General features: G+C 61.8%; 176 protein-coding genes, 3 tRNA genes, 53 pseudogenes and 2 riboswitches (2 of these 234 only partly in view). Of the genes and pseudogenes, 109 read left to right on the plus strand and 123 right to left on the minus strand.

Annotation, left to right across the window (positions count from 1 at the left end; genetic code table 11):
• From purL to H9K75_RS00275, 3 genes and pseudogenes are all read left to right on the plus strand, one after another.
• Positions 1-2198, plus strand: a pseudogene (gene purL / locus H9K75_RS00265) (phosphoribosylformylglycinamidine synthase) (it extends 1797 nt beyond the left edge of the window).
• 140 nt (positions 2199-2338) lie between these two features.
• Positions 2339-3352 carry a DUF808 domain-containing protein gene (locus H9K75_RS00270; protein WP_187724332.1) on the plus strand — a complete coding sequence of 338 codons (1014 nt, stop codon included), beginning with the start codon at positions 2339-2341 and terminating at the stop codon, positions 3350-3352.
• A 146-nt stretch (positions 3353-3498) separates the two neighbouring features.
• On the plus strand, positions 3499-4116 hold the full coding sequence (locus tag H9K75_RS00275) for an OmpW/AlkL family protein (RefSeq protein WP_187724333.1): 618 nt from the start codon (positions 3499-3501) through the stop codon (positions 4114-4116).
• Positions 4117-4259: 143 nt separating this feature from the next.
• Here H9K75_RS00275 and H9K75_RS00280 read toward each other — a convergent pair whose 3' ends face one another.
• The 8 genes and pseudogenes from H9K75_RS00280 to H9K75_RS00315 all read right to left on the minus strand — a co-directional run bounded on the left by H9K75_RS00280 (position 4260) and on the right by H9K75_RS00315 (position 11107).
• A complete protein-coding gene (locus H9K75_RS00280) occupies positions 4260-5288 on the minus strand; it encodes an amidohydrolase family protein (RefSeq protein ID WP_187724334.1) in 1029 nt (342 codons plus the stop codon).
• A gap of 22 nt (positions 5289-5310) precedes the next feature.
• Positions 5311-6024 (minus strand): ABC transporter ATP-binding protein, encoded by a 714-nt coding sequence (locus tag H9K75_RS00285; RefSeq protein WP_187724335.1) that lies wholly within the window; start codon positions 6022-6024, stop codon positions 5311-5313.
• The gene (locus H9K75_RS00290; protein ID WP_187724336.1) at positions 6011-6790 is read right to left on the minus strand and encodes an ABC transporter ATP-binding protein; all 780 of its coding nucleotides are present in this window, start codon (positions 6788-6790) and stop codon (positions 6011-6013) included. Before H9K75_RS00290 ends, H9K75_RS00285 begins: the two co-directional genes overlap by 14 nt.
• Positions 6787-7737 (minus strand): branched-chain amino acid ABC transporter permease, encoded by a 951-nt coding sequence (locus H9K75_RS00295; protein WP_187724337.1) that lies wholly within the window; start codon positions 7735-7737, stop codon positions 6787-6789. The genes H9K75_RS00290 and H9K75_RS00295 overlap by 4 nt, the downstream gene beginning before the upstream one ends.
• Positions 7738-7740: 3 nt before the next feature.
• Complete coding sequence (locus tag H9K75_RS00300) at positions 7741-8610, minus strand: branched-chain amino acid ABC transporter permease (RefSeq protein WP_187724338.1); 870 nt, start codon at positions 8608-8610, stop codon at positions 7741-7743.
• Positions 8611-8655: 45 nt separating this feature from the next.
• A pseudogene (locus H9K75_RS00305) lies at positions 8656-9809 on the minus strand (ABC transporter substrate-binding protein).
• Between the two features lie 36 nt (positions 9810-9845).
• Entirely contained in the window at positions 9846-10694 is an 849-nt protein-coding gene (locus H9K75_RS00310; protein ID WP_187724339.1) for an alpha/beta fold hydrolase, read from the minus strand.
• 23 nt (positions 10695-10717) lie between these two features.
• Positions 10718-11107, minus strand: a complete 390-nt coding sequence (locus H9K75_RS00315; protein WP_187724340.1) for a hypothetical protein — start codon at positions 11105-11107, stop codon at positions 10718-10720.
• 244 nt (positions 11108-11351) lie between these two features.
• Here H9K75_RS00315 and egtD point away from each other — a divergent pair, with 244 nt between their 5' ends.
• Both egtD and egtB read left to right on the plus strand, forming a co-directional pair.
• Positions 11352-12428: an L-histidine N(alpha)-methyltransferase gene (egtD, locus tag H9K75_RS00320; protein WP_226858434.1), complete on the plus strand. Its 1077-nt coding sequence runs from the start codon at positions 11352-11354 to the stop codon at positions 12426-12428.
• Positions 12428-13714 (plus strand): ergothioneine biosynthesis protein EgtB, encoded by a 1287-nt coding sequence (gene egtB, locus H9K75_RS00325; RefSeq protein WP_187724341.1) that lies wholly within the window; start codon positions 12428-12430, stop codon positions 13712-13714. Before egtD ends, egtB begins: the two co-directional genes overlap by 1 nt.
• Before the next feature lie 67 nt (positions 13715-13781).
• Here egtB and H9K75_RS00330 read toward each other — a convergent pair.
• The 4 genes and pseudogenes from H9K75_RS00330 to H9K75_RS00345 form a co-directional block, all read right to left on the minus strand.
• Positions 13782-15063: pseudogene (locus H9K75_RS00330) on the minus strand (O-acetylhomoserine aminocarboxypropyltransferase/cysteine synthase family protein).
• Positions 15064-15274: 211 nt separating this feature from the next.
• Entirely contained in the window at positions 15275-15958 is a 684-nt protein-coding gene (locus H9K75_RS00335; protein WP_187724342.1) for a 3'-5' exonuclease, read from the minus strand.
• 14 nt (positions 15959-15972) lie between these two features.
• Positions 15973-17981: pseudogene (locus H9K75_RS00340) on the minus strand (peptidase U32 family protein).
• Positions 17982-18049: 68 nt separating this feature from the next.
• A pseudogene (locus H9K75_RS00345) lies at positions 18050-18778 on the minus strand (NUDIX hydrolase); the annotation flags it as partial.
• Positions 18779-18907: 129 nt separating this feature from the next.
• Here H9K75_RS00345 and H9K75_RS00350 point away from each other — a divergent pair.
• From H9K75_RS00350 to H9K75_RS00365, 4 genes and pseudogenes are all read left to right on the plus strand, one after another.
• A pseudogene (locus H9K75_RS00350) lies at positions 18908-19845 on the plus strand (ADP-ribosylglycohydrolase family protein).
• 69 nt (positions 19846-19914) lie between these two features.
• A complete protein-coding gene (locus H9K75_RS00355) occupies positions 19915-20157 on the plus strand; it encodes a hypothetical protein (RefSeq protein ID WP_187724343.1) in 243 nt (80 codons plus the stop codon).
• Positions 20158-20183: 26 nt separating this feature from the next.
• Positions 20184-21560, plus strand: a pseudogene (gene tadA, locus H9K75_RS25315) (tRNA adenosine(34) deaminase TadA).
• Between the two features lie 54 nt (positions 21561-21614).
• Positions 21615-22631: pseudogene (locus tag H9K75_RS00365) on the plus strand (LD-carboxypeptidase); the annotation flags it as partial.
• Positions 22632-22694: 63 nt separating this feature from the next.
• Here the strand turns inward: H9K75_RS00365 and H9K75_RS00370 are convergent.
• Positions 22695-24108: pseudogene (locus tag H9K75_RS00370) on the minus strand (MFS transporter).
• Between the two features lie 113 nt (positions 24109-24221).
• On the opposite strand from H9K75_RS00370, the gene H9K75_RS00375 reads away from it, so the two are divergent.
• The gene (locus H9K75_RS00375; RefSeq protein WP_187724344.1) at positions 24222-24944 is read left to right on the plus strand and encodes a helix-turn-helix transcriptional regulator; all 723 of its coding nucleotides are present in this window, start codon (positions 24222-24224) and stop codon (positions 24942-24944) included.
• On the opposite strand, the pseudogene H9K75_RS00380 reads toward H9K75_RS00375, so the two are convergent.
• A pseudogene (locus H9K75_RS00380) lies at positions 24927-25819 on the minus strand (LysR family transcriptional regulator). The gene H9K75_RS00375 and the pseudogene H9K75_RS00380 overlap by 18 nt on opposite strands.
• Before the next feature lie 100 nt (positions 25820-25919).
• Here H9K75_RS00380 and H9K75_RS00385 point away from each other — a divergent pair.
• The 8 genes and pseudogenes from H9K75_RS00385 to H9K75_RS00420 all read left to right on the plus strand — a co-directional run bounded on the left by H9K75_RS00385 (position 25920) and on the right by H9K75_RS00420 (position 33280).
• The gene (locus H9K75_RS00385; protein ID WP_187724345.1) at positions 25920-26792 is read left to right on the plus strand and encodes an HpcH/HpaI aldolase/citrate lyase family protein; all 873 of its coding nucleotides are present in this window, start codon (positions 25920-25922) and stop codon (positions 26790-26792) included.
• Between the two features lie 62 nt (positions 26793-26854).
• A pseudogene (locus H9K75_RS00390) lies at positions 26855-27861 on the plus strand (tripartite tricarboxylate transporter substrate binding protein).
• A gap of 114 nt (positions 27862-27975) precedes the next feature.
• Positions 27976-29147 (plus strand): annotated as a pseudogene (locus tag H9K75_RS00395) (CoA transferase).
• Between the two features lie 95 nt (positions 29148-29242).
• Entirely contained in the window at positions 29243-29947 is a 705-nt protein-coding gene (locus H9K75_RS00400) for a YebC/PmpR family DNA-binding transcriptional regulator (RefSeq protein ID WP_187724346.1), read from the plus strand.
• Positions 29948-29973: 26 nt separating this feature from the next.
• The gene (locus H9K75_RS00405) at positions 29974-30420 is read left to right on the plus strand and encodes a hypothetical protein (protein WP_187724347.1); all 447 of its coding nucleotides are present in this window, start codon (positions 29974-29976) and stop codon (positions 30418-30420) included.
• Between the two features lie 359 nt (positions 30421-30779).
• The gene (locus H9K75_RS00410; protein ID WP_187724348.1) at positions 30780-31718 is read left to right on the plus strand and encodes an adenylate/guanylate cyclase domain-containing protein; all 939 of its coding nucleotides are present in this window, start codon (positions 30780-30782) and stop codon (positions 31716-31718) included.
• Between the two features lie 108 nt (positions 31719-31826).
• Positions 31827-32261, plus strand: a complete 435-nt coding sequence (locus H9K75_RS00415; RefSeq protein ID WP_187724349.1) for a DoxX family protein — start codon at positions 31827-31829, stop codon at positions 32259-32261.
• 113 nt (positions 32262-32374) lie between these two features.
• Entirely contained in the window at positions 32375-33280 is a 906-nt protein-coding gene (locus H9K75_RS00420) for a pirin family protein (RefSeq protein ID WP_187724350.1), read from the plus strand.
• Positions 33281-33284: 4 nt separating this feature from the next.
• On the opposite strand, the gene H9K75_RS00425 is transcribed toward H9K75_RS00420, so the two are convergent.
• The 3 genes and pseudogenes from H9K75_RS00425 to H9K75_RS00430 all read right to left on the minus strand — a co-directional run.
• The gene (locus H9K75_RS00425) at positions 33285-34082 is read right to left on the minus strand and encodes a sulfurtransferase (RefSeq protein ID WP_187724351.1); all 798 of its coding nucleotides are present in this window, start codon (positions 34080-34082) and stop codon (positions 33285-33287) included.
• A 104-nt stretch (positions 34083-34186) separates the two neighbouring features.
• Entirely contained in the window at positions 34187-34612 is a 426-nt protein-coding gene (locus tag H9K75_RS25320) for an STAS domain-containing protein (protein ID WP_404826452.1), read from the minus strand.
• Between the two features lie 159 nt (positions 34613-34771).
• Positions 34772-35859: pseudogene (locus H9K75_RS00430) on the minus strand (SulP family inorganic anion transporter); the annotation flags it as partial.
• Between the two features lie 171 nt (positions 35860-36030).
• On the opposite strand from H9K75_RS00430, the gene H9K75_RS00435 reads away from it, so the two are divergent.
• The gene (locus H9K75_RS00435; protein ID WP_226858435.1) at positions 36031-36495 is read left to right on the plus strand and encodes a BON domain-containing protein; all 465 of its coding nucleotides are present in this window, start codon (positions 36031-36033) and stop codon (positions 36493-36495) included.
• 17 nt (positions 36496-36512) lie between these two features.
• A complete protein-coding gene (locus H9K75_RS00440) occupies positions 36513-37748 on the plus strand; it encodes a PLP-dependent transferase (RefSeq protein ID WP_187724352.1) in 1236 nt (411 codons plus the stop codon).
• A gap of 7 nt (positions 37749-37755) precedes the next feature.
• On the opposite strand, the gene H9K75_RS00445 is transcribed toward H9K75_RS00440, so the two are convergent.
• Positions 37756-38394, minus strand: coding sequence for an arylesterase (locus H9K75_RS00445; RefSeq protein WP_187724353.1), 639 nt, complete (start codon positions 38392-38394; stop codon positions 37756-37758).
• A 57-nt stretch (positions 38395-38451) separates the two neighbouring features.
• On the opposite strand from H9K75_RS00445, the gene H9K75_RS00450 reads away from it, so the two are divergent.
• On the plus strand, positions 38452-39165 hold the full coding sequence (locus H9K75_RS00450) for an ABC transporter ATP-binding protein (protein WP_187724354.1): 714 nt from the start codon (positions 38452-38454) through the stop codon (positions 39163-39165).
• A gap of 179 nt (positions 39166-39344) precedes the next feature.
• On the opposite strand, the gene sstT is transcribed toward H9K75_RS00450, so the two are convergent.
• Positions 39345-40556 carry a serine/threonine transporter SstT gene (gene sstT / locus H9K75_RS00455; protein ID WP_187725850.1) on the minus strand — a complete coding sequence of 404 codons (1212 nt, stop codon included), beginning with the start codon at positions 40554-40556 and terminating at the stop codon, positions 39345-39347.
• Between the two features lie 651 nt (positions 40557-41207).
• A pseudogene (locus H9K75_RS24970) lies at positions 41208-41390 on the minus strand (TetR/AcrR family transcriptional regulator); the annotation flags it as partial.
• An 84-nt stretch (positions 41391-41474) separates the two neighbouring features.
• On the opposite strand from H9K75_RS24970, the pseudogene H9K75_RS00465 reads away from it, so the two are divergent.
• From H9K75_RS00465 to H9K75_RS00475, 3 genes and pseudogenes are all read left to right on the plus strand, one after another.
• A pseudogene (locus H9K75_RS00465) lies at positions 41475-43083 on the plus strand (4-hydroxyphenylacetate 3-hydroxylase family protein).
• A 48-nt stretch (positions 43084-43131) separates the two neighbouring features.
• Positions 43132-43884 carry a 23S rRNA (guanosine(2251)-2'-O)-methyltransferase RlmB gene (rlmB, locus tag H9K75_RS00470; protein ID WP_187724355.1) on the plus strand — a complete coding sequence of 251 codons (753 nt, stop codon included), beginning with the start codon at positions 43132-43134 and terminating at the stop codon, positions 43882-43884.
• A gap of 110 nt (positions 43885-43994) precedes the next feature.
• Positions 43995-44723 carry an SIR2 family NAD-dependent protein deacylase gene (locus tag H9K75_RS00475; protein WP_187724356.1) on the plus strand — a complete coding sequence of 243 codons (729 nt, stop codon included), beginning with the start codon at positions 43995-43997 and terminating at the stop codon, positions 44721-44723.
• A gap of 8 nt (positions 44724-44731) precedes the next feature.
• Here the strand turns inward: H9K75_RS00475 and H9K75_RS00480 are convergent, their stop codons facing one another.
• Complete coding sequence (locus H9K75_RS00480; RefSeq protein WP_187724357.1) at positions 44732-45328, minus strand: chromate transporter; 597 nt, start codon at positions 45326-45328, stop codon at positions 44732-44734.
• 12 nt (positions 45329-45340) lie between these two features.
• Positions 45341-45958: a chromate transporter gene (locus H9K75_RS00485; RefSeq protein ID WP_187724358.1), complete on the minus strand. Its 618-nt coding sequence runs from the start codon at positions 45956-45958 to the stop codon at positions 45341-45343.
• A gap of 177 nt (positions 45959-46135) precedes the next feature.
• Here H9K75_RS00485 and H9K75_RS00490 point away from each other — a divergent pair.
• From H9K75_RS00490 to H9K75_RS00500, 3 genes and pseudogenes are all read left to right on the plus strand, one after another.
• Positions 46136-46980 (plus strand): annotated as a pseudogene (locus tag H9K75_RS00490) (fumarylacetoacetate hydrolase family protein).
• A 39-nt stretch (positions 46981-47019) separates the two neighbouring features.
• Positions 47020-47351: pseudogene (locus H9K75_RS00495) on the plus strand (SMR family transporter).
• Between the two features lie 49 nt (positions 47352-47400).
• A complete protein-coding gene (locus H9K75_RS00500) occupies positions 47401-48060 on the plus strand; it encodes a dihydrofolate reductase family protein (RefSeq protein ID WP_187724359.1) in 660 nt (219 codons plus the stop codon).
• Positions 48061-48107: 47 nt separating this feature from the next.
• On the opposite strand, the gene H9K75_RS00505 is transcribed toward H9K75_RS00500, so the two are convergent.
• The 4 genes from H9K75_RS00505 to H9K75_RS00520 all read right to left on the minus strand — a co-directional run bounded on the left by H9K75_RS00505 (position 48108) and on the right by H9K75_RS00520 (position 51920).
• Positions 48108-49418 carry a type II toxin-antitoxin system HipA family toxin gene (locus tag H9K75_RS00505; protein ID WP_187724360.1) on the minus strand — a complete coding sequence of 437 codons (1311 nt, stop codon included), beginning with the start codon at positions 49416-49418 and terminating at the stop codon, positions 48108-48110.
• Between the two features lie 5 nt (positions 49419-49423).
• Positions 49424-49756 carry a helix-turn-helix domain-containing protein gene (locus H9K75_RS00510; RefSeq protein ID WP_187724361.1) on the minus strand — a complete coding sequence of 111 codons (333 nt, stop codon included), beginning with the start codon at positions 49754-49756 and terminating at the stop codon, positions 49424-49426.
• A 58-nt stretch (positions 49757-49814) separates the two neighbouring features.
• Entirely contained in the window at positions 49815-51227 is a 1413-nt protein-coding gene (locus H9K75_RS00515) for a dihydrolipoyl dehydrogenase (RefSeq protein WP_187724362.1), read from the minus strand.
• An 87-nt stretch (positions 51228-51314) separates the two neighbouring features.
• A complete protein-coding gene (locus H9K75_RS00520) occupies positions 51315-51920 on the minus strand; it encodes an IMPACT family protein (RefSeq protein ID WP_187724363.1) in 606 nt (201 codons plus the stop codon).
• A 136-nt stretch (positions 51921-52056) separates the two neighbouring features.
• Here H9K75_RS00520 and azu point away from each other — a divergent pair, with 136 nt between their 5' ends.
• The 9 genes and pseudogenes from azu to H9K75_RS00565 all read left to right on the plus strand — a co-directional run bounded on the left by azu (position 52057) and on the right by H9K75_RS00565 (position 62272).
• Complete coding sequence (gene azu / locus H9K75_RS00525) at positions 52057-52515, plus strand: azurin (RefSeq protein ID WP_187724364.1); 459 nt, start codon at positions 52057-52059, stop codon at positions 52513-52515.
• Between the two features lie 657 nt (positions 52516-53172).
• Positions 53173-55610, plus strand: a pseudogene (locus tag H9K75_RS00530) (YgiQ family radical SAM protein).
• Positions 55611-56297: 687 nt separating this feature from the next.
• Positions 56298-56624 (plus strand): hypothetical protein, encoded by a 327-nt coding sequence (locus H9K75_RS00535; RefSeq protein ID WP_187724365.1) that lies wholly within the window; start codon positions 56298-56300, stop codon positions 56622-56624.
• A 67-nt stretch (positions 56625-56691) separates the two neighbouring features.
• On the plus strand, positions 56692-57330 hold the full coding sequence (locus H9K75_RS00540) for a hypothetical protein (RefSeq protein WP_187724366.1): 639 nt from the start codon (positions 56692-56694) through the stop codon (positions 57328-57330).
• Positions 57331-57563: 233 nt separating this feature from the next.
• Positions 57564-57854 (plus strand): hypothetical protein, encoded by a 291-nt coding sequence (locus H9K75_RS00545; protein ID WP_187724367.1) that lies wholly within the window; start codon positions 57564-57566, stop codon positions 57852-57854.
• A gap of 510 nt (positions 57855-58364) precedes the next feature.
• On the plus strand, positions 58365-59003 hold the full coding sequence (locus H9K75_RS00550; RefSeq protein ID WP_187724368.1) for a hypothetical protein: 639 nt from the start codon (positions 58365-58367) through the stop codon (positions 59001-59003).
• A 115-nt stretch (positions 59004-59118) separates the two neighbouring features.
• Positions 59119-59748, plus strand: a complete 630-nt coding sequence (locus H9K75_RS00555) for a hypothetical protein (protein ID WP_187724369.1) — start codon at positions 59119-59121, stop codon at positions 59746-59748.
• Positions 59749-60316: 568 nt separating this feature from the next.
• Positions 60317-60991 (plus strand): hypothetical protein, encoded by a 675-nt coding sequence (locus tag H9K75_RS00560; RefSeq protein ID WP_187724370.1) that lies wholly within the window; start codon positions 60317-60319, stop codon positions 60989-60991.
• A 642-nt stretch (positions 60992-61633) separates the two neighbouring features.
• The gene (locus H9K75_RS00565; protein ID WP_187724371.1) at positions 61634-62272 is read left to right on the plus strand and encodes a hypothetical protein; all 639 of its coding nucleotides are present in this window, start codon (positions 61634-61636) and stop codon (positions 62270-62272) included.
• Between the two features lie 362 nt (positions 62273-62634).
• On the opposite strand, the gene H9K75_RS00570 is transcribed toward H9K75_RS00565, so the two are convergent.
• Together H9K75_RS00570 and H9K75_RS00575 are read right to left on the minus strand one after the other, a co-directional pair.
• The gene (locus tag H9K75_RS00570; protein WP_226858436.1) at positions 62635-62967 is read right to left on the minus strand and encodes a DUF1294 domain-containing protein; all 333 of its coding nucleotides are present in this window, start codon (positions 62965-62967) and stop codon (positions 62635-62637) included.
• Between the two features lie 241 nt (positions 62968-63208).
• Positions 63209-64405 carry an amino acid aminotransferase gene (locus H9K75_RS00575; RefSeq protein ID WP_187724373.1) on the minus strand — a complete coding sequence of 399 codons (1197 nt, stop codon included), beginning with the start codon at positions 64403-64405 and terminating at the stop codon, positions 63209-63211.
• Positions 64406-64667: 262 nt separating this feature from the next.
• Here H9K75_RS00575 and uvrB point away from each other — a divergent pair, with 262 nt between their 5' ends.
• The 10 genes and pseudogenes from uvrB to H9K75_RS00625 all read left to right on the plus strand — a co-directional run bounded on the left by uvrB (position 64668) and on the right by H9K75_RS00625 (position 73524).
• On the plus strand, positions 64668-66749 hold the full coding sequence (gene uvrB, locus H9K75_RS00580) for an excinuclease ABC subunit UvrB (RefSeq protein WP_187724374.1): 2082 nt from the start codon (positions 64668-64670) through the stop codon (positions 66747-66749).
• Between the two features lie 272 nt (positions 66750-67021).
• Positions 67022-67558 (plus strand): Fe-S cluster assembly transcriptional regulator IscR, encoded by a 537-nt coding sequence (iscR, locus tag H9K75_RS00585; RefSeq protein WP_187600367.1) that lies wholly within the window; start codon positions 67022-67024, stop codon positions 67556-67558.
• 121 nt (positions 67559-67679) lie between these two features.
• Positions 67680-68900, plus strand: coding sequence for an IscS subfamily cysteine desulfurase (locus tag H9K75_RS00590; protein WP_187724375.1), 1221 nt, complete (start codon positions 67680-67682; stop codon positions 68898-68900).
• Positions 68901-68968: 68 nt separating this feature from the next.
• Positions 68969-69382, plus strand: coding sequence for a Fe-S cluster assembly scaffold IscU (gene iscU, locus H9K75_RS00595; RefSeq protein WP_187724376.1), 414 nt, complete (start codon positions 68969-68971; stop codon positions 69380-69382).
• Positions 69383-69387: 5 nt separating this feature from the next.
• Positions 69388-69711: an iron-sulfur cluster assembly protein IscA gene (iscA, locus tag H9K75_RS00600; protein ID WP_166070138.1), complete on the plus strand. Its 324-nt coding sequence runs from the start codon at positions 69388-69390 to the stop codon at positions 69709-69711.
• A gap of 61 nt (positions 69712-69772) precedes the next feature.
• Complete coding sequence (gene hscB / locus H9K75_RS00605; RefSeq protein WP_187724377.1) at positions 69773-70291, plus strand: Fe-S protein assembly co-chaperone HscB; 519 nt, start codon at positions 69773-69775, stop codon at positions 70289-70291.
• 126 nt (positions 70292-70417) lie between these two features.
• Positions 70418-72300: pseudogene (gene hscA / locus H9K75_RS00610) on the plus strand (Fe-S protein assembly chaperone HscA).
• A 51-nt stretch (positions 72301-72351) separates the two neighbouring features.
• Positions 72352-72690: an ISC system 2Fe-2S type ferredoxin gene (fdx, locus tag H9K75_RS00615; protein WP_187724378.1), complete on the plus strand. Its 339-nt coding sequence runs from the start codon at positions 72352-72354 to the stop codon at positions 72688-72690.
• Positions 72690-73427, plus strand: coding sequence for a DNA polymerase III subunit epsilon (gene dnaQ, locus H9K75_RS00620; protein WP_187724379.1), 738 nt, complete (start codon positions 72690-72692; stop codon positions 73425-73427). Before fdx ends, dnaQ begins: the two co-directional genes overlap by 1 nt.
• 22 nt (positions 73428-73449) lie before the next feature.
• A tRNA-Val gene (locus H9K75_RS00625) sits at positions 73450-73524 on the plus strand.
• 88 nt (positions 73525-73612) lie between these two features.
• Here the strand turns inward: H9K75_RS00625 and H9K75_RS25700 are convergent.
• From H9K75_RS25700 to H9K75_RS00695, 15 genes and pseudogenes are all read right to left on the minus strand, one after another.
• Positions 73613-73840: a c-type cytochrome biogenesis protein CcmI/CycH gene (locus tag H9K75_RS25700; protein WP_449757726.1), complete on the minus strand. Its 228-nt coding sequence runs from the start codon at positions 73838-73840 to the stop codon at positions 73613-73615.
• Between the two features lie 290 nt (positions 73841-74130).
• Positions 74131-74910 (minus strand): annotated as a pseudogene (ccmI, locus tag H9K75_RS25705) (c-type cytochrome biogenesis protein CcmI); the annotation flags it as partial.
• Complete coding sequence (locus H9K75_RS00635; protein WP_187724380.1) at positions 74907-75380, minus strand: cytochrome c-type biogenesis protein; 474 nt, start codon at positions 75378-75380, stop codon at positions 74907-74909. The pseudogene ccmI and the gene H9K75_RS00635, both read right to left, overlap by 4 nt.
• Positions 75377-75894: pseudogene (locus H9K75_RS00640) on the minus strand (DsbE family thiol:disulfide interchange protein). The gene H9K75_RS00635 and the pseudogene H9K75_RS00640 overlap by 4 nt, the downstream one beginning before the upstream one ends.
• Positions 75894-77903, minus strand: coding sequence for a heme lyase CcmF/NrfE family subunit (locus H9K75_RS00645; protein ID WP_187724381.1), 2010 nt, complete (start codon positions 77901-77903; stop codon positions 75894-75896). The pseudogene H9K75_RS00640 and the gene H9K75_RS00645 overlap by 1 nt, the downstream one beginning before the upstream one ends.
• Before the next feature lie 79 nt (positions 77904-77982).
• Positions 77983-78342, minus strand: a pseudogene (locus H9K75_RS00650) (cytochrome c maturation protein CcmE); the annotation flags it as partial.
• Positions 78339-78470, minus strand: coding sequence for a heme exporter protein CcmD (ccmD, locus tag H9K75_RS00655; protein ID WP_187724382.1), 132 nt, complete (start codon positions 78468-78470; stop codon positions 78339-78341). The gene ccmD and the pseudogene H9K75_RS00650, both read right to left, overlap by 4 nt.
• Positions 78470-79206 (minus strand): annotated as a pseudogene (gene ccmC / locus H9K75_RS00660) (heme ABC transporter permease CcmC). Before ccmC ends, ccmD begins: the two are co-directional and overlap by 1 nt.
• A gap of 26 nt (positions 79207-79232) precedes the next feature.
• Positions 79233-79886 (minus strand): annotated as a pseudogene (gene ccmB / locus H9K75_RS00665) (heme exporter protein CcmB).
• Positions 79880-80524 carry a heme ABC exporter ATP-binding protein CcmA gene (gene ccmA, locus H9K75_RS00670; RefSeq protein ID WP_187724383.1) on the minus strand — a complete coding sequence of 215 codons (645 nt, stop codon included), beginning with the start codon at positions 80522-80524 and terminating at the stop codon, positions 79880-79882. Before ccmA ends, ccmB begins: the two are co-directional and overlap by 7 nt.
• A gap of 51 nt (positions 80525-80575) precedes the next feature.
• Positions 80576-81206: pseudogene (locus H9K75_RS00675) on the minus strand (cytochrome c3 family protein).
• Positions 81207-81228: 22 nt separating this feature from the next.
• Positions 81229-81720, minus strand: a complete 492-nt coding sequence (locus H9K75_RS00680; RefSeq protein WP_187724384.1) for a nitrate reductase cytochrome c-type subunit — start codon at positions 81718-81720, stop codon at positions 81229-81231.
• Positions 81721-81736: 16 nt separating this feature from the next.
• Positions 81737-84229, minus strand: coding sequence for a periplasmic nitrate reductase subunit alpha (gene napA / locus H9K75_RS00685; RefSeq protein WP_187724385.1), 2493 nt, complete (start codon positions 84227-84229; stop codon positions 81737-81739).
• Positions 84222-84524, minus strand: a complete 303-nt coding sequence (locus tag H9K75_RS00690; RefSeq protein WP_226858438.1) for a chaperone NapD — start codon at positions 84522-84524, stop codon at positions 84222-84224. The genes napA and H9K75_RS00690 overlap by 8 nt, the downstream gene beginning before the upstream one ends.
• A complete protein-coding gene (locus H9K75_RS00695) occupies positions 84517-84687 on the minus strand; it encodes a periplasmic nitrate reductase, NapE protein (RefSeq protein WP_187724386.1) in 171 nt (56 codons plus the stop codon). The genes H9K75_RS00690 and H9K75_RS00695 overlap by 8 nt, the downstream gene beginning before the upstream one ends.
• Before the next feature lie 404 nt (positions 84688-85091).
• Between H9K75_RS00695 and H9K75_RS00700 the strand changes: the two genes are divergently transcribed.
• From H9K75_RS00700 to H9K75_RS00730, 7 genes and pseudogenes are all read left to right on the plus strand, one after another.
• Positions 85092-85277, plus strand: a complete 186-nt coding sequence (locus H9K75_RS00700) for a hypothetical protein (RefSeq protein WP_187726186.1) — start codon at positions 85092-85094, stop codon at positions 85275-85277.
• Between the two features lie 19 nt (positions 85278-85296).
• Positions 85297-85925, plus strand: a pseudogene (gene mobA / locus H9K75_RS00705) (molybdenum cofactor guanylyltransferase MobA).
• Between the two features lie 369 nt (positions 85926-86294).
• Positions 86295-87728 carry a S8 family peptidase gene (locus tag H9K75_RS00710; RefSeq protein ID WP_187724387.1) on the plus strand — a complete coding sequence of 478 codons (1434 nt, stop codon included), beginning with the start codon at positions 86295-86297 and terminating at the stop codon, positions 87726-87728.
• Between the two features lie 5 nt (positions 87729-87733).
• Positions 87734-88750 carry an autotransporter-associated beta strand repeat-containing protein gene (locus H9K75_RS00715; protein ID WP_187724388.1) on the plus strand — a complete coding sequence of 339 codons (1017 nt, stop codon included), beginning with the start codon at positions 87734-87736 and terminating at the stop codon, positions 88748-88750.
• A gap of 81 nt (positions 88751-88831) precedes the next feature.
• Positions 88832-89170 (plus strand): hypothetical protein, encoded by a 339-nt coding sequence (locus H9K75_RS00720; protein ID WP_187724389.1) that lies wholly within the window; start codon positions 88832-88834, stop codon positions 89168-89170.
• A 193-nt stretch (positions 89171-89363) separates the two neighbouring features.
• Positions 89364-89828: a (2Fe-2S)-binding protein gene (locus H9K75_RS00725; RefSeq protein WP_187724390.1), complete on the plus strand. Its 465-nt coding sequence runs from the start codon at positions 89364-89366 to the stop codon at positions 89826-89828.
• Between the two features lie 36 nt (positions 89829-89864).
• The gene (locus H9K75_RS00730) at positions 89865-92135 is read left to right on the plus strand and encodes a xanthine dehydrogenase family protein molybdopterin-binding subunit (RefSeq protein WP_187724391.1); all 2271 of its coding nucleotides are present in this window, start codon (positions 89865-89867) and stop codon (positions 92133-92135) included.
• 95 nt (positions 92136-92230) lie between these two features.
• On the opposite strand, the gene H9K75_RS00735 is transcribed toward H9K75_RS00730, so the two are convergent.
• The 4 genes from H9K75_RS00735 to H9K75_RS00750 form a co-directional block, all read right to left on the minus strand.
• Positions 92231-92305 (minus strand) — tRNA-Val (locus H9K75_RS00735).
• Between the two features lie 52 nt (positions 92306-92357).
• A tRNA-Val gene (locus H9K75_RS00740) sits at positions 92358-92432 on the minus strand.
• A gap of 128 nt (positions 92433-92560) precedes the next feature.
• The gene (locus H9K75_RS00745; RefSeq protein ID WP_187724392.1) at positions 92561-93073 is read right to left on the minus strand and encodes a hypothetical protein; all 513 of its coding nucleotides are present in this window, start codon (positions 93071-93073) and stop codon (positions 92561-92563) included.
• 99 nt (positions 93074-93172) lie between these two features.
• Positions 93173-93460, minus strand: coding sequence for a GNAT family N-acetyltransferase (locus H9K75_RS00750; RefSeq protein ID WP_187724393.1), 288 nt, complete (start codon positions 93458-93460; stop codon positions 93173-93175).
• A 278-nt stretch (positions 93461-93738) separates the two neighbouring features.
• On the opposite strand from H9K75_RS00750, the gene H9K75_RS00755 reads away from it, so the two are divergent.
• The 5 genes from H9K75_RS00755 (at position 93739) to H9K75_RS24495 (ending at position 99709) form a co-directional block, all read left to right on the plus strand.
• Positions 93739-94602, plus strand: coding sequence for a transglutaminase-like domain-containing protein (locus H9K75_RS00755; protein WP_187724394.1), 864 nt, complete (start codon positions 93739-93741; stop codon positions 94600-94602).
• Positions 94603-94760: 158 nt separating this feature from the next.
• The gene (sbcB, locus tag H9K75_RS00760; RefSeq protein ID WP_187724395.1) at positions 94761-96209 is read left to right on the plus strand and encodes an exodeoxyribonuclease I; all 1449 of its coding nucleotides are present in this window, start codon (positions 94761-94763) and stop codon (positions 96207-96209) included.
• 30 nt (positions 96210-96239) lie between these two features.
• The gene (locus tag H9K75_RS00765) at positions 96240-97100 is read left to right on the plus strand and encodes an NAD-dependent protein deacetylase (RefSeq protein WP_187724396.1); all 861 of its coding nucleotides are present in this window, start codon (positions 96240-96242) and stop codon (positions 97098-97100) included.
• A gap of 135 nt (positions 97101-97235) precedes the next feature.
• Positions 97236-97994 carry an AI-2E family transporter gene (locus H9K75_RS24490; RefSeq protein WP_264293935.1) on the plus strand — a complete coding sequence of 253 codons (759 nt, stop codon included), beginning with the start codon at positions 97236-97238 and terminating at the stop codon, positions 97992-97994.
• Positions 97925-99709, plus strand: coding sequence for an AI-2E family transporter (locus tag H9K75_RS24495; protein WP_264293936.1), 1785 nt, complete (start codon positions 97925-97927; stop codon positions 99707-99709). The genes H9K75_RS24490 and H9K75_RS24495 overlap by 70 nt, the downstream gene beginning before the upstream one ends.
• A 70-nt stretch (positions 99710-99779) precedes the next feature.
• On the opposite strand, the gene H9K75_RS00775 is transcribed toward H9K75_RS24495, so the two are convergent.
• The 5 genes and pseudogenes from H9K75_RS00775 to H9K75_RS00795 form a co-directional block, all read right to left on the minus strand.
• Positions 99780-100424, minus strand: coding sequence for a GNAT family N-acetyltransferase (locus H9K75_RS00775; RefSeq protein ID WP_226858439.1), 645 nt, complete (start codon positions 100422-100424; stop codon positions 99780-99782).
• A 29-nt stretch (positions 100425-100453) separates the two neighbouring features.
• Positions 100454-101098: a uracil phosphoribosyltransferase gene (upp, locus tag H9K75_RS00780; protein ID WP_187724397.1), complete on the minus strand. Its 645-nt coding sequence runs from the start codon at positions 101096-101098 to the stop codon at positions 100454-100456.
• Positions 101099-101247: 149 nt separating this feature from the next.
• Positions 101248-102251, minus strand: a pseudogene (locus tag H9K75_RS00785) (threo-3-hydroxy-L-aspartate ammonia-lyase).
• Between the two features lie 15 nt (positions 102252-102266).
• Positions 102267-102971 carry a glutathione binding-like protein gene (locus tag H9K75_RS00790; protein WP_187724398.1) on the minus strand — a complete coding sequence of 235 codons (705 nt, stop codon included), beginning with the start codon at positions 102969-102971 and terminating at the stop codon, positions 102267-102269.
• A gap of 333 nt (positions 102972-103304) precedes the next feature.
• A complete protein-coding gene (locus H9K75_RS00795) occupies positions 103305-104816 on the minus strand; it encodes a helicase HerA-like C-terminal domain-containing protein (RefSeq protein WP_187724399.1) in 1512 nt (503 codons plus the stop codon).
• Positions 104817-104895: 79 nt separating this feature from the next.
• Between H9K75_RS00795 and H9K75_RS00800 the strand changes: the two are divergent.
• The 6 genes and pseudogenes from H9K75_RS00800 (at position 104896) to H9K75_RS00825 (ending at position 110029) form a co-directional block, all read left to right on the plus strand.
• Positions 104896-105613, plus strand: a pseudogene (locus tag H9K75_RS00800) (YebC/PmpR family DNA-binding transcriptional regulator).
• An 18-nt stretch (positions 105614-105631) separates the two neighbouring features.
• A pseudogene (purD, locus tag H9K75_RS00805) lies at positions 105632-106915 on the plus strand (phosphoribosylamine--glycine ligase).
• Positions 106915-107874, plus strand: a complete 960-nt coding sequence (gene hemF / locus H9K75_RS00810; RefSeq protein ID WP_187724400.1) for an oxygen-dependent coproporphyrinogen oxidase — start codon at positions 106915-106917, stop codon at positions 107872-107874. The pseudogene purD and the gene hemF overlap by 1 nt, the downstream one beginning before the upstream one ends.
• Positions 107875-108056: 182 nt before the next feature.
• Positions 108057-108800 (plus strand): ribosome silencing factor, encoded by a 744-nt coding sequence (gene rsfS, locus H9K75_RS00815; RefSeq protein ID WP_187724401.1) that lies wholly within the window; start codon positions 108057-108059, stop codon positions 108798-108800.
• An 89-nt stretch (positions 108801-108889) separates the two neighbouring features.
• Positions 108890-109357 (plus strand): 23S rRNA (pseudouridine(1915)-N(3))-methyltransferase RlmH, encoded by a 468-nt coding sequence (rlmH, locus tag H9K75_RS00820; RefSeq protein WP_187724402.1) that lies wholly within the window; start codon positions 108890-108892, stop codon positions 109355-109357.
• 55 nt (positions 109358-109412) lie between these two features.
• Positions 109413-110029 (plus strand): annotated as a pseudogene (locus tag H9K75_RS00825) (Maf family protein).
• 14 nt (positions 110030-110043) lie between these two features.
• Here the strand turns inward: H9K75_RS00825 and H9K75_RS00830 are convergent.
• The 18 genes and pseudogenes from H9K75_RS00830 to H9K75_RS00900 form a co-directional block, all read right to left on the minus strand.
• Positions 110044-110795, minus strand: a pseudogene (locus H9K75_RS00830) (Crp/Fnr family transcriptional regulator).
• Between the two features lie 93 nt (positions 110796-110888).
• A complete protein-coding gene (locus tag H9K75_RS23275; protein ID WP_226858440.1) occupies positions 110889-111455 on the minus strand; it encodes a nitric oxide reductase activation protein NorD in 567 nt (188 codons plus the stop codon).
• Positions 111398-112537 carry a hypothetical protein gene (locus H9K75_RS23280; RefSeq protein WP_226858441.1) on the minus strand — a complete coding sequence of 380 codons (1140 nt, stop codon included), beginning with the start codon at positions 112535-112537 and terminating at the stop codon, positions 111398-111400. Before H9K75_RS23280 ends, H9K75_RS23275 begins: the two co-directional genes overlap by 58 nt.
• A gap of 228 nt (positions 112538-112765) precedes the next feature.
• On the minus strand, positions 112766-113608 hold the full coding sequence (locus H9K75_RS00840) for a CbbQ/NirQ/NorQ/GpvN family protein (protein ID WP_187724403.1): 843 nt from the start codon (positions 113606-113608) through the stop codon (positions 112766-112768).
• Between the two features lie 54 nt (positions 113609-113662).
• Complete coding sequence (locus H9K75_RS24975) at positions 113663-114223, minus strand: cbb3-type cytochrome c oxidase subunit I (RefSeq protein WP_319016861.1); 561 nt, start codon at positions 114221-114223, stop codon at positions 113663-113665.
• Complete coding sequence (locus H9K75_RS24980) at positions 114220-114471, minus strand: hypothetical protein (protein ID WP_319016862.1); 252 nt, start codon at positions 114469-114471, stop codon at positions 114220-114222. Before H9K75_RS24980 ends, H9K75_RS24975 begins: the two co-directional genes overlap by 4 nt.
• 234 nt (positions 114472-114705) lie before the next feature.
• A complete protein-coding gene (locus H9K75_RS24985) occupies positions 114706-115068 on the minus strand; it encodes a cbb3-type cytochrome c oxidase subunit I (protein ID WP_319016863.1) in 363 nt (120 codons plus the stop codon).
• A 15-nt stretch (positions 115069-115083) separates the two neighbouring features.
• Entirely contained in the window at positions 115084-115518 is a 435-nt protein-coding gene (locus tag H9K75_RS00850) for a c-type cytochrome (RefSeq protein WP_187724404.1), read from the minus strand.
• A gap of 68 nt (positions 115519-115586) precedes the next feature.
• Entirely contained in the window at positions 115587-115874 is a 288-nt protein-coding gene (locus H9K75_RS00855) for a cytochrome C oxidase subunit IV family protein (protein ID WP_187724405.1), read from the minus strand.
• Between the two features lie 6 nt (positions 115875-115880).
• Positions 115881-116426, minus strand: coding sequence for a cytochrome c oxidase subunit 3 (locus H9K75_RS00860; protein ID WP_226858442.1), 546 nt, complete (start codon positions 116424-116426; stop codon positions 115881-115883).
• A 55-nt stretch (positions 116427-116481) separates the two neighbouring features.
• Positions 116482-118029 carry a nitrite reductase gene (locus tag H9K75_RS00865; protein ID WP_187725854.1) on the minus strand — a complete coding sequence of 516 codons (1548 nt, stop codon included), beginning with the start codon at positions 118027-118029 and terminating at the stop codon, positions 116482-116484.
• 87 nt (positions 118030-118116) lie between these two features.
• Positions 118117-119336: pseudogene (gene nirJ / locus H9K75_RS00870) on the minus strand (heme d1 biosynthesis radical SAM protein NirJ).
• Positions 119337-119338: 2 nt separating this feature from the next.
• Entirely contained in the window at positions 119339-119821 is a 483-nt protein-coding gene (gene ahbB, locus H9K75_RS00875; protein WP_187724406.1) for a siroheme decarboxylase subunit beta, read from the minus strand.
• Entirely contained in the window at positions 119811-120284 is a 474-nt protein-coding gene (locus H9K75_RS00880) for an Lrp/AsnC family transcriptional regulator (protein WP_187724407.1), read from the minus strand. The genes ahbB (H9K75_RS00875) and H9K75_RS00880 overlap by 11 nt, the downstream gene beginning before the upstream one ends.
• Positions 120257-121321 carry a siroheme decarboxylase subunit beta gene (gene ahbB, locus H9K75_RS00885; RefSeq protein ID WP_187724408.1) on the minus strand — a complete coding sequence of 355 codons (1065 nt, stop codon included), beginning with the start codon at positions 121319-121321 and terminating at the stop codon, positions 120257-120259. Before ahbB (H9K75_RS00885) ends, H9K75_RS00880 begins: the two co-directional genes overlap by 28 nt.
• 2 nt (positions 121322-121323) lie before the next feature.
• A pseudogene (locus H9K75_RS00890) lies at positions 121324-122543 on the minus strand (cytochrome D1 domain-containing protein).
• Positions 122544-122549: 6 nt separating this feature from the next.
• Complete coding sequence (locus tag H9K75_RS00895; protein ID WP_226858443.1) at positions 122550-122951, minus strand: c-type cytochrome; 402 nt, start codon at positions 122949-122951, stop codon at positions 122550-122552.
• A gap of 13 nt (positions 122952-122964) precedes the next feature.
• A pseudogene (locus H9K75_RS00900) lies at positions 122965-124684 on the minus strand (cytochrome D1 domain-containing protein).
• Between the two features lie 220 nt (positions 124685-124904).
• Here H9K75_RS00900 and cobA point away from each other — a divergent pair.
• The 4 genes and pseudogenes from cobA to H9K75_RS25325 all read left to right on the plus strand — a co-directional run bounded on the left by cobA (position 124905) and on the right by H9K75_RS25325 (position 128572).
• A pseudogene (gene cobA / locus H9K75_RS00910) lies at positions 124905-125724 on the plus strand (uroporphyrinogen-III C-methyltransferase).
• Positions 125725-125830: 106 nt separating this feature from the next.
• On the plus strand, positions 125831-127321 hold the full coding sequence (rng, locus tag H9K75_RS00915; protein WP_187724410.1) for a ribonuclease G: 1491 nt from the start codon (positions 125831-125833) through the stop codon (positions 127319-127321).
• A gap of 616 nt (positions 127322-127937) precedes the next feature.
• Positions 127938-128483 (plus strand): response regulator, encoded by a 546-nt coding sequence (locus H9K75_RS00920; RefSeq protein ID WP_187724411.1) that lies wholly within the window; start codon positions 127938-127940, stop codon positions 128481-128483.
• On the plus strand, positions 128408-128572 hold the full coding sequence (locus H9K75_RS25325) for a LuxR C-terminal-related transcriptional regulator (protein WP_187724412.1): 165 nt from the start codon (positions 128408-128410) through the stop codon (positions 128570-128572). The genes H9K75_RS00920 and H9K75_RS25325 overlap by 76 nt, the downstream gene beginning before the upstream one ends.
• Positions 128573-128593: 21 nt before the next feature.
• Here H9K75_RS25325 and H9K75_RS00930 read toward each other — a convergent pair whose 3' ends face one another.
• Together H9K75_RS00930 and H9K75_RS00935 are read right to left on the minus strand one after the other, a co-directional pair.
• Positions 128594-129766, minus strand: coding sequence for a pyridoxal phosphate-dependent aminotransferase (locus H9K75_RS00930; RefSeq protein ID WP_187724413.1), 1173 nt, complete (start codon positions 129764-129766; stop codon positions 128594-128596).
• A 72-nt stretch (positions 129767-129838) separates the two neighbouring features.
• Positions 129839-130780, minus strand: coding sequence for a CysB family HTH-type transcriptional regulator (locus H9K75_RS00935; protein WP_187724414.1), 942 nt, complete (start codon positions 130778-130780; stop codon positions 129839-129841).
• Positions 130781-131022: 242 nt separating this feature from the next.
• Here H9K75_RS00935 and H9K75_RS00940 point away from each other — a divergent pair, with 242 nt between their 5' ends.
• The 5 genes and pseudogenes from H9K75_RS00940 (at position 131023) to H9K75_RS00960 (ending at position 135605) form a co-directional block, all read left to right on the plus strand.
• Positions 131023-131676, plus strand: a complete 654-nt coding sequence (locus H9K75_RS00940; RefSeq protein WP_187724415.1) for a PepSY-associated TM helix domain-containing protein — start codon at positions 131023-131025, stop codon at positions 131674-131676.
• A 54-nt stretch (positions 131677-131730) separates the two neighbouring features.
• Positions 131731-132251 (plus strand): annotated as a pseudogene (locus H9K75_RS00945) (DUF2271 domain-containing protein).
• 44 nt (positions 132252-132295) lie between these two features.
• Positions 132296-133096 carry a DUF4198 domain-containing protein gene (locus H9K75_RS00950; RefSeq protein WP_187724416.1) on the plus strand — a complete coding sequence of 267 codons (801 nt, stop codon included), beginning with the start codon at positions 132296-132298 and terminating at the stop codon, positions 133094-133096.
• Between the two features lie 183 nt (positions 133097-133279).
• Positions 133280-134196 (plus strand): annotated as a pseudogene (locus H9K75_RS00955) (FAD:protein FMN transferase).
• Positions 134172-135605 carry a sulfite reductase subunit alpha gene (locus tag H9K75_RS00960; RefSeq protein WP_226858444.1) on the plus strand — a complete coding sequence of 478 codons (1434 nt, stop codon included), beginning with the start codon at positions 134172-134174 and terminating at the stop codon, positions 135603-135605. Before H9K75_RS00955 ends, H9K75_RS00960 begins: the two are co-directional and overlap by 25 nt.
• Positions 135606-135623: 18 nt before the next feature.
• Here the strand turns inward: H9K75_RS00960 and H9K75_RS00965 are convergent, their stop codons facing one another.
• Genes H9K75_RS00965 through lptF form a run of 3 tightly spaced genes read right to left on the minus strand, consistent with a single transcriptional unit; the run spans position 135624 to position 138225 of the window.
• The gene (locus H9K75_RS00965; RefSeq protein ID WP_187724417.1) at positions 135624-135998 is read right to left on the minus strand and encodes a sirohydrochlorin chelatase; all 375 of its coding nucleotides are present in this window, start codon (positions 135996-135998) and stop codon (positions 135624-135626) included.
• Between the two features lie 23 nt (positions 135999-136021).
• Positions 136022-137119 (minus strand): LPS export ABC transporter permease LptG, encoded by a 1098-nt coding sequence (lptG, locus tag H9K75_RS00970; protein WP_187724418.1) that lies wholly within the window; start codon positions 137117-137119, stop codon positions 136022-136024.
• Positions 137116-138225: an LPS export ABC transporter permease LptF gene (lptF, locus tag H9K75_RS00975; protein WP_187724419.1), complete on the minus strand. Its 1110-nt coding sequence runs from the start codon at positions 138223-138225 to the stop codon at positions 137116-137118. Before lptF ends, lptG begins: the two co-directional genes overlap by 4 nt.
• Before the next feature lie 23 nt (positions 138226-138248).
• Here lptF and H9K75_RS00980 point away from each other — a divergent pair.
• From H9K75_RS00980 to H9K75_RS00995, 4 genes and pseudogenes are all read left to right on the plus strand, one after another.
• Positions 138249-139747, plus strand: a pseudogene (locus H9K75_RS00980) (leucyl aminopeptidase).
• Between the two features lie 26 nt (positions 139748-139773).
• Entirely contained in the window at positions 139774-140211 is a 438-nt protein-coding gene (locus tag H9K75_RS00985) for a DNA polymerase III subunit chi (RefSeq protein ID WP_187724420.1), read from the plus strand.
• 1 nt (position 140212) lies between these two features.
• Positions 140213-140767 carry a hypothetical protein gene (locus tag H9K75_RS00990; RefSeq protein WP_187724421.1) on the plus strand — a complete coding sequence of 185 codons (555 nt, stop codon included), beginning with the start codon at positions 140213-140215 and terminating at the stop codon, positions 140765-140767.
• A 355-nt stretch (positions 140768-141122) separates the two neighbouring features.
• Positions 141123-142250, plus strand: coding sequence for a branched-chain amino acid ABC transporter substrate-binding protein (locus H9K75_RS00995; RefSeq protein WP_187724422.1), 1128 nt, complete (start codon positions 141123-141125; stop codon positions 142248-142250).
• Between the two features lie 90 nt (positions 142251-142340).
• Here the strand turns inward: H9K75_RS00995 and H9K75_RS01000 are convergent, their stop codons facing one another.
• Positions 142341-143348 carry a D-2-hydroxyacid dehydrogenase family protein gene (locus H9K75_RS01000; protein WP_187724423.1) on the minus strand — a complete coding sequence of 336 codons (1008 nt, stop codon included), beginning with the start codon at positions 143346-143348 and terminating at the stop codon, positions 142341-142343.
• A gap of 329 nt (positions 143349-143677) precedes the next feature.
• Here H9K75_RS01000 and H9K75_RS01005 point away from each other — a divergent pair, with 329 nt between their 5' ends.
• From H9K75_RS01005 to H9K75_RS01015, 3 genes and pseudogenes are all read left to right on the plus strand, one after another.
• On the plus strand, positions 143678-144232 hold the full coding sequence (locus tag H9K75_RS01005; protein WP_187724424.1) for a hypothetical protein: 555 nt from the start codon (positions 143678-143680) through the stop codon (positions 144230-144232).
• A gap of 95 nt (positions 144233-144327) precedes the next feature.
• Positions 144328-145094: pseudogene (locus tag H9K75_RS01010) on the plus strand (2OG-Fe dioxygenase family protein).
• 96 nt (positions 145095-145190) lie between these two features.
• Entirely contained in the window at positions 145191-145631 is a 441-nt protein-coding gene (locus H9K75_RS01015) for a universal stress protein (RefSeq protein WP_187724425.1), read from the plus strand.
• Between the two features lie 86 nt (positions 145632-145717).
• On the opposite strand, the gene H9K75_RS01020 is transcribed toward H9K75_RS01015, so the two are convergent.
• The 13 genes and pseudogenes from H9K75_RS01020 to gcvT form a co-directional block, all read right to left on the minus strand.
• Entirely contained in the window at positions 145718-146230 is a 513-nt protein-coding gene (locus H9K75_RS01020) for a bacteriohemerythrin (RefSeq protein ID WP_187724426.1), read from the minus strand.
• 186 nt (positions 146231-146416) lie between these two features.
• The gene (locus H9K75_RS01025) at positions 146417-147415 is read right to left on the minus strand and encodes a Bug family tripartite tricarboxylate transporter substrate binding protein (protein ID WP_404826393.1); all 999 of its coding nucleotides are present in this window, start codon (positions 147413-147415) and stop codon (positions 146417-146419) included.
• A gap of 135 nt (positions 147416-147550) precedes the next feature.
• Positions 147551-148734 (minus strand): annotated as a pseudogene (gene bktB / locus H9K75_RS01030) (beta-ketothiolase BktB).
• Positions 148735-148825: 91 nt separating this feature from the next.
• Entirely contained in the window at positions 148826-149623 is a 798-nt protein-coding gene (locus tag H9K75_RS01035; protein WP_187724427.1) for an SDR family NAD(P)-dependent oxidoreductase, read from the minus strand.
• A 38-nt stretch (positions 149624-149661) separates the two neighbouring features.
• Entirely contained in the window at positions 149662-150363 is a 702-nt protein-coding gene (locus H9K75_RS01040; protein WP_187725858.1) for an ABC transporter ATP-binding protein, read from the minus strand.
• A 16-nt stretch (positions 150364-150379) separates the two neighbouring features.
• Complete coding sequence (gene livG, locus H9K75_RS01045; protein WP_187724428.1) at positions 150380-151144, minus strand: high-affinity branched-chain amino acid ABC transporter ATP-binding protein LivG; 765 nt, start codon at positions 151142-151144, stop codon at positions 150380-150382.
• Positions 151141-152409, minus strand: a complete 1269-nt coding sequence (locus tag H9K75_RS01050; RefSeq protein ID WP_187724429.1) for a high-affinity branched-chain amino acid ABC transporter permease LivM — start codon at positions 152407-152409, stop codon at positions 151141-151143. The genes livG and H9K75_RS01050 overlap by 4 nt, the downstream gene beginning before the upstream one ends.
• Positions 152409-153332, minus strand: coding sequence for a high-affinity branched-chain amino acid ABC transporter permease LivH (gene livH / locus H9K75_RS01055; RefSeq protein ID WP_187724430.1), 924 nt, complete (start codon positions 153330-153332; stop codon positions 152409-152411). Before livH ends, H9K75_RS01050 begins: the two co-directional genes overlap by 1 nt.
• 180 nt (positions 153333-153512) lie before the next feature.
• Positions 153513-154637 carry a branched-chain amino acid ABC transporter substrate-binding protein gene (locus H9K75_RS01060; protein ID WP_187724431.1) on the minus strand — a complete coding sequence of 375 codons (1125 nt, stop codon included), beginning with the start codon at positions 154635-154637 and terminating at the stop codon, positions 153513-153515.
• Positions 154638-154831: 194 nt separating this feature from the next.
• A complete protein-coding gene (locus H9K75_RS01065; RefSeq protein WP_187725859.1) occupies positions 154832-155542 on the minus strand; it encodes an RluA family pseudouridine synthase in 711 nt (236 codons plus the stop codon).
• 85 nt (positions 155543-155627) lie between these two features.
• A complete protein-coding gene (gcvP, locus tag H9K75_RS01070; protein WP_187724432.1) occupies positions 155628-158522 on the minus strand; it encodes an aminomethyl-transferring glycine dehydrogenase in 2895 nt (964 codons plus the stop codon).
• A 73-nt stretch (positions 158523-158595) separates the two neighbouring features.
• Positions 158596-158970 (minus strand): glycine cleavage system protein GcvH, encoded by a 375-nt coding sequence (gcvH, locus tag H9K75_RS01075; RefSeq protein WP_187724433.1) that lies wholly within the window; start codon positions 158968-158970, stop codon positions 158596-158598.
• A gap of 122 nt (positions 158971-159092) precedes the next feature.
• The gene (gene gcvT, locus H9K75_RS01080; protein WP_226858445.1) at positions 159093-160232 is read right to left on the minus strand and encodes a glycine cleavage system aminomethyltransferase GcvT; all 1140 of its coding nucleotides are present in this window, start codon (positions 160230-160232) and stop codon (positions 159093-159095) included.
• Between the two features lie 57 nt (positions 160233-160289).
• Positions 160290-160401, minus strand: a riboswitch (glycine riboswitch).
• A 15-nt stretch (positions 160402-160416) separates the two neighbouring features.
• Positions 160417-160517, minus strand: a riboswitch (glycine riboswitch).
• A 168-nt stretch (positions 160518-160685) separates the two neighbouring features.
• Here gcvT and H9K75_RS01085 point away from each other — a divergent pair.
• The gene (locus H9K75_RS01085) at positions 160686-161690 is read left to right on the plus strand and encodes a type IV toxin-antitoxin system AbiEi family antitoxin (RefSeq protein ID WP_187724435.1); all 1005 of its coding nucleotides are present in this window, start codon (positions 160686-160688) and stop codon (positions 161688-161690) included.
• Between the two features lie 138 nt (positions 161691-161828).
• Here H9K75_RS01085 and H9K75_RS01090 read toward each other — a convergent pair whose 3' ends face one another.
• The 3 genes and pseudogenes from H9K75_RS01090 to H9K75_RS01100 all read right to left on the minus strand — a co-directional run bounded on the left by H9K75_RS01090 (position 161829) and on the right by H9K75_RS01100 (position 164703).
• The gene (locus H9K75_RS01090; RefSeq protein WP_187724436.1) at positions 161829-163106 is read right to left on the minus strand and encodes a TRAP transporter large permease; all 1278 of its coding nucleotides are present in this window, start codon (positions 163104-163106) and stop codon (positions 161829-161831) included.
• On the minus strand, positions 163103-163597 hold the full coding sequence (locus H9K75_RS01095) for a TRAP transporter small permease (protein WP_187724437.1): 495 nt from the start codon (positions 163595-163597) through the stop codon (positions 163103-163105). Before H9K75_RS01095 ends, H9K75_RS01090 begins: the two co-directional genes overlap by 4 nt.
• A 126-nt stretch (positions 163598-163723) precedes the next feature.
• Positions 163724-164703, minus strand: a pseudogene (locus H9K75_RS01100) (TRAP transporter substrate-binding protein).
• Positions 164704-165085: 382 nt separating this feature from the next.
• Between H9K75_RS01100 and H9K75_RS01105 the strand changes: the two are divergent.
• A pseudogene (locus tag H9K75_RS01105) lies at positions 165086-165540 on the plus strand (Lrp/AsnC family transcriptional regulator).
• Between the two features lie 19 nt (positions 165541-165559).
• On the opposite strand, the gene H9K75_RS01110 reads toward H9K75_RS01105, so the two are convergent.
• From H9K75_RS01110 to H9K75_RS01140, 7 genes and pseudogenes are all read right to left on the minus strand, one after another.
• Positions 165560-167167, minus strand: coding sequence for a methyl-accepting chemotaxis protein (locus H9K75_RS01110; protein WP_187724438.1), 1608 nt, complete (start codon positions 167165-167167; stop codon positions 165560-165562).
• Between the two features lie 221 nt (positions 167168-167388).
• Entirely contained in the window at positions 167389-168183 is a 795-nt protein-coding gene (locus tag H9K75_RS01115; protein WP_187724439.1) for an ABC transporter ATP-binding protein, read from the minus strand.
• Between the two features lie 37 nt (positions 168184-168220).
• On the minus strand, positions 168221-169108 hold the full coding sequence (locus tag H9K75_RS01120; RefSeq protein WP_187724440.1) for an ABC transporter permease: 888 nt from the start codon (positions 169106-169108) through the stop codon (positions 168221-168223).
• A 108-nt stretch (positions 169109-169216) separates the two neighbouring features.
• Positions 169217-170188: an ABC transporter substrate-binding protein gene (locus tag H9K75_RS01125; protein WP_187724441.1), complete on the minus strand. Its 972-nt coding sequence runs from the start codon at positions 170186-170188 to the stop codon at positions 169217-169219.
• A 278-nt stretch (positions 170189-170466) separates the two neighbouring features.
• Positions 170467-172172 (minus strand): annotated as a pseudogene (locus H9K75_RS01130) (4Fe-4S dicluster domain-containing protein).
• A 160-nt stretch (positions 172173-172332) separates the two neighbouring features.
• A complete protein-coding gene (locus H9K75_RS01135; RefSeq protein ID WP_187724442.1) occupies positions 172333-173691 on the minus strand; it encodes an ATP-binding protein in 1359 nt (452 codons plus the stop codon).
• Positions 173688-174365 carry a response regulator gene (locus H9K75_RS01140; RefSeq protein WP_187724443.1) on the minus strand — a complete coding sequence of 226 codons (678 nt, stop codon included), beginning with the start codon at positions 174363-174365 and terminating at the stop codon, positions 173688-173690. Before H9K75_RS01140 ends, H9K75_RS01135 begins: the two co-directional genes overlap by 4 nt.
• A gap of 142 nt (positions 174366-174507) precedes the next feature.
• Between H9K75_RS01140 and H9K75_RS01145 the strand changes: the two genes are divergently transcribed.
• The 4 genes from H9K75_RS01145 to H9K75_RS01160 all read left to right on the plus strand — a co-directional run bounded on the left by H9K75_RS01145 (position 174508) and on the right by H9K75_RS01160 (position 179161).
• Positions 174508-175221: a phosphatase PAP2 family protein gene (locus H9K75_RS01145; protein ID WP_187724444.1), complete on the plus strand. Its 714-nt coding sequence runs from the start codon at positions 174508-174510 to the stop codon at positions 175219-175221.
• Positions 175218-176945, plus strand: a complete 1728-nt coding sequence (locus H9K75_RS01150) for a phosphoethanolamine transferase (protein WP_187724445.1) — start codon at positions 175218-175220, stop codon at positions 176943-176945. Before H9K75_RS01145 ends, H9K75_RS01150 begins: the two co-directional genes overlap by 4 nt.
• Positions 176946-177158: 213 nt before the next feature.
• Positions 177159-178208 carry a D-cysteine desulfhydrase family protein gene (locus tag H9K75_RS01155; protein ID WP_187724446.1) on the plus strand — a complete coding sequence of 350 codons (1050 nt, stop codon included), beginning with the start codon at positions 177159-177161 and terminating at the stop codon, positions 178206-178208.
• A 59-nt stretch (positions 178209-178267) separates the two neighbouring features.
• Positions 178268-179161, plus strand: a complete 894-nt coding sequence (locus tag H9K75_RS01160; protein WP_187724447.1) for a transporter substrate-binding domain-containing protein — start codon at positions 178268-178270, stop codon at positions 179159-179161.
• A gap of 63 nt (positions 179162-179224) precedes the next feature.
• On the opposite strand, the gene H9K75_RS01165 is transcribed toward H9K75_RS01160, so the two are convergent.
• Both H9K75_RS01165 and H9K75_RS01170 read right to left on the minus strand, forming a co-directional pair.
• Complete coding sequence (locus H9K75_RS01165; RefSeq protein WP_187724448.1) at positions 179225-179818, minus strand: peroxidase-related enzyme; 594 nt, start codon at positions 179816-179818, stop codon at positions 179225-179227.
• Positions 179819-179906: 88 nt separating this feature from the next.
• On the minus strand, positions 179907-180446 hold the full coding sequence (locus H9K75_RS01170) for a tRNA-uridine aminocarboxypropyltransferase (RefSeq protein WP_264293938.1): 540 nt from the start codon (positions 180444-180446) through the stop codon (positions 179907-179909).
• A gap of 267 nt (positions 180447-180713) precedes the next feature.
• On the opposite strand from H9K75_RS01170, the pseudogene H9K75_RS01175 reads away from it, so the two are divergent.
• A pseudogene (locus tag H9K75_RS01175) lies at positions 180714-181993 on the plus strand (NAD(P)/FAD-dependent oxidoreductase).
• Between the two features lie 21 nt (positions 181994-182014).
• On the opposite strand, the gene H9K75_RS01180 reads toward H9K75_RS01175, so the two are convergent.
• Positions 182015-182560, minus strand: a complete 546-nt coding sequence (locus H9K75_RS01180; RefSeq protein WP_187724449.1) for a PAS and helix-turn-helix domain-containing protein — start codon at positions 182558-182560, stop codon at positions 182015-182017.
• Positions 182561-182664: 104 nt separating this feature from the next.
• On the opposite strand from H9K75_RS01180, the gene H9K75_RS01185 reads away from it, so the two are divergent.
• Both H9K75_RS01185 and H9K75_RS01190 read left to right on the plus strand, forming a co-directional pair.
• A complete protein-coding gene (locus H9K75_RS01185; protein WP_187724450.1) occupies positions 182665-183372 on the plus strand; it encodes a CoA transferase subunit A in 708 nt (235 codons plus the stop codon).
• Positions 183373-183374: 2 nt separating this feature from the next.
• Positions 183375-184013: a 3-oxoacid CoA-transferase subunit B gene (locus tag H9K75_RS01190; RefSeq protein WP_187724451.1), complete on the plus strand. Its 639-nt coding sequence runs from the start codon at positions 183375-183377 to the stop codon at positions 184011-184013.
• 98 nt (positions 184014-184111) lie between these two features.
• Here H9K75_RS01190 and H9K75_RS01195 read toward each other — a convergent pair whose 3' ends face one another.
• From H9K75_RS01195 to H9K75_RS01220, 6 genes and pseudogenes are all read right to left on the minus strand, one after another.
• On the minus strand, positions 184112-184429 hold the full coding sequence (locus tag H9K75_RS01195; protein WP_187724452.1) for a DUF2322 family protein: 318 nt from the start codon (positions 184427-184429) through the stop codon (positions 184112-184114).
• Positions 184430-184554: 125 nt separating this feature from the next.
• Positions 184555-184830: an IPTL-CTERM sorting domain-containing protein gene (locus H9K75_RS01200; protein ID WP_187724453.1), complete on the minus strand. Its 276-nt coding sequence runs from the start codon at positions 184828-184830 to the stop codon at positions 184555-184557.
• Entirely contained in the window at positions 184782-185813 is a 1032-nt protein-coding gene (locus tag H9K75_RS01205; RefSeq protein WP_187724454.1) for a DUF7933 domain-containing protein, read from the minus strand. The genes H9K75_RS01200 and H9K75_RS01205 overlap by 49 nt, the downstream gene beginning before the upstream one ends.
• Complete coding sequence (locus tag H9K75_RS01210) at positions 185810-186343, minus strand: hypothetical protein (protein WP_187724455.1); 534 nt, start codon at positions 186341-186343, stop codon at positions 185810-185812. The genes H9K75_RS01205 and H9K75_RS01210 overlap by 4 nt, the downstream gene beginning before the upstream one ends.
• Before the next feature lie 191 nt (positions 186344-186534).
• The gene (locus tag H9K75_RS01215; RefSeq protein WP_187724456.1) at positions 186535-187317 is read right to left on the minus strand and encodes a hypothetical protein; all 783 of its coding nucleotides are present in this window, start codon (positions 187315-187317) and stop codon (positions 186535-186537) included.
• Positions 187318-187583: 266 nt separating this feature from the next.
• A pseudogene (locus H9K75_RS01220) lies at positions 187584-188859 on the minus strand (CaiB/BaiF CoA transferase family protein).
• Between the two features lie 134 nt (positions 188860-188993).
• On the opposite strand from H9K75_RS01220, the gene H9K75_RS01225 reads away from it, so the two are divergent.
• Entirely contained in the window at positions 188994-189908 is a 915-nt protein-coding gene (locus H9K75_RS01225; protein ID WP_187724457.1) for a LysR substrate-binding domain-containing protein, read from the plus strand.
• Between the two features lie 27 nt (positions 189909-189935).
• Here H9K75_RS01225 and H9K75_RS01230 read toward each other — a convergent pair.
• From H9K75_RS01230 to H9K75_RS01240, 3 genes and pseudogenes are all read right to left on the minus strand, one after another.
• Positions 189936-191089 (minus strand): annotated as a pseudogene (locus H9K75_RS01230) (acyl-CoA dehydrogenase family protein).
• 17 nt (positions 191090-191106) lie between these two features.
• On the minus strand, positions 191107-192333 hold the full coding sequence (locus H9K75_RS01235) for a thiolase (RefSeq protein ID WP_187724458.1): 1227 nt from the start codon (positions 192331-192333) through the stop codon (positions 191107-191109).
• Entirely contained in the window at positions 192330-192716 is a 387-nt protein-coding gene (locus H9K75_RS01240; RefSeq protein WP_187724459.1) for a Zn-ribbon domain-containing OB-fold protein, read from the minus strand. Before H9K75_RS01240 ends, H9K75_RS01235 begins: the two co-directional genes overlap by 4 nt.
• Before the next feature lie 340 nt (positions 192717-193056).
• Between H9K75_RS01240 and H9K75_RS01245 the strand changes: the two genes are divergently transcribed.
• Positions 193057-194280 (plus strand): ABC transporter substrate-binding protein, encoded by a 1224-nt coding sequence (locus H9K75_RS01245; protein WP_187724460.1) that lies wholly within the window; start codon positions 193057-193059, stop codon positions 194278-194280.
• Positions 194281-194371: 91 nt separating this feature from the next.
• Here the strand turns inward: H9K75_RS01245 and H9K75_RS01250 are convergent, their stop codons facing one another.
• The 5 genes from H9K75_RS01250 to H9K75_RS01270 form a co-directional block, all read right to left on the minus strand.
• Positions 194372-195373: a tripartite tricarboxylate transporter substrate binding protein gene (locus tag H9K75_RS01250; protein WP_187724461.1), complete on the minus strand. Its 1002-nt coding sequence runs from the start codon at positions 195371-195373 to the stop codon at positions 194372-194374.
• Between the two features lie 28 nt (positions 195374-195401).
• On the minus strand, positions 195402-196337 hold the full coding sequence (locus H9K75_RS01255) for a Bug family tripartite tricarboxylate transporter substrate binding protein (protein WP_187725861.1): 936 nt from the start codon (positions 196335-196337) through the stop codon (positions 195402-195404).
• A 245-nt stretch (positions 196338-196582) separates the two neighbouring features.
• Positions 196583-197380, minus strand: coding sequence for an enoyl-CoA hydratase/isomerase family protein (locus tag H9K75_RS01260; protein ID WP_187724462.1), 798 nt, complete (start codon positions 197378-197380; stop codon positions 196583-196585).
• Between the two features lie 71 nt (positions 197381-197451).
• Positions 197452-198351 (minus strand): MaoC/PaaZ C-terminal domain-containing protein, encoded by a 900-nt coding sequence (locus H9K75_RS01265; protein WP_187724463.1) that lies wholly within the window; start codon positions 198349-198351, stop codon positions 197452-197454.
• 15 nt (positions 198352-198366) lie between these two features.
• The gene (locus H9K75_RS01270; protein WP_187724464.1) at positions 198367-199284 is read right to left on the minus strand and encodes an SDR family NAD(P)-dependent oxidoreductase; all 918 of its coding nucleotides are present in this window, start codon (positions 199282-199284) and stop codon (positions 198367-198369) included.
• Between the two features lie 169 nt (positions 199285-199453).
• Here H9K75_RS01270 and H9K75_RS01275 point away from each other — a divergent pair, with 169 nt between their 5' ends.
• The 4 genes from H9K75_RS01275 (at position 199454) to H9K75_RS01290 (ending at position 201862) form a co-directional block, all read left to right on the plus strand.
• Positions 199454-200557, plus strand: a complete 1104-nt coding sequence (locus H9K75_RS01275) for an NAD(P)/FAD-dependent oxidoreductase (protein ID WP_187724465.1) — start codon at positions 199454-199456, stop codon at positions 200555-200557.
• A 143-nt stretch (positions 200558-200700) separates the two neighbouring features.
• Positions 200701-201009, plus strand: coding sequence for a DUF883 family protein (locus H9K75_RS01280; RefSeq protein WP_187724466.1), 309 nt, complete (start codon positions 200701-200703; stop codon positions 201007-201009).
• A gap of 89 nt (positions 201010-201098) precedes the next feature.
• Positions 201099-201494: a phage holin family protein gene (locus tag H9K75_RS01285; RefSeq protein ID WP_187724467.1), complete on the plus strand. Its 396-nt coding sequence runs from the start codon at positions 201099-201101 to the stop codon at positions 201492-201494.
• Positions 201491-201862: a hypothetical protein gene (locus tag H9K75_RS01290; RefSeq protein WP_226858446.1), complete on the plus strand. Its 372-nt coding sequence runs from the start codon at positions 201491-201493 to the stop codon at positions 201860-201862. Before H9K75_RS01285 ends, H9K75_RS01290 begins: the two co-directional genes overlap by 4 nt.
• A gap of 83 nt (positions 201863-201945) precedes the next feature.
• On the opposite strand, the gene H9K75_RS01295 is transcribed toward H9K75_RS01290, so the two are convergent.
• Positions 201946-202995 carry a quinone-dependent dihydroorotate dehydrogenase gene (locus H9K75_RS01295; protein WP_187724468.1) on the minus strand — a complete coding sequence of 350 codons (1050 nt, stop codon included), beginning with the start codon at positions 202993-202995 and terminating at the stop codon, positions 201946-201948.
• Between the two features lie 35 nt (positions 202996-203030).
• Here H9K75_RS01295 and rpiA point away from each other — a divergent pair, with 35 nt between their 5' ends.
• Positions 203031-203729: a ribose-5-phosphate isomerase RpiA gene (gene rpiA, locus H9K75_RS01300; RefSeq protein ID WP_187724469.1), complete on the plus strand. Its 699-nt coding sequence runs from the start codon at positions 203031-203033 to the stop codon at positions 203727-203729.
• 82 nt (positions 203730-203811) lie between these two features.
• Here the strand turns inward: rpiA and H9K75_RS01305 are convergent, their stop codons facing one another.
• From H9K75_RS01305 to H9K75_RS01325, 5 genes and pseudogenes are all read right to left on the minus strand, one after another.
• Positions 203812-204525, minus strand: coding sequence for a glutaredoxin family protein (locus H9K75_RS01305; RefSeq protein ID WP_187724470.1), 714 nt, complete (start codon positions 204523-204525; stop codon positions 203812-203814).
• 83 nt (positions 204526-204608) lie between these two features.
• Entirely contained in the window at positions 204609-206657 is a 2049-nt protein-coding gene (locus H9K75_RS01310) for a M3 family metallopeptidase (protein ID WP_187724471.1), read from the minus strand.
• 76 nt (positions 206658-206733) lie between these two features.
• Positions 206734-207590: pseudogene (folD, locus tag H9K75_RS01315) on the minus strand (bifunctional methylenetetrahydrofolate dehydrogenase/methenyltetrahydrofolate cyclohydrolase FolD).
• Positions 207591-207678: 88 nt separating this feature from the next.
• Positions 207679-208302 (minus strand): response regulator transcription factor, encoded by a 624-nt coding sequence (locus tag H9K75_RS01320; protein ID WP_166304411.1) that lies wholly within the window; start codon positions 208300-208302, stop codon positions 207679-207681.
• The gene (locus tag H9K75_RS01325; protein WP_187724472.1) at positions 208299-210845 is read right to left on the minus strand and encodes a PAS domain-containing sensor histidine kinase; all 2547 of its coding nucleotides are present in this window, start codon (positions 210843-210845) and stop codon (positions 208299-208301) included. Before H9K75_RS01325 ends, H9K75_RS01320 begins: the two co-directional genes overlap by 4 nt.
• Before the next feature lie 194 nt (positions 210846-211039).
• On the opposite strand from H9K75_RS01325, the pseudogene aceE reads away from it, so the two are divergent.
• The 10 genes and pseudogenes from aceE (at position 211040) to H9K75_RS01370 (ending at position 225180) form a co-directional block, all read left to right on the plus strand.
• Positions 211040-213726, plus strand: a pseudogene (gene aceE / locus H9K75_RS01330) (pyruvate dehydrogenase (acetyl-transferring), homodimeric type).
• 21 nt (positions 213727-213747) lie between these two features.
• A pseudogene (gene aceF, locus H9K75_RS01335) lies at positions 213748-215453 on the plus strand (dihydrolipoyllysine-residue acetyltransferase).
• A 12-nt stretch (positions 215454-215465) separates the two neighbouring features.
• Positions 215466-217333 (plus strand): annotated as a pseudogene (gene lpdA / locus H9K75_RS01340) (dihydrolipoyl dehydrogenase).
• Between the two features lie 200 nt (positions 217334-217533).
• The gene (locus tag H9K75_RS01345) at positions 217534-218595 is read left to right on the plus strand and encodes a tripartite tricarboxylate transporter substrate binding protein (RefSeq protein ID WP_187724473.1); all 1062 of its coding nucleotides are present in this window, start codon (positions 217534-217536) and stop codon (positions 218593-218595) included.
• 174 nt (positions 218596-218769) lie between these two features.
• Positions 218770-219021: a helix-turn-helix domain-containing protein gene (locus H9K75_RS01350; RefSeq protein ID WP_226858447.1), complete on the plus strand. Its 252-nt coding sequence runs from the start codon at positions 218770-218772 to the stop codon at positions 219019-219021.
• A complete protein-coding gene (locus H9K75_RS01355; RefSeq protein WP_187724474.1) occupies positions 219018-219470 on the plus strand; it encodes a HipA N-terminal domain-containing protein in 453 nt (150 codons plus the stop codon). The genes H9K75_RS01350 and H9K75_RS01355 overlap by 4 nt, the downstream gene beginning before the upstream one ends.
• Entirely contained in the window at positions 219445-219579 is a 135-nt protein-coding gene (locus tag H9K75_RS24500; protein WP_264293941.1) for a hypothetical protein, read from the plus strand. Before H9K75_RS01355 ends, H9K75_RS24500 begins: the two co-directional genes overlap by 26 nt.
• A gap of 244 nt (positions 219580-219823) precedes the next feature.
• On the plus strand, positions 219824-220567 hold the full coding sequence (imuA, locus tag H9K75_RS01360; protein ID WP_187724475.1) for a translesion DNA synthesis-associated protein ImuA: 744 nt from the start codon (positions 219824-219826) through the stop codon (positions 220565-220567).
• Positions 220530-221915 (plus strand): DNA polymerase Y subunit UmuC family protein, encoded by a 1386-nt coding sequence (locus tag H9K75_RS01365; protein ID WP_187724476.1) that lies wholly within the window; start codon positions 220530-220532, stop codon positions 221913-221915. Before imuA ends, H9K75_RS01365 begins: the two co-directional genes overlap by 38 nt.
• Positions 221912-225180: pseudogene (locus H9K75_RS01370) on the plus strand (error-prone DNA polymerase). Before H9K75_RS01365 ends, H9K75_RS01370 begins: the two are co-directional and overlap by 4 nt.
• A gap of 15 nt (positions 225181-225195) precedes the next feature.
• Here the strand turns inward: H9K75_RS01370 and H9K75_RS01375 are convergent.
• Positions 225196-226530: an MmgE/PrpD family protein gene (locus tag H9K75_RS01375; RefSeq protein WP_187724477.1), complete on the minus strand. Its 1335-nt coding sequence runs from the start codon at positions 226528-226530 to the stop codon at positions 225196-225198.
• 213 nt (positions 226531-226743) lie between these two features.
• On the opposite strand from H9K75_RS01375, the pseudogene H9K75_RS01380 reads away from it, so the two are divergent.
• The 3 genes and pseudogenes from H9K75_RS01380 to H9K75_RS01390 all read left to right on the plus strand — a co-directional run.
• Positions 226744-227899, plus strand: a pseudogene (locus H9K75_RS01380) (acyl-CoA dehydrogenase family protein).
• 51 nt (positions 227900-227950) lie between these two features.
• Positions 227951-228925, plus strand: coding sequence for a Bug family tripartite tricarboxylate transporter substrate binding protein (locus tag H9K75_RS01385; RefSeq protein WP_187724478.1), 975 nt, complete (start codon positions 227951-227953; stop codon positions 228923-228925).
• Positions 228926-228929: 4 nt separating this feature from the next.
• Positions 228930-230686: pseudogene (locus H9K75_RS01390) on the plus strand (acetate--CoA ligase family protein); it runs 318 nt beyond the window's last position.

The following is a 230686-nucleotide window of genomic DNA, read 5'->3' on the forward strand; positions in this document are numbered from 1 at the left end:
TCCCCGTGGACATGCCGATGGACGTGCTGCTCGGCAAGCCGCCCAAGATGCACCGCGACGTGAAGACCGTCGAGAGAGCGCTCGCGCCCATCGATCTCACCGGTGTGCCGCTCGAGAAGGCCGTGATCGAGGTGCTCGCGCATCCGACCGTGGCGTCCAAGCGCTTTCTGATCACCATTGGCGACCGCACCGTCGGCGGCCTCACGCATCGCGACCAGATGGTCGGCCCGTGGCAGGTTCCCGTGGCCGATGTGGCCGTGACGCTCGCCGATTTCAAGGGCTTCAAGGGCGAGGCGATGGCCATGGGCGAGCGCACACCGCTTGCCGCGATCAACGCGCCCGCGTCGGGCCGCATGGCGGTCGCCGAGGCCATCACCAACATGCTGGCCGCGCCCATCGAACTCCCGCGCGTGAAACTGTCCGCCAACTGGATGGCCGCTTGCGGCGAGGCCGGTGAAGATGCGGCGCTCTACGCAACCGTCAAGGCGGTGGGCATGGAGCTGTGTCCCGAACTCAACGTGTCGATTCCGGTCGGCAAGGATTCGCTGTCGATGCGCACGCAGTGGAGCGACGCGGGTCAGGTCAAAAAGGTTACCTCGCCCGTGAGCCTGATCGTGACCGGCTTCGCGTCGATTGACGACGTGCGCGGCACGCTCACACCGCAGCTCGATGCCACGGTGGACGACTCCACGCTGGTGCTGATCGACCTCGGTCGCGGCAGGATGCGTATGGGTGGCTCGATCCTCGGCCAGGTGCTCGACCAGTCGGGCAACGAAACTCCGGACCTGGACGACGCCAAGGACCTCATCGCCATGGTGAATGCGGTGAATGCGCTGCGCGCCAAGGGGTTGATCCTCGCCTACCACGACCGGGGCGACGGCGGCCTGCTGGCGACTGCGGCCGAAATGGCCTTTGCGGGCCATGTGGGTGTGGCGCTGAACGTGGACATGCTGATCACCGAAGGCGACGGCATTTCCGACAGCCGCATGGACTCGGGTGAAGGCAAAAACTGGGGCGCGCAGATCAGCGGTCGCCGCGAGGACATGACGCTGCGTGCGCTGTTCAATGAGGAACTCGGCGCGCTGATCCAGATCCACACGAGCGATCGCACCGAGGTGCTGCAGATTCTGCGCGAGCATGGGCTTTCGCTGTGCTCCAACGTGGTCGGCAAGACGCGTCCGGCCTCGTCCACGCTTGACGACGGCAAGGGCGAGCTGCAAGTGTGGCGCGACGCGAAAAAGGTGTTTGGCGCGACGCTGTCCGATCTGCATCAGGTCTGGGACGCGGTGAGCTGGAAGATTGCCCAGCAGCGCGACAACCCCGTCTGCGCCGACAGTGAGCATGCGGCCGCTGGTGTGCCCGCCGATCCGGGCATGCATGTGCATCTCACGTTCGATCCGCAAGACAACGTGGCCGCGCCTTGGCTGCATCTGACCAAGCCGCGTGTGGCGGTGTTGCGCGAGCAGGGCGTGAACTCGCATGTCGAGATGGCCTATGCGTTCACCGAGGCGGGCTTTGACGCGGTGGACGTTCACATGAGCGATCTGCAGACGGGCCGTGCGCAGCTCAAGGACTTCGCGGGCGTGGTTGCCTGCGGCGGCTTCAGCTACGGCGACACGCTGGGCGCCGGCATTGGCTGGGCGCGCTCGATCACCTTCAACGAACGCCTGTCGGCAGAGTTCACCCAGTTCTTCGCTCGCGCCGATACCTTTGGCCTGGGCGTGTGCAATGGCTGCCAGATGTTTGCCGAACTGGCCGACATCATCCCCGGCGCGCAGGATTGGCCGCGCTTCACGCAGAACCTGAGCAACCGTTTCGAGGCCCGCCTGTCGATGGTGGAAGTGCTCGAATCGCCAAGCCTGTTCCTTGAGGGCATGGCGGGCAGCCGTCTGCCGATTGCCGTGGCGCACGGTGAAGGCTTTGCGAACTTCAGGTACCGTGGCAATCAGGCCAAGGCGATCACGGCCATGCGTTACGTGGACAACCATGGTCAGGCGACCGAGCAGTACCCGTTCAACCCGAACGGCAGTCCCGGAGGCTTGGCGGCGGTGACAACGGCCGATGGGCGCTTCACGGCGATGATGCCGCATCCCGAACGCGTGTTCCGCAACATCCAGATGAGCTGGACGAGCGGCGACGCAAGCCAGTCCAGCCCGTGGATGCGCGTGTGGCGCAATGCCCGAAAGTGGCTGGGGTGATTCTTCGACTCCGTTAAATTCCGCCGCAGTGAAGCCGGGTCTCGTCCCGGCTTTTTTTTGCACGCGGGAATCCTTCCTACCCGGTTGTGAGGATTCGCGCGGCACCATTCGCGATTGATGGAAACTTGGGAGTATTGAATATGGCAGGTGGCGGACTATTGATGCTGCTGGATGACATCACGGCGCTGCTCGACGATATCGCGGTGATGTCCAAGGTGGCGGCGGGCAAGAGCACGGCGGCGATTGACGATGTGGCAACCATGACCAAGGTCGCCATGCAGAAGACGGCGGGCGTGCTCGGCGACGATCTCGCGCTCAACGCCGAGAAGGTCACGGGGGTGAAGGCCAACCGCGAATTGCCGGTGGTCTGGGCCGTGGCCAAGGGCTCGCTGTGGAACAAGTTCATTCTGGTGCCTGCGGCGTTGATCATCAGTGCGTTCGCTCCCTGGCTGATCACGCCGCTGCTCATGGTGGGCGGGGCGTTTCTGTGTTTCGAGGGCGTTGAGAAGGTACTGAGCGTCTTTCACAAACACGAAAAGCAGGACGCCGGACGGATCGTCGCCGAAATGCAGGAGGCCGAGCAAGTCGGCGTCGCTCCGTCGTCGGTACGCCAGGCCAAGGCCAGCGCAAAGGCTCCTGCGGATTACGAAAAGGAAAAGATCAAGGGCGCTATCCGCACCGACTTCATTCTCTCGGCCGAAATCATGGCCATCGCGCTGGGCACTGTCTCCACCAAGCCGATCTGGGAGCAGGCGCTGGTGCTCGTCGCCGTGGCGCTTGCGATCACCGTCTTCGTCTATGGCCTGGTGGCGGCCATCGTGCGCATGGACGACGTGGGCGAGTGGCTCAAGGGCAAGAGCAGCAGTGCGGCGCGCGCCCTGGGCCGTGGCCTGATTGCGAGCACGCCGTGGCTGATGCGCGGGCTCTCCATCGTCGGCACGGCTGCGATGTTTCTGGTCGGCGGCAGCCTGCTGGTGCACGGCATGCCGTTCATCGAGCACTGGCTGCACGATGTCGTGGCGTCGAGCGGTGCCGTCGTTGCAACCGTGCTGCCGCTCCTGGTGCACGTGGTGGTGGGTGCGATTGTCGGAGCGCTGGTTCTCGCGGTGGTGCACGCCTGGGGAGCGTTTCGCAACAAACAAGCGCACGCCTGACGGCGCTTGTCACATTTGGACAACATTCGGGTTCTCGTCAATGGAAGGCGTCTCGAGCTTGATTTGAAGCAACTCATGTCTATGTCGAAATTGATTCAATGACCGGCATACACAAATTGTTTCCATCACAACCCGAGGTAACTCTAATGAAGAAAACCCTGTTGGCCATCGCCGCAGTCAGCGCATTCACTTCCGGCGCAGCATTCGCACAGACCGCAGACGCGGTCGGCCCGTTCATGGTTCGTGTTCGCACCGTTCATCTGGACAGCCGCAACCACGACACCACGGGCCTTGATCTGTCGATCAACAACAAGTGGATTCCTGAAGTCGACGTTTCGTACTTCTTCACCCCCAACTTCGCGGCTGAGCTGATCCTGACCTACCCGCAAAAGCACGACCTGCGTGCGGGCGGCAACAAGATCGGCACGCTCAAGCATTTGCCGCCCACGCTGCTGGGCCAGTACCACTTCGCCGGCATGGGCGCATTCAAGCCCTACGTTGGCGCAGGTATCAACTACACGCGTTTTTCGGGCGTGAAGTTCGACCCGGCAGTGGACGCAGCGCTTTCGCCCTCGATCAAGAAGAACAGCTGGGGCGGCGCGCTGCAGGTCGGTTTCGACTACACACTCACGAAGAACTGGTCGCTCAACGTTGACGTGAAGAAGGTCTATATCGGCACCGATGTCTATTCGGCTGGCAACAAGGCCGGCTCGTTCAAGGTCGATCCGGTCCTCGTGGGCGTGGGTGTCGGCTACCGCTTCTGATAGCTGGCTGAGCAAATCCTGGTCCGGTCGAGCCGATCGGACACATCAAGAAATCATGGTGGGGAAGTTGGCCGACTCTCTTTGCGAGAGTCGGCATTTTTATTTCCGCTGTTATTTCTGCTATTTCTGCTGCACGCGCAAAATCAGATCCGATAAAAGCGTTTCGCGGTGCCGCGGTAGAGCTGGGCCTTTTCGTCGGCGCTCATGTTGCTCGTGATGTGCTTGAACGCATTCCAGAGCACGGCATAGCTGCAGGTTCCCTTGTCCACGGGAAAGTTGCTCTCGAACATGGCCCGCTCGGGGCCGAAGAGATCGATGCAGGTCAGTATGTAGGGGCGCCACGCATCGGCCAATTCCAGCGAGGTCGGCGGCTTCGACTGCTGGTGAAACGGAAACCCGAAGACGCTCATGCCCAGCCCACCGAGCTTGACGCTCACGTTGGGGAACTGGGCAGTGCGCTGCAACTGCTTTTTCCATTCGGCAAAAACGGCGCCGCGCTGTCCCGCGTACGGCCCGACGCCAAGCGGCGCTCCAACGTGATCGATGACGATGGCCGTGTCGGGAAACGCCTTTGCCAGATCGGTGAGTTCGGGCAATTGTGTGTGATAGGCCCACGAATCAAAGCTCAGCCCGAACTGCGCGAGCCTTGCGAAGCCTTCGCGGAATGTGGGGTCGAGGTAGACGTGCAGCGGCGGCGCATGCATCACGCCGTACTGGAACCGGTCATGTGCGGCCGCGTGGCAACGAATGCCGCGAAATCGGCCTTTGCCCGCCTCGATCTGCGCCGCCAGCACCTCTTCGACCGCCGCGCCCATCGACAGATCGGCGAAGCCGACAATCCCGGCACAGATTTGCGTGTCTTGTTGCGATGCGTTGGCCGCGTTGGCGATCTGCACGACGCGCTCGGTCTCGCCCACGGGCCGGAGCGACTCCGGGCCGCTCGTGCGGTAGGCGAATCCGACCTGGATGAATACCGTTGACTCGATGCGATGGCCCGAACCCAGATCGGCCAGCAGGTCATCCTCGAGATAGCCACCCCAGTTGATGTCGGCGAGATGATGATGCGGATCGATGATCGGCAGATCGGGCTCCAGCGCGGCCTCGGTGTGCTGCGCAAGCCAGTCGGGCCGGACTTCTGCCCGCGCGATGATGGGTAGGGAGGTGGTGCTCATGGATGAATGTGCTTGCCGTGGTTCAGATGCCGAGGAACGCCTTCTGCACGAAGCTGTCGTTGAGCAGTTCCTGGCCAGAGCCCGAACGGATCACCAGACCCTGCTCGAACACATAGGCGTGGTCCGACATCTTGAGCGCCAGACGCGCGTTCTGCTCGACGAGAATCACCGACGTGCCGGTCTCGCGGTTGAGCCGTTGGATGGCCTGCGCGATCTCCGAGACGATCTTCGGTGCAATGCCGAGCGAGGGTTCGTCCAGCATGAGTATTTGGGGGCTGGACATCATCGCGCGGCCAATGGCCACCATCTGCTGCTCGCCGCCGGACAGCGATCCTGCCATCTGCTGGCGGCGTTCCTGCACGCGTGGAAACAGTTCGTAGACGCGCTCCAGCGATTTCTTCTTCTGTTCCGACGAACGGACGGTGTGCGCGCCGACCATCAGGTTTTCCCAGACCGACATGCGCGGGAACAGTCGGCGGCCCTCCGGCGAGAGGGCAATGCCCATGGACACGCGCTGCGCTGCGTTGCTGGTGTCCATGCGTTCGCCATCGAGTACCAGCGACCCCGATGTGAGCTTCTTCAGGCCCATCAAGGCCTTGAGCGTGGTGCTTTTCCCTGCGCCGTTCGATCCGATGAGGGCGACGATCCTGCCCGCATCGACCTTGAAACTCACACCGTGCAGCGCCTCGACCAGCCCGTAGTGAACGACGATGTCATTGACCTCAAGCGTGCGCATCTTCGTCCACTCCCAGATAGGCTTCGATCACGGCCGGGTGATTGCGAATTTCGTCGGCCGTACCCTGCGCGATCCTTTGACCCTGCACCAGCACGATGATCTTGTCGCAGGTGCCCATCACCAGGGCCATGTGATGTTCGACGAACAGCAGGGAAATGCGGTGCTCGTCGCGCAGCGACTTGAGCAGGCGGCCAAACTCCGCGCATTCTTCGGGGTTCAGGCCCGCTGCGGGCTCGTCGAGCAGCAGCAGGCAAGGGCTCGATGCCAGGCCAATGGCCACGCCAATGCGCTTTTGATGACCGTAGGCGAGTTCACCCGCAATCTCATCGCGATAGGGACTCAGGCCGGTAATTTCGAGTACCTTGCTCACCTGTTCATGGGTGCGCTTGAGTGCCTGCCTATAGGTACCGGTCTGCGTGATCTGCGCCCAAACCGGCACGCCGAAGTGGCACAGTGCGCCACGGTAGACGTTCTCGTACACGGTCGATTTCGGGTAGACGGTGGCGGACTGGAAGGTACGCGCAAGGCCCTGCCTGACCACGCGGCTGGGCTTGCGTCCGGTGATGTCTTCTCCGGCGAATGCGATCTTGCCGGAGGTCGGTGCCATCGCGCCGCTGATCATGTTGAACGCCGTGCTCTTGCCCGCGCCATTGGGGCCGATCAGTCCGACGATCTCACCTTCCTGAAGCTCGAAACTCAGGTCGCGCACGGCAGCGAGTCCGCCGAACGACTTGGAAAGGCCTTCGACCTTGAGCAGTGGGGTCATCGCCGGCCTCCCTTGCCAAAGAGTTGGCTCCCGATGCCGACGAGGCCCGTGGGTAGAAACTTCAGCACCAGAATCAGCGTGATTCCGTACATGATGTTCTGGGTCTCGATGGCGCTGCGAAACAGCTCGGGCAGCGGCGTCATGATGAGTGCCCCGAGAATCGGTCCGAGCACCGAGCCGCGCCCACCGATGACCAGCATGATGATCGCCGCCACCGAGACGTGCTGGTTGAACGACTCGGGCGAGACAAAGCCCAGATAGTGGGCGAGCAGGGCACCTGCAAATCCGGCCAGCGCGCTTCCCAGCACGAAGGCGAACATCTGCGAGCCCTGGATGCTGATGCCGCTCGCTTCGGCGAGATCCGGGTTGTCGCCGACCGCATTGAGCGCATCGCCCTTGGGTGTCTTGAACAGAGCGATCAACAGCACGATCGAGGCAAACGCGCACGTCGCGGCGAGAAAATAGAACGACAGCTTGGTATCGAATGTGAAGCCCAGCAGGCTCACCGGCGGAATGTTGGCGATGCCGTTGGCGCCGCCCGTGATGCCGCCACCCTCCAGCAACACGAGGCGAAACAGCTCGCCGAAGCAGAACGTCACGAGCACGAAGTACACGCCCTGCAGGCGCAGGATCACCGCGCCGAGCAGAAACGCAATCAGCATCGACGCCGCCACACCGGCGATGGCCGAGATGAAGAACGGCGTGTGAAATCGCGTGGTGCAGATCACCGCGACGAACGCGCCCATGCCCATGAACGCCGCGTGACAGAACGAGAGCTGTCCCGTGCGATTGATCAGCGCGAGGCCGTTCACGAAAATGATGTTCAGGCAGATCAGCACCGCCAGATGGATGTAGAACGCGTTGCCTGCAAACAGCAGCGGCGCGGCGAACAGCGCGAGCAGCGAAGGTATCCAGACCTTCCATGCACCACTTTTTGTGGAATTCATGATTCAGCGCCCCGCCTTTCCAAGCAATCCGGCAGGGCGGAAGATCAGCATCAGGATCACGAAGCCGAAAAGCAGCATGTCCGAGAAGCTGCTGGACATGAAGGTGTTGGCGACGCTCTCGAACACCCCGAGCAGCAAAGCCGCAAGCGCAGCGCCCGGAATGCTGCCGAGTCCGCCGAGAATCACCACGATGAACGCCTTGAGCAGTGGCGTGGAGCCGATGCTTGGCGACACCGAAAACACCGGGGCCATCAACGCTCCTGCCACGGCGGCCAGTGCCACGCCGATGCCGAAGCCGAGTGGATACATGAATTGCGAACGGATGCCTTGCGCATTGGCGATCTCGATGTCCTGCACCACCGCGCGCAGCGCGCGACCGCCCTTGCTGTGCATGAGAAACACATAGAGCACGGCCAGCACGACCACCGAAAACACCACGACGTACAGGCGCGACATCGGCACCATCACCGGGCCAAGCGCGATCACACCTTCGGCCACGGCGGGCATGGACTGCGGATCGGGACCGAAGACCATCAATGCGCCGTTCTGCAGAATCATCGCGAGGCCGATCGTGGCGATCATGCCGTTGAGCTCGTCGCCGCGAAAACCCTTCATCACGACGACCTCGATAATCCAGCCCGCGACCAGCGTGACCACGAACGTGGCCAGCACCGCAGCGAGAAACGGCAACTGGAGCTTGGTGACGCATACATAGGCCACGAACGCCCCAAGCATGTAGAACTCGCCGTGCGCGAAATTCACGACGCGCATCACACCGAAAACCAGTGTGAAACCAATGGCCATCAGCAGGTACAGCAAGCCGATGATGAGGCCATTGGTCAGCGCCTGACCTATCAAAAAGCTAAAGTCCACGGCGGTATCCCCGAACGCTTGATCAGCGCATCAATCCACGAACGGTCACTTGCACTCGGTGAGCGAGCACGTTGCCTCGATCACTTCCTGACCGTCCTGCACGCGCGCAATGTAGAACGGAGCGCTGACCTGATGCGCAGTACCGTAGACATCCTTGCCGGTCCAGTTCAGCGTGCCGAGAATGCCCTTGAAATCCTTGACGTTTTCAAGCGCCACGCGCACCTTGTCGGTGTCCGTCACGGTGCCCGCCGCCTGCATGGCCTTGAAGAGCATGTGCGTGCCATCGTAGAAGGCCGGGCTGAAGCCGTTCATGCGCTTCTTGTACTTGGCGAAATAGCGGTCGGAATATGCCTTCACTTCGGCGTTGGCCGGATTGATCGGCGTGTTCACGAGCATGCCATTGGTCGAGCCCGTACCGGCCACGTTCACGATCTCGGGCGTGGCAGGGCCGCCGCTGCGAATGATGAAGCCCTTGAAACCCAGCTCGCGCGCCTGCTTCACGATCAGGCCCGCCGTGCCCGGCGCGTTGCCGTCAAGCTCGATGGCGTCCACGCCCTTGGCCATCAGGCGCGTGAGCAGCGGCATCATGTCCACGCGCTCGCGCTCGAAGAACTCCTTGGCGTTGAGCTGCGATCCGGCCTTGCTGTAGGCCTTCTCCAGATCCTGCGCAATCTGCTGGCCGGTCTCGTCATTGGGGAACAGTCCGCCGACTTTCTTGATGCCCTTGGCCTTGACGATCCAGTTGATCTGCGGCTGAGAGGTCTCCATGGTCGTGAGGTTGGGGCGGAAGTTGAACGGCTTGTCCACGCCCAGCGCCTTGTCGGTGAAGCCCAGCGTGAGCATTACGACCTTGTTCTTGTCCACGATTGGCGTGACCGCGAGCGCGGGGCCGAACCCACCGGGCCGATGACGTACTTGACCTTGTCCTCGAATACCAGACGGTTCGCGGCGGTCACGGCTTCACCGGCCTGGTATTTGTCGTCGTACGGAACGACCTTCACCTTGTACTTCTTGCCACCCACGTCGAGTCCGCCCTTGGCGTTGACGTCGTCGGCTGCGAGTTCCGTGGCGTAGAGCATGGCCTGCCCCCAGGCCGCACCCGCGCCCGACAGGGTTACGATGGCACCGATCTTCAGTTCTTCCTGAGCGAACGCGCTTCCTGCCAGGCACATCAGCGAGACGGTGAGAATTTTCTTCATTGTGATTTCTCCTTTGGAATTTGAACGTGGCTGAATTCAGTGGCCGGCTATTTCCTGCAGAACCGGCAGGATGTATGTTCGGAACTGCTCAGGGTTCTCGCTCATCGGGAAATGACCCACTTCCTGCATGACGGTGACCTTCGCTCCGGGAATGCTGCTCGCCGTTCGCACGGTGTCTTCCGGACTGCAGGAAAAGTCATATTCGCCGGTGAGCAGATACAGCGGCGTCTTTTGGGTATTTATTCCCGACAGTTTCCCGCGCAGGTCGGAATCGACGCGGTAAAAATACAGATCGCCCTTGAATATCCCGGGGCCGCCTTGCTTGTATTGCCAGAGCGTTTCGTGGCGATATTCATCGGGGCTTTGCGGCGCGACCAGACCGGATACCAGTGCCGCGCAGACTTCACCGCCATGCACGTCGGGACGGTTGAGCCAACTCGTGTCGTACCACGGGCTTTGGTGGTCGGCACCTTCGAGGCCTATCAAGGCCTTGAATTCGCCGCCGTGAGCGTGCGCGAGTTGCAGGACGATGCGCCCGCCAATGGAGCAGCCCATCACCACCGGCTGCTCGAGCCGCAGCGCCGAGCAGAAGGCGCGGATCGTCGCCACGTAGCGCTCGGTGGTGAGTTCGTAGTCCTTGTTCTGAAACCCTTTGGGCGGGTACGACTTGCCGTGCCATGGCATGTCGAACGCGATCACCCGATATTGCCGGGTGATTTGCTCATCGCACAGAAGATGGCGGAACTGGCGGTTGTCCGCACCGGCGGTGTGCAGACAGACCAGTGGAATGCCTTGGCCGTTTTCCTCGAAGTACACGCGGCAAGGCTCGCCCAGGATGTCCACGTGCAGATATTTGCCGGTGATCGGTTCAATGGTTCCGTGCATTTTGGATGTGGCCTCCCGCATATTCAGGCGCCATGCCTCAGGCGCGGAGTATTCAAGACGTCCTTGAGATACTGGAGATTCGAAAACAGAACCTGCGATTCGCCTTCGATTTGCATTGCGCCGCGCTTGTGCAAGGCGAATATGTCGTGCCAGCCAGCCTTGGGAAATTTCTCCCATAGCGCCGCCCATGCGTCACTCCCCGCGGAAATCACCAGATCGGTGGTCTGGAACAGCGGAAATGTTCGCGTGAGTTGCGCGATCTTTCCGTCCCGGATTTCCATCAGATAGGGAACGTCGGCGAGGGAAATCTTGAGCCGCGCATTCATGTACCGCCCGCGATGAACCAGATGCGCGTTGCGGTTCACATGTTCCGGAATCGACTCAAAGATGCGCAGCAGGGAATCTTGCTCCATGGCGGCGGGGCTCCTGTAGGGCGAAAAAGCACTCACATTCAATGAAGTTCTGTTCTGTAGAACTTTGGTTCTGAACAAATGATAATGTGAGTCGGAGCGCCATGAATCGGGGTTTTCACTAGCGGGAGATGGGGCCAGCCGAGTGGAGATGAATCGGGCAGGGCAAACGCTGAAAGCCGTTTCCTACGGGGGGTGGGCGTGCTTGCCGTCGCCTGGTCGGGAGGGCCGCCCGTAAGCTCATGTCATGTCGCTGAACCTTCACCCCTCGCACGCATCGTCGGTCCCATCGTCGGCACATTTCGCGCCTGGCGCGATGATGTCCATGACACCCCGGTCCAAGCCTGTGGTTTCGCTGGCGTCGCCTCAGGCTCAGGCAGCGACCGTCTGGCCTTCGGGTGACGTGACCGAGCGCCAGGCCATCATTCATGGCCTGAGCCAGGTGAAGCCCACGATTTCGCCTAAATATTTCTATGACGAACGCGGGTCTGCGCTGTTCGAGACCATTACCCGTCTGCCCGAGTACTACGTGACGCGCGTGGAGCAGTCGATCTTCGAGCGCCATGGCAACAGCATCGCGGCGTCGGTGGGGGCGGACAGCGTGGTGATCGAGCCGGGGGCTGGCAATTGCGAGAAGGCGCGCGCGTTATGTGATCGCCTTCACTCCACCGAATTCGTCGGCATCGATATTTCCACGGAGCATTTGCAGGAGGCTGCCAAGCGGCTCTCCGACGTTTTGCCGTGGCTGCGCGTGCGCGCGATCGCGGGCGACATCACCGAGCCGATCCGGTTGCCCGAAGACCTGCCCAGGCGCAACCGCCTCGTGTTCTATCCCGGCTCGTCGATTGGCAATTTCGAGCCCGCACAGGCGGTGCATCTGCTGTCGCAAATGCGCGCGATGCTCGGTGAGGCGAGTGATGGCGGCAGTCTGTTGATCGGCATCGATCTGCCCAAGCCGGTGCACATCCTGCAAGCGGCCTATGACGACGCGTCGGGCGTGACTGCTGCGTTCAATCGCAATGCACTTGACCATGTGAACCGGCTCATCGGAAGTGACTTCGATTCGCAGCACTGGAAGCACCGGGCGTTCTTCAACGCGGAATGCTCGCGCGTGGAAATGCATCTGGTGGCCCTGCATGACATGCGGGTGAGCTGGCCCGGTGGCGGTCGCGAATTCTCCATGGGTGAACGCATTCATACCGAGAACAGCTACAAGTATTCCCTCGATGTGTTTGCGGCCCTGCTGCGCGAAGCGGGCTTTGGTCAGTATCAAAGCTGGACGGACGATCAGGACTGGTTCGCCGTCATTCACGCGCGGCCCTGATGCTCAGGCAGACGAGCGCGCCGGACATCCGGCCCGATATCCGCTTTGCGTCCGTGCGCGAGGCCAGCGTCAAGCTCGCACAACCGCTGTCCGCCGAAGATTGCTGTGCGCAGTCCATGCCCGACGCGAGCCCGGTGAAGTGGCATCTGGCGCACACCACGTGGTTCTTCGAAACCTTTGTGCTCGAACCATTCGAGTCGCGCTTCGCGCCATTCGATCCGGCATTCCGCGTGCTGTTCAACTCCTACTACAACGGTGTCGGTGCGCGGCATCCGAGGCCCGAGCGCGGGCTGCTCACGCGTCCCGACTTGCAGACGGTGCTGAACTACCGCGAGCACGTCGACGAGCGCATGAATCGGCTGTTCGCGCAGGGCGTCGGTGAAGAATTGCTCGCCATCGTCGAGCTGGGTTTGCAGCACGAGCAGCAGCATCAGGAATTGCTGCTTACCGACGTCAAGCACCTGCTGTCCCGCAATCCCCTTTGGCCTGCATATCGCGAGTCCACGGAGCGTCGCGCCAACGAGGGCAATCACGCTCCAGCCCATGCCCGGTGGCATGCGCATGCCGGGGGCCTGCTGCAGATCGGGCATGAGGGCCATGGGTTTGCATTCGACAACGAGCGTCCGCGACACAGCGTTTTTCTTCAACCGTTCGAGATCGCCGAGCAGTTGGTGACCAATGCGCAATACCTCGAATTCATCGAGGACGGTGGCTACCGCGATCCCGCGCTGTGGCTGGCCGAAGGCTGGGATTGGCGAGCCGCGCAGGCGCTCGAAGCGCCGCTCTACTGGCGACGCAGCGATGCCGACGCGTCGCAATCGTCGCAGTGGCAGGAGTTCAGCCTCGAAGGGCCGCAGGCACTTGCGCCGCGGCAGCCCGTGGTGCATCTCTCGTATTTTGAAGCCGACGCTTTTGCGCGCTGGGCTGGTGCGCGTCTGCCGACTGAGGCCGAGTGGGAGGCCGTCGCGCAAGCCACTGCTTCACGGACTGCGGGTGCCCATTTCGCCGAAAGCGGAGCGCTGCATCCCGTGCCCGAGGAGGGCGGCAAGTTGCAGATGTTCGGCAACGTCTGGCAATGGACGCGTTCGAGCTACGAGGCCTATCCGGGATTCCAGCCCGCCGAGGGCGCGGTGGGCGAGTACAACGGCAAGTTCATGGTGAACCAGTACGTGCTGCGCGGCGGCTCGTGCGCCACGCCCCAGTCGCACATCCGCGCAAGCTACCGCAATTTCTTTCCGGCCACCGCGCGCTGGCAGTTCGCGGGACTGCGACTGGCGCGCGGTTAGGACCTGTTCACACAACGCACGGGGATCGCGTTGTGCAGTCTTGTTGTGTGAGCCGGCCCCAATCACATCAGACGGCGGCGAGTGCCTGGTCGAGATCTTCGAGAAGATCGTCGATGTGTTCGATGCCCACCGACAGGCGCACCATGCCTTCGGTCACCCCGGCCTTTGCGAGTTCGGCGGCGTCGAGTTGCCGGTGCGTGGTCGAGGCGGGATGTGTGGCAAGAGACTTTGCATCGCCGATGTTCACGAGGCGCGTGAACAGCTTGAGCGCATCGAGAAAGCGCGCACCGGCGGCACGTGCATCCTCGCCCGACGACTTGAGGCTGAACGACAGAATGCCCGAAGCGCGGCCACCCGATTGCTTTTGCACGATGGCGTGATCGGGGTGATCCTTGAGGCCCGCGTAGCGCACCCATTCGATCTTGGGATGCTTTTGCAGCGTCTCGGCGATCTTCTGCGTGTTCTCGCAGATGCGGTCCATGCGCAGCGCGAGCGTTTCAATGCCTTGAAGAATCTGAAAGGCGTTCTGCGGCGAAAGGGCCGCACCCATGTTGCGCAGTGGCACCACGCGTGCACGGCCAATGTAGGCGGCCGGGCCGAGGGCTTCGGTGTAGACCACGCCGTGGTAGCTCACATCGGGCTCGTTCAGGCGTTTGAAACGCGCCTTGTGCTCGGCCCAGGGGAATTTGCCGCTGTCCACGATGGCCCCACCCACGCTCGTGCCGTGGCCGCCGAGATACTTGGTGAGCGAATGCACGACGATGTCCGCACCATGCTCGATCGGTCGCAGCAGATAGGGGCTGGGCACCGTGTTGTCGACGATCAGCGGCACGCCGTGCTGGTGTGCAACGTCGGCAAGCGCGCGGATGTCGGTCACGTTGCCGAGCGGGTTGCCGATGGACTCGATGAAGACCGCCTTGGTCCTCGCGTCGATCAGCTTGCCGAAGCTCGCCGGATCGCGCGCATCGGCAAAGCGCACCTCGATGCCTTGCTGCGGAAAGGTGTGCGCAAACAGGTTGTAGGTGCCGCCATAGAGCGTGCTCGCCGAGACGATGTTGTCGCCAGCCTCGGCAATCGTCTGGATCGCATAGCTGATCGCGGCCATCCCCGATGCCACGGCCAATGCCGCAATGCCGCCTTCGAGCGCTGCCACGCGCTTTTCCAGCACGTCGGTGGTCGGGTTCATGATGCGCGTGTAGATATTGCCCGGCACCTTCAGATCGAACAGATCTGCTCCATGTTGCGCGCTGTCGAACGCGTAGGCGACCGTTTGATAGATCGGCACGGCCACCGACTTGGTGGTGGATCGGGGAATAACCGGCGTGAACGGCAAGGGTTTCGATGCGCATGGTGCAGGGTCTCCGCAAAGATGAACGAACGATGGAGCAATGAAGCAAGCAAGGGAAAGGGGCGATCAGTATCCACTACGCGCGTCGGCGCATGGCGCGCACTCCCTCCAAGTGAATGCAGTGCGCAGATTCTGACCGCTGCGCGCGATGCGGCTAACGACGTATTCGCTATGAGTTTATTTGCCGCGCCGATGTCGCGGCTCATACGCGTTCAGGAGCCGTCGGTAGGCGTCGTCCATGGCGTCGCTGCGTCAGGCCGTGGAGCGCTCTGTGGCTGTGGCGGCGGCGGCGGTTGTTTTGCCTCCCACGCCGCGAGTGCCGCGTAGACCATCGCCGGAGCATGCGCATCATTGGCCGCATAGCGGCGCTGGCTGTCGCTCAGTTGCTCGTTCGACCAGTTGGAGGTAGTCACGCGTTTGGACTTGCGCAGGCTTTGCCCGAGCACCAGCGCAATCGCGGCGCGTACCCCGGTCGACGATCCGAAACCATGGCGTTTGAACACGCGGTCGAGATCCAGCACGTTCTGCATTTCCACTTGCAGTCGGCCCTGCAACTGGTGACGGTCGTTGTCGAGACCAAAGCCCACCTTGGTGATCTGCGCGTTGCCCAGCACCTCGCGGGTCAGCGCAAATGTCTGTGGATACTGCATTTGCAGAAGCCAGGCGTCGGTGCACGTGGCGAACTGCACGAGATGCGGCCCGGTGTCCTTGGCGCCCGCCTGGAACAGCGGCTTGCTTTCGGTATCAAAGCCCAGCACCCTGGCCTGGAGCAGGGCGGTGCGCGCATGCTCGAAATCGTCGCCCGAGACTGGCACGTGAATCGCGGAATCGGGCAGCGCCGCAAACGGCGGCAGCAGCGCGGATTCGTCCTTGGTCGGAGCTTTGCGGCGCGACATGCAGGATCGATCGGTCAGTGGCCGGTGCTGCTACGCGCGGGGCGCGTGCGGTAGAACTGCATCGGATGCTCCTGCATTTCGCGGGCATGCTGGTTCATCACCGAGCGCTTGATCTTGCCCACGACGTGCATCTCGCAGGGCTTGCAATCAAAGCGCAACGTGAGCTTTTCCTTGCCGTTGATGAGTTGCAGCGGCTCGGCCTTGATCGTGCCCTTCACGCCGATCACGCCCTTGGCCTGCTTGGGGCACAGGCTCATCGAGAAGCGCACGCAGTGCTTGGTGATCATCAGGCTGACTTCGCCTTCTTCTTCCTTGCTCTCGTACGCGGCATCGATCACCTTGACGCCGTGCTTCACGTAGAAGTCGTGCGCCTTCTGGTTGAACACGTTGGCGAGATAGCTGAGCGTGTCTTCCGGGAACGGAACCGGTGGCTCGACCGGCGTGGCGCGCGGCAGTCGCACAAAGCCCGTCTCGCGCGCCGATTCGAGCGAGGCGAGCGCGTCGCGGCGCAACTGGTTGAGCACGGATGCCGGTACAAACCAGGGCTGCGACAGATTCAGTGCAATGTCGTGCGCGGCGAAATGCGTCGCGCCAAAGCGGCCCAGTTGCTCGCGCAGTGTGGCCTCGGCCCTGGCAGCGTCGGTCGCTGGCTGATGTTCATGGTCGATTTCCGCGTTGCCGACAAAGCCATCCTCATCGGTCAGCAACAGCGCGAAGCCGCTCGCTGTCTGCTTGAACTCGGCCCACAGACCGATGCGCCGGTCGCTCGATTTTTTCTCCAGTGTGCGCACCCAGTCCATGTCGCGATTGCGGTTGATTTCGAGGCCCTTGCGCAGGTCCTTGAATTCCGAAATCTCGTTCTTCGGGAACACGCGCCACACGCCTTTCCTGGCGTGCACGCATTCGGCGCGATTGATGTGCACGCCCACGAGTTCCTTTTGCAGGTCGTAGTAGCACAGGCCGTCGCCGTTGTGCAGCTCGGTGGCCTTGTCCGAGGTCTCGAGTTCAAACCACTTGTCGCCCACTTGCGTGACCCAGCCGATGGCGCGGCCCGGTGTCTTCGGAGTATCGAAGGCGCCGATGTCGTCCTGACGGCCATTCACGAAGTAGTCGGTGAACTCGCGATTGAAGTTCTGGTCGGGGTCGGGCTCGAAGGTGAAAGTCGTGCGACCAGACGAAGAGCGTGCCAGCGGGCATCGGAAAATTCCCGCTCTTCGATGATGCCGTCGAGCAGCTTGCGGTAGTGGGCCGTGATGTTCTTCACGTAACCCATGTCCTTGTAGCGGCCCTCGATTTTGAAGCTGCGCACGCCGGCGTCGATCAGCGCACGCAGGTTGTCGCTCTGGTTGTTGTCCTTCATCGACAGCACATGCTTTTCGTGCGCGATGATGCGCCCGCTCTGATCGGTCACCTCATAGGGCAGTCGGCAGGCCTGGTTGCAATCACCCCGATTGGCGCTGCAGCCCGTGTGCGCATGGCTGATGAAGCACTGGCCGGAATACGCGACGCAGAGCGCGCCGTGCACGAAGAATTCGATGGTGGTGCGATTCGGGTCGGTCGCCTCGCGCACGGCCCGGATCTGTTCGAGATCGAGTTCGCGCGCAATCACGATCTGCGACAGGCCCGCGTCCTGTAGAAAACGCGCCTTCTCGGGTGTGCGGATGTCGGTCTGCGTGGAGGCATGCAACTGAATGGGCGGCAGATCGAGTTCGAGCAGGCCCATGTCCTGGATGATCAGCGCGTCCGCACCGGCTTCATGGATCTGCCACGCCATCTGGCGCGCGCCCTCGAGTTCGTCGTCGCGCAGGATCGTGTTCAGCGTGATGAAGATGCGGCTGCCAAAACGGTGCGCATGCCGGATCAACCGCTCCAGATCGCGAATGTCGTTGCCCGCCGTCGCGCGCGCGCCAAAGGCCGGCCCGCCGATGTAGACGGCATCCGCGCCATGGTTGATGGCTTCGATTCCGATATCGGCATCACGCGCCGGGGAGAGCAGTTCGAGCTGGTGGGGCAGGAGAGACATAAGTGCGCGATTATCTCAGGATGGTGCCGTGTCTGCCCGTAATCGGTGATTGGCGTGTGTTCAGGCTCTGGACTGAAGGTGCGCGGAAACACCACGGGCTCGCCGCGATCGGCGAGCCGGTACCCCATCGCCGGGCGGTTCGACGTGCCCTCGACATGACCTGCCTCGACGAGAAATTGCGCCGACATCATGCGCGTGCGAAAGCCGCTTTTGTCCACGGGCCGCCCGAGCACGACTTCGTAGACCTGCTGCAACTGGGGCAGCGTGAATGGCTCGGGGAGCAAAAAAGCCGGCAACGAGGTGTATTCGACCTTGGCACGCAGCCGTTCGACAGCCGTCTGCAAAATCTCACCGTGATCAAATGCCAGCGCGGGCTGCGCAAGCAGGCCATCGACCGCAAACCAGGCCACGTCCGCCGCATTCGCACCCTTGGCGAGCTCGATATCAGCGCTTGGAATCAGCGCAAAGTAGACATGCGTGGCCGACCAGCCGCGCGGATCCCGCGATTGGCCGCCCCAGCTCCCGAGCTGCTCCAGATACGGGCTGGCGACTCCGGTTTTTTCCTTGAGCTTGCGGCGCGCGCAGGCCTCCAGATCCACGTCCACGGCCACATCGACAAACCCGCCCGGCAGCGCCCACAGCCCGGGAAACGGCTCATTGCCGTTCCTTGGGCGCTGCACCAGCAACACCTGCAACAGCCCATCCACAACCGAGAAGATCACCAGATCCACGGTCGTGAACGGGCGAGGAAAGTCGGGCACGGCGACGGTTTTGGCGTGATCGGCGGTGACGGGCATGCAGCAGGTGTTGACTGGAATTTGAAGCGGTTGTATTGTACAACTTGATTGAAGTTGTCTTGGGCAACTTTTGCTTGAAATGCAATTGAACGCATTGAAAATAAAACGAAATCGCATAGGACCGACAGGATGACCATGAGCCAGAACGAAGAAAGATGGGATCGCTTTCAAGGTGCATTGCTCGGCCTGGCCTGCGGCGATGCGGTTGGCACCACGCTGGAGTTTCAGCCGCGTGGCAGCTTCACGCCCTTGGTCGACATGGTCGGCGGAGGGCCGTTTTCGCTCAAGCCGGGGCAATGGACTGACGACACTTCCATGGCGCTCTGCCTGGCCGAAAGTCTGATCAGACGCGGCGCATGCGATCCGCAGGATCAGATGACACGCTACGCGAACTGGTACCTGCATGGGTATTGGAGCTCCACGGGTGAGTGCTTCGACATTGGTATCGCCACGCGGACTTCGGTGGAGCAATTTCTGCGGACCGGCGACCCGCTCGCCGGAAGTTCCGACCCGCGCAGTGCAGGAAACGGTTCGCTGATGCGACTTGCGCCTGTGGCCATGCGCTATTGCGGAAACGAGGCGTTGTTGCAGGAAATGGCGGCACTCAGTTCGCGCACCACGCACGGCGCGGCTGAATGCCTGGACGCGTGCCGATTGTTCTCCGTCGCGCTGGACCGCGCGCTGCGTGGGGGCGACAAGCAACAAGTGCTTGGTTTGGCGGATTTGCAGTTCTCAAGCCCGAAGATTCAGCAGATTGCGCAAGGCGCCTATCTCGCGAAAGACCGTGATCAGATTCGCGGATCGGGCTATGTGGCTGAGAGTCTGGAAGCGGCGCTTTGGTGTTTTGCGCGCAGCAACAGTTGCTGGGAGGCGGTTCTCGAGGCAGCAAACCTGGGAGACGACGCGGACACCACGGCTGCCATCACCGGTCAGCTTGCGGGAGCCTTTTGGGAGCATCCGGGTTGCCTTCGACATGGGTGGCGCGCTTGCACATGTCCGACGACATTCGTGATCTGGCGTCGCAGTTGTTCAATGCGAATCTGGCCGACGCTGCCATCACTCGCTGACATACACCTTCCATCCCGATCCGCTTGCGCTACAGTGAGCAACCTTGTGTGAAGAGTGGAACTGCGAACATGCGTTTTGGAATCGGTTTGATCGGGCTTCTCGTTGCGCTTGCCATCGTTGCCGTGCTCGCAAAGAAGCAGGTCGCCGCGACCAGGGTATCCGTGCCGGTGCAACAGTCGGCGCCCGTCGATGGTGCAAGCGCGCCGAAGAACGCGCGTGAGCAGAGCCAGCAGATTCAGGAGCAATTCAAGCAGCAGCTTGATTCCGCCATGCAGCAGCAACAGGAGCGCATCGACAAGGAAGCGCCGTAGGCATGACCATGCGCGAGTCGGTGCCGATGGGAACACCCTGCCTTGGTGACGAAGATGGCATGCGTCTCGCACTAACGCTCGCACGCGAGGCTGCGGCCGACGGGAGGTGCCGGTGGGGCGGTGCTGGTGCGCGATGGCCGGGTGATTGCCACGGGCCGAAACGCCCCGGTTGCGCGATGCGACCCGACGGCGCATGCGGAAATTGCCGCGCTGCGTTCGGCCGCCCAGCGCCTTGGCAACTACCGGCTCGACGATTGCACGCTGTATGTGACGCTGGAACCCTGTCCGATGTGCGCGGGCGCGATGCTGCATGCGAGGCTGCCGCGCGTGGTGTTCGGTGCGGCCGATGAAAAGACCGGTGCGGCAGGGTCGGTGGTCGATCTGTTTGCCGAACCCCTGCTCAATCACCAGACCGAAATCCGGGCGGAGTGCTGGCCGAGGAATGCGGCGCAGAACTGAGCGCGTTTTTTCGCGAGCGACGCAGAGCGCAGCGCGAGTTGAGTGTTGCGGCGCACCCGCTGCGCGATGACGCACTGCGTACGCCTGACCAAGCATTTGCAAAACTCACGGACTACCCGTGGAGCCCGCACTATGTGAGCGATCTTCCAGCGCTCGATGGGCTGCGTCTGCATTATCTCGACGAGGGTCCGCGAGACGCGCGGCGCACCTGGCTGCTGATCCACGGCCATCCCACCTGGAGCTATGTTTTTCGCGATCTGATTCCCGTGTTTCTGGCGGCGGGTGATCGGGTGATTGCGCCGGATCTGATTGGTTTCGGCAAGAGCGACAAACCGAAGAAGGAAGCTGCACACCGCCTGGCCTGGCACGCGCAGGTGCTGCAGCAACTCGTCGAGCGGCTGGATGCGCGCAACGTCGTGCTGGTCAATCACGGCCTCACGGGGTTGCTTGGGCTCGCGGTGCCCACTGTCTCTGCCAATCGTTACGCGGGCATGCTCGCATTGAACACCTGGCTTACCGCGCCTGCTGCACCCCTACCGATGAATTTGCAGAAATGGCATGAGCAGTTTGCACGCAAGCCCAAACTATCCATTGCCGGACAGGTCTCACCAGCGCAGACGCAAGAAACGCCCGCGTGGGATGCGCCATTCCCCGATGCGGGCTATCGCGCTGCCGTGCGCGCGTTTGCGGGTTTCATTGCCGATGCGGGCGAGCCGGATTTCGCGAAAGCCGTTCTCGCATTCTGGCGCGATGCATGGCGGCACAAGTCTCTGCTGATCGCGGGCGGTGCCGACGTGTTGGTTAATCAGGCCGCGATGCAGCGGCTTGGCCAGCGGATCGCCAACGCGCCGGAGCCAAGGGTCATTGACGCGATGGATCACTTCATTTCCAGTCACGGAGACGATGTGGCCCATCGAGCTGTGGAATACTTCCGCCCATCCTGATCGCGGCACGGGCCGCGGTCTTCACATTTTCGGAGCAGGTGCCGCGCGCGCCTGATGACTGCCTTGGCGACACGCAAAAAATCCCACAACGATCACGAACCTGCCCATGACGCGCATGACCAGCATGCGGCCTGCGGACATAACCACGGTTCGCAACATATCTATATTTATTCGCCGTCGAGCGCCGTGCTGGACAAGGCGGCGTTTCGCCGTGGTGTCGCGCGCCTGAAGGCCATGGGTCATGAAGTCGAGATCGACCAGGATGCGCTGGCACGCAGCACGCGCTTCGCGGGCGATGACGAAACCCGGCTTGCCGCCATTCATCGCGCGGCGGCCAGTGGTGCCGACGTGGCGCTGATCTCGCGCGGCGGCTACGGCCTGTCGCGCATTCTCCCCGGGATCAAATACAAGGCCGTTGCCAAGGCGGTTGAAAAGGGCACGCGCTTCATCGGCCAAAGCGATTTCACCGCATTGCAAAACGCGCTTCTGGCGCAGACCGGCGCGACGAGCTGGTCCGGCCCCTCACTGGTGGCCGACATTGGCGTCGACGGCGAGCCCGACGACATCATGCTCGCCTGTCTCGATGATCTGTTCACCGGCCACGGCGAAGGCAGTGGCTGGCGCATGCACCACGAAAAGCCGCTCGAGAACGGCAAGGCGGCCGTGCCCGACGTCTACTTCCAGAACGCAACGCTCTGGGGCGGCAACATGGCGATGCTGTGTTCGCTGCTCGGCACGCCATATTTCCCGCAGATCAAGGGCGGCATCCTGTTTCTGGAGGATGTGGCGGAGCATCCCTACCGCGTCGAACGCATGTTCGCGCAACTGTTGCAAGCGGGCGTGCTCAAGCACCAGAAGGCCATCGTCATGGGCCAGTTCACCAGCTACCGCCTGGCACCGCACGACAAGGGCTACAAGATGCAGGTGGCCATCGACTGGGTGCGCTCGCAGATCAAGGCCCCGGTGCTGACCAATCTGCCGTTCGGCCATGTGGCGACCAAGGTGCTGCTGCCGGTCGGCGCAAACGTGTCACTGTCGGTGGAAGGGCGGGATGCGCTGATTTACTGGGGCATGTGCACTGACAGCCAGTGCTCCGTCAGGCGTGCACGCGCCCCCGCTGTGGGGAGAAGCGCATCACTGTGCGGACTGCATACGCTTCCAGGTCAAGGCCGCGACGATCAATTGAATGATGCCAGCGGTCAGCATTGCCGCGCGCAGCCCCTGCATGTTGCCGCCGCAGAGTTCCGAGACGGTACCAAGGACGGCGATGCTTAGCGTCGCACCGATCATTCGCGCAACGTTGATGAGTGATGCGGCGGTGCCTGACCGAGCGGCGCTCACGGCGGCAACGGCTGCGCCGGTGAGGGGCCCGGTTGCAATGCCCATGCCAATGCCGGTGAGTGCCAGGCCTATCTCGGTTGCGAGGCTGCCATGAAGATGCATTGCGCTCACACCGATCGTCAACAGACCTGTTGCAATCAACGCGAGGCCTGCGGTGCAGACAATGCGCTGACCCCATTTCGACTGGAGATGCCCGGAGAGCGGTGAAATGAGAAAAAACAGCAACGCGGAAGGCATGAGCGCGATTCCTGATTGCGTTGCGGAGTAGATGCCGCCACTCTGCCATGCAAGCGGCAGCAGAAAGAGCACGCCATACATCCCGAACGTCATCGCAGCGGTGGCCATCATCGCGGCACTGAAGACGCCGTTTCGGAACAGATCGAGCGGGACGAGCGCGCGGTCGCCTTGTCGATTCTCGGTGCGCACGAACGCCGCCAACGCAAGGACGCAGACCGCGAACGACACGAGCGCAACTCGGGCGAGTCGCGAGCCTCGATGGCTGCAAGTGCAAGGCCTCCCAGCGCCAAAGCGCTCAGCACCTGCGCCGCAGTGTCGAAGTAGCGGTCGTGGGGATCAGCGGATTCCGCAATCACCGTGACCGCAAGCACCAGTGCCAGGATGCTCAACGGAATCACCACATAGAAAATGCTGCGCCAGCCAAGCAGGTGAATGAGCACGCCGCCGAGGGTGGGCCAATGGCCATTGCAAGACCGTTGCAGGCCGCCCAGATTCCAAGCACGCGCCCGCGTTGCGCCGGGTCTGGCCAGCTCACGCGAATAATGGCAAGCGATGCAGGAATCATCAATGCCGCGCCGATGCCTGCTATTGCGCGACCAAGGATCAGGATGTTGACGCTCGGCGCCATCGCGCAGACCAGCGAGCCGATGGTGAAGAGCCCGGCCCCTGACATGAAAATGCGCCGCCTGCCTCGGATATCGGCGAGCAATCCGCCGGTGAGCAGCAGCACGGCATAGATGAGGTTGTAGCTGTCTGCTACCCATTGCATGGCGCTCAGGCTGGCATGAAAGTAGGCGCGTATCGGCTGGATGGCGAGATTCACGATTGCCGTGTCGACTTGCGCGACCAGCACAGCAAGGCACAGAGTGAAGAGTACGAGCGGATTGCCAGCAGAGGTTTCAGAGTCCGAAGTGAGAGGTTTTGATGCCACTGTGTCTAGTAATTGCCCTGCGTTGAAACATGGGTGCATTACGATTGCTTTGAGGTTCGTCCATGCTATGCAACCGGTACTGACAACGGTGTGTCAGTACTCATCACTGGGCCGGTCGATGCCTGCGTTCAATCTGAAAGACGGAGTAGGGCATGCGTAAGGCGGAACGATTGTTCGAGATCATCCAGCTGCTGCGCGGGGCTGTCCAGCCAATGACGGCTGCGCAGATCGCCGAGCGGCTGGAGGTCAACGTGCGCACGCTGTATCGCGACATTGCCGCGCTTCAGGCCCAGCGTGTACCCATTGAGGGCGCACCGGGCCTCGGTTATGTACTGCGGCGTGGCTACGATTTGCCTCCGCTGATGTTCACCCAGGAAGAAGTGGATGCGATTGCCATTGGCGCGTATCTGGTGCGACGCACCGGCGACGAAAGCCTGCGTATCGCCGCGCAGGGCGTGCTCTCCAAACTGGCGAGCATCGTCTCTGATGACCAGCAAAGGCGTCTTGCCACGCCTCAGTTTTACGTCTCCGACGCAGGCGCGCGCTCCTCACCCGCCGTGGACTTGTCGCAGGTGCGCGAGGCGATACGCGCGCACGCCAAGTTGGCAATCGAATACGAGGATGAGTCCGGAAGCAAGACGCAGCGCACGATCTGGCCGATAGCGGTGGTGTACTACGTTGAGGCAACTCTCATCGCGGCGTGGTGCGAGCTGCGGGAGGACTTTCGCCACTTTCGCACCGATCGCGTCGCTTCGCTCGTCGTGACCAAGGATTCGTTTCCCGATGAGCGCGACGCGCTGCTGCACGCGTGGCTTGAGCGCTCCTCGTTCAATCGCGGATCGCGGACGCAATCACCGCTACACCGTATCGGCTGAGTTGCGAGTTCTGAGTACCTGCCTCGCGCTCGCGACCACCTTATGAATCAGTGGCAGCTTCACAGATGAGCGCAGCCACATCACGCCAAACCTGCGCGACTGCGTTGCATCGGGCAGGGCAACCGGACCACGCTTTGCCCGTCGGGCAGATTGAGCGCGGTATCCGGCACCAGCGCCACGCCGAGACCTCGATCGACCATCATTGCAATCGCGACAAGCGAGCTCAGTTCGAAGCGTTCTTGCGGCACGATGTGTGCGGCGCGCAGGTATTTGTCGACCATCTGACCACCGCCCAGGTTGCGGTCGTAGCGGATCAGCGGCTGGTTGCGCAGCAGCTCATGCGCATCGAGATGCGCGAGTCTTTTGGGCGCGAGCAGAATCAGCGGCTCTTCACGCAGCAGCGTCCAGTCAAACGTCTTGGCGAGTGGGAAGGCGGGATACAAACACACGGCGGCGTCGATGTCCCCGTGTTGCACGGCCTCGTAGAGCTGGTCGGTGGTGGCCGATTGCAGAAACACCTTTACGTGCGGACACTGCTTGACGAAGTCCGCAAGAATGTCGGGTAGCAGGCTGTGTAGCGCCGTGTTGATGGTGCCAATCACAAGCTCGCCGCTGGTGCCATCGTTGCTGACCAGCGTGCGCGCGTGAGTCAGTTCGCGCAGCAAGGCCGGGGCGCTCTGCGTGAGGCGATGCCCCGCCGGTGTGGGCACGACGGTGCGGCCGGCGCGCGTGAGCAGCGGCGTCTTGAATTCCTTTTCCAGGATGCGCATTTGCTGCGCGACCGCGGCTGCGGTGATGTGCAGGCGGCGCGCAGCCTCGGCCATGGAGCCGGTCTCCACGACCAACATGAAGCTTTGAAGGTAGCCGGTTTCCATTCAAGACCCTCAGGGTTTACGCGCAGAAGATATTTTCTCTTGTGTCTGAACGAATGATAGCTATGCCATTCAATGCCCGCGCTGAACCCACAATGCAGGCATGAGAAGCAAATTGTTTGTTCCGGCGTCGCGTCCCGAGTTGTTTGCCAAGGCGCTTGCCGGTGCGGCAGACAGTCTTTCCTTCGATCTGGAAGACGCCGTTGCCGAGCCGCGCAAGGACGAGGCGCGTGCGTTGCTGCGCGAATTTTTGCGGAGCGATGCCTCGCGCAGTCATGCCAAGACGATCATCGTGCGTGTGAACGCCATGGACACCCCGCATTTCGCGCAGGATGTGGCCGAGGCGGTGCAGGAGGGCGTGCACCTCATCAACCTGCCCAAGCCCGAGAGCGCGGCGCATGTGGTCGCCGCCGCCAACGCCGTCGCCGAAGCGGCGCGCGCCAACGGCGTGCACCACGTGCCGGGCCTGCTGCTCAACATGGAAACGCCTCGGTCGCTACGCATAGGCGCAGAACTGGCGCAGGCGCACCCGCACGTGAAGGGACTGCAGCTCGGGCTCGGCGATCTGTTCGAGCCCTACGGCATCCATCGCCGTGAAGCCTTTGCCATCACGCAGGCCATGTTCGCGGTGCGCATGGCGGCGGCGGAGGCGGGCGTGTTTGCGTATGACGGAGCATTTGCCAACATCAGGGACATGGAGGGATTTCGCGCCGAGTGCGAACTCTCGCGTCGCATGGGCTTTCTCGGAAAGACCTGTATTCACCCGAGCCAGATTGCGATTGCCAACGAAGTGTTCCAGCCCACGCAGATGGAAATCGACGACGCGCTGACGGTAGTGCAGGCCGCGCGCAATGCGGATCAGAACGCCGTGGGGGCCTATGTGGTCGACGGAAAGATGATCGACAGGCCGTTTGTCTTGCGCGCCGAAGCGATTGTCGAGCGTGCGCTGGCGTTGGGTTTGATTGCCGATTCATGAGCGTCCGACATTTGAATCTCAGTTTGAAGAGTTGCCCATTTCCAAAATAAAAGGAGACATTGATGACCAAAATTTCCAAAGCATCCATCACGCGCCGCAGCACTGTGTTGGCAGCGTGTGCGGTAGCCGCCGCAACGGCCATCGGCGCGACGTCCGCCATCGCCGCAGACGCTGAATTTCCGACCCGGCCGATCACGATGGTCGTGCCTTATCCACCCGGTGGCTCCAACGACGTGTTCGCACGCCAGATCGCCAAGGAGATTGGCGACATTCTTAAACAGCCGATCATCGTGGACAACCGCCCCGGCGCGAGCGGCAATACCGGAACGGCGTTTGTTGCCAAGGCAGCGCCCGATGGCTACACCCTGGTGGCGGTGTCTTCGAGCATGACGACGAATGCCGGCGTGCAGCCCAAGATGCCGTTCGATCCGGTGAAGAACCTCGCACCGATTGCGATGTTCGCCAAGGGCCGATGGTGGTCGCGGTCAACAACGAGTTTCCGGCAAGCACTCCGGCTGAACTGATCAAGACGATCAAGGCGAACCCCGGCAAATTCAACTATGCGACCTCGGGCACCGGCAGTGTCAACCACATGGCGACCGAATATCTGCGCTCGATGATTCCGGGCTTCGACATCGCTCACGTGCCCTACAAGGGCCAGGGGCCGGCCGTGACCGACGTGATCGGCAATCAGGTGCAGATGCTGGTGTCGAGCGGTCCGTCGATCCTGCCGATGATCCGCAGCGGCAAGCTCAAGGCCGTGGGCATCACCAGCCTCAAGCCCAGCCCGATTGCACCGGAACTCACGCCCATGGCAACCGCGGTGCCGGGCTATGAGTTCGATCTGTGGTGGGGCATGCTGGCACCCGCTGGCACGCCCGCCAGCGTGGTCAATACGCTGAACAAGGCGGTGAATCAGGCGCTTGCCAAACCTGAGTTGAAGGAGCAGTTTTTGAAGGAAGGCGCAATCGTCACGCCGATCACACCGACGCAGTTTGGCGACGTCATCAAGTCGGACGTTGATCGCTGGAAAAAGCTCGCCAAGGATCGCAACATTGTGGCGGACTAGGGCTTCTGCCTGAGGCGCTGCGGGGAGGCCCTTGCGCGGCGGTAGCTGGCAGGAGCCGTTGGGGCGTCAATGCATGTCATCTTTTCGAATTTGAAAGATCGTTGGAGTTTTGGAATGAGCTTTGCTTCCACTGAGCGCAAGGGGCCCAAGGGGCCGCTGAGCGGAGTGCGCGTGCTGGATCTGAGCGCCTACATTGCGGGGCCATACGGGTGTTCATTGCTGGCCGATCAGGGTGCGGAAGTCATCAAGATCGAGCCGCCCGTGGGCGACAACCTGCGCAAATATCCGTCCACGCTGGACGCGGAGAGCCGCGCGTTTGTGGGCGTGAATCGCAGCAAATGGGGCATGGTGCTCGATCTCAAGCAGGAATCCGATCATGCCGTGCTGATGCGGCTGGTGCGGGATGCCGATGTGCTGGTGCACAACTTTCGGCCCGGCGTTCCCGAGCGCCTCGGGATTGGCTTTGCACAGCTTGCCGTGATCAATCCGCGCCTGGTCTATTGCAGCGTCACGGGCTACGGCAGCAAGGGACCGCTCAAGGCCAAGGCGGGCTATGACCAGGTACTGCAGACGATGACGGGCATGTGCACGATGCAGGGCAAGGCGGGCGGGCCGCCGGAGATTCTCTATGGTTCGGTGGTCGACTACTACGCGTCGGCACTGGTGGCGGGTGGCGTTTCTTCGGCACTTTATGAGCGCGAGAAGAGCGGTTTCGGCCAGCATGTCGGCGTATCGCTGCTGCGCGCCGCGCTGACCATGCAGTCCGCGCGCCTGATCTGGGCCGAGGGCGAACCGCGCGAGGTGGGTCGCGACATGCGCTCGGGCGGCATCACCGGCATTCACCCGACGAAGGAGGGGCACCTCTATCTTTCGGCCAACACCCAGCATTTCTGGGCGGCGCTGTGCGAGAAGACCGGCCTTTCCGAGATCGCCGCGAATGAGCGCTACGACAGCGTGCGCAAGCGCGCGCAGCACAAGAGCGAACTGGTTCCGAGGCTTCGCGAGGCGCTGGCGGCGCACACCGCGCTCGAATGGGAGACGATCTTTGGCGAGCAGGTACCCTGCGCCGCCGCACGCGCGGTGGAGGACATGTTCGATCATCCGCAGGTGCAGGCCGAAGACATGATCACGACGTTCGAGCATCCCACGCTCGGCAGTTATCGCGGCTTCACGCGCGCGGTGGAATTTGATCGCACGCCTGGCCCGAACCCTTCGCCGCGCCGGTGCTCGGCCAGCACACCGATGCGTTGAAACGCGAAATCGCCGACCGGGAGAGCGCCGGATAGCGGCATCGGAAAAAACCGGATCGCGAGGCCATGCCCGTCCCCGAATTGAAATTGGGCGAAAATCGACGGTTTATTTCTAACCAAGGATCGCAGCCATGGGCGCGCAATGGAAAGCAAAGGGCAAGGCGCTGGTCGCCGACGCCAAGGGAAAGCTGTTCGGCAAACTCGTCAAGGAAATCACCATCGCCGCACGCGCCGGTGGCGATCCCAACAGCAATGCTGCCCTGCGCATGGCCGTGGAAGCGGCGCGCAAGGCTTCCATGCCCAAGGATACTCTCGAGCGCGCGATCAAGAAGGGCTCGGGCGTGGGCGCGGACGCCGTCAATTACGAACGTGTGGTGTTCGAGGGCTATGCGCCGCACCGCGTGCCGGTGATGGTGGAATGTCTTACCGACAATCCCAACCGCACGGCGCCGAACATGCGCGTGCTGTTCCGCAAGGGGCAGATGAGCGCGGTGGCCTGGGATTTCGACCACGTCGGCATGATCGGGGGCGAGCCCGCGAGTGCCAATGCCGACATGGAAGTGGCCGCCATCGAAGCCGGTGCCCAGGACTTCGAGCCGGGCGATGAGGAAGGCACGACGCTGTTCATCACCGACCCCGCCGATCTGGACGTGGTCAGCAAGGCGCTTCCCGACCAGGGCGTGAAGGTGCTGTCGGCCAAGCTCGGCTACAAGGCCAAGAACCCGATCAGCGCGGCCTCGTTGAGCGCCGAGGCCATGGAGGAAGTACAGGCCTTTCTCGCCGGTCTCGAAAACGACGACGACACCCAGCACGTCTACGCCGGTCTCGTCGATTGATTGATTCTGATTGAGTTGCCAAGCCCATGGGTCGCCCCGGCATTGAATGGACCGAAGCCATGCTGGCGCTGCTCGGCACGGACAAGGACGCAGTGCTGGCGGCGCGTTGGGGCACGACACCCAAGACCGTGAACCTCAAGCGCAACGCATTGGGCATTCCGGCATACGGTCACGTGCTCTGGACTGACGGGATGCTGGCGCGGCTTGGCACGCAGGTCGATGCCGAACTCGCGCAGGCGTGGGGCATCAGCAAGGCAAGCGTGATCGCCAAGCGGCAGGCGCTGTCGATTCCTGCAACGGCGGCTGGTAGGTCGGCGACGGCCCAGCGGTTCGGGTGGACGCCCGAGGCCGTGGCGTTGCTCGGAACCGAATCGGACGCCAAGATCGCCGAACGTCTGGGACTGTCGCGACTGACGGTCTACAACGCGCGTGTGGCGCGAGGCATAGCTGCGGCGGGGCGTGGCAGGCCATAGGATTCTCAATTCGCAGGGCGTTGCGCAATCCCGACGCTGAATGATTCCTGCCGTGAATCCGGATTCTCAATCGACGCGGATCACCTGATTGCAACCAAAGTAAGCTATCTTGCCTCTTCACGGTCTCTTTCCGGTCCTCTCAAGACATCAATTGGTTGACAATTGATGTCACTGTGACGATTGTCAGAAGTATCATTTGCTGTGATATGTGTTGATAATCAGTTTGCAATTTTGATTTGGTAAACCGTGAATATCATCCCGATGCGCGCCGCGCATCCGGGTGATGCAAAACACAAGGCAGGGGATTTTCAAAAAATGCGAGCCATGGCCCGCGAGAGGTTCATTGCGTGACCCATGCAATGACGACCGTCGTTTTCGCCGATATCGTCGGCAGCACGTCGCTGTACGAGACACTTGGCAATGAGCACGCTGCGCTCATGGTCACCGAGGTCGTGCAGTGGATGGCAGGCCGTATCCAGGCCGAAGGCGGGCGCGTCATCAAGACGCTGGGTGACGGAATCATGGCGCTGTTCGATGAGCCGTCCGTGGCCGTTGAGGGCATGCTCAACGTGATGCGCGCGCATCGTGAGCGGATTTCGCGTCCCATCCACAAGATCAACCCCGACGTGCGCGTCGGGCTCGATTGCGGCGAGGTGGTCGATGTCGGTGGCGATTGTTATGGCGACGCGGTCAACACAGCGGCGCGTTTGTGTGATCGCGCGGCGGCAGGCGAAATCTGGGCCACGGAAGCAGTGGTGCGCGCCACCGCCGAAATGCCGACGGCACGCTTTGTGCGCCTGGGCCATCTGAAGGTGCGTGGCAAGTCCGAACCGCTGCTCATGTACCAGATCGAATGGCGTACGGAAGAGGGCGTCGAGCAACTCACCCAGCATGCGGGCCTGACCGAGTTTGGCGGCGTTGCGGGTTCCGCGCCGCTGCAGATCCAGTTTTCGTGGGGACGCGCGCACATGCAGTTCCGTTCGTCCGAAGTGCCCGTGCATCTCGGGCGCTCAAGCGACGCGCATCTGTACATCGACGATCCGCGCGTCTCGCGCCTGCACGCGAGAATCGACTGGCACGACGGCACGTTCAAGCTGACCGATCTGAGCACCTTCGGCACCTGGGTTCGCTTCGACGGCAGCGACACGCCCATCCAGCTGCGGCGTGACAGTTGCGTGCTGCATGGCAATGGGGAGATGGCGTTGAGCGTGCCGTTCACCGCCGACGATGCACCGCGCATCGCGTTCCAGGTCACCGGTCCGCATCTGCGTTTTGGCGAGGGCCAGACGCCGCGCTGACAGGTGCTGACACGGTGAAGCAAACCGTTTCGTGATGCGCCTTCATCCTACAAGCCACGCATTGCATGCCCGGTTAGGGTACTGCGTTATTCCTTTCTGGAGACGCACATGGTCACGGCAACACACTCTTCCCGTTCAGGTCTGGATTCCGCGCTGTTGTTGGTGAGCCGATTGTTGCTCGCCTACTTTTTTCTGCCGGCGGGCATCGGCAAGATCACGGGTTTTGAAGGCACGGTGGGCTACATCGCCTCCCAAGGTCTTCCAGTGCCGCAGTTGCTCGCGGCGGCGGCGATCATCGCCGAAGTGGGCGGCGGGCTGGCGTTGATCGTCGGGTTTCAGACACGTCTTGTCGCATGGGGACTCGCGTTTTTCACATTGGTGGCGGGATGTCTGTTTCACAATTACTGGACGCTCTCCGGTGCGCAGGCGGCAACCCAGCAGCTCATGTTCAACAAGAACCTCGCCATCGTGGGCGGCCTGCTGGCGCTGTCGGTTGCGGGAGCCGGGGCTTGGAGCATGGACTCGAGGCGGACCGGTTATTGAATGAAGCAGGTCGGGAGTGCCATCGCTGTCGTTGAACGAGAGGAATTCATGGTCGTTGAACTGTCATGCATCCAGGGCGTGGTGTCGTTTGGCGTGCGCGTGAAACACGCGCCATGACGATCAACAGACCCCGACCGCTGCGCTTGTCTGGCCACGTCAAGGACCTCGGCGGCGGATTCGTCGTGCGCCGCATGCTCCCGTCGCTGCAATGTCGCGCCATCGGCCCGTTCATGTTTTTTGATCATTTCGGGCCGGTCAAGGTGGTGCCCCAATCGCAGATCGACGTGCGGCCACATCCGCACATCGGCCTGTCCACGGTGACCTATCTGTTCGAGGGTGCGATGATGCACCGCGACAATCTGGGCTCGGAACAACTCATCGAGCCCGGAGCGATCAACTGGATGACGGCAGGCCGCGGCGTCGTGCATTCCGAACGCAGACCGCAGCATCTGGCGCGCAGCAGCTACGTCAATCACGGTATTCAACTCTGGGCCGCGCTGCCGCTGGCCCACGAGCAGACCGAGCCATCGTTCACGCATACGCCCGAATCGCAGATTCCGCAACTGAGGGTGGACGACGCCGAGGTGCGCGTGCTCATCGGTTCTGCATACGGGCATCGCTCGCCAGTGAAAACGTTCACCGAGACGCTGTATCTGGACATACAGCTCGGTCCCGGTGGCGGTCTCGAGCTGCCTGCGTGGGAGCACGAGACCGCCGTCTATACCGTGGACGGCGACGTGATGCTCGCGCAGGAGTTCATCCCTTGCCATACGCTGGCGATGCTGGAGCCACGCCACACCACGCAGGTCAACAATGCGTCGAAGAACGACCCGCTGCGCCTGATCGTGATGGGTGGCATGCCACTCGATGCGCCGCGTCACCTGTGGTGGAACTTTGTTGCGAGCGATACGGCCCTGATCGAGCGCGCGGCGCAGCGCTGGGAAGACCGCACCATGGGCAGCGTTCCGGGCGACGATGAATTCATACCTCTGCCCGAGCGTTATGTGAGGCGGCGTTAGGCCTTCAACGCAGGTCGTCGTTGCCATCCTCTGCGATGGACGACAACGCGGGCGGAGCGCCGTGCACCAGCGGCACGGCATCGAGGTTCGCGCCCAGCACCTCGCGCTGGTCGAAGACGAAGCAGCCGCCGTCATAGTGAGCGCCGTCGGTCATCTCGAAATATTTGAGGATGCCGCCTTCGAGTTGGTACACGTTCTCGATGCCCTCGTTTCGCATCAGGATCGCGGCCTTTTCGCAGCGAATGCCGCCGGTGCAGAAGCTCACGACGGTCTTGCCCGCAAGCTCGGCCTTGTGCTGGCGAAGCGCGTCGGGAAACTCGGTGAACTTGCTGATGCGCCAGTCGATGGCGTCTCTGAACGTTCCTTGATCGACCTCGAAATCATTGCGTGTGTCGAGCGTGACGACGGGGCGGCCCGTGTCGTCCTTGCCATCCGCGAGCCAGCGGCGCAGGGTCTCGGGCGCGACGGCAGGCGCGCGGCCCGACGCCGGGCGGATTGCCGGCATGTTCATGCGGATGATCTCGTTCTTCACTTTCACGAGCATCTTGCGAAACGGCTGATGGTCCGACCAGCTTTCCTTGGGATCGAGCGGCGCGAAACGCTCATCCCGTTTGAGTTCCGCGATGAACTCGCGCACCACGTCGGCATCGCCCGCGAGGAACATGTTGATGCCTTCCTCGGCGATCAGGATCGTGCCCTTGAGCCCGGCGCTCACCGCGCGCTCGTGCAGCGTGTCGCGCAGCGCGGCCGCGTCAGGCAGGGGAACGAACAGATAGGAGGAAATATTCAGTACCGGGTTCACGGCGGGCCATCCAGAAAGAGGTTTTGCGGCGACGCCGAATCGGGCGCCAGCGCAGCACGGGGTGCGGGGATTTCAGCGTTGGCCTGCATAGGGCGGGGCCGCAATTATCCCTCAGCGGGTTTTCTCAATATGGCCAGCGTCTCGGTATCCGTACGGTAGAGCTTGAGATGACCGTCCATTGCGAGCGCCCCAGCACGGCCCAGGCGCTGCTCCACGGGCAGCTTCAGGCCGCTCACGATCAAGGTGCCGCCCTGTTTTCGGATCTGCGAGTGCAGCCGCTGGAAGGTCTCGACGCCCGTGATGTCGATGCGGTTGATGGGCGAGGCGAATACGCAAACATCACGCAGATCGGGACGCTTTTGCAGCTCGGAGGTGATTCGGCGTTCGAGTGACGCGGCGCTTGCGAAATCCAGCTCCGCATCCATGCGCAGGGCCAGCAGGTGCGGGGCAAGCACGGGAAGTTGCCATAGATGGCGGTCGCGCAGGCTGCCATCCGCATGCTCGCCGACCTCGATGATGCGTGGGTGCATCCGCTGGTAGAGAAAAAAGCAGAGGTTCGCAACCACACCCGCGAGCACGCCCCAGTAGATGCGGGGCGCGGTGGCAATGGTGATCACCGCCGTGCCGATGCCGATCGCGGCTTCCACGCGTGAAACCTTCCACAGGCGCAGCAACTCGCGCGGTTTGAATAGCCCGGTCACTGCGGTGACGACGACGGCGGCGAGCACGGCGTCGGGCACGTGATACAGCTCGGGCATCAGCCACAGCAAGGCGACGAGAACCAGACCGGTGGCAAACAGATTGGCCCAGCCGGTCTCTGCGCCCGCGTACAGGTTGAGGGCCGAGCGCGAAAAGGATGCGCTCGTGGCAAAGCCCCCGAGAAGCCCGAGCTGATCTTGGCAAGACCCTGCGCGATCAGATCCTGGTTTTCGTTCCACAGCGTGCCGTCGCGCTGATGCTCGATCTTGGCGCTCGACGCGGTCTCGAGAAAACTCACGAGTGCCACCATCATCACCGGCATGATCAGCGCGCCAAACTCGTCCCAGCTCAGCCACTCGGGCAGATAGAAGCTCGGAAATCCTGCGGGCAGGTGACCGATCACGTCACCGCCGTGATCGGCAAAGCCGATCAGCCAACTGATGAGGCCCGCGCCCGTGATCACCACAATCGCGCCCGGAAACGTCGGGCGGATCTTCTTGGCGAGCGCGAGCGCGACCACGCTGCCGATGCCAAACGCCAGCGCCGTGAAATCGAAATGGTGCACCGAGGGATTGCTGAACAACGCATGCCAACCGGTGCGCAGCCCGAGCAATGCGGGCAACTGCGACAGCAGGATCAGCAGTGCCGCTGCCTGGGTGAAGCCCGTGAGAACCGGCGAGGTGACGAGGCTGACCAGCCAGCCAAACCGCGCGAGACCGAGCGCCGCCTGAAGCAGCCCGGAGAGAATCGCGAGCCACACCGCAAGCGAAACCCAGTGCGCACTGCCGGGCTCGGCCATGCCGATGAGCGATGCGCCGATCAGCAGGCTTGTGAGGGCGGTGGGACCGACGCCGAGTCGCGTCGATGAGCCCAGCAGCACGGCGACGACGGCAGGAATCAGCGATGCGTAAATGCCCGTCACCAGCGGCATTCCGGCGAGCGCGGCGTAGGCCACGCCCTGGGGCACCAGCATCAGGCCGACGGTCATGCCGGCCACGAATTCGCGCTTGAGCAGGGTTGGGGCGGGGCGCGGCCAATTCAGGAACGGCAGCCATTGGCGCAGGGTGTGCAGATTCATCTACGGCGATTGTCTCTTGTGTCTTGTCGAGGGTGTCCGTGCCCCGGTGCGATGCGCTGAACATCCGTAAGGGAATTGTCCTACAAAGATAGTTGTAACGCGCGAACCCACGGCGCAGCGCTCGCTGAATACAGTAAAGGCTCTAGCATTTTGAATGAGGAGTGAGTCTCCATGAATATCGACTATATGGAAAAGCAGGCAATGTGGAAACGTGGTGGCGCCGTGGCGCTGGCCGTAGTGCTGGCCGCTGGCCTGGCGGCATGCGACAAGAAGCCGGGCGAGCCGACAGCCGGCCAGAAGCTGGATACCGCGGTCGCCAAGACCGAGGTTGCAGCCGACGAAGCCAAGCAGAAGATGGAAGCGGCCGCCAAGGACGCGGGTCAGGCAGCACAATCCGCCGCCAGCAATGCTGCGGTGGCGCTCGACGATACCGCCATCACTACCAAGGTGAAGGCCGCGTTCGCAGCCGACCCGAATCTGAGCGCAGTGCTGATTTCGGTGGACACCAAGGACGGTGTCGTGACCCTGTCCGGCCCCGTGAAGACGGCGGACGATTCCGCTCATGCTGCGCGACTGACTCAGGCGGTCGAAGGCGTGAAGAGCGTTGTCAACAGCCTGAAGCCAAGCAACGGCTAAGACGCTACCATCGGGGGATGACTCAAGCGCCATCCTCCAAAGACATCGTTACTGAACTGATCCACCACGGGTACCAGGCCCCTGGTGGCTTCAGTGCCCCCCAGCCACCGGTCTGCAAGGCATCGACCGTGTTTTTCCCGAATGTCGCCGCAATGCGCGACTTCGACTGGAAGGACAAGTCCGCCTACACCTACGGCCTGCACGGCACGCCCACGAGTTATGTGCTCGAGGAGCGGATTGCGTCGCTGGAAGGCGCGCAGCAGTGCCTGCTCGTGCCGAGCGGTCTCGCGGCAATCGCCACGGTGTCGCTCTCGCTGCTCAAGACCGGCGATGAGATGCTCCTGCCCGACAACGCCTATGGTCCGAACAAGGCGCTGGCCGAGGCCGAACTCCAACAGTTCGGCATCACGCACCGGTATTTCGATCCGCTGGATCCCGCCGATCTCGCCGCAAAGATCACGCCAAAGACAAAGCTGGTGTGGCTTGAAGCGCCTGGCTCGGTCACGCTCGAATTTCCCGATCTGATCGCGCAGGTGCGCATCTGCCGCGAGCGCAAGCTGCTTTGTGCGCTCGACAACACCTGGGGTGCCGGTCTCGCGTTTCCTCCGTTCGATCTGCTGCGCGACGGCGGCAGTCTCGGTGTGGATGTCTGTGTACATGCTCTCACCAAATACCCGAGCGGTGGCGGTGATGTGCTGATGGGCAGCATCACCACGCGCGATCAGGCGCTGCACATGAGGCTCAAGCTCACGCACATGCGCATTGGCTTCGGCGTGGGCATGAACGATGTCGAGGCCGTGCTGCGCGCGCTGCCCAGCATGGCGCTGCGCTACCACGCGCACGACCGGGTGACGCGCGAATTGGCCGCATGGTCGGCCACGCAGCCGGGCGTGGTGCAGGTGCTGCACCCAGCGCTTGCGGACTCGCCCGGACATGCGATGTGGAAGGCGCTGTGCTGCACCGAGGAAAACCCGAGCGGTGCGGCCGCCGGGTTGTTCAGTGTGCTCATCGACCCTCGCCACACGCAGGCGCAGGTCGACCAGTTCTGCGACAGCCTCGCGCTGTTCAAGATCGGCTACAGCTGGGGCGGCCCGATCAGCCTCGTGGTTCCCTATGAACTGCCCAGCATGCGCAGCCTGCCATCGTCGAGCGTGAAACCGGGCACCCTGGTGCGGTTTTCCATCGGACTGGAATCGGCGCGCGATCTGCGGGCCGATCTGGCGCAGGCGTTCAAGGCCGCGTTCGGCGCTTGAAGAGAGCTTACTGAAGCATGGGCTTGAGCACCGGCCACACGTTGGCAAGCAGCAAGGGCTGGGCGGTTGCATTGGGGTGAATCCGGTCCGTCTGGAATAGACGCGTCGGGTCGGCATCGTCGGCCACGCCCTTGAGCAAAAACGGCACCAGCGCGGTCTGGTACTTCCTGGCGACGGCGGGGAACACCTCGCCGAACTGCTGGGTGTACTTGCCGCCATAGTTCGGCGGGACCTGCATACCCACGAGCAGGACCTTGGCGCCAGCCTTCTGCGACTGCTCGATCATCCACGAGAGGTTGTCGTCGGTGTTCTTGAGCGGCAGGCCACGCAGCGCATCGTTCGCACCCAGCTCCAGAATCACCAGCGTGGGCTGATGGGTCTTGAGCAGCGCGGGCAGGCGCGAGCGGCCACCGGACGTGGTGTCGCCGCTCACGCTCGCGTTGACCACCCTGGCGTCCAGCCTGTCTGCGGCAATCTGCTTTTCCAGCAAAGCCACCCAACCCGTGCCACGCGCCAGACCGTATTCGGCGCTGATCGAGTCACCGAGCACCAGAATCCTTGCCGTCTTGCCCGGCGCAGCCTGCGCGCCGCAAGCCCACGCGGCACATGTGAGCACCATGCTCGCGATACAGTCACGTCGATTCATCGCTTGATCTATCCTTGTGTCCTTGCTGTTGTCCAGCCATCCCGAGTGAGAGTGCCCATGACCGTTTCCAGTTCCGTCCCTGCCGCTGTCGCCACTGCCGAACCCATCATTGCCGTCGAGCATGTCTACAAGTCAGTGGAGGACTCCACCGGGTCGCTGGACATTCTGCGCGATATCGATTTCCGTCTCGCCCGCAAGGAAACGGTGGCCATCGTCGGGGCGTCGGGCTCGGGCAAGAGCACGCTGCTGTCGATCATCGCCGGGCTGGACACTCCGAGCAAGGGCACGGTGCGAATGGCAGGGCAGGACATGTTCGCGCTCGACGAGGATGCGCGGGCCGCGTTGCGCGGGCAGAAAATGGGCTTTGTATTCCAGAGCTTCCAGCTCATGGGCAATCTCACGGCACTTGAAAACGTGATGCTGCCGCTCGAATTGGTCGCCGACCGGCAGGCGCGCGCAAGGGCGCAGGAGATGCTGGAGCGCGTGGGGCTGGGCCAGCGATTGAATCACTACCCCAAGGTGCTCTCGGGCGGCGAGCAGCAACGTGTGGCGCTGGCCCGGGCCTTCGTCGTGCAACCGGCAGTGCTGCTGGCCGACGAGCCTACGGGCAGCCTCGATTTTGCGACCGGCGAAACCATCATGCAGCTCATGTTCGACCTGAACCGCGAGCAGGGTACGACGCTGGTGATGGTCACGCACGACCGCGCAATCGCCGCGCGCTGCGACCGGCGCATCGTGATCGAGGCCGGTCGCGTGTCGAATATCGACTAGGGCCTGTTCACACAACCCACGGGGTCGCGCAAGCCCGAAGGGTTGCGCAGTCTTGGGCGTCTGCGGCGTTGCAGGCTCTCGCAAGGTACCTACCTTGCTTCGAGCCCGCGCCTTGCATCCCATCCCAAGACTGCACAACGCGATCCCCGTGCGCTGGGTGAACAGGCCCTAAGGTTCCGCTACGTCCGGTTTTTTGCCATGTCGGCGGCAGCGGTGAACAGCACGTCGGTCGATGAATTCAATGCGGTTTCTGCCGAGTCCTGCAGGATGCCGATGATGAAACCGATGCCGACCACCTGCATCGCCACGTCGTTGGAAATGCCGAACAGGCTGCAGGCAAGCGGAATCAGCAGTAGCGAGCCACCGGCCACGCCCGATGCGCCGCACGCGCAGACCGAGGCCACGACGCACAGCAGCAGCGCGGTGGGAATGTCGACCACGATGCCGAGCGTGTGCGCAGCGGCCAGCGACAGCACGCTGATGGTGATGGCCGCTCCCGCCATGTTGATGGTCGCGCCCAGCGGAATCGCCACGCTGTAGGTGTCTTCGTGCAGGCCCAGGCGCTTGGCGAGCGCCAGATTGATCGGGATATTGGCCGCCGAGCTGCGCGTGAAGAACGCGGTCACGCCGCTCTCGCGCAGGCAGGTGAGCACGAGCGGGTAGGGGTTTCGGCGGATCATGAACCAGACGATGAGGGGGTTCACCACCAAGGCCACGAAGAGCATGCAGCCGACCAGCACCGCGAGCAGTTGCGCATAGCCCCTGAGAGCGGCCAGACCGGAATCGGCAAACGTGGTGGCCACCAGACCCAGAATACCGAGCGGCGCAAAACGGATCACCACCTGGATGATCCTGGTGACCGCCTCCGACAGGTCCTGCAGCGAGTTCCGCGTGCCTTCGCTCGCATGGCGCAGCGCCATGCCAAGACCCACGGCCCAGGCCAGAATCCCGATGTAGTTGGCGTCGGCAATCGCCTTCACGGGGTTGCTGGTCACATTCATCAGCAACGACAGCAGGACTTCGGAGATCGAGCCCGGCGCATTCATGCCCTCGGCGGGCGCATTCAGAACCAGGCTGCTCGGAAACATGAAACTGGCCGCCACGGCCACGCATGCGGCAGCCAGCGTGCCGACCACGTACAACGCGAGGATCGCCCTGATCCGCGTGGCCTCGCCGACCTTGTGATTGCTGATCGCCGCAATCACGAGCACGAACACCAGAACCGGTGCCACCGCCTTGAGCGCCGCGATGAACAGCGTCCCCAGCAGCGAGAGTTGCGCGGCAACACCGGGAGACACAAGCGCGATGACGATGCCAAGCACCAGCGCCAAGGCGATCTGCGCAACCAGGCTGGTGCGGCGGTACAGGTTCAGGATGGGAGAAGGAATCATGTGCTGTGGACCCATGCCGACGACGCTCATCGGGTGGTTGAGCGCGTGGACACCGGGTGCGTCCGATAAAGAGAATCGCCACGATGCGATGCGGATCATCGGCGGCGTGGTGCGGGCGTTTGCGGGAGTGGCCGATATTCTACGATCGGGCGAATACCGCTCAGGTGGTGCAGGATTGCGCGCGCTCGCCAAGCTGCAGCAGGTAGGCGGCAAACAGTTCGCTCGACCTTTGGCGGAACATGCGGATGCGGCCCGTGTGGCTGAGCACGAGCAGGCCACCGCGTGGGCGAAAAGGGCGGTCACCTCGGCCAGCGCTGCCGCTTCGCTCATGCCGAGTGCCAGCAACGCCGCCTGAACCGGGGAGAGCGCATCGCGCAGGCGCTGGTTGAGCCGCTCGTCGAGTTCGCTGGTCAGGCCGCGCGGCTGCATGCCCTGAAACAGGTAGAAGCCCAGATCGAGATCGCGCGGATTGTCGGCATAGAACTTGAAGAACGCGGTCGCGGCCAGTTGCAGGCGCTTTTGAGGCGGCTTGGCCGTCTTGTCGACGGCCTTTTGCACGGCGGCGTTCAGGCGTTCCAGCGATTCGCCAAGGAGCGCCGCGTAGACCTCTTCCTTGCTCGCGAAATAACTGTAGATCGCGCCGGGCGTGTAGCCGGCGCGCTGGGCGATTTCGCGAATGCTGGTGCCCTCGAGCCCGGATTCGAAAAACACCGCACGCGCGGCATCGAGCACATGCTGGCGACGTGCATCGGACATGATCTTCTGGCGCGCGAGACGCGCATGGGTGGGCGGAGTCTTCGGGAGGGCTGCATTTCCGGGCATGTCCCGGATCATAGCGATTGATTAAATTATTGAACAGTGTTCAAATATTGAACGGTGTTCAATAAATTGAAATCCACCCCGATGAAGGAGTAAACCATGGATGTCCAGACTGCCGCGCCGACCCGAGTCGCGCTCATGAGTGGCGACGAATATCGCGAATCGCTGCGCCGCTTGAAACCGGTCGTCTACGTGGACGGTCAGTTGATCGAAAGCGTCGCGGATGCGACCTCGCTGCGCCCTGGCGTGAATGCGCTGGCGTTCACCTACGACTTCGCGCTGCGCCCGAAATGCAGCGTCTGGCGCTGGCCACGCAGTCGAGCCGCAATCGCGTGGTCAACCGCATGCTGCAGGTGAATGAATCGTCGGGCGATCTGCTCAACAAGCTTGAAGTGGTGCGCGTGCTGTGTCAGGAAACCGGCTGCGCGCAGCGCTATCTGGGCCACGACGCGCTCAACGGCATCGCACAGGCCGTCGCGCGGATCGATGACGAGCGCGGCAGTACCGAGCATCGCGCCCGCTTTGCCGCCTATCTTGCCGACGTGCAGGATCGCGACATCGCGCTCGGCGTTGCCATGACGGACGCCAAGGGCGACCGCAGCAAGAAGCCGCACCAGCAGGCCAATCCCGACACCTATGTGCATGTGGTGAGCCGTGATGCCAAGGGCATCGTGATCAGCGGCACCAAGGCCATCGTCACCGGCGCGCCATACATGCACGAGCTGCTGGTCATGCCGAGTCGCAACATGGGCCGGGAAGATGCGGATTTCGCCGTGTGTTGCGCCGTGCCGGTCGACGCTACAGGCGTGACGATGGTGTCGCGACCGGCAGGGCGGCCCGGTGAGAAGAACGAACACGGCGATGCGCTGTTTTCGCGCCAGTACGGCCAATCGACGGCCGTGGTCATCTTCGACAAGGTATTCGTGCCTTGGGATCGCGTGTTCTTTGAAGGCGAGTGGGAACTCAGCCACACGCTGACCTACAGCTACGCCACGCACCATCGCCACAGTTGCATCGCGGCGCGCGCGGGGTTTGGCGACCTGCTGATCGGCGCGGGCGCGTTGATGTGCGAGGCCAATGGGCTGTTGCCCGACGAAAAGAGCAATCTGCGCGAACCGATGGTCGAACTCATCAAGATCGTCGAGGGCTTCTATGCCTGCGGCGTCGCCGCGAGCGTCTACGCCACCCAGGACCGCCATAGCGGTAGCTTCATGCCCGATGCGGTGTTCAGCAACATCGGCAAGCTGCTGCTCGCGACGCAGATCTACGACATGCATCGCCTCGCGCACGAAGTGTCGGGCGGCCTGATCGTCGCGCTTCCCGGCCCGATGAGGATCACAACCCGGCCACGGCGGCCTCGCTCGCCGAAGTGCTGCGCGCCAACCCCGACGTGCCGGCGGACAAGCGGCTCGAGGTGGCGCGCTTCATGGAAGACCTCACCGCCTCCTACCAGGCGGGCTGGTATTCGCTGATCAGCCTGCACGGAGGCGGCTCGCCCGCCGCGCTCAAGCAGGAAATCTGGCGCAACTATCCGCTGGGCAACAAGGTGGACCTCGTGGAGCGCCTGCTCGACCGTGGCGTGCTTGCCGACGATGCAAACCGCTCCATCATGCGCAATCGCCAGCCGGGCCGTTGCTGCGACACGGGTTGCACCACGCCCGGACAAGCCGTGATGGTGCCGATTCCCACCTTGCCCTCCGAGGCCTGATCAACCCCCGGGTCGGCGCGCACGAGCAGGGCGCGGGATAATGGCAGGATGTCATCTACTCCCAAAGTCCTGTTCGGCTTTCATGCCGTCGGCGTGCGCATGAAGACCGCGCCGCAATCGATCATCGAGGTCTACTACGAAGCCACGCGCCGCGACGCGCGCATGCGCCAGTTCGTCGAGCGCGCCAAAGAGGCGGGCGTGCGGCTGATCGAGGCCGATTCGCTGCGCATTGCCAAGCTGGCCGGCAGCCACGGCCACCAGGGCGTGGCCGCGCGCGTGCAGGACATCGCGCAGGTGAAGTCGCTCGATGACCTGCTCGATCAGCTCGAAGCGGATGGCGTGAGAAATCCGCTCTTGCTGGTGCTCGACGGCGTGACCGATCCGCACAACCTCGGTGCCTGTCTGCGTGTGGCCGATGGCGCGGGCGTGCATGCGGTGATCGCGCCCAAGGACAACGCGGCAGGCATCAACGCCACGGTGGCCAAGGTGGCGAGCGGCGCGGCGGAGACGGTGCCGTACTTCATGGTGACCAATCTCGCCCGCACCCTGAACGAACTCAAGGAGCGCAACATCTGGTGCATAGGCACGAGCGGGGATTCCGACCGCACGATCTATCAGGTCGATCTCAAGGGCCCGGTCGCGCTGGTGCTGGGCGCGGAAGGGGATGGCATGCGGCAGCTCACGCGCAAGACCTGCGACGAACTGGTGAAAATTCCGATGCGGGGCGCGGTGGAAAGCCTGAACGTGTCGGTGGCCAGCGGCGTGTGTCTCTACGAAGCCGTGCGCCAGCGCGGGCTCTGATCGTCCGTCGGATCGGGGCCGTCCATTGAACGAGCGGGAATCGGCATCATGAGCAACGAAAACCGGACAGGGCAGAGCGAACACGAAGAGTCCATGGCCGTTGCCGCCGGATGGTGGCAGCGGCCAAAAACATCGTGGTGCTCACCGGCGCGGGCATCAGCGCCGAATCCGGCGTGCCGACCTTTCGGGACGCACAGACCGGTTTCTGGGCCAGGTACCGGCCCGAAGACATGGCCTCGCAGGCGGGTTATCGCGCCAATCCGGCGATGGTCTGGCGCTGGTACGAGCACCGCCGCGAGATGGTGGCCAGGGTGAAGCCCAACGCGGGCCATGTGGCACTGGCGGTGTTTGAAAAGCGGCATGCGGCAGGGCAGTTCACGCTCGTGACGCAGAACGTCGATGGCCTGCACCAGCGTGCCGGCAGCACCGACGTGCTGTGCCTGCACGGTGATCTGAATACCCAGCGCTGGCTGGATGCGCCCAAGGATTGCTGTCGTCTGGACGAGGCCGTGGCGGGCGATCCGCCGCGCTGTGGTCGCTGCGGCAATTTGCTGCGTCCGGCGGTCGTGTGGTTTGGTGAGGCGCTTGCGTCTCGCGTTCTCGACCGTGCGCAGCAGGCTGCCGAAGGCTGTGACCTGATGCTGGTCGTGGGTACGGCCGGAGCGGTCTATCCCGCTGCGGGGCTCGCGCGCCTCGCATCCCGCGCGCGTGCCAGCGTGCTGATCGTGAATCCCGCGCAGAGCGAACTCGATGACGCGGCCGATCTGATCGTGCGCAGCCCGGCGTCCGTGGCGCTGCCCCGGATACTGGGAACCGGCGAGACGCGAATCGCAGCCTGATCGCTTGTTCAGATCACGCCGAGCGCGCCCAGTGCCGCGCCCACGGCCAGCAACCACAGCAGGTGGATGCGCGTGCGCCAGACGAGCAGGGCCGTCACCGCCGTCACGCACCACAGCGGCCATGCGGCGAGTGGCCCGCCATGGGCGCTTGCAAGCACCCAGCCGGTCGCGCACAGCAGCCCGACGACCACCGGCGCCATGCCTTGCTTGAATGCGCGAACGGCACGTTTTTCGCGATGTCGTTGCGCCCAGCGCGTGGCCACGAAGGTGAGCGTGCTGCTTGGCAACAGAATGCCGACCATGCACACCAGCACGCCCAGACAGCCCAGCAACCATCCCAGGTGACTGCCTGCGGGCGCCGCGTTCATGCCGATGTTCCAGCCAAAGAGTGCCACGAACAGCACATTCGGGCCGGGCGCCGACTGCGCGATGGCGATGGAGTTGGTGAATTGCACATCGGTCAGCAGGCCGTGCTCGTCGACCAGATAACGGTGCATGTCGGGCGCGGCGGCAATCGCGCCGCCGACGGAGAGCAGGGACAGCACCAGGTAGTAGACGAAGAGGTTCAGCCAGTCGAGGAATTGCAGAGCGCCGTGAGTGTCCATGCTGCGCCTCGCTCAGGGTTTGGCTGCGGTCTGCGCTGGTCGACCAAGCCGGTACCAGGTGAACACACAGGCCGCGCCGCCCACCACGAGCAGCACAAAGCCGAGCGGAAAGCGCCACAAAGCCATGGCGGCAAAGGTGAGCGCCGCAAATACCCAGCACACGAGCTTCCCGAGCGGATGCCTGCGAAACGCCACGGCCAGCCGGAAGCCTGCGCCGATCACCAGGCCCGCCGCCACCGCACCCATGCCGCGCAGCGCTCCCGCCACTTGCGGCACGGCCGAGAAATGCTGGTACAGCACTGCGAGCACGATCACCAGCAGCATCGGAATGCACAGCATGCCGAGCACGGCGGTGATCGCGCCGCGCAGGCCGAAATAACGGTCGCCGATCATCATCGACAAATTGACCACGTTCGGGCCTGGAAGAATCTGAGCCACCGCCCAGTCCTCGATGAATTCTTCGTTGGTGAGCCACTGGCGGCGATCCACCAGCTCGCGCTGCACCACGGCGAGCACGCCGCCAAAACCCTGCAGGGCCAAAATGGTGAAGGCCCAGAACAATTCCCGCAAATTCGCGGGTCGTTGCAGCGCCGGAACTGGCGGATCGATGGGCGGAGCGGAAGCGGTCATTCGTTGTTGTCTTGTTGTCTCGGTCTTGTGCTCCGATGTTAAGCCCGGCGGCTCGGTCGGCGTGCGCGCCAAGGCATCGCCGAACGAGAAGCGGTCATCGGCTCCCGAGATGGATGCCGCTGCATCTGAACAGGCCTAACATCATGCCGATTTGCTGAAACCAACCAGGGGATCGCCATGAAGCTTGTCAGATACGGTACGCGCGGTCAGGAGCGGGCCGGTGTGGTCGATGATGCGGGTCGCGTGCGCGATCTCTCGATGCTGCTGCCCGATATCGGCCCGCGCAGCTTTCGCCGCGCACGCTGGCGGCGCTGGCCGCCATCGACGTGAGCCGGCTGCCGCAGGTGGAAGACGGTGTCCGGCTCGGCTGCCCGATTGCCGACGTTGGCAAGATCGTCTGCGTGGGCCTCAACTACCGGGATCACGCGCTCGAAGCAGGCATGGCCATTCCGGGCGAACCGGTGCTGTTCATGAAGGCCATTACCGCCTTGAGCGGGCCGAACGACGACGTACAGATTCCGCCGGGAGCCAGCAAGACCGATTGGGAAGTGGAGCTTGGCATCGTGATCGGCACTCGCGCCAGGCATGTCGGCAAGGACGATGCGCTGGGGCATGTCGCGGGCTTCGTGCTGGCCAACGATGTCTCGGAACGCACCTACCAGACCGAGCGCGGCGGCCAGTGGGACAAGGGCAAGAGCTACGACACCTTTGCGCCCATCGGGCCGTGGCTGGTCACGCCGGATGAACTCGGCGATCCGCACGCGCTCGGCCTGTGGCTGGATGTGAACGGTGAGCGCATGCAGGATGGGAACACGAAGAACTTCATCTTCGACGTGCCGACCATGCTGTCCTACATCAGCGATTTCATGACGCTCGAACCCGGCGACCTGGTGTTGACCGGCACACCCGCGGGAGTCGGACTCGGCCAGAAACCGCAGCCGCGATTCTTGCGCGCAGGCGATGAAATCCGGCTGGGGATTGAGGGCTTGGGTGAGCAGCGACTGAAGTGTGTGCAGAATTGACTTCGGTCACCCTTTTTTCAGACGCAGCTTTTTCTATCCATGAACGCTTTTTTGATGCTGGGCGGAGCGATCCTTGCCGAGGTGTTTGCCACGACCGCGCTCAAGTCTTCCAATGGCTTTGAACGTCTTGTTCCCAGCGTGCTCGCCGTGTTGGGATACTGCATATCGTTCTATCTGCTCTCGCAGGTGATGAAGACCATCCCCACGGGGTGGTCTACGCGATCTGGTCGGGCGTGGGAATCGTGCTGATCTCGCTCGTGGCGTGGTTGGTGCAGGGGCAAAAGCTCGATCTACCGGCAATGGCGGGCATGGCAATGATCGTCGCGGGCGTGATCGTGATTCAGCTCTTTTCCAAGACTTCCGGGCATTGACTGAGGTGGGTCGCGCGCAACGGAATCGATATTTTCACGGAGACAAACCATGGCACGCGTTCGCGTTGACGCTTTCAGCATTTCCCTTGATGGCTACGGCGCAGGCCCGCATCAGGATCTCGAACATCCGCTCGGCCTGGGCGGAACGGATCTGCACCAGTGGCTTCTTCCCACGCGCACGCTTCAGCGGGCCTTGTTCGGCAGGGAAGGGGGCACGCAAGGAGTCGACGACGAGTTCGCCGCACGCGGATTTCACAACGTCGGTGCGTGGATTCTTGGCCGCAACATGTTCGGCCCGATCCGGGGAAACTGGCCGGACTCGGAATGGAAGGGCTGGTGGGGCGACAGCCCTCCGTATCACGTGGCGGTGTTCGTGCTGACCCACTACCCGCGAGACTCCATCGTGATGGAGGGCGGCACGACTTTTCACTTCGTCACGGGCGGCATCCACGAGGCGCTGGATCGCGCGCGTGAAGCCGCAGGAGCAAGGGACGTGCGGATCGGCGGCGGCCCCAACACCATTCGCCAGTTTCTGCGCGCTGGACTCATCGATGAGCTGCACGTGGCGATCTCGCCAGTCTTGCTCGGCCAGGGCGAACCCCTGTTTGAAGGCATCGATCTGCGGACGCTGGGCTACGAATGCGTTGAATCCGTCGCGTCGGAGAAGGCCACGCACGTGGTGCTGCGGCGCCAGCCTAGCGCGGGCTAACGCCTTTCGCACGATGCACGGGGATCGTGGTGCGTGAGCAGGAGGCCCTACGCGGCCAGCGCCACTTCACCGCGCAACCGGCTCTGCACCGTCGTTCGCATGTTTCCGGGAGCCGACTGGAGCAGCGCGGGCCATTCGGCCTTGGCGCGCGCCACCAGTTCACGCAGCAATGCGATATGCCGTGATGCGCGCAGCAGCCCGGCGGATTTGATCAGCGCTTCAAGATCATCCCATCCCAGTCTGCGCATGGTGACGTCGATGGCCTTGTTGACGGCATATTGCTGAGGCAGCGTGCCTTCAAAGAACGAGGCCACGCACACGCAGTCGTACACCGGTGCGAGGCGAGGGTGTCGGCCATCCGGGTAGATCAACGCCCAGTTCTTGAGATGCGCATCGGTGTTGCCCATGAGGATCGCGGCGACGGTACGCGCGAGGAATTCGCGCGTGTCCTGCACCGGTTCGAGGCTCAGGCGATCAAGCACGCGCAGCATGGTCGGCCAGTCCTGCTGCAGGCCCTTGCCGTATTTGTGGCGCGGCGCATACCCGAGCGCCTGATTGAACTCTTCCATGTGAATCCGCGAGCCGTCCGGCAGGTGGTCAAAGCGCTGCACCGCAAGAATCTCGTCGAACGGCACGTGTTCGGGCAGATCGGCCTGCTCGCGCGTGATGATGCGGGCATCGGCGGTTTGTAGCCCCAGCGCCTGGCAGAGCTGGTAGCACGCGTATTCGTTGGCGACGAGATCCGGGTGATGGGTGGTCGGCAGCTTGAGAATCACGCTTCCCGCCGCGCCGCGCCGATGTACCGTGTAGCGGCGGCCGTCCTGCACGGCGCTGAATTTGGTGACGATGCCGGGCAGCGAGGTCGCGTCCTCGACCGGATATTCGACAAAGCCGGGCTCCAGCACGTCGAGCCCCTGCGTGGTATGCCAGTAGCGCACCACGTCAGGAATGTCCTCGTGTGGAGATATCGGCTCGACCTCGAGCGCGCCCATCAGGTCGTGACCGGCGGCGGCGAGCAACTCGAACTCGTCGTCGGGCGAGCAGCCGCGCTCCTGTGCGAGGCGCTCGCGGTTGTGGCCTTCGGGCAGCAGATTCTGGAAGTAGACCGGCCAGCGCCCATCGGTGCGCACCAGCCGCGCATCGCGCGCCGACGTCAGAATGCGCTGCGTATCCTGCTCGTTCGCGCCCAGATAGCTCAGCGACAGCGTGGGCCGGTTGGCGTCGGCGATGTAGTCGTTCTCGAACGAGACGCGCAGGATGTCGCCATACTGCGAGAGATAGCCAACCGCGCGCCGTCCGCCGCCCAGCGCAGCGGGCTGGTACGTGAACAGGCGCAGGTAGCGGATGGAGGTGGACATGATGTTCAGCGCGGCTTGCTTCTTCTGCCCTCGGGCTCGGCGGCGAACTGCTCCACCACCGATGGCGGTGCATCGGCTCCAGAGGGCTGACCCAGAAACTTGCCGCCCGACTGGACGAACGCCTGCAACGCGGGCACCAGATTGGCCGGGACAGCCATCAGTTCCATGCCCAGCACGCGGGACATTTCCGCGAGCGTGGAGTAACGCGGATCCACGTCCCCGGTTTCCGTGCGCTGCACGGCCATGCGCGAGAGGCCCGCGCGCTCGGCAAGCTGGGCTTGGGTGATCTGTTGCGCCTTGCGGGCGGCCACCAAAGAATCGATCAGTGCATCATTCATGATGATGCTTATCATACGCTTTTTAATGAAAAAGCATATTGAAAGTTTCTTTTGAATTTCAGTCCATCACGCTGCGTGTGCGCAGGTCGCACTTGTCGAGATCTGAAATCGCCTTGGCCTCGAGTTGAGCAGCGGCGCGGCGCAGGGCGGTGCGCAGGCCTTCTTCCAGAACCGGGTGATAGATCGGCATGTTGAGCATCTTCTGCACCGTCAGCCCGTTGTTGATGGCCAGCGCGAGCAGATGCGCGAGATGTTCACCGGCGGGGGCGCACATCTCGGCGCCGAGCAGCTTGCCGCTTGAGCGCTCGGCATAGAGGCGCAGCAGGCCCGCATTCTGCTGAGCAACGCGGGCGCGGCCCTGTTTGCTGAAATCGATGTGACCGATCACGATGTCCTGATCCACCAGCGCCTTGAACGATTTGCCGACGATGGCCGCATTCGGCTGGCAGAAACCGATGGCAAGCAGCGTGCGGCGGCGGAAGTCCTGCGGCGTATCGGCCATGGCGTTCATGCCGGCGATGTGGCCTTCGTCCACGGCCTCGTGCAGCAGCGCGCGCGACGGATCGAGGTCGCCCGCGATGAAGACTGGCAGCGCGCCGACCTGCCGGGTGTTCGGATCCATCTTGGGAAGACCGCGATCATCGAGCGGCACACCCAGCGTGGCTAGGCCCAGACCTTCGACATTGGGCACGCGGCCCGTGGCTACCAGTACCTGATCGACCACGATGCGCTTGTCACCGCTGACCACTTCAACCCCGTCGCCGTGGGCGTTCAGCGTTGCGCTGTCACCCACATGGATCGCGAATTCCTGCTCCAGCAGCGACCACAGCGTGTTCAGCACGTCCGGATCGCTCAAACCCGCAGCGGACTTCTTCGTGGCGAAGGCCGTGACCTCGATGCCCAGCCGCGCCAGCGCTTGGGCCATCTCAAGCCCGATCGGACCCAGTCCCAGCACGGCGATGCGCCGTCCGAGCGTGGTCTGTTCAAACAGCGTGTCGGTGGTCAGCACGCGGTTGCCGAGCGACCTCCAGGCGTCGTCAAACCGTGGGCGCGTGCCGGTGGCGACGATGATGGAGCGGGCGTTCCACTCCTTGCCGTTTACGCGCACCCTGGTTGGGCCCAGCAGCTCGGCCCTGCCGTTGATCTGGTGATCGCCTGCGTCGGAATCCTTGATGGTGCCTGAGACGAACACGTCCCGCAGCTCGCGCACGCGTTCGAGAACGGCAGGCAGGTCCACGCTCAACTGCGCGGCGCCGCGAATGCCGAAGGTATCGAAGCTCGTGCGTTCATGGAATGCATTGGCCGCTTCGATCAACAGCTTGGAGGGCATGCAGCCCACGCGGGCACAGGTCGTACCCCAGGGGCCGTCGTTAACGATGCGGTAGTTGTCGGTGTGCTTGCGCACCTCGCGCAGTGCGGCAAGTCCGGCAGAACCTGCGCCGATGATGATGGTGTCGAGGGTCTCGCTCATGGTGTTCGTGGTTCAGGAAGCTTCGGGGTTGTTTTGTAGTGTCGGCGAGTCATCGTGCGGAACTTGTAGGCGAATGGCCCACGGCGCTCAGCGTCGGGCTTGCCCGCCATCGTCGAGCCAGCCGACGCGGCCCTGCGTCAGGTCGTTGAGCCGCTGCACGAAACCCGCCGCCGCGCCTTGCACCAGCTTGAATCGTGCCACGACCTGGGCTTGGTGGGACACCTCGAGCAATTGCGCGCCTGCGGCATCGACCTCGCGTCGCAACAACCCTTCATGCGAGTAGGGCAGCGTACATTCAAGCTCGACCCATACCTGACGCTCGATCTTCTCGGCATGAAGCAATGCCTGAGCAACGCTGTCGGTGTAGGCGCGCACCAGCCCGCCCGCGCCGAGCTTCACGCCGCCGAAGTAGCGCACGACCGTGGCAAGCACGCCTTCCAGATCCTGGTGCCGAAGCACGTCCAGCATCGGGCGCCCGGCCGTGCCGCCCGGCTCGCCATCGTCCACCGCTGCGGATTGGCCGCCCGCCAGCAGCGCCCAGCACACGTGCGCCGCGCCCGGGTGTTGCACGCGCAGGCTGTCCACGACGGCTTGCGCACTGGCTCGATCCGTCATCGGCTGAACGCAGCCGATGAAGCGGCTCTTCTTGATGATGAGTTCGCTGTGAACACTGGACTTGAGGCTGTAGGGCATTTCGCTTGCGAGCTTACCCGAGCATTTGCGGCGAACTGTCTTGGAGTCGGGACTGGTTGAAACTTGAGTCAAGTCAAGGCGCCAGCCCAATGCCCGACCTAGCATCGACGCTTTATTGACAACCAAGAGTGCAAACATGAAGAAATACTGGAAATGGATCGCCGTAGCCTGTGTCTCTGCCGCCGCAGTGCCTGCGTTCGCCGCCGACAACTGCAGCGTTGAAATCGAAAGCAACGACGCCATGCAGTTCAACCAGAAGGCCATGACCGTGCCCGCAAGCTGCAAGCAGTTCACCGTCAAGCTCAAGCACGTGGGCAAGATGCCCAAGACGGCCATGGGCCATAACTGGGTGCTCGCCAAGACCGCCGACATGCAGGGCGTTTCCACCGACGGCATCGCCGCTGGTGCCGACAAGGACTACCTGAAGCCCTCGGACGCCCGCGTGATTGCGCACACCCGGCTGATCGGCGGCGGTGAATCCGATTCGGTCACGTTCGCAGTGAACAAGCTCAAGGCCGGTGACGACTACAGCTTTTTCTGCTCATTCCCAGGCCACTCGGGCCTCATGAAGGGTGCCCTTACGCTGGCCAAATAATCCGGCCCAACTTGATCGTGCATTGCGGTGGCCGGTGGCCAGCCGCGATGCCGCCCACAGACGGCGTGGCCTGACGGTTACGCCGTCTTACTTTTTTGGCTGGCATTTCAGTGGTTTTGCTGTCAACGGGTTGGCGCGACGGGGCATTGTCTATTCAGGGAGCCTGCTGGCAAATGTTTGAAACTGACATCGTCAGGCCAAAGATTTGCGATGCGGTTTCGCCATTCCAAGGAGTTTCCCCCTATCCGCTCATCTACACCCTGAGAGTACACCCTGAGAGAAGTTGCCATGTCGCCAAGCTATATCACTGTTCCCACCGACTATGTCGTGCCCAAGGGTGCCTCCGGCTTGTGGCTGGCCAGCGATTTCCAGCCGGTGGCAATGCCTCAGCCCATCAGGCACCGGTGCAGTTGCGCAATGGGCAGTTGCTGCGCTCCGCCTACATCGAGCCGCCAGCCGATCTGGATCAGATCGTGCGTTCGCTTGGCGAGTGGTGATCGGCGGCGGAGTTTCAAGAACGTCAAAACGGGGCCGTCAACACTCGGCCCGAATCGGATCGACGCTCATTTGAGCCCACTTTGGATGAGGGCTCCATCGGCCACACAAGCGTAACAGGCAGCCAAAGCCTACAATGCTCGGCCCCCACGGACCCTGCAAATGAACGCTCCCATCGATGTTTCCTTCTTTCACCGAGCAGCCAAACCGCTGACCAGCTACCGACCGTACTGGGCCAAGCGTTTCGGTCCTGCTCCGTTTCTGCCGATGTCTCGCGCGGAAATGGATCAGCTCGGCTGGGATTCGTGTGACGTCATTCTGGTGACTGGCGACGCCTACGTGGATCACCCGAGCTTCGGCATGGCGGTGATCGGGCGCGTGCTGGAGGCGCAGGGCTTTCGCGTGGGCATCATCGCTCAGCCCGACTGGCAAAGTGCCGAGGCGTTCAAGAAGCTCGGCAAACCGAATCTGTTCTGGGGCGTGACGGCGGGCAACATGGATTCGATGATCAACCGCTACACGGCTGATCGCAAGATTCGCAGCGACGACGCCTATACGCCCGGCGACGTGGGCGGCAAACGCCCGGACCGCGCCGCCATCGTCTACAGCCAGCGCTGCCGGGAGGCATACAAGGACGTGCCGATCGTGCTGGGCGGCATCGAGGGCAGCCTGCGCCGCATTGCCCACTACGATTATTGGAGCGACAAGGTACGCCGCTCCATCGTCGTGGACAGCAAGTGCGACATCCTTCTCTACGGAAATGCCGAGCGCGCGCTGGTCGAGGTCGCCCACCGCATTGCCGCGCGTGAGCCGGTCGAGCAGATCACCGACGTGCGCGGCACCGCGTTCTTTCGCCGTGAGTCGGAAGAGGGCTGGTTCGAGCTTGATTCCACCGAGGTCGATGAGCCCGGTGCCGTCGAAGCGCACATCAACCCCTATCTCACCACCAGCGAACAGGCCGAGGCACAAGGCCAGGTCTGCACGAAGGAAGATGGCGCAGAGTCTGCGGCACCGCGATCCACCGAGCAGACGATCCAGTTCATGCCCAACCCGGCTCTGCGCGCGCGGGGCAAAAAAAGCCAGTTGCCCCCGCGTGATCGCACCGTGCTGCGGCTGCCCAGTTATGAGCAGGTCAAGGCCGACCCGATCCTGTACGCCCATGCGAACCGCGTGCTGCATCTGGAAACCAATCCCGGCAACGCGCGGGCGCTGGTTCAGGCGCACGGCGAGGGCGCGACCGCGCGCGACGTCTGGCTCACACCGCCGCCGATTCCGCTGACCACCGCCGAAATGGACTGGGTCTTTGGCCTGCCCTATGCGCGCGGCCCGCATCCCGCCTATGCCGACGAAACCGGCGGCCACGATGGCGCGACCAAAATTCCGGCCTGGGAGATGATTCGCACCTCGGTCAACATCATGCGCGGCTGCTTCGGCGGCTGTACCTTCTGCTCGATCACCGAGCACGAAGGCCGCATCATTCAGAGCCGTTCCGAAGACTCGATCATTCAGGAAATCGAGGAAATCCGCGACAAGGTCAAGGGCTTCACCGGCACGATCTCCGATCTGGGCGGCCCCACGGCCAACATGTACCGTCTTGGCTGCAAAAGCCCCGAGATCGAAGCCGCCTGCCGCAAGCCAAGCTGCGTATTCCCCGGCATCTGCCAGAACCTGCACACCAATCACGATCCACTCATCAAGATCTATCGCCGCGCCCGCAAGCTGCATGGCATCAAGAAGATCCTGATCGGCTCGGGCCTGCGCTACGACCTTGCGGTGAAGTCACCCGAATACGTGAAGGAGCTGGTGCAGCACCACGTTGGCGGCTATCTCAAGATCGCGCCCGAGCACACCGAGGCCGGGCCGCTCAACAAGATGATGAAGCCGGGCATCGGTAGCTATGACCGCTTCAAGCAGTTGTTCGAGAAGTTCAGCGAAGAGGCGGGCAAAAAACAGTACCTGATTCCGTACTTCATCGCCGCACACCCGGCACGAGCGACGAGGACATGATGAACCTCGCCATCTGGCTCAAGAAGAATGGCTTTCGCGCCGATCAGGTGCAGACCTTTTATCCGAGCCCAATGGCCTCTGCGACCGCGATGTACCACACGGGCCGCAACACGCTCACCAAGGTGCGCCGCGAAATGCGCGATGTGAACGAGGAATCGGTCGACATCGTGCGCGGCGAAAAACGCCGCCGTCTGCACAAGGCGTTTCTGCGCTACCACGACCCCAACAACTGGCCAATGCTGCGCGAGGCCCTGAAAGCCATGGGCCGCGCCGACCTGATTGGCAACGGCAAGCAGCATCTGATCCCCACCTTCCAGCCGCTGGTCGATGGTGGTTACCAAAGCGCGCGCAAAAAGAATTCAACCCAAGGTACCGGCGTGGCTTCGCGTTCCCTTGTGTCCCAACAGGCAAAAGCCCACGCCATGGACAAGGCCGGCAAGCCCGTGAAGGCGCGCAAGGAAAAGGAAGTGGACGTGCGCTTTGCCAAACCCGGCCAGCCCGCACCGGGCCGCTTGCTGACCCAACACACAGGCCTGCCACCGCGCGCCGGTGTAGGTGGCAAGAAGCCGAGCGGACCGCGCAAGCCGCGCTGACGGGGCGCTTTGACCGTGTGCCAGTCTTGGCTGGTTTTTACCCGTTTCTAGAATACCGGCGAACGCTGTAGAGGTGGTGCAGTGGGGCGGCGGCGATGTGCTCAAGAGACTCGGTATTGCTGGCCTGCAAAACCCGCACAGCACCGAGACGGGCCCCACTTGGCGGTTGAGGCCGGTACAGGCGTACTTCAGCTTTCTGTCTTGGCGAGCGATGCCGTCGCCTTTCCAAAGGTGTCGCTCCCACAACGCGCGCCAGATATCCGCCCGCAGTCGGCAGTTCTGCATCTGTTCGGTGCTCACGACATTGCCGCTGACACCTATCAGCTCCCGCTGGCCCGGATGCAATGAAGTTTGTTGGGTGTGAATAAGTTTCCTTCGCCGTACCCAATCTTCCTGCACTGATAAATAGAAAATCCGCTGATCGCCCAGCAAAGCAATAGCGACAAGTAGAAAAAATAGCTTCGGAATTTCGTTGCTACCAATTGTTGTATATCAATGTGCAAGGGAGGTGCGCGTCAAACAATCGATGAGATGTGTAGCAGAGAAACGATATTATTTTCTGCCAGTAAATGCTATTTCATCGAAGTATCGTAAAAATAAAAAAACCAAAAAATTTTATTGGAAAGTTGCAGTCTTTTTATCTGCCATTTTCTCTGCTAACTCGATTTGAAGTCAAGGTATATCCCCTTGTTGACGGAACAGCATCAATTGAAGCGCCAACAAGAAAGAGAAAGAGCGCTTCGTCAATCGATAGAAAAGTTCCCAGATGTACTTGATCCCAGCGAGACCACATTGACTATAGACGTGCCAGAAAATGAAATTCCTTGCTTCAACATTCACCGTCTGGATTTAAAAGGCGAAAATCTGCAGTTGGTGAGCAGGCTTGCATCTGCGGGTCTCCAAGATTTTATTAGTTGTCGACTCTGGTATGGAGGGAATTGCAATATTCGTCCTAAAATACTTTCGTTAAAACAGAATTTTTGGGGAAATATGAATTACTTGAATATCCCATAGATACTGATTTTGCGTCTGTTGGTGTTTTGCCCAAAGATCTTCGAAATATATTTTTGAGACTGGTAAAATGAAAATACTCAGAAATCGTCTTTTTTTAATCTGTAATACGTTTCTTGTCTTATCGCTTACGGGGTGTTTGACGATATGGGAAGGTGATCCGCGCTGGGAAATACCGATAACATCCAAGGAATGCGATTCTTTCACGGGTAAGTATTACGCTTATGACGACGGAAATGACGCTATTCTTACCGGTAAAATTATTGACAGGCCCAATATCCAAGCCGACAATAAATACTCACAATTGATTAAATTTCGTCAAGAATCTCGCGCATGGTATAGCGATGAAAATGAACCGCAACGGATCAAGGCTTACAAAAAATATATCGTATATCTTGAAAAAAAAGGTTCGATTTTAAGTGTGCTTCTGCTCAATCATGATGCGCAGCCAGATATTCTCGTACGTATTCAATTAGATCATCCAAATGTGGGATGTGATCGTAATGGAAACTTAATTATGCGTTCCATACTTTTATTTAATAGCGGAGATTTTCGTCCGGGAAGCGCATTCGCAACAGAATTATCCTTGGGTCGATTACCCAATGGTCAATTGCAATTAATCGAACTTGAGCGCATGTGGCACAGAACGATGAACAAGACACCTGATGAAGTCAGGAAGAAAATATATTTATTTAATCCTACGTTGTAGCTTCGAAGATCGCTTTTCACACCCTGTATTTGATAAATACTTGTTAGGGTCTTGATAGGGTCATATGGTAGAGTGATTATATGAACTCATGGTATTGGTACAAAAAATAAAAATATCAAACCCGTACAGAGTGGTAAATTGAAAAACAGCATCAATGTCCCACTGGCAGCGCCTTTTGCTCTTTTCAATATGTTACCTCCTGACTTGAGAAATACTCTCCTGAGAGTGATCATATGAAAAATATTCGAATTTTGCGTAGTGCAGTAATAATTCCTAGCGCTGCAATGCTAGCAGCGTGCGGAAGTATAGTCGCGGGAGACCCCAAGTGGGAGGTGCCAATAATTTCGCAAAACTGCAAACCAATAGACGGTGTGTATTTCACATTTGAAAAGGAGCAACGTGCTTTTTTAAATGTCCTTATTACTGACAAGAGCACAAAAAAAGATAATAGATTTACAAGTGAAATATATGATAAAAGCAATCTTGTAAATCCCTTGAATATCCATTTTATAAATCCACAATAATAAAAAAAGGTGAATTTTTAGAAGTGCGGCAGTTAGATTCTCATGGAAGATTTCATTCAACTATCACTATACAGCTTCATCACCCAAATGTTGGGTGTAACGTAAATGGTGAATTGACAATGCGTTCACTCTCCTTGCATTACGGAGCGGAATTTACGGCTGGGACTGCGATTGCTAATGAAACTATATTGCGAAAATTGGATGATGGTCGCCTTCAAATAACAAGCTTACGCAAAGGGTGGGTAAGTGATATGAACGGATTGCCAGTCTGGCGTGCGAAAAGGGAATATTTTTTCGACGCGGTTAAAAATTAAATAATTAATGAACTCTCACGACTTTTATGTACGTCGAAATGACGCAGGTCATATGGTCATATATGTTCTGAAATACCCTCAATAGAAAAGAATGTTTGAAAATCTCTGAACTATTCGAATGTTCTCATACTCGTTATATTTGCAATTGCTGGTTCTTGTATGCAGATCTTCTGAATATCTTACTAAGAAAAGGAAAATGAAGATATACAGCTATGGCTTCATCTTAATCTTTAACCTGCTTATTATCTTGTCGATTAGTGGATGTTCTGCGATTTGGGAGGGCGATCCGCGTTGGGAAAATATAATAATTTCCAAAGAATGTAATTCTTTCAACGGAAAGTATTATGCGTACGATGAATCAAAGCACGCGATTCTCACTGGCCAAATCATTGATCGGCCTAATACTCAAGCCGATGGTAAATATTCGGAACTAATTAAGTTTCGCGAAGATTCTCGCGCATGGTATAGCGACGAAAATGAGCAACGGCGGATCGAAGCGTACAAAAAATATATCGTATATCTTGAGAAGAAGGGTTCGATTTTAAATGCATATCTATTTAATCACGATGAACAGCCTGACCTCCTCCTGCGTATTAAATTAGATCATACCAATGTGGGGTGTGATCGCCATGGCAATCTGATAATGAGATCAGTCCGCCTTCGTCAAGGAGGAGAGTTTACAATAGGAAGTGCATACGCAACTGAAACATCGTTGAGCATACGACCGGATGAATCGTTGCAGGTTATAAAGCTTGAACGTATATGGTTTGGTACAATGGAAAAAGTGCCCGACAAATCTAAGAAAGATATATATTTATTCAATCCTGTAAAATAATAACGGACGAGAACCTTTTAGTGCTGTGCGGGCGGCACTTCTATTCATCATATTTGTTTTTCTTACAATTGTGAGGGAAAGATTGCCAGCCTATAAGCGTTGCGGTAGTTTGAGCTTGGATGAACTGACTTTGCAAGTGACGCAGCCTTCAAAATATATTACTGGGAGTAGTGAAATTAAAATCCTCAGACCTCATCTATTTTTAATCTGTAATGCGCTTCTTGTCTTACCGCTTACGGGATGTTTGACGATAGTTGAAGGTGATCCGCGCTGGGAAATACCGATAATATCCAAGGAGTGCGATTCCTTCACGGGTAAGTATTACGCTTATGACGAAGCACATGACGCTATTCTTACAGGTGAAATTATTGACAGGCCCAATATTCAAGCTGACAATAAATACTCGCAATTGATTAAGTTTCGTGAGGAAACCCGCGCATGGTATAGCGATGAAAATGAGCCGCAACGGACCAGGGCTTACAGAAAATATATCGTATATCTTGAAAAAAATGGTTCAATTTTAAATGCGCGTTTGTTTAATCATGACACGCAGCCAAACATTCTTGTGCGTATTCAATTGGACCATCCCAATGTGGGATGTGATCGCAACGGAAATTTGGTTATGCGTTCCATCCATTTGTTTAATAGTGGAGACTTTCGCACAGGAAGTGCATTCGCAAAGGAGATATCCTTGAGGCGAATGCCCAATGGTCAATTGCAATTGATGGAGCTTAAGCGCATGTAGGATGGAACGATGAACAAAGCACCTGACGAAGTTGAGAAGAAGATGTATTTTTTCAATCCGGCATTATAGTATTCAAGAGCGCTCCCCTGGTTATATTGATTATCTTAGCAATTGCGATTTGGTATTTTGGCAATTGACATAGGAATATTCACTATCGCCTGAGATGCGTCAGTCCCCACACTTCTTTTGAACGTTGCGTTCACAAGCGTTTCGCTCACGGCATTTTCCGGTCCGGCGCAAGTTCGACCCAGCCGGTCACGTACAGGTAGGCAGAAACGTAAATATGATCGGCCACCACATGGACTGTTAACGCAATGTGTGATCATCCAAATCATTCGGCATATGTGATTCGTGTGGGCGATGTATCGATACATCTCTTGGGAAAGCATGGATACAGGTGATTATCGGGATCTCACGATTATCTTAGTGCTTCCCACCTGGTATGGAGAGGGTGGAAATATTCATCCTAAAGTGCCTCCGATAATACAGGAATTCGGGGTTTATAAATTATTGAAATATTCCTCATGACACCTTCATTTGCGGTGGTCAGTGCTTTGCCCTCGGACCTTTGAAATATCTTGCTGAGATTGGTGGAATGAAAATACTAAATATTACTTTGCTTTTAATTTGTGAAGTACTTCTTATCCTATCGCTTACGGGATGTTTGACGATATGGGAAGGTGATCCGCGTTGGGAAATTCCAATAATTTCTAAGGAATGTGATTCTTTCAGTGGAAAGTATTATGCTTATGACGAAGAAAATCACGCCATTCTGACGGGTAAAATTGGTGACAGGCCCAACATTAAAGTCGATGATAAATATTCGCAATTAATTGAGTATCACGAGTATTCTCGAGAGTACTCTCTCAAATGGTATAGCGAAGCGAACAAGCCACAACGGATCAAGGTGTATAGGCAATATATCGTGAGTGTTGAAAAAAATGGTTCGATTATAAATGTAAGTCTATTTAACGAAAGCTCACAGCCAGACATTCTGGTACGTATTAAATTGGATCATCCAAATGTGGGATGTGATCGTAACGGAAATTTGGTTATGCGTTCCATCCTCTTATTTAATAGTGGAGATTTTCGTCCAGGAAGCGCGTTCGCAAAAGAATTATCCTTGAGCCGATTGCCTAATGGCCAATTGCAATTAATGGAGCTTGAGCGCATATGGTATGGAACAATGAACAAAGCACCTGACGAAGTCAGGAAGAAAATATATTTATTCAATCCTGCGTAGCTTCGAACAGCGATTTTCACACCCTGTATTTGATAACTACTTGTTAGGGTCTTGATAGGGTCATATGGTAGTGTGATTATATGAACTTATGGTATTGGTACCAAAAGATGGAAATATCAAACCAGTGCCCAACATATTACCTCCTGACTCGAGAAATACTCTCCTGAGAGTGATCAAATGAAGAATATTCGAATTTTTCGTAATGCAGTAATACAATAATAAAGAAGGGTGAGTTTTTGGAAGTGCGGCAGCTAGATTCTCATTGAAGATATCATTCAACTATCACTATACATATTCATCACCCAAATGTTGGGTGTAACGTAAATGGTGAATTGACAATGCGTTCACCTTCCTTGCATAACGGAGCGGATTTTACGGCTGGGACTGCGATTACCAATGAAATTATATTGCGAAAATTAGATGATGGTCGCCTTCAAATAACAAGTTTACTCGAAGGGTGGGTAAGTCATATGAATGGATTGCCATTCTGGCGTATGAGAAGGAAATATTTTTTGACGCGGTTAAATTCATGGACTCTCGCGACTTTTAGGTAGCGAAGAATCTCGTGCATGCCATAGCGAAAAACACAGTGAAAACGGATCAAAAATTACAGGCTTGAAATGTATTGTTGAGGTTCATAAAATGAAAATACTCAGCCCTCGTTTGTTTTTCATCTGTAACATGCTTTTTGTCTTGTCCGTCCCCGGATGTTTGACGATTTGGGAGGGCGACCCACGCTGGGAAATCCCAATAGTATCCAAAGACTGCGATTTTTTCTATGGAAATTACTACGCTTACGATGAATTGCACGGCGTCTTATTTACTGGTCAAATTAATGATAGACCTAGTATTGAAGTGGATGATAAATATTCGCATCTAATAATACTTCGTGAAGACTATCTCACGTGGTTTCGCGAAGCGAACAAGCTGCAAAGGATTGCGGCATACAAGCAATATGTCGTTCATCTTGAGAAAAATGATTCGATTTTAAATGTGCTTTTGTATGATCATGCCGCGAGACCGATAATCAATGTGCTTATTAAACTTGACCATCCAAATGTAGGATGTGATCGTAACGGAAACTTGGTTATGCGTTCCATCCTCTTATTTAATAGTGGAGATTTTCGTCCAGGAAGCGCGTTCGCAACGGAAATATCCTTGGGTCGACTGTCAAATGGTCAATTGCAATTAATGGAGCTTGAGCGTATATGGTATAGAACGATGAACAAAGCACCTGACGAAGTCAGGAGAAAAATATATTTATTCAATCCTGCGTCATAGCTTTGAAGAGCTGTTTTTACACCCTGTATTTGACTACTACTTGTCAGGATCCTGATAGGGTCCTATGGTGGCGTGATTATCTGGATATCAAAATTACTCTTCATGCAATTATCCATCTTTTGACATTACCCATGCATGCTTAGACTGCGAAAGCGATGGAAATTTAACACTGCACTTATTTTTGGGTTTACGGGGTGTAAATTTATGGAAGCCTGAATAAATCTCCGGGGAAATTGTCTTGTAATATTTATACCCCCGCAATATCAACCGCCGATATTCGTTGCAGACTTCGCGTAGCGCAAACCGTCCGAAAACCTGATCGTAGTTTTCGCGTGCTAACGGCCATTCACAATAAATTAATGCTACCTCATACCCCATTCCGGCATCCAGACATATACGGCCAGCAGCGCCGTATTGGCGATGACCGTTGCCCAGTACGTCACGCGAAACTCGTGCTTGGATGATTTGTGCCGCAGCGTCTGCTGCGCAAACCATGCCGCGGGCCAGCCGCAGGCGAGCGACAACAGATGCAGGGCGCGTTCGCTTACGCGCCAGGTTCCCTTTTCGGCTGCGCGCTTGTCGGATGCGTAGACAAAATAGGTAGCCAGGTTGATTGCAACGGCGGCAGCCAGCAATCCGGGTGGCAGGCGTTCAAGCCATATGCCTACGATCCACGTGGCAATCCAGGCCAGCATGAGCAGGGTGATCAGTGAGCGGCCCGTTGCGGTGGTTGTGTTTCTGGCTCTGCGCGATGATGAGGATGGGGAGGATGTGCCAGGGCGTTTTTTCTGGTCACGCGTTCGCACGGGTTCTGGTTTACGCATGGGGATTCACAGACCTTATAAAACAAAACCTATCTTTGAGATCGATGGCGATGCCCGCAAAAAAGCCGCCTCGGGTGAGGCGGCCTTCTTCGCGTTGGCGGTCAGGAGCGGGTCAGACGACCGCAGCAATCGCCTTGCAAACGTATTCGATGTTCTTGCTGTTCAGCGCGGCTACGCACATGCGGCCGGTATCGGTGCCGTAGACGCCGAATTCGGAGCGCAGGCGCATCATTTGGTCCTTGGACAGGCCCGAATACGAGAACATGCCGATCTGGGTGGTGATGAAGCTCATGTCTTCCTTTACACCAGCGGCCTTGAGGCCATCCACCAGTTTCTGGCGCATGGCCTTGATGCGCACGCGCATTTCGCCGAGTTCTTCTTCCCATTGCGCGCGCAACGCCGCGTCGTTCAGCACGGCGGACACCACGGCACCGCCGTGGGTGGGTGGGTTGGAGTAGTTGGTGCGGATCACGATCTTCAGTTGCGACAGCACGCGTGCGGCTTCGTCCTTGTCGGAGGCGACCACCGACAGCGCGCCCACGCGCTCGCCGTACAGGCTGAAGCTCTTGGAGAACGAAGTCGAGACGAAAATGTTCAGACCGGCAGCGACGAACTTGCCAATCACCGCGCCGTCTTCCTTCAGGCCCTGGCCAAAACCCTGATAGGCCATGTCGAGGAACGCCACCAGATCCCTGGACTTGACGGCCTCAATGACCTTGGCCCACTGCTCGGCGGTGATGTCGTAGCCCGTGGGGTTGTGACAGCAGGCGTGCAACACGACGATGGTGCCCGGCGCTGCGGCGTTCAGGTCGGCGAGCATGCCGTCGAAGTTGACCTTGCGGTTGGCGGCGTCGTAGTACTTGTAGGTGCCGACTTCAAAACCCGCATTCGTGAAGATGGCCTTGTGGTTTTCCCAGCTCGGATCGGAGATCAGGACCTTGGCGTCCGGGTTGAGCTTCTTGAGGAAGTCGGCGCCGATCTTCAGGCCGCCGGTGCCGCCGACGGCCTGCACGGTGGCGACGCGGCCCGAGGTGACGACTTCGGAGTCCGCGCCGAACACCAGCGTCTTGACGGCGCTGTCGTAGCTGGCGATGCCGTCGATGGGCAGGTAGCCACGCGCGGTGGGCTTGTCCATCATGGCTTTTTCAGCCGCCTGCACACACTTGAGCAGTGGGAGCTTGCCGTTATCGTCGAAGTACACGCCCACGCCGAGATTCACCTTGTTGGGGTTGGTGTCGGCGTTGAATTGATCGTTCAGACCCAGGATCGGATCGCGCGGGGCCATCTCGACGGCGGTGAAGAGAGACATGAAAAGTCCTTGAAGGGTGGAAATCTGGCGAGCTGCCCCCAACTACGAAGCCTCTGAATGAATCGGATCGACGCTTCACTGGCGCGGAGTCGCGCTGGCGGCCTGTCGATCCATTCTTGCAGAGGATCCCCAATAAACTAGGCGGTCGTGCCCAGAAAGGATTGAGGGTGACAAACACCTCACAATCAACCTTCCGAACCAATTGCCTTGAGGGACAACCCTCGATTTTAACGGCGCAAGTCATCGTTGCGTTTACAAAAACATGCATGAAGTCACCACCGAAGTAACCGAAGGCGAGTTCGTCTCGTTTCCGGGATCGCCTTTTCAGCTCTTCCAGCCGTACCCGCCGGCTGGCGATCAGCCCGGGGCGATTGCCAAGCTGGTCGAGGGCGTGAACGATGGCGAATCGTTCCAGACCTTGCTGGGCGTGACCGGTTCCGGCAAGACCTTCACCATGGCCAACGTGATTGCGCGCCTTGGGCGTCCCGCTATCGTGTTCGCGCCCAACAAGACGCTGGCGGCGCAGCTCTACAGTGAATTCCGCGAGTTCTTTCCCAAGAATGCGGTTGAGTATTTCGTGAGCTATTACGACTATTACCAGCCCGAAGCCTATGTGCCGCAGCGCGACCTGTTCATCGAGAAGGACAGCGCGATCAACGAGCATATCGAGCAGATGCGCCTGTCGTGCACCAAGAGCCTGCTGGAGCGCCGCGATGTGGTGATCGTGGCGACGGTATCGGCCATCTACGGTATCGGCGAGCCGTCGAGCTACCACCGCATGGTGATGACGCTGCGCGCGGGCGACAAGCTGAGCCAGCGCGACGCGATTGCCCAGTTGATCCGCATGCAGTACCAGCGCAACGAGCAGGACTTCAGCCGCGGCAAGTTCCGCGTGCGCGGCGACACGATCGACGTGTTTCCGGCGGAACACTCGGAGCTTGCGATCCGCATCGAACTGTTTGACGACGAGGTCGACAGCCTGCAACTCTTTGATCCGCTCACCGGACGTGTGATGCAGAAGATTCCGCGCTTCACGGTCTACCCGAGCAGCCATTACGTAACGCCGCGCGACAAGGTGCTGGCCGCCGTCGAAACGATCAAGGAAGAATTGGACGAGCGACTCAAATTCTTCGTCAAGGAAGGCAAGCTGGTTGAAGCTCAGCGCCTCGAGCAGCGCACGCGCTTTGATCTGGAGATGTTGAGCGAAATAGGGCACTGCAAGGGCATCGAGAACTACACGCGCCACCTGTCGGGCTCCATGCCTGGCGATCCGCCGAGCACGCTCACCGACTATCTGTCCAAGGACGCGCTGATGTTTCTCGACGAGAGCCATCAGATGATCGGCCAGCTCAACGCCATGTACAACGGCGACCGCGCGCGCAAGACGACCCTCGTGGAATACGGCTTTCGCCTGCCTTCGGCGCTCGACAACCGGCCACTCAAGTTCGAGGAGTTCGAGCAGCGCATGCGCCAGGCCGTATTCGTCTCGGCCACGCCAGCCGACTATGAAAAGCAGCATGCGGGCCAGGTGGTCGAGCAGCTTGTGCGCCCGACCGGCCTGGTCGATCCGCTCGTCGAAGTGCGTCCCGCCACGCACCAGGTCGACGATGTGCTGCAGGAAATACGCATTCGGGTTGAAAAGCATCAACGCGTACTCATTACCACGCTGACCAAGCGCATGGCCGAGCAGCTCACCGAATATCTTTCCGACAATGGCGTGAAGGTGCGCTACCTGCACTCGGATGTTGACACCGTCGAGCGCGTGGAAATCATCCGTGACCTGCGGCTTGGCGCGTTCGACGTGCTGGTGGGCATCAATCTGCTGCGCGAGGGGCTGGACATTCCCGAGGTCTCTCTGGTCGCGATCCTCGATGCGGACAAGGAAGGCTTTCTGCGCGCCGAACGCAGTTTGATCCAGACCATTGGCCGCGCGGCGCGAAATGCCGAGGGCAAAGCCATCCTGTACGGGGACCGGATCACCGAATCGATGAAAAAAGCCATCGGGGAGACGGAACGTCGGCGCGCAAAACAGATCGCATACAACGAGTCTCACGGAATCACGCCGCGAAGCATTGTCAAGCAGGTGAAAGACCTGATTGATGGTGTCTACAGTGAAAAGGCGGGCCAGGACAAGGAACGCATGCAGCAACAGGCGGCACGCGAGCTGGAACTGGAGGAAATGTCGGAAAAGGACATTGCGCGCGAGATCAAGCGTCTGGAGAAGGCCATGATGGATCACGCGCGCAATCTGGAATTCGAACAAGCCGCGAGGGTGCGCGACCAACTTTCACGACTCAAGGATCGTGTGTTCGGCGCCCATGGCGGCTCGGAGCGTCAGGCCTGACGCGGTGATCGGCGAGATGGTGCCGGGCAGGCAACGATTGAACGGCACTGTTTCGGCGATAGATTTTGTTACCCGACAAAAATAATAGGGATTTGTGATATACTTGGGCTAATTACTCAAGAAAACAACCCCACAAAATTTAGGGCTCTGACGGGCGAACCATAGCGTTTCGCGGCGTCGGAGAGCGGGTGGAGACGGTAGTGCCCGGAGCGCCGACGAGGCCCCGAGGTGTTTCTCAAACGATTCAAGCCTGAACCTACAAGGAGCTTGCGATGCGTCTCACAACCAAAGGCCGTTTTGCGGTCACAGCCATGATTGATCTGGCCCTGCGTCAGAACAATGGCCCCGTCACCCTGGCGGCGATCAGCCAGCGTCAGCAGATTTCCCTGTCGTATCTGGAACAACTCTTCGGCAAGCTGCGTCGTCACGAGCTGGTCGAATCCACGCGCGGCCCGGGCGGCGGTTACACGCTGGCCCGCAAGGCTGGTGACATCACTGTTGCCGACATCATCGTGTCCGTTGATGAACCCATCGATGCCACGCAATGCGGCGGCAAGGAAAACTGCCTCGGCGAAGCCGGTCGCTGCATGACGCACGAACTGTGGGCCTCGCTGAATCAGCGCATGGTGGAGTTCCTCGACTCGGTCACGCTGCAAAAGCTCGTGGACGATCAACTCGCCAAGGGCGTGCAAATCGAAGACAAGCCGGTGGCTCGCCGCGCGATTTCGACGACTCCGGTGGTCAAGCCCATCCGCGTGAATGCACCGAACTCGGTGTTCGCGCTGGGCAACGTTTTCGCCAAGTCCTGATCGGCGCGTGGCTGCGCTTGCCTGCCCACCGGGCGGCAGCGCCGCCGCCTGCATCGGTCATTTATTGAACCCTTTTCTGTCAACTGACATTCGCCAGCCAGATCGCTAAAGCGAGATAGCCATGGACATGACTCCCCATTTCCCCATTTATCTGGATTACGGTGCGACCACCCCTGTGGATCCCCGTGTTGTTGACGCGATGATTCCGTGGTTGCGCGAACACTTCGGCAACGCGGCCTCGCGCAGTCACGCGTGGGGCTGGGAGGCCGAAGAAATCATCGAGAAGTCGCGTGGCTACGTGGCCGACCTCATCGGTGCCGACCCGCGCGAAATCGTCTGGACCAGCGGCGCGACCGAGGCCATCAACCTCGCGCTGAAGGGCGCGGCGCAGTTCTACAAGGGCAAGGGCAAACACCTCATCACGCTGAAGACCGAGCACAAGGCCGTGCTGGACACGATGCGTGAACTCGAGCGCCAGGGCTTTGAGGTCACCTACCTCGACGTGAAGGAAGACGGTCTGCTCGACCTTGAAGCCTTCAAGGCCGCGATCCGTCCCGACACCATCCTCACGAGCGTGCTGTTCGTGAACAACGAGATCGGCGTGATTCAGGACATCCCTGCGATCGGCGCGATCTGCCGTGAGAAGGGCATCATTTTCCACGTCGATGCAGCGCAGGCCACGGGCCGTGTGGACATCGACATGACCAAGCTGCCGGTCGACCTGATGAGCATGACCGCGCACAAGACCTATGGTCCCAAGGGCGTGGGCGCGTTGTATGTGCGTCGCAAGCCGCGCATTCGCCTCGAAGCGCAGATCCATGGCGGTGGCCACGAACGCGGCATGCGTTCGGGAACGCTGCCCACGCACCAGATCGTCGGCATGGGCGAGGCGTTTCGCATCATCAAGCTCGAGATGGATGAATTGAATGCCAAGGCCAAGGTCTTGCAGCAACGTCTGCTCGATGGTCTCAAGGACATCGAACAGGTGTTCATCAACGGCAGCATGGAGCACCGCGTGCCGCAGAATCTGAACATCAGCTTCAACTTCGTCGAAGGCGAATCGCTGATCATGGGCATCAAGGGGCTGGCGGTATCGTCCGGTTCTGCCTGCACTTCGGCAAGCCTTGAGCCCAGCTATGTATTGCGCGCACTGGGTCGCAGCGACGAACTGGCGCACTCCAGCCTGCGCATGACGATCGGTCGCTTCACGACCGAGGAAGAGATCGACTACGCGATCTCCACGATCCGCCACAACGTGGCCAAGCTGCGCGAACTGAGCCCGCTGTGGGAAATGTACAAGGACGGTGTGGACCTGAGCACCATCCAATGGGCGGCGCACTGATTTCAAATTGACCGCTGCACCCGCCAGAGCCGAACGCCTGGCGGCCCACGCAGCCAAAGGAGTACATCATGGCTTATTCAGACAAAGTGATCGATCATTACGAAAACCCGCGCAACGTGGGCTCGTTTGACAAAGGTGACGACACCGTCGGCACCGGTATGGTCGGCGCACCGGCTTGCGGCGACGTGATGAAGCTGCAGATCAAGGTGAATCCCGAAACCGGGGTCATCGAAGACGCGCGTTTCAAGACCTACGGCTGCGGCTCGGCGATTGCGTCGTCTTCGCTCGTGACCGAGTGGGTCAAGGGCAAGACCATCGACGAAGCGGCCGCGCTCAAGAACAGCGTGATCGCCGAAGAACTGGCACTGCCTCCCGTGAAGATTCACTGCTCCATCCTGGCAGAAGACGCCATCAAGGCAGCCGTGAACGACTACAAGGCCAAGCACGGCGAAACCGTTGCCGCCGATTCGACGGCGGCATAAGCAACATGGCAGTGACTTTGACCGAAGCTGCCGCAAGGCACGTCAGCCGTTACCTGTCCCGACGGGGCAAGGGGCTCGGCGTGCGTCTGGGCGTGAAGACCACCGGCTGCTCGGGTCTGGCGTACAAGCTGGAATACGTGGACGATCAGGCTCCCGAGGACATCATCTTCGAGAACCACGGCGTGAAGCTGCTGATCGATCCCAAGAGCCTTGCATACATCGACGGCACCGAGCTTGACTTTGTGCGCGAAGGCCTCAACGAAGGCTTCAAGTTCAACAATCCTAACGAGCGAGACCGTTGCGGCTGCGGCGAAAGCTTCAGAGTCTGAACGGTATGACTCGTCAGCAAAACCGCCAATGCGCTCAGGTGCTGGCGGTTTTTTTCTTCCCATGAATCTGCAATCAGACGATTTTGAATTGTTCGCCGTGCCGCGGCAATTCGCACAGGACCGCGCGCAACTCGACGCGCGCTGGAAAGACCTGCAACGCGAGGCGCATCCCGACCGATTTTCGGCGCAGGGTGCGGCGGCGCAGCGCGTGGCCATGCAATGGTCGGTGCGCATCAACGAGGCTTACCAGCGCCTGAAGGACCCGCTCAAGCGCGCGAGCTATCTGTGCGAGCTGAACGGCGCGGCAATCGCTGCGGAAGACAACACGGCCATGCCACCCGCATTTCTGATGCAGCAGATGGAATGGCGCGAAGCGCTCGACGACGCGCGCGGCGAAACGGCGCTCGACGAACTTGACGACATGGTACAGGCCGCAAGCAGGCAGTCGCTTGCGCGGCTCGCCGCATTGATTGATGAGCAAAAGGACTTTGCCGCTGCCGCGCAGGAAGTCAGAGCCCTCATGTTCATTGCGCGATTTGCGCACGATGTCGATGCCAAACACGAGCAGCTAGCACAATAGGGTTTGTGCCTGGCGCGTGCCCCGCAGATGCGCGGGCCACCAGTGATGCTGCTGCATAGGCGAATACGGGGTTGTTCAACGCCTGCGGCATTCGCTTTCAACCTATTCAGAACAAAGACAGATTTCATGGCGCTCCTGCAGATTTCCGAACCCGGCCAGTCTCCCGACCCGCATCAGCGAAGAATCGCGGTGGGCATCGATCTAGGCACCACGCATTCGCTGGTGGCCGCCGTGCGCCATGGAGTTGCCGAGTGCCTGCCCGACGAACAGGGCAGGGTGCTGCTGCCGTCCGTGGTGCGCTACATGCAGGGCGGTGGCCGTCAGATCGGCCACGAGGCAGTCGCCTCGCGTTTGCAGGATCCCGTCAACACCATTGCATCGGTGAAGCGCTTCATGGGTCGTGGCCTGAATGACATCGCCGACCGCGCCGCGCTGCCCTACGACCTGCTTGCTGCCGATGGCAGCGATCAGGAGCAGCGGCAGGGCATGGTCGCGATTCAAACGGCGGGTGGCGTGAAGTCGCCCGTCGAAGTGAGCGCGGAAATTCTCGCGACGCTGCGGTTTCGCGCCGAAGACAGCTTCAACGACGATATCTACGGCGCGGTCATCACCGTGCCGGCGTACTTCGACGATGCACAGCGCCAGGCCACGAAGGACGCGGCGAGGCTTGCGGGCTGAATCTGCTGCGCCTGATCAACGAGCCCACGGCCGCCGCGATTGCCTACGGTCTCGACAATTCGTCCGAAGGACTGTACGCGGTCTATGACCTGGGCGGCGGTACCTTCGACATCTCGGTTTTGCGACTCACGCAGGGCGTGTTCGAAGTCATCGCCACGGGCGGCGACTCCGCGCTCGGCGGCGATGACTACGACGCCGCGCTGGCCGACTGGCTGCTTGCGCGCGAGGGTTTGCAGGCACAGACGCCCGCGGAAAAAACTGCGGTGCGCATGGCCGCGCGCACTGCCAAGGAGGCGCTGACCGATGCGCCCACCGCACAGTTCGCGGCCATGTTGGCCGGCACGGCGCTCGAAGTGACCGTGACGCGCGCAGACTTCGATGCGGCGACCGCGGAACTCACCAGGCGCACGCTGACGGCGGTGCGCCGCACCCTGCGCGATGCACAGCTCTCGCGCGATGACGTGCAGGGCGTCGTCATGGTCGGCGGCTCCACGCGCATGCCGCAGGTGCGCGCGGCGGTAGCCGATTTTTTCGGCAGCGAACCGCTGATCAATCTGAATCCCGATGAGGTCGTGGCGCTTGGCGCATCGATTCAGGCCAATCAGCTTGCAGGCAACAACTCGGCCGGCGATCTGCTGCTGCTCGATGTGATCCCGCTGTCGCTCGGCGTCGAGACCATGGGTGGTCTGGTCGAGCGCATCGTTGGTCGCAACGAAACCATTCCGACCGCCAAGGCGCAGGACTTCACCACCTACAAGGATGGGCAGACCGCGATGGCCATCCATGTGGTGCAGGGCGAGCGCGATCTGGTGGCCGACTGCCGCAGCCTTGCGCGGTTTGAACTGCGCGGCATTCCCGCCATGGCCGCAGGTGCCGCGCGCATCCGCGTGACGTTCACCGTCGATGCCGATGGCCTGCTCAGCGTGAGCGCCAGAGAGCAGGGCAGCGGCGTCGAGGCGCACGTCGATGTGAAGCCCTCGTATGGCCTCTCCGATGATCAGATTGCCCGCATGCTCGAAGACGGATTTGCCACCGCGCAGGCCGACATGAAGGCCCGCGCCGTGGTCGAGGCTCGGGTCGATGCCGACCGCTTGCTGCTCGCGACCCAGAGCGCCCTCGATATCGACGGTGACGTGCTGCAGGCCGATGAGCGCGCCCACATCGACGCGCTCATGGAGTCGCTTCGCGAGCTGCTCACCAGGAGCGAAGACGCGGGCGAAATCGAAGCCGCGTCGGAGGCCCTTGCCAAGGGCACGGAAAATTTTGCGGCCCAGCGCATGAACCGCGGCATTCGCCAGGCGCTGGCCGGAAAAAACATCCAGTCGATCTGAGGCAGTCAGCGTCAAGCATCACCACGAACACATCCCACGCGAACTCACCACATGCCCGTCATCAAGATACTTCCGCATCCAGAGTATTGCCCGCAAGGCGCCGAAATCACCGCACCCTCCGGTACCTCCATCTGTGAAGCGCTGCTGGACAACAAGATCAACATCGAGCACGCCTGCGACATGAGCTGCGCGTGCACGACCTGCCATGTCATCGTGCGCAAGGGCCTCGATTCGCTCAACGAAGCCGAAGAGGAAGAGGAAGACCTGCTCGATCGCGCCTGGGGACTTGAGCCACAATCACGCCTGTCCTGCCAGGCGATCCTCGCCAAGGACGACGTCACGGTGGAGATTCCCAAATACTCCATCAATCACGCCAAGGAGAACCACTGATGTCGCGCCAGATCGTGCTGGATACGGAAACCACGGGCCTGTCCGCTGAAACGGGCGACCGCATCATCGAGCTGGGCTGCGTGGAACTGCTGAACCGCAAGCTCACGGGCCGCAACCTGCACATCTACTTCAACCCCGAGCGCGACAGCCACGAAGACGCGCTGCGGGTGCACGGCATCAGCAACGACTTTCTCAAGGACAAGCCCAAGTTTGCCGAGCAGGCCGACGAGATCGTCGAATACCTGCAAGGCGCCGAACTCATCATTCACAACGCCGCGTTCGACATCGGCTTCCTGAACAAGGAGTTCCAGCTCTGTGGCCGCATGCCCGTCAAGAGCTATGTTGAAGGTGTGATCGACACCCTGGCCATGGCCAAGGAAATGTTCCCGGGCAAACGCAACTCGCTCGATGCACTGTGCGACCGCCTCGAAGTCGACAACTCGGGCCGCACCCTGCACGGCGCCTTGCTCGACGCGGAACTGCTGGCCGACGTCTTCATCAACATGACCCGCGGGCAGGAAGCCCTGCTGATCGCCGATGAAGAATCCCGGGACAAGAGCAACGCCAACGGCGTTCGCGTCGCCGCTGTGGATTTCAGCACGCTGAAACTTCAGGTCATCAAAGCCAGCGAAACCGAGCTTGCGGCGCACCTCGATGTTCTCAAGCAGATCGACAAGTCGAGCGGCGGAAAAACCATCTGGCAACACGCGACGGAAGCCCAAGGTTCCATGTCATAATTGCGGTCTTGTCGCAAGACATGGGTGATTAGCTCAGCGGTAGAGCACTGCCTTCACACGGCAGGGGTCACATGTTCGATCCATGTATCACCCACCAGATTTGAAACCCTCTTGAATCACTGATTCAAGAGGGTTTTTTGTTTTGGGCTACATCCACACCGAAGCCCATCCCGAGTCCAACCGGCTCACTGAGAACCCAATTGCAGCGCAAGCCCGGATTCGCGCGGGCTCACCGTGACGGCCTGGCTGTAGACGTCGCCGGGCTGAGGCATGGCCTCGCCGTTGCGCGAGAGGCGTGCCTGTAGTTGCAGGCGCAGGTCGGGCGTGAGCGCGAACGCAGGGTCCAGAAGCTGATTCGGACCGAGGTGAAAGCTGGTGGGCAGTCTGGATGCAGGCAGGCGCAGCACGGCCACCGGAGCGGGCGATTGGCTGCGCGCACGACCACGTAGATTCTGGCCGTGGAGGGCAGGGCCGGGATGTCTGCGGCCCCTTGTTGCAGCGTCAGTTGGCCGGACAGGGCCAGGCGCGCGGGCGGCGCGGCAGGTTCAGGACGTGACGGCGGCTTGGCGTTTGGTGCCGACACGGGTGCGGGCGAATCCAAGTTTTCGAGTTGCAGCAGATCATCCTGCACGCGAAGTGCGATTTCGCTGCCTGGCTCGAGCTGGGCCAGCAGCGTCTGCCAATGCCGCTGCGCGGTGGCGTATTCGCCACGCCGTGCGGCGGCGGCTCCGGCGAGCGCGAGGGCCTTGGGTTGTGCTGCATCGAGCTGCAATGCCTGCGCGATGCTGGCACCGGCAGCGCCTTCCAGATCACCATCCTGCAGCGATGCCTGCGCATCGGCCTGATCGGCAAGCAATTGGGCTTGCGCGCTGGCAGGTGCATTGCTTCGTTGTGCTTCCTTGAATGCCTGTTGATACGCGTTGGCGGCGTCGCCAAAGCGCTCGAGCGTTTCATACGAGCGAGCCAGCATGACCCAGCCGCCAAGATTCTGCGGGTCGGCTTTCAGGCGCTCGGCGAGACCGTCCACCATGGCTTGAATCTGCCCCTGGCCGATGCCGTCGCCATGGGCATCGTCGCCGCTCGAACTCTGCGCGAGCAACTGCGCCGCTGCACGTGGGTCGCCCACCTTTTGATAGAGCGCGAGCGACACCGTGGGCAGCAGCACCGCGAGCGCCAGAGCACTGCCGCGCAGCAGCCAGGGACTGCGCTGCCATGTGCTCGCGAGAGGGCGGCGATCAAGTTCGAGCAGCAAACGCCGATGCAGTTCATCGACCGCCTGCGCGTATTCGCCGTCACCGAGATTGCCGCGCGCGCGTTCCTGTTCAAGCTCTGCGCGTTGCCCCTGATAGAGCGCGCGCAAGGTCTGCTCATCCCGCAGCGGGGGCTGCGTGGCGGCTTCCCTGAGCAGCGGCGGCAGCAACACCGCCAGGCACAGCAGCAGCAGGACGATGGCGCCAAGCCAGAGCCAATGCATCATGGTCATGATCGTGGTTCCTGTTTGCCGGATTCGAGCCAGCGCTCGGCACGCTCGCGTTCCTGTGGGCTGAGTGTCGTTTGCTTGCGCGCTTTGGGCAGGTTCCTGCGCAACAGCCAGAGACCACCGAGCGCGATAAAAAACGGCGACAACCACAGCAGCCACGTGGAGGCTTTCCACGGCGGGTTGTAGCGCACGAACGTGCCGTAGCGCTGCTCGAAGAACGCGACGATCTGTTCATCGGTGTGGCCCTGCTCCAATTGCACTCGGATCTGCTGGCGCATGTCCTGCGCAATCGGCGCGCGGGATTCAGCGACGGTCTGGTTCTGGCAGACCACGCAGCGCAACTGACTTGCCAGCGCGGCCTCGCGTTCTTCGAGCGACTGCGCGCGCGCCGAGTTGGCTGTGAACAGGGTTGCGATGCTGATGGTCAACAGCAGCCCTGCAAGGTGGGTGACGAAGGGAATTCGGGTGTTCATCGCAATGCCTTGATTGCTGGCAGCAGCTTGTCCTGCCAGACTTCCGCAGTCACCGGGCCCAGGTGGCGCAAGCGCACGATGCCCCTGCCATCGATGACGAAGGTTTCGGGGACAGCCTGGATGCCGAAGTCCATGCCGACGCGGCCATCGGCGTCCACGGCGGAGGCGACGTAAGGGTTGCCTGCGACGCGCAGCAGTGCCTTGGCCTTTTCGGGCTTGTCCTTGTAGTTGAGTCCGTAGACCGGTACCTTGTCGCGCTGCGACATGGTTTGCAGAATGGGCAGCTCCTGTCGGCAAGGCGCGCACCATGACGCCCAGACGTTGAGCAGCCAGACCTGACCCTGCAGGTCCTTGAGCATCAACCGCTGCTCGGGTTGTCGAGCAGTGGCCGATCGATTTCCGGCGCGCTCTGCTCGATCAGCGCCGAAGGCAGGTTGCGCGGATCGCGTTGCAGGCCGAGACCGAGCATGACGGCAAGGCCCAGGAAAATGGCGAGTGGAATGGCGAACCGCATCAGGCCATTCCTTGCCGGGCGTGCGCTGTGGGATTTCCGGATGTCCGGGCGGCGGGCAGTCGGAAGCGGCGATCCAGCAGGCTCAAGCCTGCGCCAAGCGCCATCATCAAGGTGCCGATCCAGATCCAGTCCATGAACGGCTTGATTTGCAGGCGCACGGTCCATTGCTGCCCTTGTTCGTCGAGCGGTTCGCCGAGCGCGATGAACACGTCGCGCGTCCAACTGCTGTCGATGGCCGCCTGGCTCAGAGGCATTTGCTGGGCGCGGAAGATGCGCTTTTCCGGGAACATCTTCCAGTCCTGCCGACCTTTGCGGCTGACGGTGAATTCGGCGCGCTGCGCGTCGTAGTTCGGGCCGCTGGCGGGAGCGAGGCTGTCAAACCGGAAGTCATAGCCACCGAGCGAGACCGTCTGTCCTTGCGTGATCGAGGTCTCGAGTTTGTGCTCCAGTCCGTCGGCAAGGCACACCGCCAGAACGAAGATGCCCATGCCGGCGTGGGCCGACAACATGCCCCACCAGCCCATGGGCTGACGCGCCAGTCGCTGCCAGCCCTGGCCCTGGCGGAATGCGGGAATCACGCGCTCCGCGAGATGCCCCAACGTGCTGATCAGGCACCACAGGCCGAGCGTAAGCCCGAGCCAGGTGGCCGGTGAAATGCGCGGGCCGATGAAGCGGCCGCTCGCGAGCAGCAACAGCAGGGCGCAAACACCCGTCCAGACCGCCGCCATGCGCAGTTGCCGCCACAGATCGCCTGCCGCATTCTTCTTCCAGCGTGCCACGGTGCCTACGCTCATCAGCGCGAGGGCAGGGATCATCAGCGGCAGGAACACCGCCTTGAAATAGGGCGGCCCCACCGAAATCTTTTCGTTGCGCAGCACATCGAGCGCGAGCGGGTACAAGGTGCCAATCAGCACGGCCATTGCGGCGGCGCTGAACATCACGTTGTTGAAGAGCAGAAATGCCTCGCGCGAGAGCGGCGAGAACTGGCCGCTGCCCTGGCCCAGCTGTGGTGCGCGCCAGGCAAACAGCCACAGCGAGCTGCCGACCACGGCCACGATGAAACACAGGATGTACAAACCACGCCCCGGATCGACCGCAAACGCGTGCACCGACGTGAGCACCCCGGAGCGAACCAGAAACGTGCCCATGAGGCTGAGCGAAAACGCGCCAATGGCCAGCAGCGCGGACCAACTGCGGAAAGCGCCCCGGTGATCCGTCACGATCAGCGAATGCAGCAGCGCGGTGCCGAGGAGCCAGGGCATGAACGAAGCGTTTTCCACCGGGTCCCAGAACCACCAGCCGCCCCAGCCAAGCACGTAGTAGGCCCACGCGCTGCCCAGCAGAATGCCGAGCGTGAGAAAGCCCCAGGCCGCCAGCGTCCAGGAACGCGACCAGCGCGCCCAGGCTGCACCAATGTCGCCGGAAATCAACGCGGCCAGCGCAAATGCAAACGGCACGGAAAAGCCCACGTACCCCATGTAGAGCAGCGGCGGGTGCAGCACCATGCCGGGGTCTTGCAGCAAGGGATTCAGATCCTTGCCTTCTGCCGCAGCAGGAACCAGGCGCAGAAACGGGTTCGACAGGAACAGCAGAAACAGCAGCAAGCCGACGCTGATCCAGCCGAGGATGGCAAGCACGCGCGCACGGTATTCGGGCGTGAGTGCGCGGCTGCGCCACGCGACGGCGGCAGTCCAGCCGGACAGCATCAACTGCCACAGCAGCATCGAGCCTTCATGGCTGCCCCAGACCGCCGTGAGCTTGTAGATGGCGGGTAGCTCGCGATGCGAATTGCCTGCGACGTACAGCACCGAGAAATCATCGCGCCAGAAGCTCCATGCAAGAATGCCGGTCGCGATTGCGCACAGCAGGCACAGCAACATCGCCGCTGGTTGGGCAAGCCGTACCCAGGGCGCGATCTTCCAGTGCGCGCCCGCGAGCGGCAATGTCGCCAGCACCACTGCGACCCACAAGGCCAGCACCAGTGCGAATGCTCCAAGTTCCGCCATCATGGCTGCGCTCCCGCCGGTTTTGCGGCCTGCTCAAGCGCGTGGGCGGCTTCCGGGGCATGTAGTTTTCGTCATGCTTGGCGAGAACCTCGGTGGCCCGGAATTGCCCCGGCCCGTGCAGCTTTCCGGATACGACCACGCCCTTTCCCTCCTTGAACAGATCGGGCAGCAGGCCCTTGTAAGCCACGGGCACACGCTTCACCTCATCGGTCACGACGAAGCTCACCTGCAGGCCATCGGGACTGCGCTGCAGCGACCCCTGCTCGACCAGACCGCCGAGGCGAAAGGCGGCATCGCGCGGCGCTTCGCCGGATTGCACCTGGCTCGGGCTGTAGAAGAACATGACGTTGGAATTGAGCGCGCGCAGCACGAGAATGACGGCGGTGCTCACCAGCACGAGTCCAAGGAGCACCCAGACGAGACGACGTTGGCGCGGCTTCATGCGTGCTCCGCGAGGCTTGCGGCACGGCGGCGGCGGCGTGCGGCCAGGTACAGGCTGAGCACTTCGGCGATCAGCACCACGGCGCTCACGCCGTAGCCGAGTGCGATGTAGAAGGCATGGTTGTGCATTACAGAATCTCCTCGTTGGCGCGCTGCTCGATCAAAATGCGCGAGCGCACCAGAACGACGGCCAGCGTGTAGGCCCAGCATGCGAGCGCCATGATCAGCATGCCGGCGAGCATGGTGTGCGTCATGCTGGGGCAGAGTCCATGCGGATCGTCGCACCCTGATGCAGCGTGCTCCACCATTGCACGGAAAAATAGATGATTGGAATGTTGACGACACCCGCAAGCAGCAGGATGGCGCCAGCGGTATCGGCACGCTCGGTGTCCTCGATGGCCGAGACCAGGCCGAGGTAGCCAAGGTAGAGGAACAGCAGGATCAGTTCCGACGTGAGCCGCGCATCCCACACCCACCAGGCGCCCCAGGTCGGCTTGCCCCAAACCGCGCCGGTCCACAAGGCCAGCACGGTGAACATCGCGCCCGTGGGAGCCAGCGCGCGAGAAAGAATCGGCGAGAGCCGCGTGCGATAGATCAGGCCGAGCGCCGCGTGGACCGCCGCCATCAGGTAGATGAACATCGACATCCATGCAGCAGGCACGTGCAGAAAAATCAGGCGGTAGACCTCACCTTGCTGATGATCGGTGGGCGCGACGAAGAAGCCTATCCACAGGCCGATTGCCGCGAGCACGCAGGCGCTGGCGGCAAACCATGGCCACGCTGCTGCGGCCCAGTCGCGAAAGATCGGTGGCGAGATCAACCGACGCCAGCGTCTCGTCGACGGGCGCGCACGCGGGCAGGTGATGTGGAAGGGAAAGCGAAGACTTCATATCACTCCACGGCCAGTCTGATTGCGGCGGCGATGGCGAAGGGCAGGCGACGATGGCAATGCATACGATCGCGCCGAGCAGGCTCAGCGCGGGCGTGGCACTCAGGCCCTGTGCGGCTCGCGCGACGGCATCGCTGCCGAAAATGAGAACGGGAATGCACAGCGGCATGACCACCAGAATCAACAGTAGCGGCCCCTGAGGCCCAGGGTCAACGCCGCACCCAGGGCGGCCAACAGGCTCAGGCTCGGTGTTCCCAGCAACAGCGAAACCAGGAGCACGCCGATCACCTCGTTGGAGAGCCCGTATTGCCAGCCGAGCAGCGGCGTCGCGAGCAACAGCGGCAGCGTGGCCAACAGCCAGTGGCTAGCGATCTTCAGGCCCGCGAGCAGGGCAGCGGCGCGGGCGCCAGCAGCCACTGGTCGAGCGTGCCGTCCACCAGATCCTGCTCGAAAAGCCGGTGCTGCCCGAGCAAAATCGCAAGCAGCGCAGCGACCCAGATGACACCGGGCGCAATCAGGCGCAGCAGGCTGGCGTCCGGCCCCACGGCGAGTGGAAACAGGCTGCCCACGAGTACAAAGAAGAACAGGCCGCTGAGCGCATCGCCCGGCTTGCGCCATGCGAGCCGCAGCTCGCGCATGCAGACGGCGGCTAGCATAGGGCGACGTCCTTGCCGGCACGCACCTGAGCGAAGGACGACAGATCGAGCGCCGGGCTGAATGGCAATTGCAGCCCGCGATGAGTGGCCACCACGGCCATTCCGCCAGCCGCTGCATGATTGCCCAAGGTCTGCGCAAGCCAGTGCAGGCCCTGTTCGTCGAGCGCATTGTCGGGTTCGTCCAGCAGCCACAGCGGCTTTCCCGACAGCAGCACGCGCGCCAGACCGAACCTGCGGCGCTGGCCTTGCGATAGCCGACCAAAGGCCAGTCCAGCGGCGCGTGAGAGGTCCAGTTGGCGCAGGACCTCTCGCATACGATCTTCTGCCTGCGCCGAGATGGCGGTCGGATGCGAATGGGTCAGTGTCAGTGCGAAACGCAGATTTTCAAGTCCCGTCAACGCGTCGTTCATGCCCGGCTGATGGCCCAGATAGGCTAGTTGCCGCTGGTAGTCGGCCGACGCAGGCGACATGCTCTGCCCGCACCAACGCAACTCACCGGCGCGCAGCGGCAGCAGTCCGGCGAGCGTGCGCAGCAGCGTGCTCTTGCCCGAGCCATTGCTGCCGCGCAGCGTGAGAACAGAGCCGCTGGGCAGATCGAAATGGAGCCCGCGAAAAAGGACTCTGCCCCCCGCATGCAACCCAGATCGCTGACTTGCAGATGGGTGGCCGGGGATTGCGCACCGACACCGTCACCGACTCGCCGTGGCCTCGGGTACCTGTTGACCGGGAGTGTCGCTGGGCCTTGGCCGGGTGGAATATGGGGCAGGTGGTGGGCGATACCCTTGTGGCAGTCGATGCAGGTCTTTTCCTTGTTGGCAAGGTAGGTGGAGTGCATGTTCTGCGCGCGCTGGCTCTGGCGGGTGAAGTCCATCGAATCGTAGTTGTGGCAGTTGCGACACTCCAGCGAATCGTTGGCCTTCAGCCGCTCCCACTCGTGCTGCGCGAGTTCCAGGCGCTTGTCCTGGAACTTTTCGGGCGTGCTGATGGTGCCGAATATCTTGCCCCAGACTTCCTTGGAGGCCTGCATCTTGCGGCCATCTTGTCGGTCCAGTTGTGCGGCACGTGACAGTCCGAACACACGGCGCGCACCCCTGAGCGGTTGGTGTAATGGATGGTGCTCTTGAGTTCGGCAAAGACGTTGTCACGCATCTCGTGGCAGCCGGTGCAGAACTTTTCGGTGTTGGTCAATTCCATGGCGGTATTGAAGGCACCCCAGAACAGGACGCCGCCAATGAAGCCGCCGATGGTCAGAAACCCCAGACTGAAGTGCACACTGGGCCTGCGGATCACCGCCCAGTAGCGCTTGAGAAGATTCAACATGGTGGGTATCTTTCGTGATGCGTCAGCGCTTCGCGGCGTTGCCGGTAGACGCGCGCTTGAGGATCAGCGAGTCCACGTCCATGAATTTGTTCTCCACGATCGGACGTGCGTTTTCCTGGCTCACGTGGCACTGCATGCAGAAGTAGCGGCGCGTGGAGACCTGTCCGAGCGTCTGGCCTTCGCGTGTCATGTAGTGCGTGATGGACACCGGCACGGCCTGCGAGACTTCCGCCTTGGCGCGCGAGTGGCAATCCATGCACTTGTTGAAGTTCTTGTCCACCTGGTAGCCATCCACGCGATGCGGAATGGTGGGCGGCTGCCAGGTGTAGTTGCGTGTGCGGCGCACATCGTCGTTGATGGCGTTGCCCAGCACCGGCGGCTTGGTCATTTCCATGATGCCCGCAGGACCGCGTGCGTTGTCGTGAAAGCTATGCCCCGTCGGGACGGAGTCGGCTGCCCATGCGGCACCGATCATCAGCGCCCATACCACGCTCAAAAGTCGAATGAATTTCATGATCTTTTCTCCTGCACTAGACCTTGGTGAGCTTCACCGCGCATTTCTTGAAATCCGTCTGCAACGAGATCGGATCGGTCGCATCCAGCGTGACCTTGTTGATCAGCTGGCTGGCATCGAACCACGGCACGTAGACCAGACCACGCGGCGGCTTGTTGCGTCCGCGTGTTTCGACGCGTGTGCGGATCGCGCCACGGCGTGAGGCCACTTCCACTTCGCTGCCGCGACGCAGGCCCAGCGCCTTCGCGTCTTCGGGATGCATGTAGCACAGCGCATTGGGAACCGCCTTGTGCAGCTCAGGCACGCGCCGTGTCATCGAGCCCGAGTGCCAGTGTTCAAGCACGCGACCGGTGGAAAGCCAGAACGGGAACTCCTTGTCGGGCGACTCCGCTGCGGGCTCGTAGGGCAGGGCGAAGATGATCGCCTTGTTGTCCGGATGACCATAGAACTGATAGCCCGCGCCGGCCTTCACATACGGGTCGGTGCCTTCGCGATAACGCCAGCGCGTTTCCTTGCCATCGACCACGGGCCAGCGCAGACCGCGCACCCTGTGGTACTCGTCGAACGGAGCCAGATCGTGGCCGTGGCCGCGACCGAAGGCCGCGTACTCCTCGAACAGACCCTTTTGCGCATAGAAACCGAACGCTTCGGATTCATGGTTGTTGTAGGCCTTGTCGATGTCGGAGAGCGGGTACTTGTCGACCTGTCCGTTGCGGAACAGCACGTCGTACATGGTCTTGCCGCGATACTCGGGTGCCTTGGCGAGCAGTTCCTCGGGCCAGACTTCCTCCATCTTGAAGCGCTTGGAAAATTCCATGAGCTGCCACAGATCGGAGCGCGCTTCGCCCGGCGCCTTCACCAGTTCATGCCAGAAGTGCGTGCGACGCTCGGCATTGCCGTACGCGCCTTCCTTCTCCACCCACATGGCCGTGGGCAGGATCAGGTCGGCCGCCACGGCGGTGACCGTGGGGTAGGCGTCCGACACAACGATGAAGTTGGCCGGATTGCGGTAGCCCGGATAGCCCTCCTCGACGAGATTGGGGCCGGCCTGCATGTTGTTGTTGACCATGACCCAATAGGCATTGAGCTGGCCGTCCTTGAGCATGCGGTTCTGCAGCACGGCATGGTAGCCGGGCTTGGCCGGAATCGTGCCATCGGGCAGCTTCCAGATCTTCTCGGTGGACTTGCGGTGCTCCGGGTTGGTGACCACCATGTCGGCCGGCAGGCGGTGCGAGAACGTGCCCACCTCGCGCGCCGTGCCGCATGCCGATGGCTGGCCGGTCAGCGAGAACGGGCTGTTGCCCGGCGTGGAGATCTTGCCGGTCAGCAGGTGAATGTTGTAGACCATGTTGTTGGCCCACACACCGCGTGTGTGCTGGTTGAAGCCCATGGTCCAGAACGACATCACCTTGCGCTTGGGATCGGCATACATTTCGGCCAGCGCCTTGAGGCGACTGGCCGGAACGCCCGACAGTCCGGCGGTGTATTCCAGCGTATAGGTCGAGACGAACTTGGCGAACTCGTCGAACGTCATCGGCTTGGCGCCGTTCGCGTCGCCCGCGTTCTTGGCAGCCTTCTGCAACGGATGTTCCGGGCGCAGGCCGTAGCCGATGTCCGGGTTGCCGAGCTTGAAGTTCACGTGCTTGCCGATGAAGTCCTTGTTCACCTTGCCGTTCGTGATGATGTAGTTGGCGATGTAGTTGAGGATCGCCAGATCGGTCTGGGGTTTAAAGGTCAGTTCGATGTCGGCGAGTTCATATGAACGGTGCTCGAACGTGGACAGCACGGCCACCTTGACGCCGGGTGTGCTCAGGCGGCGATCGGTCACGCGGGTCCAAAGCACGGGGTGCATCTCGGCCATGTTCGAGCCCCACAGCACGAAGGTGTCGGTGGCTTCGATGTCGTCGTAGCAGCCCATCGGCTCGTCCATGCCGAAGGTGCGCATGAAACCGGCCACCGCCGATGCCATGCAGTGGCGCGCGTTCGGGTCGATGTTGTTGGAGCGGAAACCGGCCTTGAACAGCTTGGCGGCCGCATAGCCTTCCCACACCGTCCACTGGCCCGAGCCGAACATGCCGACGCCCGACGGCCCCTTGTCCTTGAGCGCCTGCTTGAACTTTTCGGCCATCACGTCGAACGCCTTGTCCCACGAGACGCGCTGGAACTCGCCGTCCTTGGCGTACTGGCCGTTCTTCATGCGCAGCAGCGGCTCGGTGAGACGGTCCGCGCCGTACATGATCTTGGAGAGAAAGTAGCCCTTGACGCAATTGAGGCCACGATTCACTTCGGCCTCGGGGTCGCCCTGCGTGGCAACCACGCGGTTGTCCTTGACAGCCACCATCACGCCGCAGCCCGTCCCGCAGAAGCGGCAGGGGGCCTTGGACCATTTGAGCGAAGCGTCGGGTGTGGGGCTTGCGTCCTGCGCAAGCACCTGGATGGGAATACCGGCAACGGCACCGGCGGCTGCCGCTGCGGATTGACGTACGAAATCACGTCTGTTGCTAGTCATGACTTGCTCCAATATCGAAAGATTGCCGTGAATCGGCATGTTGATAAACGAGAGAGGCGTTGATGACGCCTGGAATTTGCTGGATCTGGGCAACCCGATCCAGAATCACGCCGGCTCGTGGCGCTTCGAGCGTGACCACCAGTTTTCCGCTGGGATGGGTGCCATGCACCTGCAGATCGCCCACTTCGGAGAGCCGGTTCACCACGGCAGAAAGCTGGTCTGGCACGACATGCACCACCAGGCTGGTGATGTGCAGTTCCTCACTGAGCCTGCCTTCGTTTTCGGACTCACGCATGGGGCGGGCCGGAAAACAGCATTTGATAAAACCAGACCAGAAAACCGTAGGCCGCTATCAGCAATCCTGATAGCACTGGGGCCATTACGATAGTCAGAAATGCAAAACTGCGACGTTCTTCCGATTTTGTGGAGGGGGCCGTGGAGCTTTTGTGCGTGGACATGACAAATCCATTTCCTGGACACTTTTGTGAATAAACCTACTAATGCAATTCAACATTAGGGAATGTCTAAGTCGTAACTTACCACGCGTCGCTTTGCAGGCTAAGTGCCGGATATCGTTATATTGCCTGGAAGGTTGATATGGATCAAAGTGTCATTTGTTTGTTAATTCAATTTCAATCAAGAGCTATCAAGCATAATCATTGGCACATTTATTTTTTGAAACAACAGCAGAAATTTTTGAGTGAATCACCAAAAAGAAGGTCCCGGATACGCTACTTGCAGCGCAATGCGTGCTCTCGTTCCGTATTGAAAGGGAATATTTTTCTTCAGCGTTGAAATTAATGTCGCGCTTATCCGGTGATATCACACTGCGTCAAAATAAATTTGAAGCCTTTTTGTTTTTGTGATTTACGCATCCATTTTCAATATTCGGAAAATCGCCAGTGAAATGCCACGGGTTCAGAATTCCGAGTCCGATTACCACGCCTTGTTCAAGCCCATCAGCGGCGCAGGCAAAATGGCGGCGCAGATACCCGATGTCGGCGCGCGGCCTTCAATCTTCTGCAAGCATGAGCGCATCTTTTTTTGACAGGGAGACAGACACGGCAATGAGTTACATCGCACGTGAAGAGATCACCGGCCTGGTGCTTGCAGGTGGGCGCGGCAGCCGGATGGGGGCGTGGACAAGGGCTTGCAAAATCTCGGCGGCACGCCGCTTGCGCTCCATGCGCTGCGCCGCCTGCAACCCCAGGTAGGGTTCACGATGATCAGCGCCAACCGCAACCGCGCCGACTACGAAGCCATGGGCGTGCCCGTGTGGCCGGATTCATTCGACGGCTACGCAGGGCCGCTTGCCGGACTGTTGACGGGAATGGAACGCGCCAAAACCCGCTGGCTCGTCACCGTGCCATGCGACACACCAAACTTTCCGGGGGACGTAGTGGAGCGCCTGGCCCGGGCGGCAATGGCCGAGGAAGCGGACATCGCGATGGTTGCAACTCTTGAAGGCGGCGAACTGCGCCCGCAACCCGTGTTCTGTCTGCTGCGTACCGATCTGATCGACAGTCTCGTCAGGTTTCTGCATGCCGGCGAACGCAAATTCGGCCAATGGACCGCACAACATCGCACTGTGAAAGTGCCATTCGATGATGGCAAGGCGTTCTTCAATGCGAACACGCTGGATGAGTTGCGGCAACTGCAATTCCAGGAACCCGGCCCGCCTTTCATTGACGCTTGAGTGCGCGGACGGTTGATTCGGCCTTTTCACAATCGCTTGCAAATTCGATTCGGCGGGGGAACGGACGAGCTTTCGGCGACCCTGTTCTGCGTGCTCATAGTGAAAGCTCGCCAAAATTTATTGATCTACACCAACTTTGGCTCAATTGGATAGCTGGTATCCATTCATGGACGGTCATTTTTGTAGCGTTGATACTTTTTGACAGTTCAGTTCTCGTTGCAAGTCCCAGCTTCGCGGGAACGATCCTGACAAATACCGCGCGGGCGGTTGCTCAGGATTCGCATTGTCGTTTCTGCACTCACACTCCTTGGAGGTCCGTTCATGCCGGGTATTCCACTTGCTTGCGCGAATCAAACGCGTTCAGCGTCAATGTTTCGCAGCAGCGTGATTCATGGTGCAGTCGTCATCGCCTTGACGCCGTTGGCCCTGACGGCGGTGCACGCCCAGGGTTTTGTCAATGCGGACGGCAGCGCAGCGACCGATTTGGCAGCGGCTGCGGCGACCTGGGCGGGTGACGCCGAATTCAAGGGCAACTACGGCCAGGCCGCCATGAATACGCAGTTTGCCTATGCCCGGGGTTTCACCGGAAAGGGAATCAAGCTGGGCTCGGTCGATTCGGGCCTCAAGACCGCGCATCCTGAATTTGCGACCCGGCAGGTCGATGGCATTCAACTGGGCCTGGTGCCTAATCAGGGCGTATACCTGAATGACGGCGCCAACATTCCCAATCCGCCGCCCCAGACCCCGTGGGTTGCGGGCGGCAGCTTCAACGTCACCGGCGAGTACACACCTCCGATCAACGACAACCATGGAAGCCACGTGTCCGGCACGATTGCCGCGGCGAGAAATGGAACCACCACCGACGCTCAGGGCCGCGCGGTCGGAATGATGGGCATCGCTTTCAAGAGCGACTACTACATCAGCAACACGAACGGCAACGATTCGGCCATTTACGGCCCGAACGTGGACTACAACTTCTTCCACGCGGCCTACAGCAAGCTCGTCGATGAAAAGGTTCGCGTCATCAACAGCAGCTGGGGTTCTCCCGGGCTCACGTCCACGACCAATACGGTCCAGTTGACCACCACGGTATACAGCCGCTACTTCCTGCTCGCGGGCAAGAAAACCTGGCTGCAGGCAGCGGGCGAAATCACGCGTGCGCGTCCCGTCGTGCAGGTGTTCGCGGCCGGAAACACCGGTTTCGCGAATGTCAACATTCGTTCGGCGCTACCGTTCTTCGAGCCCGATCTGGAAAACCGCTGGATTGCGGTGCCGGCGCTGACCGCGACCAACACGCTTGCATCCTTCTCGAATCAATGCGGCATGGCGAAGTACTGGTGCATTTCTGCGCCAGGAAGCACCATCAACAGTCTTTCCGTGAGCAGTGCAACGGGCTACCAGGCCTCGTCCGGAACGTCGATGGCTGCGCCGCATGTGACGGGAGCGATGGGTCTGTTGATGGAGCGCTATCCCACGTTGTCCAATGAGGCGGTGCGCACCATTTTGCTGACCACCGCCAAGCATCTGGGGGATGGTGACGCCGCGGTCCCCAATGTCAGGTTCGGCTGGGGCGTCCCTGATCTCGACAAGGCAATGTCGGGTCCTGGGCAGTTGCTGGGCAGCTTCCAGGCGGAACTGCCCCAAGGCCAAAACGACGTTTGGACCAACCCCATCACGCAGACGGCGATGCAGCAGCGCCAACTCGATGAGGCCGCCGAGATTGCCGAATGGCCGGCCAACAAGGCCAAATTGCTGGCGGACAAGAAACAGGAGACCAGTGCTCCGCCCCTGCGGATTGGGTGACCGAAATGCCTGTTCTGCTGGATTTGATGACCAAGATGGTGACGGCGGCTGAGAACAGGCGCCCCACGGCTGAAATCAGTTCCTTCCGTACTCCGTTGCGCGCCTCGGTCTATGGTGAGCGCATGTACCAGCAGCTCATCGCGGATTACACCGCCACGACGACGAACTGGACGTTGGCGCGGCTGAACACGCTGACCGCCGGGCTCACCGGCGCGGAGCTGGCCGCTCGTTTCATCAAGATGGAAAACGACGTGATCGATACCGCAGTCACGGCCTGGGAAAAGCGGATCAACGTACTCAGCGCCAAGACCAGTGCCGACTATGCCGCCCATCTGATCAAGACCGGTGGAGGCACCTTGACCCTTTCCGGCGCCAACACGTACACCGGCAATACCGAGATTCGCGGCGGGGTGCTCAGGACCGGCGTGGCCGCAGCGCTTGCCAACAGTCCGGTCAGCGTGGCCGTCAGTGCGGTCTTCGATGTGACGCCGAGCGGAGACGCAAGCGTCGCAGGACTTGCGAATGCGGGCACGACCACGCTTGCGGACGGAATCGCCGGACAGGTTCTGACAGTCAACGGGCCCTGGGATGGTCAACGAGGCGAGGTACGACTGGATGTTGCGCCGGCCCCGGCGAAGGCTCAATCCAAAGACGGTGCGGTGGCTCCCAAGGCGGCCGCCGTCATTGCAGACCAGATCGTCATCACCGGGTCCATCAGCGGCACGACGCTCTTGTCGCTGGCCGGTGAAGTCGATCCCGCGTTGCTGGTTGGCGTGCCTCTGATAACGAGCACGCAACCGATCCCAGTGGGAAGCTTTGCACTGAGCGCGCCGATCAGCTATCTTGGTACGAGCTATAGCCTCGCGATAGACGGAGGTACGGTGACTCTCGCGGCCGTTCCTGCGCCGGTTGCTCCGCAGGCTGTGCCGGTCATGGGCGTCTGGGGTCTTGGCGCGTTGTCGGGCTTGCTCGCAGCATTCGCGGCGTTCTTCTCGCGTCGCAAGAGATTCCTGAATGCCTGAGTGCCTGAGTGCCTGAGAAGATGAACAATTTCCTGACGCGAGACGATCTTGAAATCTCGCATCAGGGATAAGGAGTACCCAATGAAAAATCGCTCTATCGTCGCAATGGCTGCGCTGTTTGCATGTTCCTTTGCCAATGCGGAAGGCTTCACGGCCTACTTTGTCCAGCGCATCAACAACAACACGCAGTTGTCGAACCAGGTCACCTGCGAAGTCCTGAACAGTCCGGGCGGGCAGTTGGAGGCCATGCAGGTGGTGAATGCCAAGGACAAGGTGACCGACTGGGATGGCAAGTCCGTCACGTCCGCCGTGATTCTGGCGCCCGGTTTCTCCGTGTCTGCGGCATGGGACCCTGCGAAGGGTTGCAAGAACGAAGACATCAAATCATCCGTGCCCGTGGCGCTCACGAAGATGCCTTGACTTGGCGCTGCTCGGCCACCGGCTCAAAGGCCGCAAGCGAGGCGAGGATTTTGGGTTTCATGTCTACTATTGCTAAGCAAATAATAATAGCTTATATAGATAAGACGACTTTTCTTTGGCATCGCCTGCCGCACACTGCGCGGGCAGGGCGCCAAACGAAAGACTGCAATCCCACCACGAGAGAGCCCGCTCCATGACTGTCCAGTTCACCCTCAACGGCAAGCCGACCTCGGTCGATGTCGATCCCTCCACCCCCATTCTCTGGACCCTGCGCGATTCTCTCGGCATGACCGGAACCAAGTTCGGCTGCGGCATGGCGCTGTGTGGCGCCTGCACGGTGCACCTCAATGGTCAGGCGATCCGTTCGTGCGTCACGCCGGTGTCGGCCGCGGCGGGTCAACAGATTACGACCATCGAGGCGCAGGCCACTGACAAGATCGGCAAGGCGGTCGAGGACGCCTGGGTGCGCAACGACGTGGCGCAGTGCGGCTACTGCCAAAGCGGCCAGATCATGAGCGCGACCGCGCTGCTCAAGGGCAATGCGAAGCCCAGCGATGCCGACATCGATGCGGCAATGGCGGGCAATATCTGCCGCTGCGGCACCTACGTGCGCATTCGCGCCGCGATCCACGATGCTGCCAAGACGCTTTCCGTCTGACGCCAGAAATAACGAAGCAAAAGACGGAGCCGTTTCATGCATATTCCCCACCATCTTCTCGCCGATCTGCCGCAGGGCCTGCGTGCGCTGGCTGTCGAGCCCACACATGCGAAGGCCGAGGGCGCGCAGCTTGAACGTCGCGGTTTTCTCAAGATCGCCACGGCGTCCGGGTTTGCGCTTGGCGCGTTCCCGCTGGCCGCGCTGGCGCAGGCCGGTGGCGATGCAGCCATTGCCACCAACGGACTCAAGCCGACGCAGCAGCCTGCCGCGTTCGTGAAGATCGATCGCGACGGCATCGTCACGGTCACGATCAACCGTCTGGACTTTGGCCAGGGCGTGCAGACCGGCCTGCCGATGGTGCTGGCCGAGGAGCTTGACGCGGACTGGTCCAAGGTGCGCAGCGTGCATGGAAACGCCGATCCCGCCTATGCCGATCCCGTCATGGGCTTTCATCTGACGGGCGGTTCGGGCTCGATCAAGAACTCCTACACGCAATATCGCGAACTGGGTGCGCGTACGCGCGCGATGCTGGTGGCGGCGGCTGCCAGGCGCTGGGGCGTGGACGCGCAGTCGCTGCGCACGCAGTCCGGTCAGGTGATCGGTCCGCGCGGCCAGAAGCTCGGCTATGGAGAACTGGCCGATGCGGCGATGATGCTGCCCGTGCCGCAACAGGTTAGCTTGAAGAATCCCAAGGACTTTCGCATCATCGGCCATGCGACGGGACGCATCGATGCACGCGCCAAGTCGAGCGGCACGCAGCCCTACGGCATCGACATGCATCTGCCGGGGATGCTCACCGCCGTGGTGGCGCATCCGCCGGTCTTTGGCAGCAAGATCCAGTCGGTGGACGATGCGGCCGCCAAGGCGGTCAAGGGTGTGCGCGCGGTGCTGCGTGTGCCGAGCGTGCTCGGTGGTGAGGTCGTCGCCGTGGTGGCCGAAGGCTACTGGGCGGCGAAGCAGGGACGTGACGCATTGAAGGTTCAATGGGACGACGCGGGCGTTGGCAAGGTGGATTCCGCCAGGCAGCTCGTGCAGTACCGCGAACTGGCGCAGAAGACCGGAGCGATCAGGTTCGATGCCGATGTCACCGGGCTCGGCAGTGCGGCGCGCAGGATCAGCGCGAAATATGTATTCCCGTATCTCGCGCACACGCCCATGGAGCCTTTGAACTGCACGGTGCGCATCACCGGCTCGGGCCAGGACGCCAAGGCCGAATTGTGGCTCGGCACGCAGGCTCCGGGCTGGGAGGTCGCCACGGCGTCACGCGTGCTGGGCGTGCCGCCGCAGAACGTGCGCGTGAATGTTCAGATGGCCGGCGGGGGCTTCGGGCGGCGTGCCACGCCGTCCAGCGACTATGTGGCCGAGGCCTGCCAGATCGCCGAGGCGACACGCGCTGCGGGCATCGATGCGCCGGTGCGAATGATCTGGAGCCGCGAGGACGACGTGAAGGGCGGCTACTACCGTCCGATGCATGTGCACCGCGCAGAGATCGGTCTGGATGAGCAGGGCAAGGTCGTGGCGTGGGATCACGTGATCGTCGGGCAGTCGCTTGCCAAGGGCACTGCGTTCGAGGGTTTCATGATCAAGAACGGCGTGGACAACACGGCGGTCGAGGGCATGAAGGAGCCCTACGATCTGCCGATGCGGCTGTCGGCCCACCATCCCGATCTGAATGCGCCCGTGCTCTGGTGGCGCAGTGTGGGCTCCACGCATACGGCCTATGTGATGGAAACCCTGATCGACGAAATCGCGCGCGCCGCGAAGCAGGATCCGGTCGAATATCGTCTGGCGCAGTTCGGCAGCAAGCACCCGCGCCACAAGGCCGCGTTGCAACTGGCGGTGGAGAAATCCGGCTACGGCAAACGCGCACTCGCCGAGGGTCGCGGCTGGGGCGTTGCGGTGCATGAGTCGTTCGATTCCGTCGTTGCCTACGTCGTCGAGGCATCGGTGAAGGACGGCACGCCAAAGCTGCACCGGGTGACCGCCGGCGTGCACTGCAATCTCGCGGTGAACCCTCGCGGGGTCGAGGCGCAGGTGCAGGGCGGTGCGCTGATGGGTCTTGGCATGTGCCTGCCCGGCGCGGCCATCACCTTCAAGGACGGACAGGTCGAGCAGAGCAATTTTGGCGACTACGTCGTGGCCCGCCTGACCGACATGCCCGAGATCGCGGTCCACATCGTTCCGAGCGCCGACGCGCCCACCGGCATGGGTGAGCCAGGCGTGCCGCCGCTGGCACCCGCGTTCGCCAATGCCATCGCGGCGCTGACGGGCAAGGTGCCGCGCGAGTTGCCATTCAAGCTGGCTTGATGAAAACGTCCGGCGATACCGTCGCCGGTCGCGATCATTGAAGCGCCCAACAAAAATGCCTCTTGAATCCGGAATTCAAGAGGCATTTTTGCGATTGGTGGGTGATACATGGATCGAACATGTGACCCCTGCCGTGTGAAGGCAGTGCTCTACCGCTGAGCTAATCACCCATTTGCCCCGATACGCCGCCATGCGGCAACGATATGGAGCAAATGAAAAAACTGGTGGGTGATACATGGATCGAACATGTGACCCCTGCCGTGTGAAGGCAGTGCTCTACCGCTGAGCTAATCACCCGTTTGACGCCGAGTTGTTTGCGCCAAGCCATCGATTATAGCGCATGAAATTTGCACGTATTCCCGGAAGCCGGGAATTATTCGCCAGGCAGACGTCTCAGAATGGCTGGGGCAGGGTGCCTGAGTCACTCAAACCTGCGCGGCTGGGAGCACCTTGGTCGGCTCGATGGCACCGGCAGCAATCAGTGCGCGCTCCACGTGGCGGGAGATCAATCGCGCCGATTTTTCGAGAATCGAAAATTCCTCTGCGGAGAGATCGAGTGCTTTCCTGTCGATGTGGCACAGCGTGCCGAACAGATCACCGAATCTGTCGAGCAGCGGCACGCCCACGTAGGCTTCAAACGCGTCGGCGGCCTTGACATCGTCCACGCGCTCATCGTGGCTTGAACTGAACGTAGCGAAGATGCCGTCGCGTAGCATGAATTGGCAAAAGCTGTCCTCAAGCGGTACGGATTGGAGTGACTCGGGCGTCAATTCGCCGAGCTTGTCGCACAGGTAGAGGCTTTTGAGGACGTTGCCCTTGAGTTGGTATACGCAGGTATAGCGGTGCGCGACGCGGGCGTTGAGGAGCGTGATGCCTGCCTGAATGCCGGATTGTTCGAGCACCTGCTCGAGGTTTTGGAGGGCTTCTGCGGAAGACACGATTCGCTGGTGGAGTGGTATTTGCTGGTTATACAGCAAACGGCTTGCATGCGCTTACGCCCACCAACGCGCCGCGTTGGTGACGAGCCCTCTGCCGATTCAGGCGAGCAAGTCGCGAATCGAGGGATCCTTGTCGAACTGCGCCTTCGCATAGGCGCACAGCGGCAGCACCTTGGTATGCGTGCCGCGCGCCCAGGCGACGAGCGCGTCGAGCAACTGGCGGGCCACGCCCTGTCCACGCAGAGAATCATCGACGTTGGTGTGATCGATGATGATCATGTGTTCGTTCGTGCGGCTATAGCTCATCTCGGCGACGCGTTCGCCGTCACGGTCGATGTAGAACGCGCCCTTGGTTGGGCTTTCTTCGTGTTGAACCGGATTTTGCATAGGAAAATGAGTGTGTTTGTGTGCGGATGAGGATACATGACGACCAATGTCCCTGCGCAAACGACTGACGATACCCGCGAATGGTGGGCGCTCGCGCGCCGGATTTCCTGCATGTGACTGCACAGGCTGATGATTTTTGCCTACAGCGAATCGGCGTCCAGAAGCGAATACTCACGTACACGCATGATTCCTTTGGCAAACCAGCATGCGTGACACGGACGCAGTTGTTTTGCGAGTGGGAGGAATATTCCCCGAAGTTCTGGTGGCCCGAGATAGACATGGTAAGACTGCAATATCAACTGGAACTGAGCTACACGGTGGCCGATCCCGGCGCGGATTTCTTCTTCTACATTCACCCGGCCGAAACCGCGCAGCAGCATGTCGCATCGGAGAATCTGACCGTGAGCCAGCCCGATGCCAACTGGGAAATCCAGTTGACAGACGGAATGGTTCAGCGCTGCCTGCGCCTCGCCGCAAGGCCCGGCCCGCTGACATTGCGCTACGAGAGCACGATTGACATCGCCCATCACCTGGTGGATCCGGCGCAGATTCCGGAAGTGCCGGTTGCGCGGCTGCCGCTTGATGTGCTGCAGTACATCTATCCCAGCCGCTACTGCCAATCCGACAGATTGTCGAAATTCGCGATGGATCAGTTCGGTTATCTACCCCAGGGCTACACACGCGCGAAGGCCATCTGTGAATGGGTACAGCAGAACGTGACGTTCCGCTCGAACACCTCTTCGGGCACGACCGCCGCCGTGGACACGCTTCTGGAGCGCGTGGGCGTCTGCCGTGATTTTGCCCATCTGATGATTGCGCTGTGTCGCGCGATCAACCTGCCTGCGCGTTTCGTGAGCGGTACCGATTACGGTGCCGACCCCTCGCTCGGACCTCCGGACTTTCATGCCTATGTCGAGGTCTATATGGGCGACCGCTGGTATCTGTTCGATCCTTCGAATACGGCGATCCCCATGGGCATGATGCGCTTGGCCACCGGACGCGACGCGGCCGACGTAGCGTTCGCGACCATCTTCGGCCCCGTGATGAGCGCGCCGCCGCGCATTCACGTCGAAGCCATCGAAGATCCCGAGCGCGGCTGGAGTCTGCCGGTGCATACGCCGTTTGCGCTGTCGACCGGCTAAGCGCATTGCAGCCGGCCATGGTTTTGCCCGGTGATTCGTCCTCGACGATCACGAGGCGCAGGCACTGGTTACGCACGCGCATTCCGGATTGCTAAACTCGGCGTGCAGCCTGCGCCGTATGGCGAGCAGGAGTGCGTTCATTTTCTCTGCCGCCCGACATGCAATCCCATACTTTCCTCTGGCACGACTACGAAACCTTCGGTGCCGACACGCGGCGTGATCGTCCTGCGCAGTTTGCGGCGATCCGTACCGATGCCGAACTCAATGAAATCGGCGAGCCGCTGATGTTCTATTGCAAGCCGACGCCGGACTATCTGCCCGATCCGGTGTCGTGCCTGATCACCGGCATCACGCCGCAGCTATGCCTGCAAAAGGGTCTGTCCGAGACCGAGTTCGCCGCGCGCATCGAAGCGGAGCTGGCGTTTCCGGGCACCATTGGCGTGGGCTACAACACCATCCGTTTTGACGACGAGATCACGCGCTTCATGTTCTGGCGCAATCTCATCGACCCCTATGCGCGCGAATGGCAGAACCAGTGTGGGCGCTGGGATCTGCTCGACGTCGTGCGCATGACGCGCGCGCTTCGGCCCGATGGAATCCAATGGCCGACCAACGACGAAGGGCAGGTGAGCTTCAAGCTCGAACTGCTCACCAAGGCCAATGGTCTGGCGCACGAGGCCGCGCACGATGCGCTGTCGGACGTGCGCGCAACCATTGCGCTGGCGCGGCTGATCCGCCAGCACCAGCCCAAGCTGTTCGATTACGCGCTCAGTCTTCACAAGAAAGACCGGGTGGTTGCGGAATTGCGGCTTCCCGCCTCGATCGATCAGGCGCGCGCGTTCCTGCATGTATCGGGCATGGTTCCGACGGAGCGCGGATGTCTCGCGGTGATGCTGCCGATTGCCAGTCACCCGACGAACAAGAACGAGGTTCTGGCCTGGGATCTGTCGCACGACCCGCGCGAACTCGCCGATCTGGATGTGGAGACGATCCGCCTTCGCATGTTCACGCGCGCGGCAGACCTGCCCGAAGGAATGGCGAGATTGCCGATCAAGACCATCCATCTGAACAAGTCGCCAATGGTGGTTGGCAACGTGAACACGCTCAGCGATGCGATGGCGGAGCGCTGGGGACTCGACATGCAGGCCGCCGCGCACAACGCCCAGCTTGCGCGCGAGTTGCCGGACATGAGCGCGATCTGGAAAGAGGTCTTCACTCGCCCGCAGCAGGAAGCGCTCGACGTGGATCAGGACCTCTACGGCGGCTTTGTCGGCAACGAGGATCGCCGCCGCCTGAATCATCTTCGCAGCCTGTCGCCTGAAGAGTTGAAGACGGCACGCACCGGCTTCGACGACCCGCGTCTTGCCGAACTGTTCTGGCGCTATCGCGCGCGCAACTTTCCGGACACTCTGTCGCCCGAGGACCTGCAGCGCTGGGAAGGCCTGCGCCGCGACCTGCTGGTGGACGGCATGGGTGGTGCGCGCACCTTCGATATGCTGTTCGCACAGCTCGACGAGCTGGGGGAGAGCGCCGAAAGCGAGCGCGACGCCGGATTGCTCGAAGCCGTCTACGACTATGCCGAGTCGATTTCGCCGGACCTCTCGTGAGAACCACGCAAGTGAATGACGCCGCCCACCATGCAAGCGCCTGATACGCCGCCGCTCGATCCGGCGCGTGCGGGCGCGTTGCTGGCCGCATTCATCGAGCGTCATGCGGGTCTCGTGGTACTCACTGGAGCGGGCGTGAGCACGGCCAGCGGTATCCCGGACTATCGCGATCTGAACGGCCAGTGGAAGCGCCCGCAACCGGTGACCTACCAGGCCTTCATGGGCAGCGAGCACACGCGCCAGCGTTACTGGGCCCGCAGTCTCGTCGGCTGGCGAACCTTTGGTCAGGCGCGGGCGGGCGCCGCGCATCGCGTCCTCGCCGAGCTGGAGCAACAGGGCTGGGTCGATCTGCTGATCACCCAGAATGTCGATGGCCTGCATGAGGCCGCTGGAAGCACCGCGCTGGTCGATCTTCACGGGCGGCTTGATACCGTGCGCTGCATGAGCTGCGAATGGCGCTTTTCTCGCGCGCAGTGGCAGGAGGCGCTCGTCGCGGGCAATCCCGGCTGGGCACAGCGGACGGCCCTGTCGGCACCCGATGGCGATGCGGACCTGGAAGCGGTCGACTTCTCGGACTTCGTGATTCCGCCATGCCCGCATTGCGGCGGACGTTTGCTCAAGCCCGACGTGGTGTTCTATGGCGAGTCGGTGCCGCGCGAGCGCGTGCAGCGCAGCCTTGAGGCCGTGCGCAACGCGCGTGGCGTACTCGTGCTCGGGTCGTCGCTGATGGTCTATTCGGGTTACCGGTTCGTGCTCGCCGCGCAGGATGCGGGTGTTCCGGTCGTCGCCGTGAATCGCGGCGCAACGCGTGGCGACGCCGCCTTTTTGTTCAAGCTGGAGGCCGATGTGGGGCCGACCCTGCAAGCTGCCGCTTCCATCCTACAAGGCTGAGTCGAAATACTTGGTAGCGTTCGATACCCGCGCGCCGGCTGACACAAAGCTGTCATCTACCAAGCGGCCCCGCAATTGACTACAACATGAACAAGCGACCCGATCATGCGTGATGAGCAGAAACTTTCGGCGCATATGCAAAAACATGCGCGCGCTCGTCGCGACGGTGAGCCTCCGCGCACCGACGGCGAGCGGCTGTCGAGTCTGCGTTCGACCCTGCGCGCGTCGTCTGGTGAATGGCCGGTCAACGGCATTCGCGTATTTCTGAGTCTTGGCATCGCCGCCATGGTGATTGCCGCGCTTTACTTCGGGCGGTCGGTGCTGGTGCCGCTCGCGCTGGCGGTGCTGCTGAGTTTTGTGCTGCATCCGCTCGTCATGATGCTCAAGCGCTGGGGTGTGCCGAAGATCGTGGCGGTTGTCACCGTGGTGTCTGCGGCCCTCGTGGTGCTCGGCGTGGCAGGCGTTTTCGTCGGCAACGAGGTGCGCGGGCTCAGTGCGCAACTGCCTTCCTACCAGTCCAATATCCGCGCCAAGTTGCGTGACCTGCGTGCAGAGATACGCGCGCCGGGTATGTTCGACGGAGCCAGAAAAACCCTCGATGTGGTGCAGCGCGAGGTCGAGGCAGCCAGCGCCGAATCGGGCGCCAAACGCGGGCCAGCGGTTCAGAAGGTGCAGGTGCTTCCGACCGAGAAATCCCCGGTCGATCAAGCCCAACTGGCGCTTGAAAAGGCAATGGGGCCGCTGTCCGATGCGGCGTTGGTGCTGGTGTTCGTCATCTTCATCCTGCTGGATCGCGAGGATCTGCGCGACCGCCTGTTGCGGCTGTGGGGCAGAACCTGCACCGCGCGACCGATGCGCTCGACGAGGCGGGCGAACGCATCTCCCGTTACCTGAGCATGCAGTTGCTGGTGAACGTGAGCTACGGCATTCCGATGGCGGCGGGTCTGTGGCTGATCGGCGTGCCGGGCGCGATGCTCTGGGGAGCGCTTGCTGCCGTCATGCGCTTCGTGCCCTATGTCGGGCCAATGATCTCTGCGGTGTTCCCCCTGGCGCTGGCGTTTGCCGTCGATCCCGGATGGCAACTCGTGCTGTGGACGGTGGCGCTGATCGTGCTGCTCGAGGTCATCAGCAACAACGTCATCGAGCCGTGGCTCTACGGTTCGAGCACCGGCCTGTCGGCCATGTCGCTGATCGTCGCCGCAACGTTCTGGACGGCGATGTGGGGACCCATCGGGCTGATCATGTCCACGCCACTCACCGTGTGCCTGCTGGTGATCGGCAAGTACCTGCCGCAGCTCGCATTTCTCGACATTCTGCTGGGCAGCCAGCCGGTACTTGACGAACCCACACGCATCTATCAGCGCCTGCTGGCCGACGATGCGGCCGAGGCCAGCGAGCTGAGTCTGCAAATCGTGCAGGACAAGGACGAATCCGTGGCCGCGTTTTATGGCGATGCGGGCGTTGCGGTGCTGCGCATGGCCGTCGGGGATCACAAGCATGCGGCCACGGCCGAGCATCGTCTGCGTGTGGTCGATGGCATGGACGAGGTGCTCGACGAACTGGAAGAACAGTACCCTTCAACCCGGCAACCGGGCAGGACGCGCGTGATCAGCATGGGCGGCAAATGGGAGGTCGATCAACTGGCCGCGCGCATGGTGGCGCACTGCCTCGAAATCGACGGCCACGGCGTGCAGAACGTCAACAGCGACGTGCTTTCGAGCCACTCGGCGGTGGAGCCTCCCGAGGTGCAGCGCGGCGACGTCGTCTGCGTGAGCTGGATGTCCACCGAGCCCTATGCTGCCGCGCGCAACCTGTGCCGCCGCATTCGCCGCGCCTGGCCGCAGTCGCGCATCGTTCTGCTGCTGTGGAATCTGCCGCAGGAAATATCGCGCGAGCAGATGCGCGACCAGGGCGCCAAGCTGGGCGCCGACGAAATCACGGCCTCGCTCGACGGCGCGGTTTCGGCCGTGCGGACCTTTCTGGGAGACGCAGCGGAAGACGTGTTCGAGCCCGCACCGCTGCCCAAGAATGAGGAAAAGCGCCTCAAGGCCCTGCATGCGAGTGGCATGCTGCAAAGCGAAGCCTTCAGAAAGCTCAGCCAGCAGATGGCCAAGCGCGCTGCGGACATCTTCGACATTCCGCTGGTAGCCATCGGCGTGATCGACGACACGCATGAGCATGTGATCGCCATCCACGGTGGGCTGACGCCGGGGCAGGAAGATGAAATGCCCGCCGACAGCAACACTCCGCGCCGCTTTCAGCATTCGTTGAGCCGCGATGAGGCGCTGGGCTCGTTCGTCGTGGCCAGCGGCGACATTCTGCAGGTCGAAGACCTCAAGCACGATCGGCGCTATGCCGGAAACATGGCGTTCCGCGAAGCCGGCGTGCGCTTCTACGCCGCAGCGCCGATTCGCGACAAGGCGGGGCTGGTTCTCGGCGTGCTCGGTCTGGCCGACACCGCTCCGCGTGAATTGAACGAGCGCGAATTGCGACTGCTTCAGGCAATGGCGAACGACATCATGGAAGAGTGGAAGGGCATCGATCTGCCCGATCTGGAGATCGAGTCGCAATCGAGCTCGGCCACCCTGGGGCAGGCCGTACCGGACTGATTGCGGTAGGGCCTGTTCACACAACCCACGGGTTCGCGCGAGCCCGAGGCGTTGTGTGAACAGGCCTTGGTCAGCGTGCGCCGACCTCAGGACGCTGACGCGGCGGCAAGTCCCGCCATGTTTCGCGGTCGATGCGATACAGGCAGTGCGCGCGCAGCGCATGGCCTTCGGGCACGGCGGGGTGGTCAAAGTTGTCTTCGGCCGCGCAGCGCATGCCGAGCCGCATCATCACGGCGCGTGAGCGAAGATTGTCTCGCGCGGTGAACGCGACGATCTGCGGCAGTTGCAGGATTTCGAAGCCGACGTTCATTGCCAGCCGCGCGGCCTCGCTCGCAAAACCCTTGCCCCAGAACGGACGCGCCAGCCGCCAGCCGATTTCCACGCACGGCGAAAACGGCAGATCGGCGATGGGCACGTGCAGGCCCACAAAGCCGACGAACTGCGGCTTGGCACCCGGCTGCTGCAACCAATCCACGGCCCAGAAGCCCCAGCCGCGCTCGGCGATCAAGGCCCGGATGCGCGACGCGTGCGCATCGCTTTGCTCGCGCGCCAGCAGGGCGGGGAAATAGCGCATGACCTGCGGATCGCAGTTCATCGCAGCGAATGGTTCGAAATCGGCCTTGGTCCATTGCCGCAGCCGCACGCGATCACTGCGCAAGCTGTCCTCGGGAATCTGGGTATGCGCTGGCAGATCGAATGGAAGTGCGGTTTCCACGGGGACATGTCTCGTGAAGCAGCGAACTATTATTTGGTGCCGAAGATGCGATCGCCCGCGTCACCCAGCCCCGGCATGATGTAGCCGTGATCGTTGAGCTCGCGGTCGATGGCGGCGGTGAAAATCGGCACGTCGGGGTGCATCTTCTGCATGGTCGCCACACCCTCGGGCGCAGCCAGCAGGCAGACGAACTTGATCGAGCGCGGCTGTAGTTGCTTGAGGCGCTCCACGGCAGCGACCGCGGAGTTGCCGGTGGCGAGCATCGGATCGACCACGATGATGTCGCGCTCCTGCATCTCGGAAGGCATCTTGAAGTAGTACTCGACCGGTTGCAGCGTCTCGGGGTCACGGTACAGCCCGATGTGGCCGATGCGCGCGCCGGGAATCACGTTGAGCATGCCGTCGAGAAAGCCATTGCCGGCACGCAGGATCGAGACCAGAACCTGCTTCTTGCCGTCGATGACCTTGCCGGTCATTTTTTCCATCGGCGTTTCGATTTCCAGATCCTGCAACGGCATGTCACGCGTGATCTCGTAGGCCATCAAGGTGCTCAGTTCGCCCAGCAGACGGCGAAAGCTGTTGGTGCTCGACTCCTTCTTGCGCATCAGCGTGAGCTTGTGCTGCACGAGAGGGTGCGTGATGACGGTGACTTTGGCGGGGGTGGTGGTGCTCATGGCTGCTTTTTTTGTCCGTGCGAACTGAAATCCGGAACAGAAGTCTGCCAGAAAGCGGAGCCTGCGAGGATTTCAAGGCGGAAATTTTCGAGCGTCCTTGAGCATGATTGCATGGTCAATGATCGCCGTGCCTCCTGGCTGCGCCCCGTTCACGCGCCAGCGGTATGGGCCGTCCCCAGCAGTTGCCCGTAGCTCGCCAGGTCCACGTTTCCGCCACTGATGATCAAGCCCACACGCTTGCCCTTGAGGTCAACCCCGCCATGCCTGGCACCGGCAAACGACAGCGCACCAGTGGGCTCGACCACGATCTTCATGCGTTCGGCGTAAAAGCGCATGGCCTCGACCAGTTGCGCGTCGTTCGCGGTGAGGATGTCGCAGACGTCGCGGCGGATGATCGCGAACGTGAGGTCGCCAAGCGCCTGCGTCTGCGCGCCGTCAGCGAGCGTCTTGGGCGTGTCGATCCTCACGATCTCGCCCCTGCGCAGCGATTGCTGTGCATCGTTGCCCGCTTCGGGCTCGACGCCGAAGACCTTGCAGTGCGGCGCAAGCCCTTGGCCGCGAGCAACGTTCCCGACAGCAATCCGCCTCCGCCGAGCGGTGCGAAGAGGTAGTCGAGATCGGGCACCTCCTGCAGCAATTCGAGCGCCGCCGTAGCCTGTCCGGCGATCACGTGCGGGTGATTGAACGGTGGCACCAGGGTCATGCCGCGCTCGCCAGCAATACGCTCGCTGATGGCCTCGCGGTCTTCGGTGAAACGGTTGTAGGTGATGACCTCCGCGCCATAACCGCGCGTGGCGGCGAGCTTGGCTGCGGGAGCGTCTTCGGGCATGACGATGGCAGCCGGCATGCCCAGAAGACGGGCCGACAGCGCAATCGCCTGCGCATGATTGCCCGACGAGAACGCGAGCACGCCGCGCTTTTTTTGCTCGGGCGTGAACTGCGCAAGCGTGTTGTAGCCACCGCGAAACTTGAAAGCGCCCATGCGCTGCAGGTTCTCGCATTTGAAGAACAACTCGGCGCCGAGCAATGCGTTGGCGGTGTGTGACTGCATTACCGGCGTGCGATGCGCTACGCCATGCAGGCGTTCGGCCGCCGCGATCACATCGCCGAAGTTGGGGAGCGTGGCGCTCATGGGTGGGTCCGTTTCTTTCATCTGGATTTTCGTCTGTCAGCGCTGGATGGTGGACGCGTCCTGACCAAACAGCACCTTGCTCGATGCCGCGTCCACGGTCGGCGCAACGTTGATCGAGCTGGCCAGATCGTAGGCTCGCTGCGTCGCAGGTCGCGCCGCAATGCGCTCGAACCAGGACTTGAGATGCGGAAATTTCGCGAGATCCTGCCGCTGGCGCTCGTGCGGCACGATCCATGGATAGCTCGCCATGTCGGCAATCGAGTATTCACGACCCGCAATGAAATCGCGCCCGTCGCTCAGATGCTTGTCGAGCACACCATAGAGACGGCTTGTTTCGTTCACATAGCGCTCCGTCGCATAGGCAATCCGCTCCGGCGCGTACTGCACGAAGTGATGGTTCTGCCCCGCCATCGGACCGAGTCCGCCCATCTGCCAGAAAAGCCACTGGATGGTTTCATTGCGTCCCCGCAAGTCCTGCGCAATGAACCGGCGCGTCTTGTCGGCCAGATAGAGCAGGATGGCCCCCGATTCAAACAAGGAAATCGGCGCGCCGCCATCGGCAGGCGCCTGATCGACAATCGCGGGAATTCGGTTGTTCGGCGCGATCCTGAGAAACTCCGGCGCGAACTGCTCGCCCTTGCCGATATTGACGGGATGAATCTTGTAGGGCAGGCCGGCCTCTTCAAGAAACAGCGTGATCTTGTGTCCGTTGGGGGTGGTCCAGTAGTACAGATCGATCATGTTCGGTGTCCGCAGAAACGATGAAGAAGACTTTGTCGCACAGGCGCAAAGACATGTCATGAGAGCGGGTTTGCGGGTGCCCGATGGCAGCGGCCCGGACCGGAAGAGCCAGCCACTCGTTCCGCTGCTCCTCAGGCGGCAACAGGAATGAGCCCTGCGTCCTCCATCACCTTGCGTTCGTCCTCATGCGAAATCCAGAATGCGGCTTTCCGGGTCAAACGAGTTGGCGCCTTCCTCGTAGCGAGTGAAAAATTCCCCAATCTTTGTCATCTCACGCTCCTTGTGCTGCGCTCTCTGGCGAGCCCGCTCGCCAGAGAGCGGGCTTCTATCCTTCTACTTGCGCCCACCCATCAGACTCCCCAGTACCCCGCGCAGCAATTGCTTGCCCAGACTCGTGCCCACGGTGCGGGCCGTTGACTTGGCCATGGTCTGCACGATGCCGTCCTTTTTGCCGCCGCGCGGGCCGGTGCTGCCGAACAGGATGGTGTTGATCTCGCCCATGATGCCGCCGTCCCCAGTCGTTCCCTGTGCCGCTTTGTCTTTGAGCACCGCGGCGTTGCCCGCTTGCTCGCCTGCACGTGCGCGCAGGACCTCGTAGGCGGATTCGCGGTCCACGGCGGTGTCGTAGACGCCGGAGACGAGTGAGCTGGCCATCAGGGCCTTGCGTTGCTCGGGCGTGACCGGGCCGATCTGGCTTCCGGGCGGAATCACGTAGACGCGCTCGGTCGGGGTGGGGCGGCCCTTGGCGTCGAGAAAGCTGATCAGCGCCTCGCCCACGGCGACCTCGGTGATCGCGGCTTCGATGTCGAGTTCCGGATTGGGGCGCATGGTCGTCGCGGTGGCCTTCACGGCCTTCTGGTCACGGGGTGTGAACGCGCGCAGCGCGTGCTGCACGCGGTTGCCGAGCTGGGCGAGCACGCTGTCGGGGATGTCAAGCGGATTCTGCGTGGCGAAATACACGCCCACGCCCTTGGAGCGCACGAGGCGCACGACGAGTTCGATGCGTTCGAGCAGCGCCTTCGGTGCCTCATTGAACAGCAGATGCGCTTCGTCGAAGAAGAACACCAGCTTGGGCTTCTCGGGATCGCCGATTTCGGGTAGTTGCTCGAACAGCTCGGAGAGCATCCACAGGAGGAAGGTCGCATACAGGCGCGGCGCGTTCATGAGCTTGTCCGCCGCGAGAATGTTGACCACGCCCTTGCCCGCGACGGTCTGCATGAAGTCCTGGATGTTGAGCATCGGCTCGCCGAAGAACTGGTCGCCGCCTTGTTGCTCGATCTGCAGCAGCCCGCGCTGGATCGCGCCCACGCTGGCCGAACTGACGTTGCCGTATTCGGTGGTGAACTGCTTGGCGTTGTCGCCCACGTAGGTGAGCATTGCGCGCAGGTCCTTGAGGTCCAGCAGCAGCATGCCGTTGTCGTCGGCGATCTTGAAGACCAGATTGAGCACGCCCATCTGGGTGTCGTTCAGATCGAGCATGCGGCCCAGCAGCAGCGGCCCCATGTCGGAGATCGTGGCGCGCACCGGGTGCCCCTGGGTGCCGAACACGTCCCAGAGCGTGGTCGGGCAGGCGAGCGGTTCGGGCGTGGGCAGGCCGCGTTCCTTGAGCGTGGCGGCCATTTTCTCGCCGATGCTGCCGCTCTGGCTGATGCCCGTGAGGTCGCCCTTGACGTCGGCGAGAAACACCGGCACACCGATTTTCGAGAATTCCTCGGCGAGTTTTTGCAGCGTGACGGACTTTCCGGTGCCGGTGGCTCCGGTGATCAGGCCGTGGCGATTGGCCAGGCCGGGCAGCAGTTGGCATTGGACGGCGTCGTGCTGGGCGATGAGAAGTGGTTCAGCCATGGCGATAGATGAGAAAGTAGGGGTACGAAGTCAAAAGTAAAATCACGGGCAGTAGATTATTAAAGCAGAAGGACTCCCTGTGGCAGGACACAGCAAATGGGCAAACATTCAGCACCGCAAAGGTCGCCAGGATGAGAAGCGCGGCAAGATCTGGACCCGCATCATCCGTGAAATCATGGTGGCGGCCAGGCAGGGCGGCGGAGATGCCGATGCCAATCCGCGCCTGCGCCTTGCCATCGACAAGGCCAAGGCCGCGAATATGCCCGCTGACAACATCAAGCGCAATATCGACAAGGCGACCGGCAACCTCGAGGGCGTGACCTACGAGGAAATTCGTTATGAAGGCTACGGCATCGCGGGCGCGGCGATCATTGTTGACACAATGACCGATAATCACGTGCGCACCGTCGCTGAAGTGCGTCATGCCTTCAGCAAGTACGGTGGCAACATGGGCACCAATGGTTCGGTGTCGTTTCAGTTCAAGCATGTGGGCCAACTGGTCTTCGCGCCGGGAACGGACGAGGACAAGGTCATGGAAGTGGCGCTCGAAGCCGGGCCGAAGACGTGATCACCGATGAGGAGGGCGCCATCGAGGTGCTCACCGCGCCGGGGATTTCGAAGCCGTGAAGAACGCGCTGCAGGCCGCAGGCCTCGTGGCCGAGCTTGCCGACGTGACCCTGCGCCCCGACGTGTCGATTGCCATGGACGGCGACGATGCGGCCCGCATGCAGAAATTGCTGGATGTTCTAGAAGATTTGGACGACGTACAAGAGGTCTATCACAACGCAGAGTTGTGAAGAGGCCAAGACAAGACAATGAAAGTCCTCGTGATTGGTGGCGGCGGCCGAGAACACGCAATGGCCTGGAAGCTCGACGGCTCGCCCAAGGTCTCCAAGGTTTTCGTGGCGCCGGGCAACGGTGGTACGGCGCTGAATTCCGATTTCGTGAACGTGCCGATCAGCGATCCGGCCGAGTTGCGTGCGTGGGCGCAGAACGAGAAGATCCAGTTGACGGTCGTTGGTCCGGAGGGCCTCTGGCCGCTGGCGTGGTCGATGAGTTCCGTGCGCACGGCATGCGCATCTTCGGCCCCACCAAAGCGGCCGCGCAGCTCGAAAGCTCCAAGGCGTTCTGCAAGGACTTCATGAAGCGCCACAACATTCCCACCGCAGCCTATGAAACCTTCACCGACCCGGTGGCGGCCCATGCGTTCATCGACAAGCATGGCGCGCCCATCGTGGTCAAGGCCGATGGCCTCGCCGCAGGCAAGGGCGTGGTGGTGGCGACGACCGCGCAGGAGGCCCACGACGCAATCGATTTCATGCTCGTGGACAACAAATACGGCGTCGCTCACAACGACGGCGGCGCGCGCGTGGTGATCGAGGAATTCCTCGACGGCGAAGAAGCCTCGTTCATTGTGCTGTGCGATGGCAAGAATGTGGCGGCGCTGGCTACCAGCCAGGATCACAAGCGCCTGAAGGATGGCGATCAGGGCCGAACACGGGGGGATGGGCGCATATTCTCCGGCTCCGGTGGTGACGGCCGACGTGCATGCACGCGTGATGCGCGAAATCATTCTGCCCACCGTGCGTGGCATGGAAAAGGACGGCATTCCGTACACCGGTTTCCTCTACGCCGGTCTGATGATCGACGCCAAGGGACATCCCAAGACGCTTGAATTCAATTGCCGCATGGGCGATCCGGAAACGCAGCCGATCATGATGCGCCTGAAGAGCGATCTGGTCGACGTGCTCGCCGCCGCCGTGGAAGGCCGGCTCGATCAGGTCGAACTGCAATGGGATCGCCGCACCGCGCTGGGTGTGGTGATGGCCGCGCATGGCTATCCGGAAGCGCCGCGCAAGGGCGACGCCATCACCGGCCTGCCCGAGGAGGCTGACGACGCCATGGTGTTCCACGCCGGAACCGAACTCAGCGACGGCGTGCTGCGCACCAGCGGTGGCCGCGTGCTGTGCGTGACGGCGCTGGCCGACAACGTCAAGCAGGCGCAGCAGCGTGCCTACGACGTGGCGCGCGGCATCTATTTCGATGGGGCGCAATACCGCCGCGACATTGGCTACCGCGCCGTCAAGCAACATTCCTGATGCAGGCGTCGACACTCGCCCTGAATCCGGTCGACCGCGTGAGCAAGGTGCGCGACTACCTCGTCGATCTGCAGGCGCGGATCACGGGCGCGCTCGAAGCCATCGAGGGGCCGGTCGAGGCTGGCGGTGGACGCTTTTTGACCGACGCCTGGAACAAGGGCGCCGAGGAGCGGCTGCAAGGCAGCGGTATCACCCGGATCATGGAAGGTGGCCGCGTGTTCGAGCGTGCGGGCTGCGGCTTCTCGCACGTGCGTGGACCGCAGTTGCCGCCATCGGCCACGCAGCACCGGCCTGAACTGGCCGGAGCGCCGTTCGAGGCGATGGGCGTGTCGCTGGTATTCCATCCTCGCAATCCCTATGTGCCGACGGTGCACATGAACGTGCGCATGATCGCCGCAGGCAGGCCCGATGCCGAGCCCGTGTGCTGGTTCGGCGGCGGCATGGATCTCACGCCGTACTACGGGTTTGACGAAGATGCCGTGCACTTTCACAGGGTTTGCCGCGATTCGCTCACGCCATACGGTGACGGGCTTTATCCGCGCTTCAAGCAATGGTGCGACGAGTACTTCTGCAACAGGCACCGCAATGAGCAGCGCGGCGTGGGCGGCATCTTCTTTGATGACTTCTCTGAACCGGGATTCGATCAAAGCCTTGCCATGATGCAAAGCGTGGGCGATGCGTTTCTCGGCGCGTATGAGCCCATCGTCGCACGTCGCGTGAACACACCTTACGGTGAGCGCGAGCGTGAATTCCAGCTTTACCGCCGAGGTCGCTATGTCGAGTTCAACCTGGTCTGGGATCGCGGCACGCACTTCGGGTTGCAGTCGGGCGGGCGCAGCGAATCAATTCTGCTGTCGATGCCGCCGCTCGTGAGCTGGTCGTATCAGCGCGAGGACGGCCCCGACTCCGCCGAGGCTCAATTGACAGCGCATTTTTTGCAGCCGCGTGACTGGGTCTGAGAGCCGGTTGGCGCGATTGCCTATAATTTTTCAGCGGATGGCGACTGCAAGGCAGCGCTCATCCATCCCTTTTGTTTTGAGAGTTTCCACCGCTTGCGGGAGCAGCAGTCCTACTGCCCGAAACCGCGCGAGCGCGTTATATTGAAAACTTCATCTTCCTTTCATTGATTGAAGACCGACTGATGACTACTTCCCCCAAATCGGAATCCGCCGCCAAAAAAGACGTTACCAAGCTCCAGCGCGCCATCGTGGATGGACTGGAGGACGTCAAGGCGGTTGACATCCAGGTCTTCAACACCGAAGCGCTTTCGCCGCTTTTCGAACGTGTGATCGTCGCGACCGGCAACTCGAATCGCCAGACCAAGGCGCTGGCCGCCAGCGTGCGCGACGCTGTCAAGGAAGCGGGCTTCAGCAAGCCGCGCATCGAAGGCGAAGACAACGGCGAATGGATCATCGTGGATTGCGGTCAGGCCGTGGCGCACATCATGCAGCCCGCCATTCGCCAGTACTACCGCCTTGAGGAAATCTGGGGCGACACGCCCGTGCGCCTGAAGCTCGGCGCTGCCAAGCCGCGCCGCGTGACGGCATCGGAAGATGCGAGTGCCGAGGGCGGCAAGAAGAAGCCTGCTGCGAAAAAGACTGCGGCTCGCAAGCCGTCAGCCGCAGCCAAGCCCGCTGCCGCCGCTGCAAAGAAGCCAGCCGCCAAGTCTGCGGCCAAGCCCGTGGCGGCCAAAAAAGCCGCGCCGCCCGCCAAGTCGACAGTCGGCCGCAAGAGCGCAACAAGCGCAAAGCCAGCCGCCAAGAAGGCTGTGGTGAAGACCGTGGTGGTGAACAAGCCCACGAACACCAAGAAGGCTTCGCCTGCGGCCAAGAAGCCTGCCGCCAAGAAGGCTCCGGCCCGCAAGGCACCTGCGCGCAAGGCTTGATGAGCGCGTTTTGGATGCGTTGAACAAAAAAGAGGTTCTGCTGCTGTGAACGCGGCAGGCCTCTTTCGCTTTTCGAAGGCAGGGCAGGAATGAAGATTTTGATCGTCGCCGTGGGACAGCGTGTACCCGATTGGGCACAGACGGCCTACGACGACTACGCCAAACGCTTTCCGCACGAAATCAAGGTGGAGCTCAAGGCGGTGAAGACCGAGCCACGCGGCTCGAAATCACTGGAGACGCTGTACGCCGCCGAGCGCGATCGCATCGAGGCGGCCATTGGGCGCGGAATGCGCATCGTGGTGCTCGACGAGCGCGGTGCCAACCTCACGACGAAGGCTTTGGCCCAACGCCTGAAGGACTGGCAATTGGGTGGTGACGACGTGGCGCTGGTGATTGGCGGCCCGGATGGGCTCGATCCCGCATTCAAACAGGCAGCGCATGAAAAGATTCGCCTGTCCGATCTGACCTTGCCGCACGCGATGGTGCGCGTGTTGCTCATCGAGCAGTTGTACCGTGCCTGGTCGGTCAACGCCGGTCATCCCTATCATCGCGAGTAAGAGTCGTCGCTCCGAATACCCCTCACGTTTTTCACTCGCGTTTTTCTTTTTTGCCATGCCCGCCTTCATTTATCTCGCGTCCCAGAGTCCTCGTCGCCGTCAGTTGCTCGAGCAGCTTGGTGTCCGCCATTCATTGCTGTTGCCCAACGAAGGCGATGATCAACAGGAAGACGCCGAGGCCATCGAAGCAGTTCTGCCCGGAGAATTGCCTCTTGACTATGTGGAGCGCGTGACCGGTCTGAAGCTCGACGCGGCCGTGGCGCGCTTGGAGCGCCGCGGGCTTGCGCAGGCGCCGATTCTTTGTTCCGACACGACCGTGGCTCTGGGCCGCAGGATCTACGGCAAACCGGACGACGCCGCCGACGCCAGGCGCATGCTCGGCGAGCTGTCCGGCAATGAACACCGCGTGCTGACCGCCGTGGCGCTGCAGGTGGGCAACAAGCGGCTGACAGCGTTGTCGGAATCTCGCGTGCGATTCGCCGTGATGACGCAGGCGCAGATCGATGCCTACGTGGCGAGCGGCGAGCCCATGGGCAAGGCCGGCGCCTACGGCATTCAGGGCCTGTGGCGCAGTACGTGTCCCATTTGAATGGCAGCTACACCGGGATCATGGGACTGCCGCTCCATGAAACCGCGCAGTTGCTGCGCGCTGCGGGTGTGCTGGCGATCTGATATTTGGGAATTGCTTACTGCAACGTGTGATTCGCGAGCCGCGTGGCGTCGGGAATATGGATGTCGCGCTTGTCCATGCGAATCAGGCCCTCGGCTTCGAGTTCATGCAGCACGCGTGAAAAGTATTCGGGCGTGATCGACAGCCGCGAGGCAATCGTGGCCTTGCTCACCGGCAGCGAGATGTTCAACGTGCGCGTTGCGTTGGCACCTGGCTGGGTGCCGCAGCCGTTGCTTGACAGTGCCATGGCGGCGGCGTCTTCTGCATCTTCTGGCAGGGAATTGAGCAGGTAGCCAATCACGCGCTGCATGCCGCTGTGCAGTGAGTAGGCCTGCACGTCGTGCACCAGCCCATGCAAACGGCGCGAAATTCCGGCGAGCATGCGCATGGCAAAACGCGGATCGCTTTCAATTTCGCGCACCACGGCGGCTTTGCCAACGCTCAGCATCAGCGAATCTGCCAATGCCTGTGCGTTCACGATGTAGGGCTTGTCGGTGAACATCAAGGCCTCGGCGAAGGTGATGCCCGGACCGGCGAGTTCGATGATCTTTTCCTGACCTGCGGGCGAGAGCGCGAACAGTTTGATCTGACCGCTCACCGTGACGTGAAACTCCTCGCAAGGCGTGCCGACGCGAAAAACAGTATCGCCCGGGAAAATCGGCGCAGGCGGCAGCCCGTGGCAAGGCGCTGCAATTCCGCGCTGGTCATTTCCTGAAACAGGGGAAGCGCTGCCAGATATCGCGGGATATCGAAGTTCTTGGTATCCATGTCGGCATTTCTTGAGTTTGGCACCGGATTAGAGTTTCTTGCGCTCGCGCCTGACGTGACTTGAAGCAAGGGTTCCCATTCGCGGGGCAAAGTTTATGGGCGGGTCAATTCCGCATACAGGCGTGCAAGTCGGTGATTGAGCTCCTGTGGTCGATGGATCAATGTGTAGCTGTGCGAGCCAAAGAGATAGGGCAGGTAGTCATGTGCCGTCGCATCGATGGTCACGCAGAATGGCGTCAATCCGGTGCTTCGGGCCTCGTGGATCGCGTGGCGCGTGTCCTCCAAGCCATAGCGGCCTTCGTAGATGTCGAGATCATTGGGCTTGCCGTCGGTGAGGATCAACAGCAGCCGCTGCCGCTCCGGCCGCCCGGCAAGGCGTTGCGTGGCATGGCGGATTGCCGCGCCCATGCGCGTGTAGAAGCCGGGCTTGATGGCCTGCACGCGCGCCTGGCTCAGCGGGCCCCAGCGCTCCTCAAAGCCCTTGAGAAACTGGATGCGCACATGGTGGCGGCGCACCGACGAAAAGCCGAGCATCTCGAACGCATCACCGCTGGCGCTCAGGGCCTCGCCAAACACCTGCAGCGAATCGCGGATCAGATCGATCACGCGCGCGTCGGGCGTTGCGTAAGCGTCGGTCGATTGTGAGAGATCCGCCAGCACCAGACTGGCGAGGCTGTGGTGGCTGCGGCGGCGTTGAATGTAGATCGGCGGTGTCGCGCTTGGAGGCGCCTTGAGGGCGCCGCAACGCGTCTCGACCTCGTGGCGAACCCAGCCGTCGAGGTCAATTTCATCGCCGTCGGTGCAGCCGCGAAGGCGCTGGGTGCCTGGCGAGCCAGATCCAGATGCCTGCGCATGCGCCGCGAAATCGCGCGCAGGCGTGCGTCAGGCGGGTATGGCCGCGCTTCTTTGCTCACCACCAGCTGCACGGCGCAGTGATCTGCCAGCAACCTGCCTTGCCGCCAATCCCATTCGGGAAACTTCATGCCATTGCCGAGTGGCTGGTCGTCGTGGGCGGCGCTGGGCAGATCAAGATCGAACTTCACGCGCGAGGCGATGGAACTGCCGTCATTCGCGATGGCGATTTCGTCCATGTCGTTGGCCGCTTCAAGCTGCTTGCCATCGTCTTCATCATCGTCCGCCCGGTTGACCTTGGTGAATTCTGCCCACGAAAGAATCGATTCGGCGCGAAAGAACATGACCAGCGGCGCGCCATTGCGTTCGTCTTCAACGCGTTTTGCGGCACGCCGACAGGCATCGTGCATTGCCTGTCGGGAAGAAGGACTTTCGGGTTGAGTCTGTGACTGGCGGGTGGCTGGCGAGTCGGTGCCTTCGCCGCGTTCGGGCAATACCAACCACATCCACACCGGGGCGACATCCTGTGGTGTCAGGGCCCGGCCCGTGGTCGAGACGAGCTGATCGCGCAAGGCAAGCTGTAGCGCAAGCTCGGCCCTGGCCTGGTTACCACGCAGGGTAGAGAGTTTGGGGCGCTCGGCCAATTGCGCATCCAGCAGTCGTCCATGGGCCGTGCGAAGACCGGGAAAGCGGCGTAGCGCGCGGGCGCTCGCGAGCATGTTGCAGTTCAGCCAGTCGGTCCCGGGCCGAAAGCACGCAGCCAGCGCGGCCAGCCACAGATAGAGCGCGCGGTTGAGTTCCGATTCTTCGAACAGGCTGATCTGCGCGGGCAGGGCAAGCGTGTCCTGTTGCCAGATGCCCAACTGCGCGCTGCTGGCGCTGCCCGCCACGAACTGCAGCAGTGTGCGCGGCCCCCCGTGCGTGTGCGCCCGGCCTGCGCGATGCGTGTTCCCGAGTCGCCGCCACCGGCACGAAACAGCAAGCCGATGGTGCGCTGCATGTCGCTGAGACGCACGGCGGCGTGCGGTGCGCGCGGCTCGGCCACGCTGGTGATAAAGCGGTGCCATTGGCGTCCAACCCATTCTTCCATCGTGCGGCTTTGCTCCGTCGTCCGCCGTTCAATCCGCCATCACCGCGGTCACCAGCGTTGACAGGGCTTGGACGGTTTCGGCGTCGTCGGTGAGCGCATCGACGATGGCCGCGTGGCAGGCCTTGGCAAGCGGCACGCCGCTCGCAGCAAGGCGCGCGGACATCACCAGCAGACGCGTGCTGACGGTTTCCTCGAGATCCTGTTCCGTCAGGCGACGCAGGGCCTGCGCGAGCGCGATGAGCTGGTCGGCGCTGCGCGCGTCCACGCCCGATTCGCGCAGCAGGATTTCTCGCTCCACATGAGCCTGCGGGTAGTCGAATTGCAGCGCCACGAAGCGCTGGCGCGTGCTGGGCTTGAGGCCTTTGAGCACGTTCTGGTAGCCGGGGTTGTAGCTGACCACCAACATGAAGCCGTCGGCCGCGTGCAGCTCTTCGCCGGTGCGTTCGATGGGCAGCACGCGCCGGTCGTCGGCCAGCGGGTGCAGCACGACGGTGGTGTCCTTGCGGGCCTCGACAACTTCGTCGAGATAGCAGATCGCGCCGCGCCGCACGGCGCGCGTCAATGGTCCGTCGGACCAACGCGTGCCACCGTCGCTGATCAGATGTCGGCCCACAAGGTCGGCCGCGCTGAGGTCGTCGTGGCAGCTCACCGTGACGAGTTCGCGTCCGAGGCGAGCGGCCATGTGTTCGACGAAGCGGGTCTTGCCGCAACCCGTCGGCCCTTTGATGAGTACCGGCAGCCGTTGCCGGAACGCGTGCTCGAACAATAGGCATTCGTCGCCCGATTCCGCGTAGTACGGCGGAGCAGGTGCGCACAGAGGTTGAGCCACGCCGTGAAGTGGCGGCAGGTGCATTGTTTCGCTGTGGTCCATGATCGTGGCTCCTCTGGCGTCAGGCTGCCTGCACCTGCGGCGTGGGCGTGGGTTTCACCACCGCGCTTCTGTCATCGGGCAGCACGGGGAGCCCTTGACGAAGAAGCTCGCGAAGTAGGTGAGCTGGCCCACGAGGAAAATCACGCCGCCGCCGACACGCGTCCAGTAGTAGCCGCGCAGCAGATCCTGTGTGGCCATGAAGCCCATGGCGTTTTCGGTCGGCAGGCGCTGCACCCAGACCTGATGCGCTCCGGCTGCCGTGAGCGCCAGCACCATGATCGACATGCCGGTGGTCATGATCCAGAAGCTGCGGATTTCCAGACGCTGGGCTTCAGGGCTGTTGGCGAGGCGACCGCGCAATTGCGGCATGGCGTAGCTGATCAGCGTGATCACGACGAGCACGTAGGCTCCGTAGAACGCAAGATGGCCGTGTGCCGCCGTGATTTGCGAACCGTGGGTGTAGTAGTTCACCACGCTCAGCGTGTGAATGAAGCCCCAGACGCCCGCGCCAAGGAAGCCCACGACGGCCGTGCCGAGTGCCCAGACGATGGCCGCCTGATTCGGATGCTCGCGGCGGCGCTGCTTGACCATGTTGAACGCAAACAGCGTCATCATGAAGAACGGCAGGGGTTCGAGTGCCGAGAAGATGCTGCCGACCCATTTCCAGTAGCCGGCATGCCGATGAAGTAGTAGTGGTGGCCGGTGCCGAGCAGGCCGGTCATCAGCGCGAAAGCGATGATCACATAGAGCCACTTGTCGATCACCTCGCGATCCACGCCGGTGACCTTGATGAGCACGAAGGCCAGCAGCGCGCCGAGAATCAGCTCCCATACCCCTCGACCCAGAGGTGCACCACGAACCACCAGTACATCTTGTCGCGCACCAGATTGTGTGGATTGACGAAGCTGAACAGGAACATGAGCGCCAGACCCACAGGCCCAGCATCAGCACTACCGACACGCTGGTCTTGCGGCCTTTCAGAATGGTCATGCTGAGGTTGTAGAGAAAGCCGAGAGCGACGACGACGATACCGACCTTGGTGGGCAGCGGCTGTTCGAGGAACTCCCGGCCCATGGTCTGCAGTAGATCGTTGCCGGTCAGCTCGGCCAGCCGCGCATAGGGCAGGGCCAGATAGCCGACGATGGTGAGTGCGCCCGCTGCAAGAAAGATCCAGAACAGCGCAATTGCCAGCATCGGGCTGTGCAATTCGGTCTCGGCCTCTTCGGGACGATGTAGTAGCCCGCTCCCATGAAGCCGAACAGCAGCCACACGATCAGCAGATTGGTGTGCACCATGCGCGCAATGTTGAACGGGATGTAGGGAAAGAACAGATCGCCGATCAGGTATTGCAGGCCAAGCGCAACGCCGAACAGGATCTGGCCCGCGAACAGCAGCATGGCTGCGATGAAGTACAGCTTGGCAACGGATTGACTCTGGTATTTGAGAACTGGATTTTTCATGGCTGTGGTCCTTCTTCAACCTTCGATGTTGGGCGGCCAGTTTTCGGTGTTGATCTCGCCGGTCCATTTGAGGAATTCGACGAGATCACTGGTCTGTTGCTCGGTCAGGTTGAATTGCGGCATCTGTCTGCGGCCCGGTGAATGCGAAGGCATGGCGCTCATCCACGCCTTGATGAAGTCGGGCCCGCGGCGCTTGTAGACGTTGCCGAGTTCGGGGGCGAAATACGCACCTTCTCCGAGCAGCGTGTGGCAGCCGATGCAGTTGCGGGTCTCCCAGATCTTCTTGCCGGCCACGACGGCTGGCGTGATCTCGTGCGCATGGGAGCGCTCGGGGATGCGGCGTTCGCTGTCGAAAATCATCGCTGCGAAGAGCAGCGCGAAAAATGCGGTTCCGCCGTAGAACATGTTGCGGGCCATCTGTTTGGTGAACCCGCTGGTTTTCTGGCTCATAGGTAGCCCTCCATCGATCCTGAGGGCTTGATGGTCGTTTTCCTGCCTGGCTTTGTAATTGAACCCGTTCAAGAAATGAAGCGGGTCAAAAAAATGATAAGCAAAACCGTGGCGAGCCAGCCCAGCACGGCGCGCCGCCACAACCTGGGTGCCTGGAGCAACTCCATGAAGTCGAGCGCGATCACGACGCCCTTGAGCGCCGAGAGCGCGAGCACGATACCGGTAGACACAAGACCCAAACGCAACGCGGCGGGGTCTTCTGCGAGCCACCATGAACTCAACGTGGTGATGATCAAAATCGCCCATGCCAGATGGATGCGGCGGGTTGCATTGGCGTGTTCGTTACGGAGTGGCATGCGGATTCAGACCAGGAGGTAGACGAGCGGAAACAGCACGATCCACAGCAGATCGACCATGTGCCAGAACACGCAGCCGGATTCGAGCGCATTGCAATCCTGGGCGTTGTAGCGGCCCCGGGATACCGGGTGCAGCAACAATGCGAAGATCACACAGCCCGCGACGACGTGCATGAAGTGAAACCCGGTGAGAATCGTCCAGAGCATGTAGAAATCGTTGCTCGCAAAATCGACGCCCGCTTGCCATTTGTCCATGTATTCGCGGGACTTGAAAAACAGGAATCCCAGGCCCAGCAATAACGCCGCGCCAAGCCAATGCGTGGCCGCGCGGTGTCGACCCGCGCGCACATTGGCAAGCGTGTGGGCGGCGCAGGCGCTTGCGCTGATCAGCAGCAGGGTATTGATCGCTCCCACCGTCTGGTCGAGGCTTGCCTGACCAACGGCGAATACCACGGGCTGCATCAGCTTGGTGAACGCGAAGGCCAGAAACAACAAACCAAAAGTAGCTAGCTCCAGTCCCACGAAGAACCACACCACGAGATCGCCCGGCAAGCGGCTGGGCGGTTCCTCGGGATTGCGGACGCGCGTTTTTTCAGGGGCGCACGACTCAATGCGAGGTTCCTTCGCTGCGCATGATCTTGTTCCACACGTTGTATTTGCCGACCGGTTTGCTCATGGGCAGGCGCTTGATTTCCTTGAAATTGCTCGCGTCATAGACGATCACCGCTCCGTCCATTTCCCAGAGACTCGCGAGCGCGTATTTGCCATCGCGCGTGAACTCGACGTGGGCGAGCGTCTTGCCGGGCTCCTTCACCTGTGCGACCACCTCGAGCGAGCGCTTGTCGATGATGGTGAGCGTGTCCTTGGCGCTCTTGCTCATCATCGAATCGGTCCATGCGTAGGGCGTGTTTTCATGGCTTCGCATGAAGAAGCCTGGCCCCGGCATGTGCAGCGTGCGCACGGGTTTCCAGTTCTTCATGTCGATCACGTCGACGTCGCCCGTGCCGAGATTGGGGCTCGCCAGAACGGTGGTGCCGTTCCAAGCGAACGTGATGCCCGAGCCCAGATGCGGCATGCCAGCCAATGGCAGATCGGCGATCTTGCGACGTACATCCAGATTGACGACCTGGGCCGTGGCCTGGTTGTTCCTGCTACCGTCGGCCTCGTCCCGTTTGGCGCGTGTGGCACCGAGCACGTGGCGATAACCCTGGTCGAAGAAGAAATCGTCAAGTGGCTCGTCAACCAGCGCGCGGCGCACGCCCAGATAACCGGGGCGCGCGATGGCCTCGCTCATCTTGTAGTCGTGCACCAGGCCGTCGTGGATGGGTTCGGCCTTGAGGTCGTAGGAGATTTCCCAGATTTCCGGGATGTCCTTGAATGCCACCACGAAGCTGTTGCGCGGCGCCGCGTCATACACGGCAGACACGCGCGAGCTGGCCTTGCCATCGCGCGTGCGGGCTTCGTAGGTGCGAACCAGGTTCAGGTCGCCGTCGAACAGGGCCAGCGTGTGCGGCAGGTAGTTTGCTGCCATCACAAAGCGGCCATCGCTGCTCACCGCCACGTTGCGCATGTTGAGGCCCGCCCGCACCTCAGCGACCACGCGCAGTCGCCACAGATCGTATTTGGTGATCCAGCCATCGCGCGAGCCAAAAAAAACGTAGCGACCATCGGGTGTGAATTTGGGGCCGCCGTGCAGCGCGTAGCGCAAGGCAAAGCGCGTGATGGCCTCGAAGCGATCGCCGTCGAGCAGCGAGACATGGTGGTCACCGCCTTCGACCACGACGAACAGGTTCATCGGATCGGCATTCCAGGCCGGTGTGGCGGGCTCATCTCTGGGCGCTGGATGAAAGATGCGCGATGCGGTGATGTCGGCATCGTTCCAGCGCGGCGGTGTCGCTGAAGGCGTGCGTATCCACGCAGCCAGGGCCTTTATCTCCTGCGGCGAGAGTTGTGCGGAAAAACCGGGCATCTGTGTGGCGGTGCGCCCGCCTGTGATCACACGCAACACCTCGTTGGGTCGGCTGCGCTCAAGGCTTTCGGGCAGCAGCGCCGGACCCATGCCGCCGGTGCGGTCAACACCATGACAGACGGCGCAATGCTGCTGGTAGAGACCGGCTGCATGCGGTTGAAGAGTCCCGTCGTTTGTATCGATCATCTGCGCCTGGACCGGCAGGCTGAGCCATGCCACGGCCAGCAGGGAAGCGGCCAATGCGAGCGTCAGCAGCAGGGAGGGCTTGTCGGGTCACGCATGGTGGATCGCAATCGTGCGGTTTCGGGTTGCCGGAGAAACGGGCGCGGTGATGCGAGGCGACACGCCGATTTCGTCGTCGCTCAGATAGCAGCCGGGATCGTCGGACCATGGATTGCCCGTGATCTGCTGGGCGCGTACCCGGGTGTTGCCGTTGCAGATGTCCAGATAGCCGCATTCGGCGCAGCGTCCCTGCACCGGGCGCGGGCGCTGGTTCAGGCCGGCCATCAAAGGATCACCCATGTCCTTCCAGATGTGCGAGAAGGGCCGCACACGCACGTTGCCGAGATCGTGGTGCCACCACATGGTGTCCGGATGCACATTGCCGAGGTTGTCGATGTTGGCCACCATCTGGCCGCTGGCGTTGCCGCCCCATGAAACCAGACGCTTGTGCAGTTCGCCGGCCCACTGTGGCATGTGGCGCTGCACCCAGAGCAGCAGATAGACGCCGTCGGCATCGTTGTTGCCGCTCACGAATTCCTCGGCACGTCCGTCGCGGGCCGATTGCCACGCGTGGTCGAACAGCAGATCGAGCGCCTGGCGGGTGGCAAGGTGATTGGCGTCCTTGGCGCGATGCACATTGCCGCGACCGGCGTAATTCAGGTGCGAGAAGTAGAACTTCTGCGCCCCTTCGTGACGCATGAGCTGCAGCAGCGCGGGAAAATCTTCGGCGTTCAGCGACGTCATGGTGTAGCGCAGTCCCACCTTGACGTTCAACCGGACGAGATGACGGATTGCTGCAAGGCTTTTGTCGAACGCGCCGTTCATGCGCCGAAACTTGTCGTGAATGATGCTCAGACCGTCGAGGCTGATGCCGACGTAGTCGAATTTCGATTCGGCAACCCGTTGTGCGGTTGCCTCGTCGATCAGCGTGCCGTTGGTGGACAGACCGGTGTAGAAGCCGAGCTTTCGCGCATAGTCATGTATCTTGAACAAGTCGGGGCGCAGCAGCGGCTCGCCACCCGAGAGAATCAGCGCGGGCACACCAAAGCCACGCAGATCGTCCATGACCGCGCGGACTTCGTCGGTCGAGAGACCGCCCGTGTATTCATGGTCAGCGGAGAAGGAGTAGCAGTGCTTGCACGTGAGGTTGCAGCGGCGGATCAGATTCCAGATCACTACCGGGCCGTTCGCCCTGCGATCCTCCGCGTGGGGTACCGGCCGGTGTCTTCGGCGGCCTTGAGTTCTCGCATGTATTGGCTGATACGGAACATGGCTAGATCTCCTTCAGACGTAGTCCGGTTTTCTTGAGAATGGCGGTGGAATACAGGATGTCGCGTGACCGGCAGGCATCGCCCAGCAGAGAGGCGATGTGGTCGGCCTGGGCCTGCACGTGCTCGCGGCTTTGGCCGTGCAGCATCGCGAACAGGTTGTAGGGCCACGTGGGCAGATGGCGCGGTCGTCGGTAGCAGTGGCTTACCTCGGGCAGAGCGGCGACGATTCTTCCGAATTCGGAGACGCGCGCGTCATCAATGTCCCACACGCTCATGCCGTTGGCCAAGTAGCCGAGCCGGTAGTGGTTGGGCACTGCGCCGATGCGGCGAATCAGGCCCTGCACGAGCATCTGTGCGAGGCGCTCCTGAACGCGCTCGCCCGACACGCCGAGCATTGCGCCCACCGCGTCATATGGGCGCGTCAGCAGCGGCAGTCCCGATTGCGTGGCGGCGATCAATGCGCGGTCGAATTCATCAAGCGCCACGGCGATCCTCCCCGGTCAGCGGTTGCAGTCGCAGTTCCACGCAGAACTCTTCCTCCTTCGGGAAAAGTGCCACCTCGAAACCGGTTTGTGCTTCGATGCGATCAGCCACGTCTTTGGCCAGTTCAGGCGATTCGGCGGCGATCACGAACCACATGTTGAGCGAATGGTCGCGCCGGTAGTTGTGGGCGATCTCGGGGAACGAATTCACCGTCGTGGTGACTTCGTCAAAGCGATCATCTGGCACGGCCATGGCGGCGAGCAGGAACTGACCGCCCGCGCGCTCGATCTGGAACAGCGGACCAAAGCGGGTGAGCACGCCTTGTGTGAGCAACAGACCGAGGCGTTTGATCACCTGCTCCTCGCTCCAGCCGAGTTCGGTGGCGACGACGTCAAAGGGTCGTTCCACGAGCGGGAAATTGCCATGCAGATGCTCGATCAGCAAGGCGTCTTCAGCGGTGAGCATGTTGGTTCTCCATGGGTAGTCTCCGTTGGCATATTGGTGCTGGAATGAGGAACCTGCATAGGGGTGGCAAAACGCCGCGCACCGGTCTGCTTGAAGCGCGTGCGTGAAAACAGGATGCGACTCGCATGGCTGTCAAGGCGTGCATGGCGCGCAGCAGACGACAGCGTCTCAAGCACATTGAAACGGTCGCGGCCATGCACCATGCAATAGAGGTTGAACGGCCAGCGCTCGGCGGTTGCGCGTTGATAGACCAGCGTGACGCCCGGAAAATGTGCCAGCGCGTCGCCGCAGGCGTCGAGCATGCCTTGCGGAACGCAGAAAACCGCCATGGCATTGGCGCAAAAGCCAACCTCGTGGTGCCGCACGACAACACCGAAGCGACTGAGCGAGCCCTGATCCAGCCAGCGAGCGAGTCGCGCATGCAGTTCCGATGCCGTGCAGCCAAGCTGCCTTGCCCAGAGGTCGTAGGGGCGCTCGTGCAGATCAATTCCGTGCTCGACCAGCGCAGCGAGCGGCTGGTCATCTGGAGTGACGGGGGTTGCGACGACGTGCGTTCTGCCGGCGCGTTGCTGGCTGTGCGTGTCTCCACGGAGATCAAAGGCCGTGTCGATGCGAAACGCGCGCACCATCGGCAGGCGCAGAACCTCGATTCCGCTCGCGGCTTCGATGCGGCGCAACTGGCGCTCCACGTCTGCCATGTCCGGGCCGGTCACCACAAACCAGAGGTTGATTTCATGTTCGCGTTCGTAGTTGTGATTGACGCCCGGTTGCGCGGAAACCATGGCGGCCACCTGTTCAAGACGATGCATGGGAACCGCCATCGCAGCCAGCGTCGATGCGCCGCCGGCACCGGGCGCGAATACCCCGCCGATGCGGCTGAGTGCGCCGGATTTCTTCAGCGCGCAATAGTGGTCGAGCACCTGTTCCGTCTTCATCCCGAGTGCGCGGCCAATCATCGAGAACGGCTCATCGACCAGTGGAAAGCCGCGCTGCCATTGGTTCAGCAGGGCGATGGCGGTGCTGTCGACAAGGGTCATCGTCAGAGTCCCATGCGGTGGGCGCGGGCGGTGAAGAAGATGCCGCTGGGCGCGTTCACCGACAGCGTTGCCTGAAGCTGCTGCGTGTGCGTGTCGAACACCTGCACCTGATGGCTGTCGCGGCAACTGATCCACACCGATTGACCACGCGGCGCGAATTCCATGTGCATGACCGCCTTGCCCGGAGCAAGGGTGCTCACCACGCGCTGGCTCGGCGTGTCGATGACCTGCACCCTGTCATAGTCAGGCACCGCGAAGTTCACCCAGACCTGGCGGCCATCCGGGCGCGCCATCACGAACACCGGCTGCCCGGCCACGGGAATGCGGGTGACTTCGTTCCAGGTGGTCGTGTCTACCACCAGCACCTCGTGGCGACCAATGGCGGGCAGATATGCGTACTGGCCTGCAATCGCCCAGCCGCGCAGATGCGGCATCTTGTAGACGGGCGGGGCGTCTCGCCGCGCCCGTAGCCCGAGAGAATGCGACGGGCACGGGGTTCTTCGTCCCATAGGTCAACGAGTGCGAGACCGTCTTCGCCAAACAGTCCGGCGATGTAGTGCCGACCGTTGGGCGTGAGCAGCGCATCGTAGGGCTGACGACCAATGTCCGGCAGCGTGGTCACGCTTGGGTTCGCGGGATCGGTGCAGTCTGCGACGCAGATCGCGTTGGCATCGAAGAGGCTGTAGATGAAGCGCTGCTGCGGCAGATCGGCGAGGCCCACGACCCGCGACGGCTTGCCGTCGGCGGTGGTGGCGGGGAGGTCGGCGAGCAGCTTGAGCCTGGGGCAGAACAGTTTGACGCCGCCGGGCGTGTAGTTCTGCGCGGCGATCACATTGCCCTTGGCCGTGATCGCGCCACCGATGGAGTTGCCGGCCTGCAATACGCGCTTGGCGATGGCCTGGGTCAGCAGGTCGACCTTGGTGAGTCCACCGTCACGACCAAAGACGTATGCATAGCGCTCATCGCGCGAGAACACCACCGAGGCGTGCGAGAGATCGCCCAGACCCTGAACCCAGCCCAGCGTTTCAAAGGTCGTGGTGTTGACGATGGTGAGAGCGCCGCTCGCGCGCTCGATCACCACACCGAGATCGCCGGTGCCCCGGAGTGCGGAGGCAGCGCGAGCTGCGGGGTTCGGGGCGGTATTGCCGCCCGCTGCCGTCGAGGCAAGACCGGCAACGGGGGCGAAGCTGGCGGCCGCAGAAATCAGGGTGCGTCGTTTCATGGAGTCCTACTTCTTGGGGTTCTGCGTGGGAAAGCCGAGCGCCAGTTGTTCCGCAATCCAGTACGCATCGCGTTCGTCGAGGAGCGCCTTCCAGGGCGGCATGGGCGTGCCCTGCAGGCCGTGGGTGATGACGGCTGCGAGGTAGGGAACCGGCTTGTTCGCAAGGGCCTCTCTTGTGAGCGCCGGCCCGAGCCCTCCCGTGAGTTGCATGCCGTGGCATGAGCCACAGTCCTGCCGCACCATGTGCACGAGTTGCTGCGTGCGCTCGGGCGAGATGCCGCGGGACGCCTGCCCGAAGGCAAGCGGCGTTGCCAGGGCCGCGGCGACGAGCGAGCACGCCACGCGAACGCGAAGCACGGGTCGCTCCATGGACGCGGGACGCGCAATGGTGCAGGCAGGATGGGTCATGTCACGTGCTGCTTCAATACACGTCGTGCTGCGTGTTGTGGACGTTGAAGTGGCCGGTCGGCGTGATCAGGCGCGGATCCTTGATCACGGCCTTGAGCTTGAGCGTCTTGTCGTCCACGACGACGATGGCGCTTTGCTTGTCCTTGGCGGACCAGACCGAGAACCAGACTTCATCGCCTGCCTTGTTGAACTCGGGCTGAACGACGCGCTTGGCGCCGTCATCCTTGAGCCCGGCCCATTCGGCGATTGGCAGCACGGTGAAGCCCTTGCCCAGGTTCTTGATGTCGTATACCGCCACCGATTGCGAGAACTTGGCGTCGGGGTTCAATGGAGTGTCCGAGTACAAGTGAGTGGACTTGGGATGGCTCTTGATGAACAACGCACCGCCGCCTTGGCCCTTGAGCTTGGCGACTTCCTTGAACGCGTACTTCTTGAACTTCACCGGATCGGTGCCGATCAGCGAAATGCTGTCGTCGCCCAGATGGCCCGTGGCCCAGACCGGCCCATAGGTCGGGTGCACGAAGTTCGCGCCGCGGCCCGGGTGGGGATCTTGCCCACGTCGATGATGCCGCTCAGCTTGCCTTCCTTGGCATCGATGGCCACGACCTTGTTGCTGTTGTTGGCCGCCACGAAGAAGTAGCGCTTGGATGCGTCCCAGCCGCCGTCATGCAGAAAGCGCGCCGATCCGATTTCGGTGGTCTTGAGCGCGTCGACGTTGCTGTAGTCCACCAGCAGCGTCTTGCCGGTTTCCTTCACGTTGACCAGAAATTCCGGCTTGTAGTGCGAGGCCACGATGGCGGCTACACGCGGCTCGGGGTGATACTCCTGGGTATCGACCGTCATGCCGCGTGTGCCGACCACCTTGAGTGGCTCCAGCGTGTCGCCATCCATGATCACATACTGCGGAGGCCAGTAGCTGCCGGCGATGGCGTACTTGTCTTCGTATCCCTTGTACTTGGAGGTATCGACCGAGCGGGCCTCCAGGCCGACACGGATTTCGGCGACGTTATCGGGCTTTGCCATCCAGAGATCGATCATGTTGACTTTGGCGTCACGGCCGATCACGAACAGATAGCGTCCCGACGCCGACATGCGCGAGATGTGCACCGCATAGCCGGTCTTGACGATGTTGATGATCTTCTTGGTGTCGCCATCGATCAGCGCCACCTCGCCTGAGTCACGCAGCGTGGTCGAGAAGATGTTGGAGATGTTGTAGTTGTTCTCTTTCTTCGTCGGGCGATCCTTTGGCGCGACGAGGATCTTCCAGGTGTTCTTCATGTCCGCCATGCTGAATTCGGGCGGCGTCGGAGGATCCTGCTGGATGTAGCGGGCCATCAGGTCCACTTCCTTCTCGCTCATCTCCCCCGAGGTCAGCCAGTTGGGCATGCCGGCCGCAGAGCCGTAGGCGATGAACACCTTCAGGTAGTCCGTGCCTTTGCCGACCGTGATGTCAGGCGTGAGCGCCTTGCCTGTGGCTCCCTTGCGCAACACGCCGTGGCACCCCGCACAACGCTCGAAATAAATCTTGCGACCCAGATCGAATTCGGCCTGCGTCATCGGCGGGCCTTGGGGTTGGTGCTCTGGTACATGGCCTCGCCCGCGAGCGGCGAACCGCCCGCCTGATAGTTGACCTCGGCCTGCTGCGCATGTTTCGCGTTTTGCGCCATCGTGCTGACTGACACCGTCGCTGCTGCCGCGAGCGCGATCAGTCTGGCGATCCTCTTTGCTGTCATTGTGCGTTCCCTTGTGTCGTGGATCAGCGCATGTGTGAAGTCCTCGCCGTTGGAGGATTCATCTCGCGAGGTCGCTGTCCATTCCCTCTTTTTCTGCGAGTGGATTCATCGTCGCGCCCCGATGCATGGATGTCCTTGAACTGGTTTAAGGAGCCAATCCGGTGCGGGATCGAACATGCAGATCAAACAGAGAACGCACGAAAAAGGGACTGCGATGAACATGGTCGACGATGCAATCAGGAAGGCCCGCTCGCTGGAAGCGGCAGGCAGCACAAGCCCCGGCAGGGTGACACTGGTGGGGTCGGGCCGGGGACCCCGAACTGCTGACGCTGCGCGCCGTGAAGGCGCTGCGTGGGGCGCGGCTGGTGCTCTACGACCACCTCGTGAGCAAGGAAGTGCTGCGCTACGCGGGCGATGAAGCCGATCTGATCTACGTGGGCAAGCAGGCCGGTCACCACACCATGCCGCAGGAGGACATCATCGATCTGATGGTGCGGCTTGCACTGAGCGGGAAAAATCTGGTGCGATTGAAGGGCGGCGATGGCTACATCTTTGGCCGTGGCGGCGAGGAGGCCGAGGCACTGGCGCTTGCGGGCATTCCGTTTGAAGTGGTGCCAGGCATATCGGCGGCCCAGGGCGCGGGAGCCTATGCGGGCATTCCGCTCACGCACCGTGATCACGCGGCTACGCTGGTCTATGCAACGGGTCATCTTCGCGGCGAACACGATGCCGGGCTTGATTGGGAAGCGCTCGCAAGGCCGCGGCAGACGGTGGTGTTCTACATGGGAATCGCCAATTTGCCGGTGATCTGCAGCGAGCTGCAAAGGCACGGACTTCCGGCCTCCATGCCCGCTGCGCTGGTGGAGCAGGCGACGCTGCATGAGCAGCGCTGCATCTGCGGCACGTTGGAGACGCTGCCGATGCTCGCCATCGAAAACCATGTGCAGCCGCCCGCGCTGATCATCGTCGGCGAGGTCGTCAGCCTGCAACCCGTGCTCGCACGCGGCATGCAGACGCCGATTTCGCTGACCGAGGGCTGAAAAAAACGGGTAATGGCGAGCGTCCCGAATCCGGCGTGGGCGATCCGCTTGAAGTCACAAGGGCAGACGGTTTGAGGCATCATGGAGCCAATTTCCGAAAAGCCCAATGCAACAAGACATACTCATCAACTGGTCGCCACAAGAAACGCGCGTCGCGGTGGTGGAGCACGGAGCAGTTCAGGAACTGCACGTCGAGCGCACGCTGGAGCGTGGCCTGGTCGGCAACATCTATCTGGGCAAGGTCTCGCGCGTGCTGCCCGGCATGCAGTCGGCATTCATCGACATCGGCCTGGAGCGTGCGGCGTTCCTGCATGTGGCCGATGTCTGGCAACGCAATGAGGGCGGCGAGCCGCCGATGGCGCTGCGCAGCAAGGCCGAGCCGCTCGTGCCAATCGAAAAGCAGGTGTTCGAAGGCCAGGCGCTGATGGTGCAGGTCATCAAGGACCCGATCGGTACCAAGGGCGCGCGGCTTTCCACCCAGATCAGCATTGCCGGTCGGCTGCTGGTCTTTTTGCCGCAGGACGATCATGTCGGCGTGTCGCAGAAGATTCCGCTCAACGAGCGTGAAGCCTTGCGCAGCCGCCTTCAGGCGCTGGTCGGCGACAAGTCCACGGGCGGTGGCGGCGGCTTCATCCTGCGCACCAATGGCGAAGATGCCACCGACGAAGAACTGGCCGAGGACATCGCCTATCTGCGCAAGACCTGGGCCGGCATCCGGGAGGCCGCGCTGCGCCACGCGCCGAAGTCGCTGCTTTATCAGGACCTGAATCTGCTGCAGCGCGTGCTGCGCGATCTGGTGAGCGAACATACGCAGTCCATCCGCATCGATTCGCGCGAGCAGTTCGCCACGATGCAGGCCTTTGGCAAGGAATTCATGCCAGCGGCGGCGACCAAGCTTCAGCTCTACAAGATGGAGCGTCCGATTTTCGATCTGTATTCGATCGATGAAGACGTGGCCAAGGCACTTGGCAAGCGCGTCGATCTGAAATCGGGCGGCTATCTCATCGTCGATCAGACCGAGGCGCTCACCACCATTGACGTGAACACGGGTGGCTACGTCGGGGCGCGCAATTTTGACGACACGATCTTCAAGACCAATCTCGAGGCCGCAGGAGCCATTGCACGTCAGTTGCGCCTGCGCAATCTTGGCGGCATCGTGATCGTCGACTTCATCGACATGGCGCGCGAGGATCATCAGAACCAGGTGCTCAGCGAGTTCAAGAAGCAGCTCTCACGTGACCGCGTCAAGACCATGGTGGGCGGCTTCTCGCAGCTTGGCCTGGTCGAGATGACCCGCAAACGCACCCGTGAATCGCTTGCGCACATGCTGTGCGAACCCTGCCCGACTTGCCAGGGCGTAGGCCAGATCAAAACCTCGCGCACGATCTGTTATGAGATCCTGCGCGAATTGCTGCGCGAGGCCCGCCAATTCAACCCTAAGGAATTTCGTGTCCTCGCGGCCCCTAAAGTCGTCGAGCTGTTTCTCGACGAGGAAAGCCAGCATCTTGCAGGACTCTCCGATTTCATTGGCAAGCCGATTTCGCTGCATGCGGAAACCGATGTGGGGCAGGCGCAATACGACATCGTGTTGATGTGATGATTTATTGAATACGCAGCCGGGCTGCGATTAATCGTTTCATATGGACCTTGCAGGTCCATTTTTTGTTTTCGCCATTATTTTCGGGCTTGCGGAAAGACTACCCACGAGTCATTCATTATTCACGGCGAAATAATAAATGAGCGAAATTGATCCTGCTTGATTGCAGGTGTGAGTTTACTTTTGAATTGCTTGAAATTCACAGGTTTGCCGAGTATTTGTCTATATTCGAGAAAAATGACCAGCATATATTTTGTGAATTAACGTTCACATTCCCGAATTTTGACGCTGTCTTGGTTGAACAGGCTTTCGGGTTTTGTACTATTTGAAACACAATGAATTGCAGCCGTAGAGCCTACGCCAACAATCACGCCCGCGTTGCTCCTCAAGGTGGCCAGTCGAACGCTGAAGCCCGGTGCCTAATTGAGCAATTGTTTCTAATAAATTTATATCAATGGCGTAGTTGGATGTATGTCAATCATTTTTGGCTTTGCAGTGTTGCGGTGCATGCATTTCTGGCCTGCAAATGTATTCTGCGTAGTTGCTGGTTGAGAGGGGAGTCAAGGCATCCGAGAACATCGATGCTTGATTGTTGGTATATTAAATGAATGACAATATGGATAAAAAGCGCGTAGTTATTGCTGATGACCATCCTGCGGTTTTGTATGCACTGAATAATCTGATTGCACTGGATTCGCGGTTTGACGTGATTTCATGTACAAAAAGCGCCGCCGAGTTGATACGGTTTCTGCGAAATGAAAATCACGTTGACATCGTGGTCACCGACTTCAGCATGCCGAACGATTCCATGTATGGCGACGGCGTACGTTATGTGAAATATCTGGTGCGCAATTTTCCGGGCCGTCGTGTCGTCGTGTTTTCCGACTACATCACGCCGTCGCTGGTGTTCTCGCTGTACGACTACGGCGTCTCTGCCGTGGTGCTCAAGAATCACGAGCCGGCCGAGATGCTGCAGGCGCTGAACTGCATCGTCAGCAACCGCGTGTATTACCCGCCCGGAGTCAACCGGAGGATCTGCGCATGTTCCAGAAAAATCTGCATGCGATTTCACCGCGCGAACTTGAGGTGCTGCGCCAGTTCTCGCGCGGCTTGCCGCTCAAGACCATCGCGGCCGACCTCAATCGCAGCATCAAGACGGTGAGCACACAAAAGCGCTCGGTGATGCGCAAGCTGGACATCGCCACCGATCAGTTGCTCATGGAGTTCTGCCTGAACACCAATCTGTACTGAACGCGAGTTCAGAGAGCATGGCTACAGCCTGCGCAGACGCTCGATCGCGTCGCGCAGCGTCTCGTCCTTTTTGGCAAAGCAGAAACGCACCACGCGCTGGTCGAACTTCTCGACATAGAACGCCGACAGCGGTATGGCCGCCACACCGATTTCCCGGGTGAGCCATTGGCAGAAGTCCGCTTCGCTCAGATCACTGATACCCGAGATGTCCACGCACTGGAAGTAGCTGCCCTGGCTTGGCAATAGCTTGAAGCGGGAGTCTTTCAACCCGGCGCGGAACAGGTCGCGCTTGGTCTGGTAGAACGCCGGGAGTTGCAGGTACGGCGCGGGATCCTGCATGTAGTCGGCGATGCCGTATTGCATCGGCGTGTTGACCGTGAAGACGTTGAACTGGTGCACCTTGCGAAATTCAGCAGTCAGCGCCGCAGGTGCTGCCACGGTGCCGATCTTCCAGCCGGTGACATGGTAGGTCTTGCCGAAGCTCGACACGATGAAGGCGCGCGCCGCCAATCCAGGAAAACGGGCCGCGCTCTGATGCGCAGCGCCGTCGAACACCATGTGTTCGTAGACCTCGTCGCTGATCAGGATGATGTCCGTGGGCGCGAGCAATTCTTCGAGCTTGCGCATCTCGGCGTCCGTCCAGATGGTGGCGCTCGGGTTGTGCGGCGAGTTGATGATCAGGAGCCGCGTGCGCGGTGTGATGGCGGCAGCGATCTTGTCGAAGTCCGGACGGAAGGTGCCCGGCGTGAGTGGCACGCGCACGACCTTGCCGCCCGCGGTTTCGATGTTGGGCACGTAGCTGTCGTAGCACGGCTCGAGCACGATGGCCTCGTCGCCGGGCTGCACGCAGGCAAGCACGGCGGTAAGGATCGCCTGCGTCGCCCCGGCGGTCACCGTGATCTCGGTGTTCGCATCGTACTTGCGGCCATACAGCGTCTGGTACTTCTCTGACATCGCGTCGCGCAGCACCTGCACTCCGGCCATGGGCGGGTACTGGTTGTGGCCCGCGCGCATGGCATTGTTGACGGCATCGAGCAGTTGGGGATCGCACGCAAAATCGGGAAAGCCCTGACCGAGGTTGACGGCCTTGTGCTGCGCGGCGAGCGCCGACATGACCGTGAAGATGGTCGTGCCGACGTTGGGCAGGCGGCTGGGAAAGGTGGGGGTGCGCGGCGCGCTGTGGTGGCTTGTCATGGCACGCAAATTCTTTTTTTTGACCTGCAGATGGCGAAATGCCGGACTACGAATCCGGCGCAAGAATGGAAATCACAGCTCGTAGTCGTTGACGTGGCCAATCATCGCGCGCATCACCAGATCGCGGTTCAGGCGGTCACTGAGCAGTTCGGCAAATTTGTAGATGAAGTTGCGCAGATACGCGCCGCGCTTGAAAGCGACGCGCGCCACGTTCTGGCCGAACAGATGGCCCATGGGCCGCACGACGAGATCGCCGACGGGGTCATCGCGCATGGCCATTTCGGCGACGATGCCGACGCCCATGCCAAGGCGCACATAGGTCTTGATCACGTCCGAGTCGATGGCTTCGAGCACGATGCGCGGCTGCAGTTTGCGCGTGGCAAACGCCGCGTCGATCTTGCCGCGTCCGGTGAACGACGGGTGGTAGGTGACCAGCGGCTCGTGCGCGATGTCTTCGAGTCCGATGCGTTCGCGTTGGGCGAGCGGATGGCTGGTCGGCATGACGAGCACATGCTGCCATTCGTAGCAGGGCAGCGTGACAAGATCAGGATAGTCCGCAAGCGACTCCGTGGCCATGCCGATCTCGGCCACTTCGTCGATCACCATGCGCGCCACTTCGTGCGGCGTGGCCTGATGCAGGCTGATGTTGACCTTGGGGTAGGACTCGCGCAGCTTGGCCACCGGCAGCGGCAGCACGTAGCGCGCCTGCGTGTGGGTGGTTGCAATCGAGAGCGTGCCGCTGTCCTGCGCGCTGTATTGCTCGCCGATGCGCTTGAGGTTGGTGACCTCGCGCATGATCAACTCGATGCTTTTGAGCACGTGCTGGCCGGGTTCGGTCACGCGCTTGAGGCGCTTGCCATGGCGCGCGAAGATGTCCACGCCCAGCTCGTCCTCGAGTTCGATGATGGCCTTGGAGACGCCGGGCTGAGAGGTGTGTAGAGCCTTCGCGGCCTCGGTCAGATTGAGGTTGCGGCGCGAGGCTTCCTGCACGAAGCGGAATTGGTGAAGGTTCATAACTGAATACAGCTAAAGATTCCCTTCATTATGCTTCATTCTTTTTATTTGCATATGGATTTTGCTTCTTATACCCAAAAGTAGCCGTCCGTTGGGTGCGGGCAAATGCCGATTCCGTGCTTGATTTTGGTAAAGTAAATGAAAGTGAGTCGCATTTGCAAAAACTCGGTTTCACACAAGAATGTCTCAAGTCCAGCGTGAACGCCTGATCTTTGGCGGCCAGCGTTTTCCCAAGGTTATCCATGAAGTCGGCAGTTTCCGGTGGCTCGCAACGAGCGTACTGGCTGAAAAAATTACACGAGTGGCACTGGATCAGTTCCGCCATCTGCCTGATCGGCATGCTGCTCTTTGCCATCACCGGCATCACGTTGAATCACGCAGGGCAGATCGAATCCAGACCGCGTGTCGAATCCCGCAGCGCACAGACGCCTCCCGAATTGCTTCGGCAGCTACAGAACCTGCAGGCTGGCCTCAAGAATCAGGCGAAGTCTGCGGCGAGCCCCGAGCTTCCGGCTGCGGCGGTCGCCTTCGTCGGCAAGGAGTTCAAGGCCGACGTGTCGGGGCGAGCGGTGGAATGGAGCGACGAGGAAGCCTATGTGCCTTTGCCGCGGCCGGGCGGGGATGCCTGGTTGAGGGTGGGCCTGAAGGATGGCGCGATGGAGTACGAATCCACGGATCGCGGCTGGATTTCCTACATCAATGATCTGCACAAGGGCCGCCATACCGGCGGTGCGTGGAGTCTGTTTCTCGATGTCTTCGCGGTGGGCTGTCTGGTGTTCTGCGTCACGGGGCTCTTGATCCTGAAGATGCATTCTGAGCGGCGCCCGCTCACCTGGCCGATGGTGGGCCTCGGGCTCGTGATCCCCGCGTTGCTGGCGCTGTTGCTGACTCATTGAGTGCGTCGGCCCGCTGCCGACCAGATCCCGAATTTTGTTGAAGGAAAACCAAAGATGACGAGAAGGATTTTCAAGTGTTCCGTCGCCCTGAGCGCGGTCGTTGGCCTGCCTGCGGTCGCCGCCGGTCTGGACCTGACGGTGGGCATTCCGCAATTGCAGGTGGCCGAATACCACAAGCCCTACGTGGCCGTGTGGCTTGAGAAGGCCGAAGGGGTGTCGCCGCCAATCTCTCGGTCTGGTACGACGCGAAGATGCGCGACGCCGAGGGCACGAAGTGGCTCAAGGACATGCGCCAGTGGTGGCGTCGCACAGGCCGGGAGCTGAGCTTTCCGATTGATGGCGTGACCCAGCCCACCAAGCCCGCTGGAGTCCATGCGCTGTCGTTCGCAGAAGGCAGGAACGCGCTGCCCAGGCTCGCGCCGGGTCAGTACAGGCTGATGGTGGAGGCTGCGCGCGAGGTCGGTGGTCGCGAGCTGGTCTCGATTCCATTTGACTGGCCCGCAAAACAGCCCATCAGTCTGTCCGCCAAGGGCAGCAGCGAGCTTGGCCAGATCAAGCTCGACATCAAGCCGTGATTCACGCCCACCAAAGATTCCAACCGTCTGAAAGGACCAAGACAATGACGCTCAAAACGCGCGCGATTCTCGCGGCAACCCTGGCGCTCGCCGCCGTTTCGGCCCAGGCCCACGACATGTGGTTCAAGCCATCGAGCACCGTGCTCTCCAAGTCCGACTGGGTGACCGTGGATGCGGCCGTGTCCAACGATGTGTTCTTCTTCAATCATCGCCCGCTGGGTCTGGAGAACGTGAAGGTCACCGCGCCCGATGGCATGGACGTCGAGCTGAAGAACGCGCACAAGGGCGAACTGCGCAGCGTGTTCGATTTCAAGCCCGAGAAGCCCGGCACCTACCGCGTCAGCATGCTGACGAACGGTGTGCTTGGCAGCTACAAGGACGCGAGCGGCCAGCCCCGACGTGTGCGCGGACCAGTGGATGAAGTCCTCAGGAAGATTCCTGCCGATGCCACGAACGTGAACATCATCGAGAACGTGCGCCGCATGGAAACCTTCGTTTCCGTGGGCAAGCCCTCGGCCTTGGGCGTGACGGGCAAGGGACTTGAACTCAAGGCCGTGACCCATCCCAATGATCTGGTGAGCAGCGAAGAGGCCCGGTTTGAATTTTTCCTCGACGGCAAGCCCGCAGGGAATCTGGAGGTGGAACTCGTGGCCGATGGCATTCGTTATCGCGATGGCGTGGAGCCGCTCAAGCTCAGGACCGACGCGAACGGTCTGCTCAAGGTGAAGTTCCCGCGTCCCGGCCTGTTCTGGCTTAGCACCGACGCCAAGGATCACCAGACCAGCGTGGCCAACGCCACCGAACGCCGGCTTGGCTACGTCGCAACGCTGGAAGTGCTCCCATGATCATTTCGGCATGAGCGGCACGACCATGCGGGTGCGCTACGGCTCGGGTGTCTGGAGCCTTGCGAGCGGCAGCGCAGAACGGGGGCAGTGGCGCACAGCGCGGATTTTTCCGGGCGGCGCTGGCGTGTGCCAGCGGTCCAGCGTCAGCAGGATTCGCGCATTCATCGGCTCAAGGGCCAGACCATGGGTACGTCGTGGACGCTGAGTCTGCCGAACCCGGAATTTCTGGCGCTCGAGCCCGTTCAAGCCCTGATTCAGGATGTTCTGGATGACGTGATCGCGCAGATGAGCAACTGGGAGCCGACCTCCGTGATCTCGCGCTTCAACGACGCTCCCGAGGGTAGTTGGCACGCGTTGCCGCCCGCGTTCGTTCAGGTCCTTGGCGCGGCGCTGCATTGGGCCGAGCGCTCGGCGGAGCGCTCGATCCGACGATGGGCGCACTGGTGTCCCTTTGGGGTTTCGGCCCGCGCGCGGCGCCGCTCGCGCCGCATTCCGGCGTGCGGCCCGACGCGCGGCGCATAGAGGAGTGGCTGGCGGCTACGGGTCATGAACGGTTGAACTGGAAGGCGGGAATGCAGCGAATCCGGCAACCCGGTGGTCTGCGGCTCGATCTTTGCGGCATCGCGAAAGGCTTTGCGGTCGATGCGGTGGTGCGCGCGCTGCAACTGTCTGGCTGGCCCGGTGGGCTGTTCGACATTGGCGGCGAGCTGCGTAGCTGGGGTGAAAAACCGCAGGGCGGCGCATGGCAGGTGCGGCTCGGCGGTCACGACGAAGCAATGCAGGCGCCCTTGGTGGTGGCGGTCAGGAACGCGGCCTTCGCAACCTCAGGCGACCGGTGGCACCACTTTTTCGCGGATGGCCAGCGCTATTCGCACACGCTCGATCCGCGCACGGGTTGGCCGATCACGCACTCCCTCGCAAGCGTGACCGTGCGCCACGACGAGTGCATGCATGCCGACGCGCTGGCGACGGTGCTCACGGTGCTGGGTGCCGTGCAGGGGATGGCGTTTGCCCGGGCTCACGACGTTGCCGCCGTGTTCTGCGACCGTGAGTCGCCACCGCGCATGACACCGGCATGGAAGGCGCACCTCGAATCATGATGCCGGACTGGATCTTGTCTCCCGCGCGATTGGCGGGGGTCGGTGGTTTGCTTGTCGCCTACGCGGCTTTGTGCGCGCGGGTCGCCTGGACCGTCAGGCGACAACGCCTCGATGTCCTGCGGGACAACGATGCTCCCGCAGCGGCTGGCGACAGTCCTGCAGTGCTGGTGGCGTATGCCAGTCAGACCGGTCAGGCCGAGAGCCTGGCACACGAGGCGACGCGGATGCTGCGTGAAAGCGATCTGCGTGTGACGCTTCTGCCCGTCGATGCGGTGACCGCGAATACCTTGGGTGCGCACCCACGCAGCCTGTGGCTTGTCTCGACCACGGGCGAGGGTGACGCGCCCGATCACGCGCTGGGTTTCGTGCAGAACGTGCTCACGGAGCGCGTGGATTTGACCGGGCACGAGGCACTGGTGTTGGCGCTTGGGGATCGCGAATATCGGCACTACTGTGCATTTGGCGAGCGCTTGCAGCAGTGGCTGACGGCGCAGGGCGCCAAAAGCGAATGGATCTGTGTGGACAACATGAGTTGCTCGGCGCTGCGCCTCTGGCAGTCCGGCGTGTCCGCACTGCGGCAGGAGCTGCTTTGCGACGCGCAGGAATCCAGGCCTGGGCCACCGGTGGAGGAAGAATGGTTGTTGCCGCCCGAAGCGACGATTTTCCGGCTCGCGCGGCGCACGCTGCTCAATGCCGGGAGTCAGGGTGGCGCGTTGTACCAGCTCGATTTTGTCGTAAACGACAGCGATCTGCCGCACTGGCAGTCCGGCGATCTCGCGTCGCTTTGCCTGCCTGCCGATCCTGAACATGCGCGTGACTATTCGATTGCGTCCATTCCGGCGGATGGCGAGTTGCAGTTGCTCGTGCGGCAGAGCACGCGCGCCGATGGCTCGCCGGGCGTGGCCTCCAACTGGCTTTGCACGGGCATGAATGTCGGAGATTCAGTTGCGCTCACGATTCGGCAGCACAGCAGTTTCCGGCTTGGTGACAACGCGAATCGGCCGCTGATATTGATCGGCAATGGTTCGGGCCTCGCGGGCCTGCTGAGCCACATGCGAGCGCGCATTGCCGGCGGGCAGGGCGAGCAATGGCTGCTGTTTGGCGAACGCTATCCGGCGCATGATGCGATTCTCGGCGAGCAGCTTCGGCAGTGGATGCAGCGTGGACGCCTGGCGCGGCTCGATCTCGCATGGTCGCGCGGCAGTGGCGAAAGAACCTACGTGCAGGATGTGCTTCTTCAGCAGGCAGACGTGTTGAAGACCTGGGTGGAACGCGGCGCCGCGATCTATGTCTGCGGCAGTCGGCAAGGCATGGGGCAGGGCGTGCACCACGTGCTCACGCAGATTCTGGGCGACGAGGGATTGCGGGTGCTGAGTCAGTCAGGCCGCTATCGTCGGGACGTTTATTGACGCGGCATGAGCGGACTCTCAGCCGATGGCCGAGTCCGCTGCAATCAGAGCCATGAGCGCCGTGACGCGCGCGTCTTCACCGATAGGAGTCTGGAGCCGCAGTTCAAGCACCGGGTAGCGCAGTTGCAGGTCGTGAACCATGCGCGGCAGGTCCTCGCGCGCGTGGCGACCCGCGCCGAGAAACATCGGCATGACGCTGATTTTGTGAATGCCTCGTGCAGCCCAATCCTGCACGACGGTGGATAGATCGGGTTCGTTCAGTTCCAGGTACGCGCATGCGACGGCGACGTCGCCCCGCTGCGTTTCGATCAACCGCGCGACGGCCTCGATGGGCAGCCGCCACTGTGGATCGCGCGAGCCGTGTGCAAACAGGATGACGCCGGAATCTGGCATGAGCGTTCTCGTCGGCCGCTGCGCTAACGTCTGAGCACCAACCAGCCAAAGGCGGCGAGTGACAACAGCGAGTAGATCAGCCCCGGCGCGGCAGCGGTGAGCATCGGCGACCAGTTCTGCAGATTGCCCGCAAAGCCGAACACGTTGTTGAGCAGGAAGAAGCTGATCCCCGCCATTACGCCGCCGAAAACGTAACCCGCAATGCCGCCGGAACGGAAATGCAGATAGGCAAACGGCAGCGACAGCACCACCATCACGAGACAGCTCAGCGGGTAGAACACCTTACGCCAGAATTCGATGTCATAGCGCTGCGTGCTCTGGCCGTTGGCTTCGAGGTGGCGCGTGTACTGGAACAGCTCCAGCGTGGACATCTTGTCGGGCTTGAGCACGGCGGCGGACACCATGCTGGAAGTAATGCGGGTCTTCCACTGGAATTCGGGCAGTTGGGTGCGCTCGACCTTCATGTCCCCGGTATTGCTGCGCTGGAATTCGCTGCGGCGCACGTTCTCGAGCACCCAGCCGTCGCCTGCGGATGTGAAATGCCCACGCTCGGCCTGCGTGGTCGAGGCGGTGTAACCATCCGCATCGAACTCGAAAATACGCACGTTGCGCATCTCGCCCGCCGTGTCGATGGCGCGCACGTTGACGGCAAAACTGTGGTCGCCTTGCCGTTCCTTGAGCCAGGCTCCGGTCACGCCGGTGGTGATCTGCCCCGCGCGGCGCGCCTTGACGAGTTCGGCAGCCTTTTCGCTGACCGGTGCGACATAGTCGCCCATCACAAAGGTGAACGCGACGAAGGCGCCACCGAGCAGCAGCAGCGTGCTGAGCGCGCGCCACGGACCGAGTCCGCTGGTGCGCATGATGGTGAATTCCGACGTTTGCGCAAGACGCGCCATCACGAAGATCGTGCCGATCAGCACGCTGATCGGAAGCAGCTCATAGATATGCTGCGGCACGCGCAGCGTCACGTAGAGCAGTGCGTGCATCAACTGGTAGGTCTTGCCGATCCAGCGCAGTTCGTCGACCAGATCGAAGAAAAAAAACAGCGCGAGAAACGCCAGCGTGACAAAGCCCACACCGACGATGACCTCGCGATAGATGAAACGGCGAATGGTCTTCATGCCGCGCTCCTTCTCGTCGCCTTGTCGCCCGACAGCAGCTTGCGGATCGACCATTGGTTGTGGCGCGCGGCCAGCAACAACAGGGCCAGCAGAAAGGTGCCGCCGTGCAGCAGGAACATGAAGGACACCATGCCCACGCGTTGTGCGGTGATCCAGCTCTGGCCCACCGTCATCAGGTTGTAGTAGACGACGAACGCAAACAGCGCAAATGCCAGGCTGCTGCTGCGTCCCGCGCGCGGATTGACCACGGCGACCGCGAGGCCCAGCAACACGAAGTTCAGCGCGGCGAACGCAAGGCCGATGCGCCAGCCGAGTTCGCCTCGGAACGCGGGGATGGCGGAGCCCACCAGTTCGAGCGTGTCGCGCGTCTTGAGCGCGACGTCGTCGATGCCTCCGGCCTGCGCTTCACCGACGCGTGTCCCGTACTCGGCGAATTCGCTCACGCGCAGGCCCGGTTTGCCCAGCGGCATTTCAAGCCGCTGGCCGTTGAACAGCAGCGCCATGCGGTTGCCGCTCTGGGTTTCCAGGCGCGCGCTTTCCGCCGAGGTCACGGTTTCCTTGGTCGGCTCGTTGGTGGCGATGAAGACGTTGCTGGCCGTCGTGGCATCGGGCGAGTCGCGGTCGATGAAGAACACGCGCGAGCCGTTGGACGATTCCTGGAACTGGCCCGGCGCGATGCGATCCACGTCGCTGCGCTGCTCGTACTGCGACTTGAGTTCCTGAATCTGCTGATTGGCCCAGGGCCAGACGATGAGCGAGAGCGCGGCAATCGCGAGCATCACCGGCCACGCGAAGCGCAGCAGCGGCGGCAGCAAACTCATGAGGCCCCGGCCGCTCGCAAACCAGATCACCATCTCGCTGTCGCGGTACATGCGCGAGAGAACGCCCACGATGGCGACAAACAGGCAAAGGCTCAGAATGGTGGGCAATTGGCCAAGGACGGTGTAGCCCATGACCAGCATGACGTCCTGCGGATTGACGCTGCCGCGCGAGGCTTGACCGAGGGTGCGGATCAGCATCATCGTCATGACGATGGTCACCAGCACCACGAGAGTCGCGCCAAAACTGCGTGCCAGCTCCTTGCGGATGGATGAATCGAATAACATTGTGTCGAAGGAAAACACCGATTATGAACTTCGAACTGACCACTCTCTCGTTATCTGCCGCTTCCAGCCAGAAATGCGATGCCCTCATCGTGTTGGTCCCAGAAGGCGTGAAGCCGGGTAAGGATGCGGTTTCCGCGATCCTGGCACAGGCGCTCAAGTCCGGTGATCTGGAGCTCAAGGCCGGGAAAAACCTGCAGATGTATGCATCGCCACTGATCGCGGCGCGGCGAGTGATTCTGGCCGGAACCGGTGATGGTAGCGCGCGCGGCGTGCGTCAGGCGCTGGCAGGGGTCGCGAATGTCCTGAAATCCCCCAAGGTGAAAAAGGCCGTTGTGGTTTTTGCGGGCAAGTCCTCGGCCGATGCGGTGGCGGTGGCGGTGCAGTGCTGCGCCGACCTTGGTTATGTCTACACCACGACCAAGACCAAGGCGGAACCGGTTGCGCTCGCCCGCCTGGTCGTGGGTGTGGAAGACGCGGGCAAGGTCAAGGCTTCGTTCGACATGGCCTGTGCCATCGCCAAGGGTGTGGAATTTGCCCGCGAATGGGCGAATCGCCCGGCCAACCACGCCACGCCCACGCTGCTGGCCAATGCGGCCAAGGGCCTGGTGACCACGGGCATCACCTGCAAGGTGCACGGTCCTGCCGAGGTCGCCCGGCTCGGAATGGGCGCGTTCATGGCGGTGTCGCAGGGCTCGGCCGAGCAACTGCGCTTCATCGAACTGCGCTATAACGGCGCGGCCAAGTCGGAAGCACCGGTGGTACTGGTCGGCAAGGGCATCACGTTCGACACCGGTGGCATTTCGCTCAAGCCGGCGGCCGAGATGGACGAAATGAAGTTCGACATGGGCGGCGCGGCCAGCGTGCTCGGGTGTTCACGGCGCTTGCCGAGCTGCGTCCCGCGGTCAACGTGGTCGGGCTGATTCCTGCGTGCGAGAACATGCCCGATGGCAATGCGCTCAAGCCCGGTGACGTGGTGACCAGCATGAACGGCCAGACCATCGAAGTGCTGAACACCGACGCCGAGGGCCGTCTCGTGCTGTGTGACGCGATTACCTACGCCGCACGTTTCAAGCCACGCGCGCTGGTCGATATTGCCACCCTGACCGGAGCCTGCGTGATCGCCCTGGGCAGCCAGCGCAGCGGCCTGTTCGCGTCCGATGATGCGCTCGCCGCCCAGTTGGAGGCCGCTGGCGATGCGGCCCACGATCTGTGCTGGCGCATGCCGCTGGACGATGAATACGCCGAGGGCCTGCGCAGCAACTTTGCCGATGTGGCCAACGTGGCGGGTCGCGCGGGTGGCGCGATCACGGCCGCCAAATTCCTGCAACGCTTCACCGGCAGTACGCCCTGGGCGCATCTGGACATCGCAGGTTCGGCGTGGAAGAGCGGGCCGTCCAAGGGCGCGACCGGCCGTCCCGTGGGACTTTTGATGCACTATCTGGCGGGCGACGCCGGAACTGCCAGGCCCGCGAGCAAGACCAAGGCCGTGCGCAAGTCGGCTGCGGTTCGCAAGACGGTCTGAGCTCCGCAGTATTCGTTCGAGACGCCATGACCGAAGTCGCATTTCATTTCAACGCGCCAGACAAGCTGGCCTACGCCTGCCGCTTTGCCCGCAAGGCGCTCAAACACGGCGCGCGCGTGGTGGTGACGGGTGGCGCGGCTGAACTCCAGGCGCTCGACCGCATGATGTGGGCGCTGGGTCCAACGGATTTCGTGGCTCACGCGCTGGCCGATGCAGACCCCGACGTGGTGGCAGCCTCGCCGGTACTCCTGGCCGTGCAGCCGCTTTCGGTGGCCATGCGTGACGTGCTGCTCAACCTGGGCTCGCAGCTTCCTTCCGGCTTTGAACAGTTCGAGAAGGTGATCGAGGTGGTCAGCGCGAGCGATGAGCAGGATCGTCAATCGGCCCGCACGCGCTGGCGTCAGTACGCTGCACAAGGTTACGAGATCGTTCGCCACGATCTTGTTTTGAAAGAAAATGCCTGACATGGCATCTGCTTCTTCCACCACTCCACCCAAATTCGTTCCGACCCTGACCGAGGAGGTCGATTTGCCCGCAGACGCGCAGATGGCGGAGGCCCTGTTGGCCCCGGCGGAAGTGCCCGGCGGGTATGAACTGCCCGCCGGAGTTGACGATGACGACGAGCTGCCGCCGCCGTCCCCGGAGTCTGGCGAGACCCCGGAATCCGCGACGGTCCTGGAATCGGATGATGCCGAAGTTCTCTCGCCAACGACGCAGATGACGCAGGAGCCCGGCGACGCGCGTGCTCCCTCCGTGCAGGCACCGTCATTGCCGCAAACCGTGATCACCGCGCAACCCGTTCCGTTGCCCGATGGTTACGAAGAGTATGTGGTGCATCGCGTCATGCAGCGCGTGGACGTGATGCTTGAACAGCGTTTGCGAGATGCCATCGCTCAGGTGATCCAGGAGCAGACGCGCTCCATCGTTCCTCGTTTGCGTGAAGAAGTGGAGTCGGTCGTGCGCCAGTCGGTGTATGAGGCGGTGGCTGACGAGCTGGCCTCGACTCAGGGGTCGAGGTAACGCGCAAGGTCCGGCGTTTGGCCTGAAATGAGGCGCCTTGCACCAGAAGGGATTTCCCGAATGTGGTGCGCCGCGCACGGTTGGCGCGTAAAGAATCTGTGAATGGCAAACTATGTTCTCATTGCATAGGCGTTCGGTGCTGCGCCTGTCCCCGCACTTTATTGCCGCGCAACCGCGCCAGCTAACGCTCCCGCTCGAACGAGGCCATATATGGCCTGCAAATTGCATCAATCGATTGTCCCGACATGTTCGGTCATGCAGAGATTCCCTAGTGTTTCAGAGTATGAATTGCGCTATGTTTCACCGCGTTGGGACAAAACCATATATCTCAGCGTTTTCTAATTTGGAGATTCGTATGCAATTGAAGTTGAAGTTGACTATCGCTGCTGCAATTGCGGCAGTGGCCGGCATGGCATCCGCTCAAGAGGTGGTGAAGATCGGTCACGTGGGCCCCGTATCCGGGCCTCAGGGTCACTACGGCAAGGACAATGAAAATGGCGCGCGCATGGCCGTTGACGATCTGAACGCCAAGGGCGTGACCATCGGTGGCAAGAAGGTGAAGTTCGAGCTGATGGCCGAAGACGATGCTGCCGATCCGAAGCAGGGCACCGCCGCTGCGCAGAAGCTGTGCGACGCCAAGGTCGCCGGCGTGGTGGGCCACTTGAATTCGGGCGTCACGATTCCAGCCTCGAAGATCTACAACGACTGCGGCGTGCCAATGGTGACCGGCGCCGCGACCAACCCGAACCTGACCAAGCCGGGTTACGACACGACCTACCGCATCATCGCCAACGACAACGCGCTCGGTGCCGCACTCGCAGCCTACGCTGCGGACACGCTCAAGCTCAAGACCGTCGCCGTGATTGATGACCGTACGGCCTACGGCCAGGGTCTCGCCAGCGTGTTCAAGAAAGTGGCTGCCGAAAAGGGCATCAAGGTTGTTGAAGAACAGTTCACGACCGACAAGTCCACCGACTTCATGGCGATTCTGACTGCCATCAAGGCAAAGAATCCTGATGCCGTGTTCTACGGCGGCATGGACGCTCAGGCCGGCCCGATGCTGCGCCAGATGGCCCAGCTCGGTCTGACCAAGCAGAAGTACTTCGGCGGCGACGGTTTCTGCACCACCGAACTCGCCAAGCTGTCTGCCGGTGCGCCGACGCTTGCCAATGTCATCTGCGCCGTGGGCGGTGCTTCGCTCGAGAAGATGCCCGGCGGCAAGGACTGGAAGACTCGTTACGACGCCAAGTTCCCTGGCCAGTTCCAGGTCTACAGCCCGTACAAGTACGACGCCACGATGCTGCTCGCCGACGCCATGGTGCGCGCCGGTTCTTCGGATCCGAAGAAGTACATTCCCGAGCTCAAGAAGTCCAACTACCAGGGCGTGACCGCGAAGATCTCGTTCGAGCCCAATGGTGAGATGAAGAACCCGGCCGTGACGCTGTTCGCATACAAGAACGGCGACAAGGTGCCGCTGAACTGAGTTGCGTTCGGCAAGTGAAGCAGGGGCTCCTCGGAGCCCCTTTTTTCTGCGTGTCTTGCGCGGCGGCATTCGCGCCGCTTAGACCAACCGTCAGCGCCGGACCTGCAGCGCGCCGGGATTCACGATGTTGGTGGGCGTGCCCTTGACGAAGTTGACCACGTTGTCAAACGCCGCGCCGAAATACAGCTCGTAGCTATCCTGCTCCACATAGCCTATGTGCGGCGTGCATACGCAGTTTTCGAGTCGGAGCAGCGCGTGTCCCTGCAGAATCGGCTCGCTCTCGAAAACGTCCACGGCGGCCATGCCGGGGCGGCCGCGGTTGAGCGCGGCGATCAACGCATCGGGCTCTATCAGTTCCGCACGCGAGGTGTTGACGATCAGCGCCGTGGGTTTCATCTGGCTCAGGTCTTCGAGCTTCACAATGCCGCGAGTCTCTTCGTTGAGCCGCAGATGCAGGGAAATCACATCGCATTGCGAGAAGAATTCCGCGCGCGTGGAGGCAACCTGGAAGCCGTCGCTCAAGGCCTGCGCACGCGAGGCCTCGCGACCCCAGACTCGCACATTCATGCCGAATGCCTTGGCGTAGCCTGCGACGATGCGGCCGATCTTGCCGTAGCCCCAGATGCCCAGCGTCTTGCCTCGCAGAACCATGCCGAGTCCGAAATTCGGCGGCATCGATGCCGAGCGCATGCCCGATTGTTGCCAAGCACCATGCTTGAGGTTGGCGATGTATTGCGGCAGACGGCGCGTCGCGGCCATGATCAGCGCCCAAGTCAGTTCCGCCGGTGCCACCGGCGAGCCAACACCTTCGGCAATCGCGATGCCTTTTTCGGTGCACGCGGCAACGTCGATGTGCGAGCCGACCTTGCCGGTTTGAGCAATGAGCTTGAGGCGCGGTAGCTTTTCCACCAGTTGCTTGGAGATCTGGGTGCGCTCGCGGATCAGCACGATGATGTCGGCGTCCTTCAGGCGCACCGACAATTGGCCGAGACCTTTGACCGTATTGGTGTAAACCTTGGCGGAATATCGTTCGAGCCGCTCGGCGCAATGGAGTTTGCGTACGGCGTCTTGATAGTCGTCCAGAATGACAATGTTCATGTTGTTTACTGCAACTGCGTGGTCGGCGGGGCTGACCTGAAAAATCAAACAATGCTGGGCAGCATGATAGGAGCGATGCGCGTGGCTGTCATTGTCGTTGATGACACTGCGCACGCGCCAGATGCTGCCAATCCCGATACAAGCATACACGCCGAAGCGCGCGCCTGTTGTTTGCCCGGTCAACGGTAGGCACTGGGTAGACGTTGAGCCAAGATGAATCGCTGCGCTCCGGTCAATACTGGTGCTTACAGCTTTTATTGAGTGATTCAGATCCAGCTTCCTAGCGGTGCTTACCATGGCGGCGCATTCAACAACACAAGGAATTGCCCATGACGGAACCCACAGACACTTCACGCATATGCTCCGAGAACACGCGCCGCGCCGTGCGTCAACGCGTGCGCGCGGGCGTCGCTGGCGTGTTGCTGGCAACGCTGGGCGTTGCTGCCAGCGCGCAGGTTTACCTCGGCGGCTCGGTCGGTGGGCAGATTGCTCCGGGTGTCTATGGACGCGTGGACCTCGGCGGCGCTCCGCCGCCGCCCGTCATTTATCAGCAGCCCGTGATCATCGCTCCGCCACGTGTCGTGGTGCCTGCCGAACCCGTCTATATGTATGTGCCGCCTGGCCATGCGAAACACTGGGGCAAGCATTGCGCCCGGTATGGCGCATGCGGTCAGAACGTCTACTTTCTGAGAAACCCGCCACCGCAGTTTCACCGTGGCCCGCCGCCGCGCCATGCGCGTGATCGCGACGACCGTTGGGATCGCCGTGATCGGGACGACCGATACGACAGGCACGATCACCGTGACTATCGCCGGGATCGCGACGACCGCGACGATTACCGCGGCAACGGCCATGGGCACGGCCGAGGTCACGGTCGTGACTGATTGAGCGTTGCCCGGCACGGCGGTCTGCAGATTTTCACGATCCTGGCTGCCCGATTCGCCCTTGCGCCTTGCACAAGGGTTTAAGCTCCGGGCCTATGGCCCACGTCACGTTTTCCCCTCCTTACTCTCCCGCGGATCAGGTAGCGACCCAGTTGCGTGACCGCGGGTTTGCCGTCTTGCAGCCCAGCGACGTTGCCGACTGGATCGGTTGCGACATCAAGGAACTGCAAGCCCTGTCGGCCCGTTGGGCCGATCTGCCGCCGACGAGTTTCTGAAGGACGGTGGACGCTACCGCAGGCGGCGTCACTCGTGCTTTGTGGTGCAGGGCGAGCGCTATGAACAAGTGCCGCATCGCGCGCATTGGCAGCCCGTGGAATACAACGCATTGCATGGCGGCATGCAGCGCTGGTTTGCTCCCATGCAGGAAGCCACGGTGGCGCACGCGGTGTGGCCGCAGATGATGCGCGCGCTCGCACAACTCGCACAGGATGCGATTGCGCGCGATGGCACGCTCAAACCCTGGTTCATCGAGGCGCACCAGTTCAGGATCGACACCTCGGACGGTATCGGACGCCCGACGCCCGAGGGCGCGCACCGTGATGGCGTGGATCTCGTGGCGGTGTTCCTGGTGGATCGTCAGGGTGTGAAGGGCGGCGAGACCCGCATCTTCGAGGCGACAGGTCCGAACGGGCAACGCTTCACATTGGCCGAGCCATGGTCGGTGATGCTGCTCGACGATGCCCGCATGATCCATGAGACTACGCCGATACAGCCATCGGGAGCGGTGGGCTGGCGTGATACGCTGGTCGTCACCTGTCGCGCAGGTGAATTTCAGAATGCAGGGGGAACCGGGGCGGGTTGATTTGAGTCAACAGCCTGGAGGGCGCAGAGTCCGAAACTCATCAACCGCTTCGTTCTTTGGTTGGACGGTTCAGTTTTTTAGTGCAGGAGAGAATTCATGTTTTCCAATATTCTGATCCCGGTCGATGGTTCCACAACGGCTTTGAGCGCGGTTTCCAAAGCCGCTGGCCTGGCAAAGACCTACGGCAGCACGGTGACGGTGCTCTATGTCATCGATCCCTATCCCTTTACCGGCGTGGGCGCTGATTTTGCCTATGGCCAGTCGCAGTATTTGACGGCAGCGAGCGCCGAAGCCAATTCCGCGCTGGATGCCGCGAGCAAGGCGTTGGTGGAAGCGGGCGTTGAAAAAGTGGTCACCAAGATGGGCGAGGGCCACGCCATTCACGAGGGCATTCATCGCGCAGCCAAGGAGGTTGGCGCCGATCTGATCGTCATGGGCTCGCATGGCCGCAAGGGTCTGGAAAAGCTGGTGCTGGGTAGCGTCACTCAGCGTGTGCTCGGTATCTCCGAGATTCCGGTGCTCGTGGTGCGCGACTGATAGGGCCGCAGGGTGGCTCGCTTGCCACATGAAAACTGCAACGGCCCTTTCACGGGCCGTTTTTCTTTGATCGAGTGCGCGCCTTCCTATCCACCGAACAGGCGCGAGATCCAGCCCTTTTTCTTGTGGCGCTGCTCCAGTTCCCGTAGCACCTCGGCCTTGATGCGGGTTACTTCGGCCGACGGTCCGCTTGCCTGGGCCATGCGCAGATAGGTCTTTGCCGCATCCACGTAGCCATGGTCCTCGTTGCGGATGTGGTTGAACAGCCAGCGGGAGAGCATCGAGTGAAGTTCTGCCGTGACGTCCTCACCCGAATCGAATCGCGACTGCATCTCGGCTACGCGCCGGGTGAACAGCTCGTGCACCTTCTTGTGCGGACCTGCGAACATGTAGCCCGCATTTTCGATCAGCGCTTCTTCAAACACGAAGTGGGAGAGGGTGTAGTCCACCATTTCGCTGATCACGTTGCCGAGTTCCTCGCGGTCGTGTGTCGCTCTCACTTCATGCAGTTTGTTGATGTATTCGACGATACGACGATGCTGCCTGTCGATTTCGTCAATGCCAGTATCCAGTTCTGGCAACCAAACCAGCAAGGCCATGTACTTCTCCAATGTCAATGTGTGAAGAAGTATCTTTTGTCATGATGCTGTACATCCTGATGTAAGTCATGACTGCCGGGAAGACGAGAGGGTTCGCTGAGTGAAATTTCCTACGTCACTCTTTGGTTCGATAGCAATAAAAAACAACCGCGCGAGGAGCTGCGCGCGGTTGTGGATGTGTGAGGCTTATTCGATCTTCACGCCCGATGCCTCGACGATGCCCTTCCATTGCGTATATTCGGAATTCAACTGCTTGCCGAAATCCGCAGGCGACATGGCGAGAGGCTCCGCGCCCTGTGCGTGGATGGCCGCCTTCAATTCAGGAGTGGCGAGGAGCTTGTTGATTTCGGTGTTGAGCGTGGTCACCACATTGGCGGGCGTGCCGGCCGGTGCCATCACGCCATACCAGGTGCTCACATCGAAGCCCTTGTAGCCGGATTCCGCAACCGTTGGCACGTCGGGCAGCGAGGAACTGCGCTTGGCCGAGGTGACCGCGAGTGGGCGCAGCTTGCCTGACTGGATCTGTCCCATGGCCGACGGAACCGACGAAACCAGCAGATCGACGTTGCCCGCGAGTGCGTCCATCATCGCGGGATTGGAGCCCTTGTACGGCACGTGGCTCAGCTTGATGCCTGCCGCCTTTTCAAAGAGGTCGCCGGCCAGATGGATCGAGGTGCCGTTGCCGGGCGAACCATAGGTCACCGCGCCCGGATTGGCCTTGGCGGCGGCGACCACGTCGGCAAGCGTCTTGTATTTGGAGTTTGCCGACGTCGCGATGATCACCGGCGTATAGGCCACGTGCGCGACGGCGGTCAGGTCTTTCGTGGGATTCCAGGGCAGGTTCTTGTACAGCCATGGACCGATGACCAGATTGTCCTTCTGGCCCATCACGATGTCGTAGCCTGTGGGTTGGGCCTTGGCGACTTCGCCGATGCCGATGGTGCCGCCAGCGCCGGGCTTGTTGTCGGCCACCACCGTCCACTTGTTGGTCTTGCTGAGTTCGTTGGCGATCAGGCGCGCCAGAATGTCCGTGCCGCCGCCCGGAGGAAAGGGAATCACGAGACGCACGGGCTTGGTGGGATAGCTGGCCGCCGGGGCGTTCTGGGCGTGGGCCATGCCGCCAACGGCGAGTGCGAGATAGGCGGCAACGGCCGTGGTTGTTGTGAATGTGCGGCGCATCATCATGATGTGAAAGTCTCTCCTGCGAATGGAAAAAGGCCCCGTCTGGAAAACCAGTGGGGCCTTGTTTGGGGACACCAGCGTCGATATTACCGTGTGTCCGGTGGCTGGCGTACTCGTGCTATCCAGAGGTTGGCCAAATCACATGCGCTCGAAAATCGCCGCGATGCCTTGTCCGCCGCCAATGCACATGGTCACGAGCGCGTACTTGCCCTTGATGCGTTCGAGTTCGTGCAGCGCCTTCACGGTGATCACGGCACCGGTTGCGCCAATCGGGTGTCCGAGCGAGATGCCGGAGCCGTTCGGGTTCACCTTGGCCGGGTCCAGGCCCAGATCGCGCGTCACGGCGCAGGCCTGTGCGGCGAAGGCTTCATTGGCTTCCACCACATCCAGATCGTTGATCGTGAGACCCGCCTTTTCCAGTGCCAGCTTGGTCGCTGGTACCGGGCCGATGCCCATGAACTTGGGATCCACGCCGGCATGCGCATAGGCCACGAGGCGCGCCATCGGCTTGAGGCCGCGCGCCTGCGCGGTTTTGGAATCCATCAGTACCACGGCGGCGGCTGCGTCGTTGATGCCCGAGGCATTGCCCGCGGTGACCGTGCCATTTTCCTTCTGGAACACCGCCTTGAGCTTGGCGAAGTCGGCGGCGGTCGCGCCCGCGCGGAAGTGTTCGTCGGTCACGTAGTCGACGTCACCCTTCTTGGACTTGAGCGTGACGGGCACGATCTGGTCCTTGAAGTAACCGGCCGCGGTCGCGCGCTCGGCGCGGTTGTGGCTTTCGACGGCCAGCGCGTCCTGCTCTTCGCGCGTGATGCCCCACTTGGCGGCGATGTTCTCCGCGGTCACGCCCATGTGGATGTTGTGGAACGGATCGTGCAGCGCGCCGATCATCATGTCGATCATCTTGAAGTCGCCCATGCGAGCGCCCCAGCGGCTGGTGAGCGAGGCATAGGGCGCGCGGCTCATGTTCTCGGCACCGGCTCCGATGGCGATGTCGGCATCGCCAAGCAGGATCGACTGGCTCGCGTTCACGATGGCCTGCAGGCCCGAGCCGCAGAGGCGGTTCACGTTGTATGCGGGGTGCCTTCGCCGCAGCCGCCGTTGATGGCCGCCACGCGCGAGAGGTACATGTCCTTGGGTTCGGTGTTCACCACATGGCCGAACACCACGTGGCCCACGTCCTTGCCATCCACCTTCGCGCGCGCCAGCGACTCACGAACCACCGTGGCGCCCAACTCCGTCGGCGGAACATCCTTGAGGCTGCCGCCGAAGGTACCAATGGCGGTGCGTACGGCGCTGACTACAACTACTTCACGGGACATGCGGATCTCCTGTCTGATTGGATGAGTAAGGTTTCGACTTTCAACTCAGCCAGCGCACCCCGATGCGTGTGCATATTGCGGAAATGCGCGGCTACGTATTCGAATACGTATTGTGCATCGCAGCAATTGGGTTGTCGCGCACATCCGCGACAGGGTTTTCCCCATAATCGGCGCGACGCAGATAGGCGAGAACGCGCGCCGCGGCTTCGGCCGGGGAAGAGAGTCGCTCGTCTTGCTTGAGGGCCTTGAAACTGCCGATGTCGGGAAAATCCCCCGGGTTGGCACCGCGCAACTGACCCTGCATGTCCGTATCAATCACGCCTGGGGCAAGCGAGCACAGGCTGGCTCCGTCAGGTTTGAGGGCTTCTTCGAGTGCCACGCAGGACGTGAACAGGTCCAGACCGGCCTTGGCCGCGCAATAGGCCGCCTGCGACCCCATGGGTCGGCGACCGAGGCCCGAAGAGATGTTCAGCACCTTGCGTTCGCCGGGCCAGCCATCGGTGGCGGCGAGAAAGGCCCCGGTCAGTGCCATCGGTGCCTCGAGACCCACACGCATCGCGTTCTGCAGATCGTCGGCACTGATCTGGCCAATCGGGGCGATGCGCGGAATCACGCCCGCGTTGTTGATCAGCGTGACACTCGCCCAGTCACCGGCCGTCAGCGAGTTCAGCAGCGTAGTCAGCCGTGCGGCGGCTTCCGCGCTGTTCGACAGGTCTTGCTCCCATTGCTGAAGCTGGTCTTCGCTGGCCGCCGCAGCGGCGAGTGCTTCGCTGGTCTTGCGTGCAATGCTGATCAGCACATGGCCTTCGCCCAGCAACTGCTGGCCCATGGCGAGCCCCATGCCGCGCGATCCGCCCGTAAGAATGGTGAGATGTTGGTTCTTGCTCATGCGCCCATCTTACGGGGAAAGATTCGCGCGGAGGATCCCTACGCGCCCAGATATGCCTTTCGCACGTCGGCATTGGTCAGCAGCGCCTGCCCGGAATCCTCGAGCACCACCTTGCCTGTTTCCAGCACATAGCCGCGATCCGCGATCTGCAACGCGCGATTGGCATTCTGCTCGACCAGAAACACCGTCACGCCGTTCGCACGGATGGTCTGGATGATCTCGAAGATCTGGGCAATGATCAGCGGAGCGAGGCCGAGCGTGGGTTCATCGAGCAGCAGCAGGCGCGGCTTGCTCATGAGCGCGCGCCCGATGGCCAGCATCTGCTGTTCGCCGCCGGACATCGTGCCCGAGCGCTGACCCGAGCGCTCACGCAGTCGCGGAAACAGTTTGAAGACGTGCTCGATGCCGTCGGCGATTTCCGGCTTGCTCAGGAAGAAGCCGCCCATCTTGAGGTTTTCCTCGACCGTCAGGTCCTTGAAGACACGGCGGCCTTCCGGCGAGATGGCAATGCCGCGGCGCATGATGTGGTGAGTGGACATCTGCGTGATGTCCTCGCCCTCGAACAAGATCTTGCCGCTGCTTGCGCGCGGGTTGCCGCAGACGGTCATGAGCAGCGAGGTCTTGCCCGCGCCGTTGCTGCCGATCAACGTGACGATTTCGCCTTGATTGACGTGCAGGCTGACATGGTTGACCGCGCAGATCGCGCCGTAGTGGGTGGAAACCTGTTCCAGTTGCAACATGTGTTTGGCGCTCATCTCAGGCCTCTCCCAGATAGGCCTTGATGACCCGCTCGTTGCTTCGCACCTCTTCGGGCGTTCCCATGGCGATAGGGCGGCCGTATTCCATGCACAGAATGCGCTCGGACACGCCCATCACCAGACCCATGTCGTGTTCGATCAGCAGCACGGTCACGCCGAATTCGGTGCGCAGGCGCTCGATCAACTGCTGCAGCTCGACCTTTTCCTGCGGATTGAGACCGGCCGCGGGCTCGTCGAGCATCAACAGCTTGGGCTGGGTGATCATGCAGCGCGCGATTTCAAGCCGGCGCTGGTGACCGTATGCGAGATTGCCCGCTTCGCGATTGGCAAAGGCCTCGATGCCCATGAAGCGCAGCCATTTCATTGCGTTCTCGATGGCGGCTGCTTCGCTGGCCCGGTAGTTCCTGGTGTTGAACAGACCGCCGAGTACCGACTTGCTGGTGCGGCTGTGTTGCGCCACCAGCAGGTTCTCCAGTGCGGTCATGCTCTTGAAGAGCCGCACGTTCTGGAAGGTGCGCACGACGCCGCGCTGCGCGACGCTGTGGCTGCCGAGTCCGGCAATCGACTGGCCCTCCAGCGTGATCACGCCGGTCGTGGGTTTGTAGAAACCGCTGATGCAGTTGAACACCGTGGTCTTGCCAGCGCCGTTCGGGCCGATGATGGCGAAGATTTCCCCGGGCTTGATCGACATTTCCACGCCATCGACGGCCAGAAGGCCGCCGAAGCGCATGCTCAGGTCCCTGACTTCGAGTAGATGGCTCATGCGTGCGCTCCATCCTTGTGGTTGCCGGTGGACGAGGGAACCTCCACATGGTGGCGCTTCATCGGCAGCAGGCCCTGAGGGCGCCAGATCATCATCAGAATCATCACCAGACCAAAAATCAGCATGCGGTATTCGGAAAATTCACGTGCCAGTTCGGGCAGCACGGTGATCAGAATCGCCGCAATGATCACGCCCAGTTGCGAACCCATGCCGCCCAGCACCACGATGGCGAGAATCAGCGCCGATTCGATGAAGGTGAAGGATTCGGGATTCACGATGCCCTGGCGCGCCGCGAAGAATGCACCGCCAAAGCCCGCAAACATGGCGCCGAGCGTGAAAGCCGAGAGCTTGATCTTCGTGGGGCTCAGGCCGAGCGAACGGCAGGCGATCTCGTCTTCTCGCAGCGCCTCCCACGCCCGGCCAATCGGCATGCGGATCAGCCGGTTGCTGACGCACAGCGTGACGACGGCAAGCAGCAGCGCCATCAGATACAGGAAGATCACCATGTGCATGGTGCTGAACTCGATGTTGAAGAACTGCGCGAACGTCGTGCCGCCTTCGGTGGTTGGCGAACGCGTGAGCGGCAGGCCGAAGAAGGTCGGCTTGGGAATGCTCGAGATGCCATCCGGGCCGCCGGTCCATTGGTTCAGGTTCACCAGCAGCAGGCGTGTGATCTCGCCGAAGCCCAGCGTCACGATGGCCAGATAGTCGCCGCGCAGTCGCAGCACCGGAAAGCCCAGCAAGAACCCGAACAGCGCCGAGACGCAACCGGCCAGCGGCAGAGCCTCCCAGAAGCTCCAGCCTGCCCAGTGATAGAGCAGGGCGTAGGTATAGGCACCCACGGCATAGAAACCCACAAAACCCAGATCGAGCAGGCCGGCAAAGCCCACGACGATATTCAGACCCAGGCCGAGCATCACGTAGATCATGGCCAGCGTGGCGATGTCCACGGCGTTGCGTCCTGCGAAGAACGGCCACGAAATGGCGATCAGCGCGACCACCAGGATCACCGCCGGGCGGCTCCTGGCAGACAGGCTGGGCAGCGCGGGCATCGAAAAGCCCTTGACCGCGGTCTTGATGGCGGGGCGCAGCAACTGCCACACGAAGACGATCACGCAGCCCCAGATCACGTAGTTCCATTGCGGCACGAGATAGGTGCGAATGCCGGCGCGCTCCAGGTGCAGCCCGAAGATCGGGATGATCAGCAGCGCGGCAATGACGGTGGCAAACAGGGCCGGGCCGAGTTGAGAGCGGATCTTGTTCATCACACCTTCTCCACTTCAGGTTTGCCAAGCAGGCCGGTCGGGCGGAACAGCAGGATCAGCACCAGCAGGCCAAAGGCCACGATGTCCTTGTATTCTGAGGAAATGTAGGCAGCGGCGAAGGTCTCCGCGACGCCGAGCACCACGCCGCCGAGCATGGCACCCGGAATGCTGCCGATGCCGCCGAGCACCGCTGCTGTGAACGCCTTGATGCCTGCAATGAAACCGATGAACGGGTTCAGCTTGCCGACGGCCAGCGCGATCAGCACGCCGCCGACGGCGGCCAGCACGGCTCCAAGAATGAAGGTGAACGAGACGACACGGTTGGTGTCGATTCCAAGCAGGTTGGCCATGTGCATGTCCTGCGCGCAGGCACGCGAGGCGCGACCCATGCGGGAGTGCTTGATGTAGAGCGTGAGCGCAATCATCAGCGCCACGGCCACCACGATGATCAGGATACGGGCGTAGGGAATGAACACCTCGAAGTTGCCGAGGTGAAACGTGAACGCTCCGGGCAGTAGCGCTGGCACGGCCATGTCGCGCGCACCCTGGCCGAGGGCAACCCAGTTCTGGAGAAAGATCGACATACCGATCGCGGAGATCAGCGCCACGAGACGCGGACTGCTGCGCAGCGGCTTGTAGGCGACCTGCTCGACGGCGAAGCCGTAAACCCCGGTGATCACCACGGCCACCACGAGCATGAGGGCGATGATGAACCAGATCGGCAGACCACTGGTGGTACCAACGGCGGACAGCGTGACCAAGCCCACATAGGCGCCGATCATGTAGATGTCGCCGTGGGCGAAATTAATCATCCCGATGATGCCGTAGACCATGGTGTAGCCGATGGCGATCAGGGCGTAGATGGCTCCGAGGGAGAGCCCGTTGAATAGCTGTTGTATCAGCTGCGGCAATAAGTCAGACATTGCTTGGTCGTCCACTTTGGAGGCTGGTGCGGTTGATCTTGCACGGCCCCTGTGCGCTTGTCATCGGGAAAGCACCCGTTGGCAGGGCGTCCGATTCGCTGGCACTAGTTAAACGAACGGGGCAGGTACGTCGCAAATCCGGTCTGCGAACGTCCTGCCCCGAAGGGAGAGCATCAGGGGTTACTTGACTGCGGGAGTCTTGGAGCCGTCCTTGTGCCACTGGAACACCTGGAAGTCGAAGGACTTCAGGTCGCCTTGCTTGTTCCAGGAGATCGGGCCGATCACGGTATCCACCGAGTTGGCGTGCAGCCAGTCGGCGACCTTGGCCGGGTTGTCACCAGCGGCCTTGATCGCCGCGATCAGCGATTGTGCAGCAGCGAACGATGTCAGCTGGAACGCGCCCGAAGGATTGCGCTTGGCGTCCTTGAACGCCTTCACAACGGCAGCGTTCTTGGGGTTGGCGGAGAAGTCGGCCGGCAGCGTCACCAGCATGCCTTCCACGGCGGCACCGGCAATGGCGTTCACTTCAGGATTGCCAACACCCTCGGGGCCCATCATCTTGACCTTCAGGCCCTGCTCGGCGGCCTGGCGCAGCAGCAGGCCCATTTCGGGGTGGTAGCCGCCGAAGTACACGAAGTCCACACCGGCGCTCTTGAGCTTGGTGATGACGGCCGAGTAGTCGGAATCGCCCGCGTTGATGCCTTCAAACAATGCAACTTCGATCTTGGCCTTCTTCAGGTCGTCCCGCACGGCGGTGGCGATGCCCTGACCATAGGACTGCTTGTCGTGCAGCACGGCAACCTTCTTGGGCTTGGCCTGCTCGATGATGAACTTGGCTGCCGAAGGGCCTTGCTGGTCGTCGCGGCCAATGGTGCGGAACACGAAGTGATAGTTCTTGCCGTCGGTCAGCGCGGGAGACGTTGCGGAGGGAGTCGCCACAACCACGCCTTCGTTGTTGTAGATGGGAGCGGCGGCGATGGAGGCGCCGGAGCAGACCGGGCCGATCACGTAGCCGATCTTGCTGTTGACCACGCGGTTGGCGGCGACCGGGCCTTGCTTGGGTTCGCAGGCGTCGTCCACGGCCACGAGTTCGATCTTCTTGCCATTGATGCCACCGGCCGCATTGGTCATCTCGACCGCCGTCGTAGCACCTTCCTTGACCATGTCACCGTATTGGGTCAGCGCACCAGTCGTTGGGATCACCAGTGCGATCTTGATCTGCGCTTGAGCTGCGGTACCGATGAATGCTGCACCAGCCACTCCCAGGGCTGCGATCAACGTACGCACACGGAAGGTCGTTTGCATAGCTATTCCTATCACTATTAGTTACGAGTAAGTAAATTTGTATGCAGTCGTGCGCTCCCTTTTGGGGAGTGCAATCCGGCAAGTCGCCCAGCTTATCGAGGGGAGTTGGCCTCACAACGGGGAATACCCTAGGGAGGTGTGCATCAGCAAATGGTGATTATCTACCGTACAGAGTCGGGTTGATTTGACGCAATCTAAAACGGGACTTGGCTTTCGATAAATATTTCTCGCGCGCTCACGGGGTGCGTGAACTGCAAAACGCGTGCATGAAGCATGAGTCTTTCAGAGGAAAAGCGCACGAATTGTGGTGCGTAGAGCGCGTCTCCCAGAATCGGAAATCCGAGGTGTAGCAGATGTACTCTCAATTGATGGGTACGTCCGGTGATCGGCTGCAATTCGAGTCGCGTCGCTTCCAATTCATCGCTCGGTGTGTTTCCGTCTTGTTTTGTAAGTGATTGAATATCCGGCGATGCGATTGCACGCCATCGCGTGAGGCTCGGCTTGCCAGCCGGATCGATGATCTGCTTCGGCCGGTTCGGCCAGTCCGCAAGAATCGGTGCGTCGATCACATTCCATTCTCCGGGTTCGCCGATGAGTCGTCCCGCAACGACGGCCTCATAGGTCTTGTTCACCCGGCGTTCGGCAAAGCTCGCGCTCATGGCCCGCTGCATCGCCATGCCCCTGGCCAGGAGCACGATCCCGGAGGTCGCCATGTCGAGCCGATGCACGATCAGCGCATCGGGCCACTGCGCGCTCGCCCGGCTGCTCAGGCAATCCTGCTTCTCAGCGCCGCGCCCGGGCACGCAGAGCAGCCCCGACGGCTTGTCGAAGGCGAGCAGGTACTCGTCTTCGTAGAGCGGGATCAGAGGCTCATGCGCGATGGTCGGGAGCGGGGGAAGTTGCATCGCTGTCTGCGGCGGCGGGCCGAACAAAAAGGAGCGAACGCTCACCAGATCGTTCGCTCCTTCGCGTTGGCGTCAATGGTGGTGCTTATTTGTCGTAGGCATCCATGGGCACGCAGCTGCAAAACAGGTTGCGATCACCGTAGACGTTGTCCACGCGGCCTACGGGCGACCAGTACTTGGACTTGCGCAGCGCGGCGACCGGATAGGCGGCCAGTTCACGCGCGTAGGCATGCTTCCATTCGTCGGCCGTGACCTGCTCGGCCGTGTGTGGCGCGTTCTTGAGCGGGTTGTCCTCGCGCGGCAGCTTGCCCGATTCGATCTCGCGGATTTCCTCGCGGATGGCGATCATCGCGTCGATGAAGCGGTCGAGCTCGTACAGGTTCTCGCTCTCGGTGGGCTCCACCATCAGCGTGTTGGGCACGGGGAAGGACAGCGTCGGCGCGTGAAACCCGTAGTCGATCAACCGCTTGGCGACGTCTTCGGCCATCACGCCCGAGGTGTCCTTGAGGTTGCGCAGGTCAAGAATGCACTCGTGCGCCACATGGCCGTTGGCGCTGGCATAGAGCGTCGGGTAGTGGTCCTTGAGGCGCACGCTGATGTAGTTGGCGCTCAGAATCGCCGCTTCCGTGGCGTGCTTCAAACCGTCGGGACCCATCATGCGGATGTACATCCAGCTGATCGGCAGCACGGCCGCGTTGCCGAGCGGTGCGGCGCTGACCGCGCCAATGCGGCTTTCGAACCCGGCGGTCTTGTGACCGGGCAGGAAGGGAACCAGATCTTCGACCACGCAGACCGGACCCACGCCCGGACCGCCGCCGCCGTGCGGAATGCAGAAGGTCTTGTGCAGGTTCAGATGACTGACGTCGCCGCCGAATTCACCGGGCGCGGCCACGCCGACCAGTGCGTTCATGTTGGCGCCGTCCACGTAGACGCGACCACCATGGCGGTGCACCAGCTCGCACAGTTCCTTCACCTGCGTCTCGAACACGCCGTGCGTGGACGGGTAGGTGATCATGATGCAGGCGAGGTTGTCGCTGTGCTGCTCGCACTTGGCCTTGAGATCGTTCATGTCGACGTTGCCATTGGCATCGCACGCGGTGACGACGACCTGCATGCCGACCATCTGCGCCGATGCCGGATTGGTGCCGTGCGCGCTGCTCGGGATCAGGCAGACGTTGCGATGCGTTTCGCCGCGTGACTCATGCCAGCCCTTGATGGCCAGCAGACCCGCGTATTCGCCCTGGCTGCCCGCATTGGGTTGCAGGCTCACGCCCGCGTAGCCGGTGGCCTCGCACAGCCAATCGCGCAGTTGTTGATCAAGCTCGAGGTAGCCGGCGAGCTGGTCCTTTGGCGCGAACGGGTGCATGTTCGCAAATTCGGGCCAGGTGATCGGAATCATCTCGCTCGTGGCGTTGAGCTTCATGGTGCACGAGCCCAGCGGAATCATCGAGCGGTCGAGCGCCAGGTCCTTGTCGGACAGTCCGCGCAGATAGCGCAGCATCGCCGTTTCGGAATGGTGGGTGTTGAACACCGGATGCGTGAGGAAACCGCTCTTGCGCACCGCGAACTCGGGAATCAGCGACGGCGCGCCGTCGTCCATTGCCTCGATGGTGGGCACCGCCTTGCCTTCGCCCGCAAAGATCGACCAGACCAGTTCCACGTCGGCGCGCGTCGTGGTCTCGTCGAGCGAGATGCAGATGTATTCGTCCCATGCCTTGCGCAGATTCGCGCCCTTGGCCACGGCGCGCGCCATGATGGCGTCGGTCTCGCCCCTGGTGTGCAGGCTGAGGGTGTCGAACGCGGTGTCGTGATGGCGGCTGGTGTAGCCCAGCGTGGCCAACCCACGGCTCAGAATGGCCGCAAAGCGCGCCACGCGGCGGGCAATGCGCGTGAGACCTTCGGGGCCGTGGTAGACCGCGTACATGCTGGCGATCACGGCGGGAAGCACCTGCGCGGTGCAGATGTTCGAGGTCGCCTTTTCGCGGCGAATGTGCTGCTCGCGGGTTTGCAGCGCAAGGCGATATGCGGGTTTGCCGTGCACATCGACGCTCACACCCACCAGGCGGCCCGGCAGCGAACGCTTGTATTCGTCGCGGCAGGCCATGAAACCGGCGTGTGGGCCACCGGCGCCCATCGGCATGCCAAAACGCTGCGTGGAGCCGACGACGATGTCGGCATCCCATTCACCCGGAGGCGCAAGCAGCGTGAGCGCCAGCAGATCGGTGGCGACGATGGCCGAGGCCTGCTTGGCGTGGATGGCCTGCACATCGGCCTTCCAGTCGGCGATCCAGCCGCTGCTGGCAGGGTACTGGATCAGCACGCCAAAGAAGTCGGCCGCGAGCAGCGCTTCCCATTCTTCCTTGGAGTTCGCGACCTTCACCTCGATGCCGAGCGGCGCGGCGCGGGTTTGCACGACCTCGATGGTCTGCGGATGGGCGTCGCCCGCAACCACGAAGACGTTGCTTTTGGATTTGACCGAGCGCTTGGCCAGCGTCATCGCCTCGGCGGCGGCGGTGGCCTCGTCGAGCATCGAGGCATTGGCGATCGACATCCCGGTCAGGTCGCAGACCATGGTCTGGAAATTGACCAGCGCCTCCATGCGTCCCTGCGAAATCTCTGCCTGGTAGGGCGTGTAGGCCGTGTACCAGGCGGGGTTCTCGAGCACGTTGCGCAGGATGACGCCCGGCGTGAACGTGCCGTAGTAGCCCTGGCCGATGAAGCTCTTGAGGACCTGATTCTTCGACGCAATGGCCTTGAGTTCGGCGAGCGCGCCTGCCTCGGTGATCGCTGCGGGAATGTTCATCGCGCCGGCGCGGGCGATGGAACGCGGAACGATGGAATCAATCAGCGCCGAGCGCGATGCCTCTCCGATCACGGAGAGCATGTGCGCTTCGTCTGCGGGGCTGATGCCGATATGGCGCGGCTGGAATTCGGTGGCGTTTTCCAGCGCGAAAAGGGGGAGTGCGGCGGGCATTTGCATGGAGGGACCAGTCTCAAAAGCAAAAATTGCCGCGCCTTCGACGATGCAAGGGCGCGGCAGGGGATTTGTCGTATCAGGCGTTGGCGGCAAACGAGTTGTAGCTCGTTTCGTCCATCAGCGCGTCCAGTTGAGCGGGCTCGCTCAGCTTGACCTTGAAGAACCAGCCAGCGTTCAGCGGATCGCTGTTGGCGAGCGAAGGATCGTCGCGCAGAGCCTCGTTGACTTCGACGATCTCGCCGGACACCGGCATGTATACGTCGGCTGCGGCCTTGACCGACTCGACCACGCCCGCCACTTCGCCCTGTGCGAAGGTCTTGCCCACTTCAGGCAGATCGACGAACACCACGTCGCCCAGCGCGTCCTGCGCGTGCACGGTGATGCCAACCACGGCCGCATTGGCGTCGGCGGCGTTGATCCATTCATGGTCTTTGGAGTAGTGGATGCTCATGGGTGCTCCGGAAAAAATGAGAGATTGAAAAGAGGGTGAGATTGGTCAGGAAGCAATGTAGCGTGAAATGGCTGCGCCGTAGTTGCTTTCCCGAGCGTCGTCGAACGCGGATTCTTTCCCGTTCAGCCGCGAAAGTAATTGGTTGGCACGAACGGCGTTGCGCTCACCACCATCGGCACGGATTTGCCGCGCACGATGGCGAAGATTTCGGTTCCGGGCTGGGCATGGTCGGCCTGCACGTAGGCCAGCGCAATCGGCTGGTTCAGTGTGGGGCTCAACAGGCCGCTCGTGATATGCCCGACGTGCTGGCCGTCGAGGTTTTCGAGCACGGCGGGCTCGCGCACCGGAATGCGTTCCCGGGCGATCAGGCCGACGCGTTTGCGCGTGAGCGTTTCGGGCTGGTCGATCTGGGAAAGAATTTTCCCGGCACCGGGAAAGCCGCCAGCGCGCTCGCCAGCGCTGCGGCGCACCTTCTGGATCGCCCAGTTGAGCGCGGCTTCGGGTGGCGTGGTGCTGTGGTCGATGTCATTGCCATAGAGACACAGCCCGGCTTCGAGCCGCAGCGAGTTGCGTGCGCCAAGGCCGATGGGCTTGACTTCACTCTCGGCCAGCAGCGCGCGAGCGAATTCCTCGGCACGGCTTTCGTGGACCGAGATCTCGAAACCATCTTCGCCGGTATACCCGCTGCGGGTGATGAACAGATCGGCGTTGTTCCACTGGAAGTCGCCACCCGTCATGAACACCAGTTTTTCCACGCCGGGAATCAGCCGCGAGAGCACGGCGGCGGCCTGCGGACCTTGCAGCGCGAGCAATCCGCGCTCGGGCATGGGAATGACCTGGCAGCGATGGCCGATGCGCTCGATGATGTGAGCGATGTCGCCCACCTTGCATGCGCCGTTGACGATCACGAAGATGTCCTTGCTGCGATTGAAGAACATCAGGTCGTCGATGATGCCGCCCTCGTCGTTGAGCAGCAGTCCGTAGCGCTGCTTGCCCACGCCGAGGCCGACCACATCAACGGGCATCAGCGTTTCGAACGCGGCGGCAGCATCGGCACCCACGAGGCGCAATTGGCCCATGTGCGAGACATCGAACAGTCCTGCGGCAGTGCGTGTGTGATGGTGCTCGGCCATCAGGCCGGCGGGATACTGCACGGGCATCGAATAGCCGGCGAACGGCACCATCCTGGCGCCCAGTTCGATGTGCAGCGCATTGAGCGGGGTGTTGAGCAGCGGCGTGGCAGGCGAGGGCGCGGACGACATGGTTTTCAAGCTCCAAGGCAAATGATCCGGACGACCAACGCCGTGCGCTGATCGCGGTATTGCCCTGCTGTCCGCTTTACCTGAGAGATTCATCGCAAGGTGTGCCGCGACTTGCTCCTTCGGTGGACCGCCTTCGTTGCAAAGACGGCCTCTCTCCAGCTAGGGAAACGCCCGCATCACTGCGGGCGGTTTGCCAGTCCTTTTGCCTGAGCGTTCGGTATCTGCCTGCGCCTTCGGCGGCCCGCATCATTTTTCGAGCTGCGGGCTCTCTCCTGACAAGCCTGCAAGTATAACGTCGCGGCCTCCCAAAAGGCTGTTTTTCTCTATTCGATCTGAGTGCGGTTCGCCAGGCTTTTCCTTGCCGTCCATGGACAGAAGGCGCGCTGGAGGCTTGTACAGCAGTATTATGTTCATATATTATGAATGTTCACGTAACATGAACTATCGTGGTGTATGAACGAACAGGATATCCTTCAGAAGGCTCTCGATGCAACGCATTCGGTTGCGGGGCTGGAGTTCGTCAACGCGGGGCAGGAGCGCGAACCAGGTCGCGATGGCATTGTCAGATTTTCTCCGGCAAGCGGTGATGAGCGCGTTTTCTACACCGAAGTGAGGCGCGTGGTAGATCGATTGCACACGCTGCATCTTCTGCACGCGCAGATGAGAAATCGTCCGGAACGCACACTATTGGCTGCGACCTATATCTCGCAAAGCCTGGCGCAAGAGTGCCAGCGACTGGGCTTGAATTTCATCGACATGGCTGGCAACGCATTTATCGACGTTCCCGGTCGCTTCGTTTTTGTATCGGGCAGGCCGCGAATTGAAATACGTTCGCCCACCCCGGACTACGGTGCCCTGCGAACATCCAACGGATTGCGCCTCGTGTTTGCGCTGCTGACTCAGGACGGACTCGTTCATCAGTCGCAGCGCGAGATGGCTGCCGCCGCTGGCGTGGCGCTGGGTTCGGTAGGCAAGGTCCTAGAGGGTTTGACGCGCCTTGGACATCTGAGTGCGGGAAAAGGCAAGAGCCGTCGTTTGCTGGCAGGGGATGAATTGTCGCGCGCGTGGGTCCAGCACTTTCCGGTCTCTTTGCGGCACAAACTCAATCCGCGCAGATACTCCCTGCCAGCCAGTAGACGCTGGCAAGACATTCGATGGGCACCGGGCCAGGCTGTGTGGGCGGGCGAGGCCGCTGCGAATCGAATGGACGGTTTCCTCCAACCCGTAGCGGGGACGATTTACACGTGGCTGGCGCGCGAAGTCTTTGTGGTTGAGCATCGCCTGCGGCCTGATCCGCAAGGTGACATTGAAATTCTGGACGCATTCTGGAATGCACGGAATCAGGCGGATTCTGTGCTTGCGCCTGCCTTGCTTGTGTATGCAGACATGATGGCAAGTCAGGATGGGCGAAGCAGAGAAGCGGCAACCCGCGTCTGGGAGCGGATCCTTCGTGCTTGAGATATTGCCAGGCCAGCGCAGCGAGGCCGCGCTCACGCAGATGGTCCGCGCGCAATCCGCTGTCATGCAGCACGCCGGTGCAGCGCGAATTCAAAGAACCATTGACGCCTTCGTTCGCGGATTTGGCTCCTGAGCCACCTATCGCGCATACACCAGATCGCGCAGCCCCAGCGAGATGCCCGGCACGTAGGTGATCACCAACAGGCATAGCAGAATCACCAGCACGAACGGCAGCAGTTGCGTGACGATCCGGTCGAGCGAGATTTTCGCTACCGTGCAGGCTGCGAACAGGTTCACGCCGAATGGCGGGGTGATCATGCCGAGCGCCAGATTCACCACCATGATGAGTCCGAAATGCACCGGGTCGATGCCGAAGTGCTGTGCCACCGGCGCGAGGATGGGCGCGAGCACGATGATGGCGGCGCTGGTCTCGATGAACATGCCGATGACGAACAGCGCCGCATTCACACCCAGCAGGAACATCGCGGGCGACTTGAGCACTTGTTCGAGCCAGTGGCCGATGGCGTCAGGCACTCCGGCGCGCGTGATCAGAAACGCGAACAGCCCGGCGTTGGCGATGATGAACATGATCACCGCCGACGAGAGCGCCGACTTGCGCAAGACGGAGTAGAGATCCTTGATCTTGATTTCGCGGTACACCACCATGCCGACCACGAGCGCATAGAACACCGCGACGGCGGAGGCTTCGGTGGGCGTGAAAATGCCGCCGTAGATGCCGCCCAGAATGATCACCGGCATGGCCAGTGCCCATCCAGCCTGGAGCAGGGCGCGGCCGAAGGACATGCGGCCTTCGCCGTCGTTCTTGCCCCAGCCTTTCCATTTGCAGTAGGCCCAGACGAACAGCATCAGCGACAGGCTGATCAGGATGCCGGGGCCGAAACCCGCGATGAACAGTTCGCCGATCGACACTTCGGCGCTCACGCCGTAGAGAATCATCGGGATCGACGGCGGGATGATCACGCCCAGTTCGGCGCTGGTTGCCTGAAGTGAAGCGGCAAAACTCGTGGGGTAGCCGTGCTTGATGAGCGCGGGAATCAGGATTGCGCCAATCGCAAACGTGGTGGCGACCGAGGAGCCGGACACCGCCGCGAAGATCATGCAGGTGAGCACGCAGGTCATCGGCAGACCGCCCTGCACGCCACCGACGATGCTCTTGGCGAACTCCACGAGGCGGCGCGAGATGCCGCCGGTTTCCATCAGGTTGCCCGCCAGAATGAAGAACGGAATCGCGGCGAGTGGAAACTTGTTGATCGCGCCGAACATCTCCTTGACCGAGATGAGCATGTTGGCGTTGGACATCTGAATGCCGGCAATCGACGCAAGGCCGATCGACACGGCCACCGAGACGCTGAGCGCAAAGCACAGCACCATCGTGGCAATCATCACTGGAGTCATTGCGCGGTCTCCAGTTCGAGGCGTTTGGGATCGAGCAGGTTGCCGATGATCCCGGGAATGCAGAACAGCGCGCCCACCGGCACGGCAAGATAGGCCCAGAACATGGAGACCGATTCCAGCCCCGCCATCGATTGCACGCCGCCGCGTTTGGCGTAGTCAAAGCCCCACCAGATCAATACGCCGATGAGCGCCAGCGCCGCGATGCTCACCACCCAATCGAGCGCGCGGCGCATGCCGGGGGGACTCCAGCGGTAGAGCACGTCCACGCTCACCATCGCGCCCTGTCGAAAGGCCATCGGGATGGCGAGAAAGACCATCCAGATGAGGCTGAAGCGGATCAGCACCTCGGTCCACTCGGCCGGTTGCTCCAGCACGAAACGCGTGACGATCTGGAAGATGCCGAGCGCAGAGGACACCGCGAGCATCGCGCACGCGCCCGCCATGGCGATGGCCGTGGTCCATCGCTCGAAAGAAAGAAACAGGTTTTTCATGCGCGTGCGTTCAATGCTTGTCCGCCGGAAAAATGCCCGCATTCAATCGCTGAACTGCGGGCGTTGTTGCCGCAAGGCCGGCGCTGCACGAATCACGCATGCAGCACTCGTTCCTCGCGCAGCCGATCACTTGTAGTTGCGGATGCGGTCGAGGTTGGCCTTGCCGAAATCCTTTTCGAACTGCGCGTTCACCGACGTCAGTGCGGCCGCAAACTTGGCCTTGTCGACGTTGTCGATCACCGTCATGCCCTTGGCGCGCAGATCGGCCACGCCCTTTGCGTCATCCTCGTCGACTCGGGCGCGGTTGGCCTTGGTGCCCTCCTTGGCGGCATCGATGAATGCCTGCCTGTCGGCCGCAGAGAGCTTGTCGAACGCTGCCTTGTTCATCACGAAGATGCAGGGTGAGTACACGTGGCCGGTCAGCGACAGATGCTTTTGCACCTGATCGAATTTGGCGGAAATGATCACCGGCAGCGGGTTTTCCTGACCATCCACGGTGCCCTGCTGTAGCGCCGTGAACACTTCGGGGAAGGCCATCGGCGTGGTGATGATGCCGAACGCCTTGTACGCTGCGATGTGCACCGGATTTTCCATGGTGCGCATCTTGAGGCCCTTGAGGTCTTCGGGCGCCTTCACGTCGCGCTTGCTGTTGGTCATGTGGCGAAAGCCGTTTTCCGCCCAGGCCAGCGCCTTGAAGCCCTTGGCGTCGAATTTGCCGAGCAGCTCCTGGCCAATCGGACCGTCGAGCACCGCGCGCGCATGCGCCTTGTCGCGAAACAGGAAGGGCACATCGAGAATCTTGGTCTCCGGCACGAAGTTGGGCACGGGCCGGTCGAGCTGAAGGCCAGTTCCTGCGTGCCAAGCTGCACGGCCTCGATCGATTCGCGTTCGCCGCCGAGTGCGCCGTTGTAGAAGGTCTGGACCTTGTAGCGCCCACCGGTGCGCTTTTCAACTTCCTTGGCAAAGGTGTCGATGGCCACGCCCTGATGCGAATTCTGTGCCGTCGAAATGCTGATGCGCATCGTCGTCTGCGCGCTGGCATACCCTGCCAGGTTCAATGCGCCAATGGCCAATCCGAGTCCCAGGGCAATCTTTCTACGCTGCATATCGTTCCTCATCGGCTTCGCCGAAGTTATCTCCACACCGGTTGAAAAGTAAATCGTGCGCGGCTATCCCGCTACCGGCGTCCATTGTGAGCAAAGCGCGCCTCGGAGGCATTGGGGTTTTTATGATGTTGTGGCGATCATGCGAAGACCGCATTGATAGCAGATGCGCCAAAGCTCCCAGGGCGGCGGTAGTCGCCCGGGAGCTGAGGAGGAGAGGGGATGTCGGTAAACAGTCTCTGCAGGAAAGGAGCTTTTGTAAAAGTGTTTCGATGGATGAAGTATGCAACGCCGTTGCCAGAAGATGCTTCTGAATTTTCCAAATACTCGCAGCGATATGGAATAATTTTCTGAAATCACTCTGAATTCGTTGAATTCCACATACATGGATCGAACAGACAAGAAAATTCTTTCGGTGCTTCAGGCCAATTCGCGCGCCAGCCTTCAGGAGATTGGCGCTGCTGTCGGGCTCAGCGCCTCGCCCTGCTGGGACGCATCAGGAAGATGGAGGAATCCGGCGTGATCGAGGGCTATACGGTGCGCCTCAATCCGCAGGCGCTCGGACTGTCGGACACCGTGCTGGTGCAGGTCACGCTCGACAGCCACTCCGATAACACACTGGAGAAATTCGGCGAGGTGCTGGCCAGCATTCCCGAGGTGGTGGAGGCGCATCTCGTGTCGGGAGACTACGACTACCTCCTGAGAGTGGTGGTGCGCGACACGCGTGACTACGAGCGGCTTCTGCGCGAGAAGCTCTACAAGATCAAGGGCATTCGGCACAGCCGCTCGAGCTTCGTGCTCAGGACCCTGAAAAAGTCGGACCTGCCGCTCGAGACCTGAGAGCGCCGCCGCCTTCGCGTCAACGCTCGAGTCTGCGATTTCCCCGAGCCGACGCGATTGGAATCCGTCTGAGGGCGGCATCGTCGTCTTCTGCATCGAGCTTGAACGTCGCGACCAGTTGCGTCAGCGCGTTGGCCTGTTGGCTCAGGCCGGATGCGGCGGCTGCGCTTTCCTCGACCAGGGCGGCATTTTGCTGGGTCACCTGGTCCAACTGCATCACGGCACTGCTGATCTGCGCGATTCCGTCGCTTTGCTCGACCGTGGCGGTGCTGATCTGATCCACCAGCACGGCCACGTCGCGAACCTGCAGGGAAAGAGCCTCGATGGTCCGCGTGGCCTCGTTCACCAGTTTCGCGCCATTGCTCACCTCGGTGGCGCTCTGGCTGATCAGCGCATTGATTTCCTTGGCCGCTTCCGCGCTGCGCCCCGCAAGTGAACGCACTTCGCTGGCCACGACCGCGAAGCTGCGTCCGTGCTCGCCAGCGCGCGCGGCTTCCACGGCGGCGTTCAACGCGAGGATGTTGGTTTGAAACGCAATCGAGTCGATGACGTCGATGATGGCCGCCATGCGCGTGGAGCTGTCGGAAATATGGGCCATGGTCTTGTTCACGCGCTGCATGGCTTCTCCGCCATGGGCGGCCGTGGTGGATGCATTGGAGGACAGCAGCGTGGCCTGCCTCGCGTTGTAGGAGTTCTGATGCACGGTGGCGGCCAGTTGCTCCATCGACGCCGCCGTCTGCTCCAGATTCGTGGCCTGTTCTTCCGTGCGTTGCGAGAGATCGTTGTTGCCGGCAGCGATCTGCTGCACGCCCTCCATCACCGACTCACTGCCTTCGCGGATGCGGCTCACGATCTGCATCAGGTTGCCGTTCATCGTGGCAAGCGCGCGCAGCAGGCGCGCGATCTCGTCACCGCCACTGGTGTCGATCTGCGCCGACAGATCGCCCCGGGCGACACGTTCGGCAACGCAAACCGCGTGGTTCAGGCTCGCGGTGATCTTGCGGATGAGCAGCAGAGCCGCCGCGATGCACGCCACCAGCGAGAGCGTGAGGGTGGTCGCGATCACGCGCATGGTGGTGCGCATCGCGGTGGCGGACTCTTGCGTGGTCTCGCGGCTGTTGATCAACTGCATGTCGGAAATGCTCTCGATGCCTTCGAGGACCGTTCCCATCAGCGGATCGAGTTCCGCCGTCCTGAGCGCGCTCGCCTGCTCCGGCGCACCTTCACGCAGTTGGTCGATGATGCGCGAGATCACGAGGTCGGCCTGATTCTTCAGCGGCTGAATCCGGTCCACCACCACCTGCTCGTTGGCGAAGAGTCTGGTCTGCAAAAAAGCGTTCCAGCTCTTGTCGGCCTGATCACGTCCCGCGCTGATCAGTCGCGCCGCCTCGGTCGGGCTGATGCCGTGGGCAGACACCCGATCAAGAGGGATCAACACGCCATTGGTGTACCCGGATGCCGTCTCGCTCATCTGTTTGAGCGGCATGACCTGATTTTCATGAACGCTGCCGAGACCCGCGTTGGCCACGTAGAGCTGCCGGAACATCACGCCCGATACGGCGGTCAGCACGCAAAGCAAGGTGATGACGAGCAGCCACAGCTTGGCTTTGATGGACAGTTGGGTCATACGGGTGAGGGTGTGCAGGCGTCCGGAAGTTCAGGGCGGTGATTGAATAACATATTGCAACCATTACGGTATATCAGTTGCAATTGCGCGACTACGGAAAAATCCCTAGGCAGGGCAATGATATGAATGCCCGGTGGGTGGAGGGGTTTCAGGCGGCCACGAAAAAGCCCTCGTCGACAGCATGCCGAGGAGGGCTTTGACGGAAGTGGTGGCGCGTCGTTTCAGCCGAGCAGCAGGGCGTCGTCGGAGAGCTTCTCGCCGCGCACTTTCTCGAACATCTGGAGCAGATCGGGCACGTCCATGTTCGCGCGCTCCTGGCCGCTGACGTCGAGCACCACCTGACCCTGATGCAGCATGACCGTGCGTTCGCCCACGTCGAGGGCCTGACGCATGCTGTGCGTGACCATCATGGTGGTGAGCTGGTTCTCGGCGACGATGCGCGCGGTGAGTTGCAGCACGAAATCGGCGGTGCGCGGATCGAGCGCGGCAGTGTGCTCGTCGAGCAGCAGGATGCGTGATGGCTGCAGCGACGCCATCAGCAGGCTCACGGCCTGGCGCTGGCCGCCCGAGAGCAGTCCGATGCGGTCGGTGAGGCGGTTTTCGAGCCCGAGGCCGAGCGTGGCCAGCTTGTCGCGGTACAGCGCGCGGTTGCTCTTTTTCACCGCGCCGCCAAGGCCCCGGCCCGTGCCGCGCTGGTGGGCGAGGGCCATGTTTTCCTCGATGGTCAGGTCTTCGCAGGTGCCGGCCATCGGATCCTGGAACACGCGGGCAACGCGCGTGGCGCGTGACCACACGGGCTGACGCGTGACGTCTTCACTGTCGATGCGGATGGTGCCGGTGTCCACGCTCAGGTCGCCGGAAATGGCATTCAGAAACGTCGATTTCCCGGCGCCGTTGGAGCCGATCACGGCCACGAACTGGCCCGCCGGGATCTCCAGCGACATGCCGCGCAAGGCGCGGGTTTCGATGGGCGTGCCGGGGTTGAAGGTGATGAACAGGTCTTTTGCGCTCAACATTTTTCGCGAATCCTATTTTTTCTTGTCGTCGAACGCGTCAGGCGCTGCGCCGGGCCAGCTTGCGCTTGAGTTGCGGGATCACGAGAGCGATGGTCACGAGCACGGCGGTCACGAGATTCAGATCCTGCGCCTTGAGGCCGATGAAGTCGCTGTTCAGAGCCAGGGCGATGAAGAAACGGTAGACGATGGCGCCGATGATGACTGCCAGCGTCGCGTAGATCAGCTTGCGCGAGGGCAGAATGGATTCGCCCACGATCACCGCCGCAAGGCCGATCACGATGGTGCCGATGCCCATCGAGATGTCCGAGCCGCCCTGGGTCTGCGCGAACAGCGCACCCGCCACGGCCACGAGAGCGTTGGAGATCGCCATGCCCAGCAGCACCATGCCGCCGGTGTTGATGCCCTGGGCGCGCGCCATGCGGGCGTTGGAGCCGGTCGCGCGGATCGCGAGGCCGCGCTCGGTCGAGAAGAACCAGTCCATGACGATTTTGGCGATCACGACGATCACGATGAGGATCATCGGACGTGCCCAGTAGTCGGGCATGTTCGCAGGCTGCAGGATGGTGAAGATGGTGGCGTCGTTGATCAGCGGAATATTGGGGCCACCCATGATGCGCAGATTGATCGAGTAGAGCGCGATCATCATGAGAATCGAGGCCAGCAGATCCATGATCTTGAGCCTGACGTTGAGCAAGCCGGTGATCGTGCCCGCAATCGCACCGGCGGCGGCCGCCGCAATGGTCGAGAGGAACGGGTTGTAGCCGGAGGCGATCATCACGGCGCAGACGGCTCCGCCAAGGGGAAAGCTGCCGTCCACCGTCAGATCGGGGAAGCGGAGCAGGCGAAAGGAGATGAAGACACCCAACGCGACCAGACTGAAGATCAGTCCAATCTCAAGAGCGCCCAGCAGGGAAAAAAGTGACATGGGCCGTCGCTACTGGAAAAAACAAAGCAGGAGCCATGGGGTGCACGGCTCCTGCGTGGGGTGGCCGCAATCATGACGGGGTGGTGTCATGATTGCTTCAGGCAGTGCTTACTGCACCACTTGCGCGGCGGACTTGATCAGGTCTTCGGTCAGCTTGACGCCTTGCTTCTCGGCGGCACCGGGGTTCACGTACAGCTCGGTCTTGTTGCTGACTTCGGGCTTGATGGCGCCGGGCTTCTCGCCCTTGAGCAGGCGAACCACGATGGCGCCGGTCTGCATGCCCAGGTCCTTGTAGTTCACGCCCAGAGCCGCAATCGCGCCGCGCTTGACGGAGTCGGTGTCGGAGGCAATCAACGGCAGTTTGGCGTCCTGGCCGACCTTCACGAGCGACTCGTAGGCAGACACGACGTTGTTGTCGGTGTTCGTATAGATCACGTCAACCTTGCCGACCAGGCTGCGCGCGGCGGTGCCGACGTCCACCGAGCGGGGTGCCGAGGCCTCGACCAGCGTCATGCCGTTCTTGGTCAGCAGTTCCTTGAGCTGCTTGACGACCACGACGGAGTTGGCTTCGCCGGGGTTGTAGACCATGCCGACCTTCTTGGCGTTCGGCACGACCTTCTTGATCAGCTCGATCTGCGGTTCGAGCTTGAGCAGATCGGACACGCCGGTCACGTTGGTCTTGGAAGGCTCCCAGTTCTTGACGAGCTTGGCGGCGACCGGATCGGTCACGGCGGAGAACACCACCGGCACGTCCTTGGTGGCTGAGACCACGGCTTGGGCGGAAGGGGTGGCGATGGCGACGATGGCGTCAGGCTTGTCGCCCACGAACTTGCGGGCAATCTGCGCGGCCGTGCCAGTGTTGCCCTGGGCGCTCTGATACTGCCATTTGAGGTTCTTGCCTTCTTCGTAACCGGCAGCCTTCAGGCTTTCCTTCACACCGTCGCGAATGGCGTCGAGCGCGGGATGCTCCACGATGGCGGTCACGGCGACCGACTTGGTCGTCTGTGCAGCGGCAGCGGTGGACAGGGAGGCCATGGCCAGAGCCAATGCGCCGAGAGGTGCCCAGGACAAGTTTTTCATTCTTAACGATCTCCAGTCGGAAGGTTTGGTAATTCCTGAATGTGTTCAAGCAGTGAACGGTCGGGGTCTCCGCCCGAGGGCAGGAGTCTACAACCTGTCACGCAGGCCGCTAGTATGCGCCGAGCATGCCGGGCATGAAACTGTGGATTAACCCTGTATTTGCGCTTGCAAGGCAGTATGAATGCGTGATTTGCAGTCTCGGCGCGTGCAAACGGAAAAAAAGCACATGGCCGCAAGGGCCCATGTGCGTTGGCATGTGCCTCCGGAATCCGCGCGGCTTACATGCCCGAATAATTCGGCCCGCCGCCGCCTTCGGGCGTGACCCAGACGATGTTCTGCGTCGGGTCCTTGATGTCGCAGGTCTTGCAGTGCACGCAGTTCTGCGCGTTGATCTGCAGGCGCTCGGCATTGCCGCCCTTGGTTTCGTCGGGCACGAACTCGTAGACACCGGCCGGGCAGTAGCGCTGCTCGGGGCCCGCGAACTTGGCCAGATTGATGTTGACAGGGACGCTCGGGTCCTTGAGCGTCAGGTGCGATGGCTGGTCTTCCGAATGATTGGTGTTGCTGATGAACACGCTGGAGAGCCGGTCAAAGGTCAGCTTGCCATCCGGCTTGGGGTAGACGATGGGCTTGCAATCCGCGGCGGGCTTGAGGTAGGCATGGTCGGGCTTGTCACGGTGCAGCGTCCATGGAATGTGCCCGCGCAGCACGAACTGTTCGATGCCGTTCATGACGGTGGCCGCGACCAGTCCCTTCTTGAACCAGGCCTTGAAATTGCGCGCCTTGTTCAGCTCTTCGTAGAGCCAGCTGTTCTCGAACGCAGCCGGGTAGGCCGAGAGTTCATCGCCCTGACGACCCGCGCCAATGGCCTCGAACGCCGCGTCCGCAGCCAGCATGCCGGTCTTGATCGCAGCGTGGCTGCCCTTGATGCGGCTGACGTTCAGGAAACCGGCATCGCAACCGACGAGCGCGCCGCCCGGGAACACGAACTTGGGCAGGCTCATCAGGCCACCTGCCGTGATGGCGCGCGCGCCGTAGCCCAGGCGCTTGGCGGGCTTGATGCCCTTGGACTCGTCGCCTTCGAGGTAGTAGCGGATATTGGGATGCGTCTTCCAGCGCTGCATTTCCTCGAAAGGCGAGAGATAGGGATTCGCATAGTCGAGACCGGTGATGAAGCCGAGCGTGACCTTGTTGTCCTCAAGGTGATAGAGGAACGCGCCGCCGTAGGTGTTGTTGTCCATCGGCCAGCCGGCGGTGTGCAGCACGAAGCCGGGCTGGTGGCGCTTGGGTCGATTTCCCAGAGTTCCTTGACGCCGATGCCGTAGGCCTGAGGATCGCGGTCCGCGTCGAGCTTGTACCTGGCGATCAATTGCTTGCCCAGATTGCCGCGCGCGCCCTCGGCAAAGATCGTGTACTTGCCGTGCAGTTCCATGCCCAGCTGGAATTCACTGGTGGGCTCGCCGTCCTTGCCGACTCCCATGTTGCCGGTGGCCACGCCCTTGACCGAGCCGTCTTCGTTGTAGACGATTTCGGCGGCCGGAAAGCCCGGGAAGATTTCCACGCCCAGAGCCTCGGCCTGTTCGGCCATCCAGCGCACGACGTTGCCGAGGCTGACGATGTAGTTGCCGTGATTCTGAAAGCATGCCGGCAGCACCATGTTCGGCGTGCGAAACGAACCTGTCTCGGACAGGAACACCATGGCGTCGTCGGTGACGGGCTGGTTGAGCGGCGCGCCCTTGTCCTTCCAGTCGGGAATCAGCTCGGTCAGCGCGCGCGGATCCATGATCGCGCCCGACAGAATATGCGCGCCGGGCTCGGAGCCTTTCTCCAGCACGACGACCGAAATCTCCTGGTTGTTCACGGCTGCGAGCTGCTTGAGCCGGATCGCCGTGGCAAGCCCGCCGGGGCCGGCACCGACGATCACTACGTCATATTCCATGGCTTCTCGTGGGCCATATTGCGCGAGGATTTCGTCTTTCGTCATGGGTGTCTCGTAAACGTCGTTGAATTGGAAATCTGGGGCAGGCGTGGGGCTGCTGCGATCCCGGCTATTCGATGATTGTATTCAGGCATGGCCTGCAAACACGCACGCACGTGCAGTTTCTCGTCACAAAGATGACTCGGTGTGGGTCCGCAGCGCGCTTTCAATCGGCCGGTTGCAGAATCAGGCGCGCCTCGAACCCATGCGGCTGGCCGGGTGGCGGCGAGCTGAGCACAAACTGCGCATCGTGCTTTTGCGCGATGCTGGAGACGATGGACAAGCCAAGCCCGTACCCCGCGCGCTGCGAGCTTTGACGCACGTGGCGGCGCTGGAGTTTTTCGAGTTGCTCCGCGGGCACGCCCGGCCCGTCGTCCCGCACGGCGATCTCCGCGCCGGGGCCGACGATGATTTCCACGTTCGCGGTGCCTGAGTAGTGCAGCGCGTTTTCGATCAGGTTGCGCAGCGCAATCGCGAGTGCGTCGAAATCACCCTTGGCGGTCAGTGGTTTGCCATCCAGTTCCGATGCGGGTGGAGTGATCAACTCCAGTCGGGCCGAAGCCTCTTCGTCGAGCCAGAATTCGCGCGAGACGGTGCTGGCAAGCTGCGTGAGATCGATGCTGTCGCGTGTGAACGGCGCGCTCGATTCGGCACGCGAGAGCTGCAACAGCTTCTCGGTGCGATGGCTCAGCGTTTGCAGCGAGGCAATGGCGGCCTCGACGTCGGTTCGCGCAAGCCCGTGTTCCAGCGCGGTCTGCAGGCGCAGCCGTGCGGTGGTGAGCGGCGTGCGCAGCTCGTGCGCCGCGTTGGCCGCGAGCGCGCGCTCCACGTCGAGCGCCTGCGAGAGCCGCTCGAGCAGACGGTTCACGTGCTCCTGCACGGTCGCCAGCTCCTGCGGCGGCGCGCTCAGGTGAATCGCGTCGAGCTGCCTGCCGTTGCGCTTGGCGATCTCGTCGGAGAGATCATCGAGCACCCGCAATTCCTTGCGCGCAATATGTCGCAGTAGCAGGGCGAGCAGCGGCATGAGCAGGGCAAACGGCACGATGAGCCCGAACAATGTGCGGTTCACGGTCTCGCTGCGCTCTTCCAGAGGATCGGCCACCTGAAGATAGATGCCGCGCGTGGGATGCAGCAGCGTGTACACGCGCCACTTGCCGTGGTTGGCAAAGCCGTTGGAGAGGGCAACGTCGAACATGTCATCGCGTGATTCGGCAGATCGCGCGAGCACGCGAGTGTCGGGCATCACGAGGCGGTAGTAGATCTCGGCATCCGCAAACGAGCCGGGGCCGGGAATGATGAGCGGCGTCTGCTTTCCCGGCGCCTGTGGCGGAGCCTGATCCAGATGATCGAGGGCGATGTCGAACATGCGGTGCGAGACCTCGACCAGTTCGCTGTCGAAGTTGTAGTTGATCTCCATGTCCGTGTACCAGACCACGGCCAGCAGGCACAGCAGCCAGACACTGCCGACCCAGAGGGTCAGTGTTTTGGTGAGCCGTCCCGCAAGAGTCTCGCGGCGCCGGCTCATGGCGTGCCGTCGGCCGGATGGTGGCCGAGCCGGTAGCCCATGCCGCGCACGGTTTCGATGTGATCGCGACCGAGCTTGCGGCGAAGGCGGCTGATGAAGACTTCGAGCGTGTTGCTGTCGGTCGAATTGTCGAAACTGTAGAGGGCATCCTGCAGATGCTCGCGCGAGTGGTTGCGTTCGGGGCGCGTGGCCATCACGCGCAGCAGCGCCCATTCCTTGGGTGTGAGCGGAATCGGCACGCCCGCGCGCAAGACCTGCTCGCGGCCAAGATCGATCTGCAGATCACCGAGTTGCAGCACCGGCTGGTTGGCCGCACTGCGCCTGCGCTCGACGGCGCGCAGGCGCGCCAGAAGCTCCGCCGGGTCGTAGGGCTTGACGAGGTAGTCGTCCGTTCCCGCATCCAGTCCGCGAATGCGGTCGCTGACCTGATCGCGGGCGGTCAACGCGATGACGATCGGTCGATCCGCCAGCGCGCGAATCTGCGGCAGCAGGCTCAGTCCGTCGCCATCGGGCAAGTGCAGATCGAGCAACACGGCCGCGTATTGCGTGGTGGCGAGCGCCGTTCGTGCCAGCGAAAGTTGCGGTACCGCATCCACGACAAAGGCCTTGGCGTGCAGGTATCCGCAGACCGCTTCGGAGAGCGCTGGATCGTCTTCGACAAGCAGGACACGCATGGGTTTTCGCAGGGCTGAGAAAGGGTTGAAAGGGCGGGAAACGACACAAGTGTATGGCAGTGATGAATTTGGTTACGTTCAGCAATTGTTCAGGTCACCGCACTAGCCTGACGGTCTTGTTCAAACGTCTTTGCTTCACTCGATGCCTGCCTGGAATCCTCGTCGCCTTCTCGGGTTGACTGTCTTTTTGTTTTTGTTGATTGCGCTTTGGGATTTCTCAGGTCTGGATTTGCCAGCGGCGCGCCTGTCGGGCTCGCTCACGGGGTTCGCGTTTCGCAGCAATCACGCCTTCGTGCTCGCGTTTCATGAAATTCCGCGCACGCTGAGCAGCCTGCTGGTCGCGGCCTTGCTGATCGGAATATTCAAGCCCTGGGGCTTTCTCAAGCGCGCGACGCGTGCACAGCGCATTCAGCTCGCGTTGAGCGTATTGCTCGCAATGTTGCTGATCACCTCGCTCAAACATTTCAACGCGACAAGCTGCCCCTGGGATCTGCGCGAGTTTGGTGGCAACGCGCTGTATGTCTCGCACTGGGCGTTCGGTGTGAACGACATGGGACCGGGACATTGCTTTCCCGCAGGACATGCATCTTCCGCGTTCGGGTTTCTGGCGGGCTGGTTTGTGCTGCGCCGCGTCGATACAACCATCGCATCGCGGTGGCTTGTGAGCGTATTGCTCATCGGTCTGGTGCTTGGCATCTCGCAGCAGATGCGCGGCGCGCACTACATGAGCCACACGCTCTGGACCGCGTGGATCTGCTGGACCTTCGGGCTGCTGGTTGATCTCGCGAGTCGGGCGCTTTCGACAAGAAGCACCACACCCACATTGCGCATTGCCGAGGGAGAGGCACAAGCATGAACACCGCTCATATCGGCATATCCGCCTCGAATTCGCATTCGATCCGGCCTGGAAACTGGCTGCGCCGTATCGACGACTGGTTCTCCACGCCGCTGTCGGCACAGCGCATCGTGATCTATCTGGCGCTCTATCTGGTGTTTGCCGCGAACTGGCCGTTGTGGTTTCAGTTGCAGCGCATCGGCAGCACCCCAGGGGTATTTGTGCGTACCGCCGTCGTCCTCGGTCTGCTGAACGCCTGTGCGCTCGTCGCTATCCTGGCCTTCACCGCCTGGACCCGCTACATGAAGCCGCTGTGGCTTGCCGTGGTGCTGGTGGCGGCGCTCTCGCAGTACTACATGCTGAACTACAGCGTGGTGATGGACCCGGGCATGATGGGCAATGTGTTGCAGACCGATGCGCATGAAGTGGCCGATCTGCTCGGCTGGCATTTGTTTGTGGCGCTGGCACTGGTGATGGTCATTCCGCTGTGGTGGCTGGTGCGCGTTCGGATTCCCGCCATGTCGCCCCTGCGCCAGATGCTGCGCAACGTGCTGCTGATCGTCGCGTCGCTGGGCATCGCCGCCGTGATTGTCGCGACGATGTCGCGCGATCTCGGGCCGCTGATGCGCAATCATCCCCAGTTGCGCTACCTGCTCAACCCGATTGCAAGCCTGTATTCCAGCAGCGCGGTGGTGATCCGGCCACTTTTCACGCACACGAAGAAGCTCATCTCGATGGGCGGTGGAGCAGCGCTCGGCGCAAGCTATGCGGCGCAGACCAAACCCCTGCTGTTCGTGCTGGTGGTCGGCGAGACCGGGCGTGCGGATCATTTCGGGCTCAACGGATACGCGCGCAATACCACGCCCCAGCTCGCCACACGCAACGTCTTCAACTGGACCAACGTCAGGTCCTGCGGCACGAGCACGCTCGCATCCGTGCCCTGCATGTTCTCGCCTCTTGGCAAGAAGGATTTCGAATCGCGCAAGGACGACTACGAAACCCTGCTCGACGTCGCCCAGGCCGCAGGCCTTGGCGTGCTTTGGATAGACAACCAGTCGGGCTGCAAGGGCGTATGCGACCGGGTTCCGCATGTCTCGGCGTCCACGGATCTGACGGCCAGCCAGCGCAAGCAACTATGCGATGCGAGCGGCGAATGCCGCGATATGGCGATGCTCGAAAATCTGCAGCAGCGCCTCGATGCGATTCCCGCAGAGAAGCGCAGCAAGGGCATCCTGCTGGTCTTTCACCAAATGGGCAGCCACGGCCCGGCCTACTCCAAGCGCTCGTCGCTCGAATCCAAGCGTTTCACGCCCGAGTGCAAGACCGAGGTGTTGGCCGACTGCGCGCATTCCGAGTTGATGAACGCCTACGACAACTCCATCGTCGAAACAGACCGCTTTCTCGGCGCCACCATCGACTGGCTCAAGACCGCATCGAGCCGCTATGACACGGGCATGCTGTATCTGAGCGATCACGGAGAATCGCTCGGCGAGTACGGCCAGTTCCTGCACGGCCTGCCATACAGCATGGCCCCCGATGTGCAAAAGCACGTGCCGATGGTGAGCTGGCTTTCGCCGTCTTTCGCAGGACGCGAGCAACTGTCCGTTGGCTGCCTGCGCGGCACGGCCGATGCACCCTACACACACGACAATCTCTATCACTCGATGCTTGGCCTGCTCGACGTGCGTTCGCCCAGTTACCAGTCCGGCATGGATCTGTTCGCCAAGTGCAAAGGTGCGGCATAGCCCGCGCACCTCGAAATTTCGCGCGCTTATTGCCTACCTCGATTTATTGCCCAATGCAACAGTAGCCCGTACATGGCGCTTAAGGATTCGTGCACAGAGTCCTTTAGGTGCAAAAAGCTCTATGCATTCGTGAATATGTTCATGCGAAAAAGCAGGAACATTCCGTGATTCAATGCGGCCCTTCAGATCAACGATTCGGTTCGCCGACACGTCATGCAGGGATTGTTCTCTTTCGCCCAGGGTTCTCGAAAAATCACATTGCCACGCGTGCGCCTGGCGTTGACACCCACGCCACTTGAGCCACTTGAAACCACCAGCGATAGGCTGGGTTTTTTCTTGAGCGCCAAGCGCGATGATCTGACCGGTCTTGCCTTGGGTGGCAACAAGATAAGGCAGCTCGAGTACTACTTCGGAGCGGCTCGCGAGCAGGGCGCAACCACCATGCTGGTGACAGGCGCAATCCAGTCCAATTACACGCGAGCGGTCGCAGCGGCTTGCGCACGATTGGGCATGCGTTGCCATGTGCAACTTGAAAACCGCGTGCCAGGTATGAGCAGTGATGCCTATCGGGACTCTGGCAATGTGCTGTTGACCAGGCTCTACGGCGCAGAGGTCACTTACTTTGCTGGCGCTGATGACGAAGTGGCTGCCGATAAGGCCATTCATGCCGTAGCCAATCGCCTTCGCAACGCCGGGGAAGTTCCCTATCACATCTCACTCAAAGCAGACAGTGCCCCGCTTGGCAGCGTCGGGTATCTGCACGCTGCGCAGGAGCTGCTTGAACAGCAACCGGACACGACGCATGTGGTGCTCGCCTCTGGCAGTGGACAGACACAGGCCGGATTGTTGACAGGCTTGCGCATGCTGGGCAGCGGTGCGCGCGTGTTTGGCGTGAGTGTTCGCCGCGCTCCGGGTGCACAGCGCGCGCGGGTCCTGTCCTACTGCCATACCCTGAGCGCGATGCTGGGAGTGGAGCCCGTAGTGCAGGAGTCGGACGTCCAAGTCTTCGAGGGTAACTTGAATACCGGCTATGGATTGCCCGAGGACGGGTTGATGGATTTCCTGCTTGGCGCAATGCGCCGCGAAGGACTCTTGCTTGACCCTGTCTACACAGGTAAAGCCTTCGCGGCAATTCCGAGGCTGAAGGAGCAAGGATATTTTTCGCCTCAGGCAAGAGTGGTTTTTCTTCATACCGGTGGATTGCCCGCCTTGTTCGCTTATGGCCCGGAATTCTTGTCGCGATTGAATCGGATCGACGCTTGATTCGGGTCTTAACTCACATATCGGGTAGTGGTTGAGTTATTTGAAAAGGAAAAATCATCATGAAATTGCTTAGGAGCAGCCTTGTGCTTATGGGTTTTTGGGGCGCTGCTTGCCTGCACGCGCAGCCGACCAGCGAAACGCTGGCAAAAATCCAAAGCACCGGCAAAGTGGTCATGGGTGTGCTGGAAAGCTCACCGCCGATGTCCTATGCGATCGGCGCGGAGCGACGTTACGTTGGTTATCACGTGGAGCTTTGCGAGAAGGTGCTTGCGCGTATCGTGCCGAGCGCAAGAATCGAGTACCTGGCGCTCACGCCTCAGAACACATTGCCCTTGGTGGCCAACGGTACGGCGGATATAGGCTGCGGCCCCAAGACCAACAACCTTGCGAGACAAAAGGAAGTTTCATTCGCCGTGACCACCTATGTCAGTCAAGTGCGCATGGCTGTGCGTGCCGACTCGGGAATCACCTCGTTCAAGCAAATGGAAGGACGCGCCGTGGCCGCGTCCTCGGGAACCACAGCGGTTCAACTGCTGCGCAAGTTCGCCAAGGAGAACAACCTCAATCTCAACACTGTGCTGGGAAAGGATCAGTACGAGAGTTTTCTGATGCTTGAATCGGGTCGTGCAGACGCGTTTGCGATTGACGACAACCTGCTGGCCGGCTTGATCGCCGCCTCCAAAAATCCAGAGCGCTATCGGATTGTCGGTGAAGTGCTGGCCTCGGAACCCATCGCTTTGCTGCTGCGCCGCGAAGACCCGGGCTTCAAGAGGCTTGTCGATCAAACGTTGAGGGAGATGATGCAATCGGGCGAGGTTTCGCGCATCTATGACAAATGGTTCATGCAGCCCATTCCGCCGTCCAACCGCGCTCTGAATTTACCGATGAGCGATACGCTCAAGCAGTTGCTCAGGGAACCCAACGACAAGCCTGCGGAAATTTACGCCCATTGAGTCGTAACGGGCCTCAGCAGACCAGCGCGGAATCGGGCGGTCTGCGCTCTCCCATGCCTTCGCTCAGACCTTTTTATCGCGCGGCACGCGGCCCATGGTGAAGAACTCGGGGTTGGGCGGCATGTCCGAGAAGCTCGCCAGGCGGTTGGACAGCCCGAAGAACGCGGTGATCGCAGCGATGTCCCAGATGTCTTCGTCGTCGAAGCCATGTGCGTGCAGCGGCGCGAAATCGGCGTCGTTGATCTCATGCGCGCGGTTGCAGACCTTCATTGCGAAGTCGAGCATGGCGCGCTGGCGTTCGGTGATGTCGGCCTTGAGATAGTTCACCGCAACCTGGTCGGCGACGAGTGGCTTCTTTTCGTAGATGCGCAACAGTGCACCATGCGCGACCACGCAGTACAGGCATTGGTTGGCGGCGCTGGTGGTGGTGACGATCATCTCGCGATCACCCTTGGTGAGGTGGCTTGTGCGGCCCACGCTTTCCGGGTCCATGAGCGCATCGTGGTAGGCAAAGAATGCGCGCCATTCGGCAGGGCGGCGCGCAAGAGCGAGGAATACGTTAGGCACAAAACCGGCCTTTTCCTGCACCGCGAGAATCTTGCTCTTGAGATCGTCGGGCAGGGTGTTCAGATCGGCGAGAGGGTAGCGTGCGGCCATGGCTGAGGTCTCCTTCGTGTTGCGTGGGTTCGATGCGATGACGCGAGCATAGCGCGGCGCGTCGCTCGGCCTCGTGGGTGGGTCTGAATCAAGTCGCGTGCGGCCAGAACGGGCGTTGGATGGCAACGAACGCAGCCATCGCGTCGTTCAATCCTTTCAGCCCGGAGCCGCTTGCGGGCTCGAGCAACGTGAGTGCGAGTTGGGCTGCCTCCAAGGTGCTGAGCTGGTGCGCCTCGTGCGCCTTGCGGATGGCATAGCGCGACGGTGGCGGATCGTTGAGCGCGAGCCTTGGCAGCCGTTGCAGTTGCGCGTGTGCGGCCACCAGTTGGCGGCTCTTGCGCCAGGTTGCGTCGATGAGGACGAGACGCACGCGCGCTCCGGTGGCGGTCTTTGGCATCGAAACGCCGCCTGTTCCCGGATACAGCAGCAGCGTGTGTTCGGGCGGCGGCTGGTCGCCCCAGGCGCAAAACAGCGCATCGTTGAGCACGTGGTCGTCGAAGCGGGTGCCAGACAGCAGGCGGCTGCCCGGCAGGCAGAGATGCAGCAATCGTCCGGTGTTCTTGGCGTGTCGGGCTTCGTCGGGGTGCATCAGGATCAGGACTTCCGTCGTCACGCGCACCGGGCGCACAGCACCGCAGATGCAGGACGTGGTCGGTCGCAGGCATTGTGCGCAGATGGGTCTGCGTGGCGAGGGGGAAAACGGGGTCTCGGACAAATGGCGGAGGGACAATGGAACAGCGACGACGGTAGCGGCATTTTGGCATTGCGCATGGAATGCCCGCAACAAGCCGTGTCGCACCGAAGCATGATCGGTTTTTCGGTTGTGAGAGGTGATTTTGATAGAGATCGCTAAACTGTGAAACTGAGTTACATCCAAATTTCACTGGAGGCATGAATGCACTACGACATCGTGATTGTGGGTGGAGGTGCAGGCGGGCTGGAGCTTGCGGCGCAGTTGGGACGCAAGCTGGGCAAGAGCCTGGGTGGCGAACGCGTGCTGCTCATCGACAAGTTTCCTTTTCATATCTGGAAGCCGACGTTGCATGAGGTGGCTGCGGGCACGCTCGACGCGCATCAGGAGGGCCTGTCGTACACGGTGCTGGCGCGCCGCAACCACTTCAGCTTCACCATGGGCGAGTTCTCCGGCCTTGATGCGCAGCGCAAGAGCATCACGCTTGCGGCGATTCAAAATCCCGAGGGCGAAGAGATCGTGCCGTCACGCATCATCAGTTTCAAGCGCCTGGTGCTGGCGCTCGGGAGCGGATCCAATTCGTTCGGCACGCCGGGTATCGAGAATGCCTACCTGCTCGAGAACGTGCGCGACGCGCAGCGCTTTCATCAGGATTGGCTCAGCGAGAGCGCGCGCGCATCGTTTTCGAGTGAGCGCGTTCTCTCCATCGCGATTGTCGGCGCGGGGGCCACGGGCGTGGAGCTGTCGGCCGAGCTGCTGGAGGCCTATGCCGCCTTGCTGGAGAGCCTTGGCAGCAACCAGCGCTTTCGCCTCGACATCACGCTGGTGGAGGGCGGTGACCGGATTCTCGGTGGCTTGCCGCCAAAAATCTCGGAACAGGCGACAATTGCACTCAAGCGCAAGCAGGTGAAGGTGTTGGTGAACACGCGCGTTCAGGAGCTGCGAAAAGGATTGCTGATCACCTCGGCCGGAGACATCGCCGCCGACATGATCGTCTGGGCCGCAGGCATCAAGGCTGCGGATTCCAACGCGCAACTCGGGCTTGAGGTGAATCGCCTCAACCAGTTCGTGGTCGATGACCGTTTGCGCACCAGCGTTCCGGAAATCTACGCACTTGGCGACTGCGCCGCAGCGCCGTGGGTCGATGGCAAGACCGTCCCGGCACGCGCCCAGGCAGCGCACCAGCAGGCAAGCTATTTGGCCAAGATGTTTGGCGCGATGCTCAATGAGCAGGAAGTGGATGAGCCTTACGTCTATCAGGACTTTGGCTCGCTGGTGTCACTCGGGACAACAAGGGCGTCGGAAATCTGATGGGCGGTCTGGCGGGCAAGAATTTCTTCGTCGAAGGGCTGATCGCCAAGTGGATGTATATCTCGCTTCACCTGATGCATCACAGGGCGATTCTGGGCACGGGCAAGACCGCCGTGCTGGCCTTGGCGCGCCTGCTGCAGCAGCGGGTGTCGGGGCGCATGAAGCTGCATTGAGCGCAGCGCGGCGAGCGGGCTTTAGCCAACGAGCAGTTTCTGCACCAGATCGGCGGCGGTGGATGCGCCATATTTGCGCATCAACCGCGCGCGGTAGATCTCGACGGTGCGATGGCTGATGTCGAGCGCCTTGCCGATTTCCTTGGAGGTCATGCCATCGAGCAGACGCGCGGCGACCTCGCGTTCGCGCCCCGTGAGTTCGGCCTTGACCGGACGTTCCTCGCTCAGGTCTTCGAAGCTCCAGATGCCCGAGGCGTGCGGGTCGTCGCGGTTCAGCGCGCGGCCCGAAACATGGCACCAGAAGACTTCGCCGCTCGCGCGTTTCATGATGCGATTGTCTGCGTAGCGGCCGTGCGCGTTGAGAATAGGTTCCATGCGTTTGCCCAGACGCTCGTATTCGTCTACGCTTGGATAGAGAATGCTGAACGACTGGCCGATCAGCAGCTCACGGGATGCGCCGAACATCTCGCACACATGACGATTGCAGTCCACCATGACCCGGTTGCGCGAAATCACGAGGCCCACCGGTGCCATTTCGAAAGAGAGTCGGTAATCTGCAATATCCATGCTGTGTTCGTGCGCCTGCCGTGTTTGTATCTACGAAAAACTACTTATGTGAATACGTAGTATCGTAGCGCATTCCAGATTCATTCCCCTTTCAGGAGACAACAGTGAACAAAGTCTTTCCATCCGCAGCCGAGGCGCTCAAGGGCGTTGTGGCTGACGGTCAGCTCATGGCCGTGGGCGGTTTCGGACTGTGCGGCATTCCCGAGGCGCTGATCGAGGCGCTCAAGGATTCGGCGGTCAAGAACCTCACGGTGATTTCCAACAACGCCGGCGTCGACGGTTTCGGACTCGGCAAGCTGCTGGAAACCCGTCAGATCAAGAAGATGATCGCCAGCTACGTGGGTGAGAACAAGGAGTTCGAGCGCCAGTATCTGGCGGGCGAGCTGGAGCTGGAATTCACGCCCCAGGGCACGCTGGCCGAGAAGCTGCGCGCGGGCGGTGCGGGCATTCCGGCGTTCTTCACGAAGACCGGCGTCGGCACCATGGTGGCCGAAGGCAAGGAATTGCGTGAGTTCGACGGCGAGACCTATGTGATGGAGCGTTCGCTGGTGCCCGAGGTCTCGCTGGTGAAGGCGTGGCGTGCCGACAAGTCTGGCAACCTGCAGTTCCACCTGACCGCCCGCAATTTCAATCCGGCGGCTGCCACGGCGGGCAAGCTCTGCATCGTGGAGGTCGAGGAAATCGTCGAAACCGGCGCGATGGCGCCGGACGAAATTCATCTGCCCGGCATCTACGTGCACCGCATCGTGCTCAATGCCAACCCAGAAAAGCGCATCGAAAAGCGCACCATCACCGAAAAGCAAGGAGCCTGATCATGGCGTGGACGCAAGACCAAATGGCCGCGCGCGCGGCGCAGGAGCTGCAGGACGGCTTTTATGTGAACCTCGGCATCGGCATTCCCACGCTGGTGGCGAATCACACGGGTGACAAGGAAGTCTGGCTGCAGTCGGAAAACGGCATGCTTGGCATCGGCGCGTTCCCGACCGACGACAAGGTCGACGCCGACCTGATCAACGCCGGCAAGCAGACCGTCACGACGATTCCCGGTTCCTCGATCTTCGGCAGCGACCAGTCGTTCGCGATGATTCGCGGCGGCAAGATCAATCTGTCGATCCTCGGCGCCATGCAGGTGAGTGAGCACGGCGATCTCGCCAACTGGATGATCCCCGGCAAGATGGTCAAGGGCATGGGCGGCGCGATGGACCTGGTCGCGGGCGTCAAGCGCGTGATCGTGCTGATGGAGCACGTCGCCAGGAAGAAGGACGGCACGACCGACATGAAGATCCTGCCCAAGTGCACACTGCCGCTGACCGGTGTCGGCGTGGTGGATCGCATCATCACCGATCTGGGCGTGATGGACGTGACACCCGAAGGCCTCAAGCTCGTGGAACTGGCGCCGGATGTGACGTTCGAGGAAATCCAGTCGAAGACCGGCGTGACGCTGAAGCGCTGACGCTGTTTGCTTCAGACCCAGGAAAAACGGGACCGTGATGGTCCCGTTTCTCATTCATGCATGCATTCAGTCAGTGTCGATGGCGCGAACTCTGCAGTTCAGGCCTGAGGGTCGACGCGCACCGTATAGCCCTTGCCCGAGGTAATCACCTCGAACAGCCGGTCGATGTTCGGGTGGCTGCCCGGATGCTGGCGCGCGTCTTCGGTGTGTTCCGCAAACAGTTCCAATCCTTCGCGTGCGGCCGCTTCGTTGATCGCGCCGTGTTTGGTGGCGAGCGCGGCGTAGAGCGTGAGCGAGCCCGTCTTGCCGGGCGCGTTGGGGATGGTGGCGGCTACATTGCCTGTCTCGTCGATCAGGTGCAGCGCGGCAATGTGCGCAACGGAGGGAAGCTGGCGGAGATTGTCTGCAAAGGCCATGGCGATGGGTTCCAAGCGAAGAGAAGCGGGGATTTTAGGCCCCGCTTCTGTCGCCTTGGCCGTCTTCACGCTTGACCGCGTGACGGCATGGGCCTCAGCGGGGTGGGCCGCCGAAGCTCTCCGCGTTATTTGCGACGGGTTTGCGGTGTCCGGCGCTGTGTCCAGGCCGCAGCGCCCAGCACCAGCGACAGAACCATCAGCCCCCATTGCGACAGTGTCGGTACCGCAGTGGCAGAGCCTGGGTCAGGTGGATTGACCGGAGGCTCGCCGAGACAGGTGAGGGTGGCCGTCGCGGGCGTGGCGACCTGACCTTCGCCGGTGGTGAAGTCGGTTCCGGGCGTGATGACGTTGGTCACCGTGGTGCCGGGGCCGCGCACATGGCCGCCTGCGCGACGGGCCATGAGACCGGCACGGTGATGGTGCAGCCACCGACAGGCAGGGTCGCGCCGGACAGCGAGACATTGCTGCTGCCCGATGCAGCGACCAGGGTGCCGCCCGTGCAGGTGGTAGTGGCCGCGCCAGAGATCACCAACGGCGATGGCAGCGCGTCTTTCACATTGAGTCCGGCAACCGCGGCGCTGGAACTGTTCTGCACCGTGATCGTCAGAGTGGCCGTGCCGCCGGGCAGTACGCTGGTCTGCGAGAAGGCCTTGGTGACGGTGCCGGCTGGCGGGATGACCGGTGGCTCACCCAGGCAGGTGAGGGCGGCCGTGGCTGGCGTGTTGGACTGGCCCAGACTGGTCGTGAAGTCGGTTCCCGGAGTGATGACATTGGTCACCGTGGTGCCGGGAGCCGCGCACAGAGCGGCCTGCGCCACGGGCCATGAAACCGGAACGGTAATCGTGCAGCCACCGACGGGCAGAGCCGCGCCGGACAGCGACACGCTGTTGCTGTCCGATGCCGCAACCAGGGTTCCACCCGTGCAGGTGGTGGTGGCCGCGTCGGCGATCACCAGAGGTGACGGCAGCGTGTCGGTCACGTTGAGTCCGGGAACGGCAGAGGTCGCGGTGTTGTGTACCGTGATCGTCAGAGTGGATGTGCCGCCGGGCAGCACGCTGGTCTGCGAGAAGGCCTTGGAGATGGAGGCGGGGATGCCGCACGAGCCGCCCGCCGCAATCGCATTCAAAAACGCAGGCGCAATTTTTCCGGCATTTTGCGTGCCATAGATATCGTTGTAGACCGCGTCAAAGGGCGTCAGATCCACTGTCGCGAACAGGCAGGCACCGGTGCCGCCGTAGGACTGGGTCTGTGGAATCAAAAGGCCGTAGACGCCGTCGACCGTGGTGCCAGGCGCCGGCTGCGTCGAGCCCGGGGCCAGATAAAGCGCGTTGTTTGCGGGGACGCCGTTGAAATAGGTCACGTCACCGCCGACGAGCGGATTCAAGCCAGCGAAGGAAGCGCTGTATGGCGAACTGGTGTTGAGTTCCGCCGAGAGTGGCCCGGGTGGCGGAAAAGCACCCAATGTGGGTGTGAAGGCTCCGGTGGCACCAATGCTTTGCGCCATCGCGGAAACGTTGGCCCCTGGCAGCAGCCGTCGTTGAACATGATGAAGGCGTTGGCCAGCCTTGTCTTGATCGCATCATTGATCGGCGCCCAGTTGCTTGCATCCACCAGCGAGTAGGCGCTCGTCATGATCACGATGTCATATTTGCCGCCACCCGCCGTGGTGAAGGTCGCGGGACTCACCGAATTCGCCAGGTCGAGACCGGCCTGCTCCGTGACCGTGGCACCCGCACCCTCGAATTCCTTCTTCATATTGGCAAAAGCGGCAGCGGCGCCCGGCTCGGTGGTGTGCAACAGCAGAACGTTCTGCGCCTGAGCCACGGAATGGCCCATCAGTGCTCCGAGTACCAACAAACCCAACAGACCCCGGAAGGCTAGCCACCACTGCAATCCCCGCTGCTTCATCTGCATAGTCAACTCCATTAATAAGTGTTGGCTATCAGAATATCGTCTACGAGTAATTATTTAAATCAGCACAGTCAATTTGATTTTTAAATTTTGTTAACTACATTGTCTGTGGGGCCATGCGCGCGGTGTGAAATCCCGCAATAGAGGGGCTCGCGAGAGCCGATCCGTTGTGTGTGCCAATTGCAACGCCGAAATCACGGCAGCCGCGCTTCATCGCTCGTCGGGTCGGCGGGGGAGCTTGCGTGGTGCGCGCCTGCACCCATGCCCAGTCCGAGTCCCATGGCGCCCATGCCACCGCCGCCGCCTTGTCCACCACCGCCGCCGCCGCCGCCGTGCCCACCGCCAGCAGTGCCTTCACCGCCGCCCGCGCCGCCGCGCCTGCCGCCTGCTCCGCCGGAGGCCGATGGCCGCAGCGGGCCCTGATCGGGCACGCGCACGTCGGCGGGAATCGGCTCGAGATTCAGGGCCTCGCGAATGAAATTGCGCAGCGACACCACCAGTTCGCGCGTGTGGATGCTGCGGCCCTCGGTCATGTCGAGCGCGGCCTGTGCTGCCATGCGTACCTGTTCCTCGGTGCCGAGCAGGATGACGTCGGAGAGCGCGGCCTCGACGGTATCGCGCATGCGTCGCTGGCGTTCGCTGCTGGACAGCGGGGCATCGTTCGAATCCGGCGCTTCGCCTTGGTCCTCGACCCCGTCCGCCGCCGGAGTGCGCGCTGCTTGCTGCTGCAGACGCAGGTCGCGCATGTGCGTGGGGCGCACCTGCAACTGGCCGGTGAACGAACTGCCCAGCGTCTTGTAGGCGGCCATCAGGGTCTTCAGGCGTTCGTTGATCTGCCGGTTCTCGCGTTCGCGGCGTTTCTGGACCGTCTGCATGAACAGCAGCCGCACGCCCATCATGAGACAGGTGACGAGCAGCAGCCCGGCCACCGTGGATAGCACCGAAGACCAGGAACTGAAATCAATCATGGAGCGCATGGGGCAGGGCGTCGAAGTGCAATGAAGCCGCCGATTCTGCGGCATTTGCCGGTCGCGGGCCGTCAGCGCACGACTCGTTTCTACGATCGGCGCATGGCGCTCGTCGTGCCGCGCGATTGCTGCTCGAACATTCGCAGGGCTCGCAGGACTCCGGTTCAACCGGTTGAGGCGGCGATCAGGACCGCGTGCAGATCCGCACGCTGCGGACCGCCCAAGACTGCACAACCCTCGGGCTTGCGCGACCCCGTGGGTTGTGTGAACAGGCCCTAAATCACGCCCTTGCTTTTGAGCGCATCGAGCGCCTGTGCATCGAGGCCGAGGTTGCCGCTCAGCACCTCGTCCGTGTGCTGGCCCAGCACGGGCGGCGCGTGGCGCAGGGTGGTGGGGGTGTCAGACAGGCGCAGCGGGCTGGCTGCCGTGGTAACGAGATTGGCCGTCTGGGCGTGTTTCGATGCTTCCTCAGCGTTCGCGAAGCGCTGCTGCTCGACGCGGATCTGCCGGAATCGCACGTGCGGGTCGGCATAGGCATCGGCGATGTTGTTGATCGGGCCGCAGGGGACCGCCCTGGTCTCGAGCAGTGTGACCCATTGCGCCGTGCTGCGCTGGCGGGTGATGTCGCTCATGCGGGGAATCAGTTCGGCGCGGTGTTTCACGCGCGCGCTGTTGGTGCGAAATTTTTCGTCGCCGGCCCAGTCGAGACCGGCGGCCTCACAAAAACGTGCGAACTGGCCGTCGTTGCCGATGGCGAGCAGCATATTGCCGTCGCTGGTGGGGAAATCCTGGTACGGAACCACGCTCGGGTGGGTATTGCCAAGGCGCTCGGGACGTTTTCGGCATTGAGGTAGCCCGCGCCCTGATTGGCAAGCACGGCCATGGCGACGTCGAGCAGGGCCATGTCGATGTGCTGGCCGCGTCCGGTGCGGTGCCGCGCCTCGATGGCGCCGAGAATCGCCGTGGTGGCATACATGCCGGTGAACAGGTCGATGACCGCGACGCCCACGCGCATCGGGCCGCCTCCGGGCTCGGTGTCACTGCGGCCGGTGATGCTCATGAGGCCGCTCATCGCCTGCACGAGCAGGTCATAGCCGGCGCGCGGCGCATACGGGCCGGTCTGGCCGAAACCGGTGACCGAGCAATAGATCAGGCGCGGATTGAGTGCCTTCAGCGATTCATAGTCGAGCCCGTAGCGCTTGAGGCCGCCGGTCTTGAAATTCTCGACCAGCACGTCACTCTGGCTGGCGAGCTGGCGGATCAGTTCCTGCCCCTCGGGCGTGGCGATGTCCACGGTGACCGACCGCTTGTTGCGATTGCAGGCAGCGAAGTAGCAGGCTTCGCGCGTGCTGCCTTCGGCATCCTTGAAGAACGGAGGGCCCAGTGGCGAGTGTCGTCGCCTTCGCCGGGCTTTTCGATCTTGATGACGTCCGCCCCCATATCTGCCAGATTCTGTGTGCACCACGGACCGGCGAGTACGCGCGAGAGATCGAGTACGCGAAGATGGCTGAGAGCGCCTTGCGGTGCGGAATCTGTGGTCGTCTGGGTCATAGGGCTCCGTTGTCGTTTCGAGTGTTGGTGCGCATCGCAGCATGGTAGGGCGGGGCGACACGGCGAGGCTTTCATTTTCTTTAAGCGCGTATTTGGCCCGGGTGACTGTGTGGGCAGGCCCTAGAATGCCGCGCATGTCCATGCATTTTGACCTAGTAGACCTGCGCCTGATGGTGCACATTGCCGAAGCCAACAGCATGACGCGCGGAGCCGAGCTGTCCTTCATCTCGCTGCCAGCGGCGAGCACGCGCATCAAGAATCTAGAGGAAAGCATCGGCACCAAGCTGCTGTATCGCACCAGCCAGGGGGTGACGCTCACGCCACCGGGTCAGGCGTTCGTCACGCACGCGCGCATGGTGCTCGGGCAGATCGAGCATCTGCGCGGCGACATGCAGGAGTACGCGAGCGGCATCAAGGGCCATGTGCGGGTGTTTGCCAACACCACCTCGCTCGGGGAATTTTTGCCGCCGGTGCTGCGCCACTTTCTGCGCCGCAATCCCGATGTGAACATCGACCTGCGCGAGCGACTCTCGCATGACATCGTGCGCGCGGTGACCGAAGGCCAGACCGACATTGGAATCGTCGCCGGGCTGGTGCGCACCGAAAATCTGGAAACCTTGCCGTATCACCGCGACCGGCTGGTGCTGGTCGTGCCGCGCGGGCACGCGCTCGACGGACAGACGCAGGTGGACTTTGCCGATACGCTGGAGCTGGACCATGTCGGCCTGCATGAATCGAGCGCGATTCACGCGTTTTTGCGGCAGGCGAGCGACCAGCTGCACCGCCCGATCAAGCAGCGCATCCAGGTCGGCAATTTCGAGACCGCGTGTCGCATGATCGAGTCGGGCGTGGGCGTGGGCATTCTTCCCGAGTCGGCGGCGAGCCGGCACGCGCAGTCGCTCGCGATCACCATTGTTCCGCTTTCCGATGCCTGGTCGGTGCGGCAGATGCAGATCTGCGTGCGCAGCATGGAGGCACTGCCGTCGTTTGCGCGCGATCTGGTCGATCTGCTCGTGGCCGACACCGAGGGCAAGCTCAAGCTGGACTGAGGACGCTGGCGCGCGCAGCCCTCGACCTCAGCCGCGTGCGTCGCGGACCATGTTGCGTGCGATGATGATCTGCTGGATCTGCGTCGTGCCCTCATACAGACGGAACAGTCGCACATCGCGGTAGAAGCGCTCGATGCCGAACTCCGACAGATACCCCGAGCCGCCGAGAATCTGCACCGCCCGGTCTGCCACGCGGCCACACATCTCGGTCGCGAACATCTTGCTGCACGACGCTTCGGTCGACACGTTGCGACCTTCGTCACGGCGGCGCGCGGCGTCGATCACCATGCATTCGGCGGCATAGATTTCGGCCTGGCTGTCGGCCAACATGGCCTGCACGAGCTGGAATTCGCAGATCGGCTGGCCGAACTGCTTGCGATCGAGCGCATAGGCAAGCGCGTCACGCAGAATGCGCTGCGCCACGCCCACGGCTACGGCGGCGATGTGGATGCGGCCCTTGTCGAGCACCTTCATCGCGGTCTTGAAACCCTGGCCTTCCTTGAGCCCGATGAGATTGGCAGCGGGCACGCGCACGTTGTCGAAGAACACGTCGCAGGTGTGTGCCCGCGCTGGCCCATCTTCACGTCGTTCTTGCCGAAGCTGATGCCGGGCGTTTTCGCATCCAGGATGAAGGCGGACACACCGCCCGAGCCCTTGTTGGACGGATCGGTGCGCGCCATCAGCGTGAACATGCCGGCATGCGGCGCGTTGGTGATGAAGCGCTTGTTGCCGTTGACCACGTAGACGTCGCCCTCGCGCACGGCGGTGGTGCGCAGCGAGGCGGCGTCCGATCCGGCCTCGGGCTCGGTCAGCGCAAACGAGGCCATGATCTCGCCAGTGGCGAGCCTGGGCAGCCACTCGGCCTGCTGCTCGGGCGTGCCATCCATCAGAATGCCCTGCGAGCCGATGCCCACCGTCGTGCCGATCACCGAACGGAAGGCGGGCGAGGTCTGGCACAGCTCGAAGAGCACGCGCACCTCTTCTTCCATCGTCAGCTCGAGCCCGCCGAAGCGCTCGGGAATCGTCATGCCGAACAGGCCCAGATGGCGCATCTCTTCGACGATGTCCTCGGGAATTTCATCGGTTTCGGCGACGATGTTTTCGGCAGGCACGAGCCGCTCGCGCACGAAGCGGCGCACGCTGTCGAGCAGCGCTTCGAGAATTTCCGGGTCACGAATCATGTGGACTTCCTGCTCGCTCAGAGTGCATCGGCCGTGCCGAGAATGGCGGTCGACTGGCTCGACAGCGTGCCGCCGTTGCCATGGCATACGGCGGTGTTGCTGCGCTCAAGCTGGCGCGCGCCAGCCTGACCGCGCAACTGCCGCGTCGCCTCGATCAGCGTGAAGATGCCATACATGCCCGGATGCACGCACGACAGGCCGCCGCCGTTGGTGTTGACGGCCAGACGGCCGCCCGGCGCGATGCCGCCGTTCTGCACGAATGCGCCGCCTTCGCCCTTCTTGCAGAAGCCGAGGTCTTCGAGAAACAGGATCGTGTTGATGGTGAAGGCGTCGTAGAGCTGCGCCATGTCCATGTCTGCCGCGCCGAGGCCGGCCATGGCAAACGCCTGCGAGCCGGACTGCGCTGCCGAGGTCGTGGTGAGATCGGGCATGCTGGAGATCTGGCGGTTCCAGATCGCGGTGGCATTTCCAAGCACGTAGACCGGTGGTTGTTTCAGGTCCTTTGCGCGGTCGGCGCGGGTCAGCACGATGGCTCCCGCGCCGTCCGTGACGAGGCAACAGTCGCGCACGCTGAGCGGACTGGCGATCATGCGCGCGGACAGGACCTCGTCGATGCTGAGCGGGTCACGCATGAAGGCTTCGGGATTCTGCTGCGCCCAGGCACGCGCGGCGACAGCCACTTCGGCCAGTTGTTCGCGCGTCGTTCCGAACTCGTACATGTGGCGCGCGGCGGACAGCGCGTAGGCGGTGACGGGCAGCACCGGCTCGAACGGGTGCTCGTAGGGCTGCGGGTCCATGAAGCGGCGTGCGGCAATGCTTTCCTTGCGCCCGAACGCGGCGGAGCGCTGCGCGCTGCCGTAGCAGATCAGCACGGCGTTGCACTGACCCGAGTCGAGCGCACGGATGGCCGGCAGGAGATGGGCGATGAAGCTGCTGCCGCCCACCATCGTGCCGTCCACGTAGGTCGGATTGATGCCCAGATGTTCGATCACGGGCATGGTCCACATGGTGGAGTTCACGCTGCAGGTGGCGAGGCCATCGATGTCCTGCATGGTCAGGCCCGCATCGGCCACTGCGGCATGCGCGGCGCGCGCGAGCAGCGTCATGTCGTCCATGCCGACCGCTTCACCACAGCCATAGGTCGCGGCACCGGCGATGGCGACTTTGCCGCGCAGATGGCGATTGGTCTTGGCGGCGTCGAAACTCGAATGGGGAATCGTGGGTGTGTGGATGCGGGCGTTCATGCGCTGGCTCCCGAGTTCGCGGCGGGCTGGAACAGCACAAGGCCACGTCCGTCCTTTTGCGCCACGCGTGCCTGCACGCGCTGGCCGATCTTCACCTCATCGGGCGCGACGTCTTCGACGCGGCTCATCATGCGCACACCTTCGTCCAGATCGATCAGCGCGACGTTGTAGTTGCCACCGGCTTCCGGCTTGCGGGCGATGGTGCTGGTGGAATACACCGTGCCCATGCCGCTTGCGCGCACCCATTTGAGCGGGCTGGCACCGCAGTGCGGGCACAGTTCGCGCGGCGTGAAGACATGTTTGCTGCACTGCGGGCACTGCTGTATGCAGAAGCGGCCGGCGTCGAGTTCGGCCTGATAGTGGGTCTGAGCGCTCAACTGCATGGTGTGGGAGTCTCCTTCTTGATTGCGTGTTCCTAGCTGCATGCAGCATGCCTGCATCAGGGTGGCGCTTCAATTCGGGATTCTGGAAGGGAGGCTTCTCGAAGTGCTACGGCGTGGCAGCCGACACCTCGTGAATACCCGGCTTTGGCGCGGGCAAACCCGAACTTCCAGAACCACGCATAGCCCGGCAGGCCCGTCGGGTTCTAGCATCTGCCAGCTTGCGCGTCCGATGTCCTACGAGCGGATCGCGCGGCCTCTGTTCTGCGGGCTCTTGCGCGTTGGTACATCTGGCAAGCGTGCCTGGCCCGCCATCGAAAAACATCCCGAAAGGAGACTCAAGATGCGTTCAAGGTTTGCTGTGCGATTTCTGCCGATGGGCCTGCTGGCGTGTGCTGGCGCGTGCCTTCAGGCCCAGGCAGCGGGAATTTCGGATGACGTGGTGCGTATCGGCGTACTCAGCGACATGAGCGGCCTGTATGCCGACACCGCAGGCCGGGGATCGGTCGAATCCGCGCGCATGGCGATCCAGGACTTTGGCGGTACGGTGCTCGGCAAGAAGATCGAACTGGTGTTTGCCGATCACCAGAACAAGGCCGACGTGGGTGCGACGCAGGCGCGTGCCTGGTTCGACCGCGAGGGCGTCGATCTGATCATGGATCTGAACAACTCGTCCGTGGCGGTTGCGATCAACAATCTGGCCCGCGAGCGCAACAAGCTCGTGATGAACACCGGCGGCGCGTCCGACATCCTCACCAACGAACACTGCGCGCCCACGGCCATCCACTACACCTACGACAGCTACGCGCTTGCCAACAGCGCGGTGCGCGGCGTGATCGCTCAGGGCAAGAAGGAGTGGTTCATCATCGGCGTGGACTACGCCTTCGGCAAGGCGATGACGGCCAATCTCAACGAGTTCGTGAAGGAAGCCGGCGGGCGCATCGTCGGCAGCACCTACCATCCGCTCAACGCCAGTGATTTTTCGTCATTCCTGCTGCAGGCGCAGACCTCGAAGGCCCCGGTGATCGCGCTCGCGAACGCGACTTCGGACACCGTCAACACCATCAAGGCCGCCAACGAATTCGGCATCACCAAGACACAGACCGTGATGCCGACGATCATGTTCATCAACGACATTCACGCACTCGGCCTCAAGCAGGGGCAGGGCATGGTGTTTGCGACCGGCTTCTACTGGGACCGCACGCCCGAATCGCGCCAGTGGGCCAAGCGCTTTTTCGAGAAAATGAAGAAGATGCCTTCGATGGTGCATGCCGGTGGCTATTCGGCCGTGACGCAATATCTCAAGGCCGTGCAGGCGGCGGGAACGGACGATGGTCTCGCCGTGGCCAAGCAGCTCAAATCCATGCCGATCAACGATTTCTTCTCGCACAACGGTCGCGTGCGCGAGGATGGGCGCATGGTTCACGACATGTATCTTGTCGAGGTGAAGAAACCCGAGGAATCCAAATACCCGTGGGACTACTACAAGGTGGTCAACACCGTGCCCGGTGACAAGGCATTCAAACCCATCGAGAAAAGCACCTGCAAGTATCTGAAGCCGACCTGAGGAGGATCGTTCGCGGCTAAGGGTTGGACGCAAAAACAAGGGACGGCAGCCGCGAGGTGGCCGTCCTTGTTCTTTCGAGTGTGATCGGGCCTTAGCTCGCGGTGATCCCTGCGGTCTTGATCACCTTGGCCCATTTGTCGATTTCCGCGCGCAGGCGTTTGCGCATCTGCTCCTGCGTTCCGGGATCGGCCTCGGCACCCGCTTCAAGCAGCTTCTGGCGCACGGCTGGATCGCTCATCACCGCGTTGAAGTCGCGATTGATGCGTTCCTGCACGGCCTGCGGTGTCTTCGCCGGAGCGAACAGTGCGCACCAGGAATAGGCGGCATAGCCGGGCAATCCAGCCTCGGAGATCGAGGGCACGTCGGGCCGCATCGGCGAGCGCGAAGGGTTCGCGACGCCGAGCACCTTTACGCGATTGGCCTTGATCTGAGGGAGCGCGGTGGGCGCGTCGGCGAACATGATCTGCACCTGCCCGCCGAGCAGGTCGGTCATTGCGGGGGCGCTGCCTTTGTAGGGCACATGCTGGAGCTTCACTCCCGCCATCATGTTGAACAGTTCGCCCGCCAGATGCGTACCGCCGCCGTTGCCCGCCGAGCCGTAGCTCAGTTGCGTGGTGCCCGATTTGGCGAGCGCGATCAGCTCCTTCACATTGTTCGCAGGCACGGATGGATGCACGACGAGGAACACCGGAAACAGCGCGGCAAAGCTGATCGGCACGAAGTCCTTTTCGATGTCGTAGGGCAGCTTGTCCATCAGCGTGTGGTTGACCGAGTGATGGATCGCGCCCACGAACAGCCCGTAGCCATCGGCAGGCTCGCGGGCCGCTGCCGCCGCGCCGACCACGCCCCCCGCACCCGCGCGATTGTCCACGATGGTGGGCTGCTTCCACAGCTCGCCGAGCTTCTGGCTGAAGGCGCGTGCGGTCGTATCCACCGGGCCTGCGGGCGGAAAGGGCACGATGAACTTGACGGCGCGCGTCGGCCAGTTGTCATCGGCCAGCGCGAGCAGTGGTTGCTGCACGGCGAGCGTTGCCATGCCAGCGGCAAGCAAGCTGCGGCGATTCAGCCCCGGGTGATCATTGGATTGCGGCATGGCGTGTCTCCTTGTGGTGGATTCGGCCTCAGTCGACCACGATGCCCTGCGTCACTGTGGCCCACATGGCGCGCTCCTTCGCGGCGCGCTCGGCAAGCAACTGCGGCTCTCCAAGCCATTCGTCATAGCCAAGTTCCTTGAGACGCCTGGCCAGTTCGGGCTGGCGGAGCGCGGCGGTGATCGCGCGGTTGAGCTTGGCGGTGAGGTCGGCAGACATGCCCTTGGGGCCATACACGCCATACCAGCCGCCCACGTCAAAGCCCTTGAGTCCTTCGATTCCCGACTCGGCCAGCGTGGGCACGTCGGGCAGCATGGCATTGCGCTGCGGCGAGGTCACCGCAATGGGATGCACTTTCTTGCCCTGGATGTAGCTGCTCGCCGTGCTGATGATGTCCATCATCATGCTGATCTGCCCGCCGATCACATCCGTCATCGCGGGCGCGTTGCCCTTGTACGGAATGTGGTTCATCTCGATGCCGCTGCGTTTGGAGAACAGCAGGGCGCCCAGATGGTTGGAGCTGCCGACGCCCGCCGAGCCATAGCTCAACTGGCCGGGATGGCGCTTCGCGTATTCGACCAGTTCCCTGGTGGTCTTGAACGGCAGGCCGTTGTTGGCCACCAGAACGTTGTAGTAACTCAGCACAGGCGCGACCGGTGTCAGATCCCTGGGGGGATCGAATGGCATCTTGCTCATCACGTTCGGACTGATGGTGAGCGTCGGACTCGCGGCAAACCACAGCGTCAACCCGTCAGGCTTGGCGCGCGCGACTTCGCCACCGGCCATGGTGGCGTTGGCGCCGGGCTTGTTTTCCACGACCACCGAGGCTCCAAGTTCCTTGGAAAGCGCGACGCTGAGCAGGCGCGCGCCCTGATCGACGGGACCGCCCGCGGAATAGCCGACGAGCAAACGAACCGGCTGAGGCTCCTGTGCAAACGCCGAAGGTGCGGCAGCGGTCAACGTCATGAGAGCGGCAATGCCTAGCGCCTCGCGGCGGGTGCGCAGGGTGATGTTCATATGTTTGTCTCCTGGATGGCGAATCGCTCAATGGTGCGGTGTTGTCCGGGACATGGGAATCTGCTTTTGCCTAAGTCGGCATTCGTGGGCCGTTAGACATGGTTTTCCCGCAGATGACCAGAAGAGTCCGTCGGCCACGGTCATTCCCGCGCCTTGCCGCGAGCGGCGCGAAAGAACCGGTGGGCACTAAGCAGTCAGGCGCCGCGATCCCAGTCGAACGCAAGCGGCTGCTTGTCCTTGAAGCGCTGCACGGCCTGCTGGTGGTATTCCGAGCCACGGCACACGGTCTGTGCGTAGGCTTCGAGCTCGGACATGGCGCGCGCATCGAGTTCAAAGGCCTGATTCATGATCGTCTTGGCCATGCCAATGGCAGCGGTGGACGCGTGCAGGAAACGCGAGGCCAGCGCCTGCGCAGAGGCCTTGAGCGCGTCGGCATCGGCGACGATGTCGTAAACGATGCCCAGTTCCCTGGCCTCCCGCGCACCCACCGTGCGGGCGGTGAAGACCAGTTCCTTGGCCCGTTGCTGGCCGACGATGCGCGGCAGCAATTGCATGGCGCCGAGATCGGGAACCAGGCCGATGCGGCCAAAGACCGAGCAGAATCTGGCGCGTTCGGTCGCAAGAATGAAATCGGCGGCCAGTGCCAGGCTGAAACCCGCACCGAAGGCCGGTCCATCGACGGCGGCGATCACCGGCTTTTGCATGTTCACGAGTTCGGGAAACCACCGGTGCAGCGCGCGGATCCGTTCTCGCCACGGCAGCCCGCTCTCGCTTGACTGAACCATCTGAATGACGTCGCCGCCCGAGCAGAAGGCGCCGCCTGCGCCGGTGAGAATCAGGGCCTTGACGCTGTCATCGTCACGCATGCGCAGCACGGCCGTGGCCAGTTCGGCCCGCAGTTCCACGCTCAGCGCGTTGCGCGTATCCGGCCGGTTGAGCGTGATGGTGCCGATGCCGTCGTGGACTTCCACGAGAACGTTGGGCTGAGTCATGGGTGGCGGTCTCCTTGTGATGTTTTCAGCGTGATGAGATGGCGTGGCGCTGCGCAGTGAGTGCGAAGTCCTCAGGATGCGAGTTCGGCCATGCCGTGGCTCAGCACGACCTTGTCGCGTTCGGCGACGCGGGCGCGCAGTTGCAGTCGTCCGGGCGCTCCGGGCACGCGCCAGATGTCGGTGACCAGTGTTTCGCCGGGGTAGACCGGCGAGGTGAAGCGGATGTCGAGCGCCGAGAGCCGCGCGGGATTGTTGTCGGCGCATTGACGCAGCACGGCGCGGGTCACCAGGCCGTAGCTCGCCAGTCCGTGCAGGATCGGGCGCTCAAAGCCCGCCTTGCGCGCCACTGCGGGATCGGCATGCAGCGGGTTGTAGTCGCCCAGCAGGCGATAGAGCAGCGCGGATTCGGGACGCGTGGCCTGTGTGTCGCTGAAGTCCGGCGCGCGGTCCTCGGGTGTGGCCTGAAGCGCGGGCAGACCCGCATCGCTTGGCTGCTGCCCGCCGGAATGCTGGCTGTAGCCACCGTCGCCGCGCAGAAACGAAACGCTTTGCACCGTGGCAAGCAACGCACCCTGTGTGGTCTCGACCCGGCGTTCGGTGACGAGAATCGCGCCCTTGCCGTCGCCCTTGTCGGTGATGTGCGTGATGCGGCTGTGGCCGACCACCTCGGCCTGCGCAGGCAGCGGCTGGTGGATACGCATGCGCTGCTCGCCGTGCAGCAGCTTCACCCAGTCGATGCCGGTGTCGGCCTCGCGCGCCCAGAAGCCCGGATAGCCAAGCACCACCGCAAGCGAGGGCAGGGCGCGCAATCCGCCCGGAGCGCCTTCAAACACAAAGGGCAGGGCCGTCTCATCCATCGGGTCGTTGCCCATGCCGAGGCTGAGCGCATACAGCATGGTGTCGCGTTCGCTGTAGTGCTGGTGCACGGGTTCGAACCTGCGCGCCTTGAGATGCTGGTAGTTGATCGCCATGTCGTGCGCGCTCCGTCAGATCGGGTCCCAACTGAACACCTCGCCCGACCGTTCCAGTTCGAAGAACGACGAGCGGAGCGCCGGCATGCCGTGTTCGGCAATGCTTTGTGGTGTCCAGCCTTCGCTGCGGTGGATACCACGCACCGGACGCGGCTGGCTCATCAAAAAGATTTCGTTGTTGCGCACCGCGAAAACCTGCGCGTTCACGTCGCTGGCCGCATCGGACAGCAAATAGACCGCCAGCGGCGCGATCTTGTTGGGCGTCATTTGCTGGATCTTGGCGACGCGCGCCTGCTGCTCGGGCGTGTCGGTGGGAATCGATCCGATCATGCGGCTCCAGGCGAACGGCGCAATGCAATTGGAGCGCACGTTGAACTTCTGCATGTCCAGCGCAATGCTCTTGGACAGCGCCGTGAGCGCGAGCTTGGCGGCGCTGTAGTTCGCCTGGCCGAAGTTGCCGATCAGGCCGGACGTCGACGTCATGTGCACGAAGGCGCCGCTTTCCTGCTCCTTGAAATGCGTGGCGGCTGCGCGGCTCATGTAGTAGCTGCCGTAGAGATGCACCTTGATCACCGCATCCCATTCGTCGAGGCTCATCTTGTGAAAGAAGCGGTCGCGCAGAATGCCGGCGTTGTTGACCACGCCGTCGATCCTGCCGAAGCTGTCTACCGCACACTCGACGATGCGGGCGGCGCTAGCGGCCTCCGAGACGCTGTCGGTGTTGGTGACCGCCTCGCCGCCTGCGGCCTTGATTTCCGCGACCACTTGGTGCGCCGGGCCGTCGTCCGTGCCCTCGCCGTTGGTGGAGGTGCCGATGTCGTTGACCACGACCCTCGCGCCCTCGGCCGCGAGCGCCAGCGCCATGTCGCGCCCGATGCCACCGCCGGAGCCCGTCACCACGACCACTTTGCCGTCCATCATCTTCTGTGCCATCGCCTGCCTTTCTTGCGTATTCTTGAAAAGTGAAATCCGAGCATGCGCCGAAACTACGCTCGCGGCCATTCGAGAATCAGAAGGCCGGGGTTTGTCCGGCTGAAAGCGGACGATCAGGCACGCGCGGTTGTGGGAAATAATGAGCCCCTGTTTTGCTGGAGGGCATGCCGTGGCTGAGAGTGTTGACTGTGTGGTGATAGGAGCGGGCGTCGTCGGTCTCGCGGTGGCGCGGGCGCTGGCCGTGCGCGGACGAGAGGTGCTGGTGCTGGAGGCGGCCAATGCGATCGGCACGGAAACATCCTCGCGCAACAGCGAGGTGATCCATGCGGGTATCTACTACCCGCAGGGTTCGCTCAAGGCGCGGCTTTGCGTACAGGGCAAGGAACTGCTCTATGACTTTTGCGAGCAGCGCGGCATTGCGCACCGGCGCTGCGGCAAGTTGATCGTCGCGACCTCGGAAGAGCAACGCGCCAGGCTGGACAGCATTGCGCAACACGCCGCTGCGAACGGCGTGAACGATTTGCGGCTGCTCACGCGCGACGAGGCGAGGGCGCTCGAGCCCGCGCTCGAATGCGTGGCCGCGCTGCTCTCGCCGAGCACCGGCATCGTGGACAGTCACGCGCTGATGCTGTCGTTGCTCGGCGACGTGGAAAACCACGGCGGCGCTCTCGCTTTGCAGTCGGTGGTGGCGCGCGCCGAATGCCTGCCAGAAGGCATTCTGGTGCACGCCGCAGACGGCACTGAACTGCTGGCCAAAGTGGTGGTCAACGCGGGCGGCCTGCACGCGCCCGATCTCGCGCGCCGGTTTGCCGGACTTGCGGCGGAACACGTACCGCGCGCCTACTACGCCAAGGGCAACTACTTCACGCTCGGCAGCCGGGCGCCGTTCACGCATCTGATCTATCCCGTGCCCGAGGCCGCGGGACTCGGCGTGCACCTGACGCTCGATCTCGGCGGACAGGCCAAGTTCGGTCCCGATGTCGAATGGGTGGACGGCCCCGATCAACTGGTGGTTGATCCAGCGCGCTGCGCGGGCTTTTATGGCGAGGTGCGCAAATACTGGCCCGGTCTGCCCGACGATTCGCTGTCGGCGGGTTATGCCGGTATTCGTCCGAAGATCAACGGTCCGCACGAGCCATCGGCCGATTTCGTGATCCAGGGCAGCGCGGTGCATGGCATCGCCGGACTGGTGAACCTGTTTGGCATCGAGTCTCCCGGCCTGACCAGTTCGCTGGCGATCGGAGAGCACGTGGCGCAACTCCTTGAACTTTGATTGCGGCGGTCGTTACGGCCCCTGCGTTGCCTGGAATTGCCAGGGCCTGTTCGGGCTAAGATGTGGCATAGACCTACAAGGGCAGGGAGAGCTTGCGCTTATCTTTGGTCACAACCGCCAACCATTAGAAAGAGGCTTTTGATATGAGTTCTGCATCCGACAAAATCTCCAGCGCACAAGAAGATCTGGAAAAACTCGTTGGCGATCTGCGAGGCCTTCTGTCCAGCAAGGATCTGGACAGCCTTCCGGAGATCCGCCAGTTGCGCAAGCGCCTGGACGAAAGCGTGTACACCGTGCGTGATTCCGCCGTTCGCGCCGCACAGGAAGCCGCTCACCAGGCCAAGGAAGCCGCACGCGTTGCCAATAATTACGCGCATGACGAACCTTGGCGCGTGGCTACGGCTGCCATGGCTGTTGGCGCGCTGGTGGGCTTCCTGCTCGCCCGCCGCTGAGTCACGTCCCATTCAATCGCTCGCACCGGGTAGCCAACGCGCTATCCTGATGCGAGCCAGATCACAACTACAGAGAGGCTAGCGAGCGCATGAACCTGATTGCTATGCTCGGACTGGAAGGCTTTGTCGCACGTTGGCGCGCCAACGTGATCGAAGGAGCCATCGCGGTCGAGGATCGTATGGAACTGGCCAGCATGGAGTGGGGCGACCAGAAGCGTCGTCTGGTTCTGCTGGCAGTACTTGGCATCGTGGCCGGTGGGCTCACGGTGATCGCGCTCATCATGCTGTCGCTCGCCATTCTGGTGACCTATTGGGATGAGCCCAACCGCACCACGGTGGGCTGGCTGCTCGCCGGTGGCTGGGTGCTGCTGTGGGTGATCGTGCTGGTTTCGCTGGCGATGATCGCCAAGCGTGCTGGCAACGCGTTTGCGCTCACCAAGCGAGTGCTTGCGCAGGACTGGAAATACGTCAAGGATCAATTGTGACGAGCCAAGGTAACACCACCCCCACCCCGGTCGCCGCGAGAGCGGCGGAAATCGCCGTTCAGCGCGAGTTGGCCATCGACTCGGCGTCGGACGAACAGGCCGTTGTGCTCAAGCGCATTTATGCGCAGCGTGATCGTATCGAGGCGCGTCGTGTGGCGCTCTCACAGGCGCGGGCTCTGCGCGCACGCAGTGCCGACCACGTCGATTCGGATGCGCCGCTGTTGATGAGACTGATCGCGTTCGCCAAGCTGCACCCCGTGGCTGTGGCCGCAGTGGCCGGAGCGGCGCTGTTTGCCGGACCCGCGCGCCTGATGCGTATCGGAGGCATTGTGCTGCCCATCGTGATGAAGATGCGCAGCGGCAGATAGCAACATAGCCGCGTTTTTCGCTGGACGCCTCAAGCCCATCGGCGATTGCCCGATGGGCTTTTTGTTTGTCCCCGGGCTCGCGATCAGCGCTTCATGTTCTTGATCGCTCGCGCTGCCTGACCTATAAGTTCGGGGCCCTTGTAGATCAGGCCGGTATAGATTTGCACCACGTCGGCACCCGCGCGAATCTTGCTCACCGCGTCCTGCGCACTCATGATGCCGCCCACGCCGATGATCGGGTAGGCAGGGCCGAGCTGCGCGCGTAGCTGCGAGATCACACGGTTGCTGGCTTCCAGAACCGGCGCACCACTCAGGCCGCCGGTCTCCTCGGCATGGCGCAGGCCCTTGACGGCGTCGCGGCCAATCGTGGTGTTGGTGGCGATCACGCCATCCATGCCCTGGCGCTTGAGCGTCGCGGCGATCAACTGAACCTGCGATTCGTCGAGATCGGGTGCGATCTTCACGAAGATCGGCACGCGGCGGCCATGCTGTGTGGCCAGTTTTTCACGACGCGCGGCGATGGCCGAGAGCAGGCCGTCGAGCGCCGCGTCACTCTGCAATTCGCGCAGGTTCCTGGTGTTGGGCGAGCTGATGTTCACGGTCACATAGTCCGCGTGGGGATATACGCCTTCAAGGCAGATCAGATAGTCGCTGGTCGCGTCTTCTATCGGCGTTGCCGCGTTCTTTCCGATGTTCAGGCCCAGCAGCATGGGTTTGCCCTGCGCACGCGTCTTCGAGCGCTTGACGTTGGCGATGAACGCGTCGAGTCCTTCGTTGTTGAAGCCCAGACGATTGATCAACGCGTTGGCCTCGGGCAGGCGGAACATGCGCGGCTTGGGGTTTCCCGGTTGGCCCTTGGGTGTGACGGTGCCGACTTCCACGAAGCCGAACCCCATCGCCGCAAGTCCGTCGATGACGCGCGCATTCTTGTCAAGCCCGGCCGCCATGCCGACGCGATTCGGGAAGCTCAGGCCCGCAAGCTGCACCGGATCGCTCACGGTCTGGTTGCACCAGGCCCAGGACAACGGCGTGCCCTGGCCGGTCGCCAGCATGTCCATCGTGAATTCATGGGCCTTTTCCGCGTCCATGTTGAAGAGAATTGGGCGGGTGAGTGCGTAAGGTAGTAGAGACATGGAGATAATTCGAGGTTCAACACGGATTCTCGCCCATGACGACAACAACCCCCGCTCTTTCTCAGGATCAACTCAAGACCTTGGTCGGCCAGGCCGCGCTGCAATACGTGGTGCCGGGCGAGATCGTCGGCGTGGGCACGGGCTCGACGGTAAACAAATTCATCGACGCGCTGGCTACCATCAAGGGCCAGATTCTCGGCGCGGTCTCCAGCTCGCTTGCAAGCACCGAGCGCCTGAAAGCCATTGGCGTGCCGGTGTTCGACGCCAACGAGGTGCAGTCGCTGTCGGTGTATATCGACGGCGCCGACGAGATCGACGCCAAGGGCTACATGGTCAAGGGCGGCGGCGCGGCCCTCACGCGCGAGAAGATCGTGGCCGCGCTTGCCGGGCAATTCATCTGCATCGCCGACGAGTCCAAACTGGTGGACGCGCTAGGCGCGTTTCCGCTGCCGGTGGAGGTCATCCCGATGGCGGCGGCGCAGATCCAACGGCGTTTCGAGGCCATGGGCGGGCAGGCCAGCATCCGGTTGAGCGGTGCCGACGGTCAGCCGCTCGTGACCGACAACGGTCAGCACATCCTTGACGTGCGCGGTCTGCAGATTCGTGAACCCCTGGCTTTCGAAAGCACCGTGAACCAATGGCCAGGCGTGGTCACCGTGGGCGTGTTCGCGCACCAGAAGGCCAGCGTTTGCCTTCTGGGCACGGCCTCGGGCGTGCGCACGCTGAAGTTCTGATCGATCTCACCGGCTCAGAAAAAAGAAGCGGCTCGACCTGATGGTCGAGCCGCTTCTTTAGGGTTGTCGCAGTGCGGTTCCGTCAGAACACCAACCCCGCAGGATTCGTCGGCGTGGGGCCAGACGGGGCGACCGCATCGGGAGCCGGCGCCGCAGGCAGCGGGCGCGTAGCAGGCTGCTGCGTCGTCTGAGGCGTGGCAGGCGCAGGCTGCGCGGCGGTTGCCAGCGGCGTGGGCGCGGGGCGCTGGTAGTTCGGTGGCAACTGCGACTTTTTGGGGTAGCCGGCGGCGTCCAGGTACTGCGTCCATTCCGAGTCCGAAAAACCGCTGAGATGCTGCCCGCCGATGGTTGCGAACGGAATCGAGTTGTTGCCGCCACTCAGCGCCTTGAGCGCGGCAATGCTTTCGTTGTTGGTGACCGTGCGCTCGGTGAACGGGACGCCGCGCGCCATGAGCAGATTGCGTGCGCTGTTGCACGGCGCGCAGTCATCGCCGGAATAGAGCGTGACGGGGAAGCGGCTGGCCACCTGCTGCAACGAGTAGGGCAGCGTGCCGCCCGTAGCGCCGCCGCTGCTCCCGGCTTCTGCGGCGTTGCCGGACAGCGTGGTTGCACCCCTGCTGCCGTCCTTCGCGCTTTTGCCCGCGTTGTTGGCCGGTGGCTGGTCGGAGAACGTCACCTTGCCGTCGGGACCCACGCTTCGGTAGATCTGCTGTGCCTCGGCCTGACCCATGGGCAAGAGCGTTGCAGCGCCCAGCAGTGCGGCGGCAAATACGGTCAATTTTCCAACTCGGCTCATGGGATCCCTCGGTGATTTGGCGGCGTCAAACTCGTCTGCCCGGTGATAGGCAGGCACGATCTTGACACGAAAAAAGCCGCGCTTCAATTCGCCATGCCCTGATGTCGCAGCAGCGCATCGAGCTGCGGCTCGCGGCCACGGAAGGCCTTGAAAGACTCCATCGCCGGGCGTGCGCCTCCCGCTTCGAGAATCGCCTCGCGATACTTGCGGCCGGTCTCGGGATTGGGCGAGCCATCGGCCAGCATCGTTTCCTCGAATGCGGCATAGGCGTCTGCCGACAGCACCTCGGCCCACTTGTAGCTGTAGTAGCCCGCAGCGTAGCCGCCCGCAAAGATGTGGCTGAAGGTGTGCGCCATGCGGTTGTAGGCCGTCGAGGGCAGCACCGCGACCTCGGAGCGTACCTGCTCCATGACCGGCATGATCGCGTCCTTGGGATCGTGGTCGGTGTGCAGCAGCATGTCGAACAGCGAAAACTCGATCTGGCGCAGCGTCTGCATGCCGGACTGAAAATTCTTCGCGGCGATCATCTTGTCGTAGAGCGCGCGCGGCAGCGGCTCGCCGGTATCCACATGCGCGGTCATGTGCTTGAGCACGTCCCATTCCCAGCAGAAATTTTCCATGAACTGGCTGGGCAGTTCGACCGCATCCCATTCGACACCGGAAATGCCGGCCACGTCGCGCTCGTTGACCTGCGTGAGCATGTGGTGCAGGCCATGGCCGGTCTCGTGAAAGAGGGTGATCACGTCATCATGCGTGAGCAGCGCGGGCTTGCCTTCGACGCCCTCGGCGAAGTTGCAGACCAGATGCGCCACCGGCGTTTGCAGCTTGTGCGTGTCCGGGCGCAGCCAGCGCGTGCGCACGTCGTCCATCCAGGCACCGCCGCGCTTGCCCTTGCGCGCCGGCTGGTCCAGATAGAACTGACCGACGAGCACGCTGCCCTGCGGCGTCTGACGTTCGATGCGGTAGAACTCCACGGCCGGATTCCACACCGGCGCGTGGTCGCGGCGGATCGAGACCTCGAACAGCGTCTCGACAATCTTGAACAGGCCCGCGAGCACTTTGGGCGCGGGGAAGTATTGCTTGACCTCCTGCTCGCTGAATGCGTAGCGGGCCTCCTTGAGCTTCTCGGAGATGAATGGCCAGTCCCAGGGCTGCGGGTCGGAGAGACCCAGATCGGACCTGGCAAACGCGCGCAGATCGGCGACATCCTTTTCGCCATAGGGCTTGGCGCGCCGCGCCAGATCGCGCAGAAAATCGACGACTTCGCGGGGCGAATCCGCCATCTTGGGCACCAGCGACACTTCGCCGAAGTTGTGATAGCCGAGCAGCCTTGCTTCTTCCTGGCGCAGCGCGAGAATTTCCTGCATGTTCGCGGTGTTGTCGAACTTGCGCGCATCGCCAACGGCCTGATCGGACGCACGCGTCACATAGGCGTAGTACAGCTTTTCGCGCAGCGCGCTGTTCCTCGCGAACTGCATCACCGGCAGGTAGACGGGCAGTTTGAGCGTGAGCTTGTAGCCTGGCTTTCCATCGGCTTCGGCCGCAGCGCGGGCGGCTTGCTGGATGTCGTCGGGCACACCATCGAGTTCCTCAATCACGGCGTAATAGGCGAAGGCATCGGTCGCATCGAGCGCGTTCTCGCTGAACTTCTGGGACAGCTCGGCCATGCGCTCCTGGATCTTGGCAAAGCGCTCCTTGTCGGCCCCTTGCAGCTCAGCGCCGGACAGCACGAAGCCGCGCATCGCGTGATCCCAGGCCGAGCGCTGCTCCCGGTTGAGCGTTGCGGTGTCGACGGCCTTGTATTTGGCGTACAGGCGCTCGTCGGCACCCAGCCGGGTCCAGAATTCGGTGACCGCAGGCAGGGCCGCGTTGTAGGCGGCGCGCAGTTCCGGGGTGTCGGCCACGCTATTGAGGTGGTTGACTGCGGCCCAGGCGGTTCCCAGCTTTTCGGTCGCGACGTCGAGCACCGCGGAAATATCGTTCCAGCGCGCGGGAAAATCCGACTTGGTGACGGTCTCCAGCGCCTCGTTGGCGCGGGCGATCAGTGTGTCGATGGCCGGACCCACATCCGCAGGCTGGATGCGGTCGAATGAGGGCAGGTCGTATGGTTCAAGAAGTGGGTTGCTGCTCATGCTGGAATACGTGCTGCCGAATGTCGTGAAATCAAGCGCCGCAGCACGCTGCGACGCCCCGTTTTGTGCAAATGGATCAGCCCGCGGCGCGTTCTGCGGACTCCATGGTGTTGACCAGCAGCATCGTAATCGTCATCGGGCCGACACCGCCGGGAACGGGGTAATCCAGCCTGCGACCTCTTTCACGCCGTCGTAGTCCACGTCGCCACAGAGCTTGCCGTTGTCGTCGCGGTTCATGCCCACGTCGATCACCACCGCGCCGGGCTTGACCATGTCCCGGGTCAGCACGTTGCGCTTGCCGACGGCGGCCACCACTACGTCGCCCTGACGTGTCATCGCGCCCAGATCCGGCGTGCCGCTGTGAGTGATGGTGACCGTGGCATTTGCGGCCAGCAGCATCATCGCCATGGGCTTGCCAACGATGTTGGACCGGCCGATGACCACCGCATGCTTGCCGCGCAGATCCTTCATGCCGATTGATTCGAGCATCTTCATGCAGCCATACGGGGTGCAGGCCTTGAAGCCGACTTCGCCGACCATCAGCGCTCCGGCGCTCGCCACGTGAAAGCCGTCCACATCCTTGGCGGGCGAGATGGTTTCAATCACCTTGTGATCGTCGATGTGCTTGGGCAGCGGCAGTTGCACGAGGATGCCATGGATGCTTGGGTCATGATTGAGCGCCTCGACACGCTCTAGCAGTTCGGCCTCGGTCATCGCGGCGTCGTACTTTTCCAGCACTGAATGGAAGCCGGCTTCCTCGCAGGCCTTGACCTTGTTGCGCACGTAGACCTGCGAGGCCTGGTTGTCGCCGACAAGAATCACGGCCAGGCCCGGCGTGATGCCGGATTTCGCCTTCAGTGCAGCGGCGCGCGCTGCGACTTCGGTGCGGAGTTGGGCGGAGAGGGCCTTGCCGTCGATGATTTGGGCTGTCATGGTGCGAGAAAACAAAAGGTCGATGGTGGAAATGAAAAAGCTGCCGCGCTCTGAAAGGACGCAGGCAGCTCCGGGAGAGGCGAGAAACTCAGGCCTTGGCGGTCGGGCCGAGTGCGATCTTGAGCAGGTCGGCCACGGTGTTTGCGTTGAGCTTTTCCATGATGTTGGCGCGGTGTGCTTCCACGGTCTTGATGCTGATGCCCAGATCGTCGGCGATCTGCTTGTTCAGGCGACCCGCGACGATGCGCTCGAGCACCTGCGACTCGCGGCCCGTGAGCTTGGAGAGCAGCGCGTCGCGGCTGGCGGCCTGCTGGTGGCCGGTGAAAGCCTCGCGAGCGTGGTCAAGCATGCGTTCGACCAACGGCACCAGTTCATCTTCGTTGAATGGCTTCTGGATGAAGTCGAGCGCACCCTTTTTCATGGTGTTCACGGCCATGGGCACGTCGCCGTGGCCGGTAATGAACACAATCGGCAAAGGGGAGTTGCGTTCCAGAAGGCGGTCCTGAAGTTCCAGTCCGGTCATGCCGCCCATGCGGATGTCGACGATCAGGCATGCGACTTCACGCGGATCGTAGCGGGCCAGGAACGACTCGGCAGAATCAAAGCAACGCACGCGATAGTCTTTGCCTTCGAGCAACCATTGCAGGGAATCACGTACCGCTTCGTCGTCATCGACGACGTAGATAGTGCCTTTTTTCGGGATCAAGCTCATTCGATAGTCCTTGGCTTTGACGTTGCTACAGTTTCAGGAGTGGCGCTCGTTGTGGTCGTCAGCGGTAGCCAAAATGAGAACCGGCAACCGGTTACTTCCGTTCCATTGTAGATGTTCTCGGCATGCATCCGCCCATGATGGGACTCAACGATGCTGCGGCAGAGATTGAGGCCGATGCCCATTCCCTCTTGCTTTGTGGAGAAGAAAGCCTCGAACAAATGCGCCAGAACCTCGGGCGCGAGACCCTTTCCAGTGTCCTGCACGGAGAATTCGACGACATTCTGGCCGTCGACCTGGCGCGGCACGACGCGCAGTTCCACGCTGCGGCGGGCGGCTGGACGGTCAGCCTGATTGATCGATTCCGCGCCGTTCTTCATCAGGTTGATGAGCACCTGCTCGATGAGAATCGTGTCCGCCATCACCTTGGGCAGCCGCGCCGCGACGTAGTGCGTGAGGCGCACATGGTTGCGCCGCAACTCGATGTCGGCCAGTTCGACCGCTTCGTTGACGATGCCGGGAATGTCTGCGAGTGTTCGATTGGGCTCGCTCTTTTTTACGAACTGCCGGATGCGCTGGATGATCTGTCCCGCGCGCTGGGCCTGGTGGGCGGTCTTCTGCAATACCGTGATCAGCATGTCCTCGCTGATTTGCTTGCTCTCGATGCGCGAGACCATGCCGCTGCAGTAATTGCTGATCGCTGCGAGTGGTTGATTGAGTTCGTGTGCCACGCTGGATGCCATCTCGCCCATGGTGATCAGTCGGCTGACCGACTGCGCCCGTTCGGCCTGGCGCGCCGACTGCTCCTCGGCGAGGCGGCGCGGCGTGATGTCGGTGGCAATCACCATCTGCGCGAGACGGCCATCGACCCAGTTCAGATACCGGGAACGCACTTCCAGCCACTTGCCGAGTTCCGGGCGGTAGATTTCCGCATTCTCGGTGCGCGCGCTGGTCAGCGAATCGGTGGGCAGCCCCATCAGGCCATCCTCGTCGTCAACACTCGTGGACTCCTTGACGGGCAGCACGCCGGCCTGCGCGACCAACTCCAGGTGGCCGTCGGTCTGCGAGCCGAACCATTGGCGATAAAGACGATTGGCGAACAGCAGCTCGGCGCTGCCCAGTGGTGCGACCGACACCGAGGCGTCAAGCGATTCGAGCACGACGGTGAAGCGTTCATGCGATGCCGTGAGTTGTTCGCGAATGCGGTTGGGCTCGGTGATGTCGGTCATCGACGTCATCCAGCCGGTCTGCTTGCCCTTGGCGTCCACGAGTGGTGACACATAAAGGCGCGCATCGAACAGCGAGCCGCTCTTGCGTTTAACGCGCGCCTGAAAGCCGCCGGGAACGCCCTTGCCCGACAGTTCGTCATTGGTCTTGGACTGGAAGGTTTCGTGGTCGGTGTCGGGCCAGTAGGAATAGGGCGGGGTCTGGCCGACGAGATCGTCCTCGCTCCAGCCCGTCATCTGACAGAACGCGGCGTTCACGTAGGTGATGCGACCCTGCATGTCCACGGCGCGCATGCCGGTCAGCATGGAGTTCTCCATCGCGCGGCGGAAATTGGTTTCCGCCACCAGTGCCTGCTGCGCCTGTAGACGCCGCCGCGTGTGCCGCCACGTGGCAATCAGCAGCCAGGCGGTCATCATCGAGAGTACGCCGACCAGCCAGAACAAGCCGCTGCCGACCACGCCGAGCGACGTGCGGTAGGCCTGTGCCCGCAGCATCAGCCCGTTACCGACCGGCGAGACCGGCACCTCGTATTCATTGGCGCGATGGTCGCGCGCGATCATCGACCTGTCGCGCGGCTCGAGCGGCGTGCCGGCCAGCACCTGCCCGTTGCTGTCGAGCAGCGTCACGGCATAGCGCGCCAGCACCTCGGTCGGCGTGCCGTAGCGCAGCAGGCTGTCGATTGAATATTCGCTGAGCACCACGCCCGCAAACTTGCCCTGAGCCGCAAGCGGCACCTGTAGTTGCAGAAGCGGCGGCACGTCGTTGTGGCTGCCCACCGGCTGCGAGTACACCGGCTGCTGCATGTCGCGCGCCAGCGAGAACGTGTCGGCCGTCTCGCCCGTGCGAATGGTCTCGCCCACCACGCGCAACTGGCTGCTGGTCAGCGTGGGACCGGCGCGGCTCGCGCGGATGCGCATGCGCTCGTCGATCCAGGTGATGGCCTGCAACTCGGGGTACTGGCTGATCAGCGCCTCGGCGCGGCGGTCGAACTCGGCGCGGTCCATGTCCTGATTGGAGAGATCGCGCGCAATCCGCATGACCTGTTCCTGGCGCTCGAGCAGCCGCAGACGCACACGCTGCTGCGCATATTCCACGTCGCGTTTCAGCGCCTCCTTCTCGCGATCAACCTCTTCCGTGCGCAAATACCAGAAAGAGATCACGATGGCAGCGAGAAACATCAGCACGGCGACCAGCGGTGCCAGTGCGGCAAAGCGATCCTGCCGGTTGGGCGAGAGACTGCGCCACCAGGTACGCCACCAGCGCACTGGGGTTTTTAAAGTCTCTTTAGGCTTAAAAGCCGCATTTTCTGACGCTTGCATGTGTCAAGTTTAAGCCTTCTTCGAGAGGGATTTCATAGCAAGAAAAAATGTGCGTTTGCAATAAATTTTCATATTATAAAAAGTCATAGCACGATTCGAAATCTCACAAAATTTGTGCGAAACTTCGTGCAACTCAAAGGCTTTATTGAGCTAATTTCCGGCAAGTACTAGCAAAAGGAGACTCGGCATGGCAGATGCAACCCCAACAATTCGGGCAAGGAAATCGACCCCAGGAATCACGTGAGTGGATGGACGCACTGTCCGCCGTCATCGACCGGGAAGGTGCGCAATATGCGCATCAGCTGATCGAGGAGCTTCTGGAGCACGCTCGCGAGAACAGTCTCGACATGCCGTTTTCCGCCACCACGGGATATGTCAACACCATCGAGCCGGAACAGGAAGCGCGCTGTCCCGGCAACCTGCACTTTGAAGGCCGCCTGCGTGCCTACATGCGCTGGAACGCCATGGCCATGGTGGTCAAGGCCAATCGCATCCATCCCCCGAGGGTGGTGACCTGGGCGGCCACATCGGCTCCTTCGCCTCGTTGGCCAACATGTTTGGCGCAGGTTTCAACCATTTCTGGCATGCCGAGGACGAGACCCACGGCGGCGACTGCCTGTTCATTCAGGGCCACGTCTCGCCCGGCATCTATGCGCGTGCCTATCTCGAAGGCCGCATCAGCGAAGAGCAGCTCCTGAACTTCCGCCAGGAAGTGGATGGCAAGGGCCTGTCGAGCTATCCGCATCCCAAGCTGATGCCCAATTTCTGGCAGTTCCCCACGGTATCCATGGGCCTGGGTCCGTTGATGGCGATCTACCAGGCGCGCTTTCTCAAATACCTGAACGCACGCGGCATTGCCAACACCGAAAACCGCAAGGTCTGGGTGTTCTGCGGTGACGGCGAGATGGACGAAGTCGAGTCGCTCGGCGCGATCGGCCTCGCAGCGCGCGAAAACCTCGACAACCTGATCTTCGTGATCAACTGCAATCTGCAGCGGCTGGACGGCCCGGTGCGCGGCAACGGCAAGATCATCCAGGAACTCGAAGGCGAATTCCGTGGCTCGGGCTGGAACGTCATCAAGCTCATCTGGGGCAAGGGCTGGGACGAGCTGCTGGCGCGCGACAAGGATGGTGCGCTGCGCAAGATCATGATGGAGTGCAACGACGGCGACTACCAGGCGTTCAAGGCCAACGACGGTGCCTATGTGCGCAAGCATTTCTTCGGCCGCGATCCACGCACGCTGAAGCTGGTCGAGAACATGAGCGACGACGAGATCTGGGAACTGCGCCGTGGTGGTCACGATGCGCAAAAGGTCTATGCCGCGTTCGACGCCGCCAACAAGCACCAGGGTCAGCCGACGGTGCTGCTTGTCAAGACCGTCAAGGGTTTCGGCATGGGCAAGATCGGCGAGGGCAAGAACAACGTTCACCAGACCAAGAAGCTCGGCGACGAGGACATCAAGCTGTTTCGCGACCGCTTCAACATTCCGATTCCGGACAGTCAGATCGCCGACATCCCGTTCTACAAGCCGGCCGACGACACGCCCGAAATGCGCTATCTGCACGAGCGCCGCAAGGCCCTCGGTGGCTACCTGCCGCATCGCCGCGAAAAGGCCGATGAGCAGTTCACCGTGCCGCCGCTCGATACCTTCAAGGCCGTGCTCGAACCCACGCCCGAAGGCCGCGAGATCTCGACCACGCAGGCCTATGTGCGCTTTCTCACGCAACTGCTGCGCGACAAGGAAATCGGCTCGCGCGTCGTGCCGATTCTGGTCGACGAAGCCCGCACCTTCGGCATGGAAGGCCTGTTCCGCCAGATCGGCATCTACAACCCGCATGGCCAGCAGTACACGCCCGTCGACAAAGACCAGGTCATGTACTACAAGGAAGACGTGAAGGGCCAGATCCTGCAGGAAGGCATCAACGAAGCGGGCGGCATGGCCAGTTGGATTGCTGCGGCAACCAGCTACAGCCACAGCAACCGCATCATGATTCCGTTCTACATCTATTACTCGATGTTCGGATTCCAGCGCGTCGGCGATCTGGCCTGGGCGGCGGGCGATTTGCAGGCACGCGGCTTCCTGCTGGGCGGCACCTCCGGTCGCACCACGCTCAATGGCGAAGGTCTGCAGCACGAGGACGGCCACAGCCACATTCTTGCCAACACCATTCCGAACTGCGTCAGCTATGACCCGACCTTCGCGCACGAAGTCGCGGTGATCATGCACGAGGGCCTGCGCCGCATGGTGCAGAACCAGGAAAACGTGTTCTATTACCTCTCGCTGCTCAACGAGAACTATGCAATGCCCGGCCTCACCGCAGGTACCGAAGAGAAGATTCTCAAGGGCATGTACATGTGCAAGTCCGGCGGCGCGGGCGAACTGCGCGCGCAACTGCTGGGTTCGGGCACGATCCTGCGTGAATCGTTCTTTGCACAGGAATTGCTGGCGCAGGACTGGGGCGTTGCTGCCGACGTCTGGAGCTGCCCAAGCTACAACGAATTGACCCGCGACGGTCAGGACGCCGAACGCTGGAACATGCTGCACCCGCTGGAAACTCCGAAAGTGCCCTACGTCACGCAGGAGCTGTCGCAAAGCACCGGCCCGATCGTGTCGTCGACCGATTACATGAAGGCGTACTCCGAGCAGATCCGTCCCTACATCCCCAAGGGCCGTCCGTTCAAGGTGCTGGGCACCGACGGTTTTGGCCGCTCGGACTTCCGCGCCAAGCTGCGCGAGCACTTCGAGGTGAACCGTCACTACATCGTGCTGGCCGCGTTGACCGGTCTGGTCGAAGAGGGCAAGCTGCCCGCACAGAAGCTCGCCGACGCGATTGCCAAGTACGGCATCAAGACGGACAAGATCAACCCGCTGCACGCTTGATAGCCGAAGGGAGACACCAACATGGCATTGACAGAAATTAAAGTCCCGGACATCGGCGATTTCGCGGACGTCGGCGTGATCGAGCTGCTCGTGAAGCCCGGCGACACCGTCGCGGTCGAGCAATCGCTGATCACCGTCGAGTCCGACAAGGCTTCCATGGAGATTCCTTCGAGCCACGCGGGCGTGGTCAAGGAACTCAAGGTCGCAGTCGGCGACAAGGTCAAGGAAGGCTCGGTCGTTCTGATGCTGGAAACGACGGACGCCGCTTCGGCCCCGGCTCCGGCTCCGGCTCCCGCTTCTTCTCCCGCCGCCGCCCCGGCGGCAGAGGGCAGCAGCGAGGGTAGCGCTCCAGCACCCGCTCCCGCGCAGGCCGCAGCACCCGCTCCCCAAGCCGCAGCCGCTCCCGTGAACATGGACATCAAGATCCCGACATCGGGGATTTCAAGGATGTCGCCGTGATCGAGTTGCTGGTCAAGGCCGGCGACACCGTCACCGCCGAACAATCGCTGTTCACCGTGGAATCCGACAAGGCATCGATGGAAATTCCATCGCCCGCCGCCGGCACGATCACCGCGCTCACGCTCAAGGTGGGCGACAAGGTGAACGTGGGCGACGTGGTCGGCCAAATGAGTGCGCAGGGCGCGGCGGCTGCTTCTGCCACTCCCGCTCCCGCAGCGGCACCGGCCGCTGCCGCGCCTGCGCAGGCCGCCGCACCTTCGTCCCAGCCCGCTCCGGCAAGCACCAAGGGGAGTGAGGCCGCCGTGCCGGCACACAATCCAACCGTGCCGCCGTCCGGCAACCTGCCTTATGCATCGCCTTCCGTGCGCAAGTTCGCCCGCGAACTCGGCGTGCCGCTCGAAGAAGTCAAGGGCTCGGGCAACAAGGGCCGCATCACCGCCGAGGACGTGCAGGCCTTCACCAAGCAGGTGATGGCAGGCAGCACGCAGACCAAGGCACAGGCGGCTGCCGCACCCAAGGGTGGTTCGGGCGCGGGTCTGGATCTGCTGCCCTGGCCAAAGGTCGACTTCGCCAAGTTCGGCACCGTGGAGCGCAAGGATCTCTCGCGCATCAAGAAGATTTCGGGTGCCAACCTGTCGCGCAACTGGGTGATGATTCCGCACGTCACCAACAACGACGATGCCGACATCACCGAACTCGAAGCCTTCCGCGTGGCCACCAACAAAGAAAACGAGAAGAGCGGCGTGAAGGTCACGATGCTCGCCTTCGTGATCAAGGCGGTGGTGGCCGCGCTCAAGAAGTTCCCCGAGTTCAATACCAGCCTCGATGGCGACACGCTGGTCTACAAGCAGTACTACAACGTCGGCTTCGCGGCCGATACGCCGAACGGGCTCGTGGTTCCGGTGCTCAAGGATGCCGACAAGAAGGGCATCATGCAGATCAGCCAGGAAATGGGCGAACTCGCCAAGAAGGCACGCGACGGCAAGCTCGGCGCGGCCGACATGCAGGGCGGCTGCATGTCGATTTCGTCTCTGGGCGGCATTGGCGGCACGCATTTCACGCCGATCATCAATGCACCCGAGGTCGCGATCCTCGGCCTGTCCAAGAGCGCGATGAAGCCGGTCTGGGACGGCAAGCAGTTCGTGCCGCGTCTCACGCTGCCGCTGTCGCTGTCCTACGACCACCGCGTGATCGATGGCGCTGCCGCTGCGCGCTTCAACGCCTATCTGGGCGCGGTGCTGGCGGACTTCCGCCGCATTCTGCTGTAAGGGGACCGCATCATGGCAATTGTTGATATCAAGGTTCCCGATATCGGTGACTTCGCGGATGTGGGCGTCATCGAACTGCTGGTCAAACCCGGCGATGCGGTCGAAGTCGATCAGTCGTTGCTGACCGTCGAAAGCGACAAGGCATCGATGGAAATTCCATCGAGCCACGCGGGCGTGGTCAAGGAACTCAAGGTGAAGATCGGCGACCGCGTCTCCGAAGGCTCCGTCATCGTGAGCATGGAAGTGGGCGCGGATTCGACGGCGCTGTCGGCGCCTCCGGGCGATGGCGTGAAGGCAGCGGCGGCATCTGCTCCCGCTCCAACGCCTGCACCCGCGCCAGCCGCAGCGGCTCCGGTAGCTGCAGCCCGGCGCCCGTTGCCAGCAACTTTGGCGGCACGGTCGATCTCGACTGCGATGTCGTGGTTCTCGGCGGTGGCCCCGGCGGCTATTCGGCTGCGTTCCGCGCGGCCGATCTCGGCCTGAAGGTGGTGATCATCGAGCGCTACAAGACGCTCGGCGGCGTCTGCCTGAACGTGGGCTGCATTCCATCGAAGGCGCTGCTGCACGTCGCGGCGGTGATGGACGAGGTCAAGCACCTCGACGTGGCGGGCATCAAGTTCGCGGCGCCCGAGGTCAACATTGACCAACTGCGCGGCCACAAGGACAAGGTCATCGGCAAGCTCACCGGCGGTCTCGGCCAGATGGCCAAGATGCGCAAGGTGACCGTCGTGCGTGGCTTTGGCAGCTTTGTGGGCCCGAACCACATCGAAGTCGATGAAACCACGGGCGACGGCCAGGACAAGACCGGCAGCAAGAAGGTCGTGCAGTTCAAGCGCGCGATCATCGCGGCAGGCTCGCAGGCCGTGCACCTGCCGTTCATGCCCCAGGATGAACGCGTGGTCGATTCGACCGGCGCGCTCGACCTCAAGGCCGTGCCCAAGCGCATGCTGATTCTGGGCGGTGGCATCATCGGCCTTGAAATGGGCACGGTGTATTCCACGCTGGGCGCGCGTCTTGACGTCGTCGAAATGATGGACGGATTGATGCAGGGCGCCGATCGCGACCTCGTCAAGGTCTGGCAGAAGATGAATGCGCCGCGCTTCGACAACATCATGGTCAACACCAAGACCGTGGGTGCCGAAGCAACGCCCGAAGGCATCAAGGTCACGTTCGAGCCCGCGAAGGACGGCGTCACCGTTCCCGAACCGCAGACCTACGATCTGGTGCTGCAAGCCGTGGGCCGCACGCCCAACGGCAAGAAGATTGGCGCGGACAAGGCCGGTGTTTCGGTGACCGATCGCGGCTTCATCGACGTCGACATCCAGATGCGCACCAACGTGCCGCACATCTTCGCGATTGGTGACATCGTCGGTCAGCCGATGCTGGCCCACAAGGCCGTGCACGAGGCGCATGTGGCCGCCGAAGTCATCGCCGGTGAACTGCAGAACAATGCAGAGCTCAAGGCCAGCGCCTTCAATGCGCGCGTGATTCCAAGCGTGGCCTACACCGACCCCGAGGTGGCCTGGGTCGGCCTCACCGAGGATCAGGCCAAGGCCCAGGGCATCAAGGTCAAGAAGGGTCTGTTCCCATGGACCGCCTCGGGTCGTGCGATTGCCAATGGCCGGGACGAAGGCTTCACCAAGCTGCTGTTCGACGATTCACCGGAAGCCCACGGCCACGGCCGCATCCTGGGCGGCGGCATCGTCGGCACCCACGCGGGCGACATGATCGGCGAGATTGCACTGGCGATTGAAATGGGCGCGGACACCGTCGACATCGGCAAGACCATTCACCCGCATCCGACGCTCGGCGAGTCCATCGGCATGGCTGCGGAAGTCGCGCATGGCTCGTGCACGGATTTGCCACCAGCGCGCAAGTAAGAAGGCGCAAGGCAAGACGCGGAAAAGGCAGCCTCGGCTGCCTTTTCCTTTTGAGCGTGGCTCACTCAGTATTCGTAGGCGAACTCTTGCCCGGGATTCGCGGGTAAGCCCTGCATCCGCTGGCCGCTGCCGCGCGCCTTTCGGCGCGGAGTGGGCACTATCATCTTGTTCAAACTCCCGGAAAAAATGAGGACGAGATGATGACAACGACGATCAAGAAGACTGCAAGCCTGTTGGCGGCGGCAGCGCTGCTGGCCGCGAGTCCGCTGGCGCTGGCGGCCTATCCCGACAAGCCGATCAAGCTGATCGTGCCGTTTCCGCCCGGTCAGGCCACCGACATCTTTGCGCGCGCGCTAGCCGAAAAGCTCGGCCAGAAACTGGGGCAGGCCGTCATCGTTGACAACAAGGCCGGTGCGGGCAGCAATATCGGCACCGAATTCGTCGTGCGCGCCGAACCCGACGGCTACACGCTGGTCGTGGCGGGCAGTGCGATGGCGGTCAATCAGACCCTGTACAAGAAGGTCAACTTCGATCCGCGCAAGGATCTGATCGGCGTGACGATGATTGCCAAGGTGCCACTGGTTTTTCTGGCGAACCCGCAGACCGGACTCAAGAGCATGAACGATCTCGTCGCCAAGGTGCGCGCCGAACCGGGCAAGTGGAGCTATGCCAGCGCAGGCATCGGCGGCACGCAGCATTTGAGCGGCGAGATGGTCAAGGCGCGCGCCAGGCTTGATCTGATGCACGTGCCCTACAAGGGCAGCGGCCCGGCGCAGGCCGACTTTATCGGTGGACAGGTGCCGCTGATGGTTGATTCGGTGACGGCGGCGCTGGGTAATATTCAGGCCGGCAAGGCGATTCCCCTGGGCGTGACTTCCTCGACCCGTTCAAGCCAGTTGCCCAATGTGCCGACCATTGCCGAGTCCGGCCTGCCGGAATTCAAGGGCTTCGAGGCCGTCGGCTGGCTGGGTCTGATGGCGCCGAAAGGCACGCCCAAGGCCATCGTCGAGAAGCTCAACCATGAGGCGGTCGACATCCTCAAGAGCGACGACATGCAGAAATTCATTCGCGAACGCGGCTCTGAACCCGATCCCACCACGCCCCAGGAGATGGACAAGTTTGTGGCAAGCGAGATCGTCGAATGGGCAAGGCCGTCAAGCAATCGGGGCGTCAGCGGATTGAGGAGGCGCTGCCCGCGTGCCTTTGATCCGATACCGATGCGCGCTGGCAGCACGGTTCTAAAAAATTACGGAATTTCGTAATTTTATGGAGCAATCTGTGTGAGAGATAAAAATTCCGATATTTCGTAATATTGGGTGTATTGCATAAAAATAGTGCAAAATTACGAAATTCCATATTTTTAAATCCACATGTCCATCCATTCCACGAACGATCCGGCTGGCTCGTCTTCCTCCATGAGAGAGGAGGATTTTTCCGTGCGCTCGCTTGAGGAACTGGGCCGATTCATCCGCGGCGAGCGCAAAAGCCAGAAGCTCGCCATCGATGATGCAGCGGGTTTGATCGGCGTGTCGCCCGACAGCTTTTCGCGCCTTGAGCGGGGCGTGGGCGGAGTGGGCTCGGATCGCCTGCTTGCAATCCTGGACGGGCTGGGCCTGGAGTTGGTGATCCGCCGAAAACACAGCGGGCCGCCTACGCAAGTCATCGAGACCAAGAGCATCCGGTCATGACCGAAGGCCGCTCGGCTCTTGGCATCTGGTACGGCAGCATGCCAGTCGGAAGCCTTTATTTCGACCATCGCGACGAGCGCTGGAGCTTGCAGTATTTGCCGGCATGGCTCGCCGAACCATCTGCCTTTGCACTGTCTCCGCAATTACCGTTGCATCCGCCCGCAGAGGGGCATAGGTCCTCGACGGTGCGGCGCTTCTTGCAGAACCTGTTGCCCGAAGGCCAGCAGTTGGACGACGTTGCCAAATCCTGCGGATTGAGCAAGAACAACGTCTACGGTCTGGTGCAGGCGCTCGGTGCAGAGACTACAGGCGCGTTCCGGTTTCTGCCCATTGATGTCACCGAGGACGGGCCGCAAGATCAACCGCCGCGCTTGGGAGGCGCAGAAACTGGCCTCTGCTGCAAGGCGACACGCGCCGGAACTCGTGCGTGCCGAGGTGTACAGCAATGACGAGCGCCCGTTCGTGAGTCGCATTGCGGACTACGTGGATGGACAGGCGCGGTGGCTCATGGAGCTGGCTGGCGAGGCCTCCAGATTCAAGGCTGCGGACTTTTCCTGACGCTCGATCCGGCTGAGCAGGGCCGACCCCATGTTGGCAGGGCGGTGATGAGATGATTTCGAATAAATACTGTATATTTAAACAGTATTTATTTGATGATTCATTGACCGATGACCGCCGCCAACCCCTATCCCTTAGCCGCCCCGGCAGGAGCGCACAGGCTTGCCGCCATCGAGCCGGCGAGCCTGTCGCGGCTGGGTGTCTGGAGGGGGGAGATTGGCAGTCGGCCAATGATGATGCGACCGTGCGCACCTTGGCGTCGGGGTATGCGGCGCTGGATGCGCAACTGCCCGGCGGCGGCTGGCCTTTGGGAGGCATGTCGGAGATGCTGCTGCCCGCCGCGTTGCATCCCGAGTGGAGTCTCGTCGCCAAGGCGCTTGCGCAGGTGCTTTCGCAGCAGCCTCAGCAACACGCGGTGCTGGTGGCGCCGCCGTTCCAGATGTTTGCGCCCTTCGCGGAGATTTCAGGCGTTGCCGCGCGGCAGTTGTGCTGCGTGCATTCCGGACACACGGAACAGGAACATGGAGCGCGCAAGAGAGGCCAGATGGGCGATGCCCGCAGCGTCTGGGTCAGCGAGCAGGCCCTGCGTTGCGGTGATGTCTGCGCGGTGCTCGCGTGGTTGCCGCATGCCCAGTCGCAGGCGCTGCGGCGTCTGCAATTGCTGGCCGCGCAGCAGCGGCAACTGCTGTGGGTGTTCCGGCCCGAACAGGCGCGGGCGCAGTCTTCTCCCGCGCCGCTGCGCCTGTGGCTGCGCGTGCTGGACAGGAGCGTACAGGTTCATGTGATCAAGCGGCGCGGTCCATCCCTGACGACGCCGGTGGAATTGCCGCTGCTGCACGAGCGGCTGCTGGCCGAGCTGGCGGCGCAGGCGCGGCGCAAGGAACGCTCGCATGCGGACGCGACCGCCATGCTGCGTGCGCTCAGGGCCACGGGATCGCAGGAGGTGCCCCATGCATTGGATGGCATGGCGTTTGCCGCTCGGCGATGAGCAGCTTGCGAACATGTCTGCATCGGCCATTGCGGCCTGCGGCTGGTGGGCGCTGCAGTTCACGCCCAATGTGGCCGTGCTCGACGAGGCCTTGCTGCTGGATGTGCAAAGTGCCGAGCGACTCTGGGGCGGGCGTGCCGCGCTGCGGCGCTTGCTGCTCGAACATGTGCCGCAGTCGTCGTCGGTGCCTCACGATTGTGCCGACGCGCGCAGCCACTGGGCCGAGGGACCCACGGCCTTGCAGGCGCTCGCGCTGCTGCGTCTCAAACACGGCGGTGGGCCACGGCCATCGCAGATTCCGCAAGGCTTGCCGATGCATACGTTGACGGCGCTCAGGCCGCATCTGACGACGTTGAACAATCTGGGTTGCCGCACGCTGGGCGATGTGCGCGCCTTGCCGCGCGCGGGCGTGGCGCGCAGGCTGGGGGCACAGAGCCTGCTCGCACTTGACCAGCTATGGGGCGAGCGCGCCTGTCCGCTGTCCTGGCTCGAGCTGCCCGGGCATTTCGATCTGGAGCTGGAACTGCCGTACATCGCCGCATCTTCTGCCGATCTGCTGCACGCATCCGAGCATCTGCTGACCGCGCTGCAAGGCTGGCTGCGCGCGCGCCATCAGGGTGTGCTGCGACTGAGCATGCGCTGGAAACATGATCTGCGGCGGCTCGATGGGGTCGATCTTGCGCCCTGGGGCGAGATGGAACTGCGCACGGCAGAGCCCTTGCAGGAGCTGTCGCATCTGCGGCGTTTGCTGGCCGAGCACATGGCGCACGAGCGGCTGGCTGCGCCGGTCAACCGGCTCACCATGAAAACGCTGGAGATTCAGCCCGTCAGGCAGCTGAACGAAAGCCTGTTGCCCAAGTCGGCCAACGAGAGCGATGGCGAGCCATGGAATCAGTTTGTCGAACGGGTGAGCGCGCGGCTTGGCGAAGATTGCCTGCGCGTGCCGACAAGACAGGCTGATCATCGGCCCGAGCACATGCAGATCTGGCAAAGCGCCAGTCATGTGATGCGCCTGGACGCGCACCGAAAAGCGGACATGGATGCCGATCCACGGGCCGCGCTCTGGCCCGCATGGCTTTTGCCCGCGCCCGAGTTGCTCGCGACACGCCAGCACAGGCCCTGTCTGCGCGGACAGACCTTGAGCCTCAAGGCTGGCCCCGAGCGGTTTGAAAGCGGCTGGTGGGAGGCCGAAGACGCGTTGCCGAAGGAAGGCTCGATCGGTCCCCCGGCCGCACCGGGAGGCAGCAAGCGCGAGTATTTCGTCGCTCACAATGCCGCCGCAGGCTGGGTGTGGATCTTTCGCGAAACCAGCACGCTCGATTGGTATCTGCACGGGTTCTATGGATGAGCGCCATGGCCGCAGAACACGCTCCGCCCACACTTGCCCTGCCGGGGTATGCGGAACTGCACTGCCTCAGCAATTTCAGCTTTCAACGCGGAGCCTCGCATCCAGCGGAACTGGTGGAGCGCGCCGAGCAACTGGGTTATGTGGCGCTCGCCATCACCGATGAATGCTCGGTCGCCGGCGTGGTGCGAGCCTGGCTGGCCGTGCAGCATCTGGTGGCCAGGCGCAAGGAAGATCAGGCGAAGGGAGAGGCTCTGCGGGACTTCGAGCTTGCCTTGCTCTATGGCAGCGAGTTCCAGTTCGGCGATCTGTGCATCGTCGCCATTGCACGGGATTTGCAGGGCTGGGGTGATCTGTGCGAATTCATCACGGCCGCGCGTTCAGCGGCGCTCAAGGGCTCTTACCGGCTGACTTCGGCATCACCCTGGCGGCTGCTGCATGGCTGCGAACTGCTGATTGCGCCGCATCGCGCGGCCTTCATGCTCGGCGATGGCGAGGCGACCCTTTTGACCCAGGCGTTGGAGAGCGCAAAAGCCATGCTGGGCTGCGATTTCTCGATTGCGGTGGAATTGCACAAGGGCTCCGGCGACAGTCTGTGGCTGCAGATGCTGGAGCAGGCCGCGCAGAGTCTGAACCTTCTGCTGGTGGCTGCGGGTGGCGTGCTGATGCATGAGCGCGCGCGCAAGTCGCTGCTGGATGTGATCACCGCCGTGGGGCAGGGCTGTAGCGTGGCCGAGTGCGGACATGCGCTCGAGCCCAATGCCGAGCGGCGCTTGCGAACCCGCGCGCAACTGGCCTCCGTGTATCCGCCGCAATTGCTGGCGGCCACGCTCGCGGTGGCGCGCCGCTGCGAATTCAGGCTGGAGCAGATTCGCTACAACTATCCGCTGGAAACCGTTCTTGCGGGAAAGACCGCGCAACAGACGCTGGCCTGGCTCACCTGGGAAGGCGCGCGCGGCTGGTATCCGCACGGCATTCCCCTCGACATACAGAACCAGATCCACAACGAACTCGACCTGATCGCCGACCTGGGCTACGAGATGTACTTTCTGACCGTGCATGACATCGTCCGGTTTGCACGCAGCCAGGGCATTCTGTGCCAGGGACGGGCTCTGCCGCCAATTCGGTGATCTGCTATTTCCTTGGCATCACGGCGGTGAAGCCGGAAAAGGGCAATCTGCTGTTCGAGCGCTTCATCAGCAAGGAGCGCAAGGAGCCGCCCGACATCGACGTGGACTTCGAGCACGAGCGGCGCGAGGAAGTCATCCAGTACATCTACGAAAAGTACGGCCACGAGCGGGCGGCCATCACGGCGGTCGTCATCTCCTACCGGCTGCGCAGCGCATTGCGCGATGTCGGCAAGGCACTGGGCGTGGCGCCTGCCTTGGTCGATGCGTTCGCAAAAGACCATCACTGGTTCGACGAAGGCGCCGCAGAAGATCGCCTGCAGGGACTGGCCCTCGACGTGGGCGTGTGCATCAGCGCACATGCGGCGCACTGGTGGCTCAAGCTGACGCGAGAACTCTACAAATTCCCGCGCCATCTGAGCCAGCACGTGGGCGGCTTCGTGCTCACGCAGGACAAGCTCACGCGCCTGGTTCCCATCGAGCCGGCCAGCATGGAAAAGCGCTCGATCATCCAGTGGGACAAGGATGACCTCGATGCCATGAACCTGCTCAAGGTCGACGTGCTGGCGCTCGGGATGCTCACCGCGCTGCGTCGCTGCGTGGACATGCGCAACACCCTCCGCGAGGAGCCGTGGACGCTGCTCAGCGAGATTCCGACGGAAGACCCTGCCACTTACGAAATGATCTGCGCGGCGGACACCGTTGGCACCTTCCAGATCGAAAGCCGCGCCCAGATGAGCATGCTGCCGCGCCTGCAGCCGCGCGAGTTCTATGACCTGGTGGTGGAGGTCGCCATCGTGCGGCCCGGGCCGATTCAGGGCGGTATGGTGCACCCCTACCTGATCGCGAGAGAACGCAAGCGAAACGGGGGCGAACTACAGCTCGAAAAGCCGGAACTCAGGCCGGCCCTGGAGCGCACGCTCGGCATCCCCATCTTTCAGGAACAGGTCATGCAGATCGCGATGGCCGCCGCGGGTTTCACGGCCGCCGAAGCCGACGCGTTGCGTCGCTCGATGGCCGCGTGGAAGCGCACGGGCGGCGTGCACCACTTCAAGGATCGCGTGATCGAGGGCATGGTGAACAATGACTACCGGCGCGAATTCGCAGAGCAAATCTTCCAGCAGATGCTCGGCTTCGGCGAATACGGCTTTCCCGAAAGCCACGCCTACAGCTTTGCCTTGCTCGCCTACGCCAGTGCATGGTTCAAGCGCCATGAACCGGCGTGCTTTCTGGCCGCGCTGCTCAACTCGCAACCCATGGGCTTCTACACGCCGTCGCAACTCGTGCAGGACGCACGCAGGCACGGCGTGCGCGTGCTGCCGGTCGATGTGACGGCCAGCGATTGGCTCAGCACGCTGGAGGCACCGCTCGCGCCGATTCGCGACATCGAGCAGCCGCAGCCCGCTGTTCGGCTGGGCTTGAATTTTGTGGCGCATCTCGAAGGCACTGCGGCCCAGCGACTGCTCGCCGCGCGCGCGCAGGCCCCGTTTGAAAGCACACAGGATCTGGCGCTGCGCGCGCAGCTCGACCGCCATGACCTGCAGGCACTCGCCGCAGCCGATGCCATGACAAGTCTTTCCGGGCACCGCCGCCAGCAAATGTGGGATGCCGCAGCCCAATGGCGCGCGCCCCCGTTGCTGCGGGAAACGCCGACGCACGAGCACCGCCTGGAGTTGCCCGAAGCGAAAGAGGGCGAGGCGATTCTGTTCGACTATGCGGCCACCGGCCTCACGGTGGTTCGCAGCCACCCGCTGAGTCTGTTGCGCAGCAAGCTCGACCGCTGGAAAATCCGCACCGCCGCGCAGTTGCTGGACATTCCCGACGGCCGACGCATGCGTGCCGCCGGCATCGTCACCGTGCGCCAGCGGCCCGGCACGGCCAAGGGCACGATGTTTGTCTCGCTCGAAGATGAAACCGGCACGGTGAACGTGGTGGTATGGCCGTCAATTCTCGAGAAGTGGCGCGAGCCGCTATTGCGCTCCCGCCTGCTGGCCGTGGAGGGCACATGGCAACGCAGCCAGCCCAACAAAAGCGCACCGCAACACGCGACCTGCCATCTGATTGCCGAACGGGTGATCGATCTGACACAGCTGCTTGGTCGATTGGGCCCGGTGCTCAACGGCAGCCGGGATTTTCACTAAGCGGCGCTGTATTGCTCAGCACAACGCGCCGAGATCCTTCGCCTCATCGAGCTTCCACAGCGCAGCCGAGAGCGTCTTGCTGCGCGCTTCGCCCAGGGTGGGCAGGCCGAGCTCCAGAAATTTGTCGTTGAGTTCCGCATCTGTGAGCGGCAGGTCCGGGTCGCCCTTGCGCGTGGGCTGGAGCATCGAGTGTTGCTGGCCGCCCTTGGTGGTGATGCTGACCTGGGCCGATCGTTGGCCGGGGAAGCGGGCGTCGGCGGTTTCGTCCACTTGCAGTTCGATGCGCGACATGAGCGCGCGGATGGCGGGGGAGGCGAGGCGTTCGGGCTCGAAGGCCGCGAGGCGCACGCTGCCGTGAATGAGCGCGGTCGCCACCACGAAGGTGATGCTGAAGCGCGCCTCGGGAGCCGTTGTCGGGTGGCTATTGCCCGCTACGGCAATTGCGGGCGAGTAGGTGGCGATGACGACCTTCTCGATGTCCTGCACGTCGATGCCGTGCCGTTGCTGAAGCGTGAGCACGCCGTCGATGGGAGCGAATGTGTGGCCGCAGCAGGCGTGGTTCTTGAAGGTCATGGAGTTGATGTTGAACGCTGTGCCGAGATCATCCAGCGCATGGCTCCAGTCCGGGCTGTTGCTCATGGCATGGCCGAGGCCGGCCTCGCCCTCGAATACATCCAGCGATGAGATCACGCCCTGTTGCGCCATCATGGCCGCCGTCACGCCGGCTTCGGCGGCGCGGCCCGAATGCAGTGGCTTGGCCAGCGAGTCCATCTTGAAGGCCTGTTGCAGTCCCGCCGCGAACGTGGCCGAGAGCGCGATGGCGTTGGCGGTCTGCACCGCGTTCAGACCCAGCAGATAGGCCGCGGCCGTGGCTGCGCCGAATGTGCCGACCGTGCCGGTGTTGTGCCAATGCTGGTAGTGCGTGCGGCCCAGCGTGCGGCCGATGCGGGTCGAGGTCTCGTAGCCCGCGATGGCGGCCTTGAGGAATTCCATGCCACTCACTTCAAGCGCCTGTCCCACGGCCATCGCGGCGGAGAACGTGGGCGCACCGGGGTGGTAGATCGCTTCGCGGTAGATGTCGTCGACCTCGGCGGTGTGCGAGGCCGTGCCGTTGATCAGTGCTGCGGCCCGGGTGCTTGCGGCGCGGCCGAGTGGCAGTCGCGCCTTGCCCTGATCGAGTTCCAGCGCCAGCGATTTTTCCACCATGGGCGTGGGCGCCATCGGGTAGCCCGCGAGCAGGGCGCCATACCAGTCGACGAGGGCGCGCCTGGCGTGATGCATGACTTCGGCACCGACCGGGGTGTTGTGGAAATCGGCGGTGAATCGACCTAGTTTTTCGCTGACAAACATGGTGCTTGTTCTCCGGAAGATGTGAGAGTTTTTGTCCCGATTTTTGAAGACATGGCTGCAATCATCCAGCGGATCGCGCTTGCGCAGGAAGACGAGTTGTCTGTGAGTCATGTGTTTTGGTTCTTTCTCGCGGCAAAACCGGAAGAACTGGACGGCGGCTTGCCACTGCATGATTTGCCCATCGAACAACCACCCATTGGGGCTTTTTGCATCATGGACTTCACACTTTCGCCGGAGCATCAGGAATTCGCAGACAGCGTGGCGCGCTTTGCCAGGGACAAGCTGGCACCCGGCGCGCTGGAGCGGGCGCATTCGTCCCACTATCCGTGGGACACCGCCAGGCTTCTGTCGGAACAAGGGCTGCTCGGCATCACCTTTCCCGAGGAGGATGGTGGCCAGGGCGGCACGCTGATGCATGCGGTACTCGCGATCCAGCAGGTGGCGCTGCATTGCCCCAAGAGCGCGGACATCGTGCAGGCCGGCAACTTCGGGCCGATCCGCACCTTCGTGGAATATGCTTCGCCCGAGCAGAAAAAGCGTTTTCTGCCCGATCTGCTGGCCGGACAAAAACTCATCTCTTTGGGCATGACCGAGCCGGATGCGGGCTCTGCCGTGACCGAGCTGAAGACCAGCGCCACCGAGGACGGCGATCACTACATCATCAATGGCAGCAAGGTGTTCTCCACGCACAGTCCCGAGGCCGAACTGTTCCTGGTCTATGTGCGCTTTGGCCCCGGTGTGGGCGGCATCGGCTCGGTGCTGATCGAAAAGGGCACGCCGGGTTTCGAGGTTGGCAAGCCGTCGAGCTTCATGAACGGCGAGCAGTGGTCGCAACTGTATTTCGAAAACTGCCGCATTCCCAGGGAAAACGTGCTGCTCGGGCGGGCGGTTTCAAGAAGCAGATCTCGGGCTTCAACGTGGAGCGTCTGGGCAACTCGTCGCGCGCGCTGGCGCTGGGTCGCTATGCGTTCAACCATGCGCGCGAGCATGCGCTCACCCGCAAGCAGTTTGGGCGCGAACTGTGTGAATTCCAGGGCCTGCAATGGAAGTTTGCCGAGATGTGGATGAAGCTCGAGCAGGCGCAACTGCTGCTCTACAAGGCAGCACTGGAAGGCGAACATGGGCTGCCGAGCGCCCAGAGCACAGCGATGGCCAAGCTCGCGTGCAACATGGCCGGTTGGGATGTCTCCAACGAAGCACTGCAGGTGATGGGGGCATGGGCTTCAGCCAGGAAGCGCTGATCGAGTACTGCGTGCGCCGCACGCGTGGCTGGATGATCGCCGGAGGCTCCATCGAAATCCTCAAGAACCGCATCGCGGAAGGCGTGTTTGATCGCACCTTCTCGCAGCGTGCGCCCAAGGCCGCCTGAGTCGGTCGCCAGCCATCCACGGGATTCACCCTCATCCAAGGAGACACACCCATGCAACGCAGATTCGCAAACCTCGCCCTCGCTTCGCTGTGCGCACTGGCTTTCACGGGCGCCCATGCCGCAGGTGCCGATGGCTATCCCGCCAAGACGGTGAAGATCATCGTCGGCTTTCAGGCGGGTGGTCCGACCGACGTGACCGCGCGCCTGATCGCACGCGCCCTGTCGGACGAACTCAAGGTGCCGTTCATCGTGGAAAACAAGCCCGGCGCGACCAGCAACATCGCCTCGGAAATGGTGGCCGCTGCCGCGCCCGACGGCTACACGCTGCTGGTGGCTGCGTCGCCGCTCACGATGAACAAGTTCGTGTTTCCGCAGCAGAAATTCGATCCGATCAAGAGTTTCGAGCCGATCTCCAAGATTTCCTCGGCCCCCGGCGTGCTGGCGATCAGCCCGAATCTGCCGGCCAGGAACTGGAAGGAGTTCGAGGCGCTTGCCAGGAAGAAGCCCGATGCACTGTCCTATGGCAGCACGGGACAGGGCGGCTCTCAGCACATGGCGATGCTGCGGCTTGAGCAGCTCACCGGCATCAAGATGGTGCACGTGCCCTATGGCGGCACGACCGGCGTGATCAACGACCTGATGGGCAGCGTGATCGACGTGGCCTTCATGACATCCACGGGCGCGATGCCCAACCTTGAAGCAGGCAAGGTGCGACCGATTGCGATTGCCGGGCCGCAGCGGTTGCAGGGTCTGCCGAACGTGCCGACCTTCAAGGAGCTTGGCGTGCCCGAGATGAAGTCCGATTCCTGGAATGCTCTGCTGGCACCGGCTGGAACGCCCAAGCCGGTCATCGACAAGCTGGCCGCGGCGGTGCAGAAGGCCGTCAAGACGCAGATCTTCAAGGACACGCTGATTCCGCAGGGAGCGGTGCTGATCGGCAATTCTCCGCAAGAATTCAAGGCCGAATTGAGCGAGGAAGTGTCCTTCTGGGGCGATCAGTTCAAGAAAGCAAAAATCGGAAACTGAGCCCATGTCGAACACATCCCCCACATCCTCCGATCTGTGCCAGGCGCTGCTCTATCCGCGCAGCGTCGCGCTGGTCGGCGCCTCCGACGACAGCCAGAAAACCGGTGGTCGTCCCCAGCAGTTCCTGCGCCGCGCGGGATTTGCGGGCAAGGTCTATCCAATCAATCCCAATCGCGAACAGGTGCAGGGCGAGCAGGCCTGGCCCTCGCTCGCGGCGCTGCCCGAAGTGCCGGACACCGTCTTCGTGCTGTCGCCCACCGATACCGTGGTGGACACGGTGCGCGAGTGCGCGCGCCTTGGAGTGAAGCTGGTGGTGATTCTGGCGAGCGGCTTTTCCGAGACCGGCCCCGAAGGCGCGGCGCGCGAAGAGGCGCTCGGCAAGATCGCCAGGGAGACTGGCATTCGCCTGCTGGGCCCGAGCAGCCTGGGCGTGGTCAATCCCTCCAACGGCCTGATGCTGACGGCGAACGCCGCATTTGCCGAGCCCGACATGCCCCGGGGCAAGGTGTTCGTCGCCTCGCACAGCGGCAGCATGATCGGCGCGCTGGTTTCGCGCGGCAAGGCGCGCGGGTGGGCTTTGCCGGACTGGTGTCGGTGGGCAGCGAGGTCGATCTGAGTGTCGGCGAAATCTGCATGGCGACGCTCGATGATCCGAACATCGAAGGCTACGTGCTGTTTCTCGAGAGCCTGCACCACGGTGACAAGCTCAAGGCCTTTGCGCGCGAGGCGGCTAGGCGCGGCAAGCCAGTGGTGGCGTACAAGCTGGGCCGGTCGAGCGCGGCGGCGGAGATGTCGGCCACGCATACCGGCGCGCTGGCGGGCGAGGACGACATTGCCGACGCGCTGCTCAAGGACCTCGGCGTGGTGCGCGTGGAGATGCTCGAGACGCTGTTTGAAGTCATGCCGCTTGCGAAGAAGCTGCCCGTCGCGCGCCGCATCCGCAAGCGCGTGGGAGTGGTCACCACGACCGGCGGCGGCGCGGCGATGGTGGTCGATCAGCTCGGCATTCGCGATGTGACGGTGGAGCCGGTTTCTCCCGAGACACTGGCCAAGCTGCAGGCGGCGAGCATTCCCGGCACGGCGGGCCGCGTGCTTGACCTGACGCTTGCGGGCACGAAATACGACGTGATGAAGAAGGCGCTCGACATCCTGCTCGAAGCCCCGGAGTTCGATCTGGTTGTCGCCGTGGTGGGCTCCTCGGCGCGCTTCAATCCCGATCTGGCTGTCAAACCCATCATCGACAGTGCCGATCATGACAAGCCGCTGCTCGCGATGCTCGTGCCCGATGCGCCCGACGCGCTCGCGCAACTGACCGAGGCGCAGATTCCTTGCTTTCGCACCCCCGAAGTCTGTGCCGATGCGATTGCGGCGGTGTTCGCGCGCCGTGAGCCTGGCCGCGTGGCCACGGCTGGGCAGGTGCCCGATGCACGTTCGCTCAAGGAATCCGATGCCTACGCGCTGCTCGATGAACTGAAGGTGCCGCACGCGCCCGCAGCCACGTTTGCGATGGACGCGCCGCCCGCGGATCTGCCGTTTGACTATCCCGTGGTGGCCAAGGTCTGCTCGGCGCAGATTCCGCACAAGACCGAGGTCGGCGGTGTGCTGCTCGGCATCCAGAACGCACAGCAGTTGTCCGACGCCTTCACCACGCTCAGCCACAATCTGGCCGAACGCGCTCCGGGCATTGCCTGCGACGAGGTGCTCGTGCAGCCCATGCGCAAGGGCCTGACCGAAGTGCTGGTGGGCTACCGTGTCGATGTC

This window comes from Diaphorobacter aerolatus, assembly GCF_014489535.1.
GTDB classification, from domain to species: Bacteria; Pseudomonadota; Gammaproteobacteria; order Burkholderiales; family Burkholderiaceae_C; genus Diaphorobacter_A; species Diaphorobacter_A aerolatus.

What these genes read in the sequence shown, in the direction of transcription:
- H9K75_RS00270 (WP_187724332.1), top strand. Translation starts at nt 2,339, where the DNA reads ATGGCAGGTGGCGGACTATTGATGCTGCTGGATGACATCACGGCGCTG.
- H9K75_RS00275 (WP_187724333.1), top strand. Translation starts at nt 3,499, where the DNA reads ATGAAGAAAACCCTGTTGGCCATCGCCGCAGTCAGCGCATTCACTTCC.
- H9K75_RS00280 (WP_187724334.1), bottom strand. Translation starts at nt 5,288, where the DNA reads ATGAGCACCACCTCCCTACCCATCATCGCGCGGGCAGAAGTCCGGCCC.
- H9K75_RS00285 (WP_187724335.1), bottom strand. Translation starts at nt 6,024, where the DNA reads ATGCGCACGCTTGAGGTCAATGACATCGTCGTTCACTACGGGCTGGTC.
- H9K75_RS00290 (WP_187724336.1), bottom strand. Translation starts at nt 6,790, where the DNA reads ATGACCCCACTGCTCAAGGTCGAAGGCCTTTCCAAGTCGTTCGGCGGA.
- H9K75_RS00295 (WP_187724337.1), bottom strand. Translation starts at nt 7,737, where the DNA reads ATGAATTCCACAAAAAGTGGTGCATGGAAGGTCTGGATACCTTCGCTG.
- H9K75_RS00310 (WP_187724339.1), bottom strand. Translation starts at nt 10,694, where the DNA reads ATGCACGGAACCATTGAACCGATCACCGGCAAATATCTGCACGTGGAC.
- H9K75_RS00315 (WP_187724340.1), bottom strand. Translation starts at nt 11,107, where the DNA reads ATGGAGCAAGATTCCCTGCTGCGCATCTTTGAGTCGATTCCGGAACAT.
- egtD (WP_226858434.1), top strand. Translation starts at nt 11,352, where the DNA reads ATGTCGCTGAACCTTCACCCCTCGCACGCATCGTCGGTCCCATCGTCG.
- egtB (WP_187724341.1), top strand. Translation starts at nt 12,428, where the DNA reads ATGCTCAGGCAGACGAGCGCGCCGGACATCCGGCCCGATATCCGCTTT.
- H9K75_RS00335 (WP_187724342.1), bottom strand. Translation starts at nt 15,958, where the DNA reads ATGTCGCGCCGCAAAGCTCCGACCAAGGACGAATCCGCGCTGCTGCCG.
- H9K75_RS00355 (WP_187724343.1), top strand. Translation starts at nt 19,915, where the DNA reads ATGCGTTTTGGAATCGGTTTGATCGGGCTTCTCGTTGCGCTTGCCATC.
- H9K75_RS00375 (WP_187724344.1), top strand. Translation starts at nt 24,222, where the DNA reads ATGCGTAAGGCGGAACGATTGTTCGAGATCATCCAGCTGCTGCGCGGG.
- H9K75_RS00385 (WP_187724345.1), top strand. Translation starts at nt 25,920, where the DNA reads ATGAGAAGCAAATTGTTTGTTCCGGCGTCGCGTCCCGAGTTGTTTGCC.
- H9K75_RS00400 (WP_187724346.1), top strand. Translation starts at nt 29,243, where the DNA reads ATGGGCGCGCAATGGAAAGCAAAGGGCAAGGCGCTGGTCGCCGACGCC.
- H9K75_RS00405 (WP_187724347.1), top strand. Translation starts at nt 29,974, where the DNA reads ATGGGTCGCCCCGGCATTGAATGGACCGAAGCCATGCTGGCGCTGCTC.
- H9K75_RS00410 (WP_187724348.1), top strand. Translation starts at nt 30,780, where the DNA reads ATGACGACCGTCGTTTTCGCCGATATCGTCGGCAGCACGTCGCTGTAC.
- H9K75_RS00415 (WP_187724349.1), top strand. Translation starts at nt 31,827, where the DNA reads ATGGTCACGGCAACACACTCTTCCCGTTCAGGTCTGGATTCCGCGCTG.
- H9K75_RS00420 (WP_187724350.1), top strand. Translation starts at nt 32,375, where the DNA reads ATGACGATCAACAGACCCCGACCGCTGCGCTTGTCTGGCCACGTCAAG.
- H9K75_RS25320 (WP_404826452.1), bottom strand. Translation starts at nt 34,612, where the DNA reads ATGCACCCACGCATCATCGAGGTCGGCGAGCATGCGGATGGCAGCCTG.
- H9K75_RS00435 (WP_226858435.1), top strand. Translation starts at nt 36,031, where the DNA reads ATGAATATCGACTATATGGAAAAGCAGGCAATGTGGAAACGTGGTGGC.
- H9K75_RS00440 (WP_187724352.1), top strand. Translation starts at nt 36,513, where the DNA reads ATGACTCAAGCGCCATCCTCCAAAGACATCGTTACTGAACTGATCCAC.
- H9K75_RS00445 (WP_187724353.1), bottom strand. Translation starts at nt 38,394, where the DNA reads ATGAATCGACGTGACTGTATCGCGAGCATGGTGCTCACATGTGCCGCG.
- H9K75_RS00450 (WP_187724354.1), top strand. Translation starts at nt 38,452, where the DNA reads ATGACCGTTTCCAGTTCCGTCCCTGCCGCTGTCGCCACTGCCGAACCC.
- sstT (WP_187725850.1), bottom strand. Translation starts at nt 40,556, where the DNA reads ATGATTCCTTCTCCCATCCTGAACCTGTACCGCCGCACCAGCCTGGTT.
- rlmB (WP_187724355.1), top strand. Translation starts at nt 43,132, where the DNA reads ATGTCATCTACTCCCAAAGTCCTGTTCGGCTTTCATGCCGTCGGCGTG.
- H9K75_RS00475 (WP_187724356.1), top strand. Translation starts at nt 43,995, where the DNA reads ATGGTGGCAGCGGCCAAAAACATCGTGGTGCTCACCGGCGCGGGCATC.
- H9K75_RS00480 (WP_187724357.1), bottom strand. Translation starts at nt 45,328, where the DNA reads ATGGACACTCACGGCGCTCTGCAATTCCTCGACTGGCTGAACCTCTTC.
- H9K75_RS00485 (WP_187724358.1), bottom strand. Translation starts at nt 45,958, where the DNA reads ATGACCGCTTCCGCTCCGCCCATCGATCCGCCAGTTCCGGCGCTGCAA.
- H9K75_RS00500 (WP_187724359.1), top strand. Translation starts at nt 47,401, where the DNA reads ATGGCACGCGTTCGCGTTGACGCTTTCAGCATTTCCCTTGATGGCTAC.
- H9K75_RS00505 (WP_187724360.1), bottom strand. Translation starts at nt 49,418, where the DNA reads ATGTCCACCTCCATCCGCTACCTGCGCCTGTTCACGTACCAGCCCGCT.
- H9K75_RS00510 (WP_187724361.1), bottom strand. Translation starts at nt 49,756, where the DNA reads ATGAATGATGCACTGATCGATTCTTTGGTGGCCGCCCGCAAGGCGCAA.
- H9K75_RS00515 (WP_187724362.1), bottom strand. Translation starts at nt 51,227, where the DNA reads ATGAGCGAGACCCTCGACACCATCATCATCGGCGCAGGTTCTGCCGGA.
- H9K75_RS00520 (WP_187724363.1), bottom strand. Translation starts at nt 51,920, where the DNA reads ATGCCCTACAGCCTCAAGTCCAGTGTTCACAGCGAACTCATCATCAAG.
- azu (WP_187724364.1), top strand. Translation starts at nt 52,057, where the DNA reads ATGAAGAAATACTGGAAATGGATCGCCGTAGCCTGTGTCTCTGCCGCC.
- H9K75_RS00540 (WP_187724366.1), top strand. Translation starts at nt 56,692, where the DNA reads ATGAAAATACTCAGAAATCGTCTTTTTTTAATCTGTAATACGTTTCTT.
- H9K75_RS00545 (WP_187724367.1), top strand. Translation starts at nt 57,564, where the DNA reads ATGAAAAATATTCGAATTTTGCGTAGTGCAGTAATAATTCCTAGCGCT.
- H9K75_RS00550 (WP_187724368.1), top strand. Translation starts at nt 58,365, where the DNA reads ATGAAGATATACAGCTATGGCTTCATCTTAATCTTTAACCTGCTTATT.
- H9K75_RS00565 (WP_187724371.1), top strand. Translation starts at nt 61,634, where the DNA reads ATGAAAATACTCAGCCCTCGTTTGTTTTTCATCTGTAACATGCTTTTT.
- H9K75_RS00570 (WP_226858436.1), bottom strand. Translation starts at nt 62,967, where the DNA reads ATGCTGGCCTGGATTGCCACGTGGATCGTAGGCATATGGCTTGAACGC.
- H9K75_RS00575 (WP_187724373.1), bottom strand. Translation starts at nt 64,405, where the DNA reads ATGTCTCTCTTCACCGCCGTCGAGATGGCCCCGCGCGATCCGATCCTG.
- uvrB (WP_187724374.1), top strand. Translation starts at nt 64,668, where the DNA reads ATGCATGAAGTCACCACCGAAGTAACCGAAGGCGAGTTCGTCTCGTTT.
- iscR (WP_187600367.1), top strand. Translation starts at nt 67,022, where the DNA reads ATGCGTCTCACAACCAAAGGCCGTTTTGCGGTCACAGCCATGATTGAT.
- H9K75_RS00590 (WP_187724375.1), top strand. Translation starts at nt 67,680, where the DNA reads ATGGACATGACTCCCCATTTCCCCATTTATCTGGATTACGGTGCGACC.
- iscU (WP_187724376.1), top strand. Translation starts at nt 68,969, where the DNA reads ATGGCTTATTCAGACAAAGTGATCGATCATTACGAAAACCCGCGCAAC.
- iscA (WP_166070138.1), top strand. Translation starts at nt 69,388, where the DNA reads ATGGCAGTGACTTTGACCGAAGCTGCCGCAAGGCACGTCAGCCGTTAC.
- hscB (WP_187724377.1), top strand. Translation starts at nt 69,773, where the DNA reads ATGAATCTGCAATCAGACGATTTTGAATTGTTCGCCGTGCCGCGGCAA.
- fdx (WP_187724378.1), top strand. Translation starts at nt 72,352, where the DNA reads ATGCCCGTCATCAAGATACTTCCGCATCCAGAGTATTGCCCGCAAGGC.
- dnaQ (WP_187724379.1), top strand. Translation starts at nt 72,690, where the DNA reads ATGTCGCGCCAGATCGTGCTGGATACGGAAACCACGGGCCTGTCCGCT.
- H9K75_RS00635 (WP_187724380.1), bottom strand. Translation starts at nt 75,380, where the DNA reads ATGAACACCCGAATTCCCTTCGTCACCCACCTTGCAGGGCTGCTGTTG.
- H9K75_RS00645 (WP_187724381.1), bottom strand. Translation starts at nt 77,903, where the DNA reads ATGATGGCGGAACTTGGAGCATTCGCACTGGTGCTGGCCTTGTGGGTC.
- ccmD (WP_187724382.1), bottom strand. Translation starts at nt 78,470, where the DNA reads ATGCACAACCATGCCTTCTACATCGCACTCGGCTACGGCGTGAGCGCC.
- H9K75_RS00680 (WP_187724384.1), bottom strand. Translation starts at nt 81,720, where the DNA reads ATGAAATTCATTCGACTTTTGAGCGTGGTATGGGCGCTGATGATCGGT.
- napA (WP_187724385.1), bottom strand. Translation starts at nt 84,229, where the DNA reads ATGACTAGCAACAGACGTGATTTCGTACGTCAATCCGCAGCGGCAGCC.
- H9K75_RS00690 (WP_226858438.1), bottom strand. Translation starts at nt 84,524, where the DNA reads ATGCGTGAGTCCGAAAACGAAGGCAGGCTCAGTGAGGAACTGCACATC.
- H9K75_RS00695 (WP_187724386.1), bottom strand. Translation starts at nt 84,687, where the DNA reads ATGTCCACGCACAAAAGCTCCACGGCCCCCTCCACAAAATCGGAAGAA.
- H9K75_RS00710 (WP_187724387.1), top strand. Translation starts at nt 86,295, where the DNA reads ATGTTTCGCAGCAGCGTGATTCATGGTGCAGTCGTCATCGCCTTGACG.
- H9K75_RS00715 (WP_187724388.1), top strand. Translation starts at nt 87,734, where the DNA reads ATGCCTGTTCTGCTGGATTTGATGACCAAGATGGTGACGGCGGCTGAG.
- H9K75_RS00720 (WP_187724389.1), top strand. Translation starts at nt 88,832, where the DNA reads ATGAAAAATCGCTCTATCGTCGCAATGGCTGCGCTGTTTGCATGTTCC.
- H9K75_RS00725 (WP_187724390.1), top strand. Translation starts at nt 89,364, where the DNA reads ATGACTGTCCAGTTCACCCTCAACGGCAAGCCGACCTCGGTCGATGTC.
- H9K75_RS00730 (WP_187724391.1), top strand. Translation starts at nt 89,865, where the DNA reads ATGCATATTCCCCACCATCTTCTCGCCGATCTGCCGCAGGGCCTGCGT.
- H9K75_RS00750 (WP_187724393.1), bottom strand. Translation starts at nt 93,460, where the DNA reads ATGCAAAATCCGGTTCAACACGAAGAAAGCCCAACCAAGGGCGCGTTC.
- H9K75_RS00755 (WP_187724394.1), top strand. Translation starts at nt 93,739, where the DNA reads ATGGTAAGACTGCAATATCAACTGGAACTGAGCTACACGGTGGCCGAT.
- sbcB (WP_187724395.1), top strand. Translation starts at nt 94,761, where the DNA reads ATGCAATCCCATACTTTCCTCTGGCACGACTACGAAACCTTCGGTGCC.
- H9K75_RS00765 (WP_187724396.1), top strand. Translation starts at nt 96,240, where the DNA reads ATGCAAGCGCCTGATACGCCGCCGCTCGATCCGGCGCGTGCGGGCGCG.
- H9K75_RS24490 (WP_264293935.1), top strand. Translation starts at nt 97,236, where the DNA reads ATGCAAAAACATGCGCGCGCTCGTCGCGACGGTGAGCCTCCGCGCACC.
- upp (WP_187724397.1), bottom strand. Translation starts at nt 101,098, where the DNA reads ATGAGCACCACCACCCCCGCCAAAGTCACCGTCATCACGCACCCTCTC.
- H9K75_RS00790 (WP_187724398.1), bottom strand. Translation starts at nt 102,971, where the DNA reads ATGATCGATCTGTACTACTGGACCACCCCCAACGGACACAAGATCACG.
- H9K75_RS00795 (WP_187724399.1), bottom strand. Translation starts at nt 104,816, where the DNA reads ATGGCTGAACCACTTCTCATCGCCCAGCACGACGCCGTCCAATGCCAA.
- hemF (WP_187724400.1), top strand. Translation starts at nt 106,915, where the DNA reads ATGCAGGCGTCGACACTCGCCCTGAATCCGGTCGACCGCGTGAGCAAG.
- rsfS (WP_187724401.1), top strand. Translation starts at nt 108,057, where the DNA reads ATGACTACTTCCCCCAAATCGGAATCCGCCGCCAAAAAAGACGTTACC.
- rlmH (WP_187724402.1), top strand. Translation starts at nt 108,890, where the DNA reads ATGAAGATTTTGATCGTCGCCGTGGGACAGCGTGTACCCGATTGGGCA.
- H9K75_RS00840 (WP_187724403.1), bottom strand. Translation starts at nt 113,608, where the DNA reads ATGGACCACAGCGAAACAATGCACCTGCCGCCACTTCACGGCGTGGCT.
- H9K75_RS24975 (WP_319016861.1), bottom strand. Translation starts at nt 114,223, where the DNA reads ATGATGACGCTGTTTGCGTTCAACATGGTCAAGCAGCGCCGCCGCGAG.
- H9K75_RS24985 (WP_319016863.1), bottom strand. Translation starts at nt 115,068, where the DNA reads ATGAAAAATCCAGTTCTCAAATACCAGAGTCAATCCGTTGCCAAGCTG.
- H9K75_RS00850 (WP_187724404.1), bottom strand. Translation starts at nt 115,518, where the DNA reads ATGAGCCAGAAAACCAGCGGGTTCACCAAACAGATGGCCCGCAACATG.
- H9K75_RS00855 (WP_187724405.1), bottom strand. Translation starts at nt 115,874, where the DNA reads ATGCCACTCCGTAACGAACACGCCAATGCAACCCGCCGCATCCATCTG.
- H9K75_RS00865 (WP_187725854.1), bottom strand. Translation starts at nt 118,029, where the DNA reads ATGATCGATACAAACGACGGGACTCTTCAACCGCATGCAGCCGGTCTC.
- H9K75_RS00880 (WP_187724407.1), bottom strand. Translation starts at nt 120,284, where the DNA reads ATGCTCACCGCTGAAGACGCCTTGCTGATCGAGCATCTGCATGGCAAT.
- ahbB (WP_187724408.1), bottom strand. Translation starts at nt 121,321, where the DNA reads ATGACCCTTGTCGACAGCACCGCCATCGCCCTGCTGAACCAATGGCAG.
- H9K75_RS00895 (WP_226858443.1), bottom strand. Translation starts at nt 122,951, where the DNA reads ATGACCCATCCTGCCTGCACCATTGCGCGTCCCGCGTCCATGGAGCGA.
- rng (WP_187724410.1), top strand. Translation starts at nt 125,831, where the DNA reads ATGCAACAAGACATACTCATCAACTGGTCGCCACAAGAAACGCGCGTC.
- H9K75_RS00920 (WP_187724411.1), top strand. Translation starts at nt 127,938, where the DNA reads ATGGATAAAAAGCGCGTAGTTATTGCTGATGACCATCCTGCGGTTTTG.
- H9K75_RS00930 (WP_187724413.1), bottom strand. Translation starts at nt 129,766, where the DNA reads ATGACAAGCCACCACAGCGCGCCGCGCACCCCCACCTTTCCCAGCCGC.
- H9K75_RS00935 (WP_187724414.1), bottom strand. Translation starts at nt 130,780, where the DNA reads ATGAACCTTCACCAATTCCGCTTCGTGCAGGAAGCCTCGCGCCGCAAC.
- H9K75_RS00940 (WP_187724415.1), top strand. Translation starts at nt 131,023, where the DNA reads ATGAAGTCGGCAGTTTCCGGTGGCTCGCAACGAGCGTACTGGCTGAAA.
- H9K75_RS00950 (WP_187724416.1), top strand. Translation starts at nt 132,296, where the DNA reads ATGACGCTCAAAACGCGCGCGATTCTCGCGGCAACCCTGGCGCTCGCC.
- H9K75_RS00960 (WP_226858444.1), top strand. Translation starts at nt 134,172, where the DNA reads ATGGAAGGCGCACCTCGAATCATGATGCCGGACTGGATCTTGTCTCCC.
- H9K75_RS00965 (WP_187724417.1), bottom strand. Translation starts at nt 135,998, where the DNA reads ATGCCAGATTCCGGCGTCATCCTGTTTGCACACGGCTCGCGCGATCCA.
- lptG (WP_187724418.1), bottom strand. Translation starts at nt 137,119, where the DNA reads ATGAAGACCATTCGCCGTTTCATCTATCGCGAGGTCATCGTCGGTGTG.
- lptF (WP_187724419.1), bottom strand. Translation starts at nt 138,225, where the DNA reads ATGTTATTCGATTCATCCATCCGCAAGGAGCTGGCACGCAGTTTTGGC.
- H9K75_RS00985 (WP_187724420.1), top strand. Translation starts at nt 139,774, where the DNA reads ATGACCGAAGTCGCATTTCATTTCAACGCGCCAGACAAGCTGGCCTAC.
- H9K75_RS00990 (WP_187724421.1), top strand. Translation starts at nt 140,213, where the DNA reads ATGGCATCTGCTTCTTCCACCACTCCACCCAAATTCGTTCCGACCCTG.
- H9K75_RS00995 (WP_187724422.1), top strand. Translation starts at nt 141,123, where the DNA reads ATGCAATTGAAGTTGAAGTTGACTATCGCTGCTGCAATTGCGGCAGTG.
- H9K75_RS01000 (WP_187724423.1), bottom strand. Translation starts at nt 143,348, where the DNA reads ATGAACATTGTCATTCTGGACGACTATCAAGACGCCGTACGCAAACTC.
- H9K75_RS01005 (WP_187724424.1), top strand. Translation starts at nt 143,678, where the DNA reads ATGACGGAACCCACAGACACTTCACGCATATGCTCCGAGAACACGCGC.
- H9K75_RS01015 (WP_187724425.1), top strand. Translation starts at nt 145,191, where the DNA reads ATGTTTTCCAATATTCTGATCCCGGTCGATGGTTCCACAACGGCTTTG.
- H9K75_RS01020 (WP_187724426.1), bottom strand. Translation starts at nt 146,230, where the DNA reads ATGGCCTTGCTGGTTTGGTTGCCAGAACTGGATACTGGCATTGACGAA.
- H9K75_RS01025 (WP_404826393.1), bottom strand. Translation starts at nt 147,415, where the DNA reads ATGATGATGCGCCGCACATTCACAACAACCACGGCCGTTGCCGCCTAT.
- H9K75_RS01035 (WP_187724427.1), bottom strand. Translation starts at nt 149,623, where the DNA reads ATGAGCAAGAACCAACATCTCACCATTCTTACGGGCGGATCGCGCGGC.
- H9K75_RS01040 (WP_187725858.1), bottom strand. Translation starts at nt 150,363, where the DNA reads ATGTTGCAACTGGAACAGGTTTCCACCCACTACGGCGCGATCTGCGCG.
- livG (WP_187724428.1), bottom strand. Translation starts at nt 151,144, where the DNA reads ATGAGCCATCTACTCGAAGTCAGGGACCTGAGCATGCGCTTCGGCGGC.
- H9K75_RS01050 (WP_187724429.1), bottom strand. Translation starts at nt 152,409, where the DNA reads ATGAACAAGATCCGCTCTCAACTCGGCCCGGCCCTGTTTGCCACCGTC.
- livH (WP_187724430.1), bottom strand. Translation starts at nt 153,332, where the DNA reads ATGTCTGACTTATTGCCGCAGCTGATACAACAGCTATTCAACGGGCTC.
- H9K75_RS01060 (WP_187724431.1), bottom strand. Translation starts at nt 154,637, where the DNA reads ATGCAAACGACCTTCCGTGTGCGTACGTTGATCGCAGCCCTGGGAGTG.
- H9K75_RS01065 (WP_187725859.1), bottom strand. Translation starts at nt 155,542, where the DNA reads ATGCAACTTCCCCCGCTCCCGACCATCGCGCATGAGCCTCTGATCCCG.
- gcvP (WP_187724432.1), bottom strand. Translation starts at nt 158,522, where the DNA reads ATGCAAATGCCCGCCGCACTCCCCCTTTTCGCGCTGGAAAACGCCACC.
- gcvH (WP_187724433.1), bottom strand. Translation starts at nt 158,970, where the DNA reads ATGAGCATCCACTACTCCAAAGACCATGAATGGATCAACGCCGCCGAC.
- gcvT (WP_226858445.1), bottom strand. Translation starts at nt 160,232, where the DNA reads ATGTCGTCCGCGCCCTCGCCTGCCACGCCGCTGCTCAACACCCCGCTC.
- H9K75_RS01085 (WP_187724435.1), top strand. Translation starts at nt 160,686, where the DNA reads ATGAACGAACAGGATATCCTTCAGAAGGCTCTCGATGCAACGCATTCG.
- H9K75_RS01090 (WP_187724436.1), bottom strand. Translation starts at nt 163,106, where the DNA reads ATGACTCCAGTGATGATTGCCACGATGGTGCTGTGCTTTGCGCTCAGC.
- H9K75_RS01095 (WP_187724437.1), bottom strand. Translation starts at nt 163,597, where the DNA reads ATGAAAAACCTGTTTCTTTCTTTCGAGCGATGGACCACGGCCATCGCC.
- H9K75_RS01110 (WP_187724438.1), bottom strand. Translation starts at nt 167,167, where the DNA reads ATGACCCAACTGTCCATCAAAGCCAAGCTGTGGCTGCTCGTCATCACC.
- H9K75_RS01115 (WP_187724439.1), bottom strand. Translation starts at nt 168,183, where the DNA reads ATGTTGAGCGCAAAAGACCTGTTCATCACCTTCAACCCCGGCACGCCC.
- H9K75_RS01120 (WP_187724440.1), bottom strand. Translation starts at nt 169,108, where the DNA reads ATGTCACTTTTTTCCCTGCTGGGCGCTCTTGAGATTGGACTGATCTTC.
- H9K75_RS01125 (WP_187724441.1), bottom strand. Translation starts at nt 170,188, where the DNA reads ATGAAAAACTTGTCCTGGGCACCTCTCGGCGCATTGGCTCTGGCCATG.
- H9K75_RS01135 (WP_187724442.1), bottom strand. Translation starts at nt 173,691, where the DNA reads ATGAGCCGGCGCCGCGAGACTCTTGCGGGACGGCTCACCAAAACACTG.
- H9K75_RS01140 (WP_187724443.1), bottom strand. Translation starts at nt 174,365, where the DNA reads ATGCGTGTCCTGCTTGTCGAAGACGATCCAGCGCTCTCCGAAGCGGTC.
- H9K75_RS01145 (WP_187724444.1), top strand. Translation starts at nt 174,508, where the DNA reads ATGCCTGCCTGGAATCCTCGTCGCCTTCTCGGGTTGACTGTCTTTTTG.
- H9K75_RS01150 (WP_187724445.1), top strand. Translation starts at nt 175,218, where the DNA reads ATGAACACCGCTCATATCGGCATATCCGCCTCGAATTCGCATTCGATC.
- H9K75_RS01155 (WP_187724446.1), top strand. Translation starts at nt 177,159, where the DNA reads ATGCAGGGATTGTTCTCTTTCGCCCAGGGTTCTCGAAAAATCACATTG.
- H9K75_RS01160 (WP_187724447.1), top strand. Translation starts at nt 178,268, where the DNA reads ATGAAATTGCTTAGGAGCAGCCTTGTGCTTATGGGTTTTTGGGGCGCT.
- H9K75_RS01165 (WP_187724448.1), bottom strand. Translation starts at nt 179,818, where the DNA reads ATGGCCGCACGCTACCCTCTCGCCGATCTGAACACCCTGCCCGACGAT.
- H9K75_RS01180 (WP_187724449.1), bottom strand. Translation starts at nt 182,560, where the DNA reads ATGGATATTGCAGATTACCGACTCTCTTTCGAAATGGCACCGGTGGGC.
- H9K75_RS01190 (WP_187724451.1), top strand. Translation starts at nt 183,375, where the DNA reads ATGGCGTGGACGCAAGACCAAATGGCCGCGCGCGCGGCGCAGGAGCTG.
- H9K75_RS01195 (WP_187724452.1), bottom strand. Translation starts at nt 184,429, where the DNA reads ATGGCCTTTGCAGACAATCTCCGCCAGCTTCCCTCCGTTGCGCACATT.
- H9K75_RS01200 (WP_187724453.1), bottom strand. Translation starts at nt 184,830, where the DNA reads ATGGCCCGTCGCGCAGGCGGCCATGTGCGCGGCCCCGGCACCACGGTG.
- H9K75_RS01210 (WP_187724455.1), bottom strand. Translation starts at nt 186,343, where the DNA reads ATGCAGATGAAGCAGCGGGGATTGCAGTGGTGGCTAGCCTTCCGGGGT.
- H9K75_RS01215 (WP_187724456.1), bottom strand. Translation starts at nt 187,317, where the DNA reads ATGCGCTCCATGATTGATTTCAGTTCCTGGTCTTCGGTGCTATCCACG.
- H9K75_RS01225 (WP_187724457.1), top strand. Translation starts at nt 188,994, where the DNA reads ATGTCCATGCATTTTGACCTAGTAGACCTGCGCCTGATGGTGCACATT.
- H9K75_RS01235 (WP_187724458.1), bottom strand. Translation starts at nt 192,333, where the DNA reads ATGAACGCCCGCATCCACACACCCACGATTCCCCATTCGAGTTTCGAC.
- H9K75_RS01240 (WP_187724459.1), bottom strand. Translation starts at nt 192,716, where the DNA reads ATGCAGTTGAGCGCTCAGACCCACTATCAGGCCGAACTCGACGCCGGC.
- H9K75_RS01245 (WP_187724460.1), top strand. Translation starts at nt 193,057, where the DNA reads ATGCGTTCAAGGTTTGCTGTGCGATTTCTGCCGATGGGCCTGCTGGCG.
- H9K75_RS01250 (WP_187724461.1), bottom strand. Translation starts at nt 195,373, where the DNA reads ATGCCGCAATCCAATGATCACCCGGGGCTGAATCGCCGCAGCTTGCTT.
- H9K75_RS01255 (WP_187725861.1), bottom strand. Translation starts at nt 196,337, where the DNA reads ATGACGTTGACCGCTGCCGCACCTTCGGCGTTTGCACAGGAGCCTCAG.
- H9K75_RS01260 (WP_187724462.1), bottom strand. Translation starts at nt 197,380, where the DNA reads ATGACTCAGCCCAACGTTCTCGTGGAAGTCCACGACGGCATCGGCACC.
- H9K75_RS01265 (WP_187724463.1), bottom strand. Translation starts at nt 198,351, where the DNA reads ATGGCGATCAACTACCAGCATCTCAAGGCGCGCAGGTTCGAACCCGTG.
- H9K75_RS01270 (WP_187724464.1), bottom strand. Translation starts at nt 199,284, where the DNA reads ATGGCACAGAAGATGATGGACGGCAAAGTGGTCGTGGTGACGGGCTCC.
- H9K75_RS01280 (WP_187724466.1), top strand. Translation starts at nt 200,701, where the DNA reads ATGAGTTCTGCATCCGACAAAATCTCCAGCGCACAAGAAGATCTGGAA.
- H9K75_RS01285 (WP_187724467.1), top strand. Translation starts at nt 201,099, where the DNA reads ATGAACCTGATTGCTATGCTCGGACTGGAAGGCTTTGTCGCACGTTGG.
- H9K75_RS01295 (WP_187724468.1), bottom strand. Translation starts at nt 202,995, where the DNA reads ATGTCTCTACTACCTTACGCACTCACCCGCCCAATTCTCTTCAACATG.
- rpiA (WP_187724469.1), top strand. Translation starts at nt 203,031, where the DNA reads ATGACGACAACAACCCCCGCTCTTTCTCAGGATCAACTCAAGACCTTG.
- H9K75_RS01305 (WP_187724470.1), bottom strand. Translation starts at nt 204,525, where the DNA reads ATGAGCCGAGTTGGAAAATTGACCGTATTTGCCGCCGCACTGCTGGGC.
- H9K75_RS01310 (WP_187724471.1), bottom strand. Translation starts at nt 206,657, where the DNA reads ATGAGCAGCAACCCACTTCTTGAACCATACGACCTGCCCTCATTCGAC.
- H9K75_RS01320 (WP_166304411.1), bottom strand. Translation starts at nt 208,302, where the DNA reads ATGAGCTTGATCCCGAAAAAAGGCACTATCTACGTCGTCGATGACGAC.
- H9K75_RS01325 (WP_187724472.1), bottom strand. Translation starts at nt 210,845, where the DNA reads ATGCAAGCGTCAGAAAATGCGGCTTTTAAGCCTAAAGAGACTTTAAAA.
- H9K75_RS01345 (WP_187724473.1), top strand. Translation starts at nt 217,534, where the DNA reads ATGACAACGACGATCAAGAAGACTGCAAGCCTGTTGGCGGCGGCAGCG.
- H9K75_RS01355 (WP_187724474.1), top strand. Translation starts at nt 219,018, where the DNA reads ATGACCGAAGGCCGCTCGGCTCTTGGCATCTGGTACGGCAGCATGCCA.
- H9K75_RS01365 (WP_187724476.1), top strand. Translation starts at nt 220,530, where the DNA reads ATGCATTGGATGGCATGGCGTTTGCCGCTCGGCGATGAGCAGCTTGCG.
- H9K75_RS01375 (WP_187724477.1), bottom strand. Translation starts at nt 226,530, where the DNA reads ATGTTTGTCAGCGAAAAACTAGGTCGATTCACCGCCGATTTCCACAAC.
- H9K75_RS01385 (WP_187724478.1), top strand. Translation starts at nt 227,951, where the DNA reads ATGCAACGCAGATTCGCAAACCTCGCCCTCGCTTCGCTGTGCGCACTG.